The sequence below is a fragment of the Streptomyces sp. NPDC002838 genome (assembly GCF_040295365.1).
In the GTDB taxonomy this organism is placed as follows: Bacteria; Actinomycetota; Actinomycetes; order Streptomycetales; family Streptomycetaceae; genus Streptomyces.
The window spans coordinates 1-164658 of sequence record NZ_JBEOVF010000021.1 but is presented as its reverse complement, the minus strand read 5'-3'; the positions used below and the strand labels follow the sequence as shown (position 1 = coordinate 164658).

The window sequence follows — 164658 nt, the reverse complement described above, 5'->3', positions numbered from 1 at the left end:
GGGCGGTGGGTGGTGGGGGGGGCTTTACCCCGGGGTGGAAGGGGGACTGGGCCGTCTTCTTGAGAGCACCCCTGGGGGGCGCGGGGCCGGGGGGGGGCCGCGCCGCCGGCACCGGACTGCAACGGGCGTCAATTGCGTGCGTAGTACCAGGACAGGGCGTCGTCCTCGGCCGCGGCCGGCTGCGGTACGGCGGTGGAGGCGCCCGGCGACGTGAACCGGGACCTCAGTTCGTCGAGCTTGGGCAGCATGGCCAGCACCGTGTCGAAGGGGACCCCGAAGTCCACCAGGCAGGCGATCTCACCGACCCCGATGTCGCTGAGACGCTGCACCACCTTGGCGCACTTGTCAGGTGTGCCCAGCAGCGACCGGCGCTGGTAGAAGTCCTCCGCGGCGATGTCGACGAGGGCTTTCTGCTCGGCGTCGCTCATCGCCGACGAACCGCCGTCCACGGCCGCGTCATTGCGCTTCTGGGTGACGAACGACGACAGATAGCCGCGCACCGGGTCGTGGACGATCCGCTTCACCTCCGCCTCGTCGTCGCCCACGAAGGTGTGCAGTCCGACCGTGACGATGCCGGCCGCCGGGTCGAGCCCGGCCTCCCTCCGCGCCGTGCGGTATGCGGAGATGTTCTCCTCCAGGCGTTCCCAACTGTCCAGCAGCGTCAGGACGTTGAGGCCCGAGCGGCCGGCTTGGAGCCAGGTCTGCGGGTTGGAGGTGTGCACCAGCCACAGGGGAAGTTCCGGCTGCTGCGGACGCGGGTACGTGCGGACGCGCAGGCTCTGTCCGTCCGGTCCGGGGAACTCCACGTGTTCCCCGCGCCACAGCGCGCGGAGCGTCTCGATGTGCCCGAACGTGTACTCGCGCCGCGCGTCGTACAGATCCGGGTGGAAGACGAAGTCGCCCTTGTGCCATCCGGTGGCCAGGCAGATCCCGACGCGGCCGTGGGACAGCTGGTCGACCAGGGCCCACTCCTCGGCCACCCGCACCGGGTGGTGGTGCGGCAGCACGATGCTGCCGGCGCGCAGGTGCAGGTTGCTGGTCGTCACGGCGAGGGCGGCGCTGAGCACGGACGGGTTGGGGAAGCTGCCGCCGAACTCCTGGAAGTGGCGCTCCGGTGTCCAGATGGCGCGGAAGCCCTTGTCGTCGATGTAACGGGCAACGTCCAGGATGAACCGGTATCGGTCCCCGAAGTCGTTGCGGTCGTTGGAGGAGAAGAAGTACACGCTGAAATCGGTCATGAACGTGGTCCGTTCGGGGTGAGGGCGGGCAGAGTGCGGGTCACGACCTCGGCGATGGCGCGCAGGTTGTCCTCGAGGACGATCGTGAAGTGATCGGCGTCGAGGTCGTGGACGGTCACGTCGTCCCCGGCGAACGTGCCGAGTCCGTTCGTGGTGTCGGAGTCGTCCCGGCCGATGGCGGGCATGCCGTACGGGTTCTCGGCGGCCGAGAAGCCCTTGACGGCATGGAAGACCGTCGTCGGCACCGGTCGCGCGAACGACCGGGCCTGGTAATCGAGCAGGAGCTTGCCGTTCAGGTCGAGGAGCGCGAAGCGCGTGCGGATGAGACGGTGCACCTCGTCCGCCGACAGCTGCGCCGGAGAGCCCTCGACGACATGCCGCGTGACGTGGTCGATCGCCTTGTCGGCGGTCATGCCCGTCAGCTCCGCGATGGTCAGGGTCGGCTCGGCCTTCCACAGCTGCGAGGCGGAGTTGCCGATCAGCATCAGCGTCACCGCGTCCTGGTTCTCCTCGGTGATCACCGTGTTGTCGACGCCGTCCCAGGCACCGGTACCCGGCAGCAGAGCGTCGACCAGGTAGAGGTGCGACACCTCCTGGCCCGCCTCCACGAGCTGGCGCGCCATCTCGAAAGCGAGAATCCCGCCGAAGGAGGCGCCGCCCAGCACGTACGGGCCCTCAGGGTGCTCCTGCCGCATCTCCGCCACGTAGCGGGCCGCCATCGCCTCGATGGACTCGAACTGGGTGAACCGCAGGTCCGAGTCGAGCTGCTCCAGGGCGTACAGCGGGTGGTCCATGCCGAGGTAGCGGGAGAGGTAGATGCAGTAGCTGACGTCTCCGAAGAGATGGTGCACCCAGAAGGACGGCGTCTTGCTCCCGCTGCGGTTGATCGGCACGAGGAAGTGACGGTCCTCGGCCGGGACCGTACGGACCTCCCGGTCGGTGATCCGCAGTGGTACGGGCGTCGTGCGCACCGGTCCCAGGTCCTGCGCGGCCAGTTCGGCCACGCCGTCACGGGAGATCGTGCCGACGGCTGCCGTCACCGGCTTGATCAGGGCCGGCGGCGGTACGAGCGCGCGGTCCCACGAGGTCGCGTCGGGCGTGGCCAGCACCGACGTGCGGCCCGCGAGAGCCAGCGGGCGCACCACGGTGTCGCCCGCCGCCCGACGCAACGCACCACGCCAGTCGGCGGCCGAGACCAGGCGCTCCGCCAAGTCCGTGCCGCGCAGCGGTATCCCGGGTAGCGCCGAGAGGGACTCCGCGGCCGAGCGCAGCGCGGACTCGCGGTCCTGCCAGGTGCCGCTCGTGGTGAGCGGTGTGCCCGACCACACCGTGGCGAACTGCTCCGCCACCGCCCGGACGTCGGCGACCGCGTCCTGAGCGAGGGCGGCATCGGGTTCGGGCGCGTCGAGCAGGATCAGCTGGGCCACTTCATGACCCGCCTCGGCGAGGACGCGGGCCGTCTCCACCGCGAGGCGTGCGGCGACCGAGTGGCCGGCCAGCCGGTACGGACCCTCCGGCCGGTCCGCGAGAATCGCGCGGGCGCAAGCCTCGGCCAGTTCCTGCAGCCCGTGGCCGTTGTTGGTGTCACGCGGCGCCGAGGAGGTGAACTCCACACCGCGCACCGGGCCCTCGGCGCCGAACCACGTGCGTACGTGCAGCAGCCAGGTCAGCTCGCCGGTCGCGCCGGGCAGGCCGTACAGCGGCACGCCCTGCCCGTCATCGCCGAAAGGGACGGCGATCGCCTCCGGTCCGCCTGAAGGTTCGGCGGAGGCTTGGCCCGGGGCGTCGGCGGAAGAGGCAGGCTTGTTCTCCCCAGTGCCGTGGGGGGAGACGCCGTACTCGTCGATCAGGTGCTGGACCAGGCTGTTGAGGGTGGTGCACTCGAAGATCGCAGCCATGGGGATGTGGTCGCCGAAGGCCGCCTGGAGACGCTGCATGATCCGCAGAGCGGAGATGGAGTCGACGCCGTACGCCGCGAGATCCCGCTCCGGATCCACCGCCTCGGGGGCCAGACCGATGCCTTCGGCCAGCAGCACCCGGACCTGGGCGGCCAGCTCTCCGCCGGACGTCACGCTCCGGCTCGCCTCCGCGGAGTTGGCGGAGGCGGCCGCAGTGGCGGGAGTGGGCTGGACGGGGACGGGACGCTGAGCGCGATCGCCGCCGTTCAGGAGCGAGGTCGCGTTCCCGGGAGAGGTGACGGTGGCTGTCCCGTTCGCACCGCCGGCGAGCGGCGGGGTTGCGCGGGACACCGCAGGCACGGGGGCGACGGCGGGTGTCGGCACTGGCACCGGGGCGGGTGCGGGAGAAGCGGTCGACGGCGCCTGGGCCGTGACGGGCTGTGCCGACGTCGGCGCGGTCGTGCCCACCGTGTCGGACGCGTCCGCCCTCAGGGTCGGCACCGGCGGCAGCCAGTACCGCTCTCGTGCGAACGGATAGGTGGGCAGCCCCGCGGCCCGGCGGATCGATTCCCCGCCGTGCAGCGTGTTCCAGTCGATGTCCGTGCCACGCACCCACAGCGCCGCCGCCTTGTCCAGGTCGCCGGCCCGTGCGAGTTCCAGTACACGCGCACGGTCGTCCTCGTCGAGCAGTCCGGCAGCCGTGCGATCGGTGGTGACCGGGCTCGTGTGGACCGTCACATCGGTCTTCTCGCCGTCGGCGAACGCCCGCAGCGCACCGGTCAGTTCAGTGGCTGAAGCGGTGACCACCGCCAGGCGGCGCTCCAGGGACGGTCGGCCGCTCTGCAGCGTGCGGGCGAGGGACCGGACGTCGACGGAGCCCTTGCCGCGCACCGCGGCCCGGTCGATGTGGTCGGCGAGCAGGGTCGCGTACTCCTTCAGCTGCTCGTCGGTGCGGGCGCTGAGGACGAGCAACTGGGGGGCGTCGCCGCGCGCTGGAGTGGGCCGGGAGTCGACGAATTCCTCGACGACCACATGGGCGTTGACGCCGCCGAAGCCGAACGAGCTCACGCCGGCCAGGCGTGGTGCCTCGTCCCCTGACGCGGTGCGCGGGCGGTCCCACGGGCGTGCCGTGTCGACCAGGTGGAACGGGCTGTCCGCCAGGTTCAGCAGTGGATTGGGCCGCTGCACATGAAGGGTGGGGGGCAGCATCCGGTGACGGATGGCCAGCACGATCTTGATGAGCCCGGCGACACCGGCCGCCGTCTCCAGGTGTCCCATGTTGGTCTTGACACTGCCCAGTCCGATGAACTGCCGCCGGTCGTCGGGCACTCCGAGCTCACGGAACGCCTGGGTGAGGCCGTTCAACTCCACCGGGTCGCCCAGCGCCGTTCCGGTGCCGTGCGCCTCCACGTACCCGACGAGCGAGGCGTCGGTGCCGGCGCGCCGATGCGCCGCGGTGATGACGGCTGCCTGCGAGTCCGAATTGGGCGCGGTGAGCGACGCGGCCCGACCGCCGTGGTTGACCGCGGTGCCACGCACGAGGGCGTAGACCGTGTCGCCGTCGCGCAGCGCCGCCGACAGGGGCTTGAGCAGGACCGCGCCGACCCCCTCGCCGCGCACATAGCCGTCCGCACGGTGGTCGAACGTCTTGCAGCGGCCGTCAGCGGCCAGCATCCCGGACTTGCCGAAGGCCAGGTAACCCGTGGGCGTGAGCGTGAGGTTGACGCCGCCGGCGATGGCGGCGGAGCACTCGCCGTCCTGAATGGCACGCACCGCGCGGTGCACGGCGACCAGGCTGGAAGAGCAGGCGGTGTCCACTGGCTCGCTCGGCCCGCGCAGGTCCAGCAGGAACGACACGCGGTTGGCCAGCACACTGTGTGCGCTGCCGGTGACCAGCTGACCGTCGATCTCGGTGCCCGACTGCAGCAGCAGCGTCGCGTACTCGGTGGATCCGCAGCCGACGAACACCCCCGTGTCGCTGCCGGCCAGCGAGACCGGGTCATGGCCGGCGTCCTCGACGGTCCGCCACACCGCTTGCAGGAACAGCCGGTGCTGCGGGTCCATCAGCTTCGCCTCGCGGGGCGAGATGCGGAAGAACGCCGGGTCGAACAGATCAGCATCGGTGAGGAAACCGCCCCAACGCGAGGGCACCTTGCCGGGGTCGGTCAGCGGATCGCCGTATATCTCGCGCCAGTCGAAGCGTTCGGCGGGGATCTCCCCGACCAGGTCACGGCCGGCCAGCAGGTTCGTCCAGTACGTCTCCAGGTCGGGTGAGCCGGGGAAGGCGCCCGCCATGCCGACGATCGCGATGGGCTCCCGGCCGTCGGGCGAGGAGTCCGGCACGGAGCGGTCGTCGACGGGCCCGGGCATCGGAGTCAGCTCCGTGACGGCCGGCCGGGTGGTCGGCACGGGAGTGGGCGCCGACGCCGACGCCACTGTCTGCCGGGCGAGCGCGTCGACCAGTGCGGCCACATTGCGGAAGCCGTAGAGGTCCGCCGGGTTGAGAGTGGTGCCCAGCGCCGCGTTGACGCGGTCGGTGAGTTCGATGACGGTGACCGAGTCGAATCCGAAGTCGCTCAGGTGCTCGTCCAGGCCGATGTCCTCGGGCCGTACCCCCAGCACCGCGGCCACCGAGTCCACCACGGTCGCCCGTATGTGCTCGACGGCCTCGGGTGCGGGGTGGCCGATGGTCTCTGACACGTTGTTCTCCTCGAGGTCTGAGGGTTGCCGGGGTTCGGACGGGGAGTCGGGACCGGGCGGGAGGAGCAAGGAGATGGGGGACTCGATTGCCGCGAGCGGCTCGTCCTCAGGGCCGGACGTCGCCGCCGGCCGGGTATCGGCCGCTTCCGGCGTCGGGCCGGCGTCGGCCCGGGAGACCGTCTCCGCGGGCAGCCGGTGGACGGTCCGCGCGAAGGGGTAGCCCGGCAGGGACACGATGCGCCCGTCGGCGAGGCCCAGAGCTTCGTCGGCGCCGGTCAGTCGCGCGCCGTTCGCCCAGGCCGCGCCCGCGATCGTCAGTGCGGTCGCGTCGGCGGAGGCGGCGACGGCGTGCAGGGAGTCCGAGTCGGAGGCGGCGCGGCCCACTTGGGTCCAGGGAGATTCCTCGCCCGCCACGTAGCGGTCCAGCCGAGCCACCAGTTCCGCGACGTCCTGTGCGACGACGGCCAGGCGCCGGCCGAGCGGTTCCCGTCCGGCCGCGAGTGTCCGGGCCACGTCCGGGAGCGGCGGAGCCGTGTTGCCCAGCGCCCTCAGGTGATCGCCCAGCCGTTCGGCATGGGCGCGCAGTTGCTCATCGCGCCGGGCCGACAGCAGCACCAGCCGAGGCCCTGACTTCGGGCTCGCCTTCCGGGCCGACGAGGGCGGACCCGCCACCACCACGTGGGCATTGGCCCCGCCGGCCCCGAACGAGCTGATGGCCGCTGTGCGTTCGGCCGCCGGCACGTTCGACGGCCAGTGTGCCCGCTCGCGGACCAGCCGCAGCTCACCGTCCTCGAACTCGGCGACCGGCCGCTCGCAGTCCAGCGTGGCGGCCAGCTCGCCGTGGCGCAGTTGCAGCAGAACCTTGGCCAACTGGGCCATCCCGGACGCGGCCTCCAGATGCCCGAGCGACGGCTTGACCGAGCCGACGGCCGTGCCGCTTCCGCCGAACACCCTGGCCAGAGCCGCGGCTTCCACCGGATCGGCCAGCGGCGAGCCGGTCGCCTGCGCCTCGACGTAGTGCACCGCCTCGGGCGCCACCCCGGCGCGCCTGAGGGCACGCCGGACGAGTTCTTCCTGGGCCTCGGCGTTCGGTGTGACCATGCTGTCGGTCGAGCCGTTCGCGTTGACCGCGGAGCCGAGCACGAGTCCGTGCACCCGGTCGCCGTCGCGCAGCGCCGCGGACAGCGGCTTGAGGACGACTGCGCCGACGCCCTCTCCGGGCACCATGCCCTGGGCATCCTGGTCGAACGAACGGCTGCGGCCGTCCGGCGACAGCATCCTCATGGCTGACAGCGCCGTGTGGTGCGACGGATCGAGGATCAGGTTGACCCCGCCGGCCACGGCAGCTCCGCAGTCACCGCGCCGTAGGGCCTCGCACGCCAGGTGCAGCGCCGTCAGCGCGGACGAGCACGCCGTGTCCACGGCCAGGCTCGGGCCGGTGAACCCGAAGGTGTGCGAGGTGCGGTTGGCAACGGACCAGTGCGAGGAGTGCGCGTGCGCATCGGAGCCGGCGCCCCGCAGTTCGGCGGCCAGGACCTGGTAGGGGCTGTGCATCAGGCCTGCGAACACCCCGACACCGGTGCTGGACGTGGCACGGGCGGAGCGCTCCAGGTCCGCACGGCGCGTCCCGGAATCCTCCAGGGCGGTCCATACCGCCTCCAGGAACAGGCGCTCCTGCGGGTCGGTCCGCTCCGCGTCCCGCGGCGACATGCGGAACACCAACGGGTCGAAGGCCTCCACGTCGTCGAGGAAGGCGCCCCAACGTCCCGCCGACACGGCGCCCTCCGGATCCCAGCGCTCGGCCGGAACCTCGGTGACCGCACGCCGTCCCTCGCGCAGGTGGTCCCACAGCGCGTCGAGCGTGGCGGCACCCGGGAAGCGGACGGAGATTCCGACGATCGCGACGGGTTCCCCGTCGGGGACCCGGGCTGCGTCTGTGACCACCTTCGATGCGGAGTCCGCAGCCTGTGTCCGGGGCCGCTCCGCAGGCAAACCCAGGGCCTGGGGCCGCGCCGGCGGTGCGACCGTCTCCCGGGATGCCGTCGACGTGGGGGCGGCCGGTACGGCTCGAGGCCGGCGTCGGGTGGGCACCGTCGGCGTGTCCTGGTCGACGAGCCGCGCGAGTGGTTGAGCCGGATCATCGAGCAGGGCTGCCACGATGCCGTCGACCGACGTCGACTCGAACGGGACGGTCCGCGGAATGGGCCCGAGGTCGGCCTCGATCCGGTCGGCGACTTCCATGCTGACGAGTGAGTCGGTGCCGTAGGACGACAGGGGTGCGGCCGGGTCCAGCTCGGCTTGGTCCAGCTTGAGTACGTCGGCGAAGGTCCGCGTCAGGTAGGCGGCCGCCACCTCCGCCAGATCGGGACCGGAGTGCGTCTGAGGCACTGCCCCGGCGAACCCCGCGAACGCGTCACGGGCCGACTCCAGCAGCGCTTCCACCACGCCGTTCAACGAGGTCGACTCGAAGGGCAGGTCACGAGGCGCGGTTGCGAGGTCGGCCTCGATCCGGTCGGCGACTTCCATGCTGACGAGTGAGTCGGTGCCGTAGGACGACAGGGGTGCGGCCGGGTCCAGCTCGGCTTGGTCCAGCTTGAGTACGTCGGCGAAGATCCGCGTCAGGTAGGCGGTGGCGGCCTCGGTCAGATCCAATGCGGCGGGCCGATCCGTCGGGGTTGCCTCCTGCCTGGCAGGGGCCGCCTGGGCCTGAGTCGGCTGCGACTGCGGGGACAGGTCGGGCACCGGCCACGCGTCGCGCTCGGCCAGCAGGACGTGCTGTCCCGCGGCCGCGTCGTGCGGGCCCGCCGTTCCGATCACGCGCACACCGCGCAGCCCGGACTCCAGCAGCACCGAGCGCCAGGTGCCGGGCGTCAACAGCGGTGAGTGCGGCTGACGCAGCTCCCCGTCGTCGTACGCCCACCAGCCCTCCGTCAGACCGAAGATCATCGTCACGGCGTCCAGGACGCGCGTGCCCTCGTTGACCAGCAGCAGTCCGCCCGGCCGCAGCAGACGTGCCGCGGCGCGCACGTTGTGACGCACGTCGGGGGTGGCGTGCAGCACGTTCGCCGCGAGGACGACGTCGTACGACTGCTCTTCGAAGCCCTGCGCGGCCGGGTCCCGTGCGATGTCGAGAACCGAGAAGCGCGCCTGCGGGTAGGGACTGGAGAACCGCTCGCGTGCCTTGCGGACCAGGCCGGGGGACAGGTCCGTGAACGCGTAGTCGAAGCGGTCGCCGAAGGGCCGCAGCGCGTCGAGGACCGGTCGGCTGGTCCCACCGGTACCGGCACCGATCTCCAGCAGCTTCAAGGGGCCGGTGCCCTCCGCCAGGCGCTGCCCCGCGTAGGCCGCGACGGCCGTCGCGCACACGGCGTTGAAGTGCTCCGAGCGCGGGTCGTCGTGGTACAGGGGCGCCACCTTGTGATCGCTGCCGCCGGGGAAGAGCACCGACAGGCCGTTGCGCCGGCCACGCAGGACGTCCGGCAGTACCTCCGTGCACTCGCGCAACAGCTCCGCGAGCGCGGTGGCGTGCGGGTACGCGGAGACCAGCCGGTCGTGCAGGGCCGCCGTGGCCGCGGGGTCGGGCACCTCCGGCTCTCCGCGGGGCACCGTCAGACTCCCGTCGGCGTTGTGCGTGAGGTGTCCGCCCCGGGCAAGTGCGAACAGGGCGGCGTCCAGCAGCCGTTCCTGAGCGGGCAGCACCCCGAGACGGGAGGTGAGCTCGTCCCGTGTCACGGTCGTACCGGGCAGCGGCCATGCGCCGTGACCGAGGAAGGCGTCCCGCAGCAGTACGCGTGCGTAGGGCTCAAGGGTGTCGAAGAAGGCCGCGCCGGTGAGCCGCTCGTCATCGGCGGTCCGCTTCCGCGCCGCCGACTCGGCCACCTGCGGCGCCTCGGACGCCGGCTCCGGCCCGGTCATGGGGCACCGGGAGAGCCCGTCTCCGTCACCGGCGATGCGGACGGGGGCCACCTGGACGGCGGGCACGGCGAGCACACGCCGGAAAGCGTCCAGGCCGGCCGCGTCGCTGATGGGCTCGACGCCGAGCCGGGCGCTCACCTGGGTGCGGTAGCCGTCGGTGGCCACCGAGCCGCTCTCGCCCCACAGCCCCCAGTTGAAGACCCGCACCGGCCGGGCCAGTCGCGCGGCCAGGAAGCGTCCGTACGCGTCCTGGAACGTGGACGCGGCCGAGTAGTTGGCCTGTCCCGCGTTGCCATTGAGAGAGATCGCCGAGGAGAACACGGCGAAGAAGTCCAGCGGCTCGTCCGCCAGCACCCGCTGCAGGACGACCGTGCCGTGCGCCTTCGGGCCGAACGACGAGCGCAGAGTCTCCTCGTCCATCCGGGACAGCGTGCGGTCGTTGAGAACGAACGCGGAGTGGACGACTCCGTCGACGCCGCCCCAGTCGCGGCGCATGCGGGTCACCACGGAGCGCAGGGAGGTCTCATCGGTGACGTCGGCGGCCGCGTAGGTGACCTGCTCCGGCATCGCGGACAGCAAGTCCTGTACCTCCTGCGGCAGTTGCTCTCGTTGTCGACGACCCGTGAGGAGGATCCGGGCACCGTACTCACGCGCCAGGTACTCGCCGACGACCCGGCCCAGACCGCCTGCACCACCGGTGATCAGGTAACGGCCGCCCTCGCGCAGCGGCAACCGTCCGTCCAGGCCCGGCACGTCGACGCGTTCCAGGTCGCGGGTGTACCGCACTCCACCGGCCAGCGCCACGGGATGCGCCGGACGGGTCGCCGGCTCCGCCATCAGCTGTCCGATCAGCCCAGTCCAGTCGTTGAGCCGTGCGCACCGCGCCAGGTCCTCACGGGTGATGTCCACGCAGCTGAGTGCGAGGAATCCGAATTCACGTGACGCCGAGGCGACGAGGCCGGGCAGGCCGCCGCCGAACGGGTTGCGGGACGCGATCGCCTCGTCGGTCTGCTGCACGCCGGACGTCACCACATGGAGGCGCACACCGCCCCGCGTGCGCTCCGCGTCGAGTGCCTGGAGCAGGTGGAACAGGGCCACAGGGCCATGGTCGAGAGCGTGATCCAGTTGCTCCAGGTCGTCGGCCGAGTACAGCCGTTCCTCCACACCGCCCAGGAACCAGACGGTGCCCGGATCGCCGGCTTCGGCCAGGACCCGGCGAAAGTCCTCGGCGGACGGTGCGATGTCCTCCAGGAGCGCGTGCCGCACCTGCTGTCCGGCGACGCGGTGGTACTCGGTGAGGGCGGCGCCCAGGCCGTGGTCGTGGCCGGTGCCCAGGACCAGCGCCGGGCGGTCATCGCCGGCCTCGGCCCGGAGGGGCGACGACGTCGGACGCCACACCGGACGGTACAGCGGCACGGTGTCATCGGCCTCCGGCCGCTCAGGCTGTGCGCCGGGACGCGCGATACGCAGCCCTTCGAAGCGGACCAGCACAGTGCCGTCCTCGGCGGCCAGGTCGACGTCTGCCCGTGCCAGGCCGCGCTCGGCGTCGAGGGCGACCAGTCGTACGTGCGCGTAACGCGCCTGTGCGGCAGACCCGTTGACGATGACCCGGGATACGGCGGCAGGCAGGGCGGCACGGTCGTCGCCCTCGGGCAGCACTCCCTGGACGGCGTGCAGGGCGCTGTCGGTCATCGCGGCCTCGACCGCCCACTCGGGAGCGTCCGCGTCCGGCCGGGCGAGCTCGGCGAGCGCCTCGCCGTCTCCGTGCCGCAGGGTGACGAGCCCCCGGAACAGCGGGCCGTAGCGCAGCCCGGCGTTTTCCGCCCTGCTGTAGACCTCGGCGGCGTCGGCGCTTCCTTCGCAGCGGGTGCGCACCGCTTCGACGTCGACGCGCCCGAGGGACGCCGTGTCGGCCGCGACGAGCGTGCCCGTGGAGTGAGCGGTTCCGCTCGCTGTGTTCCGGACCTCGTACGCCGACCCGTCCTCGCCGAAGGCGACGTCCACGTCGAGCGTGTCGCCCTCGACCTCCAGCGGGACGCGCCAGCGGACGTCCTCGAACAGCACCGGTGTGTCGGAGAGCCGGGCGGCGCGGCGGGCCAGGCCCAGCTGGACGACGCCGGCGACAACGGCCCGGCCCAGCACCATGTGATCGGCGATCACGGCGTCGGTCCGGCGGAGCACGGACGAGCGGGTGGGCTCCGCAGAGGGCTCGTCGACGAGGTCCACCCAGTACCGCTTGCCGCCGAAGGGATAGGCGGGAAGCGGCACGGGAACGGGGCGGGCGCCCTCGGAGAAAGCCTCCTGCCAGGGCACACGGGCGCCGGACACCCATGCCTCGGCGAGCTCGTCCAGCCGGTCGCCGGTCAGCAAGCTCCGGACATCCACGGGAGGTTCGCCCTGGTCCGCGCGGCCGGCACGAACAGTTTGGGAAGTCTTGCCGCCGACGTAGGCACGCAGGCGATCACACAGTTCGGCCACCGAGCCGACGACGACCGCCAGGCGGTGGTCCCACTCGTCGCGACCGGTCAGGAGGGTGAAGGCGATGTCCCGCAGCGAACGCCCGTCGTCCCGGGCGAGGTCGTCGGCCAGCCGCTCGGCGATCTGCCGCAGCTGCTCGGGCGTGCGCGCCGACAGGCCCACCACGTACGGGCGGCCGTCGTCCGCGCTGCCCTGCGGGCCGGTCCACTCCTCCAGCACCACATGACCGTTGGCGCCCCCGGCACCGAAGGAGCTCACCGCCGCACGGCGCGGCAGGCCGTCCGCGGTCGGCCAGGCTTGTGCCGTGCGCTGCGGGAAGAACGGGGTGGCCTCGAGCTTCAGCTTCGGGTTGGCCGGCTCGCTGTGCAGCGTCGGTACCAGCGTGCGGTGAGCGAACTGAAGCACCACCTTGGTGATGCCGCACACCCCGGCCGCGGCCTCCAGGTGGCCGAGGTTGGACTTCACCGAGCCGATCGCGCAGAAGCCGGTGTCGGCGGTGTGCTCGGCGAACGCCCGGGTCAGGCCCTCGACCTCGACCGGGTCGCCCAGCGCCGTACCGGTGCCGTGCGCCTCGACGTAGCCGACGGTGCGCGCGTCCACGCGGGCGGCGCGCAGCGCGTCGGCGACGACGGCACCCTGGGCACGCGGGGTGGGCACGGTGTACCCGTTGCTCCGGCCGCCGTGGTTGACGGCGGTGCCGCGGATGACGGCGTGAACGCGGTCTCCGTCGGCGAGCGCGTCGGAGAGCCGCTTGAGAATCAGCGCGCCCGCACCCTCACCCGGCACGAAGCCGTCGCCGCCCGCGCCGAAGGCGCGGCAGCGGCCGTCGGAGGCGAGCAGCCGCATGTCGGTGAGCGTGGCGTACTTGATCGGGTGGATGTTGACGTTCACCCCGCCCGCGATCGCCATCTTCGTCTCGCCCGACAGCAGACTGCGGCACGCCAGGTGCAGTGCCGTGAGAGATCCCGAGCAGGCGGTGTCCAGCACCATGCTGGGGCCGTGCACGTCCAGGACGTAACTGAGCCGGTTGGCGATCGAGTAGTCCATGGAGTGGGCGAACACCTTGTTGCCGCGCCCCCACTGCTCGGCTCCGACGAGGCCGTACTGCGAGCCGGTCACGCCGACGAAGACACCCACGGCATGGGTGTCGCCGGTGCGGGTGGTCTCGTGCAGCTTGCGGCGCGAGTACCCGGCGTGCTCCAGCGCGGACCAGGCCACCTCCAGGAAGATCCGCTCGTTCGGGTCGAGCTTTGCCGCCTCGCCGGGTGAGATCGCGAAGAACAGCGGGTCGAAGCGGGCCACATCGTCGAGGAAGCCGCCCCATCGGCCGGTGATCGCACCCGGTGTGCCCCGCTCGGCCGTCAGATGGCGGTCGTTGTCCCAGCGGTCCTTGGGCACTTCCCGGATCAGGTCGGTTCCGGAGGCCAGAGACTCCCAGAACTGCTCGAGGTCGCCGCCCCCGGGATAGCGGCCTGCGAGGCCCACGATGGCGACCGCCTGGTCGTGCGGGAGTCGGCCGGCGAGTTCGTCGGTGCCACCGCCCGGAGCGCGGTCGACTCGTGTGGAGGTGGTGACGGGCCGGCGTACGACGGTGTCGGCCGAGCGGTTCGTGTCCGTGCCGAGGACCTCGCGCAGGGCGTCCGCCCGGTGTTCGGCGAGGTAACCGGCGAGTTCGGCGACGGTCCGGTACTCGAAGAAGAGGGTGACGGGCAGCCCACCGACGCGGTCCTCCAAGGCGGCCGTGAGCTTCTTGATGAGGATCGAGTCCACGCCGAAGGTGGAGAACTCCTGGTCGGGGCGGAGCCGACCGGGCGGCAGCTTGGCCGTCTCGGTGACCAGATCCAGCAGGTACGATTCCGCGGCAGTGACCAGGTCAGTGTGATCGGCGCCGGCCACGGCTGTCGTACCGGCTGTGGGCTCGTCGTCCGCCGCCGGCTCGACCGCGGTCACCTTGGCGATCCAGGCGTCGATGCGCGGCGGCCGTCCGTAGACCACCAGCGTCTCGCACTCGCCGGCCGCGATGGCGTTCGACAGTGTCCGCAGCCCCACGTCGGTGGGCATGGGCAGCATGCCCTGCATCTCCTCGAGCACCGAACGGTTCTCGGCGGAGATCTCCATTCCTCCTTCGGCCCACAAGGGCCAGGCGATGGCCACGGACGCTCCGTGGCGCGATCCGACCGTCACCCGCCGGGCCCGGGTGGCGGCGAACGCGCCCAGCGCCCGGTTGGCGGCGGCGTAGTCCGCCTGACCCGCGGCGCCGAAGTAGGCGGACGTCGACGAGAACAGGGCGAAGAAGTCGAGCGGCAGATTGGAGGTGACCCGGTCCAGGTGCGCCGCACCGTCCAACTTCACGGACAGCACGCGCAGGGCCGATGCGGTGTCCTTGTTGAGCAGGTACGCGTCCTCGTTCAGTCCCGCGGAGTGCAGCACGCCGTCCAGGCCGCCGAATTCGCGCTGCGCCACGTTCACCGCCTCCAGGGCGTCGTCGTAGCGGGTGATGTCGCCGCGGACGAAAATGATCCGGGCGCCGGCCGCTTCCAGGCGGCGGAACTCGTCCCTGTGCTCCTCGCCGGGTTCGGAGCGGCCGGTGAGCACCAGCCGCGCGCGGTGATCACGGGCGAGCAGTCCCGCGAGCCGCAGACCGATGCCCTTGGCGCCCCCCGTGATGAGGTATCGGCCGCCGTCGCGGAACCTCGGGGGCACGTCGGCGGGTGGAGCGGAGGGCCGCGGCCGCAGGACGCGCACCTCGCGCCCCCGCGCGCCATGGCGCACCTCGGCCAGCCCCGGCCGGCCCGCGTTCAGCTCGGCCAGGGCCACCTGGAACGGGTCCTCGGCCCACGCGGGGACCTCGTCGACCTGGACCGACACCGCCCGCAGCCTACGGTCCTCGGCGCCGGCCACCTGCGCCAGCGCACCGAGCGCGGCGCCCAGTTCGGGGCGCGCCCGACCTGTCGTCAGGAAGACCAGGGACAGCGGACCCGCCCCGTGGTCGGTGATGAGGGCGCGCAGTGCCGGCAGCACCAGCTCCACGGCCCGGTCGGGCCGTACGGCCCCGGCGGGCAGATCGAAGACGAGGCCGCGCGTGCGGGTGCCCCGTGCGCGCAGATCCTCCAGGTACGACGTCCAGGACGCCGTGTCTCCCTCGATGTCCCGCCCGACCCGGGCGACTCTTACGTTGGTCGGTACCCAGGCACGGGCGTCGTCGGCGCCGTCCACGACCAACAGCGTCTCGTCGGCTGTGACGGCGGGGTGCGGGGCGGCGTGAGCAGCAGCCGGTTCCCACACGGGTGTGAAGGTGACGAGCGCGGTGTCGTCGCGGCCTGGAGTGGAGTCTCCTGCCGCTCGGGCCAGGAGCCGGGCGGCCGTCTTCGCGTCGAGCTGTCCTTTGCGGACGCGCTCCAGCACCAGGCGGCGGACCGTTTCGGTGTTCGGTGTCATCGTTCCATCCCGTCGTTCCGGACCAGGCTCAGGTCCACGTCGTCAACGGTCAGTTCGCCCCTGCTCAGCGCGTCGAGCATGGCGACCAGGTCCTCGGGCGCCTCGTCCGCCGGTGCGGTGCGCGCCTGTTCGCCTTCCGCGGTGCTCGCAGCGACTGCCCAGAAGCGGTCGGGTGCGAACGGGTAGCCAGGCAGCCCCACACGCCGTATGCCGGCCCCGGGAGGCGTCGTCATCGCTGAGCTCCCGGCCTGCCCCTCGACCCACTGGCGGGCCAGCGCCCGTGGGTCGTCGGTCGGGGCGGCATGTGTCGCGGTGCCCCGGGCGCGGCCGGTGAACAGGCTGTCGGTGGGACGTCCCGCCAGATACGCGCGCAGTGCCGTGACGAACCCGGGCAGCTCCTCGGCGACCACGGCCAGCCGCCACTCCATGGCGTCGCGCCCGGTGCGCAGAGTGTGAGCCACCTCGGCCGCGGTGACCGTCCGATCGCCGCCCAGGTGGCCGGCCAGAGCGCGGGCGGCCTCCTTGAGCCGGTCCTCGGAGCGCGCGGAGAGCACGAACAGTTCAGGCCGTCCGGCACTGGACGGGTTGATCGGGCGCGGGGCGTGAGCCGGGTACTCCTCCAGGATCACGTGGGCGTTGGAGCCGCCGAATCCCATGGCGCTCACGGCGGCCCGGCGCAGCAGCGTCCTGCCCTGCCCGTCCACCGGCGTCGGCCAGTCCAGGCGTCGGTCGGCGATGTGGAACGGGCTGCCGTCGAGGTCGAGGAGCGGGTTGGCCTCGCGGAAGTTGATGCTCGGCGGAATCACGCCGTGCCGCAGGGCGAGGACCGCCTTGGCGATGCCGGCAAGACCGGCGGCGGCCTCCAGGTGCCCCATGTTGGACTTGATGGAGCCCACCGCACACCAGGCATCGACCCGTTCGGCCTCGTCGAGGCCCGCCCGCTCCGCGAACGCCCTGCGCAGGCCGCGCAGCTCGATCGGATCACCCACCTCCGTGCCGGTCCCGTGTGCCTCGACGTAGCCGATGGTGCGTGGGTCGGTGTCCGAGTCCCGGAGCACCCGGGCGATGAGCGCGGCCTGAGCGGCCGGGTTGGGCACAGGCAGTGACTGAGCACGGCCACCGTGGTTGACCCCGCTGCCGCGCACCAGCGCGTGCACGGTGTCACCGTCGGCCAGCGCCCGCGACAGGGGCTTGAGGTAGACCGCGATGACGCCCTCACCGCGGCTGAAGCCGTTCGCGGACCGGTCGAAGGCATGGCACTTGCCGTCCGGGGACAGAGCGCCCATCTGGCCGAGCGCGACGAACATGTCCGGGGCCAGCAGCAGGTGCACCCCACCGACGATCGCTGTGGAGCACTCGCCGTCCTTGATGGCTCGCACCGCACGGTGCAGAGCGGTCAGCGAGCTGGAGCAGGCCGTGTCGACGGCCTCGCTCGGCCCGTGCACGCCGAGTTCGAAGGAGATGCGGTTGGCCAGCACCGTCTTGGCGTTGCCATTGACGGCATACGGCTCGCGGTAGCGGCCGACCCGGGCCAGGTGTGCGGTGTAGTCGTGCGAAGTGGCCCCGACGAACACTCCGGTGTCACTGCCGCGCAGCGACGACGGGGCATGCCCGGAGTCCTCGACCGCGTGCCAGGCCGTCTGCAGCATCAGCCGCTGCTGCGGGTCCATCACCTCGGCCTCACGGCCGGAGATCCCGAAGAACTCCGCGTCGAACTCGGTGACACCGTCGACGAAGGCTCCCCACTTGCTGTTGGTCTTGCCCTCTTCGCGGTGCGGGTCGCCGAACAGCGGCCGCCAGTCCCAGCGGTCCGCCGGTATCTCGGTCATATGGTCGGTGCCGGCGAGCAGGTTCTGCCACAGCTCGCCCGTCGTACGGGCTCCGGGCATCCGGACCGCCATGCCGACGATGGCAACCGGATCGTCCTGCGGGGGAGGGCTGATGGGCGCGGGCGCCGCGGAACGCGGTGCCGGGGAAGGCTCCGGCGTCTGCTGAGCGAGAGCGGGAACTGCCGAGCGGGCGATACGGGCGCAGGCCTCCGGGGCGCGGGCCGCGAGCTCCTGGGCGAGCGCGGTGACCGTACCGGCCTCGTAGAGCAGCACCTTCGGCAGCTTGCCGAAGTCGCTCTCCAGCTCGCGCACCAGCTGGATGGTGCCCAGCGAGTCGACGCCCAGCTCGGTGAAGGAGGCGTCGTCGTCCACATCGTCCGCGGAGATGGAGAGGAAGGAGGCGACCGTCTCCCGGAGACGGGCGCGTACGGCCGCTTCCGGGGCGACCGGACCGTTCTTCGGTACCGCCGTGGGGGCGGGGGCACCCGACGGGGCGGGCGGCGCGGCGGTCGCGCCGGCCGGGGCGGTGTCCCCTGATGCCGGAGCCACCCTTGCGTCGGCGCGTGCCACGATCACGCACTGGTCGTCCTCGCCGGCCACGCCGTTGTCTTCGGCCTGTACCCAGCTCGAAGCGAATCCGGCACGTCCGAGCACGTCCTGCCAGCGGGCGGGCGCCAGCAGCGGCGCGCCCGGCAGACGCTCGGTGTCCTTGCACGTCCACCAGCTGGGGATCATCGCGAACAGCAGGAACTGGTAGTCGATGTTCGAGGTGATCTCGTTCAGGAGCAGCAGGCCGCCGTCCGTCAGCAGCCGGCGCAGGTGGGCCGCCGATGTGGTGATGTCCTGCGTCGCGTGCACGACGTTGGACGCGATCAGCACGTCGTATGCCCCTGCCTCAAGGCCCTGGGCCGCCGGGTCGTGTTCCAGGTTGAACGGCGTGAACACCAGCGGCACGCCAAAGTCGCCGAACTTCCGCCTGGCCTGCCGGAAGTACGAGGCGGAGATGTCGGTGAAGGTGTACTCGACCTGGCTGCCGTACCGGGCGAGCTGCTCCAGCATCGGACCGGTGGTACCGCCTGTACCCGCACCCACTTCGAGGACGCGCACGGGTCGGCCGGGGCGCTGGGCGAGACGGTCGCGGACGTAGCCGTCGGCGAGGTGGGCGACCACCGTGTTGTAGTGATCGGCGATGGCGTTGCCGGTGTAGATGCGGCTCAGCAGCTCGTCGATCCCTCCGCCGAAGTACAGCTCCAGCGCGGAGGCGCCGCCCGTGACGACCTCGGGGATGTGCGGGATCACGGCCTGGGCCAGCGCCACGTGGTGGGCGACCTCAGGGTGGTCGGCGGCCAGGTCGGCGAACTCCCGCTCGATCAGGGCACGTTCGGCGGTCGGGTCGGGAAGCGGCCGCGGGGCGGCCGTCACGACGTCCGCGAGGCGGGTCACGAAGCGTCCGTACGGCTCCACGGCCGGCAGACCGCTGAGTACGTCGGCGCCGGACAACTCGTCGGTGACACCCAGGCGTTCGCGTACCGACAGGGCCGCGAGCCGCGATCCGATCACGCCGAGCCTCTCCAGGCCACGACGGACGCCGACGGCGTCGTACGCGGACGAGTCCATGAACGCCTGGGCTGCGGCAAGGGCGCCGGCTGCCGGACCGGTGGCGCCCTGCGGGGCGGTCGCGGCCGGGGCTGGGGCGGTGGGCCGTTCGGCCTCGCGCAGCCAGAAGTGCTCACCGTGGAACGGGCGACCCGGCAGGTTCAGACGGGGTGCGTCGGAGCCGCCGTCGTGCGGCAGCCAGTCGACCGCTTCGCCGGACACCCACCGGCGCGCGGCTGCCACTGCCCCCGTGTCCGACCCGGGTACCGCACGCACGGTGCCCGCATCCACGGAACCGGCGAGCACGGCGTCCAGCTCCAGCAGGAGTTCCTGGGTCGTGGTGGCGACCACCGCGATGCGCGCGGACAGGTCGTCACGGCCGTCCTGCAGGGTGGCGGCCACCGCCGCGAGGCCCGGCTGCGCGGCGAGCGCGGCACGGTGGCGGCGCAGCACCTCGGGCAGGGACTCGGCGGACGAGGCGGAGAACGGCACGACCAGGCTGACGCGGTCGTACCGCGCCGCGTCCGCCCGGCGCGGTGACGCTTCCAGGACGACGTGGGCGTTCGCGCCGCCGAAGCCGAACGAGCTCACCCCGGCCCGTCGGGGAACGCCCGACCACGAGGGCCACTCGGTGGTCGCCGTCGGTATGGTCAACGGGCTGTCGCCCTTGAGACCCAGGTACGGGTTGGCCGTACGGAAGTCGGGCATCGCCGGGATACGGCCGTGCTCCAGGGACAGAACCGCCTTCACGATGCCGACCACACCGGCGGCACCCTCGGCATGGCCCAAGTGGGCCTTCGCCGTGCCGATGACGACCGGCGGAGCGTCGGCGGGACGGCCGGTCAGCGCACCGCGCACACCTTCGATCTCGATCGGGTCACCGAGCTTCGTCCCGGTGCCGTGTGCCTCCAGCAGGCCCATGGTGTGGACCGGGACGTCCGCGTCGCGCCAGGCACGCTCGATGAGCTCCGTCTGCCGCCCCGGGTTCGGCGCGGTGACCGCGCCGGCGTGACCGCCGTGCCCTACCGCGACGCCCTTGATGACGGCACGGATCGGGTCGCCGTCGGCGAGTGCGGCCTTGAGCGGCTTGAGCAGGACCGCGGCAACTGCCTCAGCGGGCACGTAGCCGTCGGCACGCTCGTCGAAGGCGTGGCAGCGGCCGGTCGGCGAGAGCGCACCCGTACCGGACAGGGAGAGGTAGTGGCGAGGGCTGAGCATCAGATTGGCACCCGCCGCGAACGCCATGGAGCACTCGCCGCGGCGCAACGACTCCACCGCGAGCTGCACCGCGTGCAGAGACGACGAGCAGGCCGTGTCGACGGTCAGGCTCGGACCCGACAGGTCGAAGTAGTGCGACGGCCGGTTGGCGGCCATGGTGGTGGCGATGCCCGTCGCGTCGTACGGCCCCGACCTGCGGCCGAGAGCGATCATCTCGCCCTCGTAGTCGCGGAAGCACTCGCCGACGAAGACCCCGGCGTCGCTGCCGCGCAGCCGCGGCAGGACTGCCGCGTCCTCCGCCGTCTCGTACAACACCTCGAGCAGGAGCCGCAGTTGCGGGTCCATCGCCTCGGCCTCCGCACGGGGGATACCGAAGAACTCGGCGTCGAAGCGGCGCACACCGTCGACGAAGCCGCCGGCCGGGCACTCCGTGGTCCCGGCCGCACCGTCCGCGTCCAGGTGACGGGCATGGTCCCAGCGCTCCACCGGAACGTCACGCACGAGATCACGTCCGGCGAGCAGCGCGTCCCACAGCTCCCGGGCGTTCGACGCGCCCGGGAAGCGGCCGGCGAGGCCGATCACGGCGATGTCGCGGTCGGTGACCTCCGGTGCCGGGACCGGCTCGACCGGCGCGTCGACAGCCGGCGGGGTGTGAGCGCTGTCTCCGGCCGTCGGAGCAGCCGTCGACGGCACGCCCTTGAAGGAGGCGTACCAGGCGCGGACGGCCTCACTGTTCTCCCGGGCCAGGTGGGCCGCCAGTTCGGGGATGCGGGTGCAACGGAAGAAGATCGTGGGCACGATCTCGATGCCCAACTGTCCGCCGAGCCTGTTCCCCAGGGCGACCACGTCCACCGAGGACAGACCCAGCTCCATGAAGGTCCACGTGAACAGCTCCTGGGACAGGCTCGCCGTCTGCGGCAGCAGCCCGGTGACCGTCTCCGCGATCATCGCCTCCAGCTCGGCGGCGATCTCCGCGGCAGTGAAGCCGGGGGCCTGAGCGGGAGGCCGGGGCGTCGCAGTGGTGCGCTCACGCTCCGGCCAGATGACCGCGAGCAGGCGCTCGACCTTCGCCCGGTCGCCCTCGAAGACCGCCAGCTGCGGCCCGTCGTGGGCGAGGCCGGCCTCCAGCGCGGCCAGACCGTGCGCCGTCTTCAACGGCACCAGGCCCGTGCTCTGCAGCACCTGGGCCTCCACGGCCGGATTGATGCGCATGCCGCCCTCGTCCCACAGAGGCCAGTTGACCGAGACACTGCGGCCGTGACGCTCGCCGCGGGTCACCAGGTCCTCGCGCCACGCGGTGAAGGAGTCCATGTAGGCGTTGGCGGCGGTGTAGTCGGTGGTGCCGATGGAGCCGAGCACTGCGGACGTGGACGAGAAGAGCACCAGGTAGTCCAGCTTCCGGTCCGCGGTCGCCAGGTCCAGGTTGCGGGCGCCGTCGAACTTGGGCGACAACACCCGTCGTACGGAGTCCGCCCTCTTGTTGATGAGCAGGCCGTCCTCGACGACCCCCGCGGTGTGGATCACTCCGGTGACCGGGCCGAACCGCTCCTCAGCGGTGGACACCAGCCGCTGGACGTCGGCGAGCCGGGTCACGTCGGCCTGGACGTACACCGCCCGCGAGCCCAGCGCGGCGAGTTCCGCCAGGAACTCGCGCTGCCGCTCGCTCTCGGGAGAGCGCCCGAACAGCACGATGTCGGGCTGGGCGGCGCGTGCCATGCGCCGGGCCACGTGCCGGGCGATGCCACCCGTGCCGCCGCTGATCAGGTAGGTGCCGCCCGGGCGGGCCAGAGGCGTGCCGGAGGGCAGCGGGCGCACCGGGGCGAAGCCCCGCACCTCACGCACTCCGGCCGCGGTGTGGCGAACCTCCAGGTCACCGGGAGACGAGGCTTCGGCGAGCAGCACCTCGACCACGGGGGCCGGGTCGTTCGGGGAAGCAGCGAACCGGACGGTGCTCAACGGCAGCTTGGGCTGCTCCAGGCGCAGACCGCGGGCGAGCCCGCCCACCGATGCGTCCGGAGGGCACTCGAGGGGGGAGCGGTAGGCGTGCACGATCGGCAGCGCGACCCGGCGGCCGACGGCCCACGCCTGGCACAGCGCGTACACCGACAGCAGACCGGTCGGCCGTTCCGGTGGTCCGGCCGGGTCGGAGCCGTCCAGGTGCCACAGGTGCAGGATCGCACTCGGTACCCGACCCTCCTGCTCCAGCGTCCGGCGCAGCGCCTTGTGGTCGTCCAGGGAATCGGGGGCGACCGTGAAGTGGTCGGCAGACAGCCGGGAGAAGCCGTCGCCCGGCGTGACCAGCACCGCGCCGGCCCGGGCCCGCAGAGCCGCGTACCGCGTGTCGGAGGTGTCCAGGACCAACAAAGGGCCGTCGTCGAGCGCCACCGTGGGACGCGGCGCCGTGCACGGTGCCCACACCGGCTCGTAGAGCATCACGTGCCGCAGGTCGTCCACCGGGACGGTGCCCGTGCCGGGCACGACAGCCGCTTTCTCAAGCGGCACGTCCGCCTCCGGCGCGGGCGGCGGCGTAGGGTCCAGGCGGACGGCCTCCGGCCTGGGGGCGGGGCCGATCCAGTGTCGTTCCCCGGCGAACGGGTAGGTGGGCAGCGCGATCCGACGTCCGCCGGCCACCGGGGAGAGCCCGCCCATTGTGCCGTGGGCCCAGGCCTCGGCGATGCCCTCCGGCGCCGTCGACGGATGCGCGGGGGACACCGTTCCCGCACCGGGGCGGCGGGCTGTGGCGCGGAAGTACGGCACCTGAGGTGTACGCCCGGCCGCGAAGTCCTCCAGCGCGGCGGTGAGTTCGGCGGTCGACGACACCACGAGCGCGAGCCGGTCGCCGAGGTGACGTCGGCCGACGGCGAGCGTGTGGGCGACGTCGGCGAGCCGCGTCGCGGGCTCGGCACGCAGCGCTCCCGCCAGATCGGCCGCCCGGCGCGTCAGCTGCTCGCCGGTGCGCGCCGACAGCGCGACGACCTGACGGGCCGCGGCCGTCTCGGCACCGGCGGACGGGGTGTGCGTGGGCACGTACTCCTCCAGTACGACGTGAGCGTTGGCACCGCCGAAGCCGAAGGCGCTGACCGCCGCGCGCAGCGGCGCCGGCCGGCCGGTCGTCGGATCGGTGACCGGCGTCCAGGGCTCCTCGGTGCGGGGCATCCGGAACGGCGACGCGGCGAAGTCGATCGAGGGATTGGGACGCTCGGCGTGCGGTGTCGGCACGAGCGTCCGGTGGCGCAGGCACAGCAGGATCTTGGTGAGCGAGGCCAGTCCGGCCGCGGCCTCGGTGTGGCCGATGTTCGCCTTCACCGAGCCGAGCGCGCAGAACCCGCGTGCGTCGGTCTCCTTGCGGAACGTGCGTGTCAGCGCGTCGATCTCCAACTGGTCGCCCAGCGCGGTCGCCGCCCCGTGGGCCTCCAGCAGTGTCACCGTCGCGGCCGGGACGCCGGCCCGGGCGAGGGCCTCCTCGACCACCCGGCTCTGGGCCTCCGGACTGGTGATGGTGTAGCCGGGGGTGCGGCCGGTGTGGTTCACGGCCGAGCCGCGCACGACAGCGAGGATCCGGTCGCCGTCCGCCTCGGCGTCGGCCAACGGGCGCACGATCAACGCGCCCACGCCGTCCGCCGGAACGTAGCCGGACGCGCTCTCGCCGAAGGGGCGGCTCGTCCCGTCCTTGGACAGCAGGCCGTTGGCCGCCGAGCGTACGTACTTGTACGGGTGCAGGGAGAGGCTCACGCCGCCCACCAGGGCGGCACGGCACTCGCCTCGGCGGATCGCCTCGCACGCCTGGTGCAGGGCGGTCAGCGACGACGAGCACGCGGTGTCCACCAGGACACTCGGGCCGCGGAAGTCGAAGGCGTGGCTGACCCGGTTGGGAACGCCCCCGAGCCAGCTCAGGGCCACGTCCGCGCCGCCGCCGTTGACACTCTCCAGCCCGTGCAGGTGGTAGTCCGCCCACATCGACCCGGCGAACACCCCCACCGAGCCGTCCGTCGCCGCCGACAGCGACTCCGGCGTGTGTCCGGCGTCCTCCAGCGCCGACCAGGCGACCTCCAGGAACTGCCGCTCGTGCGGATCCATCAACTTCGCCTGCTGCGGCTGGATATTGAAGAACAACGCGTCGAACCGGTCCACGTCGTGGATGAAGCCGCCGCGCTTGAGGTACGAGCGGCCCGGTGTGCCGGGCTCCGGTGCGTACCAGTCGTCCACGTCCCAGCGCTCGGCAGGCACGTCGTCCAGGCAGTCCCGCCCCGTGCGCAGCACCTTCCAGAACTCGTCGAGGTCACGCGCGCCCGGGTAGCGGCCGGCCACACCGACGATCGCCATCGGGGCGTCGCCCGACAGCGGCGGCTGCGCAGGGGCGGTCTGGGGTGCCGGCGCGGGAAGGGGCGCCTCGTTCGCCGCCGCCGGGGCGGTGGGTGCCTGGAGGCCTTCGCTCTGGAGGTGGGTGACGAGTTGGCTGATGGTGGGGTGTTCGAAGAGGAGGGTGGGGTAGAGCTCGGTGTTCAGTGCGGTTTCGAGTTTTCCGGCGATGTTGAGGAGGTCGACGGAGGTGAGGCCGAGTTCGTCGTAGAAGCCTTGGTCGGGGTGGATGGTGGTGGCCGGTGTTCCGGTCTGTTCCGCGATGAGGCCGGTCACGAGCGTGGTGAGGTCCGAAACCGGAGACGGCCGGGCCGCCGCCGGCACTGTGGTGGTGGGTGCCTGGAGGCCTTCGTCCTGGAGGTGGGTGACGAGTTGGCTGATGGTGGGGTGTTCGAAGAGGAGGGTGGGGTAGAGCTCGGTGTTCAGTGCGGTTTCGAGTTTTCCGGCGATGTTGAGGAGGTCGACGGAGGTGAGGCCGAGTTCGTCGTAGAAGCCTTGGTCGGGGTGGATGGTGGTGGCCGGTGTTCCGGTCTGTTCCGCGATGAGGCCGGTCACGAGCGTCGTCAGGTCGCCGCCGGAGGTGGCAGTGACCTCGGGCTTCGGCAGGACCTCAAAAGTCGGGGGAGTGGGGGGCACGCTGTGCGCGGTCCTCGAAGCAGCCAGGCGCCGACCCTCGTCCGCGTGCTTGCGGATGTCCTCCGTGGTCCGTACCCGCTTGGCCCGGTAACCGCTGAGACGCACCGCGACCTCACCGTCCGGGGTGCACAGGTCGATGTCGGCCACGACGGCCTGCGTGCTGTCGTCCACGTGAAGGTTCGCGAGCCGGGGCGAGTGCACCCATGTGCGCTCCTGGAGCGGGCGGCGGGCCCGGAAGGAGTCGACGTAGATCGGGATGAACGGCTGGACGATGCCGCGCCGCACCGGCTCCGGGAACTGCAGGAACGGAACCAGCACCGAGAAGTCCATGAAGACGGGATGCACGAAGAAGTGTCCGAGCGCTTCCACCGCACTGGGGTCGAGACGCACATCGGCCACGGAGAAGTCGGCCCCGGCCCCGACGCGGCCCTGCACCTTCATGAACGGACCGTGCTGGATGTCCAGTTGACGGGCGAGTGCGTAGAGGTCGTCCGCGTCCAGCGAGCCCGGCCCTGACGCGACTGCCAGCCGTCCGTCCGGCACCGGCTGCGGCTGCCAGGGGCCCACCGCGTGGATCTCGGCCTGGAAGTTGGTCTGCCACTCCTCGTCGGCGACCTCGCCGCCCAGCAGCGGGCGGCTGCGCACCGTGACCGGAACTCCGCCGCGCGGGCCGACCTCCCCGACGGTGACCTCCAACTGGCGGTCGAGTTCCCCGATCGCGATCAGCGGCCGGATGAAGACACAGCGCCGGAGTTCCACCTGCGCGGGGTCGACCCCCAGTTGGCGGACGATCCGCAGCACCAGATCGAGGTGGAAGACACCGGGCAGGACAGGGGTGTCGTGGACGAGGTGGTCGCGTACCGCCGCGTCCTGCGCGGTCACCCGGGTGGCGAAGCGGTGCCCGCCGAGTGCGCGCAGCACGGTGTGCGCGTCGAAGGACCCATGGGTGTCGGACATCGTCAGTTCAGCTCCTCGAGCGGCAGGATCGGGCCGGTGACGGTGGATACGAGAGGTGCGGGAGAGACGGGCAGGAGGGACGGCGTGACCGTGGTCGGCGGTGCGGACCGGGCGTCCCGCTCCACCCAGTGACGGGTGCGGCGGAAGACGGCGGGCGGAAGGCTGGTCCGCTCGGCGGGGCGGTCGGCGAGCTCCGCGGCCGTGGGCTCGCGCAGGACCGCATGGCAGTTGACGCCGCCGAAGCCGAAGGCGCTGATCCCGGCCCGGCGCACACCGTCGATCGGGGCGAAGTCGCGCAACTCGGTGTTCGGATAGAAGGGCGACTGCGCGAAGTTGAACCGGGGGTTGGGCGTCTCGCAGTGCAGCGTCGGCGGGATCCTGCGGTTCCGCAGGGCGAGTACGAGCTTGTGCAGCCCGGCCATGCCCGCGGCCATCAGCGCGTGCCCGATGTTGGACTTCACGCTGCCCACCGCGCAGTGGCCGGCCCGGCCACCCGCGTCGCCGAACGCCCGGGTCAGGGCGCGCAGTTCCATGGGGTCGCCGATCATCGTTCCGGTGCCGTGCGCCTCGATCAGACCGATGGCTGTGGGGTCCACCCCGGCCAATTGCTGGGCCCGGCGGACGACTTCCTCCTGGGCGTCCGGATTCGGGGTCGTCAGGCCCATCGTGCGGCCGTCGTTGTTCATGGCCACCGCTTCCACCACGGCGTACACCCGGTCGCCGTCGGCCAGCGCCGTGTCGAGCGGCTTGATGAGCAGGGCACCCGCGCCCTCGCCCAGGACCAGACCGTTGGCACGCGAGTCGAAGACCCGGCACTCTCCGTCCGGCGACAGTGCCCCGGACGCGCTCAGCTTCAGGTACGGCATCTCGTCGAGCAGCAGATCCGCCGCCGCGACCAGCGCCATGTCGCACTCGCCCAGCCGCAGGGACTGCTCGGCCAGGGCCAGCGCGGCCAGGGAGGAGGAGCAGGCGGTGTCGATCACGAGGTGCGGGCCGCGCAGATCGTAGATCTGGGCGAGTTGCGCGGCGGCGAAGTTCTGGTTGAGGCCCGTGACGGTGTTGCGGTGCGGTGTGCTGATCCGGGGCGCGTACGCACCGGTCTGAGCCGCCGCGAACACGCCCGTACGGGTGCCCGCGAGCTCGGACCGCTCGTAGCCGGCGTCCCGGAAGGCCTGCTCGGCGCTCTCCATGACCAGGCGGATGAGGGGGTCGACGTGCGCCGCGTCCTCGGCGGCGATTCCGAATGCCTCCGGGTCGAAGTCCTCGATCCCGTCGAGGAAGCCGCCCCAGCGTGACACGGAGCGGCCCGGCTGCTTCTCCGGTGCGTACAGCTCGGCGACGTTCCAGCGCGAGGCCGGCACCTCACGGATCGCGCTGCGGCCCTCGGCCAGGAGCTTCCAGAACGCGTCGGTGTCCGGCGCCCCTGGGAAGCGGCCGGCCATACCGATGACGGCGAGCGGGCGTGGCCCGGGCACCGCATGCGCGTCCCGGGAAACCCTGGCCGGGGATGCGTCAGTCTGCTGCCGAACCGGGGTCTGGGAGACGCGACCGACGCCGCGGGCCGCCGCCCACCGCTCGACACCGCGCGGGTGCCGGTCGGTAAGGAAAGCGGCGAGCCGTCCGGCCGTCGGGTTCTCCAGGACCGCCGACGGGTCGAGTGGGGCGTCCGCCAGTTCTTCGAGCCTGCCCACCATCCCGGCGATGAGGATCGAGTCCACGCCGAGGTCGGCGAAGGACGCATCCGTTGTCACCGCGTCCTTCGGCAGCATGAGTTCCTGGGCCATGAGTTCGAGGAGGAACTCCTCGACCGCCGCCCTCACGGCCGGGCTCGGGGCGCCGTCCGAGGTCGTCACCTGATGCTCCTTCTTCTCGTACTGATCGGTGTGGGTGTGGGCGTTCGCGTGCGGGGGCGGGAAGTCACCAGGGCGCACGGCGGCCGCTACAACCCCTTCGGCGCCTCCCGCGATCACCTGCTCCAGCAGGCCGAGACCGGCGTCATGGGTCAGCGCGCCGAAGCCGGACGCCCGATAGGCGTCGGCCTTGACTTCACCCATGCCGAGCCCGGTCCAGCTGCCCCAGGCGACCGAGAGGTAGCGGGTGCCGTCCGGTCCTTCGGCCGCGTTGCGCTCGGCCGCGTACGCCTCAAGGTGGGCGTTGGCCGCGGCGTAGTCGCCGAGACCGATCCCCAGATGGGGCAGTACTGCCGAGACCGAGGAGTAGAGGACGACGAAGTCCGGCCGGTCCTCCCGGACGAGCTCGTCCAGCACCCGGAGCCCGGCGGTCTTCGGCTCCCAGGTCGTGGCCATGGCCTCGGGCGAGCGGCGGACGAACGCGGGATGCCGGCGGTCGACCGAACCGGCGCAGTGCAGAACCCCGGCCACTGGGCCGAGTTCACCGCGGACTCGGTTCAGGAAGGCACCCAGCGCGGCGCGATCGGTCAACGGACCGGTGTACGTGTCGATGCGTACCCCAGCGGCCTCCAACTCATCGAAGGCCCGCGCCAGTTCGGCGATGCGCAGGTCTGCCTCGTCACCGGTGACGTCCGCTTCGGCGGCGATCCGTGGCCACTCGGCGCGGGCGGGCAGCGGGCGCCGTCCGAGCAGCGCCAGCCTGCGGGCGCCCAGTTCGGCCAGCCGACGGGCGGCGGCGAGACCCAGACCCGCGGTGCCGCCGGTCACCAGGTAGGTGCGCGCGGGGTCGAGCCCGGGGCGGTCCGTCACGGCCGGCAGGACACGCAGCGGTCCCGGGACGTAGCGGTCCGTGCCGCGCAGGCATATCTCGGTCGGTGCCTGGGGAACCGCCGCGAGTTCGTCCCGCAGGACGGCGAGCACCGCATCGGGCGCGGTGGTCGCCGGGTCGAGGTCCACGGAGGCGGAACGGACGGCGCCGTATTCCGCGCCCACGGCTCGCACCAGACCGGCCATCGCCGCGCCCGCGGCCCGCGGACCGGAGTGCCGAAGTGTCTGGCGGCCGCGTGTGACCTGGAGGACCGAGAGTTCGTGCCCGGCTGTGGTGGCGCGCCGGACCAGCTCCTGGAGCAGTCCGATGCGGGCCGCTTCCCGTGCCAGGGGTGCTTCGTCGACGACGGTCGCGCCCGTGGAGATGTCCGTCAGGTCCACGACGGCATCCACCTGCCCGTAGCGCTCGTGGAGTTGCTCCGCCAGCGCATGGCCCGCCGCGTGGTCGGCCAGGTCGACGTCGTACTCGTCGGGTCCGAGGTGCGGCAGCAGACTGTGCTCGCGCACCACAACCCAGCCGCTCTTGTCCGCGCCCGCTGCATGGGCGGCGGCCTCGGCGAAGCCGAGTGTGTCCCCGGACGCGACAATCAGCACGCCGAGCGGCCTGCGCGCCGCCTCCGCAGGGGCGGGCAGCGGCGAAGGCACCCAGTCCCGGCAGAGCAGTGCCGGCACGATGCCGTCCTCTGTGGCCGGTGCCGTCACCGCATCCTGGGCCGGGGCGATCCTGCTCGGGATCGGCACCGCCGGCACGCCCGACGGACCGAACTCCGTGCTGTGGTCGAAGGGATAGCCGGGGAACGGGATCCGGCGGCACGGCGCGGAGTGCAGCACCGACCAGTCGACCCGCTCGCCCGCCGTCCAGCGCACGGCGGCGTCCGCCGGGTCCGTCGGAATCGCGACCGAGTCGGAGACGGGCTCCGGGTGAGGACCGCCGACGTGGACCCCCGGGGACCCGGTCTCACCGGTGTCGTCGAGGTACGCGTCGAGCCGTTCGCGCAGCTCGGGCAGCGAGGAGGCCACGATCGCCAATCGCTCGGCCAGGTGCGCGCGGCCTGTCTGTGATGTCCACGCCAAGTCGGCCAGACGTACGTCGTGGGCGGCGGCGAAGTCGCGCAAGCGGTGCGCGTAGGCGCGCAACCGGTCCCGAGTGCGGGCCGACACGACGACCACCTGAGGGCCGTCGAGGTCCGGCGCCGACTCCACCGGCGCGGGCGCCTCCTCCAGGACGACATGCGCGTTCACCCCGCCGAAGCCGAACGAACTGACTCCCGCTCGCCGCGGGGCACCGTCGGCCGTCGTCCACGGCTCTGCCGCACGCAGCACCCGGAACGGCGAACCCTCCAGCTCCAGATAGGGATTGAGCTCCTCGAGCCCGGCCACGGGCGGCAGCGTGTGCTCCCGCAGGGCATGGACCGCGGAGATCAGCCCCGCGACGCCGGCGGCGCTCTCCAGATGCCCCACGGAGGCCTTGAGCGCGCCGAGGACAGTGCCGCCCTCGAGTGTGCCGGCGTCGTCGGCCGCCCGCTCGAAGGCCTGCTTCAGGCCTTGGACCTCGATCGGGTCACCCAGCTTGGTACCGGTGCCGTGCGACTCGATGTAGCCCACGGAGGCGGGCGAGACGCCTGCGTCGCGCAGCGCCGCCACGACGGTGTCGGCCTGGCCGCGCGGCGTAGGGGCGGTCAGCGAGTGGGCTCGGCCGCCGTGGCCGACGGCCGAGCCGCGCACGACCGCGCGCACGGTGTCGCCGTCGGCGAGCGCCTGCGACAGCGGCTTCAGCAGGATCGCGCCCACGCCCTCCGCACGGACGTAGCCGTCGGCGCGGCTGTCGAACGTGTGGCAGCGGCCGCCCTTCGACAGCATCCCACCGCGGCTCAATGACACGTACCAGGTCGGCGTCATCACGACGTTGACTCCGCCGACCAGCGCGGTGTCGCACTCGCCGGCGCGCAGTGCCGCGAGTGCCCGGTGCAGCGCGACCAGCGAGCTGGAGCACGCCGTGTCGATGGTCTCGCTCGGCCCGCGCAGGTCGAGCAGGTACGACACACGGTTGGCGACGATCGCGTGCACGTTGCCGGTGACGGTGTGCCCGGCCACGTCGGTACCGTGCTCGCCCAGCACCTCCAGGTAGTCGTGGAGAGTCGCCCCGGCGAAGACGCCTGTGCGCGTGCCGGCGAACGACTTCGGGTCGTACCCGGCGTCCTCCAGCGCGTGCCAGCAGGCCTCCAGGAACAGCCGCTGCTGCGGGTCCATGAGGGACGCCTCACGCGGCGACAGCGAGAAGTGCGCGGCGTCGAAGGCGGTCACCGAGTCGAGGAAGCCGCCCGCCTTGCAGTCGGTCGTGCCGGGATCACGGCGCGGATCACCGTCGTACGCCCGCCAGTCCCAGCGGTCGGCCGGCACCTCGGTCACCAGGTCCTGCCCGTCGAGCAGGTTGCGCCAGAACGTCTCCGCGTCCGGTGCGCCGGGGAAACGGCCCGCCAGACCGACGACGGCGATGGGGTCGTCGTGCGTCGGCATGATGGGCCGTAGCGGCTCGGCATGTTCGTCAGCAACGGTTGTGCGGACCGATGCCGGAGCGGGTACTGCCGCCGTCGGCGGCTGCGTGACCGAGTCCGACGCGGGGAGCGCCGCGCGCAGGCTCACCCCGTGCCGGTCGACCAGATGCCCTGTGATCGCGTCGGCCGTCGGGAACTCGTAGAAGGTCACCGGGGTCAACGCCACCCCGAAGGTGTCGTTCAGCCGGTTGGCGAGCGTCGTCAGGAGGACGGAGTTGAAGCCGTAGGCACCGAGCTCGGTGCCCGCGTCGAGCCGCTCGGGCGTGGTGCCGGCGACCTCGGCGATGCGGTCGAGGACCAGGCTGCGGACCCGCGCCGGATCCAGCTCGGCCGTCTCGGCGGCGCCGGATCGCGCGGTACGGGCGGCACCGGGCTGGGGGCCGAGTCCCGCGCGGGCGAGGACTGTCCGGGTGCGATCGACTCCGGCGCACGACACGTACAGGCACGGCGCGTCGGACCGTACCGCGTCCTCCAGCACCCGCATGGCCTCACGAGTGCTGATCGGCACGAGGCCGATGGTCGTGACGGCCATGGCGGCCGCTTCGGCGTCCAGCCGCATCCCGCCCTCGGCCCACAGCGGCCAGGCCACGGATACCGTACGGCCGCCGCGCGTGCCCTCCGCGACCCGGCGCTCGCGGTGCGTGGCGAAGGCGTCGAGGAACGCGTTGGCCGCCGCGTAGTCGGTCTGTCCCGCGTTGCCGACCGTGCCGACGACCGACGAGAACAGGACGAAGACACCGAGCCCGTCGTCGGCCGTCAGCTCGTCCAGCAGCATCGTGCCGGTGGTCTTCGGCGCCATCACGCGGGCGATCGCCTCGTCCGCCTTGTCCTGCAGCAGGGCGTCCTCGACCAGTCCCGCCGCGTGCAGCACGCCGTTCAGCGCGCCGAAGCGCGACCTGGCGGTGCGCAGCGCGGTGTCCAGCGCGGACCGGTCGGTGACGTCCGCCCGTACGTACAGCCCGTCTCCGCCCAGGGAACGCAGCCGGGAGCAGAACCGCTCCTGTTCCGGACCCGGGGCTGAACGGCCGATGAGCGTCACCTTCGCGCCGTACCGCTCCGCCAGATGCACCGCGACGAGCCGGCCGATGCCGCCCGAGCCGCCGGTGACCACATAGTGGCCGCCCCGGGAGAAGCCCGGTCCGCCGTCACCGGCCGCGTCGTCGGCGAATCGCAGTACCTCACGGCCGCTGAGGCCGACCCGGACGTCGACGTCCGCGCTCCGCGCCTCACCGACGAGCATGGAGAGTGACGGTGAGCAACCGTCGGCCAGGCCGACGCGGATGTGCCGGTAGCGGCTCGTCTCCCGTGCCAGCGCACGGCCGAAGGCCACGACGGCTTCCTCGACAAGGTCCAGCCGCTCCGCGGAGGTGACCTGTACGTACGTCAACGGAGGCAGCGCGCCGACCGAAACGGCCCGGCCCAGATCGGTGGGCAGCCGCTCGGCCACCGCAGCGGCCGGATCTCCGGAGCGCTCCGCGGAGGAGGACAGCGCGCGCCGGTCGATCAGGACCACCGGCCCCTCGGCGCCGGCCCGCTCCAACAGGGAGCGCAGATCGTCGGCGTTCCCGCGGCGCACCACGGGGCCGGGCGCGTCCACGGGCGTCTCGTCCGGTGCGTACTCCACCGCCCGCAGCAGCAGCCACGGCTGGTCGGCGGCCGTCCCAGCGAGCGGGGGGCCGTCCGGCGCGTCGAGGACCACCACCGTGCCGGGAGCGGCCGCGCCGTCGGCGACGACCGGCTCGGAAGCCTCCCAGCGCGGGGTCCATACGGTGGCCGGGTCGTCCCCGGTCTCCACCGGCTCCGTCCCGATGGCGGGCGCGGCGGCGCCGGTGATGCCCAGGGCGGCCGACGGCAGCCAGTACGGCACACGCTCGAACGGATACGTCGGCAGGGCGGTGCGGCGAGCGGCGGGCAGCAGAACCGTCCAGTCCAGGTCCGCGCCCTGGGCCCACAGCCGTGCCAGGGTGCCCAGCTCTCCCCGGGCGGCCAGCGACGAGAGGAACTCCTGGCCGCCGGCGAGGTCCGAGAAGAGCCCGGCGAGCGGTCCGCCTCGGACCAGCCGCCCCGTGTGCACCGTGGCCGAGGAGTCCTCGGTGCCGTCCGCGATCCGGTCCAGCAGCGCGAGCAGTTCCTCACGGCCGTGTGCGGTGAACGCGACGCGCACGTCCAGCGCCTCGCGGCCCACCCGCAGCGTGTGCGCCACGTCGGCGAGCCGTGCGGTCCGGCCGGGGCCTCGCAGATGGACGGCGAGCTTCCGTGCTGTGGCACGCAGTTGATCGTCCGTACGGGCCGACAGCAGATACAGCTCGGTGCCCACCGCGTCCTCCTCCTCTTCCGTGGACTCGTGCGCCTCGACGACGAGATGCGCGTTGACTCCTCCGGCTCCGAAGGAGCTCACCCCCGCACGCAATGGCGGGACGCTGCCGTCTGCCTCCAGGCCCACCGGCTCCCACGGCGCGGCCGCGGTCTGTAGCCGGAAGGGGCTGCCGTCCAGTTCGACGAACGGGTTCGGGGTGTCGGCGTACGGGGTGGGCGGCAGCGTGCGGTGCTTCAGCTGGAGCAGCACCTTCGTCAGGCCGGCGATACCGGCGGCGGGCTCGAGATGCCCGATGTTCGCCTTGACGCTGCCCAGCGCACAGGAGCCGGCGTGCTCGCGCTCGCCGAACGCCCGGGACAGCGCCCGCACTTCGATGGGATCACCCAGTGAGGTGCCGCTGCCGTGCGCCTCCACATAACCCACGGTGCCCGGGGCGACTCCCGCGCCGCGCAGCGCCGACGACACGAGCGCCGCCTGCGCCTCGGGGCTCGGCACGGTGAAGCCGCTGGTGCGACCACCGGAGTTGACAGCGGTGCCGCGGATCAGACCGTGGATGTGGTCGCCGTCCGCGACCGCCCGCGAGAGCGGCTTGAGCAGGACCGCTCCCACGCCCTCGCCCATGACGAAGCCGTCGGCCCCCTCGGCGAACGGGCGGCAGACGCCGGCCTTCGACAGCATTCCCATCTGCGCGTACTGGATGTGCCGCACCGGATGCAGCACCAGGTTCACGCCGCCGGCGATCGCGGCCGACACCTCGCCACGCCGGATCGCCTCACAGGCCAGGTGCAGCGCCACACCGGAAGCCGAGCAGGCCGTGTCCACGACCATGCTGGGGCCGGTCAGGTCCAGGAAGTACGACACGCGGTTGGCGATCGCGTAGTTGTCGGCGTACGGGTAGGGCGCGTGGCCGGTGGCCGCCCCGTTGGCACTGAAGGTGCGGTAGTCGTCGGCCATGGCACCGACGTAGACACCGGTGTTCCGCTCCAGGGTGTGGCGGTCGTACCCGGCGTCCTGGACCGCCTCGACGGCCGTCTGCAGAAACAGCCGCTGCTGCGGGTCCATCTGCTCGGCGTCGCGCGGCGCGATGCCGAAGTACAGGGAGTCGAAGTCGGTGACTCCGTCGAGGAAGTTGCCGATCCCGCTGTACGTCCGGCCCTGCCCGCCCTCGGGGGTGAACACGGCGCTGTGGTCCCAGCGGTCGGACGGCACCGGACGGGCTGCGCTGCGTCCGCTCCGTATGTGCTCCCACAACTCGTCGAGGCCGTCGGCGCCCGGGTAGTGACCGGCCAGGCCAACGACGGCGATCGGCTCCTCGACGGGTTCGGGCGAGGAGGCGGTGTCCACCGCGATCGCCATGCGGGCGGCGGGGACTTGCGCGGGCTCGACGGGCGGCTCGGCACGCTGTGCTTCCGTGGCCCGGGGCCCGGGTTGCTCGCCGGCCAGCGTCGCCGCGATGTCGCCCAGCGTGCGGTGCTCGAAGAACAGCGTCTTGGACAGCTCTCCGTACCGCTTCTCCAGCCGGATGACGGCGTCCACCACGGCCAGCGAGGTCATTCGGATCGCCTCGAGAGGCGTGTGCGGACCGATGTCGGCACGCGGCAGTCCGAGGACGTCGGCCACGACCGAGCACACGGCCTCGCGGGCCTCGGCGAGGCTACCTGTGGCGGGCGTGGCCGCCACAGGTACCGTCTGTGCCGGGGCAGGGTCGACGAGCCGCGTGGAGGGGCGGGTGGCGCGCAGTACGGTCGTGAGGGGGTCGTCGTCCTGGGCCAGGTCGACGAGCGCCCGGCGCCGCACGGCCTCGCGGGCAGCCGCATCCGACGGCTTCGCCGACCGCCTGTTGGCGGGCTTCGGGGCGGAGTCCTCCTGCGGCTCGGCTTCCTCCGGCTCGAACTTCACGCCGGTGACTGCGGAGACCGGCGCCCGGTACACGGTCCGGTCGTCCTCGCCCGACCCGGCGAAGCCGCCGAGCACGGAATCGAAGAAACGGCGGACCGGTGTGTTGCGCTCACTGGGGACGTACGGGGCGACCAGCTCGGTCACACCCGCCTCGCTCAACTCCCGGGCCACGGCGGCGAGGAAGGCGTGCTCCACCCCTCGCCCGAGTACCCGGCAACTCATCAAGAACGTGTCGAGTACCGCTGACGACCCGCCGGTGTCCTCCCGGGTGATGGCGAGCCCGATCAGGCCGTAGTCACCGAAACGGTCCCGCACGTGCGCGGTGCGGACCCGTACCGCCGGGTCGGCGAGCAGCACCTGCATCTCGGCCTCGGTACGACGGACCGTCGACAGGTTGAACTGGTTGGTGCGGAAGGTCAGTTGAGACATCCGCGGATACTGCTCGGGTGTCGGCGGCGCGACGTCCACCTGCAGATCCAGGCCGGCGATGAAATCGGCGAACGAACTGGCGTTGCGGCGCAGGGCGTCGCGGTCGCCGCGGGCCCGGTAGAAGTTCGTGCGCCTGCGGTCCTCGTCGGTGACGGTGAGCCGGTCCAGCGACCAGACGCGGCCCAGGAAACCGGGCACGGCGTCGCCGTCCTCGGGCAGTTGCAGGGCGAGGATCTCCGGATGCGCCGAGCGCACCGCGGCCACCTCCACCGGGTTGTCGTCGAGGAAGACGAAGCTGTCCAGTCCCAGGTCGAGTTCTGCCGCCAGCGAGGCGATGTTGAGCGCCTTCGGCTCCCAGTTCACGCGGCGTGCGGTGATGTGCTCGGCGCGCAGCGGCATGTCCTCGCGCACCTCCAGCACCTCGGCGACGTCCGCCGCCTCGTTCTTGCTGGCCAGGCAGATCAGAACGCCTTCGCGTTGGCGGGCCACCGCCCACTCCTGCACCGCCCGGTGTGCGGGCTCCAGACGTACTCCGTGCGGCCCGTCCTCCCCGACGACGCCACCCCACAGGGTGTTGTCGCAGTCGAGCACGAGCACCTTGGAGGGGGCAGCCAGGGCGGCGTGTGCGGAACGGGCCACACCGGCTGCCACGGCGACGCAGCCTTCCTGGGTGAAGGGGATGTGCGCCGCCGCGTCACGAGCTTCGTCGTAATGGCTCTCGTCGGACGCGACGATGCCACCGGCCCAGCGTTCCCTCGGGAGCACGTGGACGCCCGGCACATCGCTGAGCGACCGCGCGATCAGTTCCTCGGCGGCGGTCAGTTCGGCGTCCCGGCCCCGACCGCCGGCATGGTCGGGGGAGGGCGGGCACAGCATGACCAGAAGCGGCACCGAGCTGCGCGCCGCGTGCGTACGCACGGCGTCCGCGAACTCCTCGGCGTTGCGGGCGCTTTCGCCCTCCGGCCAGTCCTGGGCCCGGACCAGCACGGTCTTGAGGCCCTGCTCGACGGAGGCGAACACCCCGTCGGGGGAGAGCAGTTCCTGGAACACCTGGGCATAGTCGGCGGGCCGGACCCGCAGTCCCAGCCCCAGCCGGTCGCACCAGTGCTGCAGCGGCTCCAACAGCGGGTCGAGGGTGAACGTGGCGACGAGGCCGAGGTCCAGCGGGCGCTGATCAGCTTCTCCGCCGCCGGCGGCAACGGGTGCCGCGTCACCGGCCGGTTCTGCCGGTGTGGGACCGTCGGTCACCGAGACCAGGGCGCTGCGGTCGCCGTTGGCCGGTGTGCCGTCCTCGGCGAAGGACAGAACATCCACCCTGCCGGGATCGGCGGGTACGGAAAGGGCGCGTACGAACGCCGCGGCGACCGGCTCCACCGCGGCACCACGGTCCCCGCCCAGAGGAGTGGCGGTCATGGCGGTACGCAGCCGGGGCGGACGTGCGATCAGCCAGGAGGCGTCGGGATACTCGACCGCGGCTGCGCGCAGGAGACCCTCGACGGCGAACTTGGCGGTCACGTACGCCGTCCAGCCCGGCTGCGGTTCGGCCGTCCACGCGCTGGAAACCGCCGCGACCCGGCCGCCCCGCCCGGCGACCTCGGCGGCCAGCCCGGCCAGGGGCTCACGGGTGAGCGCGAGGGCGCGGGTCACGTGGTCGGCCGCACGCCCGGAGGTAGCCGGCTCCAGCGGGAGCTCGGCCGGTGTCGGGCAGGCGTTGAGCACCAGCACATCGAGCCCGCCGCGCTCGTCGCGGATCCGCTCCAGGGCACCCGCCACCCATTCGGGGTCGGCGGCGTCCCCGGGCATGGGATGAATACGGCTTCCGGCTGCGCCGATGCGGGCTGCCATGTCTGCCGCGTCCTGGGCGCTGCGGTGGAATCCGGCGTAGACCTCGGCACCCTGCAGCGCGAGGGCCTGGGTGATCGCGGCTCCCAGGCCGCGACTGGCACCCACGACGAGAGCGGTGCGCCCGGCCAGCGGTTCGCCGTCCGGCAGCAGGCCGGTGAGGGCGTCGACGTCACCTGCGGGCACCTCAGCGCGGTGGAACGCTCGCACGGTGGCCTCCGCCCGGACCCCGAGCGCCTCGGCGGTGCCGGACAGCCGCAGCATCCGGAACCGCTCCTGAACATCGGCGACTTCGGCGCTCGCGGTGAACCCTCCGGCGCTACCCGCGTCCTCGAAGAGGAGCTCGAAGTCGGACAGCAGCGCGGATTGGCCAGGCGCCTCCATGCCGACCAGGTAGCTGATCCAAGCCAGGACACCCACCGGAACAGGGCCCAACCCCCGGGCCCGTAGGCCGAGTTCGTCGACCAGTCGCACGACGGCATCCCAGCGGGGTGCGTAGCCGACGCCCACGGACAGCCCTCGGGTGAACTCCGACAGATCCGCCTCGCGCGCCCGCTCGCGCACTTGCGAGTCGCTCGCCTCGGGGTGGGCGCCCGCGTCAGGGCCGGGCCCTTCGCGGAACTCCGCTGTCACCTCGAGCAGGGTGCGCCCGCCGTCGCGCAGCCGGACCTTCGCATGCTCGGGCGAGTCCTCGGTCACCTCGCACGTGTAGTCCTGGTCCGCGTAGACCGGTGCCTGGAACCGCGCGGAGATCCGAACCGGCCTGTGCTCGGGCCGGGGTGCGAGACCGGACAGGGCGAGGAGCGTACCGAGCACCCCGTAGACGACGGGCCCGCCGAAGGCGGTGCGCCGCGCGTAGTCGGCATCGACATGCAGGGGATTGTCATCGGCACTGGCGTGCCGGAACGTCTCGACCACGGCGGCGGTGGCCCGCACTCGGGTCGGCGTCGTCTGGTCTTCCATGATCGCCTCTCGACTCACTCGCTCGTGCGGTTCATGCGGTGGGGGACAGCGTCCGTCCGTGGGCCTTGACCTGGGCGACGAGACCGGTCAGGACCTGGCCGGGGCCGATCTCCCGGAACTCGGCCTCGGGCCGTTCCAGCAGGTACGCCACGCTCTCGGTCCAGCGGACCGGCGACGCGACCTGACGGGTCAGCAGGTCCGCAGGGTCGTCGGTGCCGTAGGGGCGGGCGGTCACGTTCGAGACGACCTCGATGCGCGGCGAGGCGAGCCGGTACTGCGCCAGAAACGTGCCGAACTCCTCGGCGGCCTCCGACATGGAGCGGGAGTGGAAGGCGCCGCCGACGTTGAGCGGTACGACGGCCTTCGCCTCGTCGCCGAAGACGTCCCGCAGTTTCGCGATCTCGCCGCGGGGCCCGGAGACGACCGTCTGCTCCGGGGCGTTGAGGTTGGCGACGTCGACGGTCGGCGCTCGCTCGGCGAGGATCTCGCGGACGCGGCCCGCCTCGACGCCCATGACCGCGGCCATGCCGCCCTCCGGGGCCTTGGCCATGAGCTCGCCGCGCCGGACGACGATTTCGAGGCCGGTGAGGAAGTCGAACGTGCCGGCCGCGAACAGCGCCACGTACTCGCCGAGGCTGTGCCCCGCGACGACGTCCGGCACCTGACCCGTCTCACGGACCGCGTCCAGGTAGGACAGGGCGTTCACCACGTACATCGCGGTCTGGGTGTTGCGGGTGTCGGTCAGCTCCTGGGCCGTGGCGTTGAGGCACAAATCCGTGATGGACCGGCCGAGCACCGAGTCGGCCTGGCGGACCAGATGCGGGAACTTCGGGAACAGCTCCCGGCCGATTCCGGGGCGGTGCGAGCCCTGGCCGGGGAACACATGGATGAGCGTCATGTCCGGGTCTCCCATGGGACGTTGGTCGGCTAGGCCGCTGCGAAGGGCCGGGACGAAGGGTTGAGGTGGGCGGCGCGGGACAGCAGGCCCGCGGCGCCGGTCATGATCAGTCGGGCCAGGTCGTCGGGATGGCGGTCACGCCAGTTCTCCCGATCGGTGCCGCGCAGCCGCTCGTTGAGGGCACCGAGCGCGGGGCCGCAGGGAATCTGGAAGTCGACGCGGCTGTCGGTGTCGCCTTCCAGCGCGACCCGGGTGGCCTTGGCGAAGTACCAGGTGAAGATGAGCGCCATACGGCGCTTGGGGTCGTTCTCGGCCCGCTCGATGACCGCGGGGCGAGTGTGCGCGTAGCGCGCCTTGACTTCTTGCCATACTTCGTCGAAGGGCTGGCCGAGGATGCGGCGCTGCACGTGGTCGGCCGTGTCGGGGTCCAGGTCGTCGAGCGACGCGTGCCGCAGCCACAGCTCGTACAGCTTGTTGGCGCGAGCGGGGAAGAACAGCCCGCGCCGCAGGACCTGGGCCTTCGTGCCCATCTCGAACATGTCGCCCGCCGGCACCAGCGCGGTGTCCTGCACCTGGGCGCGCTGCAGCAGGTCCTTGGCCGCGTCGGATGTTCCTGCTTCGGCCGTGCACTGATTGATGCTGCCGGTCAGGACGAAGTCGGCGCCCATGACGTACGCGGCCGCGGCGGCCTCGGGCGTGCCGATCCCACCGGCGGCGCCGATCCGTACACGTCCGGCCGCCGGGTGCGTTCGTGCCGCCCGGTCCCGGAGGGTCAGCATCGCGGGCAGCAGAGCGATCATCGGTCGCTGGTCGGTGTGCCCTCCCGAGTCGGCTTCGGCACACAGGTCCTCGCACATGGCGACGGAGGCCGCGAGCATCGCCTCCTGGTGTGTGATCCGGCCGGCCGCGGCCAGGTCGCGGACGATCGCGGGCGGTGGCGCGGACAGGAAGGCCTCCGCCACCTCCTGGCGCGAGACCTTGGCCATGATGCGGTTGGGCGTGCGGACGATGCCGTCGGCCGCGCGGTGGGCGCCGGTCAGGCGGTAGCGGACGAGGGCCGGCGTGACCTGTACGAAGGACGCCGCTTCCACCCGCCGTACGCCGTGCGCGAGGAAGATGTCGATGGTGCGTTCCTCACGCTCGGGCCGTGAGGACAGGAGATTGACGCCGTAGGCACGCTGGTCGCCGAGCTCCGTGCGGATGCGCCGCAGCGACGCGGCGAGCTCATCCTCGGTGAGGCCTCCGGCGCCGAAGTAGCCCAGGAGACCGGCCCGGCCCATCCGGATCACCAACTCCACGGAGGCGATGGCCTTGTACATCGACCCCGAGGCGTAGGCGTACGCGACACCGTGGTCCGCACGGAAAGCGGCGCTGCCGAGATCCTCTGGCCGCAGTCCCGAGCCGGGCGATGGGACGGCGGCCCGTGTACCTGACGTACTGTCGGGCGAGTGCACGGAGTCCTCCAGGGCATGGGTGGGTGACGGCGCACTCGCCCGTTACGGGCAGGAGGCCGGGTGAACGGTTGTCGGGTTGCGGTGTTACAGCTGGTCCGGCTCGCGCATGACGAGCCTGAGCTGCTCATCGCGGCGGCGGCCGATGCACACGGCGGCGTGGAATTCGGCCGGCACCTTCACGAAGTCGTAGAGCCAGTGGTCGGGCCGGTCCGCGAGCGAGGGCTTGAGCACGAGCTCGGGCGTGCGGCCGTCGGGGAAGAGGAAGGAGATGTCCTGCAGCGGCAGTGAGATGCCCTGACCACGTGCCTTGGCGTACGCCTCCTTGAACACCCACACGTCCAGGAAGCGGCTCTTCCAGGCACGGGCGGGCAGTTGGCGCAGTTCCTCGATCTCGGGTTCGGACATGACTTGCTGGATCAGGTCGGGCAGAGAGATCCGGGCGTCCCGCTTCTCCACGTCGACTCCGATGGGACGCTCGCGGGTGACCCCGAGCATGCACATGCCGCGTGAGTGCGACAGGTTGAAGTCGAGGTCCACGCCGAGCCGGTGGTGCACGGCGGGCTTGCCGTACTCGTTGAACTCGAATTCCCACGCGGCCGGTTCGATGTCGGCGTACTGGGACAGACAGCGCCGCAGGAGCGACCGCGCCAGCACGAACTGGGCCCGGTCCCGGGAGAAGTAGAACTGATCGGCCCGGTTCCGTTCCTCGGGGGAGAGAACAGCCTCGTGCTCGCGCAGGCTGCGGGAGTCGCCGTCCGGCCCTGCGGAGGACGCGATCCACAGGTGCACGTCGGTTCTGCTCAACGTGACGTGGGGTTCCCTGGTCATGGTCCCTCGGTGCTCTCCGGACTGCGGTGCGGGGTACGACCGTCGCCCTGAAGGTTGGTGGCCGGCGGTGGACGGGCGTCCCCGAGCTGGCGCTCGGGGACGCCGACGGAAGGGGCGGGCCGGATCAGGCGGCCGTCGTCTTGTTGCGGTGCGCCTCGAAGACGTCGAAGACGCCCTCGAGCTTGCGGGAGATGACGCCGTACAGCTCCTCCATGCGCTTCAGGCGCTCGACGCGCTCCTCCGGCTGGTCCTTGAGCACCTCGAGGCCGTGCACGACGGCCGCGTAGAACTCGGGGATCCGGCGGAAAGAGTGCTCGACGGCGTTCGGCCAGGCTCCGTCGTTGAGCGTGATGTAGTAGTCGTCGGTGCCCGGAATCTCCTCTCGGGTGTACACACCCGGCGGGGTGAGCAGGTCGGCGATCCAGTCCACCGGCTCGCGGGGGATGTCCAGCGCCAGGGCGATCTGGTTGGCGCTCTGCTTCGCGGGGGAGCAGATGATCATCCAGCCGATGACATAGCCGCGCTCCCACTCCATCCCGTCGGTGATGTGGTAGTGCTCGGCGATCTTGAAGACGAAGGACTTCTCTGCGTCGGTGAGGGTGGAGCGCTCGGAGATGGCGCCCTCAATCTTTTCGGTCATGCCCCCAAGTATTGGCCCGCAGATTTCCCGGTCAAGATTTCGAAGAATGACGCGATGGGGATTCCGGAAGTGCTTTGTCTTCCGCACTCCTTAGGTGAATCAGCTGCATGAGCAGGCTCGTTGTGGAGGCTTGATGTTCCTCTTTCCTTACCTTTTCATTCCGTTTTACATTTCTGAGTGCTCCTGGTTGCGGGGTTCTGGCCGGAACCTCGGGGACATTTGTCGTGGGGCTGCGTGCCGTATCGGGTGTGTCGGCCGGCACGGTTCGCAAGCCGGAGGCACTTGCCGTAGCGGGTCAGTCGTAGGTGTGCGATCTCGCCGCGCGCAGCCGACGACCGCCCACAGGCTGCTCTGTATGACCACCCACTACAGGCCCCCGGAGGGCGAAGGAACTCCGCAGGCGTACTTTCTCTTCGCCCGCGGAATGAGGCTGGACCGTACCCCGGCGGTCACCGACTTCGCCCACTACAGGGACGGATCGCGGGTGATCGGCTGGTTGCTCGGCGAAAGCGAGGACGAGCTGGACCGCCGCATGCTGCCCGAACGGGTGCCGTCCTCGCTCCGACTCAGGTCACTGGATTCCGGTGGCTCTGGTCACCATGCGTTGATGACCGGCGCGTCGGGTTCGTGCTGCCGCCAGGCCTCGTTGAGGCGCGCGAGCCGGTCCGCGGCGGCGATGCCGCGCAGGGACGCGACCTTGCCGTCGCTGACTTCGAACGCCACGGCGCCCACGACCCGGTCGTCGACCACGGCGAGGACGGCCGGGGAGCCGTTGACCAGCGCGATATGCATCGCGGGAGAACCGCCGGCCAGCCGCCGCTTCGCCGGAGTGGGCTTGAAGCCGGCCCGCACGTAGGAGGCGACCCGCTCGCGCGTCTTGTACCGCAACAGCCGCTTGCCCAGTCCGGCACCGTCCGAGACCGCCGTCACGTCGTCGGTGAGCAGCGCCACCAGCCGTTCGGTGCGCCCCGACGTGGCGGCGGCGAGGAACTCCTCGACGACCCGGCGCGCGGACGCGGGGTCCACCTCGTCGGTGCCGCGGCGCTCGGCGGCGACCCGGAACCGGGCCCGGTGGACATGCTGCTGGCTCGCGGACTCGGTGATGTCGAGGATCCCGGCGATCTCGGCGTGGCTGTACAAGAAGGCCTCACGCAGGACGTAGACGGCCCGCTCGACCGGCGAGAGGCGCTCCAAGAGGGTCAGTACGGCCAAGGACACCGATTCGCGCTGCTCGAAGGTGTCGGCCGGGCCGAGCATCGGGTCGCCCTCGAGGAGCGGCTCGGGCAACCAGGCACCGGCCGCTCGCTCGTGGCGCGCCCGCGCCGAGCGGAGCCGGTCGAGGCAGAGATTGGTGACGACCTTGGTCAGCCACGCTTCCGGCACCTCGACCCGTTCGCGGTCTGCGGCCTGCCAGCGCAGGAACGTGTCCTGCACGGCGTCCTCGGCGTCGGCGGCCGAGCCGAGCAGACGGTACGCGAGCGAGGCCAGCCGGCCCCGGCTGGCCTCGAACCGATCGATGGCTGCGCTGTCCATGCGGAACAGCCTATGCGGCGGCCCTTACACCGGCCCGGTCAGGCGCGGTGGCCAGGCGGCGCTTGCGCTTCGGCATGCCGAAGGTCGGGTGGGCGATGCCCCACCCGGCCCCCTTGAGCACGCCCGACTTGAGCCGCGCGGCGGTTCGGCCGCCCAGGTACCAGGACTTCGACCGGACGTCCCCGTCCACCATCTGGAAGATCGCGTCCCGCCGCCCGAGGCTGATGTGGTTGCCGTGGTACTTCAGCCCGGTGGTCGGGACCTGGCTGCCCGTCAGGCGCGCGATGATCGCGGCGGTCGCCTGCATGTTGGTGAAGCCGGCAGAGGCGCAGGACATGGGCAGCGGCCGGCCGTTCTCGCCGATCGCGTAGGCGCAGTCACCGGCGGCGTAGACGTCCGGGTGCGAGACCGAGCGCATGGTGCGGTCGACGACGATCTGGCCGGTCTCGGCGACCTCCAGGCCGCTGGCGGCCGCGATGGGGTGTACGGCGAACCCGGCCGACCACACGGTCACGTCGGCCGGGATGGACGTACCGTCGGCCGCGATCGCCTGTGTCGGCTCGACGGCTTCGATGCCGGTGTGCTCGTGGACGGTGATGCCGAGCCGGTCGAAGGCCTGGCGCAGGTGACGGCGGGCCTTCGGGGAGAGCCAGGCGCCCAGCTCGCCGCGGGCGGCGAGCGCGACCGAGAGGTCGGGCCGGGACTCGGCGAACTCGGTGGCGGTCTCGATGCCGGTCAGCCCCTCACCGACGACCAGCACGGTGCCGCCCTCGCCCAGGCCGGCCAGGCGCTCGCGCAGACGCAGCGCCGAGGACCGGCCCGTCACATCGAAGGCGTACTCGGCCACGCCGGGGACGCCATGGTGGGCTACGGAGCTGCCGAGCGCGTAGAGAAGCGTGTCGTACGCGAGCTCGCCGTCGCCGTCCTCGCCGGTCACGGCGACGGTCCTGCGCTCGGGGTCGACGCCGGTGACGCGCGCCAGGCGCAGCCGCACCCCGGTGCCCGCGAATACGTCGGCGAGCTTGCGGAACGCCAGGTCCTGGCCGATCGCGAGCTGGTGGAGCCGCATCCGCTCGACGAAGTCGGGCACGGCGTTGACGACGGTGATCTCGGTGTCGGCGGGGGAGAGCCGGCGGGCCAGGTTTCCGGCGGCGAAGGCCCCGGCGTATCCGGCGCCGAGTACGACGATGCGGTGCTTCATGGCGTTGCTCCTGTCTGGTTCGCGTGCCCCTTGAACGAGACGGCGCCCCGATTGCTGACAGGAGCTGGGTGTGACGCGGGTCACCGAACTAAGGCGAGCGGCCGAGCCTCCGACAGGCGCCTGGGCCTGTCTTGGGCAGTCGAAACGGGGCGATGGCCAACTACGGATCGAGATGGCCAAGTATCGGTCGGCGTCACACACGCTGGCGAAGGCGCGGTGCAGGACTTCAAACATCACAAGGGTCACAACCAACGAATTCATCCCACCGGCACGTCAACTCCCTGTGCGGCAAGGTCAGTAGGCGTTGGTCATGCTGAAGCGACTGATGGACCGCCCGGTTCGGTGAGGTCGAATTCCAGGAGTATGAGCCGCTCGGCATGCTCTGCGAGCCCGTCATCTCTGCGGCCATTCACCCGAGTTCGGTGGTCTGTGCCGAAGTTGGCCTGAATGCCGGAAGCCAGCCGTCGCCGGAGCCGCCAGGGGCGCACGCGTCGCCCGTGACGGCCGCACCTTCACGGTCCCCAGCGTTTTCGCGCGGGGTCGCACTGAGGTGAGCCAGGCCGACGGATCTCATCCGTGCCTGATGGCGCGACGGAACGTCGCGGCTGCGGAGTTCCGGTAAGGGGGACAGGTCACGGGGAGACCGGTGCCGTCGTGGGCCGCGCCGGCTGTTCCAAGCCGTGGTTGTTCAGGCGCAGGACCCGCCGGTTGAGCGCCATGAAGGGCTGGATCAGGCCGTCCACGAAGACCAGGAAGCACAGCGTCCCGACGCCGACCGGGCCGCCGAGGAGGAAGCCGAGGCCGAGCAGCACGGCTTCTATGCCGGCCTTGGCGAGCCAGAACGGCCACCTCCAGCGATGCGTCATGGAGATGACGATGAGATCCATGGCGCGTATGCCGATGCCGCTCATGATGATCAGTGCCGAGCCGTAGGCGCACAGAAGGACCGCCGCCGCGAGGGACGCAACGCTTGCGATCCACGACAGGTCGGCCAGGAGCAGCAGGTCGATCAGACTGCCGCACAGGAAGAACGTCACGAAGGGAGCCACGACCGGACGCCGTCGGTTCCACAGGGACCACACCGCGATGCAAACCGCGGCGATGGCTGCCTGGGCGATTCCGATGGTGATCGGGACGTGATCCTTGATGCCCAGCGCGAGAACGTCGAGGGGATCGGTACCGAGCTCGGAGTGGATGAACAGAGTGGCTCCGGCGGCGAAGACGACGCAGCCGGCGAGGTACGTGCCCAGTCGCTTGGCCAGAGCGGTCGGGGGCAGGGCGGTGAACAGGGCGGGCAGGCGAGACATGTGAGGTCCTTTGAGTCAGGGATGACGGCCTGTTGCACTCGCCATGACGTTACGAACCTCAATGCAAGCCAGATATCAGAACATTCGCAGATAAAGCTCAAAAATATGTATGAAGTTCGCAAGGTGAGCGGCGCCACGGAAGAGCTCCGGAGTGCTTGAGCTCCGGATCGGCAGGTTTTCCATGTTCGGTGTATCCTGAACAAATGGAACAGAGTGCACAGGGCAGGGCAGCTGCCACCGAGGAAGAGCTCGCCTTCGTCGAAGAAGCAGCGATCAGCCTTGAGCGGCAAGGGCTGTTCCGCATGGCAGGGAGGGTTCTCGCCTGGTTGCTGATCTGTGATCCGGCCGAGCAGACGGCCGGCGACCTGGTCGAGGTGCTTCAGGCGAGCAAGGGATCCGTGAGTGCCGCCACCCGCTTCCTGGTACCCAGCGGGATGGTCGAGAGGATTTCACGGCCCGGCGAACGCCGGGACTACTACCGCATCAAGGAAGGCGTATGGCCGGCCCTGGCCAAGAGTCAGGCCGAGCACTATCAGTCGTTCGTCGATATCACGCAGCAGGGCCTGCGGATCCTGGAAGGCGCTCCGGAGCGTCGCAAGGAGCGGCTCCAGACGATGCACGACTTCTACGCCTGGCTGGCCAAGGAGATGCCGCTGCTGTGGAAGCGGTGGGAGGAGGAGCAGGGGGAACGAAGCGCGGGTCGGAGCGTGTGACCGGCGAAGCCGTTCCCTCTGAGAGTGTGGTCAGAGGCTTTGTCGTTTTTGTTGGAAACGGTGATGCCCCGTCATGAAGACGGGGCGGTGTTCGGCCTCGTCATCGGCCGCGTTCGTCCGGCAGCGGGATGTGTGCGGGCGAGCTCATACGGCGCCGGTCCCGGACCTCTGCCGTGCGCGGTGCAGTAGTACGAACCTCCGCGCGGCGTCTTCGGCCTCGGCGAGGGACACGAATCCGCGGTCACGGGCCGCAGCCTCCAACTCGGTCGGCCGGCGGACGTGCCAGATGTCAACCAAGTGCTGCCGCACCACGGCATCGGGCAGGTTCCGCGGCGTGCGGCTCGCATCCGTCCGAGCCACCTGTCGGTTGAGTCGGTCCGCAGCGGCCACGGCATCCGCGCTCGACGTCCAGGCGTGGTCCGTGCCCCGCAGCTCGGTGGGGGCGTCGTAGAACGGCGTGGCTCCGGGCGCAGTCCGGAACGAGCGCACCAGCAGCTTCAGCAGACGGCGTTCACTACTGCTGTCGCTCAGCTCTTCCGGCGTCAACCAATATGCCCACGCCGCCCGTGGGAGCCGGTCCTCGGTGATGCCGCATTCGGCTGCCGCCTTCAGCGCGGCGTGGATGAGACCGCGGTCCTCAAAAACCGTGAGGTGACCGGCGATCCGGGTCAGGGCGAAGCGGCGGTAGCGGGTGGGGAAGTCCGGCGCGTACAGCTGCTGGAAACGGAGCACGTCGAGTTCGCAGACCGAGGTGGACCGCTTGTCGCGGACCGCGGGACGGAAGGTGCCGCGCCACCGCTCCAGATACATGGTGCGCGGGACCATCCAGGCCGCAGCCGACGCGGAAGACCCAGCGGGCTTCCTCGGAGCCGCACTGTGTGACAGGGCGAGCAAGGCGTCACGCCGCTTGAGGTCCGAAGCCTCCGGATGGCGGTCAGCGAACCGCCGCAGCGCTACGGCGGATTCGGCCAATGCGGGAGAGAGACGGCGAGCGGCATGCTCGATCGCACCCCACGATCGCTCCGTGTAGTCGAGGGACCGTGCGGCTTCCAGCAAGTCCGCGCCTCGCTTCTCGACCAGCACGCTCTGAGCGACCGCGTTCGAGATCGTCCACCGGACGTTGACGAGTGGAACGGCCATCTGCCGGTGGTCACCTGACGGCAGACGGCCGACTACCACCTCGTCGTCGGCTTCGAGGGTCCCCTGGGCGTACATGCCGAAGACCAGACCCACACCCTCCATGCCGTACGGCCACAGCTCCGCGGCGCGCAGCGCCCCCATGCTGGAAGCCCCGATGACCCGGGTCCCCCCGGCCAGCACGTCGATGATCTCTTTGTGCCTCACGGGCGCGGTCTGGTGGAACACTCCGTCGATGATCACCACGATGTCCTCCGTGGCGGCGTCGAGGGCGAGAAGATCTCCGTGTCGCACTGGGCCGTGCACCACTGCTCCGGGCGCCGCGGCCAGCACCTGCTCGGCCGGCAGTGTGGGGCCGATGAAGACATGGGTGGTCATGAAGGGTCCTCCGGAATGCTCGGGGACGACGACGCGGCGCGGGGACGGGGTATCTCGTGGCGGCTGTCGAACTCCAGTCCTGCGGTGACGACTTTGACCACGCTGAAGTCACTCTCGGTGCTGAGGTCGACGACCACGGGCGGGCGTCCGGTGAGCCTGCGCACCTCCTCCGCGAGCCAACGCGTCTCGTTCGTGTCCTCGACGAAGTCGTGGACGGTCGTGGAGACGTCCTTCCACGGAAGGATCTCTCCTCCGGTGACCGGGCATCCGACCGCGGAGGGTCCGTCGGCAAAGAGGACGGCGGCCAGATCGTCGCGGCTGCCCGCAATCGCTGTAAGCCTGCTTTGTGCCGACTCCGTGACAGCACGGCTCAGCGCCACGGCCGGAGTGCTGTGCACCCCCGATCCCACGGCCAGGGCGGGGAAGTCCACCGACCAGATGTACGTCACGAAGCACGGCAGGCCCCAGCGGTTGGGTACGTCCACGATCTCGATCCATGCCCCCGCCTCGGCGATCCGCGCGAGCACCGCCGCGCAGGCGGGATCGTCCACGCTCGCCGGATCCACATGCCTGCGCTCGGCGACGGGAACCGTGCCCACGGCCGCCGTGCAGTCCCGCTCGATCACCTCGTACAAGGCGTGTGTGACGGCCTCGTCGTAACTGTTGCCGCTGGCCAGTCCGTTGGTCGAGCCGTGCAACATGGGAGGCTGCCATCCGTCGGACATCTGGTAGTCGACCTCAACGTACGCGCGTGGCACCAGTGCCTTCGCCCCGGTCGTGAGGTCGGAGCCGACGATCCAGTCCAGCGGGGTGCGCTCGCTGAGCAGGCTGCCGGGATGCTGCTGCAGATCCTCGACCCCGTATGGAAGATCCAGCTCGCACGCGGGCGTCCGTCTGACCTCGGAGGCTGGGCAGGCGTACTCGGCATGCCACAGCTCCACGGACTCCATGACGGCCGAGACACGGGCCAGCATCAGGGACGAGCCCTTGCCCTGCGAGACGGTGAGGGTCTTGGCCGCCGGGCGCACCGCCATCACGACCGGCACGCCCAGGGTGTCCAGCCCCGTCACGTCGGCGACACGCGTGATGCCGAACCGGCCCCGCTGCCCATCGATGATGGCCCAGGTCTCCTCAGGGCGCCGCACGCGGTGGGTGCCGTCGAAATGAACCTTCTTCACGCGTTCCCTCCTCCCTCTCCAATGCCTGTGCTTCAGCATCGACGGCACCACGGCAAGCAGCGGACAGAGGTACGGAAAGCGAGCGGCAACGGTGGGACAAGAATATGACCCGGAGGGAGGGAATCCGCCATGGACGGCCGCCGGCTCAAGCTCACGTCGCAGGTGCGCATCGCACCGACCACGGAGCCGGGCGCGGACAACGCCCGTTATGGCCTCGATCATTCTGCCGCGGCGCAGGTCCGTGCTCGCGCTGCCGACCTTCTCGCCGACCATCCCTTGTCTCCGGGCGTCGACCTTGGCTGAACGGCGCGGTGCGCTGCGGAACAAGGAAACAGTGATCAGGTTCCTGGGCCGGACGGAGGCACCCGCGAACAATGTGACGTGGTCGGGCCGTTGCTGTGGTGGGTGCGATACGGGGCGGGTCGCCTCCCGCGGTGTCCTGCCCCGTGATCGGGTGGGTACGTCGAGGCCGCTGTCGATGACACGGGCCGTGGGGCATCCGGTGCAGACGAGGGCCCGCCTCCGGCATCGGCCCGGCACTGACACGAACCGGCTCGTGCTCAATGTGGCCCACCGGCGACGACTCGCCCGGTTCTTGAGCAGTGCCGGCCTGGCGGCGCACCCTCCAGGCCATGCAGGTGCTGAGCGCGAACGTGGCGACCGCCGACACGGCAAAGCCGATCCAACGGGTCTCGAACCAGGCCCCGTTGAGTACGGCGAGCCCTACCAGGTAGCACGCCCACAACAGACCGCCCACCGCGGACCAGCGCAGGTAGCGCGCCCGCAGTCCCGGGACAGCGCCGAGCGTCACTCCGAGGACTGTGCGACCGGCGGGGACGAAGCGTCCGGCCAGGGCGGCGCCACCGAGCCGGTCGGCCAGAGCGCTTTGGAACCATCGCGTGGCCGAGGCCACGGCTGCGTGCCGGGCCAGGAGCGCGTCGGCCCGAGAGGAGCCACTCCGCACCAGGGCGATCAGCAGGAGGTCGCCAAGAAATGACGCGGCTGCCACCGCGAGCAGCAGCAGTGCCAGCCAGCCGGTGCCGTGCCCGAGGAACAGCAACGAAGCGGCGATGACCAGGCTACCGCTGGGCAGGAACGGCAGGAACGCGTCACCGATCACCGCGAGAAGGGCGACGGCGGCGACGACCTCGGGCCCAAGGGAGAATCCGACCACTTCGATCTGCATGGATCGAGCGTATCGAACGTTCAGATATTTGTGAACATAGAAAAGAGAGCTCGCTGCTTACGGAACGGTCTCGGGGCGGGTCGGCGAAGCATCGGATTCCTGGTCCGCCGGTGAACTCGTTGCGCTCTACATGCCGCACTCCAGCGGCCGCCGCGGACGGCACATGTGGGTCACTCCCACGGACAAGGAAGAGTTCCTGGACAGCCACCCCGAACCACTGCCGGGCCGGCCGATCTCCCGGCAGTCAGGGGACGCAGACCTTCCCGGACGGGAATCCGAGCGGAACTCACCCGGGCACGCGACGACGAACAGCCCCTCGACGCCTCACTCCGGCAGACACGGCCCGCACCACCTCGCCCACTGCGAAGACATCACCTCCGCTGTCTGCATGGACACCGAAGGACTTCTCCTCGTGCCAGGCGGAGGGTGGGCAGCCCAGCTCAGCGAGGCGGGACGCCAGGACCACCGGGCAGCGCCGGCGGTGGCCGCCCGGGAGGCGGCCACCCGCTACTTGTCACAGGTGCCTGTCAGAGATCGAACTTTCCGTCCCGGGTCTCCGGCAGAGCCAGGACACACACCAGGCTGACCAGGCACAGCCCGCCCGCGTAGACCCCCAGCGCCAGCGGAGATGCCCAGTGGCTGTTCAGCCAGGTGGCGACCAGCGGGGCGAAGCCGCCGCCGAGCGTGTTGGCGAGGATGAACGTCGCGGAGGCACCCGTGTAGCGCAGACGGGCGGGGAACAGCTCCGGCAGGAATGCCGCGATCGGCGCGAACATCAGCGTGAACAGCATCAGGCCGACCGTGAACGCCCCCGCGATGACGAGCCCGTTGCGGGTGTTCAGCGCCCCGAACATGGGCAGTGCCCACACCGAGCATCCGATCGCGCCTGCCAGAATCACCGGCCGTCTGCCGACCCGGTCGGCCAGCCGGGCGGCGGGGATGGTCGTGGCGGCGGCAGCGACGGCCCCCACGCTCGCGGCGGCGAGCATGGTGTTCTGGGAGATGCCGAGGGCCTTCGGCCCGTACGAGAGGCTGTAGACGATCGTCAGGTAGTAGACCGACGAGCCGCCGATCCCGGCGCCGATACCGAGCAGCAGCCGGCCGGGGTGTTCCTTGAGCAGAGTGCCGAGCGGGAATCGGGGAGCGGCACCCGCGGCGCGCCTCCCTTCCGCGAACACCGGCGACTCGGTGACTCTCGTACGCACCCAGAGACCGATGACGATCAGCAGTGCGCTCAGCAGGAAGGGCACGCGCCAGGCCCCGGCCGCGAAGCCGTCCCGCCCGGCGATCGAGAGGGTCGGCAGAATCACGGCGCTGGACAGCAGGAAGCCCAGCAAGGGGCCGACCTGCGGGATCGACGCGAACATCGCCCGGCGGCCCGGAGGCGCGTGCTCGGCGGCCAGCAGCACCGCGCCGCCCCACTCGCCGCCCATGCTGACGCCCTGCAGAAGGCGGAGCGCCACGAGCAGGGCGGGGGCGAGAAGGCCGGCGGTCTCGTACGTCGGCAGCAGCCCGACCCCTACCGTCGCCACGCCCATCAGGAGGAGCGAGATGACCAGCGCCCGCTTGCGGCCCAGCCGGTCGCCGATGGTGCCGAACAGCACCACACCCACGGGGCGGGCCAGGAACGCGGCCGCGAAGGTGAGGAAGGCGGCGAGGGTCTGGACCGTGGCGCTGCCGGACGGGAAGAAGGCCGGGCCCAGGACGAGCGCGGCGGCGGTGCCGTACACCGCGAAGTCGTAGTACTCGACCGTGGTGCCGATGAGGCTCGCGACGGCGACCCGTGACACCGTGCTCGTGTCGCTCGTGTCGCTCGTAACGCTCGGGCGTGTGTCGGGGCGTGTAGGCGGACTGCTGACGGATTCGGACATGGAGCGGCTCGTTTCCGGTTGGACTGTGGCGTCGGATGCCGGTGATCCGCACCACAGCGGGGACGTGGTGCGCAGAAAGGTGACGCCTGGCCGAAAGCCGTGCACGCGGTCGTGCCGTCCTCCGGCACGCCGGAGGCGGCTGCGATATGGGCACTTCGTCGGAGTACTTGCCATGACCGGAGTCCGGCGCTTTCTGACCTGCGCCTAGAGTGGTGGCGTGTCCGAAGGAAACGCCGTGGTGGCGCGCAATGTGCGCCTTCTCCGAGAACAGCGGGGTCTGTCCCTGGCCGAACTGGCCCGGCAGGCGGGGCTGGCGAAGCAGACCCTGTCGAATCTGGAACAGGGGGCGGGCAACCCTACGGTGGACACTCTGTTCTCCATCGCGACCGCGCTCGGCGTGCCCGTCACGCGGCTGGTGGCGGAGCGCGAACAGGTGATGACCGTGCAGCGGGGCGACGAGGTCGTCTGGCAGCGGCACGCGGGCTATGAGTCCCGCTCGCTGGACCACGTCTACGGATCCGGTGTCATCGAGAACTACCTGGTGCGCATCGGCCGGGACCCGGAAGGTGCGGGGAAGCCGTCCGAGCCGCACCCGGTGGGCACCCTGGAGCACCTGTACGTCATCAGCGGCCGGGTGCGCGTGGGCCCCGCGGACGGTCCGGTGGAACTGTCGGCCGGCGACTTCGTCCGCTATCCGGGCGACCGCCCGCATGTGTACGAGTCGCTGGACGGCGAGAGCCTGGTGCACATCGTGGTGAGTGTGCCGCGGGTGCAGCCCGGTACCGGCGCCACGACCGTCGTGCGTACCCATGGCGGCGGTCGGAGCTGAGTGCCGGGGCGGTGTGCCGTCAGTCGGCACGTCTGCTTGGTTCTTACGGACCGAACCCGGGAGCGTGGTGGCCGACGGGCGGGAAACCAGGCGGCCGCTGTGAGAGCGGACCTCGTGCGGGTCAGGCTCCGGAAAGACCGCCGAGCCCGGCCGGTACCGCCTGCCGCGCCTTGGCCGCGGTGACCGCCCGGCCCGCTTCGAAGGCCACACGACGCAGGGCCGGGGCGAAGCGGGCGGGGTCGAAGCGCCGGTCCGCGCCGGCGATGGACAGGGCCGCCACGGGGCGACCGGCGGGCCCCATGATCGGTACGGCGACGCAGGCGAGGCCGAGGAGGGCTTCCTGGCGGTCGTAGGCGATGCCGTCCTGGCGGATGCGGCGCAGGTCGGCCCGGAAGCGCTCGGGGTCGGTGAGGGTGTACTCGGTGCGGGCGGGAAGCCCCGCCTCGATGGCCGCCTCGGCGGCGTCGTGGTCGAACGCCAGGAGGGCCTTGCCGACCCCCGTGCAGTAAGCGGGCAGACGGGCGCCGATCCGGGAGGGCGAGCGGGCCGCCCGGTGGCCGTGGAGCTTGTTGACGTAGACGATGTGCGTGCCGTGGAGCACCGCGAGGTGCACGGTCTCGTGGGTCAGCTCGTACAGATCCGCCAGGTGCGGCAGCAGTCGCTCCTGGAGCAGCGGGGTAGTGGGGCCGTAGGCCCGGCTGCCGATGTCGAAGAGCCGCGCGCCCAGCCGGTAGTCGCTGCCGACCCGCTCGACAAGGTCGTTGCGCTGGAGGATGCCCAGCAGTCGGAAGGTCGTCGACTTGCTCATGCGGGTGCGGCGGGCCAGCTCGCTCACGCCGATCTCCCCGTCCAGTTCGGCGAGGGACTTCAGAAGGGTGAGTGCCTTGTCGACGGCCGTCCGCTGTTCCGGCGCGGTGTCCGGCTCGCAGCCGGGTGCGGGCTCGCTGTGGTGCGAAGGAGGGGAGTGGACTGGCATGGCGGGCTCCGATGACGATCAGGCGACCTCGGCTGAACCATTAAGATGGACGCGCGTCCAATGTATGTGTCCGTTTCCGGCTTGTAAACGGGTTGGGCCCTGCGTGCTCTCCATACCGGCGGGCTCGGTCTCGGCGCTGTTCCACATCCCGGCACGGCGGCTGGGCACGGCGTCGCCGGGCGACGTCTCCTGTGCCCATGCTGCGACACCATGAGCCGTCCGTCGATGTCGGCGCGTACTTCGACCTGGACCGGGGCCTGGTCGACCGGACGATCTTCAGCGACACCGGCCTCTACCGTCAGGAGCTGCGCCGCATCTTCGCGCCGAGCTGGCTGTTCCTCGCGCACGAGAGCCAGTTCGGCAAGCCGGGCGACTTCTTCACCACGTACATGGGCGAGGATCCGGTCATCGTCACGATGGGCCGTGACCGGAAGCTGCGGGCCTTCCTCAATGCCTGCCGCCACCGGGGCATGCGGGTGTGCCGCGCCGACGCGGGCGCCACGAAGGCGTTCACATGCAGCTATCACGGCTGGGCGTACGACACCTCCGGCAAGCTGATCAACGTACCCAACGGCGAGGACTATCCGGCCCACTTCGACCAGGACCAGTGGGGACTGATCGAGGTCGCCCAGCTCGACACGTACAAGGGACTCGTCTTCGCGACCTGGAACCCCGAGGCCCCACCGCTGCGTGAGGCGCTCGGCGGCCTCGCCTGGTATCTGGACGCGATGCTCGACCGGGATCCGGAGGGCACCGAGGTGGTCGGCGGGGTGCACAAGTGGGTGCTGGAGGGCAACTGGAAGCTCGCCGCCGAGCAGTTCGCCTCCGACTGGTACCACGTCAACATCTCGCACGCCTCGGCGCTGATGGTCATGTCGCCCACCGGCAAGGGCCCCAAGGCCGAGATCGTGCAGACGCCGGGACGGCAGTACACCGACCCGCTCGGCCACGGTCACGGCTTCCCCACCCACCCCAAGAGCCGCTTCGACGACCGGGTCGTGCACGACCACTACGACTACGACGCCTTGCGCGAACGCCTCGGCGACGCCCGCGTCGAAGGCCCGATGACCACCGGACACGGCACCGTCTTCCCCAATTTCTCCTACCTGCCGGTCAACGGCAGCATCCGCGTCTGGCACCCCAAGGGCCCGGACAAGATGGAGGTCTGGGCCTGGACGATCGTCGACAGGTCGATGCCGGACGAGGTCAAGAACGCCCAACGGATCTACAACCTGCGGACGTTCGGGCCGACCGGCATCTTCGAGCAGGACGACGGCGAGAACTGGAGCGAGTGCCAGGCCACCGCCCACGGCTTCGTGTCCGGCTCCATGACCCTCAACTACCAGATGGGACTGGGACTTCAGACCGAGGACGGCATCCACCCCGGCACCACCGGCCGCCTCTACAGCGACGGCGCCGCCCGCGGCTTCTACGCCCGCTGGCGCGACCTGATGAACACGCCCGCCTGGCACGAGAAAGTCACCGGGAAATCCACCGAGAAAGTCACTGAGAAGGACACTCCATGAGCACGACCAGCACCGGTATTCACGTCGCCGAGGTGGGCGACATCGAAGAGGGCGAGGCGCTGAAGATCCCCGCCGAGACCACCGGTCACGGCGACGCCATCGCCGTCTTCCACGACGGCGGCGCCTACTACGCCCTCGACGACACCTGCTCCCACGGCCGGGCCTCGCTGGCCGACGGCTGGATCGAGGGCGGCGAGGTGGAGTGCCCGCTGCACAGCGCCCGCTTCTGCCTGAAGTCCGGCGAGCCGCAGTGCATGCCCGCCACCGTCGCCGCGCGCACCCACCGGGTCGAGGTCCGCGACGGCGGCATCTGGCTGCACCCCGGCCAGGAGGCCACCGCATGAACCACCCGCGGCGCATCGCCGTCGTCGGCGCGGGCCTGGCGGCCGTCTCCACCTGCGACGCCCTGCGCGCCCAGGGCTACGACGGGGAGCTCGTGCTGTTGTCCGCCGAGAGCGGGCTGCCGTACGACCGGCCGCCGCTCAGCAAGGACGTCCTGCTGGGCAAGGCACGGCGAGAGGACGTCCTGCTGCGGCCGGAGCAGTGGTACGAGGAGCAGCGCGTCGACCTGCGCGAGGGCGCCCGGGTCCGGGCGATCCGCCCGCACGAGGGTGGACTGGAGCTGATCGACGGAACGGTCGTGGGCGCCGACCGGATCGTGCTGGCCACCGGTGGCACGCCCCGTGCGCTGCCCGTGCCCGGCGGCGACGACCCGGCCGTACACCTGCTGCGCACCTGGGAGGACGCCGAGCGGTTGCGGGAACGCCTGCTGCCCGGCGCCCGGGTGGCCGTGGTCGGCGCCGGACTCATCGGTGCTGAGACCGCGGCCGTCGCGTGCGCCCTGGGATGCCGGGTCACCCTGGTCGACCCGGTTCCGGTACCGCTTGCCGCGGTGGCCGGGGACGACATCGCGGGCGTGCTGCACCGCAGGCACACCGCCGAGGGGATCGAGATGATCACCGCCGGGGTCGAGCGTGTCGAACGTCGCTCCGCCGAGATCCTCATGCACCTCGCGGGGTACGACGGGGTCGTGGCCGCCGACACGGTGGTGGCGGGCATCGGCATCCGGCCGGCGACGGAGTTGGCGGAGGATGCCGGGCTGCGGGTGGACAACGGCATCGTCGTCCAGGTTGGACAGCGCACCTCCCACCCCAACGTCTTCGCCGTCGGTGATGTGGCCCGCCAGGAGGACCATCGCGTACGGCACGAGCACTGGGAGGCCGCCCAGCGGGACGGACAGGCCGCTGCCCTGGGCCTCCTGGGCCGTCCGGTGCCGGATCCGCAGGCGCCGTGGTTCTGGTCCGACCGGCACGGTTGCCGCCTGGAAGCGGTGGGCACCATGGCTGACGCCGAGCGGACCGTGCTGCGGGGCGCGTCTGACAGCGCGGCCTTCATTGTCTTCGGTCTGCGTGGGGACCTGGTGGTGGCCGTGGCTGCCATTGACCGGGCGCGGGACGTGAAGGTTGCCCGGCGTCTCATCGATCGCCGTGTCGTGGTCGACCCCGCGTACCTGGCAGACGAGGGTGTCGACCTGCGTGCGCTGCTCTGATCAGGGGCTGCCACGCGACGCTGTCGCTTTGCTGCGGGGTGTTCGTGGCTGGTCGCGCCCACGCGGCGGAGCCGCATATCGGTACAGCCCGCGCCCGTCAGGGCGTTGCCCGACCCCCTGCTGTGCCATCCACCGGCACACGTGCTCCCCGAACCATCCCCTCCGCGCTGAAATGACACCCGAGCGCGGATCGCAGGAGGCCCCCCGATGAGCATCCACCCCATGGAGTCGACGGCACCCTCGTCCGTCCCGTACGACGACGACATCCGGCTCCACTTCGAGGTGCAGCGGCTCTACGCCACCGAGGCACAGCTGCTCGACCAGCACCGCTACGCCGACTGGCTGGAGCTGTTCGCCGACGACCTGCACTACTGGGCGCCGGTGCGCACCAACCGGCTGCGCCGTCAGCAGGCCCTGGCCGACGGCTCACCCGGCGAGGTGGCGATCTTCGACGAGACCAAGGCGAGTCTGGCCTGGCGGATCCGCCGCTTCGACTCGGGCATGGCCTGGGCCGAGGACCCGCCCTCACGGACCCGGCACCTGATCACCAATGTGACGGTACGACCGGGCGACGAGAGCGGCGAGTACGTCGCCGAGTCGGCGTTCCTCTGCTACCGCAACCGCCTGGAGCGCGAGGTCGACCTGTACGCCGGCGGCCGCACCGACGTCCTGCGCCGCATTGAGGACGGCGGCCTGCTGATCGCCCGCCGCACGATCCTGCTCGACCAGAACGTCCTGCTCGCCAAGAACATCAGCACCTTCCTGTGATGACCGACCGGAGACCCACGTGAGCACTGCACAGACTGAAGAGCCGAAGCTCGTCGAGCACACCGTGCGGACGACGCTCGGGACCGTCGCGGTCAGTGAGGCCGGCGAGGGCCCTGTGCTGGTGATGCTGCACGGCGGCGGCCCCGGCGCGAGCGGGGTGGCCAACTACCACCAGAACCTGGCCGCCCTCACCCCGCACTTCCGGGTCGTGCTGCCCGACCAGCCCGGTTTCGGCGGCAGCTACCGCCCCACGGAGGCGGACCTGGACGCCCGCAGCATCACGGAGATCACGGTCGACGCGCTGCTGCAGACCCTGGACGCCCTCGGCATCGACCGCTTCCACCTGCTGGGCAACAGCCTCGGCGGCGCCGCCGCCATCGCCGCCGCGCTCACCGCTCCCGAACGTGTCGAGAAGCTGGTGCTCATGGCGCCGGGCGGCGGCTGGCTGCCGTTCGGGCCGACCCCGACCGAGGGCCAGAAGGCGATGTTCCGCTATTACAACGGCGAGGGTCCGACGGTGAAGAAGATGCGGGACTTCATCCGCGTCATGACCGCCGAGCCGAAGCGCTGGGAGGACACCGTCCAGGCCCGCTACGAGGCCTCCCTCGAGGAGTCCCACATCGCCTTCTACCACGCGTACAACGCGGCCTTCGCCAAGCGGCACGGCATGGACCCGCTCTGGCAGCGAGTCCACAAGATCAAATCCCCCACCCTTCTCCTGTGGGGCCGCGACGACCGCACCATCACCCTCGACGGCGCCCAGCTGATGCTCAAGCAGATCCGTGACGTCCAACTGCACGTCTTCGGCGGCTGCGGTCACTGGGTGCAGCTGGAGCGGCAGGCCGAGTTCGAGCGGCTGGTCACCGACTTCCTCGGAGCCCGGTGATGGGCGGCTGGCTGGAGGGCGACGTCGCCCTGATCACCGGCGGCGGCGCGGGTATCGGCCGCGCGGTCGCCCTGCGGTACCTGGCCGAGGGGGCGCGTGTCGCCGTACTGGACCGTGACGCGAGGCAGCTGGGCGACCTCCCGGACGGCGTGCTGACCGTCGCCGGTGACGTGCGCTCACCGGACGATCTGCACCGTGCGGTCGAGACCACCATGGAGCGCTTCGGCAAGCTGGACATCCTCGTTCCGAATGCCGGAATCTGGGACTACCACCGCAGCGTCACCCGGCTGACCGGCAAGGAGCTGTCAGAGGCGTTCGACGAGGTCTTCGGCATCAACGTCAAGGGATACGTCCTGGCCGTGGAGGCCGCCTGGCGGGAACTGGTCCGCAGTCGCGGGAACATCGTCATGACCCTCTCCAACGCCTCCTTCCACCCCGACGGCGGCGGCTCCCTCTACACCGCCGGCAAGCACGCCTGCCTCGGCCTGCTCCGCCAGTTCGCCTACGAACTGGCACCGAAGGTCCGCGTCAACGGCGTCGCCGTCGGCGGCATGCGCACCCAGCTGCGTGGCCCCGAGAGTCTGGGCCTGCAGGACCGTACGCTGGCCGCCTCCTTCGCCAAGAACGAGGCCTCGGGTGAGAAGCAGCCGCCGCTCGTCCCCTTGTACGACTCCAGCGTCGAGCCCGAGGATTTCACCGGCCCGTACGTCCTGCTCGCCTCTCGCGCCAACAGCGGCACCGTCACCGGAGCGGTCATCCCCGCCGACGGAGGCATCGCCGTGCGCGGCTTCCGCACCGCCGCCGGCGGCGCCGGCCTGTAACCCTCCGCCTTCCGTACGACAGCCATCGAAGGAGCCGCCGCCATGGCCGCCGTCGACATCAGCCCAGCAGCCGCGCTGCACCGCAGAGCCAAGTACTCCACGCCCACCGCCCTTGTCTACGAGGGCCAGGAGTTCTCCGCCGCCGACCTCAGCCGCACCGCCATCGAGCTGGCCGCCGGACTCGCCGAGCAGGGACTGCGCCGCGGCGACCGGATCGCCTGTCTCGGCTTCAACAGCGTCACCTTCTTCCACGCGCTGTTCGCCGCCGCCCACCTCGGTGCCGTTTTCGTCCCCGTCAACTTCCGCCTCGCCGCGGACGAGGTGCGCCACATCCTCACCGACAGCGGAGCCCACACCGTGGTCGTGGAGGAGGGGCACCGCGAACTGGTGGAGTCGGTCCTCGGCGGCATCCCCACCCGTCGCCACATCCTGGTCGACACCGACCCCGCCTGCCCCGCCGCCGTGCCGAACGCGGCCGTGTGGACGCCGCTGTCGGAGCTGCTCGGCCCCGGCAGGCCCGCCCGGGAGCCGGTACCGTTGCACGACGACGACCTCGGTGCCCTGATGTACACCTCCGGCACCACCGGGCGCCCCAAGGGCGTCATGCTCACCCACGGCAACCTGTGGTGGAACGCGGTCAACGTCGACAGCATGGTGGACACCCGCTCCGACGACGTGAACCTGGCCGCCGCCCCCCTCTTCCACATCGGCGGCCTCAACGCCCTCACCCTGCGCACCCTGCTGCGCGGCGGCACCGTCGTCCTGCGCCGCGGCTTCGACCCCGCCCAGTGCCTGGACGACCTGGTGCGGCACCGGGTGAGCACGTTCTTCGCGGTCCCCGCCATGTACGCCGCCCTCGCCCGCGTGCCCGGCTTCGCCGAGGCCGACCTGAGCGCGCTGCGGTCGGCGGTCGTCGCGGGCGCGCCCGTCCCGCCGCAGCTGATCCACGACTACGCCGAACGCGGCATCCTCCTCCAGCAGGCCTGGGGACTCACCGAGACGGCCCCCTTCGCCACGTACCTGCCCGCCGGGCTGACGCAGGAGAAGGCGGGTTCGGCCGGCGCCCCCATGCCGTACACCGAGATCTGCCTCGCCGATCCCGTCACCGGCGCCAGGATCGTCGAGTCCGACACCCGCGGCGAGATCTGCGTCCGCGGCCCCAACGTCACCCCCGGCTACTGGAACAACCCGGAGGCGACGGGCGCCGCCTTCGACGACGCCGGCTGGTTCCACACCGGCGACATCGCCCATCGCGACAAGGACGGCTTCTACTACATCGTCGACCGACTCAAGGACATGATCATCAGCGGCGGAGAGAACATCTACCCGGCCGAGGTGGAGCGCGTCCTCGCCGCCTGCCCCGGTGTCCTGGAGGCGGCCGTCATCGGCGTACCCGACCCGACATGGGGCGAGACCGTCCAGGCCGTTCTCACCTGTGCACCCGGAACCTCGCTCACGCTGGAAGAGGTACGGGAGTTCGCCGGTCGACACCTCGCCCGCTACAAGCTCCCCACCCGGCTCCGACTCGTCGACCAACTGCCGCGCAACGCGAGCGGCAAGCTCGCCAAGGGCGAACTGCGCCGACTGGTCGAGGCGGATGCCGAGCCGGCCGCCGATACCGTGTGAGCCCGTCATGACCACGTTCCTCGACGTGCAGCCGCCGCCCGAGCCCGTCCTCGGCGACGGCTGGACGCTGCGTCCACTCGCCGACGCCGGTCATGGCGTCCGCGCGTACGCCGCCGTTCCCCGCGGCGGCGGTACGCCGGTCGAACTGCGTCTGTACCGCGTTCAGCAGCATCCCCTGCGGGTCTGCTATCCGTACGGCGCGCACGACATCGCGGTTGGGCTGGTTGTGGTCGAGGACGCCGAGAACATGGCCGGTCGGCTGCTGAGCGAACTCGCCCCCGCGTTGTTCGCCGCCGACCCGCACTGCCGCCGTGTGGTCGCCGCACCGGCCGAGGACGACACCGCCGCCCAGGACGCCTTCGAGGCGGGCGGCTTCCGCCGGGTTGCCGAGTCGGACCTGCCGGGCGGCAACGTCGTCCTGTTCACCGCGGAACCGTCCTGGCTCGCCGACCTCCCCACGGCCTTGGACGACATGCCCCACTGACCCGCTTCCTTCCACGACGGCCTTTCAAGGGGCGCGGAGAACTGCGCGACCAGCCGCGTACAGCCCGCGGCAGACAGAAAGACAACACGTGGCAACCCCTGATCGGGGGGTCTGGGGCGCAGCACCAGAAACAACGGCGCCCGTGCTGCACAGCGGCACACACGCTAGAGCCCAGCTCCAGTTCCCGGTCACCGTAACCCTCGTGCTTGCCGCTATCGCCATCTCCCAGAGCGCCACCGACCCCCTCTCCGGGCTCGCGCTGCGCGACGACGTACCGGAGCCCGCACCGAAGCCCGGCTGGTCCCGGGTCCGTGTCGTGGCCTCCTCGCTCAACATGCACGACCTGTGGACCCTGCGGGGCGTCGGTCACCCTCCCGAGCGGCTCCCGATCGTCCTCGGCTGTGACGCGGCCGGATACGACGAGGACGGCAACGAGGTGATCGTCCACCCGGTGCTCGGCGACCCGGACGCCGGCCGCGGCGACGAGACGCTGGACCCGAACCGGGCGCTGCTGTCCGAGCAGCACGACGGTGCCTTCGCCGAGTACGTCACGGTGCCGACCCGCAACCTGGTTCCCAAGCCCGCGTGGCTGTCGTTCGACGAGGCCGCCTGTCTGCCGGTCGCCTGGACCACGGCCTACCGCATGCTGTTCACCCAGGCCCGGATCACCGCCGGCGACCGGGTCCTGGTGCAGGGCGCCGGCGGCGGTGTCGCCTCCGCCGCGATCAAGCTCGCGGTGGCCGCGGGCGCCGTCGTCTACGCCACCAGCCGCAGCGAGGACAAGCGCGCCGAGGCCCTCGCCTGGGGCGCCCGGGCCGCGCTGCCCACCGGCGAGCGGCTGCCCGAGAAGGTCGATGTCGTCATCGAGACGGTCGGCGAGGCGACCTGGTCGCACTCGCTGAAGTCATTGCGGCCCGGCGGCACGGTCGTGATCGCCGGCGCCACCAGCGGCACCAACCCGCCCGCCGACCTGGGCCGCGTCTTCTACCTCCAGCAGCGCATCCTCGGCTCCACCGGCTGCACCCGCGCCGAGCTGGTGGCGATGCTCCGCATGCTCGACGCGACCGGGGTCCGTCCGGTGATCGACCGGACCCTTCCGCTCACGGACATCCACAAGGGATTCCAGCTCATGATCGACGGCGGGCTGACCGGAAAGCTGGTCATCCACCCGTCGGTTCCCCGCCCCCAGCCCCAGCAGTAAGGAACGCCCATGCCCGCAGCAGCCGTCGGGCTGTCCCACTCGCCCCTCATCGGCAAGAACGACCCGGACCCGGAAGTCCTGGCCCGCGTCGACGACGCCGTCGACACCGCGAGGACCTTCATCCGCGGCTTCGCCCCGGACCTGGTCGTGCTCTACGCACCCGACCACTACAACGGCTTCTTCTACAAGGAGATGCCACCGTTCTGCCTGGCCACCGAGGCACACGCGGTGGGGGACTTCGGGTCGCAGGCCGGACCGCTGTCGGTCGACCCCGCCGCGGCGAAGGCGCTGGCCCAGGGCGCGCTCGACCGCGGCATCGACCTCACCGTCTCCGCCCGGATGACCGTCGACCACGGTTTCGCACAGCCGCTCGAGGTCCTCTTCGGCGGCATCGACCAAGTGCCGGTCGTGCCCGTCTTCGTCAACGGCGTGGCCACGCCGCTGGGTCCGGTGAGCCGGATCAGGGCGCTGGGGACCGCGCTCGGGCAGGCGTCCGGCGACCTCGACCGGCGGGTGCTGTTCCTCGCCTCCGGCGGCCTCTCGCACGATCCGCCCGTACCGGTGCTGGACGGGGCGCCGCCCCGAGTCGCCGACGCGCTCATCGAGGGCCACTCGCCAACCCCCGAACAGCGCGCTCGCGGGGAGCAGCGGGTCGTCCAGGCGGGCCGCGACTACGCCGCCGGGTCGAGCGCGATGACCCCGATCAACCCTGACTGGGACAACCGTCTCCTCGACCACCTCGAACGCGGAGAGTTGGCGGAGTTCGACTCCTGGACCGTGGAGGAGATGGCCAAGGAGGCCGGCGGTTCCGCCCACGAGGTCCGCACCTGGATCGCCGCCTTCGCCTCCCTCGCCGCCACCGGGCCGTACGAGATGACCTCCCGCTTCTACGAGGCCATCCCCGCATGGATCGCCGGGTTCGCCGTGGCCACGGCAGAGGGGCGGTAACCGGCATGACGCACAGGTCGGTTGACACCCAGGCGGTGGCCCGGTCCGCCGCCCTCCTCGCCGCCGCTCTGGACGAGGGCCGGCCCGTCCCGCCCGTACGGGACCTCCTCGGCGAACACGACATCGCCGCCGCCTACGCCGTACAACAGGAGCTCACCCGTCGCAGGCTGGCGGACGGCGCGGTCGTCGTGGGCCGCAAGATCGGCCTGACCTCACCCGCCGTACAACGCCAACTCGGCGTCGATCAGCCCGACTTCGGCGTGCTCTTCGCCGACATGGACGTCTCGGGGCTGCCAGAGGTGCCGTCCGGGCGGCTGCTCCAGCCCAAGGCCGAGGCGGAAATCGCCTTCGTACTCAAGGAGGACCTGGCCGACGGCGACCTGACCCCGGCGCGGGTACGGGCCGCGGTCGATCACGCGGTCGCCGCGCTGGAGATCGTCGACAGCCGCATCGCCGACTGGGACATCTCCCTCACCGACACGGTCGCGGACAACGCCTCCAGCGGACTGTTCGTGCTCGCCGAACACCGGCTCACCCTCGACGAGTTCGAGCCCCGCGAGACCTCCATGCGGCTGTACGCCGACGACGTGCTCGTCTCCGAGGGCGCCGGCGCCGCGTGCCTCGGCGACCCGCTGAACGCGCTGGCCTGGCTGGCCCGCACAGCACGGGAGTTCGGCGAGCCGCTGCGCGCAGGCCAGGTCGTCCTGTCCGGCGCGCTAGGCCCCATGGTCCCCACTCCGCCCGGAACCCGGATCCGCGCCGACATCAGCTCGCTCGGCGAGGTCAGCGCCGTATTCTCCGAAAAGAGCAGCGCATGACGAAGACCAAGGTTGCCATCATCGGGTCGGGCAACATCGGCACCGACCTGATGATCAAGATTCTGCGTCTGTCGGACACTCTGGAGGTCGGTGCCATGGTCGGCATCGACCCGGCGTCCGACGGCCTCGCGCGCGCCGCCCGCCTCGGGGTCCCCACGACCTACGAGGGCGTGGAAGGCCTGATCTCGATGCCGCACTTCGACGACATCGAGATCGTCTTCGACGCCACCTCGGCCAAGGCCCACCTGGCCAACGCCCACAAGCTGGCGCCGTACGGCAAGAAGCTCATCGACCTCACGCCCGCGGCCATCGGCCCGTTCGTCGTGCCGCCGGTCAACCTGGAGGAGCACCTCGATGCGGGAGCCGACAACCTCAACATGGTCACCTGCGGCGGCCAGGCGACCATCCCCATGGTCGCGGCCGTCTCCGCGGTGACCGACGTCCACTACGCGGAGATCGTGGCCTCCATCTCCTCCAAGTCGGCCGGGCCCGGCACCCGCGCCAACATCGACGAGTTCACCGAAACCACCTCCCACGCCATCCAGACGGTCGGCGGCGCCGCGCGCGGCAAGGCGATCATCATCCTCAACCCCGCCGAGCCACCGCTGATCATGCGGGACACCGTGTTCTGCCTCACCGGTGACATCGACGAGGACGCCGTGCGCGCCTCCGTCAAGGAGATGGCCGATCGGGTGGCCCAGTACGTGCCCGGCTACCGCCTCAAGCAGGAGGTGCAGTTCGCCCCCGTCGCCGAGGACGAACCGGTGCACACCCTGGTGCCGGACGGCGCCGGTCCAGTAACCACCCGGATCTCGGTGTTCCTCGAGGTCGAGGGCGCCGCCCACTACCTGCCCGCTTACGCCGGGAACCTCGACATCATGACGTCGGCCGCGCTGCGCGTCGCCGAGTCGGTCGCCCGGCGCGGCGCCCTTCCCGTGGAGGTCCACCGATGAGCCGCAGCCTGTACATCCAGGACGTCACCCTGCGCGACGGCATGCACGCCATCCGGCACCGCATCGACCCCGCCGACGTGGGACGTGTCGCGGCCGGCCTCGACGCGGCGGGCGTCGACGCGATCGAGGTCGCGCACGGCGACGGCCTGGCGGGTGGGTCGTTGAACTACGGCCCCGGCAGCCACACCGACTGGGAATGGATCGAGGCGGCAGCGAGCAACATCACCCGGGCGGTCCTCACCACGTTGCTGTTGCCCGGCATCGGCACGATCGCCGAGCTCGAACGCGCCCACGCCCTGGGCGTCCGCTCGGTCCGCATCGCCACCCACTGCACCGAGGCCGACATCTCCGCCCAGCACATCGCCAAGGCCCGCGATCTCGGCATGGACGTCTCCGGCTTCCTGATGATGAGCCACATGGCCCCGGCCGCCGAACTCGCCGCGCAGGCCAAGCTCATGGAGTCCTACGGCGCCCACTGCGTGTACGTCACCGACTCCGGCGGCCGGCTCACCATGGACGGCATGCGCGAGCGCGTCCGCGCCTACCGCGACGTCCTCGACCCGGCCACCGAGATCGGCGTGCACGCGCACGAGAACCTGTCGCTGTCGGTCGCGAACAGCGTCGTCGCGGTGGAGGAGGGCGTCACCCGGGTCGACGCGTCCCTCGCCGGGCAGGGCGCGGGCGCGGGCAACTGTCCCATCGAGGCCTTCATCGCAGTGGCCAACCTGCAGGACTGGAAACACGGTTGCGATCTGCTCGCCCTCCAGGACGCCGCCGACGATCTGGTACGACCACTGCGCGACCGCCCGGTCCAGGTGGACCGCGAGACCCTCACCCTCGGCTACGCGGGTGTCTACTCCTCCTTCCTCCGCCACGCCGAGATCGCCGCCGAACGCTACGGCGTCGACGCCCGCGCGCTCCTGCTGGAGGTCGGCCGCCGGGGCCTGGTCGGCGGGCAGGAGGACATGATCGTGGACATCGCCCTCGACCTCGCGTCGGGCAAGGCGACCCCGGTGCGCTGAGCCCCGAGGGATCCGGCGATGATGCGGACCGGCCGCTTCGGCGGGGAGAGGCGCCCGAGCGCTTGCTTGCCGTGCCTCAGGCGAGATGGCTGGTGAACCGTTCGAGCATCAGCTGTGGCGGTGGCCGACGGTTCCCTCCAGCTGCATGGGTAGCCCAGGGTGAACCTGCCGACGTCAGGGTGGCGGTAGGCCGTACGTCCGTGTGCGCGCGTTCTGACGTCGTAGCGTTCCCACAGCCGGGTCAGGTCCGGGTCGGCGTCGGCCAGGGCGCGCAGACGGGCGAACAATCGCAGCCCGCCCGGGGTGTGAGCCAGTAGGCGGCTCGGGCGCCTGCTGGGCCGCACGTGCCGCGAGGCCGCGCAGGTGCTCGTGCTCGTCCTCTTGGAGTAGCAGGGCACGGGCCAGCGCGTCGATGACGGACACGCTCGGACGGGTTTCCTTGCCCCGGGGAGCCGCGCGCTGGGGGCGCCGTAGGAGGGCGACGGCCGGATGCTGCTGCTTCAGGTGTTCTGTGGCTGGTCGCGGCGCGCGAGGTTGTTCAGGCGAAGGGCCGCGGTGAGTGCGCGGTCCCAAGCGGGGTTGACACATGTGAGAACACCTTTCGTCGATGTCGGCGTGCACCCGCGTCACCCGGTTCACAGCGACGCGGTCTCCGACGCGGTCGCCCACGTGAACCCGTCCGGGTCGGTGAACGGCCCGGCATCGCTGCCGATCCTGAGCCGGTGCGAGCCGGTGCCGTCGGGAGAGACGCCGGCGACCTTGGCCAGGGCACGGCGCTTGTACAGCGCCAGCTTGACGGGACCCGACCCGGTGGCGAACTCGACGTACTTGCTGCCGAAGCTCTTCGCCACCGCGAGGCCGCGGTCGACGTAGAACCGCTTGCTCTCGGCCATGTCCGCGACTCCCAGCAGGAGCACGATCTCGTCGATCTGTCGGGTGGCCGGGCCGGTGTCCTTCTTCGACGACGATGCGACCTGCCAGACCGTCCCGTCCGGGGCCTGTACGACGCCCCCGTAGCCCCAAAGCGACTTGGTGGCGGGCTTCAGCGTCGCGGCGCCGGCGTCCACGGCGGCGTCGATGAGGGCGTTGACGTCGGCCGGCTGGGAGACCACGAGCGACAGCGTGAACCCGCGGAAGCCGGTTGTCGGTGCCTCCGAGGCCCGCAGGCGTATCTGACTGCCCAGGCCGAAGGCGGTGGTGTAGAAGCGGGTGGCGGCCGTGGGGTCGGCCACCTCAAGGGTGACGGATTCGATGGAAGTCATGACGATGACGCTAGGTGCGGCTCCGAGACTCGCGCTTCTCGATTCCTGACCAGAACGGAGACCCAGCAGAGCAGCAGGCCGATGACGTTGACCCCGGGGCTTCGCACAATGCGGTTCTCAAAAGGGAGGGGCCCGCTCTCCAAGTTATCTTGCTCGGGCGAAGGGCCGTCTCATCAGCCCAACAGGACGTCACAGGCAAGGAATTGAGCAGACCACCGACCAGGGCGCCCGACACCGCCCGCAAGCGCGGCGACATCGTGATGATCACCGACGAGGAATGCGACGTCACCGAGGAATGGATGCGTGGCTGGAACGACGCCAAGCACCTGCTGGGCTTCCGCGTCTTCGGCGTGGCCATCGGCGCCCCGCGCGCCGCCGAAGCCGAATCGGTCCTGGACGCCCGGTGCGACAACCTCCGCTCCATCGAGGACCTCACCGACGTCCACGCCGCCGCCGACCTCTTCCGCGTGATCTGACCCGAGCGGCGGCAGGTGGAATGCGGATGAACGCCGCCGCGCGGACTGGGATCCGCGCGGCGGCGGTTTGGTCGGCCCCTGGGACCGTAGGGGGGCCGACACCTTTGCACACCGAACGGCCCCGCGCAGGACCGTTCCACGGTGCTCAGGGCTGACTGGTGAGGTATCCGCCCATGGAGGTGAAGTACTCGGTCGCACCCAACTCCCGGCCGTCTTCCGTCCGTACGCGCGTGATGGCCAGGCCGTGGTTGCGGCCGGTACGGGCGTCGGCCCCGGCGACGATGACCACGCCCTCGCCCTCCCGGTAGAAGATCCGGCCGGGCGTACCGCCGTAGCGGCCCTGGGACACCACGGCGGCGAGGACCTCAAGTCGCTTGCCCTTGTGGAAGGTGAAGGCGCTCGGGTAGGGGTCGGACTGGGCGCGGATCAGGCGCTCGAGGTCCTCTGCGGGCCAGTTCCAGTCGATACGGCTGTCCTCTATGGACCGCTTGTGGAAGAAGCTCGCCCGGGACCGGTCCTGCTTGGTGAACTCCGTCTGCCCGGCGGCGATGAGGTCGAGCGCGCCGATGGTGACCGGGGCGATGAGGTCGACGGTCTTGTGGAAGAGGTCGGTGGCGGTGTCCGCCGGTCCGACCGGCACCGCCTCCTGCCGGACGATGTCGCCGGCGTCGAGTTCGTCGTTCATCATGTGCGCGGTGACGCCGACTTCGGGCTCGCCGTTGATCAGAGCCCAGATCAGCGGGGAGAAGCCGGCGTACTTCGGCAGCAGCGCGTCGTGCACGTTCAGCGTGCCGTGGCGCGGGAGGCCGTAGATGCGCGGGGGGATCCACGTCCGCCAGTTGTTCGCCACGATGATGTCCGCGTCGGCCTCCTTGAGGCGCTCGAACAGCTCGTCGTCGTCAGGGCGGTTGCGGATCAGTACCGGGACGCCGTGCGCTTCGGCGAGGTCGGCGACGGAGTCGCTCCAGATCTTCTCGTACGCGTGCTCGCTCTTGGGGTGCGTCACGACCAGTACCACGTCGTGTTCGGAGTCCAGGAGGGCTTGCAGGGTGCGGTGCCCCCACGTCTGGTAACCGAACATGACGACCCGCATGGGGTTCCTCCTCAGCGTAGGGACTGCCGCCAGCAAGTAAAGCAAGGCTTACCTTAGCCCGCAACGGGTGCGTAAAGCGCATCAGTTGGGGCGGGTATCGGTACTCGGTCGTCCGTTTTGCCCTGTCGACACCCTCACGGGTTTAGCTTAGGCTCACCTAAGTTCCGTGGTGTGCTGCTCTGTCGGCTTGCCCACCTTTCGTACTTCCCCGCGGCTGCCAGGCGGCTGCCCCGCACGATGGGAGTGACATGTCACAGGTTCTTCCTGGTGACGCACCACCGGTCCACGACCTCATTGGCATCGGCTTCGGACCGTCCAATGTGGCCATGGCGATCGCACTCAGCGAGCACAACGCACGCGTCGGCGAGCAGGAGGCGATCAGCGCCCACTTCTTCGAGCAGCAGCCTCGCTTCGGCTGGCACCGCGGCATGCTGATCGACGACGCGACCATGCAGGTGTCCTTCCTCAAGGACCTGGTGACGCTCCGGAACCCGGCCAGTGAGTTCAGCTTCCTCTGCTACCTGAAGAGCAAGGGACGGCTGATCGACTTCATCAACCACAAGAACCTCTTCCCGCTGCGGGTGGAGTTCCACGACTACTTCGAGTGGGCCGCGGCCAAGGTCGAGGACATGGTCTCCTACGGCCACGAGGTCGTCGGTGTCGCGCCTGTCATCCGCGACGGAGCCGTGGACCACCTGGAGGTGACGGTCCGCGCGGGGGAGGGTCTCGCGGTCCACCGGGCCCGCAACCTCGTCATCGGTACCGGGCTGCGTCCCCTCATGCCGGAGGGCGTCGAGCGCGGCGAGCGCGTCTGGCACAACTCCGAACTACTGGCGAAGGTCGACGAACTGGAGGGCACCTCACCCTCTCGGTTCATCGTCGTGGGCGCCGGGCAGAGTGCCGCCGAGAACGTCGCCTACCTGCACCGCCGCTTCCCCCAGGCCGAGGTCTGCGCGGTCTTCTCCCGCTACGGCTACAGCCCCGCCGACGACAGCAGCTTCGCCAACCGGATCTTCGACCCGGAGGCGGTCGACGAGTACTTCGCCGCGCCCGAGAACGTCAAACGCCGGCTGATGGACTACCACGGCAACACCAACTACTCCGTGGTGGACATCGACCTGATCGACGACCTCTACCGGCAGATGTACCAGGAGAAGGTCCTCGGCACCGAGCGGCTGCGCTTCCTCAACGTGTCCCGGCTCGCCGACGTCAAGGAGACGCCGGAGAAGGTCCGTGCCACCGTGAAGTCCCTCGTCACCGGCGAGGAGACCTTCCTCGACGCGGACGTCGTGGTCTTCGCCACCGGTTACAGTCCTGCCGACCCTCTCGGCCTCCTCGGCGAGGTCGCGGACCGCTGCCTCCGTGACGACGAGGGCCGCGTCCGCGTCGAGCGCGACTACCGCGTCGCGACGGACCCCGGCCTGCACTGCGGCATCTATCTGCAGGGCGGTACGGAGCACACGCACGGCATCACGTCGTCCCTGCTCTCCAACACCGCCATCAGGGTCGGCGAGATCCTGGACTCGCTCCTCGACCGAGGCCGCAAGTCCGCTTCCGACGAGGCCCGGACGGTCGCCGACGGAACCGGCAGCACCGCGCGTTAGCTCCGCACAGCCCCGCGCCCCTTAGGGCGCTGCCGTTCCCGTTGATCAAAGGGATAACGTACGTCGACATGGGCACGATTGCAGTTGAGCGCCCCGCGCCCAGGGGCACAACAGAGGCCCGTCGGCGGCGGGTTGTGGGCTTGGGCACGCTTGTGGTGATCCTTGTGATCGCGGCGGCGGTGTCGTTGGCTGTCGGTGCGCGCGCGTTGAGTCCTGCCGAGGTGTGGCACGGGTTGTTCGCGGCGCCGGACTCCGACCAACGGCTCACCGAGATCAGGCTCATCGTGGAGACCGTGCGGGTGCCCCGGACGGTGCTCGCGATCGTGGCGGGTATCGCCCTGGGAGTCGGTGGGGCGTTGATCCAGGGGTACACGCGCAACCCGATCGCCGACACCGGCTTGCTGGGGGTGAACGCCGGCGCCTCGTTCGCCGTGGTGTCGGTGATCGCCGTGTTCGGGTTCTCCAACCCGTTCCAGTACGTCTGGTTCGCCTTCCTGGGGGCGGCGGTCGCCGGAGTCGTCGTGTTCGGCCTGGCGAGCATCGGCCGGGGGGCCGGCAACCCGTTGACGCTCGCACTGGCCGGGCAAGGGATCACGGTGTTCCTCGCGGCGATGACCACGGCGGTCGCGCTGTCGGACAAGGAGTCGCTGAACGCGCTGCGGTTCTGGAACGCGGGCTCCGTGGCCGGTGTCGGATTCGACGTCATCTGGCCGGTGACCGCGTTCATCGCGGTCGGGCTGGTGCTGGCGCTGTCCATGCTGCCCTCCCTCAACCTGCTCAACCTGGGCGACGACGTGGCGCGGGGGCTGGGCGTGAACATCGCGCTGAGCCGGACCATCGGCATCGCCGCCATCACCCTGCTGGCGGGCGCGGCGACGGCGGCTTGCGGCCCCATCGCCTTTCTCGGGCTCATGGTGGCCCACGTGGCCCGGTACCTGACCGGGCCGGACTATCGCTGGCTGGTGCCGTACGCGGGTCTGCTCGGCGCCGTCGTGCTGCTGGTCTGCGACGTCGTGGGGCGCTTGGTGGTGCGGCCGGGTGAGTTGGACACGGGTGTCGTCGTCGCTCTCCTCGGCGCCCCGTTCTTCGCGGTTCTGGTGTGGCGCGGAAAGTTCAAGAACGCATGAACGTAACTGACGTGAAGCCGAACGGGGCAGACGTGAAGCCATCGGTGGCGCCGGGCGTGCGGGTCGGAAACGTGTCGTTCGTATGGCGGCCCTGGCTCGTGTGCGTCACGCTGCTGCTGGCGGCGGCGACCTTCCTGCTGTTCTGCGTGTCCATCGGCGTCGGGGACTTCCCCATCGGTCTGTCCCGGGTGATCGCCACGATCCTCGGCCGGGGTGAGCAGGTCGACGAGTTCGTGATCATGGACTTGCGGATGCCGCGTGCCCTGGCCGGTCTCATCGTGGGCATCGCGCTGGGGGTGTCCGGGGCGATCACGCAGTCCATCGCGCGCAATCCGCTGGCCAGCCCGGACATTCTGGGGATCACCAGCGGCGCCAGCGCGGTCGCGGTGTTCGGGGTGACGGTGTCGGGCGGGACCGCCGCGGCGATCGTCGGCTCCGTGGGCCTGTCCGCGGCGGCGCTCGCGGGCGGTCTCGGTACGGGGCTGCTGGTGTACTTCCTTGCGTGGCGGCGGGGGATCGACGGCTTCCGGCTCATCCTCATCGGCATCTCGGTGAGTGCCGTGATGGAGGCGATCACGGCCTGGCTGCTGGTCACGGCCGACATCAGGGACGTGGCCCAGGCCCAGGCGTGGTTGGTCGGCTCGCTGGACAACCGCTCGTGGGGCGAGGTCCGGATCGCGCTCTGGGGCACGCTCGTCCTCATGGTCGTCGTGTCGTGTGTCGCGTTCCAGTTCAAGCCGATGCACTTCGGCGACGAGGTCGCCGCGGGCCTGGGCGTCCGGTACGCGATGGTGCGGGCGGTCTTGCTGTTGTGCGCGGTGCTGCTGGCCGGTGTGGCGGTGAGCGCGGCGGGCCCGGTCCCGTTCGTCGCGCTGGTGGCGCCACAGGTGGCGCTGCGTCTGACGAGGTACCCGACGCCGCCGATGGTGGCCTCCGGCATGGTGGGAGCGCTGCTGCTGATCGGCTCGGACCTGGTCGCGCGCACGGCACTGCCGATCAGTCTCCCGGTCGGTGTGGTCACCGCCGCGATCGGCGGCCCCTTCCTCGTCTATCTGCTGGTGCGGGCCAACCTCAGATAGCTGATACAAAGTTAGGCAGACCTGAATGAGGGGGCCTTGTGGTCGCTCAGCACATCACCGAGATCGAGTCAGGGGTCGTTGAGGCCTCGCGGCTGGCAGCCAGGGGCGTCACGGTCGGGTACGGCGGCCGGATCGTCATCGACGACCTCGACGTGGCGATTCCGCCCGGGGTGATGACCACGATCATCGGCCCCAACGGCTGCGGGAAGTCGACCCTGTTGCGGACCCTGTCACGGCTGCTCAAGCCGGCCAAGGGGACGGTCGTGCTGGACGGCGAGGACATCGTCAGGCTCAGGACCAGGGACGTGGCGAAGAAGCTCGGCCTGCTGCCCCAGGCGCCGGTCGCGCCGGAGGGGCTGACGGTGGCCGACCTGGTCGCCAGGGGCCGCCACCCGCACCAGAGTTGGCTGCGGCAGTGGTCGTCGGACGACGCCGCCGTCGTGGAGCGCGCGCTGGCCATGACCGGGGTGTCCGACCTCGCCGACCGTCCGGTCGACTCCCTGTCCGGCGGACAGCGCCAGCGCGTCTGGATCTCGATGACCCTGGCCCAGGGCACCGACCTGCTGTTGCTGGACGAGCCGACCACCTACCTGGACCTGTCGCACGCGATCGACGTGCTCGACCTGGTGGACGACCTGCACGAGTCCGGGTGCACCGTGGTCATGGTGCTGCACGACCTCAATCTGGCCACGCGCTACAGCGACAACCTCATCGTGATGAGGGAGGGGTCGATCCTGGCGCAGGGGCACCCGCGCGACGTGATCAGCGCCGAGTTGCTGCACGAGGCGTTCGGACTGCGCGCCCAGGTGATCGACGACCCGGTGGGTGACCGGCCGCTCATCGTGCCGATCGGTCGCACGCATGTCCAGGTCGAATAGGCCTCGATAAAGAGGAAGTTAGGCTAGGCTAGCCTCACTTTGGCGCGATAAGGTTTGCCTGCCCTTAGACGGGGGCGTAGTGGACAGCGCGAAAGCAAGGGGTTTACGGATGCTCCTCCATCGAACGACGCTCAAGAAGCCCTGGCGGCGGTTGGCGGCGATATTGTCCGCCGCGACGCTCGGCGTCGGACTCCTCGCGGGATGCGGTGATTCCGACTCGGCGGACCAGTCGAGCGACAACACACCGGCTGCCGCCGCCGGCGCGTTCCCGGTCACCGTGGAGCACGCGTTCGGAACCACGAAGGTCACCAAGGCTCCCCAGCGGGTCGTCTCCGTCGGCTACACCGACGACCAGACCGTCCTGGCCTTCGGCATCAAGCCGGTCGGCATGGTCGACCAGTACCCGAACCCGGCGGGCCGGACGCCCGACATCAACACCCAGTGGCCCTGGGTGAAGGACAAGTGGGGCGACACCAAGCCCGAGGTCATCATGAAGAACGGTGACTCCGGCCCCAACTACGAGAAGATCGCCGCCCTGCGCCCGGACCTGATCATCGCGGTCTACTCCGAGATCGACCAGGCCGCCTACGACAAGCTCTCCAAGATCGCTCCGACGGTCGGCCGTACCAAGGCCGAGAAGGAGCCGTTCAGCGCGCCGTGGCAGGACAACGCGCTGCACATCGCCAAGGCGCTCGGCAAGGCCGAGGAGGGCGAGAAGATGGTGGAGGACATCCAGGGCAAGCTCGACGCGGCCAAGAAGGCGCACCCCGAGTTCGCGGACCAGACCGCTGTCGCGCTGTCCTGGTACGAGGACTCGGTGGCGCCGTTCACCTCGACCGACGTGCGCGGACGGCTGGTGTCGGGCATCGGCTTCAAGTACCAGACCGAGATCGACAAGGTCGCGGACGGCAGCTTCTACACCAAGCTCTCACCCGAGCGCATCGACCTCGTCGACGTCGACCGCATCTTCGTCATCAACGACAAGGCGGACACGGAGGCGTTGAAGAAGTTCAAGCTGTTCGCCAACCTGGACGCGGTCAAGAACGGCAAGGTGTCGTACCTGCTGGACAGTGAGGGCCCGGCGGTCGGCGCGGCCATCTCCCAGGGCACCCTGCTGTCCATGCCGTACGCGATCGACGAGCTCGTCAAGTCGGTCGGCTAGGTGTGAGCACGACCGACACGCGCGTCGCCCCGGCGACCCTGCGCACGGCGACCGGACGCGAGGCCACCCGATGGGTCGCGGCGCACTGCCGCGAGGTGCCATGGCTGACGGTCGCCACCGTGCTCACCACGGTGGCCGGGGCGGCGCTCCAGGTGCTCCCGGTGCTCCTGCTCGGCCGCGTGGTCGACGGGGTGGTCGAGGGCGAATCGCGCTCGATCCTGGTCACGATCGGGGTGTTGATGGGTGCCGCCGCGCTGCTCGGCGCGGCGGCCACCGCGGTGTCGACGTACCTGATCGGGCGGCTGGGCGCGGATCTGCTCGCGCGGCTGCGCGAAGGCGCCGTCCGTGCGGTGCTCGGGATGCCGAGCGCACGGATCGAGCAGGTCGGCCGGGGCGACGTGCTGTCCCGGGTCGGTGACGATGTGGCCGTCATTTCCAAGGGCATCCGCACGGCCATTCCCACGGTGTTCTCGGCGGGAGTGCTGGTCGCCATCGCCACGGCCGGCATGTTCGGGCTGGACTGGCGGCTCGGCCTGGCGGGCGCCGGCGCGCTTCCCGCCTACGCGTTGGCCCTGCGCTGGTATCTCCCCCGGTCCGCCCCGCTCTACCGGAAGCAGCGGGTGGCCCAGGCCGACCGCGCGCAGGCGTTGATCAGCGGTCTGAACGGGATCGACACGGTCCGGGCGTACCGTCTGGAGGACGCCTTCCGCGAGAAGGTCACCAGTGAGTCGTGGCGGGTGCGCGATCTCGGCATCGAGGTGTTCCGGTTCTTCGGCCGGTTCGTCGGCAGGGAGAACCGCGCCGAGTTCATCGGGCTGGTCCTCATCCTCGTGGTGGGGTACGCCCTGTTGGAGGCCGATGCCGCCAGCCTCGGCGAGGTGTCGGCGGCCCCGCTGCTGTTCCACCGGCTGTTCACCCCGCTGGGCCTGATCATGTTCACCTTCGACGAGGCGCAGAAGTCGGGCGCGAGCCTGACCCGGCTGGTCGGGGTGCTGGCGGAGGACGCGGAGGACCGGCTGGTGGGCGACGCGGCCGTCGAGTCGGCGGGCGCCGGGCCGTACCCGGTGACGGTGGAGGGGCTGACGTTCAGTTATCCCGGCACCGACGAGCCGGTCCTACGGGACGTCAACCTGACGATTCCGGCCGGTGGTTCGCTTGCCCTGGTGGGGGCGACGGGCGCGGGCAAGACGACCCTGGCCGCGCTCATCGCGGGCATCGGGACCCCGCAGGCCGGGTCGGTGCGCGTCGGGTCGACCGACCTCGCCGGTCTGGACGAGGCCGGGGCGCGTGCCTTGGTGAGCATCCTGACGCAGGAGACGCATGTGTTCTCCGGTCCGCTCGCCGACGATCTGCGGCTGGCCGGGCCGGAGGCGACCGACGCCGAGCTGATGGACGCCTTGCGTACGGTCGGCGCCGACGGGTGGGTCGACGCACTGCCCGAGGGGCTGAACACCATGGTCGGCGAGGGCGGCGAGCGCCTGGACGTCACCAAGGTCGCCCATATCGCCCTGGCCCGGCTGGTGTTGGGCCGGTCGCCGGTGGTGGTGCTCGACGAGTCGACGGCGGAGGCGGGCAGTGAGGGCGCCGCCGAGCTGGAGCGGGCCGTGCTGGCGGCGTGCTCGGGCCGCACCACGTTGTTCGTGGCGCACCGGCTGACCCAGGCGATGGCGGCCGACCGGATCGCCGTGCTGGATGCGGGACGCGTCGTGGAGCAGGGAACTCACGACGAGTTGGTGGCTCTGGGCGGCCGGTATGCGCGACTGTGGCGGGCTTGGCGAGAAGGCAGTTAGGTAACCCTAATTTAGGTTAGGCTAACTTTCATATCTGGAAGGGGTGTTGAGTCTTCGATGAGGGAACCGAGCGCTCGTCTCGTACTGCTTTCTCCCGCGCGCCTGGCCGACGTGCGCCGGCGAACCGGCGACTATTCCGACCGCACCATCGCCGAAGCCTGCGCCATCGGGCTGTCGTACTGGGCGACGGGTCTGAGTCCCGACGGCATCGACCTCACCCCCGGCACTCTGTTCGCCGACGTCCTCGGGTGGGTCGACAACGGCGGGGCCGCGCCCGGCGGTTGGGAGGTCGGCGCGGACGACCTGAGCATCACCGTCCCGGAAGGTGTCGTGCCGGCCGAAGCGCAGCTCGCGCTCGACGACCTGGCCGACTTCCCGGACCGGTCCATCGGCACCATCGGCCCGTCGAGCGTGGCGGCGAGACTCGAGGCCCTGGCCGAGTGGAACGACACCGAGGCCGACCGGGTCCGCCCGACCATCGTGGAGATGTTCCGCGAGCAGGCGCGGACCAGGCCGGACGCCGTAGCCATCGTCGACGAAGACCGGTCGCTGACCTACCGTCAGACGGCTGATCTCTCCAGCCAGTTGGCCCATCATCTGATCGAACGCGGACTCGCCGCCGAACAGGTCGTCGGCATCTCACTGGGCCGCTCCGCCGACATGGTGATCGGGTTGCTCGCCGTGCTCCAGGCGGGATGCGCGTTCGTGCCGCTCGATCCGCGGTGGCCCGCCGCGCGCCGGGCCGTCGTCATCGAGGACGCCCGGGTCGTCGTACAGCTCAACGACTCGGGCGAGCACGACCCGGCCGAACCGGAAGCCGTGGCCGTCGACCTCGGCGACTGGAGGTTCGGTTCCTACCCCACCGAGGGGACCGGGGTCACCGTCCTCGGCGACGCCCTGGCATACGTGATCTTCACGTCCGGTTCGACCGGGCGGCCCAAGGGCGCGATGATCCGGCACGAAGCGATCAGTGAACGCCTGCTGTGGCAGGTCAACGAGATCCTCGGCTTCGGCCACGACGACGCGTCGCTGTTCAAGGCACCGTTGTCCTTCGACATCTCCATCAACGAGATCTTCCTGCCGCTGGTGTCCGGCGCCCGGCTGGTGGTCCTGCGGCCCGGCGGCGAACGCGACCCGCACCACCTGCTGAGCGTGATCGCCGAGCAGCGCGTCACCTTCACCTACCTGGTGTCGTCCATGCTGGACGTACTGCTGGAGATCGCCGGCGACTCCGGGCGGCTGAACAGCCTGCGGCACGTGTGGTGCGGCGGCGAGGTGCTGACCCCGGAGCTGTACGAGCGGTTCCGCACCAAGCTCGACATCCCCATGTACCACGGCTACGGCCCCGCCGAGACGACGATCGGCGTCTCGCACGTCATCTACCGGGGTGCGGCGGAACGCCTGTCGACGTCGATCGGCAAGGCCAACCCCAACACCCAGCTGTACGTCCTGGACGACGCGTTGCGCCCGGTCCCGGTCGGGGTGGGCGGCGAACTGTACGTGGGAGGGTTCCTCCTGGGGCGCGGGTACGTGGGCGCGCCCGGCCTGACGGCGTCCCGCTTCGTGGCGAACCCCTTCGCCGCGGACGGGTCCCGGCTGTACCGGACCGGCGACCTCGCGCGGTTCGCCCCGGACGGCTCGCTGGACTTCCTCGGCCGGGCCGACAACCAGATCAAGATCCGCGGCATGCGGCTGGAGATCGAGGACGTCGAGGTCGGTCTCGCCGAGCACCCCGGGGTACGGCACACCTGCGTCGTCGCCAAGAAGAACGCGGCAGGCGGCACCTACCTGGTGGGATACGTGATCCCGGCCGCCGGGAGCGAGGACCTGCGGGCGGACGCGGTCAAGGCGTGGGCCGTCGAGCACATGGTGGAGTACATGGTGCCCGCCCACATCGTCGTGATGAAGGAGTTCCCGCTCACCGCGAACGGCAAGCTCGACCGGAACGCGTTGCCGGAACCCGCGATCCGGACGGGCTCGCTCATACAGCCCGCCACCGAGAACGAGCGCAAGGTGTGCGCGGCGGTCGCGGCGGTGCTGCGGCTCGAAGAGGTCGGTGTCGACCAGGACTTCTTCCAGCTCGGCGGCGACAGCATTCTGGCGATCTCACTGCTGAGCGCGCTGCGCGACGCCGGTCTCTACGTCACGGCACGGCAGATCTTCACCAACAGCACCGTGGGGGCCCTGGCGGCGGTGGCGAGCCGTGAGGACGTCTCCACGGTGGACCACCGCGACGTCGCGACCGGTTCCGTCGTGGGATCGCCCATCGTGCAGTGGCTCGGCGAGACCACGGACGCCATCGACGGCTTCGTACAGTCGGTCGTACTGAACACCCCGGCGGACCTGACCGCCGACGCTCTCGACGCGATCCTCGCCGCCGTGGTCCGGCGGCACGACATGCTGCGCGCCAGGCTGGTGCGCGGCGACCGCTGGAGCTTCGACATCCCGGAGGCCGACCAGGCCGCTGCGGGCTGGCAGGAGAGCGACCGCCCGCTCGACGAGTGCGTCGCGCTCGCCACCGACGCACTGGACCCGGCGGGCGGCGTGATGCTGCGTGCCGTCTGGCGCCGCGAGGCACGGCAACTGGTCCTGGTCGCCCATCACGTGGTGATCGACGGTGTGTCCTGGCGGGTCCTGATGGAGGACCTGGCCACCGCCTGGCGGCAGTTCGCCTCGGGCGCGCCGATCGAGCCGCCCCCGGTGGGCACGTCGTTCCGGCGCTGGACGCAGTTGCTGGAGCGCGCGGCGTTCGACGCGGACAGTGCCTACTACTGGCGTCCCCTGCCGGGAGTGGACCAACCGGTGGGCAGGCGCCCGCTGTCCGAAACCGACACCGTCGCGCGGGAGCGGGTGCGGACCGTCTCGGTCGGCCCCGACGTCACGGCCGCGCTGCTGGGTGAGATCCCCGCGAAGTTCCACGCGGGCGTCAACGACGTACTGCTGACCGCCCTCGCCGTCACCCTCGCCCGCTGGCGCCGCGACCTCGGGCAGGACCAGACGTTCGCGCACATCGAACTCGAGGGCCACGGCCGCGAAGGACAGTTCGTGGCGGGCTCCGCCGGCTTCGAGCCGGAGCTGTCGCGGACCGTTGGCTGGTTCACCACCCTGTTCCCGGTGACCGTGGACCCCGGCGCGGCGGCCGACTTCACCGCGCCCGAGTACCTGGCCACCGCGCTCAAGGCGGTCAAGGAGGACCTCGCCCGGGTGCCGGACAACGGCGTCTCCTACGGCGCCCTGCGGTACCTGACCCACACCGAGTTCGACGCACCCGCCCCGCAGGTGCTGTTCAACTACCTCGGCCGCTTCGACGCGGGCGCGTCGGAGGACTGGCAACTCACGGGAACCACAGGTCAGTTGGGCGAGAAGCGCGACCCGGGGATGCGCCTGCCGCGCCCCCTGGAGTTCAACGCGATCGCCGAACCCGCCTCGACCGGCGGGTACGAGCTGGTCACGAACATCTCGTGGCCTGACGGGATGTTCACCGACGAGGACATCGCGACTCTCGGCGAGTACTTCCGGGGGGCCTTGGCGGGGCTGGCCGCGCTCGACCGGGGCGGCCACTCTCCCAGTGACTTCGGCCTGGTGCCGCTCACGCAGGCCGATGTCGACGCCCTGGACGGCCCGGCCCTTCGGGACATCCTGCCGTTGACCCCGTTGCAGGAGGGCCTGTACTTCCACTCGGTCTTCGACGACGACTCGGCGGGCAGTTACGTCGAGCAGCAGCTGTTGACGCTGGACGGCGAGGTGGACGCCGACCGGCTCGCGGCGGCGGCCACTCGGCTGCTCACGCTGTACCCGAACCTGGCCGCGCGGTTCGTGGCCCTCGCCGACGGCCGTGTGGTCTCCGTGCTGGAGAGCGGCGTGGAGGCGCCCTTCACCACGCTGGACCGCCCCGGCATCACCGACGACGAGATACGTGACCTGGCCGAGCGGGACCGCCGCGCCGGATTCGACCTGGCCACCGGCCCGCTGATGCGCTGCACACTCATCCGCGCGGGCTCCGGCCGCACCGTCCTGGTGCAGACCGTGCACCACATCATCGCCGACGGCTGGTCGGTACCGCCGATGCTCCGCGCGCTGCTGGCCGAGTACCACGCGCCAGGCACCGTCTACCCGGTCGGCGGCTTCCCCGACTACGTGCGCTGGCTCGCCGGACGCGACGACGACGAGAGCGACCGGGTATGGCGTGACCAGCTCGCCGAGCTGCCCGGCCCCTCGCTGGTCGCCGAGGGACACACCCCGTCCGACCGGTTCGCCGACACCGCCGTGGAACCGGACAACGACATCGACGCGGCCGCCCGGTCGGCCGGCGTGCCGTTGAGCGTGGCCGTGCACAGCGCCTGGGCGGTGACGCTGGGCGGCATCCTGCACGGCACGGACGTGGTGTTCGGCTCCACGGTGTCCGGGCGCGACGCGGAGGTGCCCGGCATCGAGAACATGGTGGGTCTGTTCATCAACACGATCCCCGTGCACGCCCGTTGGACCGGTGCCACCACAGCAGCCGACCTGCTCGCCTCGGTGCGGGAACACCAGAGCGCGGTACTGCCGCACCAGCATGTCTCGCTGGCGAGAATCGGCCGCCAGGCCGGCGCCGGCCCCCTGTTCGACACCCTGGTGGTGTTCGACGTGGCGACCGATGCCGACGGTCTGCGGCGGCCCGGCGACACGCTGGTCATCACCGACATCGTGAACGAGGGCGCCCCGCACTACCCGTTGACACTGGTGGTGGAGCGCTCACTCGACGGCCGCCCGCGCTTCAACCTCATCTACGACGGCGAGCTGCTGCGGGAGACAAGCGCCCGGGCGATCCTGCACACGTTCACCCGGACCCTCACCGACCTGCTCACCCGGCCGGACGCCCTGATCGACGACCTGGCGCCCGAGGGCGACCGACGTCCCGGGCGGATCACCCCGACGACGTTGGGCGGACTGTTCGACGCCGCCGCGCACCGCGACCCGGCCGCCACCGCCGTCACCCAGTGCGGTCTCGACGGCGGAACCCGGTCACTGACCTACGGCGAACTGGCGGACGCCAAGAACGAGTTGGCCTCGGCCCTGCGCGCGGCCGGTGTCGGGCCGGGCAAGCGGGTCGCCGTCGCCGTCCCGCGCTCCGTCGAGCAAGTCGTCGCCCTGGTCGCGATCGTCAGCGCGGGCGGCGCGTACGTGCCGCTGGACCTGGCGTATCCGGACGAACGGCTGGAGTACGTCCTCGCCGACGCCGCTCCGCAGGTCGTGCTCGTGGACCGTGAGCAGCGGGACCGCTTCACGGAGCTGCTGGCCCGGGCGGGCGTGTCGGCCCGCCTGCTCGTGCAGGGGGACGAGCTGCCGTCGGCCACCACCGAGCCGGGGCCCGGGGCCAGTTGGCACGACCCCGCGTACGTGATCTACACGTCCGGATCGACCGGCAGACCCAAGGGCGTCGTCGTCCCGCACTCCAGCGTGGTGACCCTGCTCGCGAACACCCAGCCCGACATGTCCTTCGGCCCGCACGACGTGTGGGTCCAGTTCCACTCCTTCTCCTTCGACTTCGCCGTCTGGGAGTTGTGGGGCGCGCTGGCGCACGGCGGCGAGCTGCTGGTGCCGGAGTACGGGCTGACCCGCTCCCCGGTCGACTTCCACCGGCTGGTCCGCGAGCGCTCAGTGACCGTGCTCAACCAGACCCCGTCGGCGTTCTACCAGTTCATCGAGGCCGACCGTCATGCCGGCGAGCCGCTGCCCGCACTGCGCCGGATCGTCTTCGGAGGCGAGGCGCTGGATCTCGGGCGGCTGCGCGGCTGGGTCGAACGGCACGGCACCGGTTCGCCCGAGCTGGTCAACATGTACGGCATCACCGAGACCACCGTCCACGTCACCCACCGGGTGCTGACCGACGAGGACTTCGCCTCCGGCGACGACGTCAGTCCGATCGGCGGTCCGATTCCCGGCCTGGTCACCTACCTGCTCGACGACCGGCTCCGGCCGGTGCCGCCGGGCCGGGTGGGCGCCATCTACGTCGCCGGCGACCAGGTGTCGCTCGGCTACCTGGGCAGGCCGGGGCTCACCGCGGGCCGGTTCGTGGCGAACCCGTTCGCGGGCGACGGCTCCCGCATGTACCACACGGGCGACCTCGCCCGCCGCACGCTCGACGGCGAGCTGGAGTTCACCGGCCGCGCCGACGACCAGGTCCAACTCAAGGGGTTCCGCGTCGAGTTGGGCGAAGTGGAGTCCGCGGTCAGGGAACTCGACGGCGTGGTCGATGTGGCCGTGACCGTCGCGGACAGCGGCGACCACCTGGTCGCGCACGTCGTGGGCCGGGTACCCGGCGACTTCACCGGCCTGCTGTCCGCGAAGCTGCCCGTGCACATGGTGCCGAGCCGGGTGCTGCCGGTCGACGCCCTGCCGCTGACGGTCAACGGCAAGTTGGACCGCAAGGCCCTGACCGAGCGTGCCGCACAGGACGACACGCCGGTGGCCACGAGTGACTCCGCGCTGGCCGCACTGGTCGACATCTTCGCCGAGACACTGCCCGGCTCCACCGTGGACGGCGACACCGACTTCTTCCGGGCCGGGGGCGACAGCATCGTCGCCATCACCGTGATCAACCGGGCCAGGGCACTCGGCCTGCCGATCGCGCCACGAGACGTGTTCCTGCTCAGGACACCGCGCGCGCTCGCCGAAAACCTGGCGACAAGCACACCGCAGGCCACGGCGGCGCTCGCCTCCGCCCGCCGCGAGGACGGCCCGCTGACGCCGACGCCGATCATCCTGCGCCAGCGGGAACTGGGCGGCTCGCTCGCCCGGTTCGCCCAGGCCAGGACGCTGCCGGCCCCCGAGGGCACCGGGTTCGCCGACGCCGAGCGCGCCGCGAACGCCGTCGTGGCCGCGCACCCGGCCCTCCGGTTGCGGTCGCGCGTCGAGCACGGAGTGTGGGCCCTGCGCACCGAACCCGCCCGCGAGGTCACCGTCGTACGGCCGGACACGACGACCGATGCGACGACGGCGGCGAACGAGGCCGCCGGACGGCTCGATCCCGAGTCCGGGGACGTCATCGCGTTCTCGTGGCTGGAGGCGAGCCGGACCCTGGTGGTCACCGTGCACCACCTCGCCGTCGACTCGGTGTCCTGGCTGGTCCTGCTGGACGACCTGGCTACCGCCCTGCGCGGGGAGACCCTGGCACCGCCGACGACGTCGTACGCCGAGTACGCCGAAGCACTGGCGCTCCAGTCCACCCACGCGATCGACGACCTCGGACACTGGGTCACCACCCTCCAGGCGCCCCCGTTGCTGCCCGAGGTCGATGGGCTGCGCGAGACCACGGTCGTACTCCCGCCCGACATGAGCGACCGCGTGACGCGTACCGCGCCCGCCGCACTCGGCGTCGGTCTCACCGAGTTGCTGTGCGGCGCGCTGCGCACCGCGCTGACCCACATCCAGCCGTCGCCCACCGATCTCGCGATCGAGTTGGAACGGCACGGCCGCGTCCCGGTCCTTGAACACCACGACTACACCCGCACGGTCGGCTGGTTCACCGCCATCGCGCCCGTGCGGCTCACCGCGCACACCGACCCCGTCGCCGCGGCGCGCGAGGTCTCCGAACGTCAGCCGGACGAGTGCGCGCACGTCGCCTACGGCCAGCTCAGGTACCTCAACCCGCAGACGGCTCCGCTGCTGAACGCCCGCCCGCAGGTGCTGTTCAACTACCTCGGCCGGGGCAGCGAGTCCCAGGCGGTGCACCTCACCGGCGGCGATCAGGGCAGCCCGTACGCGGTCGAGGTCAACGCGTGGCTCGACGAGGCCACCGGAAGCCTGCACGCGGCCTTCACCCTCGCCGAGGGCATCCCCGACGAGATCACCGAGCACTGGCGGGGCGCACTGGAACGCATCGCGGACGCCTCCACGACGGCCGAGCGTACGGCACCGGTCACCCCGCTCCAGCGCGGCCTGTTCTTCCAGGCCCAGATGGCGGGTACGGCCGGACACTACGTCGCGCAGAGCTGGTTCACCTTCGACCGGCGTCTGGACACCGACACGCTGGCCGAGGCGATGGCGTACGTGATCGCGCGGCATCCGGTCGTGGGCGCCGGCTTCACCACCGACGACGACGGAAACCCGGTCCAGGTCCTCAAGGCCGGCCGGCGCGTCGACGTCCGCACGGTCGAACTGGCCACAGAGGCGGACGTCGAGGCCCTGCGCGCCCGGGACCGCGACACGGGCTTCGACCCGGGTGAGCCGCCGCTGGTCCGGCTGACCGTGGTACGTCTGCCCGACGACCGCGACGGCCTGCTGCTCAGCTACCACCTGCTGCTGTGGGACGGCTGGTCCCGCGAGATCGTGCTGCGGGACCTGTTCGACGCCTATCAGGCCGTCCTCGCGGGAGAGCCGCTCGACCCGGCCCCGGCCACGCCGAGCTTCGAGGACCACGCCCGGGCACTCGACGCCAAGGACCCCGCCGTATCGGAACGCTTCTGGGCTGAGCACCTGGCCGGCCTCCCCGGCCCGACGCTGCTCGCCGGACCGGGGCCGTCCCTCTCGGACGACCTGCCGCGCGCGCTCGTGCACACGCTGTCCGCCGAACAGTCGGACCTGCTGAGGGAAGCGGCCAGGGTGCACGGCGTCACGCTGAACTCGGTGCTGACCGGCGCGTTCGGCCTCCTCCTCGGCGCACACACGGGCCGCGGTGACGCCGTGTTTGGCGTGACCGTCTCAGGCCGGGAGGGCGAGGGACTGTCCGACATCGTCGGCGTGCTGCTCAACACCGTGCCCATGTGGACGCGGGCACGGCCGGACGACACGGTCCGCGAGTACCTGTCGGCCGTACAGACGGCCAGGGTCGAGGCGATGGAGCACGAGCACCTCGGGCTCGGCGAGATCCAGCGGGCCAGTGGGCACGACACCCTGTTCGACAACCTCTTCGTGCTCCAGAACTTCCTGGACATGGACGCGTTCGCCGAGATGAACGCCAGGCACGGCATCACCTCGGTGAAGGCCGATGACTCCACGCACTACCCGTTCACGTGGGTCGTCACGCCCGGTGACCGGCTCACGGTCAAGCTGGAGTACCGAGACGAGGACACCGAGAACGCCCGGCGCCTCGTCGACGACTACCTGAGCGTGCTGGAAGACCTCGCCCGGTCGACCGGGCCGGTCGGCGCGCTGCGGGGTCTGGGGCCGGAGCCCGTTCCCGGCGAACGCACGGACGTCGGCACGGACACCGTCGTCGACCGGTTCGACCAGGCGGCGGACCGCGACCCGGAGCGTGTCGCGCTCGTCGCCCACGGCGAGACCATGACCTTCGCGGGGCTCCGGGACCGCAGCCGCGCGGTGGCGGGCGTGCTCGCCGGGCGCGGCATCGGCCCCGAGACGACCGTGGGTCTCGCGATCCCGCGCTCCCTCGACTCGATCGTGGCGCTGTTCGCCGTGCTGCGCGTCGGCGCCGCGTACGTGCCGCTGGAGCTGGACCACCCGGACGAGCGGATCGCCGCGATCGTCGACGACGGCCGCCCGGACGTGATCCTCACCGTGAGCGCCGTGTCGCCCCGGCTGACCCCGCTGACCGGCGACCTGATCGAGCTGGACCGCCCGCTGCCCGAGGCCGAGCCGTTCGTGACGTTCGCGCCGGACGACCCGGACCGCCTGCGGCACCCCGCGTACACGATCTACACCTCCGGGTCGACCGGGAAGCCCAAGGGCGTGGTGACCGAGTACGCCGGGCTCACCAACATGCTGATCAACCATCAGCGCCGGATCTTCGAGCCCGTGTTGGCCGATCACGGCCACCGGGTCTTCCGGATCGCGCACACCGTGTCGTTCGCGTTCGACATGTCGTGGGAGGAGCTGCTGTGGCTCGCCGACGGCCACGAGGTGCACATCTGCGACGAGGAACTGCGGCGCGACGCGCCCCGGTTGGTCGAGTACTGCCTCGAGCACGGGATCGACGTCATCAACGTGACCCCGACCTACGCGCAACAGCTCGTCGCCGAGGGGCTGTTGGACAACCCGGCACGGCGGCCGGCGCTGGTGCTGCTGGGCGGCGAGGCCGTCACCCCGACGCTGTGGCAGCGGCTCGCCGACACCGAGGGAACGGTCGGCTACAACCTGTACGGACCCACCGAGTACACCATCAACACCCTCGGCGTCGGCACCTTCGAGTGCCAGGACCCGGTGGTGGGCGTGGCGATCGACAACACCGACGTGTACGTGCTCGACCCATGGCTGCGGCCCCTGCCGGACGGAGTTCCCGGTGAGCTGTACGTGTCGGGCATCGGCATCGCCCGCGGCTATCTCGGACAGCCGGCCCAGACCGCGCACCGCTTCGTCGCGTGCCCGTTCGGCGAACCCGGCGAGCGCATGTACCGCACCGGGGACCTGGTGGTCCGCCGGCCCGACGGGAACCTGATGTACCTGGGCCGCACCGACCAGCAGGTCAAGATCCGGGGGCACCGGGTCGAACTCGGCGAAGTGGAGGCCGTGTTCGCGGCGCACCCGGCGGTGCGGTTCGTCGCCGCGGTCGCCCAGCCCGACCCGCAGGTCGACGGGGCGTACCGACTCGCCGCCTACCTCGTGCTGGACGGCGCCGACCTGGCCGCGGTCGCCGCCGAAGTGGGCGCCGGGCTGCCGGACTTCCTGCGCCCGACGCACTACGCCCAGGTCGACAGCATCCCGCTGACGGTGAACGGGAAGGCTGACACGAAGGCGTTGCCGGAGGCCAAGCCGCTGGGCGCGCTGACCACGGCGGGGGAGCGCGGACCGGAGACCGAGACCGAGTCCGTCGTCTGCGAGTTCTTCGCCGAGGCACTGGACCTGGACGACGACGAGGTGAGCGCGGTGAGCGACTTCGTGTCCCTCGGAGGGCACTCCATGCTGGCGGTGCGGCTGATCGGGCTGCTCCGCCGGGAGTACGGTCCTGTGATCACGATCCGCGATCTGTTCACCCTGCGAACCCCGGAAGCGATTGCCCGCCACCTCGATGACAACTCCTGACACGCAGCGGCCCCGACCGGGGTCCGACATCCTCCGGACCGCACTGCGTCGCAACGTCGGCGCCATGGCCTGGGGCACCGCCCTCATGGGCCTGTACCAGGCGGGGGAGACCGCCTTCCCCATCGCGCTCGGCCTGATCGTCGAACACACGATGCGGGATCGCAGCCTGGGCGCACTCGCCCTGTCGATCGGCGCGCTGGCCGTGATCATCACGACCGTGTCGCTGTCGTGGCGGTTCGGGATGCGCGTCCTGCAGAAGGCCAACACGACCGAGGCGCACCGCTGGCGGGTGCGGGTCGCGGCCTGCGGCCTCCAGCCGGTGGCCAGGGACGTCGACCTCAAGTCCGGCGAGGTGCTGACCATCGCCACCGAGGACGCCGACCAGACCGCCGACATCATCGAGGTGGTGCCGCTGCTGATCAGCTCGCTGGTCGCGGTGCTGGTCGCGGCGGTCGCGCTGGGCCTGGCCGACGTCCGGCTCGGCCTGCTGGTGATCGTGGGAACCGTCGCGATCCTGTCGACGCTGAGCGTGCTGTCGAAGCGGATCGGCGCCAGTACCCAGGAACAGCAGGCCCGGGTGGCGCGGGCGGGCGCGAAGGTCGCCGACCTGATCATCGGCCTGCGCCCGCTGCACGGCTTCGGCGGCAACCACGCGGCGTTCCGGTCCTACCGGAAGGTCAGCACGGAGGCCAAGCACCAGGCGATCACCGTCGCCAAGGTGAACGGCGTGTACGCGGGCACCGCGCTGGCCCTCAACGCGGTCCTCGCCGCCGCCGTGACCCTGACGGCGGGCTGGCTGGCGTTCGACGGCCAGATCAACATCGGGGAGCTCGTCATGGCCGTGGGGCTGGCACAGTTCATCATGGAACCGCTCAAGCTGTTCTCGGAGATGCCGAAGTACGTGATGATCGCACGCGCGTCGGCCGAGCGGATGGCGCTGGTGCTGACCGCGCCGCCGGTGACGGTTCCGGGGGAGAAGCGCCCCACCGCGGGCGGAGACCTCGAGGTCGACTGCGTCCGCCACGGCGTCCTGCGCAAGCTGAAGTTCCAGGTGGCCGCCGGTGAGTTCGTGGCGATCGCCGCCTACCAGCCGCGCGCGGCGGCCGACCTCGCGTCGATCCTCGCCGTGAACGTCCCGCCCGACGCGTACGAGGGAGTGGTACGGGTCAGCGGGCGGGAGCTCGCGGACCTGTCGATCGAGGCGGTCCGCGAGCACATGCTGGTGAACCCCTACGACGGGGAGATCTTCGCGGGCACCCTCCGCACGAACATCGACCCGTCGGGCACCAGCCGGACGGTCCCCGAGGCCGTCGAGGCGTCCATGCTGACCGACGTCGTCGCCCTCCACCGCGAAGGACTCGACTACGGCGTCCGCGACCGCGGCGCGAACCTCTCCGGTGGGCAGCGCCAACGGCTGTCTCTGGCCCGCGCGCTCGCCGCCGACACCGACGTCCTCGTCCTGCACGACCCGACGACAGCCGTCGACGCGGTCACCGAACAGCTCATCGCGCGCAACGTCGCGAAGCTGCGCCGGGGCCGCACCACCATCGTGATCACCAGCAGCCCGGCCCTCCTGGACGCCGCCGACCGTGTCCTCGTCCTGGACGACGGCGTCATCACCGCCGAGGACACCCATCGCAACCTCCTCGCCAACGACGAGGCCTACTGTCTGGCGGTGGCCCGGTGACCTGACCTGCTAACCGAGTGCCCAGGCGACATCCCTGAGCAGGGCGTGCCGCCAGCCCGCTCGGTCGTGGTCCGCGGCCGACCGCGAGACCCGTACGGTCGCACCGGCCTGTTCGGTGAGGGTCTCGGCCAGTTCGCAGTGGGGCAGCATCCGCGTCTCGTGTTCCCCCACGTCGAACGCGACCCGTAGACCGGACAGGTCGGGGCGCTCTCGCAGGCGCGCGGCGATGGCGCCGCCGACCGGGCCGCCCAAGGGGTCCGCCAGGTCCATGGCGTCGGGTGTCCACCAGAACGACCCTGACTGGCAGGCGACTCGGGACACCAGGTCCGGGAACTCCAGTGCCGCGTACAGCGCGCTCAGCCCGCCGAGGCTCTGCCCGGCGACCACCAGCCGGTCCCGGTCGGCGGGTACGCCGGATTCCGCCACCAGCGGCAGCAGTTCGTCCCGGATCGCCTCCCACAGCTCGGGCCTGCACGCGAACTCGGCCGCCCTGTCCTTGGTCGGAAGGAAGACGAGTGTGACCGGGGGCATCTCGCCACCGGCGACGGCCGAGTCGAACGCGGTCGTGGCCGGGTGCAGGTACAGCCAGTCGTCCCCGTCGAGCAGCAGGACCACCGGTCCACCGCCGCCCGCCGGGTGGACTCGCACGGTGCGCCGCCCGCCGAGCCGCTCGCTCGCCCAGCGGATCCGGGTGCCGGGGAGGGGCAGGACGTCGTCGGCACCGACGACGGGCCAGTGCGGCTGGTCGGGCGCGTCCGGGGTCGCGGCGATGGACCGGTCACCGCCCGCACCGACCGGGTTGAACGGGTCGGCGTACTCCGCGTCGCCCGCGAGGAACTGGTACGTCACCCGCAGCCGCGCGGGCATGCGCACCTCGGCGTACCAGCAGTCCGTGTCGCCCCATCGGCGCAGGGGGACCGGCTCCGACCAGCTCTCGAAACCGATGCTCGCCGCTTCGGACCCGCGCCGCAGGAACAGGGTCACCCAACCGTCGCCGTCGGGTATCGACACGGGCGTCCTCGCAGCCGCCCAGAACTCTTCGGTGCCGGGTGCGCCGGGCAGTCCGAACGCGACGAAGGTGTCTTCCCCCGCCAACCTCATGAACGTCTCCTTGTGGAGCGGAAAGTGAGAAGGCTAAGCTCATTTTCAATTAGGCGAGCCTAACCTAATTCATCAGGAGGCACCGCGCATGAGCACCAACCCCTTCGACGACGCCGACGGCCGTTTCCTCGTCCTCGTGAACGACGAGGGCCAGCACTCGCTCTGGCCGTCCTTCGCGGACGTGCCCGGGGGGTGGACGGTCGTCTTCGAGGAGAACAGCCGGGAGGCCTGCCTGGAGTTCGTCGAGGCCAACTGGACCGACCTGCGCCCCCGTTCCCTCGCCGAGTCCATGGACGCCTGACGCCCGATGCTCAGCACGAGACTGACGAACGCCCGCTTCCTCACCATGGACCCCGACCACCCCGTCGCCCATGACCTGGGCATCTGGCGGGGCCGGATCGTCGGTCTGGACGAGGCCGTGACCTCCCTGCCCGCCCGCGAGGTGATCGACCTGCAGGGCGCCACGGTGCTGCCCGGCTTCATCGACGCCCATGTGCACCTGGCCTGGACGGGTTTCAAGGAGAACACCCCGAGCATCGCGGGCCGCACGCGGATCGACGACGTGCTCGCCGTCGTGGAGGAAGCCGTCACCCGGAAGGGCTCGCCCGGCGCCTGGGTGAGCATCGTCGGCTACGACCAGCGGGCCCTGGGCCGCCACCTGACCGCCGCCGAACTGGACAGGGTCAGCCACGGCCACAAGGTGTTCATGATGCACGACTCCGGGCACGGCTGCGTCGTCAACTCCGCCGTGCTCGACCTGCTCCCCGCCGACATCCCGCACGACAACGGCTTCCTCGCCGAGGGCGCCATGGGGGCCGCCCGCGCACTGCGGCTGCCGCACTCCCAGGAGGATCTGGCCGAGGCGATCGGACGGGCCGCCCGCACCTGTCTGGCCGAGGGCGTCACCGCCTGCGCCGAGGCAGGCATCGGCGGCACCCTCTTCGGCCACAGCCCGGTCGAACTGGGCGCCTACCAACTCGCCCGAGACAAGGGCCTGTTGCCGCTGCGCGTGCAGCTCATGGTGTCCGCGGACCGGCTGCGCCCGGTCGCCGCACACGAGACCGACGGCATTCCCCGGGCCCTCGGCCTCGGCCTGCGCACCGGGTTCGGCGACGACTGGCTCTCCGTGGGAGCGCTGAAGATCTACACCGACGGCGGCATGATGGCCCGGACCGCCGCGCTGAGCGGTCCGTACGAGGGGTTGGACCACGCCGGGCAGTTGCAGGACGACCCCGAAGTGCTCGCGGACACCATCGTGGACGGCCACCTCGCCGGATGGCAGCTCGCCGTCCACGCCATCGGTGACCGTGCGGCCGACATCGCGCTGGACGGCCTGGAGCGGGCCCAGCGCATCCGGCCGCGCCCCGAGGCACGGCACCGCATCGAGCACGCCGGGCTGATCCGCCCCGACCAACTGGCCCGATTCGCGCGGCTGGGTGTCAGCGCGGTCGTCCAGCCCAACTTCCTGCGCTACTTCGGCGACGACTACGCGTCGATCATGGGAGAGGAACGGGCCCCGTGGCTGTACCGGGGCAGGGGCTTCCTGGACCACGGCATCACGCTGGTGGGCAGCTCCGACCGCCCTGTCACGGACGGTGCACCGCTGCGGGCCATCCAGTTCATGGTCGAACGCGCCTCCCTGTCGGGCCGGTCGATCGGCCCGGACGAGGGCATCACCGTCGACGAGGCCCTGTCCGCGTACACCGTGGCCGGCGCGTTCGCCTGCCACTGGGAGGACAGTGCGGGCAGCCTCACCCCGGGCAAGCGCGCGGACCTGGCGGTACTGGGCGACGACCCGCGGCGCGTCGACCCCTCGCGGATCGGTGACATCGAGGTCGTGGCGACGTACGTCGACGGCCGTGAGACAGAGAAGGCCGCACCGTGAACAGGTCGGAGGACACCATGCTTGCAGAGGCTGTCGAGAGCTACGCCTACCTCTGGAGGGACGACGAGCACCAGCTCCGGTGGGTCATCTGGAACACCGCCGCCGGCGCCGAGGTCTTCGACCGGGAGACCAACTGCCCCTTGCCCATCGACGACGAAGAGATCCGGCGCGAGGTCCTGAGCCGGATGCGAGCGGCAGGTGTACCCGAGGGCGACGACTATCCGGGCCATCCGTGTGCGTAGCACAGGCTCCCGCCCTCCGATCACGCCCGACTCAGCGTGTGATCGGCGCAGTGAGAACGTCCAGCACAGGTCCGCCGGCGATTCCGAGACCGAGGGAGACCGCCGTAGCGGCGTACGCGACGACACGCGCCGTACGGTCACTGTCGGCAGGCTGCGGGGAGCCGCCCCGGGAGACCGCCGGCACGATCCAGCGCAGGTAGTAGAAGAGGGATGCCACGGTGTTGACGGCCGCCAGAACGGCAAGCCACGCATAGCCGCCGTCGAAGGCGGCGCTGAAGGCTTCGAGTTTGCCGAGGAAGACCGAGGTCGGCGGCGTGCCGACGAGGCCCAGCAGGCAGATGACGAGGCTCGCGGCCAGTAGTGGGTGCTCCCTCGCGAGCCCTCGGTAGTCGTCGATGCTGTGGGCACGGGGGAGGGCGCAGACGACGGCGAAGGCGCCGAGGTTGGTGACGGTGTACGCCGCGAGGTAGTACAGCAGGGCCTGCTGCGCGAGGTCCGCTCGGCCGGCGACCGCGATGGGCATCAGCAGATATCCGACCTGACTGATCGTCGAGTAGGCGAGCAGCCGCTTGACGTCCTGCTGGAAGAAGGCGGCCAGATTCCCGAGCGTCATGGACGCGGCCGCGAGTACGGCCACGAGTGCGGCCCACGGCAGCGTGCTGTCCGCGAAGACGACGTCGCCGAGGCGGAAGAGCGCGGCGAGCGCCCCGATCTTCGGGATGGTGGTGAGGAGCGCCGCCACCGGCGGGCTGCTGCCCTGTACCGCGTCGGGCACCCAGAAGTGCGCGGGGACGCCGCCGGCCTTGAACAGCACGCCCGCCACAAGCCCTGTCGTCCCCGTGGCGATCAGTGCCTCGGGCGCGTCGCGGAACGCCTCCCCGAGCATGGGATACGAGGTGCCGCGCCCGGTCGCGTACAGGACGGTGACGCCGGTCAGCATCAGGACGCCCAACAGGGCGCCGATCACGTAGTACTTGAGGGCCGCCTCGGTTCCCGGTCCGTCCTTGCGGAAACCGGCGAGCGTGTAGGCGGGAATGCTCGCCAGCAGGTACCCGGCGGCGAGCAGGAGCAGGTCCTGGGTGCCGGCCATCATCAGCGCGCCGAGCGCCGCCAGCTGCACCAGGACGTAGAACTCGGTCTCCCGCGAATCCCCTTGCAGGGGACGGAAGGAGACTCCGAGGACGAGGAGCGTGCCGCCGAGGACCACGATCCGGGACGTACTCGTCACAGGGTCGACGGCGAAGGCCTCGCCGAACGCGGTCGTGGCGGGGTCCGCGGCGGCCACCGACGCGGCGACGATCCCGGCCACGCACGCCACCGCCGCCAGCAGACCCACGATCCACTGCCGGGCGCGGGGCAGCCAGGAGCCGAGCAGCAGCCCGAACACGGCCGAGGCGGCAAGGAGCACCTCGGGGAGGAGATCGAGCGGGTTCTCGTTCATCTCGGTCATCGGGCGAGCAACTCCAGGACGGACCAGGAGGCGGGTTCGATGACGTCGAGCAGGAAGCGCGGCGCCACCCCGAGGACGACGGCCAGGACGAGGAGCGGGACGACGGCGAGGCTCTCGTGCACGCGGATGTCGGGGAACGCACGGGGCGTGCCCGGGGCGTCGGGCAGGCGCAACGGCCCCGTGAACACCTGACGCAGCGCACGCAGGAACAGCCCGGCGGTGAGGAGGATGCCGAGCACCGACAGAGCCGTGGCCACGGGCCGTGGTCCAAGGCTTCCGGTGAAGATCTGGAACTCGGCGATGAAGCCCGAGAATCCGGGAAGCCCGAGCGAGGCGAAGGCCGCGACGCCGGTCATGGCGGCGAACGCGGGTGCTACGGCGGCGACTCCGGAGTAGGAGCCCATGTCGTACGTCCTCCCGCGCTCGTACAGCACTCCGGCGAGGAGGAACAGCGCTCCCGTGAGCAGCCCGTGGCTGACCATCTGCGTCACCGCCCCGGTGACGGCGAGGGAGCGGGCCTGTTCGGAGCTGTCCGCCGTCGCGGCGGCCGCGCCGACCGCGAGCACGATGTAGCCCATGTGGTTCACGGAGGTGTAGGCGACCATCCGCTTGAAGTCCGTCTGCGCGAGGGCGACCAGGGCGCCGTGGAGGACCGAGAGGACACCGACGACGACCAGGACGAGGGCGTACCGGCGCCAGACTTCGGGGAGCATCGGCATGGCGATGCGGACGAAACCGTACGTGCCCATCTTCAGCAGCACCCCGGCCAGGATCGCCGAACCGGCGGCGGGCGCCTCGACGTGGGCCGGCGGCAGCCACGTGTGGAACGGCACCGTCGGGGTCTTGACCGCCAGGCCCACCACCACGGCGAGCAGGACCAGGGCGCCGTAGACGGAGCGCCCGGCAAGCGGGTTCTGGGCGGTCAGTTCGACCATGTCGAAGGTGTGGGGCGACGCGGCCAGGTACAGGCCGATGAAGCCGAGCAGCAGGGCGAGCGACCCGATGAAGGTGTAGAGGAAGAACTTCAGCGCGGCGCGGGCCGCCTGCCGGTGACCCCAGCCGGCGATGACGAAGTACATCGCCACGATGGACAGGTCGAAGAAGACGAAGAAGAGGATCAGATCGAGCGCGGCGAACAGGCCGAGGCAGGTGGTCTGCAGGAAGAGGAACAGCGCGGCGAACTCGCGGATACGGCGGCTGTCGCGCAGCGAGTACACCGCGCAGGCGAGGAACAGCAGGCAGGTGAGGGCGAGCAGCGGCAGCGACAGCCCGTCCACGCCGACGTGGTAGCCGACGCCCGCGCCGGGGATCCAGCGGGCGCGCTCCTCGTACTGCATGCCGCCGGCTGAGTCGTAACCGGCCCACAGCACGATGACCAGGGCGAGCTCGACGGCCGACGCCACCACCCAGACGGTTCGGAACACTGCCGGCGCCGCACGACGGGGGAGGGCGAACAGCAGCAGGGCGACAGCCGTGGGTACGAAGACGAGGGCGGTCAGCAAGGGGTCACCTCACGAGGACGAGCACGACGGCGAGGACGGTGAAGGCGGCGACGGCCTGGGCGAGGTACTGGTGCAGCTGGCCGGTCTGCGGACGTCGGGCCGAGCGGCCGAGCGCGCGGGTCCCGGCGGCGAGCGCGGTCACCGAGCCGTCGACGGCACGCTCCACCACGCCGTCCGTCCAGCGGGCGAATCGCACAGCGCCCGTGGCCGAACTGTCGACGGCCCGGTCCAGGACCCGGTCGTCGAACGCTGCGGCGACGCGCGCGAGTCGCATCACGGGGGCGACAAGGAGGCGGTGGGCGGCGCGCTCAAGGTGCAGCCAGTCCAGGAGGGCGGACTTCGCACTTCCTGGGAGGGGCAGCGGGCGGGGTCCCCAGGACCAAGTGATCGCGACGGCCAGCAGAGCAAGAACTCCTGAAAGTACGAACTCCCAGGGGTGCGGGGCGGTTTGACCGGTCGCCGCGAGAACGCGCCCGACGCTGTCACGCAGCGGAGGGAAGACCAACGGTGTCAAAGCGACGCACCCGAGGGCGAGCAGGACGAGCGGCGGCAGCGCACCGACCGGGACGCGGCGGGCATCGGGCCGCGGCACGACCGGGCGCTGCCAGACGTACCACAGGGCCTTGGCACTGTAGACGGCCGACAGAAGGGCGGCAGCCAGCCCGACGGCGTACAGCCAGGGGCTGCGCTCCAGCGCTCCCGCGAGGAGGACGTCCTTGGCGGCCCACAGCGAGAGCGGCGGGAGTCCGGCCAGGGAGAGCGCGGCCACGGTGAAGGCCACACCGGCCGTCCGGCTGTGGCGGGCGGCACTGAACAGCTCGGGAAGCTGCTGCGTGCCCAGTGCGGTCAGCCAGGCGCCCGCGCCGAGGAAGAGCAGGCTCTTCGCCGCCGCGTGGGCGATGAGCTGGAGCGTGCCGCCGGAGACCGCACCGGCACCCGCGGCCAGCACCATGAAGCCGATCTGCGCACAACTCGACGCGGCGAGCAGCTGCTTGAGGTCGGTCTGTGCCGTGGCGACGAGCCCTAGGCAGAGCGCGGTGGCGGCGCCCGTCCACGCGACCAGGTCGTCGCCCCAGCCGGAGGCGCCCAGCAGGGGGCCGGTCCGCAGCAGCAGATACGCCCCGGCGACGACCATCGTCGCCGAGTGCAGCAGCGCCGAGACCGGGCTCGGGCCCTGCATGGCCTTCGACAGCCAGAAGCTGAAGGGAAGCTGCGCGGACTTGCCCAAGGCGGCGGCGATGATGCCGGCGGTGACGAAGGACAGCCACGGGTCGTCGGCGCGCGCCAGGCCCGCGAGCGAGAGTGTCGGGTCATGACCGGCCGCGAGGGCCGCGCCCGCAGCCAGATAGAGGCCGAGATCCGCCGTGCGGGTGGTGAGGAACGCCGTGTCGGCCGCGCTCGTACGCCGCGGATCCCGCCACCAGTAGCCGATCAGCGCCCACGAGGTGGCGCCCATGACCTCCCAGCCCATGAGCAGGACCGGAAGGGTCGCGGCGGTCACCGTGGCCAGCATGCTCCCCGCGAAGAGCAGCATCAGCCCGAAGAAGCGTGCCCGCGCCTCGCTCGCCCCGAACTCGGCGGCGCTGAAGAGGAGGACGGCCAGGGTGACCCCGGCGACCGTGATCGCCAGCACCCCCGACAGGCCGTCCACCGCGAACTCCATCGGCAGTCCGTCGAGGAACGGCGCCGACACGGACGGATGGCGAAAGGCAGCGGTGACGGCCAGTCCCAGGGCCGCGGCCGTCACCGTGAGAGCCACGCCCGGTGCCATACGATCGGCCCGCCGCCCCGCCACCAGGAGCAGTGCTCCGACGCCGAGCGGCAGGGCGACCAGCATCCACAGCAGGGTGCTCACTCCTTCAACTCCGCCGCCATGTCGGTCATGTCGACCTCCCGTGACCGGAACAGGGCGGTGACGACGGCGAATCCGATCGCCATCTCCAGGGCCATCGCCGTGACCGCCAGAACGATCAGAACCTGTCCGTCGGCCGCCGCCGGAGCGATGTAGTGCCAGATGGCCGCAGCGGCCAGGATGACCCCGCCCAGCATCAGTTCCAGGCCCATCATCAGCATCACGATCGACTGCTGGGTGAGCGCCCCGAACAGCCCGACGCAGAACAGCGCGGCGGCCAGTAGCAGAAACGGTTCCAGACTCACCGGCCGACACCGCCTCGTACGGGATCGTCCGCCCGTCGCGCCCGCAGATCGTCGCCGAGCCGGTCGTACCGTCCCCGTCGGGTGGCCAGCACCACCGTGGCGACGATCGTCGCGAACAGCGCCATCCCCAGCGTCATCATGGTGAGCATCTGCGTGCCCATGAGGGACATGCCGAGTTCCATGGTCGGATCGGCGGGTGCCTTCCCTCGCCGAGCGGGCCAGGGCGCTAGCAGGATCCCGGCGGCCAGGAGGAGGAAGACGAGGCCGCAGACGACGGCCGCCCCCTTCTTGTTGTGCGTCATCGTCATCGGCATGAGTCCGGCCGGGTTCATCATGTACATCACCATGAAGACCGCCATGATGGCCATCTCGATGGTCATCATCAGCACGATGACGATGCCCAGGTAGTCGAGGCCCAGCAGCACGACGAGGCCGCCCACGCACAGCAGTGAGGTCAGCAGGGAGAACGTCGCCCGGGCCATGGAGTCGAAGCGGAACACCATCGCGCCGCTGACGACCGCGAGGACGGCCGCCACCGAGAAGACCGCGACATCCATGTGCGTACGACACCTCGCTCTCGTTATCGATTCAGAATCACTACGGCCACGACCAGCGCCTGAACGATGGCCAGCGGGGTCAACACGACCCAGGTCAGCTCCAGATAGCGGTCCATGCGCAGGGTCGGAACCCTGCGGCGGAGCCAGACCAGGAAGGCCAGTACGGCCGCTGTCTTGAGCACGGTCCATGCCCAGCCGGGCAGCAGCGGCCCGTGCCCGCCGCCCAGGAAGAGAGGCACGCTGAAGGCGGCGGCCACGACCAGCAGCAGCCATCGGCCGCCGAGGAAGAGCACGCGGTCCGCGCCGGACAACTCGGCGGCCGCGCCACCGGCCACATCCCGCCCGGCGGGATGGTCGAACGGCCCCCAGAACGCCATCGCCATGGCGCTCAGCAGGTAGATCCCGAAGGCCGCCGGCATCCACACCGCGAACCACAATCCGGCCTGGGCGTCGACGACTTCGCCCACCCGCAGCGACTCCGCCCCGAGCGCGGCCGTGGTGATCGCGAGCATGTGCGGCAGTTCGTACGCCAGCCCCTGGGCCAGGAACCGGTACCCGCCGATCAGCGAGAGCGTCGAGTTCGGCCCCCAGCCCGCCAGCCACACCGCCGCCCACGCCAGCGCCTCCATGGCGTTGAACCAGACGATTCCCTCCGGCAGATCGGAGACCGACCGGAAGCCGAGCGGCAGTACGACGGCGGCGAGGACGGCCGCGACGGGAAGGAGAGCCGCTCCGATCCGGGCCAGCGGCACGTCGGACGTTCGAGTCCGTCGCGGCTGTTGCACGAGCTGTCGCAGCACCTCGCGGCCGGGCTCCGTCGCGCGGACGGCCATCTCGCGCAAGGACCCCGGCTGTCCGTTCCGCGCGCCGGCCGCGAGAACGGCGTCGATACCGGCCGTCACCAGGGTCACCGCCAGCAGGAGAGCCGGCAGGACGAAGACCGCCCACAGCGGGGCGCGTTCAGCCATGGGCCGCTCCCTGCACCTCAGCGGGCGCGAGTTGGTCGAGATCCGGGTCCAGGCTCGCGACGACGATGCGCGCGCAGGCGAACTCGGTGCCCTCCAACAGACCTGGCAGGGCGTTCAGCAGTGGCTGAGAGGGCGGCGCCGGGCCGTCGATCCGGCCGCGAGGCCCGACGGCTTCTGCCGCGTCCACCACGTCGGTGTCGTCACAGGCGGCCGCACTCCGCCCCACCGCGTCGAGCCACACGAGCAGCCGGCTGTGCGCGTCGCCGTCGGCGACGAGAGCAGGTCCGGTGATCCCCAGGTGGTGTGCGTGCTCGGCGGACAGCGGCCCCAGCCCCGTGGTCAGCCACCGCAGGGCCCGCGATCGCTCGGCCCGGCGGATCAAAGGGCGTGCGAGAGCGGAGAGTTCAGCGGCGTCCGTCCCGGCCAGCGCGCCGTCCCGTACGCGGCGGGCGCGGGCAGCCATGTCGGCCCACCCCACCACGGCGAAATACCTTCCCAGGCTGTCCAGGTGCGCCGCGCACAACCGCCGCGCCGCGTCGCCGTGGGTCACGCGCTCACCCGCGACGACCCGGAGCCACGGTTCGTCCCAGAAGGGCGGATGCGGGAGCGCGGGAATCGCGGTCTGGACATCGACCTGCTGGACGACGTCGCCCTGCAGGGCCAGACGCACGACCAGCCCCGCGGGCCAGTCCCCAAGGGCGGGACCCAACGGCACGTGCAGCCGGTCGAGCCTCAGCCCGTCCCTGTCGTCCGCGCGCTCGGCCATGGGTAATCCGTCCACGACACCGCCCATGTCGTGCCCGGCGTGATCGTGGTGCGCACCGCGCATGTCGTGGCCGTCGTGTGTTCCGTGTCCGCCCTCTCCGCCGTGTCCGCCGTGCCCACCGTGGTCTTCATGATCTGCCGAGTCGTCGTGGCCGCCAGGGACGCCGTGGTGTGAGTGACTCTCGCTCCGTTGGCGGTGAGCTCTCCCGTCCCGGACTGCGTCAAGCCCACGATCGAGGGCCGTGGCGACCTGTTCGACGCTCGTCACCAGCACCCGGGCCTTGGGGGCCGGCATGGCGCGCCACAGATTGACGGCCCAGTCCTGGTCCTCCGTGTCGCCGGTGCCCAGGACCACGAGGAGATCGGCCTCAGCGGGAGCACTCACCCAGGGCCATCCCCGACGAACGAGCTCCGCTTCGACGGCCAGCCGTTCCCGAGTGGCTCCGGGAGCCACCGCGAGAAGAACTCTCGGTCGGGACACGGCTGTTCGTACGAGTCGGCGTGTCAGCTCCACCGGAACGCACCCTCCCGCCAGGCGTAGCCGACTCCCGCCAGCAGGATGCCGAGGAAGAGGAACATCTCGACGACCGCGCTCGTGCCGACGGCCGAGACGACCTTCGTCCACGGGTACATGAACAGCATCTCCATGTCGAAGGCGAGAAAGACCATGGTGACCGGGTACCAGCGGACGTGGAACCGGGAGAGCGGGTGCTCCTGTGGTTCCAGCCCGCCGCTGAACGGTCCGGTGTGCAGCGGCTCGCGGACCGCTCTGACGGCGAGGGAGAGGCCGTGGAGAAGTACGGCGGCCCCGGTGACCAGCACCAGAAGGACCAGAATCGGTTGCCAGTCGGATGTCTGCACGGGGCCCCTTTCCGCCGATCGCCCTAGACGGTTACCACGCCGGGGATCGTGTCAGTCAGGTTCGGCGTCATGAAGCTGGGCGGCGGGTGGCGGTGCGGGTCAGGCGCGACCGGTCAGCTCGTAGCCGGCGTCGTCGACGACCTCGGCAATCGCCGAGTCGTTCGGCTCGGCGGCACTGACGACGGTGACCAGGCCGGTGTCGAGGTCCACGTCGACCTTGGTTACGCCGTCCAGCTCACCGATGGCCTTGCTGAGCGTGGCCTTACAGTGGCCGCAGGTCATACCGGAGACGGCGTACGTGGTGCTGACGCCCTCCGTGGCAGTCGCCTGACCTGTGGCGGTGCTGGTCGAGCAGGTGCCGTCGGTGGAGCAGCAAGACGAAGACATCGGGTTCCTCCTGTGAGGGAGATCGCTTTATTGGGCGATACGGGGTAGGGGTATGTCTGTTCGCGAGTCCTGTATACCGGGTAGGGGTATCTGATGCAAGCCCCGACTGAGTCGTATCGCCGACCGCTACGTACTAAGCAGATGGCGGCGCCTCCGACAGCGGCTTCTCACGGCACGTACGGCGTCTGGTGGGCGGCGGTGTTCGGACTGCTCTGTCTCGGCGGTGTCGCCCTGTCCGTTCGGCATGTGACCCGGCAAGGCCTGCGGCTCGCGCCGGCCGGCTCATCCGGACACGGCCATGGGCATGGGGCCATGGCCGGGATGGAGGGTATGAGCGCTCACGGTGGGGCCCATGCCGCTGCCGTATCGGGATCCGCGGAGGCCTGGCGTGCGACCTTCTGGGTCCCGGCCGCGTACTTCCTGGTTCATTTGGCTCTGGTGGTACGTGCGGGGAGGCGGGGCGGCGCGGGCAGTGCACCGGGGACCGTAGTGGAGGCGCGCACGGCACGAGGAATGGGCGGCTCGATGGCGACGATGCCGCTGATGATGACCGCGTGACCGAGTGTGGCCCCCGTAGCCAGGTCAGTACCCCCGGGGGGTAGTATGGCCGCTCGACGGCAAGCAAGGACAGCACAGGTGGGTGCGCATGACGAGTCGGTCAGGTGGCGGCGGCATAGCCGCCCGCCGCGCGTACGGGGTGATACTCACCTTGTGCGTCGCACTGGCCGTCCTCGTCCACCACGAGATATCCACGGCCGAAGCCCCGTCGATGCGAGGGCCCGCCCACGCCCACCACGTGACTGCGGCGCAGGCCCAGCCGGCCCTCTCTGAAACCTCCGTGCACGGCGCCGACGCAGGTGCCTGCGCCATGCCGAGCATGCAGCACTGCACCACGGCGAGCGTCGACTCCGTGCGGCTCGCCGCTCCCGGCCAGAGCGCGTTCGTCCCGCTCACGCACCTGCGGCAGTCCGCGGTCGGCTCCGCACCCGCGGCTGCGGTCGGCCGTGCCCCGCCCGATCTGTCCGTCCTCTCTCAACTGCGCATATAGGCCGCGCCGGACGGCGCGCGAAGTGCCGTCCGGCGCGGCCACATCGGCAGTTTCGCAACAGAGGACACAACACAGTGAACAGCATCAACCGCCGCTCCCTTCTGCTCGCCGGACTGGGTGTGACCGGCTCCGGCGTGCTCACCTCCTGCAGTAGCGTCTCCGGTTCCGCTGACGCCCCCCTCGTCAACCCTTCCGGCTCCGCGGTCGCCGCCACCGAGAAGAAGCGGACGAACACCGGACGGCAGCGGAGGCTCACGCTCACCGCGGCACCGGCGGTGATCGACCTGGGCGGTGGCGTCATGCCCAGGACCTGGGCCTTCGACGGACGCGCCCCTGGCAGGGAGGTCCGCCTTTCGGTCGGCGACACCCTGGTCGCCGAGTTGTCCAACCAGCTTCCGAACAAGACGACCACGTCGATCCACTGGCACGGCATCGCGCTGCGCAACGACATGGACGGAGTACCGCCCGCCACACAGACAGCCGTCCGTGCCGGCTCCACGTTCACCTACGAATTCGTCGCCGACGCCCCCGGCACGTACTTCTTCCACCCGCACGTCGGAGTCCAGCTCGACCGCGGCCTGTACGCCCCGCTGATCGTCGAGGACCCCAAGGAGAGCCTCGACTACGACGACGAATGGGTCGTCGTGCTGGACGACTGGGTCGACGGCGTCACCGGCACCCCCGACGAGGTCCTCGCCGAACTCAAGCACGGCATGGGCGACATGGGTGACATGGACGGGATGGACATGGGGAATTCCCCCACGCCTTCCACTTCCTCGGGCGGCATGTCGATGAAGTTCATGCTCATGGGCGCCGAGAGCGACCTGCTCGGCGGCGACGCCGGCGACGTGAAGTACCCCCACCATCTGATCAACGGCCGGGTGGCGACCGACCCGGACGTCTACACCGGTAAGCCCGGCAGGAAGGTGCGGTTGCGGATCATCAACGCGGGTGGAGACACCGCCTACCGGGTGGCCCTCGGCGATCACAAGCTGACCATCACGCACACCGACGGCTTCCCGGTCCGGCACCAAGAGGTGGACGCTCTGTTGATTGGCATGGGCGAGCGTTACGACGTCCTCGTCACACTCGACGACGGGGTCTTCCCCCTCGTCGCCCTGGCCGAGGGCAAGAACGCGAACGGACTCGCCCTGCTGCGCACAGGCTCGGGGAGCAAGCCGTCCGCGACTGTCCGCCCGAAGGAACTCGACGGCCTGATCATGAGCGCGTCTCAGCTGCGCGCCGCCGACGATGTACGGCTCCCCTCCGCCCGGACCGACGTCACGCACCGGATCAAGCTGACCGGCGGCATGGCCAAGTACAACTGGGCCATCAACGGCAAGCCGTTCGACATGAACCACCCCGAGGCGAACCCGCTCCTCGTCGAGGAGGGCCGGCGCGTCCGGCTCGACTTCGTCAACGACACCGAGATGTGGCACCCGATGCACCTGCACGGCCACACGTACCAACTCGGTGGTTCCGGCCCGCGCAAGGACACCGCCATCGTGCCGGCCAAGGAGACGCTGTCGGTCTTCTTCGACGCGGACAACCCGGGGCAGTGGATGCTGCACTGCCACAACGCGTATCACGGCGAGGCCGGGATGATGGCGAACGTGGCCTATCGGGCCTGATCCTTCGCTCGGGTCCTGTACGGGGCCCGCCAACTGTCAGCCGGCGGGCCCCGTACAGCCGCGGCGGTGATCCGCGTCCGCATCAGGTCAAGGCGCACCCTGCACCGGTAGCTCCAGGCAGAGTTCGTAGCCGCCGTCGGCCGAGGGGCCGGAGGTGACGGTGCCGCCGAGGAGTTCAGCCCGCTGGCGCAGACCGACGAGGCCGTGGTGGGCGCCGGGCAGAGGGAGAGCCGGCCGGGTCGGGGCCGTGTTGGCGATGGTGGCGCGGACGGTGCCGTCCTCGTGGTGGACGCGGATGACGGCGGTGGCGCCGGGGGCGTGTTTGCGCACGTTGGTCAGTGCTTCCTGGACGGTGCGGTACACGGCGCGCTGGACGGCCGGCGGGAGGTCGTCGGCCGGCTCCGTGCACAGCTCGGCCTCGATGCCGCTGGTGTCGACCAGCCGCTGGAGGTCGGCCAGGGACGGCTGGGGAGTCAGCTCTGTGGGGCGGCTTCCGGAGGTGCGGACCAGTACCGGCAGTTGCGCGGGATCGGTGTCCTTGAGCAGGAAGCCGGCGGCCCCCGAGCGCAGTGCGGCCGCCACGTACTGGTCCATGTCGAACGTCGTGAGCATGGCCACCACGGGCGGGACGGCCAGTCGACGCAGTGCGGCCAGGACGGTGAGCCCGTCCACGTCCGGCATCCGGATGTCCAGCAGTACGACGTCAGGACGTAACTCCCGCGCGCTGTGGACCGCCTGGCCGCCGGAGACAGCCGCCACGACCTCGATTCCGTCCGCGATGTCGAGAATGTACTGGAAGCCCGTACGGATCAGGGCCTCGTCGTCGACCACCAGTACACGAATCACCTGCGCTCCCCTCGCCATGGGGCCGCCATCGGATTTCTACGACGGCGGAGTCCGCCCGACGGTTCCGTAGTGCGGGCTCTCGCCATGCGACGGGGTCGGCTCCGGCCGGTCGGCCGGGGCAGCTCCGGCCACCTGCCGGATGGGCCGACGCCTGCGTCCTCCAGACCCTGAAGCACATGACACAAGACGCGCCATCGGCCTCATCGCCCATGTCCCCGGCGCCCGCCCTGACGAAGGGCCGCCCTCTCACCATCTCCCGTCCGCCGTCGACGGGACGGCTCATCGGCATCGACCTGGCCCGCGGACTCGCCGTCCTCGGCATGTACGCCGCCCATGTCGGCCCGGAACCTTCGATGGGCGGGCCGCTGGGCTTCGTTCTGGAACTGGCCCGGGGTCGCTCCTCCGCGCTCTTCGCGCTGCTCGCCGGTTTCTCGCTGGTGCTCATCACCGGCAGGCCGCAACCGCGGACCGGTCGCGCGGGGCGTCGGGCGGTGGGCCGGATCCTCATCCGTTCCGTGCTCCTGATCGCTCTGGGCTTCGCCCTGACCGCCCTGGACACGGACATCGACGTGATCCTCGCCTTCTACGGGCTCACCTTCCTCGCCGTCCTGCCGATGTACCGGCTGCGGGCCGCAACGCTCGCGGTCATCGCCGTGGCGGGCGCGCTGATCACGCCCCAGGTGCTCTACGCAGTCCGCCGGTCGATCGACGGCGGAGACTGGGCCGACGCCGTCATCGGCTGGGACCCGCTGGCCCGGATCAGCGACACCGACGGTCTCGTCGAGCTGATGATCACCGGGGAGTACCCGGTGCTCACCTGGATGCCGTTCATGATCGCGGGCATGGCGGTGGCCCGGCTCGACCTCAAGCGGAGCAGGACCCGCGCCCGACTTGCCCTGACCGGAGCCGGGCTCGCCGTGCTCGGCTACGGCGCCTCATGGCTGGCCCTTCGTCTCGTCCCGAACGCGCGCGTCACCATCGCCGCCGCCACGGACGGAGATTCGGCCGGCTCGGCCTGGTGGTCCGACACGGTCGGCCACCTCACCGACCACACGCCCGCCGTCTGGCTGGCGGTGGGCGCGCCACACAGCCAGACGACCTTCTCCATCATCGGCAACACCGGCGTCGCGCTCGTCGTCGTGGCCGCGTGCGTCGCCGCCACGCGCCGGCGGCCACGCTTCACGCGCGCGGTCACCCCCGTCAGCGCCGTCGGCATGGTCCCGCTGACCGCCTACGTACTGCACATCCTCGCCATCCGCGTCTTCGGCACGCAGGAGGAGATCGTCCCGGCGCTCGTCGCACTGTTCGGTTTCATCGCGACCGCCATGGTGCTGGCGACCCTCTGGACACGACACTTCCGCCGTGGCCCTCTCGAGTACCTGCTCCACGCCGCTACCCGAACCGCCCGGCACATCGAATGAGGTCTCAGTGAGCGCGGTGCCGGGCCCGATGGCTGTCGTGTCGGTGCTCACTCGCGCTCGGGTTCCCGTCGGCCGACGCGACGTGCGCACCGCGCAGCCCGGACAGCGTGACCGTGACGAGCCGGTCGGCCGCCTCTTCCGAGGGCAGGGCGGCCGCGGCTGTGAGGGCGTGGAGACAGTACGTCGCAAGCTCGTCGGGCGTGACATCGCCGCGGAAGTCACCGCTCTGCACGCCTTCGGCCAGCAAGTCCCGGACCATGCCGTGGAGTTGCCGCTGCGCTCGCACCACCCGCTCGTCGCGGTGAAGGAACGCCGCCAGCTCGGTGCCGTGGTGCCCGCGCGACGCGCGTGAGATGTGGGCGAACGCCTTCAGGACCGCCTCGAGTTGCTCGCCGGCTCCGTCGGCCTCGTCCCTGACCTCGGCCAGGAGTCTCAGATGCTCGGTGATCTGGCGGTCGTGCCAGACGAGCAGGATCGCCTCGACGTCCGGGAAGTACTTGTACAACGTGGCCCGCCCGATGCCGGCCTGCTCGGCGATCTGCGACATCGTCACCGACCGTACGCCGTGCTCGGCGACCAGCTCGGCGGCGGTGTCCAGGATCGCGTCCCGCACAGCGCGGCGGTGCGCCTCGATCGTCTCGTTCCACAGCTTCGGCACCAGGTAAGTGTACGCGGTGACGGTACCGGAACAGCATGGTTGACATCGTAGACACAGTGTCTCGTAAAATGCCGACACAGTGACCCGCATGGCATCCGAGCACGACAAAGGACACGCACATGGCTGACTCGCCCTCTCACCCCACCCCGTCCGGCGGCGAGCCCGATGCACTGGCCCATCCCGGGGCGCCGCGCTGGGCGAAGACGCTCGGGATCGCGGCCGGAGCCGCGCTGCTCGTGGCGCTCGTGCTCATGCACACGCTCGGCGGCGGCATGGGCGGCCACTGATCGCCATGACCATGTCCCCCCGCCTCCGCAGGCTCACGCTCACCGCGCACGTCACCGCCTCGGTCGGCTGGCTCGGTGCGGTCGCCGTCTTCCTCGTCCTCGCCATCGTGGGTCTGGTCAGCGAGGACGCCCAGGCGGTACGCGGCGCCTACCTCGCGATGGAGCTGACGGGCTGGTACGTCCTGGTCCCGCTGAGCATCGCTTCACTGTTCACGGGGCTCGCCCAGTCCCTGGGGAGCGTGTGGGGCCTGTTCCGTCACTACTGGGTTCTGTTCAAGCTGCTGATCAACGTCGTCGCCACCGTCCTGCTGCTCGTGCATATGCAGGTGGTCGGCCGTGTCGCCGACGCCGCGGCCGAGGCGGACCTGTCCGGCGCCGATCACTTCGGCATGAGGGTCCAACTGCTCGCCGATGCCGCGGCAGCCCTGGTCGTGCTGGTGGTCGCGGTGGTGCTGTCGGTGTTCAAGCCGCGAGGTCTGACTCGCCATGGGTGGCGCAGGCAGCAGGAGTCGCGAGGGCGCGGGCCCGCGGTGCGGGGTGATCAGCCGACGGGGCTGACGGCCCACTGAGGCCGTCGACGGTGTCCAGGGCCACGGATTCAGGCGGCGAGCGGCGCGAGCTCGACGAACGTCCTCCCACCGTCGCGGGACTCGTACACGCCGTTCTGCGTGGCGGCCAGGATGTGGTCGGCGGTTACGGCGGTGAGCGCCTGAGGCTGTCCGCCGGGCACGGTCGCGAGCGGTTTCCATGTCTGGCCGCCGTCCTCGCTACGGCTCATCCGTCCCGACACGTCGATGGCGAACAGGGACTCCTCCGCGGGCCAGGAGACAAACGCCCGCACCGGGTCGGCGGCTTCGCCGAAGGTGCGCCCGCCGTCGGTGCTGGCTACGACTCCCTCGGCCGTGGTGGCCAGCAGTTTGTCCCCTGCCGGGCTCACTGCCAGGTCGAGCGCCTCCAGCGAGGCCCGGTCCTCCCAGGTCTGGAGGTCGCTGCTGATCCGGATCCGTCCGCCCGCGTATCCGTAGACCGTTCCCCTGGCCGAGTCCAGGGAGTGGAAGTCGGCGTCCCCCTCCAGCGACCGGGCCGACCACGTCCGGCCCGCGTCCTTGCTCTCGATCAGGCCGAGATTGCCCGGACGCCCGCTTCCCTCCGCGCCGTGCCCGCTGGCGATGAAAGTGCCCTCGCCGGTCACGGTGAAGCCCATGAAGTCGTCCTTGCGGTCTCCGACGAGATTCGGCTGCTTTCCCGCTGCCACCGTGTACAGGCCGTCGTGGGTCGCGACGTACACGCGGCCGTCGGCCGAGCCGACGCCCAGGCCATGTACGTGAGACAGCGCCTGGCCCTCAGGTGCTCCGCCCGTGTCGGTCGACCCGTCGCCGCAGGCGGCGAGGAGCAGGACGGCGAGCGTGATGCTCGCGGTGGTGCGGAGCGTGCGGGCAGCCGGGCGTGCGGTCACGGAGATTCCTCGGGCGGTACGGGAGGGGGAGTCAGGGCCGGGACGCGGCGAAGAAGGGCATGGAGTCCAGCGGGACGATCTCGATGTTCTTGCCGGTGCGCGGCGCGTGGATGGCCTTGCCGTTGCCGACGTACATGCCGTTGTGCTGGTTGTCGTTGTACCAGTAGATGATGTCGCCGGGCTGCAGGTCCGACCTGGCCACCTTGCGGCCGGCGTCGTACTGCTGCTTGACGGTACGTGGCAGCGAGACACCCGCGGCGCGCCAGGAGGCGCCCGTGAGCCCCGAGCAGTCGAAGGAGTTGGGGCCGGTCGACCCCCACTCGTAGGGCTTGCCGAGCTGCGCGTACGCGAAGTCGAGCGCGGCCTTGGCGCGGCCGCTGGCCGGACCGTTGTAGGTGGCGGGGGAGTCGCTGGCGCCCGCCGCGGCGTCGTCGCGTTCCTGGGCGGCCTCCATTCTGGCGCGCTGCTGGGCGGTGAGGCTGTTCAGGAGCTTTCGGGCCCTGGCGAGCTTGCCCTGGACCTCGTCCTTCTTCTCTTCGGCCTCGGCGCGGGTCTCCTCCAAGGCCTTCAGGCGCTTCTGGGCGGCCTCGCGCTCCTGGGTGAGTTCGCGCTGCTTGGCCTGCATCGCCCGCAGGGCCTCGGCCTGCCGGTTGCTCGTACGGTCGAGCATCTCGGCCTGGTCCAGGTAGTGGTCCGGGTCGCCGGACAGGAAAAGCTCCACGCTCGGGTCGATGCCGCCACCGCGGTACTGCGCGGCCGCCAACGGGCCTATCCTCTCCCGCAGCTCGTTGACCTCCTGCTGCTTGCGGGCCAGCCGGTCCCGCGCGCTGTCCGCCTCGCCCCGCAGCTTCTTCTGCTTCTCCCGGACGGCGTTGTACTCCTCGGTGGGGGCCTCGGCCTCCTCGTAGAGCTTCTCGATCTGCTTGCGCACCTCGTCCACCGTGGGCTTGGGGGCCGCCTGGCTCTGCGTCGGCAGGAGGCTGACGGCGCCGGCGGCCATGCCGAGCGTGGCGATCCGGGCGCGGCTGGGCGGCTTCGGCCGGCGGTGCGTTCCCATGCGCGGGCGACTCCTCTGTGGGTCTGCGGACGAAGCGGCTGAGACGGGACTCCGCCGGCGGGCACCGGCGACTCGTGGTGTCGACCGGAAGCAGGCGCTTTAGAACTTAGTAGGTTAGTAGTTCGCATCGCAAGCGTGCTCGAGTCGCAGGGGCCCCACCAGAAACGGGTCGGCTGATACGGGACGGCGGTCAGCCGAGGACAGGCGGGCAGGCGAGGAGCAGTGGCAGCAGCGGAACGGCCACGGCCGAGGCGGCCACGAACCCCCAGAAGACAGGGTGAGGCGCCTGGCGAGGGCCGAGAACCCGCTTCAGACGGATCACGACCGTGTGCCCACCGCCGGCGAACGCGCCCTTCGGCGTGCGCGCCGCCGCCATCTCGTACATCGCGGTAGCCAGTGCCTGGTCGGAGTGGCTGCGCAGCGCGCGGTCGTCCGCGATCATCTCCAGCAGCAGCGCTGTCTGCTCCCGGGCGTGGCGGGCCAGGGGGAGCCGACGGAAGACCGAGTGGAACGCCTCCACCGCGGCCAGGGCCAGATGGTGGCGGCCCGCGATGTGGGCGTGCTCGTGCTCCAGTACGGCGGCGAGCTGCTCGGATGTCAGCTCGCGCACGGCCGCGTCGCTGACCACGACCCTGGGGTGGCGGCCGGGCAGGCAGTAGGCGGCGGGAACGTCGTACGGCAGGACGGTGGCGCTCAGCCGGGCGGAGTGGCGGCCCACCAGATCCACCGCCTCCCGGTGCCGTGCCCGCGCGCGACGGGCTCGTACGACGTGGAAGAGGAAACTCGAGGCCAGAGCGCCCCCGACCGTGACCGGCAGGGCGACGGCGAGCCGAGCCGCGGCCTCGGGGACGGAGCCGCTCGCGTCGATGTCCAGTCCGCACGAGTGCAGCAGACCCAGCAGCCCTGTGTGCAGGTGCCTGGTCGGCATCGCGAGGTTGTACACGGTGAGCGCCGCCCCGATCGAGAAGGAGACCGCCAAGGCGTGCCAGACGCCGGCGGCCAGGGCAGGTGCCCGGTGCGGCCAGCGGGCGCGCAGGATCAGGTACGGGGCGATGACGCCCACCACCGCCGTGTAGCCGGCCAGGACGAGGGCCGCGTTCACGCCTTCGCCTGTCGTCCCACGGTTCGCAGGGCCTTGCGCAGGGCGGCCACCTCTTCCTCGGACATGTTCTCGACGAAGTGGACCAGCGCGGCCGGACGGTCCTTGCTCTCTCCCAAGCCGTCCTCCATGAGTGCGGCGGCGTAAGCCTCCCGGCTGCGCACCGGCGCGTAGAGCCAGGCGCGGCCTTGCTTGCTCCGCAGCAACCAGCCCTTGGTGTAGAGAATGTTGGTGACGGTCATCACCGTGGTGTAGGCGACGGAGCGGGTTTCGTTGAGGTCGTCGACGACCTCGCGCACCGTCGCCGGACGGTTCCACGTCCAGAGGCGGTCCATGATCTCCGCCTCCAGATCCCCCAGCCGTCGCATGGTCCTGACTCCCTTTCACCACCGGATGCGCAAGCGAATACGCAGGGCCATAGTAGATGGATGGCCCGTCAGGACTCGTTGGCCTCCCTGGACTCCTTGGCTGCGATACCCTCGGTGGGTATCGCACCTCCTGTCCACTCCGGTGTCACCCGGGATGCAAGGCACCCATGATCCATGCTTACGATGAGGCCGTGACCCGCCTCGGACAGCCCACAGGACCGCAACGCACGTTGCGGTCCTGTGGGTTGCTCGTGTGTGCCCTGCTGCTGGGCCTGCTCGGCATGCACGGCATCGGGCCGGTTCCCGAGACGCATGACGATGCCGGGCACGGCCGGACGGTGGCGACCGCGCACACCGATGCCGTGATGTCGATGCCGGGCGGGTGCGAGCACGGCGAGGGCGGTTGTTCGGGTCACGTGGCTCATGCGGATCCGACGTGCGCCTCCGCGTCCGTTTCCGGGACCCCCGCGGTGGTGCCGGTGCTGCTGCCCGACGTGGTGGCCTGCGCCGAGCCGGCACAGGTGCGGACGCCTCCGAGCGGCAGTGGTCCTGACGGCGGTCGCGCTCCGCCCTCACTCTCCGAACTCCAGCTCCTGCGGATATAGAGCGGCCCGCACGCCGTCGCAGGCCCACGCGGTTGCGGCGCCGTGCCTCGGCACGCCTTTCACCGGATCCGAACGCAGGAGCTCAACCATGACTGCACATCGCAGGCTCATCCGTCGTGCCGCCCTCGCCGCCACCGCCGGCGCGGCCGCCCTCGTACTGGCCGCATGCGGCGGCGACAGCGAAGGCCACGACATGGGGTCGATGAACTCCGACTCCGCAGGCCCGTCCGCGTCCGCCTCGGCGGAGGCCGGCGACCACAACGGCGCCGACATCTCCTTCGCCAAGGAGATGATCCAGCACCACCGCCAGGCCGTCACCATGGCTGACCTGGCCGACGGCCGCGCCTCCTCGCAGGAGGTCAAGGACCTCGCCGCGAAGATCAAGGGAGCGCAGGACCCCGAGATCAAGACGATGTCCGGCTGGCTCACCTCGTGGGGCGAGGAAGTCCCCGAGGACATGTCCGACATGGGCCACGGGGGGCACGACATGTCGTCCTCCATGCCCGGCATGATGAGCGGCGAGGACATGGACAAGCTGGACAAGGCTTCCGGCGCCGACTTCGACAAGATGTTCCTCGAGATGATGGTCGACCATCACGAAGGCGCCGTGGAGATGGCCAAGACCGAGAAGGCCGACGGCAAGTACGGTCCCGCCGCCAAGCTCGCGGACGACGTCATCACGGCACAGACCGCTGAGATCGAGCAGATGAACAAGATGCTCGGCAAGAGCTGACGCACCGCCGGAACGGTGTGGCCGGCGCGACGTTGTCGGCCGCACCGTTGTCCGGGCCGCAGGACCGGCCATCATGGCGCCGGCGGCCGATTCGGGAGACGCGGAGGCTGTCCGGGCCTCCGTCACGAGCACCGTGAAGGCCTTGGGCCGTCTGGACATCCTGGTGAACAACGCCGCGGGCGGCCCCATGGGGTCGATCGAGGAACTCGCCGTCGACGACTTCGACCAGTCCGTCGCGGTGAACGTGCGCTCGACGTGGGTGGCCGCTCAGGAAGCCCTGCGGCGCTCGCCGGGCTGATGACCGGGGCTGGTCCCGGTGGGCCTGTACGCGTTTTTGGAGGAGCTCAACATCGACGGCGGCCACACCGTCTGAGGCCGGCAACAGACAAGGCCCGGGGCGCCGCCCTGGCCTTCGTCGTACGCCAGCTCACCACGAGACAAGCTCGATGAAGTATCAACTATGTTTACACTTCCCTCATGGAAGAGACGGTGCGGTGGTTGACGCCGGAAGAGCAGCATGCGTGGCGGACCTTTGTGCGGTTGCACGAGAAGCTGGGGGGCCGGTTGTCGCGCCTCTTGCAGACGGAGTCGAACATGTCGGCTGCGGACTTCGCGGTCTTGGTCAATCTGACGGACGTGCCGGAAGGGCGGCAGCGGTTTCTCGATCTTGCCCGGGCGTTGGAGTGGGAGAAGAGCCGGATGTCCCACCACGTCGCCCGCATGGCGAAGCGCGGGCTGGTGGTGCGGGACGAGTGTGCCGAGGACGGGCGCGGCGCGTTCGTGGTGATCACGGAGGCGGGGCGTGCGGCGATCGAGGCCGCTGCCCCGCTTCATGTGGAGGCGGTGCGCGCCCTGTTCCTCGACCACGTCACGCCGGGGGAACTGCGAACGCTGGCCCAGATCTCCGAACGGGTGGTGGGCAAGTTGGATGAGGACGCGTCCTGATCCCATGGAACCGTGGCGCGGTGGCGCATGGTTGGGTTGTCCGGCGCGCAGTTCGAGCGAGGCTGTACCGAAGCTGCCGCGGGAGCGACCGGTATCGGCCCGGCAGGGCTCACATGGCCGGTCCGGGCGTCACAGTGGTAGCTCCTGTGCCGGACTGGCTCCCGGTCGGTTCGCTTCCTGGAGCGCCTCCTGGTCGCCGGAGGCGGTCGTCCCGTGCGGAGGGGCATTTCGCGGTGCGGGCACGGGATGCCCGCTCATGACCGACACCCGGTTGAACGCGTTGATGGTGATGGCCACCCAGATCGCGGCGGAGATCTGGTCCTCGGTGAGGACCTGTCGGGCCGTCTCGTAGGCGGCCGTCTGCGTGTCGGGGCGCGTCATGTCGGTCGTCGCCTCGGCCGGCGCGAGTGCCGCGCGCTCCGGGAGGGAGAACATCTCGGTGTCCCTCCAGGCAGCCAGTACTCCCAGTCTCAAGGGTGACTCGCCCGCGCGCAGGGCCGCCTGGTACCGGGCGGGGTCACCGACTGCCCCGGAGTCAGCGCGCAGCCGCCGCCCGGACCCGCACGAGGCCGAGGTGGCGGTACCGGCCGTCCAGGCCGACCGTCACCGTTCCCGCGCCTGCTCGGTCTTCAGTGGACCGGGGTCCACGAGGCCGGTGCGTACGAGGCGGGGGCGTGCTCGGCAAGCCAGCCCGTCAGGACCTGCCAGGCCGTGGTGACCCGCTCCGCCTCATCACTGCGTCGAACGGGCATTCGCTCACGCTAACCTCGATGCTGGGCCGGAGCGGGTGAGGTGGCAGGCGGGCCTGCCTGCGCGTCCGGCTCATGGCGAGCAAGGTGGTGGAAGAGCCTGCCCGGCCACCAGAACCAGCGGCCCAGGTCGAGGGCGAGGGCCGGGACCAGGACCGTACGGACGAGGAAGGTGTCCAGCAGGACGCCGATGCCGACGAGGACGCCCATCTGGGCCATGGTCACCAGCGGCAGTCCGGCGAAGACGGCGAAGGTCGCGGCGAGGACGACGCCCGCGGAGGTGATGACGCCTCCGGTGCTGGTCAGGCCCTCCAGGACACCGCGCGTGAGACCGAGGGGTCCGGCTTCCTCCTTCACGCGGTGCATGAGGAAGATGTTGTAGTCGATGCCGAGGGCGACCAGGAAGACGAAGCCCATGAGGGGGATCGACCAGTCGACGCCCGCGAAGCCCAGGACGTGTTCGAAGACCAGGTTGGAGGCGCCCAGCGCCCCGAAGTACGACAGCACGACGGTCGCCAGGAGCAGCAGCGGGGCGACAAGGGCTCGTAGCAGCCCGATCAGAACCGCCAGGACGACCAGGAGCACGATCGGGATGACTGTCGTCAGGTCGCGGTCGGCTGCGCGCTGGGTGTCGAGGCTCTCGGCGGTGGTGCCGCCGACGAGGGCGTCCATCGGGTGCACGGCTTCGCGGAGGCCGTCGATCGTGTCCTTGGCCGCCCGGCTGTCGGGAGTGTCCTTCAACACCACGGAGAGCGTGGTGAGTTCACCGTCCGGGGTACGGTCGCCGCCGTCCTCGACGCGGGCGACTCCGTCCACGGCGGAGGCGGCCGCGCGGACCGTGGCGGCCTTGTCGGTGCTGGTGATGACCTTCGCGGGGTCGGACGCCCCGGACGGATAGTGCGCCGAGATCCTCTCCTGGGCGACGACCGACTCGGGCTTGTCCTGGAACATCTCGGCCTGCGTCAGCCCCATGGAGATACCGGCCGCGCTGAGGGCGAGGGCGCCGGTGACGGCGACGGACATCATCCACGACCAGCGGGGGCGCAGGGCGACGGCGGCTCCGATGCGGGACCAGACGGTGCGCGGCTTGCGCGCGGGTGTGCCGTACCTCGGTACCAGGGGCCAGAACACCCAGCGGCCCGTGATGACGAGCAGCGCCGGCAGCGCGGTGATCATCGCGAGGAAGGCGCAGACGACGCCGACCGCGCCGACCAGACCCAGCGACCGGGAGGAGTTGATGTCGGCGAAGGCCAGGCAGGCCAGGCCGACGGCGATGGTGGCGGCTGAGGCGAGGATCGCCGGGCCGGAGCGGCGCAGTGCGATCCGCATGGCCTCGTGCCGGTCGGGGTGGCGGTGAAGTTCCTCGCGGTAGCGGGCGATGAGCAGCAGGGCGTAGTCGGTGCCGACGCCGAAGACGAGCACCATGAGTACGCCCGCGCTCTGCGGGTCCACCGGCAGCCCGGCGTGCTTGGCCAGCAGGTAGGTGCAGACCTGGGTGAGTACGGCGGCGAAGCCGACGCAGAGCAGGGGCAGCAGCCACAGGATCGGGCTGCGGTAGGTGATCAGCAGCAGGACGGCCACGACCAGGCCGGTGGCGAGCAGCAGGGTCGAGTCGAGGCTGTCGAAGACCGCCACCGAGTCGGTGAGGGATGCGGCGGGACCGCCGACCTCGATGTCCACGCCGGGCGGGGCGTTGGCGCCTGCGATCTCGCGCAGTTCGTCGACCTTGTCGGTGATCTCGTCCTCGCTGTCCAGCGGAACGACGGTCATCAGGGCCTTGCCGTCCTCGGACGGGATGGGCCGTGAGACCTCCTCGCCTGCGGGGGCGAAGCGCTCGAAGGCGGTCCGGTCGGCGGCCGCCTTCGCGTCCGCGCCGTCGCCGGTGTAGACGACGACGGCGGGCATGACCGTGTCCGTACGGAACTTCTCCAGCTCCGTGTTGACCCGCGCGGACTCGGCGCCGCGCGGCAGGAAGGCGTTGGCACTGGAGTCCTCGACGTCGCCGAGCTTGCCGGCCAGCGGGCCGAGCGCGACGGCCACGATCAGCCAGGCCGCCAGGACGAGCCACTTGCCGCGTCGCCCGCCGGGCGCGCGGGCGACACGCTGCAGCAGCGCACGCATGAGTAATCTCCTTACGTAGGGAACGCGCCGCCGGTCGGTGACCGGCACAAGGGCGCACGGGACCCGCACCACGGCGCAGAGGGTGTGACGACCTGCCGTGGCGTAGGGGACGGGTGTGTCCGGGGTGTGTTCTTCCTTGGTACGGCCGGGAGTTGCCGCTCCCGGCCGTACGCGTACGGCCGGCTATTCGATCTCGCGCATCATCTTCTCCATCGACCCGACCGCGAGCCGGGTCTGCGTCAGCTCGTCGAGGGTCTGCCGCTGCTCCTCGACCGTGCGGCGCTGCAACTCCACGGTGTCCTCCAGGAGTTGTGCGTACTTCGCGGCGAGCTCCTTGTACTGCTCCTCACGCGCGGCCAGCATGCGGGCCCGCCAGGTGGCGGCGGCCTGCCAGACGATCACGATCAGCAGGGCGAAGAACCCGGCCGCGCCCACGGCGCCGACCAGAATCCCCCACTCGTCCTCTCCGGCGGCGAGCGTCACCAGTTGCTCATTCACTTCGCATCCTCTTTCGCGATCCGGTCGGTCCGGTCGGCGGTCTCGGTGATCGTCGCGGCCGCCCGCGCGATGACGTGGGGCGTCAACTCGTAGAAGAACGGAGCTACTTCGAAGTACTTCATCGTCTTGCCGTCCTCCGCGGTCTCGAGCGTGCCGACGACGAGTCCGGCCGCCTCCAGGCGCTGCAGGTGCATGTGCAGCAGCGGGCGGCCCATGCCGATCTCGCGAGCCAGCGCGCTGACGTAGTTGCGGCTCTCCATGAGTGCCGCGACGATCCGCATACGGTGCGGATTGCCCAGCGCGGAGAGCACCTTCAGCAACTCGTCGCCCGTCGGTGCCGGTGGCGGGACCTCGGGCATGAGGGCCCCTTTCCGTCGTACCTGTCAGAAAAGGCTGACAGGGCGTCGAGCACCTGTCAAAGATTTCTGACACATCTCAGGGAGGGACCAGGGATGGATGGGGGACGCCTCAGGGTCGGGTCGGGGGCGGCCCCGTACGCGCATCGTCGGCGACAAGTACGGTGGCGACTGGGTGCCGGAGAACGCTGCTGTGAACCGCGAGTCGGGCTCGTCGGCCACGCCTGGCACGCATCCTCCAGATATCGACTGGGCCGGTGACTCCACCCACAACCGGAGATCATTCCCACGACTCGGAGATCATGTACCGGACAGCCCCTAGGATGGCTTGCCGCAGCGCTTGTATGCGTGCAGAGTTGCGTTCACTGCAGGGAGAATGCCCATGAGCACCAAAGGGGCAGCAGGTACACCGTCCGACAGCGGGGTCTTGGACGGCCGGTCGGCCGGCCCCATGGTGGCGCGCTTGGTGCTGGGCGCCCGGCTGCGCAGACTGCGGGAGGAACAGCACATCTCCCGTGAGGCCGCCGGGCACGTCATCCGCGCCTCCCGGTCCAAGATCAGCCGACTGGAGGCCGGCCGCCACGGCTTCAAGCTGCGCGACGTGGCCGATCTGCTCACCCTCTACGGAGTCACGGACGAGGCCGAGCGCGCCACCTTGATGACGTTGGCCGACCAGGCCAACACCCCCGCCTGGTGGCAGTACTACACCGACGTGGTGCCCGCCTGGATGCAGGCCTACCTCGGGGCCGAACAGGCAGCGAGTCTCATCCGCTGCTTCGAGGTCCAACGTGTTCCCGGCTTGCTGCAGACCCCCGACTACGCGCGTGCCTCCATCCGGCTTGCCCACCCGGGCGCCTCCACCGAGGAGATCGACCGGCGCGTCATGTTGCGGATGACACGCCAGCGGATCCTGCACCGCCGCCCGGCGGCACAGCTCTGGGCCGTGATCGACGAGGCGGCGCTTCGTCGCCCGGTGGGCGGCATCAGCACGATGCGCGCCCAGCTCAGGCATCTCATCGAGATATGCCAACTCCCGCAGGTCACTGTCCAGATCATGCCGTTCCTCGCCGGCGGCCACGCCGCGGAAGGCGGTCCGGTCACCATCCTGCGCCTGCCCGGCGGTCAGTTGCCCGACATGGTCTACCTCGAACAGCTCGCCACTGCCCTCTATCCCGACAAGCCGGCCGAGATCGAGTGCTACTGGGACGTCATGAACCGCCTGGTGGTCGAAGCCGAATCACCGGACGAGACTCCGACGATCCTCCACCGCGTCCTCCAGGAAACCTGATCCGGGACGTGGGCCGGCAGCCGGCGGGTTTCAGCGCTTGAGGGCGACACCGCCGTACTGGTGCACCTCCGCGGGCAGGCCCCAGGCATCGGTGTCAGGACGCCAGCGCGAGCACGACGCCACGCCCGGTTCGAGCAGTTCCAGACCGTCGAAGAAGCCCGCGATCTGCTCAGGGCTGCGGAGGATGTACGGGATCGAGCCACCCTCGTTGTACTGCTCGATGGCCTTGACGTAGGACTCACTGGTGTTGGTGCTGTCGTACTGCACGAGGTAGCTGCCGGAGGGCAGGGCATCCACCAGCTGCCGCACGATCGAGCGCGCCTCGTCGTAGTCCTCGATGTGGCCCAGGATGCCCATCAGCATGAGAGCGACGGGCTGGTCGAAGTCCAGCGTCTTCCCGGCTTCCCGCACGATGGTGCTCGGCTCGCGCAGGTCGGCGTCGACATAGTTGGTGACGCCCTCCGGGGTGCTGGTGAGCAGCGCGCGGGCGTGGGCCAGCACCAACGGGTCGTTGTCGACGTAGACGATCCGGCATTCGGGGACCACCCGCTGGGCGATCTCGTGGGTGTTGTCCACGTTGGGCAGCCCGGTGCCTATGTCCAGGAACTGCCGGATGCCCTCCTCGGCGGCCAGATGACGAACGGCGCGGGCGAGGAAGTACCGGGCGGCTCGGGCTCCGGTCTCGATACCGGGGAAGATCTCGCGGAACGCGTCACCGGCGACACGGTCGACTTCGTAGTTGTCCTTCCCTCCCAACCAGTAGTTCCAGATCCGGGCCGACTGCGGCACGGAGGTGTCGATCTTGGACAGGGCCTCCTGCTCGGAGTTCTCTGCCTCATCAGTCATGGACGCTCCTGTGTGTGCGTAGGGAGAACCACAAAACGTCGAACACCAGTCGTGGACGCCCACGTTATTCCCACCGGCTCGACTCATGTGAATCACCGGCCCCAACCTGCCCTTGTTTGGCCGCCCGTTGGCTTGTTTGCCTCCTCCCGGTGCGATGTGCGGCGGCGCTCGGATTCCTTGTCCCAGGTGACCGGGAGCCGGTGCACGCCGTAGATGTTCATGGTGGTGCGCAGGGGCACGTCTTCCGGTGCCACGGCCAGACGCAGGGTGGGGAAGCGGGTCAGCGCCGGAAAGGCGACCGTCATCTCGACGCGGGCCAGCTGCTGGCCCAGGCACTGGTGGATGCCGTGCCCGAAACCCAGATGTCCCAAGGCACCGCGGCGCAGATCGAGGGTGTCGGGGTCGGGGAACTTCTCCGGGTCACGGTTGGCGGCGTCGAACGAGAGCGTGACCGACTCGCCCGCCCTGATCACCTGGCCGTCCAGCTCGACGTCCTCCAGGGCCGATTTCACGCTGGTGTGGGCGATGGTCAGATAGCGCATGAGCTCTTCGACGGCCTGCTCGGCGAGTTCGGGTTCGGCCCGTAGAGCGGCGGCCTGCTCGGGGTTGCTCAGCAGGGCGAAGGTGCCGTGGGCGAGCATGTTGGCGGTGGTGTCGAGGCCTGCGGCGAGCAAGAAGCCGCCCAGGCCGGTCAGTTCGTCGTCGTTGAGGTCGCTGTCCCGGGCCAGGTCGCCGAGCAGGCCGTCGCTGGGTTCGGCACGCTTGGCCGCGACCAGCCGGCCCATGTACTCCTCCAGCCCGACCATGGCGGCGTACCGCTCCTCGGGCGTCGCGTCCATGGTCATCAGCGTGACGGTGTGACGATGGAAGGTCTCGCGGTCGGCGTAGGGCACACCGAGGAGTTCGCAGATCATCAGCGCCGGGATGGGCTGGGCGAACGCCTGCACCAGGTCGACGCCGGGGCCCTGGGCTTCCATGGCGTCGAGGTGCTCGGCGGTGATCTGCTCGACGCGTTCGGTGAGCCGGCGCATCCGCCGGACGGTGAACTTGCCCATGAGCAGCCGCCGGTAGCGGGTGTGCTCGGGCGTGTCCATCCCGGTCATGTCGCCGACGGGGGCCGGCGGCAGCCCGTCCTCGGGCCCGCCCGGGAGCGGGTAGTGCATGAGTTCGTACCGCGAGCTGAAGCGGGGATCGGCGAGTATCGCCCGGACCACGGAGTGGCCGGTGGCCAGCCAGCCCACGTGCCCGTCGGGGTAGCGCATCCGGTCAGCGGCCGGCCCGCGCGTAACTCGGCCAGTCCGGCCGCCGGGTCGAAGGGGCAGCCCGCGGCACGCCGGGTGGGCAGGGTGACTGGTTCGTGCGGGGCGTTGCCGGGGGAGTCTGTCGACGGTTCGTACGGCAAGGTGTCCTCCCGTGGAGAGTGACGTGCGGTGGGCTGTGACGTGCCGGATGGGGCGAAGTGGCTTGTGAAGGTGGGCACTTACCGCTTGGCGGTACGGCCGAACGCGGACCGCGCCCAGAGGTGGCCGACCAGGGTGAGGCCGAGGCACCAGGCGAGCGCGACGTACCCGCTGCTGCCGATGCCGGTGCCCATGAGCAGGCCGCGCAGCGTCTCGATGATCGGCGTGAACGGCTGGTACTCGGCGAACCAGCGCAGCCCGGTCGGCATCGAGTCCGTCGGCACGACGGCACTGCCGAGGAACGGCAGGAGCGTCAGCGGCATGGGCGTGTTGCTCGCCGACTCCGGGGTCTTCGAAACCAGCCCGATCCCGGCCGCCAGCCAGGTCAGCGCCAGGGTGAGCAGGGTGAGGAGGCCGATCGCCGCGACCCACTCGACGGGTGTGGCGTCGGGACGGAAGCCGATGGCCAGGGCGACGCCGGTGACCAGCACGATGGCGACCATCGTCTGGACGAGGCTGCCGACGACATGGCCGGTCAGGAACGCGGCGCGGGAGATCGACATCGTACGGAACCGGTTGACGATGCCCTCGGTCATGTCGACGCACACGCCGACCGCGGTGGCGATCGCCCCCGAGGTCGCGGCCATGAGGATGATGCCGGGCGCGACGTAGTCGATGTACTCGCCACCCCCGTCCTGCGCGGGGCCGATTCCGGCGCCCAGGGCGCCGCCGAAGGCGTAGTTGAACAGCAGGAGCATCATCATCGGCATGGCGACGACCGATAAGGTCATGGAGGGATAGCGCAGCGCGTGCTTGAGGTTGCGCCGCAGCATGGTCATCGAGTCGCTGACGGCATAGGCGAGGGTGCTCATCGGGCGGTGTCCTTCGGCGAGTCGGGGCGGCCGGTGAGGGTCAGGAAGACGTCGTCCAGGTCGGGCGTGTGCACGGTGAGTGACTCCGCCCGCACCGCCGCGTCGTCCAGTACGTCGAGTACGGCCCGCAGAGTCGGGACGCTGCCGTCGCTGGGGATGCGCAGGCTGAGTGCCTCCGGGTCGCGCGCCGAGACGCCGAAGTGCCGTGCGGCGGAGTCGAGTTGGGCCTCGTCGGCGAACTGCAGCCGGATGTGGCCGCCGGGAATGAGCCTCTTGAGCTCGTCCGCGGTGCCCTCGGCGACCAGCCGTCCGTGGTCGAGCACGGCGATGCGGTCGGCGAGCTGGTCGGCCTCCTCCAGGTACTGCGTGGTCAGGAAGACGGTCACGCCGTCGTCGTCGACCAGACCCCGGATGATCTGCCACATCGTGCGGCGGCTGCGCGGGTCGAGGCCGGTGGTCGGCTCGTCGAGGAAGATGACGCGCGGATCGCCGACCAGGGTCATCGCCAGGTCGAGCTTGCGGCGCATACCGCCGGAGAAGGCGACGACGGGCTTGCGCGCGGACTCGGCCAGCTCCAAGCGTTCCAGCAGCGCGGTGGCCCGCCGCCTGCCCTCGCGCCGGGGCAGGTGCCCGAGGTCGGCCATGAGGAGCAGGTTCTCCTCGGCGGTGAGGAGGTTGTCCACCGCCGCGAACTGGCCGGTGACGCCGATCGCGGACCGTACGCCGTCGGGGTCGCGGACCAGATCGTGGCCCGCGATCTGCGCCTGGCCGTCGTCGGCGGGGACGAGCGTGGACAGGATCTCCACGGTGGTGGTCTTGCCGGCGCCGTTGGGGCCGAGCAGCGCGAAGACCGTTCCCTCCGGGATGCGCAGGTCGACGCCGTCCAGGACGACCTTGTCGCCGTACGTCTTGCGCAGGCCGATGGCGGAGATCGCCGGAGCGGTGGCGGTGAGTGTTGCGGTCGGTGAGTTCATGGCGGTGGCGCCTCTCTGGATACGGAGGGTCAGGAGCGGCGGATGACGATGTCGCCGACGCCTGTGCGGGCGCGGACCTCGACGGTCTCCTCGGAGCCGCCCGGGCCTTCGGCGGGTCCGAGGGAGTTGCGGACGCCGCCGATACGGGAGTTGACGTCGAGCCAGGCCGCGGTGGACTCGCGGATGCCGATCTCCACGTTGCCGGCGGCGGTGTCGAGCTGGATCTGGCCCCTGACCACTTCGCCGAGGCGGATGGCGCCGTTGGCGGACTTGGCGTCGACCGAGGCGTGCGCGACACCGACGGAGATGCGCCCATAGGCGGAGTTGACCTTCAGGTCGCCGGTGGTCTCGCCGATCGTGGTCTCGCCGTTGCCGTTCTTGACGGTAGCCGTGCCCGTGATCTCGCCGATGTCGATCCGGCCCGCCCCGTGGATCTCGGCGTTCCCGTTCGTGCGGTCGACGCGGATGTCGCCGTGGTCGGTGCGCAGGTTCACGGTCTCCGCCTCCTCCAGCCGGATGTCGCCGAGCGAGGTCTTGAGACGGCAGTCCCCGAGCGGTCCCGCACAGATGAAGTCCGCCATGGGGGAGGTGCCTTGGATCTGCGAGCCGGCGGGCAGCTCGACGGACACGTCGATCGAACCGCTCTTGCCGAACAGAGAGCGCTTCTTCGGGCCCTTGATCGTCAAGGTGCCCCCCGAGTACATGACCTTCGTCTGCTGCGCAGCCCGCACGTCGGTTTCGTCGGAACCGTCGCTCGGCAGCACCTCGACGACCGTGTCCCTGCGCTTGCTCGCGGTGATCCGGACGTCGCCGATGTCGAATTCGAGGGTCGCGGAGATGGGCTCAGGGGTTTCGTAAGAAGGCATGGCTGTCCCGTCCTCTTGGCTCTGATGGGTGTCACCGCTGGTGGGGGCGGTGAGGGGCGTGGGTGCGGTGTGGGAGTGCGACGACTAGCGGACCCAGCCCGTGTAGCTCTGTCCGCGCCGGGGGGCACGCGTCGCGGGGCGGGCCGATTCGCCCGGCTCCAGGGCGGTGGCTACGGCCCGCACCAGCCAGGCGTTGACGGACAGGCCCTCTCGGCTCGCCGCATCCTCGACGCGGCCCTTGAGGTGGGCGGGCAGCCGGAAGTTGATCCGTGCGGTACCACCTTCATCGCCCTCCGCCCCCGGTGGCATCACTGGCGCCATGGATGGTGCCACCGGCGCGGCGGCTGCGGCCGGCCCGCTCTCCGGATCCTCCTGGGCGGGCGGCGGCGGCGTCACCACGAACTCGGGGTCGATCCCCCGCAGCCGTACATCCACCGATCCCGGCGCCAGCTCGCGCGTGATCTCTTCCGAGGCAGCGGACAGGGCGTTGAGAATGGTCAGTCGGGCAGTCGATTCCAGGGGCGCGGTCAGCCGCTCGGCCAGGGCGCGGGCTTCCTCACCGCCGGCATTCGCGGCGACAGCGAGCTGGTGGCGGAGGTCGTCGACATAGGGCGTGAGGTCCATAACGCCATGATGGCACCACTGTGGCGCCATGGCAAGCCGCTATGGCGCCAGGTGTGCCACGATGGCGCCGCGTGGTGTCACGCTCGCGGCGCCTTGACGTTGTCCCTGCCGGCGCAGCTCCACAGACAGGTGCGCGGACAGCGCGCGGAGGAAGTCGGGCGCGTCGAAGATCTCGCCGGCCGAGGCGACACCGACCGTCCTGGTCCGTCCCGTGAGGATGCGGTGCACCGCTTCCACCGCGAGCGGCGCGCTGACGGCGTAGATGTCCTGGCCCCTGGCCACAGCGCGCCGTTCCGTGCCGCCGGAGCGCACGACAACGTCGACGAGGAAGGTCTGTTCGGACCGCCCATGCTCGTCGACCGCGGCCGGTGCCGGCGTGTCCGGGGCCGACAGGCCCCTGGCCGCCTCGATCGTCAAGTAGGTGCGCAGCTCCGGGATGGACAGGTGGCTGGGGATGGTGACGACGTCGGCCATCGTGAACTTCGCCGTCCTCCAGTGGCTGGAAACTCCCCGCATCGGGCCCACTGTTGCCCAACACGCCGCACTCCGCCCCGTGATCAGCTGTGGTGCCCCATCGCATCATGGGCCACTCTCGTCGCGCCGGTGCCTCCGGAGTGAACGGTCATCGGCTTTCACCCGTACCCCTGGTCGTACGCTTGTCCGCCGATGCGGACAGAACCACGCGGAGACGCGGATACGGAGAGGCACGTGCTGGAGCAGCGATCGCGAGGACGCATCGGCCGCATCCCTCCCACGGTGCGCCTGGCACGCGGCGCCGCACTGGCCGGCTGCCTGGCCCTGCTGCCCCTGGCCACGGCGTGCGGCGGCGGCGGGGACGACGACGCCGTGAAGAGCGGGCCGACGAAAACGTCCGTGACGGCCGCCCCCGCGGCCGGGGTCGTGGCCCCGGCGAAGGTCGAGGTGATCGCCGGTCTGACCGGCTGCAAGGTCAAGATCCGAGTCGAGGCGGAGCAACTGCGCGAGGGCGTGTGCCACACCGAGAAGGGCGACTACCTCATCACCACCTTCCCGCGGGACAAGTACCAGCAGACCTGGCTCGAGTCCGCCAGCGTGTACGGCGGCAAGTACCTCGTCGGCGCACGCTGGGTCGTCGCCGCGAAGCCGAAGATGCTCGAACAGTTCCGCGCCAAGCTCGGCGGAACCATCCAGCAAATGCGGGGCATGGGCCCGACGCCGGGCCCGAGCGCGTCGTAGCGGCGCTGGCGGCGGGAAAACCCCGGGACGGTCCGAGAAGGCCGCTGTTAACGTGGTTCGCATGGAGGTCATCACCCGAACCAACGCCGCAGCCGCGCGAGCGACCAGCTCGCCGGCTGCCGACGCCTGACCTCACCCCCTCTTCCCCGGCGGCCGGAAACGGACCGCCGGCGCATTGTTGGACCCCTGCCGCAGCCTGTTCCCGCGGTTCTTTCCGGTCGCCCGTGACCCGAAGGAACACCGCCATGAAAACGGACCAGACCGTGCGCACGTTCACCGACTTCTTCCGCGAGCGCGGGCACCGGCTCATCACCGGAAGCACGCTCCTGCCGCCCCCCTCGGACCCGGTGCTGTTCACCACCTCCGGCATGCACCCGCTCACGCCCTACCTGCTGGGACGTCCCCATCCCCGGGGACGGCGCCTGGTCAACGTCCAGCGCTGCCTGCGCACCACCGACCTCGACGAGATCGGCGACCCCACTCACCTGACGGTGTTCGAGATGCTCGGCTCGTGGTCGCTGGGCGACTACGGCCATTCGCAGAGCCTGCGTTGGGGATACGAGCTGCTGCGCGACGGATTCGGCATCCCGCAGGGGCGGATGCACGCCACGGTCTTCGGCGGGGACGACCAGGTCGGCCCCGACACCGGACCGGCGACAGCGGTACCCCGCCCGAGGGCAGCCCCACCACCGACCCGCGGTGGGTCGAGGTGTGGAACCACGTGCTCATGCGCTACCACCGCCACGAGGACGGCAGCCTCGAACTCCTCCAACAGACCGGCATCGACACCGGCATGGGACTGGAGCGGCTCGTGACCGTCCTGCAGGACCGCACCTCGGTCTACCAGACCGACCTGTTCGAACCGTGGATGAGACTGCTCCCGCCGCTGTGGGACCTGGACGAGCCGTCGATGCGCCTCGTCTGCGACCACCTGCGCTCGAGCATCGTCGTCCTCGGCGACGGAGTACGGCCCTCCAACACCGGACGCGGCTACGTACTGCGCCGGTTGACCCGCCGCCTCCTCACCACCCTGTGGCGCGACGACCCGTCCCGCGCCCTGTCCGATCTGCCTGTGGAGCTCCTCGAGCACACGCTGGACCACTTCCGCCAGACCGGCGGATCCGGCCCCGTCCGCGAGGTGCTCCTCGATGAGGAGCGGCGGTTCGGCACACTCCTGGAACGAGGCCGTCGCGTGCTCTGCCGGCCGGAGTTCCAAGGACCGCTGGACGAAGAGGACTACACCTACCTCCACGACACCCACGGCCTGCCCCGGGACCTCGTCGCGGGTCTCCTCCGTACACGGGGTGTCGCTCAGCGGTAGGTGACGGCCGAGGTGCTGTAGCGGCAGTTCGTGCCGTCCGGGCCGCTGCCCAGAACGGTCGGTTCCTCGCCGCCGCTGTTGCCCCGGAAGCGCTCGCACACGGTGATGCCGCCGGCCTCGCCCGTGATCGTCACGCCCGAGATGACGGCGGTGTCCCCGTAGTTGGCGTTGATCCCGGCCAGGACCTTTCCCGGGCTGCTCGCCCGCACGTCGCTGATCACGACGTGGCGCGTGTACTGGGTGTCGCAGTTGCCGCACGAGCGGTAGAGCTTGCCGAAGTCGGAGACCTGGAAGTGCCTGATGGTCAGCGTGCCGGCTCCGTTGTGCTGGAAGACCTTGTCGTCGGCCTTCCGCGCACCGCCGCCGTCGACCAGGTACGTGGCCGAGGCGGACGTGCCCTTGAAGGTGGCCGCGTCCTCGCCGACGTCCTCCCACCACACGTTCCGCAGCGTGCAACTGCCCAGGCAGTGCACGCCGTCGGCGGCCGGGGCACCGAGGACGACGTTCTCCAGTACGGCACCGTCGGCGAGTTCGAACAGCGGCCCCTGGTCCTCGCCCTGGCCGTCGGTGCCGAGGCCGCCGGAGCCGTGGAAGCGTTTCAGGCCGCCGTCGTAGCTGCCGGTGACCTCGATGGTCGAGGTCACCGCCCGGTCGGCGGTGGCGGTGGGCCAGGCGCCGAACGTGGCGGCGCGGGAGGCCGGGGCGGAGGTCCGTGACGCGGCGGGGGTCCGCTTCTTCGCGGGCTTCGTCGTCGATGCGGAGACCGACGGCGAGGCGGACGTCAACACCGACGCGGATGCGGTGGGCGACGGGTGAGAGGCGTACGCCCTCGGTGACGCGGATGCCCCCGCGGCAGGGCCGGATTCCGTGCCCGTGCCCGACACCAGGACTCCGGCGAGGACCACGCCCCCGGACACCGCGGCGGCCGCCATGGTGATCAGGACACGTCGACGGCGGTCGGCCGTTCTGCCTCGCCGGTGGCGCGGGGCTGCTCTTCTCTTGCTCACGTCGTCCTCTTCGCGGGAAGCCCGGGTTTCCCCTTGGTCGCCACCGGACGCACAAAGGTTGCCCTGCGCGCGGAACAAGTTGCGCCCTGCTCCGGTGGACCCGACCGTCTTCGCTCAGGAGACGTGCCGACGACCACGGGATAACAGTTTTCGGCCGGGAGGGGGCACCGCCAGAGGACGGACCGTGCCGGGTGTGCGGCTCCACCCCGTGCGTCGGTTGTCAGTGGGCCGTGCTACCCAGGTGGCGACAGGGGAGGTAGCCCGATGCTGATCGAAACCAACGCGCCGCTGGCCCGCGCCGCCGTCGAAGCGATCCATTCCGGCAACGTGCCGGCGCTCAAAGACCTGCTGATCGCCCATCCGCGCCTGGCCACCGCACGGCTGGGCAACACGAAAATCACCCGCACCCTGCTGCACGTCGTCACCGACTGGCCCGGCCACTACCCGGGCGGCCCGCAGACGGTGACCGCCCTCGTCGCCGCGGGAGCGGACGTGAACGCACGCTTCACCGGCCCGCACACCGAAACCCCCCTGCACTGGGCGGCCAGCAGTGACGACGTGCCGGTCCTGGACACACTCCTCGACCTCGGCGCGGACATCGAGGCCGACGGCGCGGTCATCAGCGGCGGCACACCGATCGCCGACGCCGTGGCCTTCGGCCAGTGGAACGCGGCCCGCCGCCTGCTCGAGCGTGGCGCGCACACCACCCTGTGGCAGGCCGCCGCCCTCGGCCGAGCCGACCGCGTCGCCGCCTGCTTCCAGCCCGACACCCCGCCGCCGGGCCCGGCAGAGATCACCAGTGCCCTCTGGTGCGCCTGTCACGGCGGACAGCGGGAGATGGCCGCCTACCTGCTGGAACGCGGTGGCGACATCAACTGGATCGGCTACGACGAGCTCACCCCACTGGATGCCGCCCACCGCTCCGGCCACCCCGCCGTGGTCGCCTGGCTGCGTGACCGGGGCGGGCGGTCCGCCAAGGACCTCGCCTGAGCCGCCACCCGAGTCCCAAACGCCGCGCTACTCCTGCGCGTGCCGGATGGCGTCCAGCACGATGTGGGCGATGTGGTCGTCGGTGAGGTCGTACTGGATCTCGCGGGCCTGGCGGCGGGTCGTCACGATGCGGGAGTTGCGCAGGACCCGAAGGTGCTGGGAGACCAGCGGCTGGCTCACTCCAAGGGCGGCGACCAGTTCGTGGACGTACTTTCCGCCCCGGGACAGCTCGCGCACGATGCCGAGGCGGACGGGCGACGCCAGTGCCTTCAGCAGGTCACTCGCGGACTGCAGGTCGCGCAGTGGTTCGTCCGCCGAGGCCGTCGGGGAAGGGGGATTCGTCGCCACATGCGCATATTAGCATGTGGCAACGATTTTCAGTGGTCGTCCCAGTGGCCCTCGTGGGGGGCGTGGCGGTGGCCGTCGTGCAGGTAGTCCACGTGGCCCTCGTGCGGCACGGCGACGTGACCGCAGCCTTCGCCGTGCTGGTGGTCGTGTCCCTCGTGGGCGGTGTGGCCGGCGTTCACGCACTCGTCGACATGGCCGTCGTGGACCCGGTGGATGTGGCCGTCGTGGGCGTAGTCGGTGTGGTCGCCGTGCGGGAAGGCGACGTGGCCACAGTCCTGGCCGTGGGTGTGCGTGTGGTCGTCGTGTACGCGGTGTTCGGTGGCGGTCGTCATGCCGTGCTCCTGCTGTTGCTCTCGGGTTGCCTGCGGCTGGTGCTCCGCAGGCCGTGCATGCCGACATTAACATATGGCAATCCGCGCATGTGTCTCGCGGGTCCTGGACGTCGCCCTGGGAACCGGTGCGTACGCTGGACGACGTGAACTCTCCTGTCGCCGCGCCGGCTTGGGCCGGACCACCGCTGCTGATCACCGCGCACCACGAGGGCCGCGTCCGCGCGTACGGCCTTCGCCCACGGGCGGCGCTGTGAAGAACCGGTCGGTGATCCGCGCGGCGAACCGTCCGTGCACCCTGGTCGTGTGCCGCGGCTGCTGCTGCGGCAACCCCCGCAAGTACCCCGGTACCGACCACGCCTGGCAGATGGAGCGACTGCGCGCCGAAGCCGCCGCGTCCGGCGGCCGTTTCGAGGTACGTACGGCGGACTGCCTGGGCCCCTGCGACCAGGCCAACGTCATCGTCGTCCAGCCGTCCACCGCCGGACGCCGGGCCGGAGGGCGGGCGACCTGGATCGGCTTCGCCCTGGACGACGACTGCACGGACGACGTCCTGCGCTGGGCGGCCGACGGCGGACCGGGCGTCGCGGAGCCTTCGGCCACGTTGGCGCTGCAGTTCATCCGCCCGCCGCGCGAGACAGGGGTTCGTGCACGCCGCTGAGGAGTTCCGGCCAAGGGAGAGCCGACGGAGCTCGATCACGTCGTACCGGCCCGAGCGGTTCACCCGGTCGGCGCAAGGACTCACGTCCTGGTCGCGTGGTGCTCGACGGCTCCGCGACAGCGAGCAGCTCGTGCAGGAGATGCGAGGCGGTGATCACCCCGAGGAGACGCGTGCCCTGTCGCTTCCGCCCGCCCGCCTCGGCCCTCGCTTTCTCCGCCCCCGACACCAAGGGACTGTGCACCCGTGCCATGAGCGCGGCCACCTCCAGCGCGGTGTCGTCGGGCTCGGCGATCGACGGCGGCCCGGCCTTGCCGGACAGGCAGTCCCCGACGCGGCGGCCGGCCAGCGCCTGACAGAGCCGGTCGGCGTGCCTCTCGTCGACCACGGCGGCGCCCCGCTCGTCCAGCACTCCCGGTCCTCGGCGACGTACACCCGCGGAGCGAGAGCCAGGGCGTGTAGACGCGAAACATACGCGAAGCGCCCATCAGGAGGACACTGGAAGCGTCTGTCGGTACTCACTAGGGGGTGTCGGCCGATGGCTGCGTCACGGTGTCGGAAGGTGCGGCTGTGGCGGTGGCGGCGGAACCCGCTCCGGCGGCGCTGCGACCTCCTCGAGGCGTGGATTGTGCTCGCCGCCTGGGTGTTCGCCCTGGCCGGCGGCCTGTTCGCGGGCTTCGCGACGGCCGCCGAGGTCGAGTCGGCGGCCGAGCGGCAGCGGGCGCAGAGCCGCGAGGTGGCGGCCGTGCTCGTCAAGGACGCGGAGAAAGGGGTGTCCTCGCGGGCGCCGGCCGACTACCGGGTATGGGCCACGGTGCGCTGGACCGCGCCGGACGGCCGGACGTACACGGACGAAGCCAGGGTGCTGCCCAAGACTCCGGCCGGACGCACGGTGACCGTCTGGACGGACGGCAAGGGCAATATCACGGCTGAGCCCCTCACCGAGGGGGAGACCCGGCTGCACGCGGTCTCGGGCGGCGTGCTGGCGGCGATGGGCGTGGGCGGCGTGGTGCTCTGCGCTGCCTGGGTGCTGCGTCTGCGGCTGGACCAGCGGCGTCTGGCGCAGTGGGCCGCGGAATGGGAACGGATCGACACGCACCGGGGGTGGAAGACGGGCTGAAGCGGCCGGTGCCGGGTCTGCCTACCCTGAAGGTGTGGCTCGTTCCAACGACGAGGTCGCCGCGCTGTTCCAGGAGTACGCGGACCTGGTCTCGATCACCGGAGGAGACGCGTTCAGGGCGCGCGTCTACGAGAAGGCTGCCCGGGCGATCGGCGGCCACCACTTCGACGTGTCCACCCTCGACGCCAAGGGCCTGCAGGAGATTCCCAATGTCGGCAAGTCGATCGCCGAGAAGATCGTCGAGTACTTCCGCAGCGGTAGCGTGTCCGCGGTCGAGGAACTGCGGGCCAGGATCCCCGCCGGTGTCCGGCGGCTGACGGCCATCCCCACGCTCGGCCCGAAGAAGGCCTGCGTGCTCTACGAGGAGCTGGGCATCTCCTCGGTCGAGGAACTGGCCGACGCCATCCACGAGGAGCGGCTGCGCGACCTGAAGGGCTTCGGGCCGAAGACCGAGGAGAACATCCTTCACGGCATCGAACTCCTCCAGTCCTCCGGGGACCGCGTCCTGCTCGACGCCGCCATGGACCTCGCCGCCGACATCGTCGCCGAGCTGTCCCGGGTGACCGGCTGCCGGCGGTGCGCCTACGCCGGGTCGCTCCGCCGTTTCCGCGAGACGATCGGCGACATCGACGTACTCGCCGCGGCCGGGAGGTCGGCGCCGCTGATGCGGGCCTTCACCGAGCTGCCGTACGTCTCGGAGGTCATCGCGCACGGCGAGAAGAAGACGTCGATCCGCACCACCAAGGGCCTCTCCGTCGACCTGCGCGTCGTCCCCCCGGACTCCTGGGGAGCGGCGCTCCAGTACTTCACGGGGAGCAGGGCGCACAACATCCGCACCCGCGAGCTGGCGGTGCACCAGGGGCTGAAGCTCTCCGAGTACGGGCTGTTCGACGGCGAGAGCGGGGAGAAGATCGTCTCCGAGACGGAGGAGGACGTCTACGCCCGGCTCGGCCTGCCGTGGATCCCGCCGACCCTGCGCGAGGACCGCGGCGAGATCGAGGCCGGCCTCCACGGCGAGCTGCCGGACCTCGTGACGGAGTCGGACATCCGCGGCGACCTGCACACGCACACCGACCTCACCGACGGCCTCGCACCGCTGGAGGAGATGGTCAGGGCCGCCGCGGAGCGCGGATACGCCTACTACGCGATCACCGATCACGGGCCGGACATGTACATGCAGCGCATGACCGACGAGCGGATGCTGGCCCAGCGCGAACACGTGCGCGAGCTCGACGGCACGTACGGCAAACGCGGCGGCATGCGGCTGCTGCACGGCGCGGAGCTGAACATCGGCCCCGACGGCGACGTGGACTGGCCCGAGGAATTCCTGGCCGGCTTCGACCTGTGCGTGGCCTCGGTGCACTCACACTTCAACCAGGGGCGCGAGGCGCTGACCCGCCGGATCGTGCGGGCCTGCGAGAACCCGTACGTCAACATCATCGGTCACCCCACCACCCGCATCCTCGGCAAACGGCCGGGCATCGACGCCGATCTCGACGCGGTCTTCGCCGCCTGCGCGCGCACCGGCACGGCCCTGGAGATCAACGCCCATCCGGACCGGCTCGACCTGCGCGACGAGGACATCCTGCGAGCCCGGCGGCACGGGGTGAAGTTCGCCGTCGACAGCGACGCCCACTCCGTCCTCCACCTGGCCAACATGCGCTACGGCATCGGCACGGCGCAGCGGGGCTGGCTCACCAAGGACGACGTGATCAACACCTGGCCCCGGACGCGACTACTCCGATTCCTCGGCAAGGGGCGGGCGCGGCGGCACTCCGCGGCGTGAGCCCGCCGGAGCATCGCGCGACCGGTTTACCGCCACCGGTGCGGGCTACGCGGGCGGCATGCGGCGCGCCGCCCGATCCAGCACGTGGAGGTTGCCATGACCAGGCTGATACGTGAAGTGATGTCGCCCGGAACGGCGGCGGTGCAGCCCATGACCACGGTGGCGCGCGCCGCCCGCCTGATGCGGGAGCGGGACATCGGCGACGTCCTGGTGACCTACGACTGCGATCTGTTCGGCGTGCTCACCGACCGCGACATCGTGGTCCGGGCCGTCGCCGAGGGCCACGACCCCGCCGTCACGCCGGTCGGCACGGTGTGCACGCGCCCGCCCGTGGTGACGCTGACGCCGGACGACACCACCGATCACGCGGTCGAGCTGATGCGGCGGTACGCCGTGCGCCGACTGCCGGTCGTCGAACACGGCGGCTGCCCGGTCGGCATCGTCAGCCTCGGCGACCTCGCGACCACCGAGGACCCGCACTCCGCCCTGGCGGACATCAGCAAGGCCGTGCCGAACCACTGAGTCGGACGGCGTCGGCGGTCAGCGCTGGTACAGCCCCACGAGCGTGCCGCTGGCGAGCTGCTGTTTCTCGACGGCCCCGTGCACCTCGTCGGCGCTGGGAGCGTCGGGCAGGACGCACGGTTCCGCGAGGGCGTAGAGGCGGAAGAAGTAGCGATGCGCCTCGTCCCCCGGCGGGGGATGCGGTCCGCCCCAGCCGCGTTCGCCGTAGCCGTTGACGAGTTCGGTACCGCCGGTCGGGCACTGGCCCGGCTCGACGCCGTCGCTGTGCGGATCGATGCCGACCACGATCCAGTGCACGAAGGTGCCCGACGGTGCGTCGGGGTCTTCGCAGAGCAGGACCAGTTCGGCCGCGTCGTCGGGGGCGCCGCTCCACGTCAGGGGTGGGGAGACGTTCTCGCCCTCGTACGCGTACTCGCGTGCGATGAAAGCGTGATCGTTGAACGCGCTGCTTTTGAGGTCCATGTCAGCCATGCGATCCGGAGTACCCCCGTCGGGGTCGGGTACGCGGCCGTAGAGACCTGCACCAATCCGGGGCAATCCATAGCAATCCACATCGCTGACGTATCGCGGAAGAAGATGAGGAAGATGATCTCCCAGCCGGTGACGGTGCCCGCCGACGGCACGGAGCTGGCGGGCGACCTCGCTGTGCCGACATCCGCGCGAGGAGTGGTGCTGTTCGCGCACGGCAGCGGCAGCTCCCGGCACAGCCCCCGTAACCGTGCGGTCGCCGCCGAACTGCGCACAGCCGGCCTCGGCACCCTGCTGATCGACCTGCTCACGGCAGGGGAGGAGCGGCGTGACGCGTCGACGGGCGAGCACCGCTTCGACATCCCCCTCCTGGCCCGCCGCCTGGTGGCCGCGATCGACTGGCTCGAAGGCCAGGCCGTCACCAGGGATCTGCCCGTCGCCCTGTTCGGGGCCAGCACCGGCGCGGGCGCGGCGCTGACCGCCGCCGCGGAGCGGCCCGACCGGGTGCTGACCGTGGTGTCGCGGGGCGGACGGCCCGATCTGGCCGGGGACGCCCTGGCCGCCGTACGGGCACCGGTGCTGCTGATCGTCGGCGGCCGGGACCACGAGGTGCTGCGGCTCAATCAGGAGGCCGCCCGCAGGCTGCACACCCCGCACACCCTGCACGTCGTGCCCGGCGCCACGCACCTGTTCGAGGAACCCGGTGCGCTGGAACAGGTCGCCGACACCGCACGGCAGTGGTGCGACGACCGTCTGAAGGCCGCGGCCGAGTTATCGACCGGCGCTGGAGGGGCACGCGGGGCCCGGACCCCGAGGGCTCACTCCCGCATGTGAAAGGAGTGGCAGCCGTGATGCAGTTCCGTGACCGAACACAGGCCGGCCGGCTGCTGGCCGAACAACTGCGGAGCCGACAGGAGAAGGGCGCCCTGCCGGACCCCGTCGTCCTCGCCCTTCCCCGGGGCGGCGTGGCCGTGGCCCAGGAGGTGGCCCGGGCGCTGGACGCCCCGCTCGACGTTCACGTCGTACGGAAGATCGGCGCCCCGTTCCAGCCGGAGCTCGCCGTGGGCGCGATCGCCGTTGACGGCGAGCCGATGTTCGACGAATACACCCTCGACCGGCTGGGTCTCAGCGAGGCCGCTCTCGCCGGCACGGTCGAGCGGGAACGCGCCGAGCTCCGCCGCCGCGAGCAGCGCTACCGGCAGGGCCGCCCCGCCCCCGACCTGCGGGGACGTACCGTGATCATCGTCGATGACGGGCTGGCGACCGGTTCCACGGCCCTTGCCGCGGTGCACTCCGTACGGCGCCGCGAGCCCGGGCGGATCGTCCTGGCCGTGCCGGTGTGTTCGCCGGAGGCGGCCGACCTGCTGAGCGGCGAGGCCGACGAGGTGGTCTGCCTGTACCAGCCGGCCGCCTTCATGGCCGTCGGCCTCTGGTACGAGGACTTCGATCAGCTGTCGGACGAGGACGTGCTCGCCGCGCTGCACACGGCCGCCGAGGGGTGAGCCCTTCGCGCATCGCGGCCTCGGCACCGCACGCCCAATAAAATGACAGGGACACGGCAACCTTGGCGGCCTCGGCGGCGACCAGTGGGTGGAATCCCGTCCCCCACCAAGGGAGTTCACCATGCGCACCTTATTCGCGCGCCTGGCCGCCGTCCTCGCCGCGCTGGCCGTGCTGGTCGCCGGACCCGGCCTGGCGGCGTCCCCGGCGCAGGCCGCCGATGAGTGGAATCCGCCCGCCAATCTGGCCCAGCCACTGAACGAGGTCTGGAACCACGTCGAGTCGACCTACCCGGATCTCTACGGCTTCCGGAACTACGGCTGGGACCAGATCATGGCCAACAAGGGCAGCGTCAACTACTGCGTCCGCTGGGAGTCCGACGCGCCGGTCAGCCTCGCCCTGCGCGACCGGATCCACGCGGCGCTGAAGAAGCAGTTCGGGAAGTGGACGGCGGCCATGGTGGAGGGCGGCAAGGGGCACAACGCCTGGCCGTACACCACCGTGCCGGTCAACATCGTCGGCTGGGCGGTGAAGAACCGCTCCACCCTGCAATGGACCGACAACTCCGTCGACATCTACGCCGGAAACCTCGACGGCGGCGGCGCCCCGCAGTGTTCCCCGGACTGCGGCCGCTTCTTCCACCAGGACGGCAACTATTCGAAGTGCCCGGGCGGTGCGGCCCGCCACTACGACCAGTCGCTGTGGCTGACGAAGGGATTCCAGGGCGGCGCCGGCGGCGACTGGGGCCAGCGGGTCGGCCAGGAGTACTTCACCGGCGCGCTGAACCAGGAGAACATCCACATCTACCTGCACGAAGTCGGCCACACCTTCGGCCTCGACGACTTCTACGACTGGACTCCGACCGGCCAGTGCTGCTTCCTGATGAAGGCGGGCAGCGCTGCTCAGATCACGGAGTTCGACAAGTGGATGTTCCGTGACTTCTGGCGCCATCTGAAGAGCCGCTACGGTCTCTGACGCTCCGTCAAGTCGCCCCGCCGGCGAGGCGATCCGGCCGGTGAGTACCGGGCCTCGCGGCGGGGACGTGCCGGTGGTCAGCCTCGGCGAGGGCGTGGAGCTCACCCACGGACTGGGCGCCGTCGTCGGCGCCGACGGGGTCGCCGCCGCCCGGACGGCCACCGAGCATCTGCTCTCGCTGGGCCACCGAACCGTCTGGCACATCCCCGGCCCGCACGACTGGTGGGCCGCCCGCGACCGGGCCCGCGGCTGGCGCGAGGCGCTCGCCGCCGCCGGCGCCCCCGAGCCGCCGCTGCCGGTCGAGGGCGACTGGAGTCCGGCCTCCGGATACGCGGCCGGCCGGCAACTGGCCCAACTCTCCGACGTCACCGCCGTGTTCGCCGCCAACGACGACATGGCGCTCGGCGCACTGCGGGCGTTCGCCGAGGCGGGCCTGTCCGTCCCCGGCGACATCAGCGTCGTCGGCTACGACGACATCCCCGCCGCCGCCTATCTCTCACCACCCCTGACCACCGTCCGACAGAACTTCACGGCTGTCGCCGAACGAGCCGTGGACGTGCTGATCGCCATGATCGAGGGCCGCCCCGGCCCGGCCGAACAGGCCGACCCCGCAGCCGAGTTGACCGTACGGTCCTCCACCGGGCCGGTACGCGACCCGGTCCCACCCCCGCGCTGACCCCACTGGGCTGAACCCCACCCGCCCCTCCTACCGCTGAACCGTCGGCGGCACGGCCCGCGGCACCCGCCGCAGGCCCGGTCCGCCCTGCCGCGTGCGCCGCCCGGGACGGCCGCCGCACGCGTACCCCGTAGCCGCACCGCGTGAGGAGTCACGTGTGTACACCTCAGCACCAGCCGTATTCCCACCGCATCCGCCCCGGCGGGCCCTGCTGCGCGGCGCCCTCGGCCTCGGCGCGACCGCCGCACTGGCCGCCTGCGGAGGCGAAAGCACCACCACCCGCACCTCGGGGGACGTGACGCTCTCCCTGTGGACCCATGACCCCGGATACGAGGCCTTCTTCCGCAAGGGCATCCCGGAGGCCGACCGGCTCACCGACTTCCGCTACCACCTGAGGATCACCCGCGCCGGCCCGCCCGACCTGGTCACCAAGCTGCTCGCCCAGGCGGTTGCCGGACGCGGCACACCTGACATGGTCGGCTTCGAGATCGGCAGCTTCCCGCGCATGCTGCGCGGCGACATCGCCCCGCGCCTGCTGCACGACCTCACCCCGGACATCGCCGCCGTACCCGGTCTCGAGGACGACCTGCTGCCCGCCCGCATCGCCCCCTACAGCAAGGACGGCAAGGTCTACGCCCTCGACTCGGACACCCCGATGGTCGTCCACTACTACCGCGACGACCTGTTCACCCGGTGGAACCTCCCGAAGGACACCGAGACCTGGGAGGAGTTCGCCGACCTCGGCGCCCGCGTGTACAAGGACCACGGCGCCTCGCTGTGCGTCGTCTCCACCCTGGGCAGCGACCCCGGACAGATCGTGCAGTCCTTCCAGATGCTGCTCTACCAGCGCGGCGGCGCCTTCTTCGACGCCGACGAGAACCTGGTGCTCGAGTCGCCGGAGGCCGAGGAGGTGCTGCGCTTCCTGTGCGAGGGGCTGCGCACCGGCTTCGTCATCGACATCTCCGACTACTACGGGGCCGCGATGCAGGCCGCCCTCAAGGGCAACAAGGTCATCGGCCTGCCCATGGCCATCTGGTACAAGAACTACGGCCTGGTCGCCAACGTGCCGGAGCAGAAGGGGAAGTGGCGGGTACGAGCCCTGCCCCGGTTCGCGAAGGGCGGCGGGGTGACGGCCGCGCTGGGCGGCACCGGCTTCGGCGTCATCAAGGACAAGGCGAACACCCAGGCGGCCATCGACTTCCTGTTCAACACCTGGCTCACCCACGAGGGTCAGGTACGCCGCTTCACCGAGACCGGCTATCTGCCCACCCGCCGCTCCGTGTACGAGGATCCCGGGCTCAACGCCACGAAGGACGACTTCTGCGGCGGGCAGCGGCTCTTCCGCCTCTACCGCTCGCTGCTGGCGGACGTGCCGCCCTTCTACCAGAGCCCCGACCAGTCGATCCTCTTGGACGTCCTCGCCGGCAACCTCCTGCGCGCCTACCGCGGCGATATCACCCCGCGCCAGGCGCTGAAGCAGACCGCAGCCGACTACCGCGACCAGGCCGGCCGCTAGGAGGACCCCATGACCACCGCCATCGCGGGCCCGGCCCGCACAGCCGACGAGGGCACGGGCCCGGCCGGCACCGCACACCGCCCGCGCAAGCCCTGGGCGCCGTACCTCTTCATCTCGCCCTTCTATCTCCTCTACGTCCTGTTCATGCTGGTCCCGGTCCCGGTCGCGGTCTCGCTGTGGCTGAGCCTGACCGAATGGGTCGGCCTCGGTACCCCGCACTGGGTGGGCCTGCGCAACTACCGCCTTCTGCTCACCGACATCAGCTTCCACCGGGCCCTCGGCAACACCGCCGTCTTCGTGCTCGTCGCGGTCTGCGTCGTCGTCCCGCTGGCCCTGCTGATCGCCCAGGCCCTCAACACCCGTGGCCTGCGCGCCCGCGATCTGTGGCGCACCGCCTACTTCGTGCCGATCGTCGTCTCCCCGATCCTCGTCGCGCTCATCTTCGGCCTGCTGTTCGACCGGCAGTTCGGCCTCATCAACTCGGTGCTGCGCGCCCTGTTCGGCACCGGCGGCGTCGACTGGCTCGGCGACCCGAGTCTGGCCAAGGTGAGCATCGCGCTGGTCATGCTGTGGCGCTGGACCGGCTACCTCACCGTCTTCTTCCTCGCCGGACTCCAGAACGTGCCGAGGGAGTTGTACGAGGCCGCCGCGATCGACGGCGCCGGACGCCTGCGCGTCTTCACCACCGTCACCCTTCCGGCGCTGAAGCCGGTGACGGCGTTCGTCGTCGTCACCTCCTTCATCGGCGCGGCCCAGATCTTCGAGGAGCCGTACCTGCTGACCGGCGGCGGACCGGCGGAGTCCACCCTCTCGGTGACGATGTTCATCTACCGGGCCGCCTTCCAGCGCCAGCAGTTCGGGTACGCCGCCGCGGCCGCCGTCGTCCTGTTCGTCCTCGTCTTCGGCCTCAGCCAGCTCTTCAACCGTCTCCTCGGCATCGGGAGGGCCGCCTCATGATGCGCACACGTGTGCCTCTCTACGGCGTACTGGTCCTGCTGTTCCTCGCCTTCCTCGCCCCGCTGCTGTGGGCGCTGAGCGGCTCGTTCAAGCCGCGCGGCGACATCTTCGCCTACCCGCCGCAGCCGATCCCCGACCCGTTCACCCTCGACAACTACCAGCGCCTGTTCTCCGGGCAGCCGTTCTGGCGCTGGTTCCTGATGAGCACGGTGGTCGCCGTCGTCGCCACCACCGTGTCCGTCTTCGTCTGCGCGCTGGCCGGCTACGGCTTCGCCAAGTTCCGCTTCGCCGGCAAGCGGCTGCTGTTCGGCGTGATGTTCAGCTCGCTGTCCATCCCGTTCGCGGTGATCCTCGTGCCGCTGTTCGTGATCCTGGTCAAGACCGGCCTGGGCAGCCCGTGGTTCGCGCTGATCGTGCCCTGGGTGGCGCCCGCGTTCGGGATCTTCATGATGCACCAGCACCCGCACTTCGGCCGCTGGCCCGCCGCCACCACGCACCGGCACGGCACCGGCCGGATCACCTACGTCGGCACCGTCCCCGATCCCGCCTTCGCCCGCGCCCTGCTGGAGTGGGCCGCCCCGGCCGACACCTGGCGTCCCGCCCACCCGAGCGTCACCTCGACCACGGCCACCGCACGGGAGGGCCGCCGCGTCCGCTTCCTGCACAACTGGTCGTGGGAGCCGGTGACGGTGCCCGTTCCGGCTGCCGTACGGGACGTGCTGTCGGATGCCACGTATGCCGACGAGGTCCCCCTGGGGGCCTGGGACGTCAAGGTCCTCGCGGAGGAACGGTCTTAGGGCCTGTCCGGCGGATCATGCCGCAGACGCGGGGTCTGGCACGCCCATCTGCGGCGTTGTGGTCGGTTGCCGACTCCCCCCGCTCGAACAACCTCGCGCGGGGGCACCCCCATCGCGTCGCCGCCCTCCTCCGCCTTGCGGCTGGACGCACCAGACCCCGCTCACCGGCGCTGATGAGGCGCCGCCGATTTCTTGCGACCTGATCCGCCGGACAGGCCCTAGCCGACGAGCGTCTGGGTGCCGAGGACGGCGAGCAGCTCCAGTCGCTCGGCGTCCTCGGTGCCGGGCTCGGCCGTGTAGACCAGGACGTGCAGGTCGCTGCCCGCCACGCGGAGCAGGTCGCAGTCCAGCGTCAGTGTGCCCACGTGCGGGTGCTCGATCGTCTTGCGCGACGACTCGAGCCGGCCGACGACGCCCGCGTCCCACAGTTCAGCGAACCGCTCGCTGGTGGTGCGCAACTCGGCGATCAGGCGCCGCAGTTCCTTGTCGGCGGGATAGCGGGCGGCGGTCGCGCGCAGTTCGGCGACCATGCCGACCTCGAAGGCCCGCTGTTCTTCCGGTGTGTGCCGCACCCGGGTGGGCGCGCCGTGGAAGTTGCGCCACACGCCGTTGCGTTCGAAGCCGCGCCGGCCGGACGGATCGCCCATCAGTGCCGCGTACATCGGGTTGGCCAGGAGCAGGGTCGTGGCCGCGTCGGTGACACCGACGGGGGTGTCCACCAGCCGGTCCAGCAGCCGTTGGACGCTGGGCGTGATGTATCCGGGCACGGTTTCCGGACCCGGCGGGACCAGCCCGGCCAGCCGGAACAGATGGACCCGCTCGTCCCCCGACAGCCGCAGGGCCCGGCCCAGGGCCTCGACGACCTGCCCGGACGGGTTCGTCGCCCGGCCCTGTTCGAGGCGGGTGACGTAGTCGGCGGAGATCCCGGCCAGCAGGGCCAGTTCCTCGCGCCGCAGTCCGGCCGCACGCCGGTGGCCGCCGGTGGGCAGTCCGGCCGTCTCGGGGGCCACCCGGTCGCGCCAGCGCCGCAGCGCCCGTCCGAGTTCCGTCGCCGTCATGCCCCCAGTGAACACCGTCCACCGGGCATGTGCCTGGTACCCGCAGTCCCAGGAAGAAGGGTCTCCTGGCTGATCGCGTCGCAGTGCCGGAGGCTCGGGGCATGACGACAACACTGATCACCGGAGCGAACAAGGGGCTGGGCTTCGAGACCGCCCGCCGACTGGTCGCAGCAGGTCACACCGTCTACGTCGGAAGCCGGAACGCCGAGCGCGGTCGCCGGGCCGCCGAACGACTCGGCGCCCGGTTCATCCACCTCGACGTCACCGACGACGCCTCCGTCGAGGCCGCGGCGAAGAGCGTCGAGGCCGACGGGGGTCTCGACGTCCTGGTCAACAACGCCGGAATCGAGGCGAGGGGAGAGGGCAACACCGTGATCGGCGCCGCCGATGTGACCGCCGACCTGATGCGGACGGTCTTCGACACGAACGTCTTCGGCGTGGTCCGCGTCACCCACGCGTTCCTGCCGCTGCCGCTGCTGCGGCGTTCGGCGGCGCCGGTCGTGGTCAACGTCAGCAGCGGCCTGGCCTCGCTGACCGCGGTCTCCGACCCGAGCGCACCGGCGTACGCCTACCCGGGCGTCGCCTACCCGGCCTCCAAGGCCACGGTCAACCTGATCACCGTGCAGTACGCGAAGGCGTTCCCGGCCATGCGCATCAACGCCGTGGAGCCCGGCTTCACCGCCACGGACCTGAACGGCAACACGGGCACGCTGACCGTCGAGGAGGGCGCCGAGATCATCGTGCGCATGGCCCAGTTGGGCGCCGACGGCCCGACCGGGGGCTACTTCGACGCGGACGGCCCACTGCCCTGGTAGGGCTGCCCCTAGGTGTGCGACCTGGCCGGTCAGCGTCCGCACGGCCAACTGCCGACCGAGCGGCCCGCGTTGTCAGTCCGGCCCCCTACTATCCCCGACCATGACCGATGACCTGCTCAACCACTCCCGGCCCGGACCTCTCACCCGCCTCCGCACCGAGCAGTCGGACCTGATGGAAGGGCTGCCGGACGATCCGGTCGGCATCTGCGCCGCCGTAGGGCGGCTGTTCGTCCAGCCGTACGACGCCACCCGACTCGGCGTACCGGAGAGCCGGATCGCGGAGAAGAACATCCGCCCGGTGAGCGAGCTGGTCGCGGCACTGACCGCTCTCGACCCCGCCCCGCTGCGCCGGGCCAGGACGCCCGAGAAGAGGGTGGTGGGCACCTGCCGCCATTTCGCCACCCTCGCCTGCGCGTTGCTGCGGGCCCGGCAGATTCCCTCCCGGGCCCGCTGCGGCTTCGGCACCTACTTCATGGAGGGGCGCGGCTTCGACCACTGGATCACCGAGTACTGGAACGCCGAGGAGCACCGTTGGGTGCGCGTCGACACCGAGCATCTGGACAAGGACTACGTCGCGCACCCCGACGACCTCGCGCCGGGCGAGTTCCTGACCGGGGGCGAGGCGTGGCTGCGGTACCGGCGCGGACTGATCGACCCGCACACGTTCGGGACCGCCGGCACCGATCACGCCTGGGGGCCCGCCGAGATCAGCGGCAACGCCGTTCGCGATCTGGCCGCGCTGTGCAAACGGGAGATGCTGAACTGGGACGAGTGGGGCCGTATGACCGAGGCCTACGAGGGCAGGACGGGGCCCGAGTACGACGAACTCGTCGACACCGTGGCCGATTCCTGCGCCAAGGAAGACCCGGCGGCCCTGGCCCGCCTGTACGCCCACGAAGACTTGACGGTCCCTCAGGACATGGTCGGCTGACCGGCCCCCGCGCGCGAAGCGGTCAGATCACCGCGGCGGCGCGCAGCGCCTCGATGTCGTCGTCGCTGCGGCCGAGTTCCGCGAGGATCGCCGCGGTGTGTTCGCCGACCGCCGGTACGGGGTCCATCCGGGCGGACAGTCCCGCCAGATCGGCCGGCGGAAGCAGCGCCTGCACCATGGCGCCGCCGGGCACGCCCACAGCGCGCCAGCGGTCGCGGGCGGCAAGAACCGGATGGTCGAGGAACGCCGTGATGTCGTTCACGCCCGCGCACGCGATGCCGATGCCCTCCAGGTCCTTGAGGACCTCCTCGGCATCGGAGCGGGCGACGCGTTCGGCGACGACGGCGTTGAGCTCCTCGCGGTGCGCGACGCGGTCGGAACCGGTGGCGAAGCGCGGGTCGTCGGCCAGTTCCGGCCGGCCGAGGAAGCGGGTGCACAGGGCGACCCACTCGCGCTCGTTCTGGATGGAGAACAGCACGTCCTTGCCGTCGGCGGCCGGGTAGGCGCCGTACGGCGCGATGGTCGCGTGCTGGGTGCCCAGGCGGGCGGGCTGGGTGCCGCCGTACCGCGTGTAGTAGGCGGGCTGGCCCATCCACTCCGCCAGCGCCTCGAACAGGGACACCTCCACCGGGTGCGCCGTTCCGGTGGTGGCCCGCGTGTACAGCGCCGTGAGGACACCGCTGTAGGCGTACATCCCCGCGGCGATGTCGGCGACGGAGATCCCGACCCGGGCGGGCTCCTCGGCGGTTCCGGTCAGCGACACCAAGCCGGTCTGGCACTGCACCAGCAGGTCGTACGACTTGCGGTCGGCCCACGGGCCGGAGGTGCCGTACCCGGAGATCGTGCACGGAATCAGCCGCGCGTACCGCTCGGTGAGGACGTCGACGCCGAGGCCCAGCCGGTCCGCCGCTCCCGGCGCGAGGTTCTGGACGAACACGTCGGCGCCGCCCAGGAGTTGGTGCAGGATCTCGCGGCCCCGCGGGTTCTTGAGGTCCAGCGTGAGGGACTCCTTGGACCGGTTGAGCCAGACGAAATAGCTGGAGTGGCCGTGGACGGTCGTGTCGTAACGGCGTGCGAAGTCTCCCTCGCCCGGCCGCTCCACCTTGATCACCCGGGCGCCGAGGTCGGCGAGCTGTCGGGTGGCGTAGGGAGCGGCCACGGCCTGCTCCAGGCTGACCACCGTGATCCCGGACAGGGGCAGCTGGAGCTGCGGAGCGCTCATGCGGCCCATTTGTACGGCCGGATCCGAGAGCCTGTCAACGCCGGCCCCGGCCCTCTCACCTGTGCTTTCCGCTGCCCAGGGCTTCGAGGGCCGCCTCGGCGAAGCCGTAATCCTGCTCGGGCGCGCCACCGCCGACGCCGACGGCACCGATGGGGCCTGCTCCTCCGTCCCGAGGCGACTGCCCTCCAGGAGGGCATCCCTGAAATTTCCGGCGCCTGCTCTTATTGCGCGTATGCAAGCATCTTGGGTGCCTTAGGCCCCTGGAAACCTCGTGGCCGAGGCGCGAGTGCCCCGGTATCGTCCGGTGCCCGATCGGCCGCACCGGCGGCCGGACCAGGACGGAGAGCGATTCCCATGACCGGCCGGCGAGCCACCACGACCCTCTGGCGCCCCACCGGGCCGAAGGAGCTGGACCTGGTCCGCGAGCTGAACTGGCGCGCCTGGCCGCCGCGGCTGCCCGACCAGCCGATCTTCTACCCGGTCCTCAACGAGGACTACGCGGTCCGGATCGCCCGGGACTGGAACGTCAAGCACGACGGCGCCGGCTTCGTCACCCGCTTCGAGGCCGACGCGGAGTTCCTGAGCCGGTACCCCGTCCAGCAGGCGGGCGGGCGGACGATCCTCGAACTGTGGGTGCCGGCCGAGGACCTCGACGAGTTCAACGCCCACATCGTCGGCGAGATCCAGGTCGTGCACGAGTTCCGCTGACGGTTTCGGCCATCCAACAGCCGACCGCTACGGCAGCGCCAAGTGCCGCATGGTCAGGGCCAGTTGCAGTCTGAGTCGGCCCTGGGGCGTGCGCACCGGCCAGCCGAGCAGGTGCTCGGCGTGGGTCAGGCGGTCCTGGAGCGTGGAGTGGTGCACGTTGATCTCGGCGGCAGCCGCGCGCAGGCTCGCCGTGGACGCCACGGCGTGCAGGGTGGACAGCAGCCAGGGCGCGGCCGCGGCGGCCGCTTCGAGGTCGCGGACGTCGGGCGGCGGTTCGGCGCCGGGTGCAACGAGGTCGGCCAGCAGGGCGACGCCGCCGAGCTCCTCGGCGTGCACCACGCGTTGGCCGGGGTCCTGTGCGGTGCCCTCCGCGGTGAACCGCAGGGCGGTACGGGCGGCCTCCCAGGAACCCGGCAGGTCGAGCACCGGCACGGCGGGTCCGACGCCCAGGCGACCGGCGGGCGGCCCGGCGTCGGTGCGCGCGGGGACGATCCGGGGCCGGCCGTCGCGCGGGGCCAGGGCACGCGCCGGGGCGGTGATGTCCAGGCCCAGCCTGCGGGCCGCGTGCAGCCGGGCCGGTTCCGGTGCGGTGGCGTCCAGGACCGTCTCGACCAGTGCGGGATCGTCGACGGGTGCCCGCCCCCGCGTGCGGTCGAGGACGAGCCGCACGGCGCCGACGGCCCGCTCCAGGATCACCGCGTCGACCACGCTCGGCGCCGCCTCGGCCCGCTCCAGCCACAGGGCGGGCGCCCCGCCCGGTGCCAGGGGCGCGGACGGCCAGGCGGGGTCCGGCGGGAGGTCGGTGTCCCGGCGCGTGCCGTCGGCCTCCACACGGACGTGCACCCGCCGCTCGGCGTCGACCAGCCGGGCGGGCACCCCGGCCAGCACCGCGGCCCCGCGCACCAGCGCCTCCAGACCGGCCCGGGACTCGGCCAGTCGGTCGAAGTAGGCGATGACCCGGACGGCGGCACCGGCGTCCGGATCCAGCGCGGTCAGGCGCCCGGCCAGCTCTTTCATAGGCCCCATGGTGCGCCATGCGGTCACCGTCCGGGGAGCCCTGGCGCGCGGTGGCCCGCTGAGGTGCGGGAACGTTCCGGCGGACATCTCGGTCCCGGCGACCGAAGCACGGCTTTCCGGAGGGTCGTCAGTCGCCCACGTGCAGCTCGGTGGCCCTCGCCCGCACTGCTACCCGACCTGGTCCCGAAAGGCCGGCGGGACCCAAGTCGAGTCAGGTCGGCGAGGACGTTCGGACAGGTGTCCCGTCCCGGGGCCGAGGCAGGGCTCTCCGGGGAGGGTCGTCAGTCGCCCCAGCAATCTGCGCAACTGCTTCAGCGTGCTTCTCGGGCCGCCTGTGACAGTGGCGGCGTGCGGGCCGAAGCCGTGGAGGCCGCCGGGCCACCTGCGCAGCTCGGTGGCGCCGCGCTCACTGCCGCCCGGACCTCGTCCCGGAAGGTCCCCGCGGGACCCACGTCGAGCAGGGCCCGGCGGGAACGTTCCGGCAGGGCGTCCCGCCCCGGACCCGAGCGGGGCTCCCCGGATGGGGGTCAGTCGCCCAGCAGCCTGCGCAGCCACTCCAGCTGAGCCGCCCGGGCCGCCTGCGACAGAGCGGCCTGCGGGGCGAAGCCGTCGAAGCCGTGGAAGCCGCCCGGCCAAACGTGCAGCTCGGCCACTCCGCCCGCCTGCCAGATCCGTGAGGCGTAGGCGACGACCTCGTCCCGGAAGGTCTCCGCGGAACCCACGTCGAGGAAGGCCGGGGGCAGCCCGGACAGGTCCTCGGCCCGGGCCGGTGCCGCGTACGCGGGCACGTCCGGGCCGCCGCGCCGCTCGCCGAGCAGCGCCGTCCAGCCGGTCTCGTTCGCCGTGCGGTCCCAGACGCCGAGGCCCGCCATCTGGTGCGAGGAGGGGGTGTCGTTGCGGTCGTCCAGCATCGGGCACATCAGCAGCTGGCCGATCGGCCGCGGACCCTTGCGGTCCCGGGCGAGCAGGGCCAGCGCCGCCGACAGGCCCCCGCCCGCGCTGGCGCCCGCGATGACGATCCGCTCCGGGTCACCGCCGATCTCCGTCGCGTGCTCCGCCGTCCACACGAGGCCGGCGTAACAGTCCTCGACCGGGGCGGGATACGGATGCTCCGGCGCCAGCCGGTACTCCACCGACACCACGACCGCTCCCAGCTCCTTCGCCCAGCCCAGGGGCCCGTCCACGCCGACGCGGTTGCTGCCGAGGATCATGCCGCCGCCGTGCACGTGGTAGACGACGGGCAGCGGTCCGGCGGCCTGCGGGGCGGCGGGACGGCAGATCAGCAGGGATATCTCGGGAGCGTCCTCGGGCCCCGGCACCGTGCGGTCCTCGACCTCGAAGAATCCGCCCATGGTCAGGTCCAGATCGGCCAGCATCTGGATCGCCGGGCCCTGGCGTACGACGTCGATCTCGTCCAGAGCGAGACCGGGCGACAGTACGTCCTTGATGAGATCCAGGGCGGCGGCGAGCTCCGGGTCGAACGGGGGCGGGACATGACTCATGGGTTTCTCCTCACGCGGGGTGCGGCGGCTCGTGGCGTCATGATTCGCGTATCGGCCGCCGTCCGGGGCGCCGCCGTACGGCGGAACCTGCCCGCCGTACGGCGGGTGGCACCCGGCGGCTTCCGGCCACGCCCGCGCGTGACCTGCTGTTCTTTACCAGGACATGGCCTGTTCTTCACCTGCTGTCAGTGGAAGGCATCGAAGGTCCCGACGACGCTGTCGATGCCCCCCATGCACCAGGAGTACCAGTGAACGTCTCTGTCACCGTATGGCTGCTGACCGTCGCGGCCCTCTGCGCGCTCGTCGCCGCGGACTTCTTCATCGGCAGAAAACCCCATGACGTGTCGATCAGAGAGGCGGGGACCTGGACGGTCGTCTGGGTCGTGCTGGCCTGTGTGTTCGGGGTCGGACTGTACTTCTTCGGCGGAGCGGGGCCCACCGGCGAGTTCTTCGCCGGGTACATCACCGAGAAGTCGCTCAGCGTCGACAACCTCTTCGTATTCGTCCTGATCATGGGGAAGTTCGCGGTGCCGTCCCAGTACCAGCAGCGGGTGCTGATGGTCGGCGTCATCATGGCCCTGGTGCTGCGCGCGGGCTTCATCGCCGCCGGTGCGGCGATCATCTCCGCCTTCTCGTGGGTGTTCTACCTCTTCGGCGCCTTCCTGATCTGGACCGCCTGGAAGCTGGTCCAGGACGCCCGCAAGGAGGGCCACGACGAGGAGTACGAGGAGAACAAGCTGCTGAAGATGGCGGAACAGCGCTTCGGCGTGGCCGACCGCTACCACGGCACCAAGCTGTTCATCACCGAGAACGGCAAGCGGATCATGACCCCGATGCTGGTCGTGATGCTCGCGATCGGCTCCACCGACGTCCTGTTCGCCCTGGACTCCATCCCCGCCATCTACGGGCTGACCCAGGACCCGTACATCGTGTTCACCGCCAACGCCTTCGCCCTGATGGGCCTCAGGCAGCTGTACTTCCTGATCGGCGGACTGCTCAAGAAGCTCGTCCACCTCAGCTACGGCCTGTCGATCATCCTCGGCTTCATCGGCGTCAAACTGGTCCTGCACGCGCTGCACGAGTCCGGGGTCCACGTCCCGGAGATCAGCATCCCCTTCTCGCTCGGCTTCATCGTGCTCGTCCTGGCGGTCACCACGCTCACCAGCCTGCGGGCGGCGAAGAAGCAGGAGGAGACCGCCAAGACGGAACACATCTCCTAGGGGCTGCTCAGTCCGTCGCGGGGGCGGCCCCGGCGCGCATCAGGACGCAGTCGAACTCCACGACCCGGCCCGTGGCCGCCTCACGCGTCACCGGATACATGCCGGTGATCCCGAAGCCGCTCTTCTCGTACGTGGCGATCGCGTCGTTCATCTCCGGGCTGCCCTCGTACAGCCGCAGTACGGCGACCTCCGACTGCATCCCGACGAAGTCCGCGATCCGTTCCCCGGCGCCCGCGAACACCTCCAGGTCGTAGCCCTGTGTGTCCATCTTGAGGAACGGGCGCGGGTCGTCGATGCCGTCGAGCGCCTTCTCCATCACGCCGTCCAGGCGCCGGATCTGGATCTCCTCGGTACGCGTCGTCGCGAACCGCTGGTAGCGGTCACGGCCGTACTCGCTGGGCGGCAGCAGCGAGTTCATGGTCTTCCAGCCCACGTGGATGGAGCTGACGGTGTCCTCGCTGCCGAGGCCCAGCTGGTAGACCCGCCACTCCGGGTCCTTCTCGGCGGCCTTCGCCAGCCGGGCGAAGGTCTCCGCGGTGGGCTCGAAGGAGACGATCCGGCCCTTGTAGCCGAGGCGGCGCAGGCGTTTGGCGTACTGCCCGGTGTTGGCGCCCACGTCGAAGACGCAGTTCACGCCGTAGAAGTCGAGCATGGCGGCCACGTGCTGGTGGCAGAGGTACTCGGCGGCCGCCAGTTGCAGCTTGCGCTCGTCCGTCCCGGCCGCGCCGTCGACGAGGAGCCGCGCCCCGGTGTCGCCGAGGGGGACGTCACGCAACCGTCCGCCGGACGCTCCCTTCTTGTCCCGCGCCACGATCCAGGCGTCCTGGGCGGCGGAGGTCACCTTGTATCGGCCGTCCCGGCTCAGCAGATCGGTGCCCGGTCCCAGAGGGGTCCGGACCCGTCCGCCGCGCCGCGAGACCACCGCGGTTCCGGGGCCGAGGTCGGTCACCTGCACGCCCACACGGGGCATCAGCTTGAGCAGTCGTCGGTAAAGGGTCTCCATTGACCCACCCTTACAGAGTTGACGAGAAGTGGTCGCAGGTTTGAACGATTTTCGTCGGTCCGATGACTCCCGGGCTTTTCAAGTGGCACGTGAGAGTCACTGTGGCGAGTGTGGCCAGCGGTGCGCACACCCCCGGCCAACCGAAGCCGTCGTAGGAGTGCACCGGCCGTGGCGCGAGTCCGTGCTCGCCGGACTCGACCCGGCCGACGCACCCGCGGAGGTCGTACGGCGCGACCCCTGGTAACGGCGTGACCTACCGCCACCCCGGCCTGCTCGCCAAGATCGCCACCTCGCTCGGCGGCCGGGCCGCTCTCGCGGGAGGGCGACCTTCGCAACACCCGCCGTTCAGCAGCCGGCCGGGCACGGCTGGGTGGCGGCGGCGGGCCGGCTGCGGGAGACGATCCGCATGCCGCGCTCGTCGACGACCCGGACCTGCAACGAGCCGCAGCCGCAGCGCGTCCACACCGTGTGGCCCGCCGCCGTGCTGTGCCGGGACACCACCTGGAAGGGCTCGGCGCCGTCGGGCCATCCGCAGTGCGGGCAGACGGCACCGGTCGTGCTGGTCATCGGGAACTCCTTCGTACGGAATGGCTGGTGGCCGTCGCGACACAGCCAGGGTGCGTCGGAGTCTCCGTACACGTCCAGGTTGACTTTGTGGACCACACCTTGAAGCGTGGACTTCATGATTGATCTGCGCCGGCTCCACGTCCTGCGGGCGGTCGCGCACTACGGCACGGTCACCGCCGCCGCCCGCGCCCTGCACTTCACCCCGTCCGCCGCCTCCCAGCAGATCCGGCAGCTGGCCCGCGACCTGGGCGTCGACCTCCTGGAACCACAGGGGCGCGGGGTCCGGCTCACCCCGGCCGCCGAGAGCCTGCTCACGCACGCCGACGCCATCCAGGCCCGCTGGGAACAGGCCGAACTCGACCTGCGCGCCGACTGCGGCGAGCCCGCCGGGCCGCTGCGCATGAGCGGCTTTCCGCTGGCCGTCTCCGTGCTGCTGGCGCCCATGGCGGCCCGGCTGCGCGCCCGTCACCCGCGACTGGACCTGCGCATCCAGGAGGCAGAGGTACCCGAGAGCTTCGACCTGCTCTTCGAGGGGGAGATCGATCTGGCGGTCGTCGAGGCGACGGTGTACAACCCCTCCCTGAGCGACGCCCGCTTCGACCAACAGCCGCTCCTGGACGACCCGTTCGACCTCGTCGTCCCCGAGGGACACTCGCTGGCCGGGCGTGCGGACGTCGATCTCGCGGAGGCCGCGCACGAGGACTGGATCGCCCCGGTGCCGGACAGCCCCTGCCGTCCGCATGTGCTGTCGGCGTGCGGTGAGGCCGGGTTCACACCGAACGTGGTCCACCACGCGATGGACTGGAACGTCGCCGCACATCTGGTCGCCCACCGGCTCGGCGTCGCGCTGATCCCGCGGCTCGCCCAGCTGACCCCGCACCTGCCGATCGCGCGGGTGCGCTGCACGGGCAACCCGCACCGCAAGCTGCTCACCTGTACCCGCCGCGGCGGCCGGGCACGCCCGGCGATCGTGGCCGCGCTGGAGGAGCTGCGGGAGCTGGCACCCACGGCGGTGGCCTGACGCGAGACGGAGAGGGGGCCGGAGCTCCTGGCCTGCCCGCGCTCGCACGGGCCTGGCGGCAGACCAGGAACTCCGGCCCCCTCCGGGGACCTCAGGGCACCGCTCAGGCGGCAGCCGCCTCACCGACGTTGCTGTGCAGGTGGGTGACCACCTCGGTCAGCTGCGCGACGACCTCGGCGTCGTCGGCCGGGTGGGTCTCGGCGAAGCGGGTGAGGGAACCGGGGATGGAGAGCTTGACGTCCTCCAGCACCTTGCCGCCGGCGATGCCCACGCTCTTGCGGGCCTCGTCCTGCGCCCACACGCCGCCGTACTGGCCGAAGGCGGTGCCGACCACCGCGACCGGCTTGCCGCCGAAGGCACCGGCGCCGAAGGGGCGGGACAGCCAGTCGATGGCGTTCTTCAGGACGGCCGGGATGGTGCCGTTGTACTCGGGCGAGAAGAGCAGGAAGGCGTCGGCGCCGTTGGCGGCCTCGCGCAGCTTTGCGGCGGCGGCCGGGACCTTGCCCTCGACGTCGATGTCCTCGTTGTAGAAGGGCACGTCGGCCAGGCCCTCGAAGAGCACCACGTCAGCGCCCTCGGGGGCGTGCTTGACGGCTGCCTCGGCGAGCTGGCGGTTGGTCGAACCGGCGCGAAGGCTGCCGACGAGCGCGAGGATGCGAACAGACATGAGAACTCCCAGGGACTGAAACACTGCCGTTACGAACCGGACCGAGGTCCGGTTCATGTCTAGCATCCTAACCGGACCGCGGTCCAGTTTCTTCCCGATGCTTTACGCTGTTTTCATGTCCACCGCCTCGCCCCCCTCTCCGAAATCTCAGGAGCCGGTCCTGCAGCCGGAGTTGCTGCAGGTCGGGTCCGTCGAGGAAGAGCCCTGCCTGCGCGCCGACGCCGCGCGCAACCGGGCCCGCCTCCTTGAGGCCGCCGCACGGCTGGTGGAGGAACACGGCGCGAACGGGGTGACCATGGAAGCGGTGGCGACCGCCGCGAACGTGGGCAAGGGGACGGTCTTCCGCCGCTTCGGCGACCGCACCGGTCTGCTGACGGCGCTGCTGGACCACTCCGAGAAGAAGTTCCAGGCCGCCTTCCTCAGTGGACCCCCGCCGCTCGGACCCGGGGCGCCCCCCGTCGAGCGGCTCCGGGCGTTCGGCTGCGCCCTCCTGCGCCGCTCGGCCGACGAGCTGGAGCTGCAACTGGCGGCCGAGCCGAGCCCGGACCGCCGCTTCTCCGTACCGCCCCGCCAGGTGCAGCGCAGCCACGTGACCCTGCTGCTGCGCCAGGCGGTGCCGGAGGCGGACTGCGAGATCCTCGCCCATGCGCTCATGGGGTACCTCGGTGCCGTCCTGGTCCATCACCTGACCCGGCAGTGCGGGATGCCGATGGAGCGCCTGGAAGCCGGTTGGTGCGACCTGGTCGACCGGGTGACGGCCGCGTCCGAACAGCCCCGGCCGACCCAACTGCCGTAAACCGTCACGAAGTTCCCCCGCTCGAAACCTCGGGCACAGGTTCTGCAAAGATGCGGTACGTCATGGTGCAGATACCGAAAACGCCCACGCCCGCGTCGCCCGTACCGCGCTCCGTGCCCACGAGCGCTGATGTGGCCCGCCTGGCCGGCGTCTCGCGCGCGACCGTCTCCTACGTCCTCAACAACACCAGCGCCGTCCGGATCAGCGAGCCCACGCGCCGCCGCGTCCACGAGGCCGCCAAGGAACTCGGGTACGTGCCGCACGCCGCGGCCCGCAGCCTGCGCGCCGGACACAGCCGCATGGTCCTGATGCCCGCGCCGACCTTCCCCGTCGGCCCGCTCTACAGCCAGTTCATCAGCGAACTCCAGTGGGCGCTCGGCCGCCTCGACTACACGGTCGTGCAGTACGGCACGGTCGGGCTGTACGGCGACGAGGCCGCCCGCGCCTGGGCCGAACTGCGCCCGGTCGCCGTTCTGGTGCCGGGCTCCGGCCTCGGCCCCAAGGGCGTGACCGTGCTCAAGCGCTCCGGCGCCCGGGCCGTGGTCACCCTCGGCCCCGACTCCGTCGAAGGCGCCCACGCCCTGCTCATGGACCACGAGGCCGTCGGTCACTGCGCCGGCGTCCACCTTTACGCCTGCGGCCGGCGCCGTATCGGCGTCGTCGTGCCCGAGGAACCCGGCCTGGAGTCCTTCTCCGTGCCCCGCCTCAAGGGCGTACGAAGTGCCCTCCACGGCACGGACGCCACCGTCACCGTTCTGCCCCTCGCCTACGAGGAGGCCGCCGCCGCGCGGCTCGCCGCCCGCTGGGGTGACCTCGGCCTCGACGCCGTGTTCGCGTACAACGACGAGTACGCCATGCTGCTGATGAGCGCCCTCCAGGACGAGGGCGTCCGCATCCCGCAGGACACGGCCGTGATCGGCGCAGACGACCTGATGCTCGGCCGGCTGCTGCGGCCCCGGCTCAGCACGGTCCACATCGAACTGCCCTACGGCCGCGACCTCGCCGAACTGGTCGACCACGCGGTGCGCAACCCCACCGCCGCACCCGAGACCCACAAGGTGCTCGGCGCGTCCGTGGTCCACCGCGACTCCAGCTGACGACCGACTGATCCCCCTCCCGGACGACTGCGTGATGTCTCTGCGCGGTTACGGCACCTTCACCTGGCTAGTATGTTGCATGTTCAACTAGACGGGCACACGTGTCAGTGCCATGAACCCCGCCGGTGACGAACGGAGAGCCGTCATGCCCTTGCTCGACCCCCAGACCTGGCAGCCCCGCCCCTTGTCGAGCCCCGCACACGCCGTCACCGAGCCCGCCACCGGCGACACGCTCGGCACCGTCACCCTCGCCGCCGCCGAGGACGTCGACAAGGCCGCGCGGGTCGCCCGCACCGCCCAGACCGAGTGGGCGCGCGTCCCCCACTTCGTACGTGCCGGGGTACTGCGCAAGGCGGGCGACCTGTTCGCCGCGCACGCCGACGAACTGCGCGAATGGCTCGTCCGCGAGTCCGGGTCCATCCCCGGAAAGGCCGACTTCGAACTGCACGTCGCCGCCCAGGAGTGCTACGAGGCCGCCGCCCTCGCCTCCCGCCCGGCCGGACAGGTGCTGCCCACCGAGGCGCCCCGCCTGTCCTACACGCGGCGCGTCCCGGTCGGCGTGGTGGGCGTGATCTCCCCCTTCAACGCCCCGCTGATCCTCTCCATCCGTTCCGTCGCCCCGGCCCTCGCGCTCGGCAACGCGGTCGTCCTGAAGCCGGACCCGCGCACGGCGGTCTGCGGCGGGCTGTCGCTCGCCGCGGTCTTCGCCGAGGCGGGCCTGCCGGAGGGCCTGCTGCACGTCCTGCCGGGCGGCCCGGAGGCCGGCCAGGCCCTGGTCGCCGATCCGCGCGTGCCGGTCATCTCCTTCACCGGGTCGACCGCGGCCGGCCGGGCCGTGGGCGAGGCCGCCGGCCGCCACCTCAAGCGCGCACACCTGGAACTGGGCGGCAACTCCGCCCTGATCGTGCTGGAGGACGCCGACCTCGACGCGGTGATCTCCACGGCCGCCTGGGGTTCCTTCTTCCACCAGGGCCAGATCTGCATGACCACCGGCCGCCATCTCGTCCACCGCTCCGTGTACGAGGAGTACGTCGAGCGGCTCGCGGCGAAGGCCGACTCGCTCGCCGTCGGCGACCCGTACCGCGAGCAGGTCCACCTCGGCCCGGTCATCGACTCCGGCCAACTCGCCAAGGTGCACGGCCTGGTGGAGGCCAGCACGTCCGGCGGCGCCAAGCTGGCCGCGGGCGGCACGCACGACCGGCTCTTCTACCGGCCGACGGTCCTCGCGGGCGTGGACGACCACACGCCCGCCTACACCGAGGAGGTGTTCGGCCCGGTCGCGCCCGTGCGGTCCTTCGACACCGCCGAGGAGGCGGCCGCCCTGGCCGCGGACGGCCCGTACGGCCTCTCGCTCGGCATCGTCACCCGGGACACCACCCGCGGCCTCGACCTGGCCGAGCGGATCCCGACCGGCATCGTCCACATCAACGACCAGACCGTGAACGACGAGGCCGTCGCCCCCTTCGGCGGGATCGCCGCGTCCGGCACCGGCGCCCGCTTCGGCGGCGAGGCCAACCTGGAGGCCTTCACCGAGGTGCGCTGGACGACGGTGCGCGGCGACGTGGCGCCGTACCCCTTCTGAGATACGTCTGCCGCGGCTGCTTACTGGGGGTTCTGCTCGGCCTGGGCCTGCTGCTCGGCGACCGCCTTGCGGACCTCGTCCATGTCCAGCTTCCGGGCCTGCCCGATGACGTCCGTCAGGGCGGCCTCGGGCAGGGCGCCGGGCTGCGCGAACACGGCCACCTGGTCGCGGACGATCATCAGCGTGGGAATCGACTGGATGCCGAAGGCGGCGGCCAGCTCCGGCTGCGCCTCGGTGTCCACCTTGCCGAACACCAGGTCCGGGTTCTCCTCGGCCGCCTTCTCGTACACGGGCGCGAACTGACGGCACGGACCGCACCAGGACGCCCAGAAGTCGATCAGGACGAACTCGTTGTCCGTGACCGTCTGGTCGAAGTTCTCCTTGGTGAGCTCCACGGTGCTGCTCATGACGTGATCCCTCTTCCTGATGTCGGGGCGAAGCCGCTGGCACAACAAGGCCGCCCTGGTCCGTATTCCGCGCACGTACCCGTGTGGCCACCGCGCACACCACCCACCAGACTGACCCCATGACGGAATCGGAATCCATCGCGTACGACGTCGTGGTGCTCGGGGCCGGGCCCGTGGGGGAGAACGTCGCCGACCGCACCCGTGCGGCCGGCCTCTCCACCGCGATCGTGGAGAGCGAGCTGGTCGGCGGCGAGTGCTCGTACTGGGCGTGCATGCCCAGCAAGGCCCTGCTGCGCCCGGTCATCGCCCACGCCGACGCCCGCCGCCTGCCCGGTCTGAGCCAGGCGGTTCAGGGCCCCCTCGACGCCGCCGCGGTCCTCGCACGACGGAACGAGTACACCTCCCACTGGAAGGACGACGGCCAGGTCCAATGGCTCGACGGCATCGGCGCCGACCTCTACCGCGGCCACGGCCGGCTCGCCGGACCGCGCACCGTGGCGGTGACCGGGCCGGACGGCGAACGGCACGTCCTGACCGCGCGGCACGCCGTGGCCGTCTGCACCGGCACCCGCGCCGCCCTGCCCGACCTGCCGGGCCTGGCCGACGTGCGGCCGTGGACCAGCCGCGAGGCGACCGCCGCGCAGGAGGTGCCCGGCCGTCTGGTCGTGGTCGGCGGGGGAGTGGTCGCCACCGAGATGGCCACCGCCTGGCAGGCCCTCGGCTCGCAGGTCACGCTCCTCGTCCGGGGCAAGGGCCTGCTCAACCGCATGGAGCCGTTCGCCGGCGAACTGGTCGCCGAGGCGCTCACCGAAGCGGGCGCCGACGTCCGCACCGGCACCTCGGTCGAGTCGGTGACCCGCGAGAACGGCACGGTGGTGGTCGTCACCGGCACCGGCGACCGTATCGAGGCCGACGAGATCCTCTTCGCCACCGGCCGCGCCCCGCGCACCGACGACATCGGCCTGGACACGGTCGGCCTGGAGCCCGGCTCCTGGCTGGAGGTCGACGACAGCCTGCGCGTCACCGGCAGCCAGTGGCTGTACGCGGTCGGCGACGCCAACCGCCGCGCCCTCCTCACCCACCAGGGCAAGTACCAGGCCCGCATCGCGGGTGCCGCCATCGCCGCCCGGGCCTCCGGAGTGCCCATCCTGGAGTCCGACCCCTGGGGCGCCCACGCCGCCACCGCCGACCACGACGCCGTTCCGCAGGTCGTCTTCACCGACCCGGAGGCCGCCTCCGTAGGAATCTCGCTGGCCGAGGCGGAACAGGCCGGACACCGCGTCCGCGCCGTCGACTACGACCTCGCCTCGGTCGCCGGGGCGAGCCTGTACGGCGACGGCTACCGGGGCCGCGCCCGCATGGTCGTCGACCTGGAACGCGAGATCCTGCTCGGCGTCACCTTCGTCGGCCCCGGCGTCGGCGAACTGATCCACTCCGCGACCGTCGCCGTCGCCGGCCAGGTGCCGGTCAGCAGGCTGTGGCACGCGGTGCCGTCGTACCCGACGATCAGCGAGGTCTGGCTGCGGTTGCTGGAGGCCTACCGGGACAACTAGGGCAGCTCGAAGCCGAGGGACGCGGCCGCCTCCTCAGGTGTCGGCTGCGTCCACCGCCCGGCCATCGCCTGGTTCGCGGACAGCGAGCGCAGTTCCGCGCGGTCCAGGTACAGCGTGCCGTCGAGGTGGTCCGTCTCGTGCTGAACGATCCGCGCGGGCCAGCCGGTGAACACCTCGTCCACCGCACGGCCCCGTTCGTCCTCGCCGGTCAGCCGCACCGCGGCGTGCCGGGCCACCACGGCCTGCCAGCCCGGCACGCTCAGGCAGCCCTCGAAGAACGCGGCACGGGCGGTGCCGACAGGTTCGTAGGACGGATTGACCAGCACTCGGAACGGCTGCGGCACCCGCCCGCGCGCCAGCCGTACCTCCTCGGGCACGGGCGCCGGATCCTCGATGACGGCGATCCGCAGCGGCACCCCGACCTGCGGCGCGGCGAGGCCCACGCCGGGCGCCGCGTGCATGGTCAGGCGCAGGGCGTCGATGAAGCGGGCCAGCAGCGTGGGATCGAGCTGCCCCTCGAATCGCTCGGTGCCGCGCCGCAGCACCGGATCGCCGGCCACCACGACGGTCAACGGGCCGTCCGTGGCCAGGAGTTCCTCGACCAGCTCGGCAAGGGGCGTGCGCTCATGGGGAGATGCCATCGCGCCAGGATGCCACGGCGCCGCTGGCACCCCACCCCTCTCGTGTGACGCACAGCACTCAACTCGCCGGGAACTCGGCGCCGTTCGCATCCGACATCTGAAGCGCCACAGCCGAGATACATCCCCAGCCCCGGGAGAAGCCCGCCGATGTCCACCGCTCCCTCGACCACCACGGACGAGGCCACGCAACCCGCAGCCGACCCGGCGCCGTCCCCCAGCCGATGGGCCCCACTGCGCCCGCTGGTCCTGCGCCTGCACTTCTACGCCGGCCTGCTCGTCGCGCCGTTCCTGCTCGTCGCCGCCGTCACCGGCTTCCTGTACGCCGGCGCGTTCCAGGCCGAGAAGTTCGTGTACGCCGACGAGATGACCGTCTCCGCCGTCGGCGACAGCAAGCTGCCGATCTCCGAGCAGGTCGCCGCCGCCCGCGAGGCGCATCCCGACGGAACGGTCTCGGCCGTACGTCCCTCACCGGAGGACGATGCGACCACCAGGGTGCTCCTTGCGGGAGTCAAGGGCGTCGACCCGGACCACACGCTCGCCGTGTTCGTCGACCCGTACACCGCCGAGGTGCGCGGATCCCTCGAACAGTACGGCTCGACCGGCGCGCTCCCGCTGCGCACCTGGATCGACGAGTTCCACCGCGACCTGCACCTCGGCGACACCGGCCGCCTCTACAGCGAGTTCGCCGCGAGCTGGCTGTGGGTGACAGCGGCCGGCGGACTGGTGCTGTGGTTCTCCCGCCGTCGCGCCCTGCGCAAGGTGCGCGGCTCCAGTGGCCGCCGCCGCACCCTCGGCCTGCACGGCACCGTCGGCGTCTGGGCCGCGGTCGGCTTCTTCTTCCTCTCGGCGACCGGCCTGACCTGGTCGACCTACGCCGGGGCCAACATCGACGAGCTGCGCACCTCGCTCGGCCACTCCACCCCGTCGGTCACGGCGACGGCGGGCGGCGAGCACGCGGGCCACGGCGCGTCTGCCTCGGCCGGGGACGCCGAGCACGGCGTCGGCCTGGACCAGGTCCTGGCGGCCGCCCGCGCCGAAGGCCTGGGCGATCCCGTAGAGATCGTCCCGCCGGCCGACTCCTCCTCGGCGTACGTCGTGAAGCAGGTGCAGCGCAGCTGGCCCGAGAAGCAGGACTCGGTCGCGATCGACCCGGCCGGCGGCGAGGTCACCGACGTCCTGCGGTTCGACGACTACCCGCTGCTCGCCAAGCTGACCCGCTGGGGCATCGACCTGCACACCGGCGTGCTGTTCGGCCTGGTCAACCAGATCGCCCTGATGCTGCTCGCCCTCTGCCTGATCCTGCTGATCGTGTGGGGCTACCGCATGTGGTGGCAGCGCGGCCGCGGTTCCGCCTTCGGCCGGCCGATCCCGCGCGGTGCCTGGCAGCAGGTGCCCCCGCAGATCCTCCTGCCGTGTGTGGCGGTCATCGCCGTGCTCGGTTATTTCGTGCCGCTGCTCGGCATCCCGCTGGCCGCCTTCATCGCCGTCGACGTCGTCCTCGGCGAGATCGCCCACCGCCGCGGCCTGCGCACACCTGCGGGCGGCGTCGGCGTGAAGTAGGGCTCCGGGGCGGCGGTGGGACATGACTCGGGCCCGGCTCCCGCAGGGGAGCCGGGCCCGAGCGACGCGTGACGCGTCAGAGCTGCTCGAAGTCGCCCGAGAGCGCCGAGGCGAGGCGCATGTGCGGTTCCGCATCCTCGTGTCGGCCCTGCCGCTGCAAGGTGCGGCCGAGCATCAGCCGGGCGTAGTGCTCCACCGGGTCGCGCTCGACGATGACCCGCAACTGGGCCTCCGCGCGCCGCAGTTGGGCCGAGTGGTAGTAGGCACGCGCCAGCAGCAGCCGCGGTCCGGTCTGCTCCGGCACCTCCTCGACCAGCCCGCTCAGGGTGCGCGCCGCGGCGGCGTAGTCCTTCGCGTCGAAGAACATCCGCGCGCGCTCCCAGCGCTCCGCCGGCGTTCCGTGGTCGTAGTACGTCGTGTCCACTGCTGACCTCCTTCGCGGGCCTCAACCCCGAAGGATCGTCAAACATTCCACTCCTTGCGTTCCGCTACTTGGTGAGGGCGGCCAGCTCCGTGTTCGCCCGCCCGGTGACCAGAGTCAGTACGCGCCCGGTCGTCGCCAGGTCCTCGACCGGGATGCCGGTGTAGATCCGGGCGGAGATCTCGCCGGTCTCGGCGCTCGCCAGGTCGTACAGCTCCCGCCCGGCTCCGGTGACCCGAAGCCGCGTCGCTTCGGTCGCCACGAGCCCCTTGGCGAGCAGCTCTTCGACGACGCCGTGCACGTCCGCGCCGTCCACCTTGAGCGCGTCGACGACCTGCCCGACGAGGTCCTCGCGCTCGACGGGGGCGTCGGCGACCGCCACGAGCCGCAGGGTCACCATCTCCTGGAACGCCATGCCGTAGCGGGCCAGGACGGACTCCAGGACCGCGCGTCCGGCGTAGTGGGCCAGGGCGATGACTCGGCCGTCGACGGTGAGTGCGGTGGTGATCATGACTACTCCTCTGCTTCTCGGTGTCCACGGATACAGTACATGGAAACCATATACATGACTACTAATGAGGGAGGGCTCGTTGACCTGACGCGGAAGCCCGCACGGGGCTAGGTTGAGCGACATGAGCAATCTTGATCGCGAGGCGGTTCCCGCCCTGTGCGGCGGCCGTGGCTTCGTGGTGGCCGAACCCGTGCGGGAACTCCTCAGCCCGCGCCACGTCAAGCTCGGCGAGTCGAGCGAGGTCCGCCGGCTGCTGCCCAACCTGGGCCGCCGTATGGTCGGCGCCTGGTGCTTCGTCGATCACTACGGCCCCGACGACATCGCCGACGAGCCCGGCATGCAGGTGCCGCCGCATCCGCACATGGGGCTGCAGACGGTGAGCTGGCTGCACGAGGGCGAGGTGCTGCACCGCGACTCGACCGGCAGCCTGCAGACGATCCGCCCGCGCGAACTGGGCCTGATGACCTCCGGCCGGGCGATCAGCCACTCCGAGGAGAGCCCGAAGTCCCACGCCCGCTTCCTGCACGGCGCCCAGCTGTGGGTCGCCCTCCCGGACGGCCACCGCCACACCGACCCGCGCTTCGAGCACCACGCCGAGCTGCCGCTTGTCACGGCACCGGGCGTGACGGCCACGCTGCTCCTCGGCGACCTCGACGGAGCGACCTCGCCCGGCACGACGTACACCCCGATCGTCGGCGCGGACCTCGCCCTCACTCGTGGCACGGACGTACGCCTCCCGCTGGAACCCGACTTCGAGTACGCCGTGCTGTCCATGTCCGGCGAGGCCCGGGTGGACGGTGTGCCGGTGCTGCCCGGCTCGATGCTCTACCTCGGCTGCGGCCGCACCGAACTTCCGCTGCGCGCCGAGTCGGACGCGGGCCTGATGCTCCTGGGCGGTGAGCCGTTCGAGGAGGAGCTGATCATGTTCTGGAACTGGATCGGACGGTCCCAGGAAGAGATCGTGCAGGCGCGTCAGGACTGGATGGAAGGCTCGCGGTTCGGGGAGGTGAAGGGGTACGACGGGGGTCCGCTGCCTGCCCCTGAGCTGCCGGCGGTGCCGCTGAAGCCGCGCGGAAGGGTTCGTTGATCTGCGGGAATGTCTGAGTTCTGGTGGCTGGTGAGCGAGGGAGATCGCGGTGCCGCCGGTCAGTGCGACCTGAATCTTCTCGGACCGCGCCGACGGCCGCGACGTCGATGTGCTCCGCTACACCGGCCCCATGGCCGAACTCGACTACACCTCGTCCGAGGCCGCGTACCTGAGCATCAGCGCCGGCCACCCCGGACGGACCGAGTCCCATTCTCCTCAGCTCATCACCTCAGTGGCGCGGACCCCGGCAGTCCTGGTCGCCGTTGTCGAGCTCCCTACGGCGGGCCCGGTTCTGTCCTGGCCACGTAGATGGTGTTGGTCGAGGCGCCGCCTTGCAGGGGATTGTCGAAGTCGACGATATGGGCCGCTGATCGCGGGAAGACCTCTGTGAGTGCGGAGGTGAACTGCTCGTCGGGCGGGTCGTTCGACCACAGGGCGAAGACCCCGTTGGGGTGGAGGCGTTCGGTGAGAGCGCGGAGCCCGGCAGGCTGGTAGAGCGCCGCGTGGCGCGGGTGGAGCAGATGGCGCGGTGAGTGGTCGACATCCAACAGGATGGCGTGGAAGCGGCGGCCCGGCTCCTTCGGGTCCAGACCGCACGCATCGGCAGCCATCGCGAAGAAGTCGCCTTGAACCAGGCGGCAGCGGACGTCCGAAGTCAGCCGGGCGCCGAGGGGGACCAGGCCCCGCTGATGCCAGTCGATGACTTCGGCGAGCGTTTCGATTACGGTCAGCGAGCGCACCCGGGGGTCGTCCAGCGCGGCCTCGGCGGTGTACCCGAGTCCGAGTCCGCCGACGGCGATGTCCAGTTCGGCGTCCGGCAGTTCGGCCAGTCCGATTTTCGCAAGCGCGATCTCGCCGGTTGTGAAGATGCTGGACATCAAGAACTCGTCGCCGAGCTTCACCTCGTACACATCGGTGCCCGATGCCGGGTCGCGTCGGCGCCGCAGGCTGATGTCGCCCATCGCTGTCGTGCGCCAGTCGATCTCCTCGAAACGCGCGCTCATCCGTTTACCTTTCTGACGCACCGTCGGTGCCGGAAGCCGGTGCCTGGAACCCGCTCTGCGCAGGTGCAGACGCAGGCGCGAAACCGTCCCGGCTGCCGGCCAGGGCAGGGGAGGGGAAGGGGCCCGGTCAGGCGTCGATGATGACGGGGATGATGAGGGGCTTGCGGCGGTGAGTCCGGAACGCCCAGTTCGCCACGGCGCGGGCGATGAGCTGTTCGAGTTGGTGCGCGTCGCCGACGCCTTCCTGGGCCGCGGTCGCCAGAGTCTTCTCGATGACAGGGATGACCGGTTCGAAGGTGGTGTCGTCGTGGACGAATCCGCGGGCCAGGAAGTCGGGAGTCTCGGCGAGGGCGCCGGTGTCGGCGTCGACGATCGCCACCACGGTGACCACGCCTTCTTCCGCGAGGGTGAGGCGGTCCTTGAGGGACGCCTCGGTGGCGCCTCCGACTTCCATGCCGTCCACGTAGACGTTGCCCGCGGGCACCTTGCCGGTGATCGACGCACGCCCGTCGACGAGGTCGACGACGACGCCGTCCTCGGCGATGACCACCCGCTCGGGATCGACCCCGGTGCGGATGGCGAGGTCGCCGTTGGCCCGCAGGTGGCG

Annotated in this window: 122 protein-coding genes and 8 pseudogenes; 65 read left to right on the top strand and 65 right to left on the bottom strand. The window is 71.0% G+C overall.

Annotation, left to right across the window (positions count from 1 at the left end; genetic code table 11):
• Positions 1-128 precede the first annotated feature (128 nt).
• The 11 genes from ABT063_RS26040 to ABT063_RS25990 all read right to left on the bottom strand — a co-directional run bounded on the left by ABT063_RS26040 (position 129) and on the right by ABT063_RS25990 (position 46866).
• Positions 129-1238 carry a MupA/Atu3671 family FMN-dependent luciferase-like monooxygenase gene (locus ABT063_RS26040; protein WP_351060876.1) on the bottom strand — a complete coding sequence of 370 codons (1110 nt, stop codon included), beginning with the start codon at positions 1236-1238 and terminating at the stop codon, positions 129-131.
• A complete protein-coding gene (locus ABT063_RS26035; protein WP_351060873.1) occupies positions 1235-15667 on the bottom strand; it encodes an SDR family NAD(P)-dependent oxidoreductase in 14433 nt (4810 codons plus the stop codon). The genes ABT063_RS26040 and ABT063_RS26035 overlap by 4 nt, the downstream gene beginning before the upstream one ends.
• Positions 15664-26262, bottom strand: coding sequence for an SDR family NAD(P)-dependent oxidoreductase (locus tag ABT063_RS26030; protein ID WP_351060870.1), 10599 nt, complete (start codon positions 26260-26262; stop codon positions 15664-15666). Before ABT063_RS26030 ends, ABT063_RS26035 begins: the two co-directional genes overlap by 4 nt.
• Before the next feature lie 2 nt (positions 26263-26264).
• Positions 26265-39005, bottom strand: a complete 12741-nt coding sequence (locus ABT063_RS26025) for an SDR family NAD(P)-dependent oxidoreductase (protein WP_351060868.1) — start codon at positions 39003-39005, stop codon at positions 26265-26267.
• A gap of 31 nt (positions 39006-39036) precedes the next feature.
• Positions 39037-39918: an ACP S-malonyltransferase gene (gene fabD / locus ABT063_RS26020; protein ID WP_351060865.1), complete on the bottom strand. Its 882-nt coding sequence runs from the start codon at positions 39916-39918 to the stop codon at positions 39037-39039.
• 14 nt (positions 39919-39932) lie between these two features.
• Complete coding sequence (locus ABT063_RS26015; RefSeq protein ID WP_351060862.1) at positions 39933-41357, bottom strand: PfaD family polyunsaturated fatty acid/polyketide biosynthesis protein; 1425 nt, start codon at positions 41355-41357, stop codon at positions 39933-39935.
• 84 nt (positions 41358-41441) lie between these two features.
• A complete protein-coding gene (locus ABT063_RS26010) occupies positions 41442-42185 on the bottom strand; it encodes a 4'-phosphopantetheinyl transferase family protein (RefSeq protein ID WP_351060859.1) in 744 nt (247 codons plus the stop codon).
• 124 nt (positions 42186-42309) lie between these two features.
• Entirely contained in the window at positions 42310-42825 is a 516-nt protein-coding gene (locus ABT063_RS26005; protein WP_351060856.1) for a hypothetical protein, read from the bottom strand.
• Between the two features lie 594 nt (positions 42826-43419).
• Positions 43420-44358, bottom strand: coding sequence for a sigma-70 family RNA polymerase sigma factor (locus ABT063_RS26000; protein ID WP_351060853.1), 939 nt, complete (start codon positions 44356-44358; stop codon positions 43420-43422).
• Positions 44359-44368: 10 nt separating this feature from the next.
• Complete coding sequence (locus ABT063_RS25995) at positions 44369-45559, bottom strand: NAD(P)/FAD-dependent oxidoreductase (protein WP_351060850.1); 1191 nt, start codon at positions 45557-45559, stop codon at positions 44369-44371.
• 632 nt (positions 45560-46191) lie between these two features.
• Positions 46192-46866: a DUF6198 family protein gene (locus ABT063_RS25990; protein WP_351060848.1), complete on the bottom strand. Its 675-nt coding sequence runs from the start codon at positions 46864-46866 to the stop codon at positions 46192-46194.
• A gap of 203 nt (positions 46867-47069) precedes the next feature.
• Between ABT063_RS25990 and ABT063_RS25985 the strand changes: the two genes are divergently transcribed.
• Positions 47070-47579, top strand: coding sequence for a GbsR/MarR family transcriptional regulator (locus ABT063_RS25985; RefSeq protein WP_351060845.1), 510 nt, complete (start codon positions 47070-47072; stop codon positions 47577-47579).
• A 144-nt stretch (positions 47580-47723) separates the two neighbouring features.
• Here ABT063_RS25985 and ABT063_RS25980 read toward each other — a convergent pair whose 3' ends face one another.
• The 4 genes from ABT063_RS25980 to ABT063_RS25965 form a co-directional block, all read right to left on the bottom strand.
• A complete protein-coding gene (locus ABT063_RS25980; protein WP_351060843.1) occupies positions 47724-49094 on the bottom strand; it encodes a TfuA-like protein in 1371 nt (456 codons plus the stop codon).
• Positions 49091-50272: a YcaO-like family protein gene (locus ABT063_RS25975; protein ID WP_351060840.1), complete on the bottom strand. Its 1182-nt coding sequence runs from the start codon at positions 50270-50272 to the stop codon at positions 49091-49093. Before ABT063_RS25975 ends, ABT063_RS25980 begins: the two co-directional genes overlap by 4 nt.
• Positions 50273-50423: 151 nt before the next feature.
• Complete coding sequence (locus ABT063_RS25970) at positions 50424-51458, bottom strand: DedA family protein (protein WP_351060838.1); 1035 nt, start codon at positions 51456-51458, stop codon at positions 50424-50426.
• 527 nt (positions 51459-51985) lie between these two features.
• Complete coding sequence (locus tag ABT063_RS25965; protein ID WP_502990889.1) at positions 51986-53329, bottom strand: MFS transporter; 1344 nt, start codon at positions 53327-53329, stop codon at positions 51986-51988.
• Between the two features lie 217 nt (positions 53330-53546).
• Between ABT063_RS25965 and ABT063_RS25960 the strand changes: the two genes are divergently transcribed.
• Positions 53547-54158, top strand: coding sequence for a helix-turn-helix domain-containing protein (locus tag ABT063_RS25960; protein ID WP_351060832.1), 612 nt, complete (start codon positions 53547-53549; stop codon positions 54156-54158).
• Between the two features lie 121 nt (positions 54159-54279).
• On the opposite strand, the gene ABT063_RS25955 is transcribed toward ABT063_RS25960, so the two are convergent.
• Positions 54280-55134, bottom strand: coding sequence for an IclR family transcriptional regulator (locus ABT063_RS25955; RefSeq protein ID WP_351060829.1), 855 nt, complete (start codon positions 55132-55134; stop codon positions 54280-54282).
• Positions 55135-55331: 197 nt separating this feature from the next.
• On the opposite strand from ABT063_RS25955, the gene ABT063_RS25950 reads away from it, so the two are divergent.
• The 13 genes from ABT063_RS25950 (at position 55332) to dmpG (ending at position 67736) form a co-directional block, all read left to right on the top strand.
• Positions 55332-56660 carry an aromatic ring-hydroxylating dioxygenase subunit alpha gene (locus ABT063_RS25950; RefSeq protein WP_351060826.1) on the top strand — a complete coding sequence of 443 codons (1329 nt, stop codon included), beginning with the start codon at positions 55332-55334 and terminating at the stop codon, positions 56658-56660.
• Complete coding sequence (locus ABT063_RS25945; RefSeq protein WP_351060823.1) at positions 56657-57004, top strand: bifunctional 3-phenylpropionate/cinnamic acid dioxygenase ferredoxin subunit; 348 nt, start codon at positions 56657-56659, stop codon at positions 57002-57004. The genes ABT063_RS25950 and ABT063_RS25945 overlap by 4 nt, the downstream gene beginning before the upstream one ends.
• Positions 57001-58209: an NAD(P)/FAD-dependent oxidoreductase gene (locus ABT063_RS25940; RefSeq protein WP_351060821.1), complete on the top strand. Its 1209-nt coding sequence runs from the start codon at positions 57001-57003 to the stop codon at positions 58207-58209. The genes ABT063_RS25945 and ABT063_RS25940 overlap by 4 nt, the downstream gene beginning before the upstream one ends.
• A gap of 207 nt (positions 58210-58416) precedes the next feature.
• The gene (locus ABT063_RS25935) at positions 58417-58977 is read left to right on the top strand and encodes a 3-phenylpropionate/cinnamic acid dioxygenase subunit beta (RefSeq protein WP_351060818.1); all 561 of its coding nucleotides are present in this window, start codon (positions 58417-58419) and stop codon (positions 58975-58977) included.
• A 19-nt stretch (positions 58978-58996) separates the two neighbouring features.
• The gene (locus ABT063_RS25930; protein ID WP_351060815.1) at positions 58997-59863 is read left to right on the top strand and encodes an alpha/beta fold hydrolase; all 867 of its coding nucleotides are present in this window, start codon (positions 58997-58999) and stop codon (positions 59861-59863) included.
• Positions 59863-60684, top strand: coding sequence for an SDR family NAD(P)-dependent oxidoreductase (locus ABT063_RS25925; RefSeq protein ID WP_351060812.1), 822 nt, complete (start codon positions 59863-59865; stop codon positions 60682-60684). Before ABT063_RS25930 ends, ABT063_RS25925 begins: the two co-directional genes overlap by 1 nt.
• Positions 60685-60726: 42 nt before the next feature.
• Entirely contained in the window at positions 60727-62310 is a 1584-nt protein-coding gene (locus tag ABT063_RS25920; protein WP_351060809.1) for an acyl-CoA synthetase, read from the top strand.
• Positions 62311-62317: 7 nt separating this feature from the next.
• A complete protein-coding gene (locus ABT063_RS25915; protein ID WP_351060806.1) occupies positions 62318-62794 on the top strand; it encodes a GNAT family N-acetyltransferase in 477 nt (158 codons plus the stop codon).
• A 202-nt stretch (positions 62795-62996) separates the two neighbouring features.
• Positions 62997-63995, top strand: coding sequence for a zinc-binding dehydrogenase (locus tag ABT063_RS25910; RefSeq protein WP_351060803.1), 999 nt, complete (start codon positions 62997-62999; stop codon positions 63993-63995).
• Between the two features lie 9 nt (positions 63996-64004).
• Positions 64005-64943, top strand: a complete 939-nt coding sequence (locus tag ABT063_RS25905; RefSeq protein WP_351060800.1) for a 3-carboxyethylcatechol 2,3-dioxygenase — start codon at positions 64005-64007, stop codon at positions 64941-64943.
• Between the two features lie 5 nt (positions 64944-64948).
• On the top strand, positions 64949-65761 hold the full coding sequence (locus ABT063_RS25900; RefSeq protein ID WP_351060797.1) for a 2-keto-4-pentenoate hydratase: 813 nt from the start codon (positions 64949-64951) through the stop codon (positions 65759-65761).
• Positions 65758-66714, top strand: coding sequence for an acetaldehyde dehydrogenase (acetylating) (locus tag ABT063_RS25895; protein ID WP_351060794.1), 957 nt, complete (start codon positions 65758-65760; stop codon positions 66712-66714). Before ABT063_RS25900 ends, ABT063_RS25895 begins: the two co-directional genes overlap by 4 nt.
• On the top strand, positions 66711-67736 hold the full coding sequence (gene dmpG, locus ABT063_RS25890) for a 4-hydroxy-2-oxovalerate aldolase (RefSeq protein WP_351060791.1): 1026 nt from the start codon (positions 66711-66713) through the stop codon (positions 67734-67736). Before ABT063_RS25895 ends, dmpG begins: the two co-directional genes overlap by 4 nt.
• 206 nt (positions 67737-67942) lie before the next feature.
• Here the strand turns inward: dmpG and ABT063_RS25885 are convergent.
• Positions 67943-68080 (bottom strand): annotated as a pseudogene (locus ABT063_RS25885) (hypothetical protein); the annotation flags it as partial.
• A 291-nt stretch (positions 68081-68371) separates the two neighbouring features.
• Positions 68372-68998, bottom strand: coding sequence for a glyoxalase (locus tag ABT063_RS25880; protein ID WP_351060789.1), 627 nt, complete (start codon positions 68996-68998; stop codon positions 68372-68374).
• A 230-nt stretch (positions 68999-69228) separates the two neighbouring features.
• Between ABT063_RS25880 and ABT063_RS25875 the strand changes: the two are divergent.
• Positions 69229-69474 (top strand): annotated as a pseudogene (locus tag ABT063_RS25875) (hypothetical protein); the annotation flags it as partial.
• A gap of 145 nt (positions 69475-69619) precedes the next feature.
• Here the strand turns inward: ABT063_RS25875 and ABT063_RS25870 are convergent.
• Entirely contained in the window at positions 69620-70567 is a 948-nt protein-coding gene (locus ABT063_RS25870) for a methionyl-tRNA formyltransferase (RefSeq protein ID WP_351060786.1), read from the bottom strand.
• 248 nt (positions 70568-70815) lie between these two features.
• Between ABT063_RS25870 and ABT063_RS25865 the strand changes: the two genes are divergently transcribed.
• From ABT063_RS25865 to ABT063_RS25830, 8 genes are all read left to right on the top strand, one after another.
• Positions 70816-72171, top strand: coding sequence for a lysine N(6)-hydroxylase/L-ornithine N(5)-oxygenase family protein (locus ABT063_RS25865; protein WP_351060783.1), 1356 nt, complete (start codon positions 70816-70818; stop codon positions 72169-72171).
• A gap of 68 nt (positions 72172-72239) precedes the next feature.
• Entirely contained in the window at positions 72240-73298 is a 1059-nt protein-coding gene (locus ABT063_RS25860; protein WP_351060780.1) for a FecCD family ABC transporter permease, read from the top strand.
• A complete protein-coding gene (locus ABT063_RS25855) occupies positions 73295-74377 on the top strand; it encodes a FecCD family ABC transporter permease (protein ID WP_351060777.1) in 1083 nt (360 codons plus the stop codon). Before ABT063_RS25860 ends, ABT063_RS25855 begins: the two co-directional genes overlap by 4 nt.
• A gap of 38 nt (positions 74378-74415) precedes the next feature.
• Positions 74416-75255 carry an ABC transporter ATP-binding protein gene (locus ABT063_RS25850; RefSeq protein ID WP_351060774.1) on the top strand — a complete coding sequence of 280 codons (840 nt, stop codon included), beginning with the start codon at positions 74416-74418 and terminating at the stop codon, positions 75253-75255.
• A 109-nt stretch (positions 75256-75364) separates the two neighbouring features.
• Complete coding sequence (locus tag ABT063_RS25845) at positions 75365-76417, top strand: iron-siderophore ABC transporter substrate-binding protein (protein ID WP_351060771.1); 1053 nt, start codon at positions 75365-75367, stop codon at positions 76415-76417.
• 2 nt (positions 76418-76419) lie between these two features.
• Positions 76420-78207, top strand: coding sequence for an ABC transporter ATP-binding protein (locus ABT063_RS25840; RefSeq protein WP_351060768.1), 1788 nt, complete (start codon positions 76420-76422; stop codon positions 78205-78207).
• Between the two features lie 57 nt (positions 78208-78264).
• Positions 78265-89166, top strand: a complete 10902-nt coding sequence (locus tag ABT063_RS25835) for a non-ribosomal peptide synthetase (RefSeq protein ID WP_351060765.1) — start codon at positions 78265-78267, stop codon at positions 89164-89166.
• Positions 89153-90853 carry an ABC transporter ATP-binding protein gene (locus tag ABT063_RS25830; protein ID WP_351060762.1) on the top strand — a complete coding sequence of 567 codons (1701 nt, stop codon included), beginning with the start codon at positions 89153-89155 and terminating at the stop codon, positions 90851-90853. The genes ABT063_RS25835 and ABT063_RS25830 overlap by 14 nt, the downstream gene beginning before the upstream one ends.
• Before the next feature lie 9 nt (positions 90854-90862).
• Here the strand turns inward: ABT063_RS25830 and ABT063_RS25825 are convergent, their stop codons facing one another.
• Positions 90863-91954, bottom strand: coding sequence for an alpha/beta hydrolase-fold protein (locus ABT063_RS25825; RefSeq protein ID WP_351060759.1), 1092 nt, complete (start codon positions 91952-91954; stop codon positions 90863-90865).
• Between the two features lie 88 nt (positions 91955-92042).
• Between ABT063_RS25825 and ABT063_RS25820 the strand changes: the two genes are divergently transcribed.
• From ABT063_RS25820 to ABT063_RS25810, 3 genes are read left to right on the top strand one after another with little or no spacing between them, the layout of a single operon-like run.
• The gene (locus ABT063_RS25820; RefSeq protein ID WP_351060756.1) at positions 92043-92255 is read left to right on the top strand and encodes an MbtH family protein; all 213 of its coding nucleotides are present in this window, start codon (positions 92043-92045) and stop codon (positions 92253-92255) included.
• A 6-nt stretch (positions 92256-92261) separates the two neighbouring features.
• The gene (locus ABT063_RS25815; RefSeq protein WP_351060753.1) at positions 92262-93839 is read left to right on the top strand and encodes an amidohydrolase; all 1578 of its coding nucleotides are present in this window, start codon (positions 92262-92264) and stop codon (positions 93837-93839) included.
• A gap of 17 nt (positions 93840-93856) precedes the next feature.
• Positions 93857-94081, top strand: a complete 225-nt coding sequence (locus ABT063_RS25810) for a hypothetical protein (RefSeq protein ID WP_351060751.1) — start codon at positions 93857-93859, stop codon at positions 94079-94081.
• 31 nt (positions 94082-94112) lie between these two features.
• On the opposite strand, the gene ABT063_RS25805 is transcribed toward ABT063_RS25810, so the two are convergent.
• Genes ABT063_RS25805 through ABT063_RS25775 form a run of 7 tightly spaced genes read right to left on the bottom strand, consistent with a single transcriptional unit; the run spans position 94113 to position 101481 of the window.
• Positions 94113-95531 (bottom strand): NADH-quinone oxidoreductase subunit N, encoded by a 1419-nt coding sequence (locus tag ABT063_RS25805; protein WP_351060748.1) that lies wholly within the window; start codon positions 95529-95531, stop codon positions 94113-94115.
• Positions 95528-97033, bottom strand: a complete 1506-nt coding sequence (locus ABT063_RS25800; protein WP_351060745.1) for a complex I subunit 4 family protein — start codon at positions 97031-97033, stop codon at positions 95528-95530. Before ABT063_RS25800 ends, ABT063_RS25805 begins: the two co-directional genes overlap by 4 nt.
• A 4-nt stretch (positions 97034-97037) precedes the next feature.
• Positions 97038-98888, bottom strand: coding sequence for an NADH-quinone oxidoreductase subunit 5 family protein (locus ABT063_RS25795; protein WP_351060742.1), 1851 nt, complete (start codon positions 98886-98888; stop codon positions 97038-97040).
• Complete coding sequence (nuoK, locus tag ABT063_RS25790; RefSeq protein WP_351060739.1) at positions 98885-99190, bottom strand: NADH-quinone oxidoreductase subunit NuoK; 306 nt, start codon at positions 99188-99190, stop codon at positions 98885-98887. Before nuoK ends, ABT063_RS25795 begins: the two co-directional genes overlap by 4 nt.
• Positions 99187-99747, bottom strand: a complete 561-nt coding sequence (locus ABT063_RS25785) for an NADH-quinone oxidoreductase subunit J (RefSeq protein WP_351060736.1) — start codon at positions 99745-99747, stop codon at positions 99187-99189. Before ABT063_RS25785 ends, nuoK begins: the two co-directional genes overlap by 4 nt.
• A 23-nt stretch (positions 99748-99770) precedes the next feature.
• Positions 99771-100715, bottom strand: a complete 945-nt coding sequence (locus ABT063_RS25780) for an NADH-quinone oxidoreductase subunit H (protein WP_351060734.1) — start codon at positions 100713-100715, stop codon at positions 99771-99773.
• On the bottom strand, positions 100708-101481 hold the full coding sequence (locus ABT063_RS25775; protein WP_351060731.1) for a hypothetical protein: 774 nt from the start codon (positions 101479-101481) through the stop codon (positions 100708-100710). Before ABT063_RS25775 ends, ABT063_RS25780 begins: the two co-directional genes overlap by 8 nt.
• 30 nt (positions 101482-101511) lie before the next feature.
• Between ABT063_RS25775 and ABT063_RS25770 the strand changes: the two genes are divergently transcribed.
• Positions 101512-101655, top strand: a complete 144-nt coding sequence (locus tag ABT063_RS25770; RefSeq protein WP_351060728.1) for a hypothetical protein — start codon at positions 101512-101514, stop codon at positions 101653-101655.
• A 329-nt stretch (positions 101656-101984) separates the two neighbouring features.
• Here the strand turns inward: ABT063_RS25770 and ABT063_RS25765 are convergent, their stop codons facing one another.
• Both ABT063_RS25765 and ABT063_RS25760 read right to left on the bottom strand, forming a co-directional pair.
• On the bottom strand, positions 101985-102341 hold the full coding sequence (locus ABT063_RS25765) for an NADH-quinone oxidoreductase subunit A (RefSeq protein ID WP_351060725.1): 357 nt from the start codon (positions 102339-102341) through the stop codon (positions 101985-101987).
• Between the two features lie 99 nt (positions 102342-102440).
• Positions 102441-102728 (bottom strand): heavy-metal-associated domain-containing protein, encoded by a 288-nt coding sequence (locus ABT063_RS25760; protein WP_351060723.1) that lies wholly within the window; start codon positions 102726-102728, stop codon positions 102441-102443.
• Between the two features lie 646 nt (positions 102729-103374).
• Between ABT063_RS25760 and ABT063_RS25755 the strand changes: the two genes are divergently transcribed.
• Complete coding sequence (locus ABT063_RS25755) at positions 103375-103776, top strand: DUF6153 family protein (RefSeq protein ID WP_351060721.1); 402 nt, start codon at positions 103375-103377, stop codon at positions 103774-103776.
• 74 nt (positions 103777-103850) lie between these two features.
• A complete protein-coding gene (locus ABT063_RS25750) occupies positions 103851-105407 on the top strand; it encodes a multicopper oxidase family protein (protein WP_351060719.1) in 1557 nt (518 codons plus the stop codon).
• Between the two features lie 87 nt (positions 105408-105494).
• Here the strand turns inward: ABT063_RS25750 and ABT063_RS25745 are convergent, their stop codons facing one another.
• A complete protein-coding gene (locus tag ABT063_RS25745; protein WP_351060717.1) occupies positions 105495-106253 on the bottom strand; it encodes a response regulator in 759 nt (252 codons plus the stop codon).
• Between the two features lie 176 nt (positions 106254-106429).
• Here ABT063_RS25745 and ABT063_RS25740 point away from each other — a divergent pair, with 176 nt between their 5' ends.
• Positions 106430-107674, top strand: a complete 1245-nt coding sequence (locus ABT063_RS25740; RefSeq protein WP_351060715.1) for a DUF418 domain-containing protein — start codon at positions 106430-106432, stop codon at positions 107672-107674.
• A gap of 4 nt (positions 107675-107678) precedes the next feature.
• Here the strand turns inward: ABT063_RS25740 and ABT063_RS25735 are convergent, their stop codons facing one another.
• Positions 107679-108332 (bottom strand): TetR/AcrR family transcriptional regulator, encoded by a 654-nt coding sequence (locus ABT063_RS25735; protein ID WP_351060713.1) that lies wholly within the window; start codon positions 108330-108332, stop codon positions 107679-107681.
• 119 nt (positions 108333-108451) lie between these two features.
• Between ABT063_RS25735 and ABT063_RS25730 the strand changes: the two genes are divergently transcribed.
• Together ABT063_RS25730 and ABT063_RS25725 are read left to right on the top strand one after the other, a co-directional pair.
• The gene (locus tag ABT063_RS25730) at positions 108452-108619 is read left to right on the top strand and encodes a hypothetical protein (RefSeq protein WP_351060711.1); all 168 of its coding nucleotides are present in this window, start codon (positions 108452-108454) and stop codon (positions 108617-108619) included.
• 5 nt (positions 108620-108624) lie between these two features.
• Positions 108625-109188: a hypothetical protein gene (locus ABT063_RS25725; protein WP_351060708.1), complete on the top strand. Its 564-nt coding sequence runs from the start codon at positions 108625-108627 to the stop codon at positions 109186-109188.
• 29 nt (positions 109189-109217) lie between these two features.
• Here ABT063_RS25725 and ABT063_RS25720 read toward each other — a convergent pair whose 3' ends face one another.
• From ABT063_RS25720 to ABT063_RS25705, 4 genes are all read right to left on the bottom strand, one after another.
• A complete protein-coding gene (locus ABT063_RS25720) occupies positions 109218-110075 on the bottom strand; it encodes a F510_1955 family glycosylhydrolase (protein WP_351060706.1) in 858 nt (285 codons plus the stop codon).
• Positions 110076-110106: 31 nt separating this feature from the next.
• A complete protein-coding gene (locus ABT063_RS25715) occupies positions 110107-111132 on the bottom strand; it encodes a C40 family peptidase (RefSeq protein ID WP_351060703.1) in 1026 nt (341 codons plus the stop codon).
• Positions 111133-111322: 190 nt separating this feature from the next.
• Positions 111323-112234, bottom strand: coding sequence for a M56 family metallopeptidase (locus ABT063_RS25710; protein WP_351060700.1), 912 nt, complete (start codon positions 112232-112234; stop codon positions 111323-111325).
• Positions 112231-112599, bottom strand: coding sequence for a BlaI/MecI/CopY family transcriptional regulator (locus ABT063_RS25705; RefSeq protein ID WP_351060698.1), 369 nt, complete (start codon positions 112597-112599; stop codon positions 112231-112233). Before ABT063_RS25705 ends, ABT063_RS25710 begins: the two co-directional genes overlap by 4 nt.
• A gap of 191 nt (positions 112600-112790) precedes the next feature.
• On the opposite strand from ABT063_RS25705, the gene ABT063_RS25700 reads away from it, so the two are divergent.
• The 4 genes and pseudogenes from ABT063_RS25700 (at position 112791) to ABT063_RS25685 (ending at position 114882) form a co-directional block, all read left to right on the top strand.
• A complete protein-coding gene (locus ABT063_RS25700; RefSeq protein WP_351060695.1) occupies positions 112791-113204 on the top strand; it encodes a DUF6153 family protein in 414 nt (137 codons plus the stop codon).
• 88 nt (positions 113205-113292) lie between these two features.
• A complete protein-coding gene (locus tag ABT063_RS25695; RefSeq protein WP_351060692.1) occupies positions 113293-113937 on the top strand; it encodes a DUF305 domain-containing protein in 645 nt (214 codons plus the stop codon).
• Positions 113938-114001: 64 nt separating this feature from the next.
• Positions 114002-114235, top strand: a pseudogene (locus ABT063_RS25690) (SDR family NAD(P)-dependent oxidoreductase); the annotation flags it as partial.
• A gap of 179 nt (positions 114236-114414) precedes the next feature.
• Positions 114415-114882 carry a MarR family winged helix-turn-helix transcriptional regulator gene (locus ABT063_RS25685; protein ID WP_351060689.1) on the top strand — a complete coding sequence of 156 codons (468 nt, stop codon included), beginning with the start codon at positions 114415-114417 and terminating at the stop codon, positions 114880-114882.
• Positions 114883-115113: 231 nt separating this feature from the next.
• Here the strand turns inward: ABT063_RS25685 and ABT063_RS25680 are convergent.
• The 5 genes and pseudogenes from ABT063_RS25680 to ABT063_RS25660 all read right to left on the bottom strand — a co-directional run.
• A pseudogene (locus ABT063_RS25680) lies at positions 115114-115386 on the bottom strand (carboxymuconolactone decarboxylase family protein); the annotation flags it as partial.
• Positions 115387-115511: 125 nt separating this feature from the next.
• Positions 115512-115634, bottom strand: a complete 123-nt coding sequence (locus ABT063_RS25675) for a hypothetical protein (RefSeq protein ID WP_351060686.1) — start codon at positions 115632-115634, stop codon at positions 115512-115514.
• Between the two features lie 9 nt (positions 115635-115643).
• On the bottom strand, positions 115644-117752 hold the full coding sequence (locus ABT063_RS25670; RefSeq protein ID WP_351060683.1) for an MMPL family transporter: 2109 nt from the start codon (positions 117750-117752) through the stop codon (positions 115644-115646).
• A gap of 183 nt (positions 117753-117935) precedes the next feature.
• The gene (locus ABT063_RS25665; RefSeq protein WP_351060680.1) at positions 117936-118250 is read right to left on the bottom strand and encodes a hypothetical protein; all 315 of its coding nucleotides are present in this window, start codon (positions 118248-118250) and stop codon (positions 117936-117938) included.
• The gene (locus ABT063_RS25660; protein ID WP_351060678.1) at positions 118247-118609 is read right to left on the bottom strand and encodes an ArsR/SmtB family transcription factor; all 363 of its coding nucleotides are present in this window, start codon (positions 118607-118609) and stop codon (positions 118247-118249) included. Before ABT063_RS25660 ends, ABT063_RS25665 begins: the two co-directional genes overlap by 4 nt.
• Before the next feature lie 379 nt (positions 118610-118988).
• Here ABT063_RS25660 and ABT063_RS25655 point away from each other — a divergent pair, with 379 nt between their 5' ends.
• Positions 118989-119894, top strand: a complete 906-nt coding sequence (locus tag ABT063_RS25655; RefSeq protein ID WP_502990885.1) for a Sco1979 family transcriptional regulator — start codon at positions 118989-118991, stop codon at positions 119892-119894.
• A gap of 30 nt (positions 119895-119924) precedes the next feature.
• On the opposite strand, the gene ABT063_RS25650 is transcribed toward ABT063_RS25655, so the two are convergent.
• The 7 genes and pseudogenes from ABT063_RS25650 to ABT063_RS25620 form a co-directional block, all read right to left on the bottom strand.
• Positions 119925-120740 carry an SAM-dependent methyltransferase gene (locus ABT063_RS25650; RefSeq protein ID WP_351060675.1) on the bottom strand — a complete coding sequence of 272 codons (816 nt, stop codon included), beginning with the start codon at positions 120738-120740 and terminating at the stop codon, positions 119925-119927.
• A gap of 176 nt (positions 120741-120916) precedes the next feature.
• Positions 120917-122142 (bottom strand): annotated as a pseudogene (locus tag ABT063_RS25645) (cytochrome P450); the annotation flags it as partial.
• Positions 122143-122220: 78 nt separating this feature from the next.
• Positions 122221-123012: an ABC transporter permease gene (locus tag ABT063_RS25640; RefSeq protein WP_351060672.1), complete on the bottom strand. Its 792-nt coding sequence runs from the start codon at positions 123010-123012 to the stop codon at positions 122221-122223.
• Positions 123009-123986 carry an ATP-binding cassette domain-containing protein gene (locus ABT063_RS25635; RefSeq protein ID WP_351060669.1) on the bottom strand — a complete coding sequence of 326 codons (978 nt, stop codon included), beginning with the start codon at positions 123984-123986 and terminating at the stop codon, positions 123009-123011. The genes ABT063_RS25640 and ABT063_RS25635 overlap by 4 nt, the downstream gene beginning before the upstream one ends.
• Positions 123987-124015: 29 nt before the next feature.
• On the bottom strand, positions 124016-124852 hold the full coding sequence (locus tag ABT063_RS25630; protein WP_351060666.1) for a DUF4097 family beta strand repeat-containing protein: 837 nt from the start codon (positions 124850-124852) through the stop codon (positions 124016-124018).
• Between the two features lie 84 nt (positions 124853-124936).
• On the bottom strand, positions 124937-125476 hold the full coding sequence (locus ABT063_RS25625; protein WP_351060663.1) for a hypothetical protein: 540 nt from the start codon (positions 125474-125476) through the stop codon (positions 124937-124939).
• Between the two features lie 39 nt (positions 125477-125515).
• Positions 125516-125959, bottom strand: a pseudogene (locus ABT063_RS25620) (saccharopine dehydrogenase); the annotation flags it as partial.
• Between the two features lie 225 nt (positions 125960-126184).
• Between ABT063_RS25620 and ABT063_RS25615 the strand changes: the two are divergent.
• Positions 126185-126691: a hypothetical protein gene (locus tag ABT063_RS25615; RefSeq protein WP_351060660.1), complete on the top strand. Its 507-nt coding sequence runs from the start codon at positions 126185-126187 to the stop codon at positions 126689-126691.
• Between the two features lie 245 nt (positions 126692-126936).
• Positions 126937-128012 (top strand): annotated as a pseudogene (locus tag ABT063_RS25610) (alanine--tRNA ligase-related protein).
• On the opposite strand, the gene ABT063_RS25605 reads toward ABT063_RS25610, so the two are convergent.
• Positions 128003-128656, bottom strand: coding sequence for a pectate lyase (locus tag ABT063_RS25605; protein WP_502990883.1), 654 nt, complete (start codon positions 128654-128656; stop codon positions 128003-128005). The pseudogene ABT063_RS25610 and the gene ABT063_RS25605 overlap by 10 nt on opposite strands.
• Between ABT063_RS25605 and ABT063_RS52285 the strand changes: the two genes are divergently transcribed.
• The gene (locus ABT063_RS52285; RefSeq protein ID WP_502990882.1) at positions 128643-128828 is read left to right on the top strand and encodes a hypothetical protein; all 186 of its coding nucleotides are present in this window, start codon (positions 128643-128645) and stop codon (positions 128826-128828) included. The genes ABT063_RS25605 and ABT063_RS52285 overlap by 14 nt on opposite strands.
• 455 nt (positions 128829-129283) lie before the next feature.
• Complete coding sequence (locus tag ABT063_RS25600) at positions 129284-130009, top strand: ankyrin repeat domain-containing protein (RefSeq protein WP_351060657.1); 726 nt, start codon at positions 129284-129286, stop codon at positions 130007-130009.
• Positions 130010-130036: 27 nt separating this feature from the next.
• On the opposite strand, the gene ABT063_RS25595 is transcribed toward ABT063_RS25600, so the two are convergent.
• Both ABT063_RS25595 and ABT063_RS25590 read right to left on the bottom strand, forming a co-directional pair.
• Positions 130037-130357 carry an ArsR/SmtB family transcription factor gene (locus ABT063_RS25595; RefSeq protein WP_351060653.1) on the bottom strand — a complete coding sequence of 107 codons (321 nt, stop codon included), beginning with the start codon at positions 130355-130357 and terminating at the stop codon, positions 130037-130039.
• Between the two features lie 29 nt (positions 130358-130386).
• The gene (locus ABT063_RS25590) at positions 130387-130689 is read right to left on the bottom strand and encodes a hypothetical protein (protein WP_351060650.1); all 303 of its coding nucleotides are present in this window, start codon (positions 130687-130689) and stop codon (positions 130387-130389) included.
• Between the two features lie 265 nt (positions 130690-130954).
• On the opposite strand from ABT063_RS25590, the gene ABT063_RS25585 reads away from it, so the two are divergent.
• A complete protein-coding gene (locus ABT063_RS25585; RefSeq protein WP_351060647.1) occupies positions 130955-131347 on the top strand; it encodes a (2Fe-2S) ferredoxin domain-containing protein in 393 nt (130 codons plus the stop codon).
• Here ABT063_RS25585 and ABT063_RS25580 read toward each other — a convergent pair.
• The gene (locus ABT063_RS25580) at positions 131304-131756 is read right to left on the bottom strand and encodes a CBS domain-containing protein (RefSeq protein ID WP_351060644.1); all 453 of its coding nucleotides are present in this window, start codon (positions 131754-131756) and stop codon (positions 131304-131306) included. The genes ABT063_RS25585 and ABT063_RS25580 overlap by 44 nt on opposite strands.
• A gap of 126 nt (positions 131757-131882) precedes the next feature.
• Here ABT063_RS25580 and ABT063_RS25575 point away from each other — a divergent pair, with 126 nt between their 5' ends.
• From ABT063_RS25575 to ABT063_RS25565, 3 genes are all read left to right on the top strand, one after another.
• Positions 131883-132464, top strand: a complete 582-nt coding sequence (locus ABT063_RS25575) for an Rv1733c family protein (protein WP_351060641.1) — start codon at positions 131883-131885, stop codon at positions 132462-132464.
• Positions 132465-132498: 34 nt separating this feature from the next.
• Positions 132499-134250 (top strand): DNA polymerase/3'-5' exonuclease PolX, encoded by a 1752-nt coding sequence (gene polX, locus ABT063_RS25570; protein WP_351060638.1) that lies wholly within the window; start codon positions 132499-132501, stop codon positions 134248-134250.
• A gap of 96 nt (positions 134251-134346) precedes the next feature.
• Entirely contained in the window at positions 134347-134772 is a 426-nt protein-coding gene (locus tag ABT063_RS25565; RefSeq protein ID WP_351060636.1) for a CBS domain-containing protein, read from the top strand.
• Positions 134773-134790: 18 nt separating this feature from the next.
• Here ABT063_RS25565 and ABT063_RS25560 read toward each other — a convergent pair whose 3' ends face one another.
• Positions 134791-135243, bottom strand: coding sequence for a YbhB/YbcL family Raf kinase inhibitor-like protein (locus ABT063_RS25560; protein WP_351060633.1), 453 nt, complete (start codon positions 135241-135243; stop codon positions 134791-134793).
• A 114-nt stretch (positions 135244-135357) separates the two neighbouring features.
• Between ABT063_RS25560 and ABT063_RS25555 the strand changes: the two genes are divergently transcribed.
• The 7 genes from ABT063_RS25555 to ABT063_RS25525 all read left to right on the top strand — a co-directional run bounded on the left by ABT063_RS25555 (position 135358) and on the right by ABT063_RS25525 (position 141661).
• Positions 135358-136074 (top strand): dienelactone hydrolase family protein, encoded by a 717-nt coding sequence (locus tag ABT063_RS25555; RefSeq protein ID WP_351060882.1) that lies wholly within the window; start codon positions 135358-135360, stop codon positions 136072-136074.
• A 17-nt stretch (positions 136075-136091) separates the two neighbouring features.
• Positions 136092-136742 carry a phosphoribosyltransferase gene (locus ABT063_RS25550; RefSeq protein WP_351060630.1) on the top strand — a complete coding sequence of 217 codons (651 nt, stop codon included), beginning with the start codon at positions 136092-136094 and terminating at the stop codon, positions 136740-136742.
• 121 nt (positions 136743-136863) lie between these two features.
• Complete coding sequence (locus tag ABT063_RS25545; RefSeq protein ID WP_351060627.1) at positions 136864-137715, top strand: hypothetical protein; 852 nt, start codon at positions 136864-136866, stop codon at positions 137713-137715.
• Positions 137716-137755: 40 nt separating this feature from the next.
• Positions 137756-138391, top strand: a complete 636-nt coding sequence (locus ABT063_RS25540) for a substrate-binding domain-containing protein (RefSeq protein WP_502990881.1) — start codon at positions 137756-137758, stop codon at positions 138389-138391.
• A gap of 157 nt (positions 138392-138548) precedes the next feature.
• Positions 138549-139907, top strand: a complete 1359-nt coding sequence (locus ABT063_RS25535; protein ID WP_351060624.1) for an ABC transporter substrate-binding protein — start codon at positions 138549-138551, stop codon at positions 139905-139907.
• A 9-nt stretch (positions 139908-139916) separates the two neighbouring features.
• Entirely contained in the window at positions 139917-140864 is a 948-nt protein-coding gene (locus ABT063_RS25530) for a carbohydrate ABC transporter permease (RefSeq protein ID WP_351060621.1), read from the top strand.
• On the top strand, positions 140861-141661 hold the full coding sequence (locus tag ABT063_RS25525; RefSeq protein WP_351060618.1) for a Beta-galactosidase C-terminal domain: 801 nt from the start codon (positions 140861-140863) through the stop codon (positions 141659-141661). The genes ABT063_RS25530 and ABT063_RS25525 overlap by 4 nt, the downstream gene beginning before the upstream one ends.
• 218 nt (positions 141662-141879) lie before the next feature.
• On the opposite strand, the gene ABT063_RS25520 is transcribed toward ABT063_RS25525, so the two are convergent.
• Complete coding sequence (locus ABT063_RS25520; protein WP_351060615.1) at positions 141880-142719, bottom strand: helix-turn-helix transcriptional regulator; 840 nt, start codon at positions 142717-142719, stop codon at positions 141880-141882.
• Between the two features lie 101 nt (positions 142720-142820).
• Here ABT063_RS25520 and ABT063_RS25515 point away from each other — a divergent pair, with 101 nt between their 5' ends.
• A complete protein-coding gene (locus ABT063_RS25515) occupies positions 142821-143534 on the top strand; it encodes an SDR family NAD(P)-dependent oxidoreductase (RefSeq protein ID WP_351060613.1) in 714 nt (237 codons plus the stop codon).
• 100 nt (positions 143535-143634) lie between these two features.
• Positions 143635-144465, top strand: a complete 831-nt coding sequence (locus tag ABT063_RS25510; protein WP_351060610.1) for a transglutaminase-like domain-containing protein — start codon at positions 143635-143637, stop codon at positions 144463-144465.
• 22 nt (positions 144466-144487) lie between these two features.
• Here the strand turns inward: ABT063_RS25510 and ABT063_RS25505 are convergent, their stop codons facing one another.
• The gene (locus ABT063_RS25505; protein ID WP_351060607.1) at positions 144488-145687 is read right to left on the bottom strand and encodes a CaiB/BaiF CoA transferase family protein; all 1200 of its coding nucleotides are present in this window, start codon (positions 145685-145687) and stop codon (positions 144488-144490) included.
• A 354-nt stretch (positions 145688-146041) separates the two neighbouring features.
• Here ABT063_RS25505 and ABT063_RS25500 point away from each other — a divergent pair, with 354 nt between their 5' ends.
• Positions 146042-146395 (top strand): hypothetical protein, encoded by a 354-nt coding sequence (locus ABT063_RS25500; protein WP_351060604.1) that lies wholly within the window; start codon positions 146042-146044, stop codon positions 146393-146395.
• A gap of 27 nt (positions 146396-146422) precedes the next feature.
• Here the strand turns inward: ABT063_RS25500 and ABT063_RS25495 are convergent, their stop codons facing one another.
• Entirely contained in the window at positions 146423-147412 is a 990-nt protein-coding gene (locus ABT063_RS25495; protein ID WP_351060601.1) for a helix-turn-helix domain-containing protein, read from the bottom strand.
• Between the two features lie 527 nt (positions 147413-147939).
• The gene (locus ABT063_RS25490; RefSeq protein ID WP_351060598.1) at positions 147940-148914 is read right to left on the bottom strand and encodes an alpha/beta hydrolase; all 975 of its coding nucleotides are present in this window, start codon (positions 148912-148914) and stop codon (positions 147940-147942) included.
• Between the two features lie 39 nt (positions 148915-148953).
• Between ABT063_RS25490 and ABT063_RS25485 the strand changes: the two genes are divergently transcribed.
• Together ABT063_RS25485 and ABT063_RS25480 are read left to right on the top strand one after the other, a co-directional pair.
• Positions 148954-149166 (top strand): hypothetical protein, encoded by a 213-nt coding sequence (locus ABT063_RS25485; RefSeq protein WP_351060595.1) that lies wholly within the window; start codon positions 148954-148956, stop codon positions 149164-149166.
• The gene (locus ABT063_RS25480; RefSeq protein WP_351060592.1) at positions 149163-150134 is read left to right on the top strand and encodes a TerC family protein; all 972 of its coding nucleotides are present in this window, start codon (positions 149163-149165) and stop codon (positions 150132-150134) included. The genes ABT063_RS25485 and ABT063_RS25480 overlap by 4 nt, the downstream gene beginning before the upstream one ends.
• 7 nt (positions 150135-150141) lie before the next feature.
• Here the strand turns inward: ABT063_RS25480 and ABT063_RS25475 are convergent, their stop codons facing one another.
• Both ABT063_RS25475 and ABT063_RS25470 read right to left on the bottom strand, forming a co-directional pair.
• A complete protein-coding gene (locus ABT063_RS25475; protein ID WP_351060589.1) occupies positions 150142-151137 on the bottom strand; it encodes an FkbM family methyltransferase in 996 nt (331 codons plus the stop codon).
• A 345-nt stretch (positions 151138-151482) separates the two neighbouring features.
• Positions 151483-151704, bottom strand: coding sequence for a hypothetical protein (locus tag ABT063_RS25470; protein ID WP_351060586.1), 222 nt, complete (start codon positions 151702-151704; stop codon positions 151483-151485).
• 115 nt (positions 151705-151819) lie between these two features.
• Here ABT063_RS25470 and ABT063_RS25465 point away from each other — a divergent pair, with 115 nt between their 5' ends.
• Positions 151820-152725 (top strand): LysR family transcriptional regulator, encoded by a 906-nt coding sequence (locus ABT063_RS25465; RefSeq protein ID WP_351060879.1) that lies wholly within the window; start codon positions 151820-151822, stop codon positions 152723-152725.
• Between the two features lie 103 nt (positions 152726-152828).
• Here the strand turns inward: ABT063_RS25465 and ABT063_RS25460 are convergent, their stop codons facing one another.
• The gene (locus ABT063_RS25460; RefSeq protein ID WP_351060583.1) at positions 152829-153392 is read right to left on the bottom strand and encodes an NAD(P)H-dependent oxidoreductase; all 564 of its coding nucleotides are present in this window, start codon (positions 153390-153392) and stop codon (positions 152829-152831) included.
• Between the two features lie 115 nt (positions 153393-153507).
• Here ABT063_RS25460 and ABT063_RS25455 point away from each other — a divergent pair, with 115 nt between their 5' ends.
• The 3 genes from ABT063_RS25455 to ABT063_RS25445 all read left to right on the top strand — a co-directional run bounded on the left by ABT063_RS25455 (position 153508) and on the right by ABT063_RS25445 (position 156867).
• Positions 153508-154188, top strand: a complete 681-nt coding sequence (locus ABT063_RS25455; RefSeq protein WP_351060580.1) for a TetR/AcrR family transcriptional regulator — start codon at positions 153508-153510, stop codon at positions 154186-154188.
• Between the two features lie 50 nt (positions 154189-154238).
• Positions 154239-155285, top strand: a complete 1047-nt coding sequence (locus ABT063_RS25450; RefSeq protein ID WP_351060577.1) for a LacI family DNA-binding transcriptional regulator — start codon at positions 154239-154241, stop codon at positions 155283-155285.
• A 145-nt stretch (positions 155286-155430) separates the two neighbouring features.
• A complete protein-coding gene (locus ABT063_RS25445) occupies positions 155431-156867 on the top strand; it encodes a benzaldehyde dehydrogenase (protein WP_351060574.1) in 1437 nt (478 codons plus the stop codon).
• Positions 156868-156887: 20 nt separating this feature from the next.
• On the opposite strand, the gene trxA is transcribed toward ABT063_RS25445, so the two are convergent.
• The gene (trxA, locus tag ABT063_RS25440; protein WP_351060571.1) at positions 156888-157274 is read right to left on the bottom strand and encodes a thioredoxin; all 387 of its coding nucleotides are present in this window, start codon (positions 157272-157274) and stop codon (positions 156888-156890) included.
• Positions 157275-157393: 119 nt separating this feature from the next.
• Between trxA and ABT063_RS25435 the strand changes: the two genes are divergently transcribed.
• A complete protein-coding gene (locus ABT063_RS25435) occupies positions 157394-158827 on the top strand; it encodes a dihydrolipoyl dehydrogenase family protein (RefSeq protein ID WP_351060568.1) in 1434 nt (477 codons plus the stop codon).
• Here the strand turns inward: ABT063_RS25435 and ABT063_RS25430 are convergent.
• Positions 158824-159468 (bottom strand): peptide deformylase, encoded by a 645-nt coding sequence (locus ABT063_RS25430; RefSeq protein WP_351060565.1) that lies wholly within the window; start codon positions 159466-159468, stop codon positions 158824-158826. The two genes, ABT063_RS25435 and ABT063_RS25430, sit on opposite strands and share 4 nt — an antisense overlap.
• A gap of 147 nt (positions 159469-159615) precedes the next feature.
• Between ABT063_RS25430 and ABT063_RS25425 the strand changes: the two genes are divergently transcribed.
• On the top strand, positions 159616-161028 hold the full coding sequence (locus ABT063_RS25425) for a PepSY-associated TM helix domain-containing protein (protein ID WP_351060562.1): 1413 nt from the start codon (positions 159616-159618) through the stop codon (positions 161026-161028).
• 76 nt (positions 161029-161104) lie between these two features.
• Here the strand turns inward: ABT063_RS25425 and ABT063_RS25420 are convergent, their stop codons facing one another.
• Both ABT063_RS25420 and ABT063_RS25415 read right to left on the bottom strand, forming a co-directional pair.
• The gene (locus tag ABT063_RS25420) at positions 161105-161452 is read right to left on the bottom strand and encodes a tetratricopeptide repeat protein (RefSeq protein ID WP_351060559.1); all 348 of its coding nucleotides are present in this window, start codon (positions 161450-161452) and stop codon (positions 161105-161107) included.
• Between the two features lie 64 nt (positions 161453-161516).
• Positions 161517-161960 (bottom strand): winged helix DNA-binding protein, encoded by a 444-nt coding sequence (locus ABT063_RS25415; protein WP_351060557.1) that lies wholly within the window; start codon positions 161958-161960, stop codon positions 161517-161519.
• Positions 161961-162081: 121 nt separating this feature from the next.
• On the opposite strand from ABT063_RS25415, the gene ABT063_RS25410 reads away from it, so the two are divergent.
• Entirely contained in the window at positions 162082-163047 is a 966-nt protein-coding gene (locus ABT063_RS25410) for a pirin family protein (RefSeq protein WP_351060554.1), read from the top strand.
• A 275-nt stretch (positions 163048-163322) separates the two neighbouring features.
• Here ABT063_RS25410 and ABT063_RS25405 read toward each other — a convergent pair whose 3' ends face one another.
• Both ABT063_RS25405 and ABT063_RS25400 read right to left on the bottom strand, forming a co-directional pair.
• Positions 163323-164051 (bottom strand): polyamine aminopropyltransferase, encoded by a 729-nt coding sequence (locus ABT063_RS25405; protein ID WP_351060551.1) that lies wholly within the window; start codon positions 164049-164051, stop codon positions 163323-163325.
• Positions 164052-164178: 127 nt separating this feature from the next.
• Positions 164179-164658 (bottom strand): annotated as a pseudogene (locus tag ABT063_RS25400) (RNase J family beta-CASP ribonuclease); the annotation flags it as partial.

Coding starts and splice junctions, on each gene's coding strand:
- ABT063_RS26040 (WP_351060876.1), bottom strand. CDS start 1,238: ATGACCGATTTCAGCGTGTACTTCTTCTCCTCCAACGACCGCAACGAC.
- ABT063_RS26035 (WP_351060873.1), bottom strand. CDS start 15,667: ATGACACCGAACACCGAAACGGTCCGCCGCCTGGTGCTGGAGCGCGTC.
- ABT063_RS26030 (WP_351060870.1), bottom strand. CDS start 26,262: ATGTCCGACACCCATGGGTCCTTCGACGCGCACACCGTGCTGCGCGCA.
- ABT063_RS26025 (WP_351060868.1), bottom strand. CDS start 39,005: ATGGAAGACCAGACGACGCCGACCCGAGTGCGGGCCACCGCCGCCGTG.
- fabD (WP_351060865.1), bottom strand. CDS start 39,918: ATGGGAGACCCGGACATGACGCTCATCCATGTGTTCCCCGGCCAGGGC.
- ABT063_RS26010 (WP_351060859.1), bottom strand. CDS start 42,185: ATGACCAGGGAACCCCACGTCACGTTGAGCAGAACCGACGTGCACCTG.
- ABT063_RS26005 (WP_351060856.1), bottom strand. CDS start 42,825: ATGACCGAAAAGATTGAGGGCGCCATCTCCGAGCGCTCCACCCTCACC.
- ABT063_RS26000 (WP_351060853.1), bottom strand. CDS start 44,358: ATGGACAGCGCAGCCATCGATCGGTTCGAGGCCAGCCGGGGCCGGCTG.
- ABT063_RS25995 (WP_351060850.1), bottom strand. CDS start 45,559: ATGAAGCACCGCATCGTCGTACTCGGCGCCGGATACGCCGGGGCCTTC.
- ABT063_RS25990 (WP_351060848.1), bottom strand. CDS start 46,866: ATGTCTCGCCTGCCCGCCCTGTTCACCGCCCTGCCCCCGACCGCTCTG.
- ABT063_RS25985 (WP_351060845.1), top strand. CDS start 47,070: ATGGAACAGAGTGCACAGGGCAGGGCAGCTGCCACCGAGGAAGAGCTC.
- ABT063_RS25980 (WP_351060843.1), bottom strand. CDS start 49,094: ATGACCACCCATGTCTTCATCGGCCCCACACTGCCGGCCGAGCAGGTG.
- ABT063_RS25970 (WP_351060838.1), bottom strand. CDS start 51,458: ATGCAGATCGAAGTGGTCGGATTCTCCCTTGGGCCCGAGGTCGTCGCC.
- ABT063_RS25965 (WP_502990889.1), bottom strand. CDS start 53,329: ATGTCCGAATCCGTCAGCAGTCCGCCTACACGCCCCGACACACGCCCG.
- ABT063_RS25955 (WP_351060829.1), bottom strand. CDS start 55,134: ATGCCAGTCCACTCCCCTCCTTCGCACCACAGCGAGCCCGCACCCGGC.
- ABT063_RS25950 (WP_351060826.1), top strand. CDS start 55,332: ATGCTGCGACACCATGAGCCGTCCGTCGATGTCGGCGCGTACTTCGAC.
- ABT063_RS25945 (WP_351060823.1), top strand. CDS start 56,657: ATGAGCACGACCAGCACCGGTATTCACGTCGCCGAGGTGGGCGACATC.
- ABT063_RS25940 (WP_351060821.1), top strand. CDS start 57,001: ATGAACCACCCGCGGCGCATCGCCGTCGTCGGCGCGGGCCTGGCGGCC.
- ABT063_RS25935 (WP_351060818.1), top strand. CDS start 58,417: ATGAGCATCCACCCCATGGAGTCGACGGCACCCTCGTCCGTCCCGTAC.
- ABT063_RS25925 (WP_351060812.1), top strand. CDS start 59,863: ATGGGCGGCTGGCTGGAGGGCGACGTCGCCCTGATCACCGGCGGCGGC.
- ABT063_RS25920 (WP_351060809.1), top strand. CDS start 60,727: ATGGCCGCCGTCGACATCAGCCCAGCAGCCGCGCTGCACCGCAGAGCC.
- ABT063_RS25915 (WP_351060806.1), top strand. CDS start 62,318: ATGACCACGTTCCTCGACGTGCAGCCGCCGCCCGAGCCCGTCCTCGGC.
- ABT063_RS25905 (WP_351060800.1), top strand. CDS start 64,005: ATGCCCGCAGCAGCCGTCGGGCTGTCCCACTCGCCCCTCATCGGCAAG.
- ABT063_RS25900 (WP_351060797.1), top strand. CDS start 64,949: ATGACGCACAGGTCGGTTGACACCCAGGCGGTGGCCCGGTCCGCCGCC.
- ABT063_RS25895 (WP_351060794.1), top strand. CDS start 65,758: ATGACGAAGACCAAGGTTGCCATCATCGGGTCGGGCAACATCGGCACC.
- dmpG (WP_351060791.1), top strand. CDS start 66,711: ATGAGCCGCAGCCTGTACATCCAGGACGTCACCCTGCGCGACGGCATG.
- ABT063_RS25880 (WP_351060789.1), bottom strand. CDS start 68,998: ATGACTTCCATCGAATCCGTCACCCTTGAGGTGGCCGACCCCACGGCC.
- ABT063_RS25870 (WP_351060786.1), bottom strand. CDS start 70,567: ATGCGGGTCGTCATGTTCGGTTACCAGACGTGGGGGCACCGCACCCTG.
- ABT063_RS25865 (WP_351060783.1), top strand. CDS start 70,816: ATGTCACAGGTTCTTCCTGGTGACGCACCACCGGTCCACGACCTCATT.
- ABT063_RS25860 (WP_351060780.1), top strand. CDS start 72,240: ATGGGCACGATTGCAGTTGAGCGCCCCGCGCCCAGGGGCACAACAGAG.
- ABT063_RS25855 (WP_351060777.1), top strand. CDS start 73,295: ATGAACGTAACTGACGTGAAGCCGAACGGGGCAGACGTGAAGCCATCG.
- ABT063_RS25845 (WP_351060771.1), top strand. CDS start 75,365: ATGCTCCTCCATCGAACGACGCTCAAGAAGCCCTGGCGGCGGTTGGCG.
- ABT063_RS25835 (WP_351060765.1), top strand. CDS start 78,265: ATGAGGGAACCGAGCGCTCGTCTCGTACTGCTTTCTCCCGCGCGCCTG.
- ABT063_RS25830 (WP_351060762.1), top strand. CDS start 89,153: ATGACAACTCCTGACACGCAGCGGCCCCGACCGGGGTCCGACATCCTC.
- ABT063_RS25825 (WP_351060759.1), bottom strand. CDS start 91,954: ATGAGGTTGGCGGGGGAAGACACCTTCGTCGCGTTCGGACTGCCCGGC.
- ABT063_RS25820 (WP_351060756.1), top strand. CDS start 92,043: ATGAGCACCAACCCCTTCGACGACGCCGACGGCCGTTTCCTCGTCCTC.
- ABT063_RS25815 (WP_351060753.1), top strand. CDS start 92,262: ATGCTCAGCACGAGACTGACGAACGCCCGCTTCCTCACCATGGACCCC.
- ABT063_RS25810 (WP_351060751.1), top strand. CDS start 93,857: ATGCTTGCAGAGGCTGTCGAGAGCTACGCCTACCTCTGGAGGGACGAC.
- ABT063_RS25805 (WP_351060748.1), bottom strand. CDS start 95,531: ATGACCGAGATGAACGAGAACCCGCTCGATCTCCTCCCCGAGGTGCTC.
- ABT063_RS25785 (WP_351060736.1), bottom strand. CDS start 99,747: ATGGATGTCGCGGTCTTCTCGGTGGCGGCCGTCCTCGCGGTCGTCAGC.
- ABT063_RS25780 (WP_351060734.1), bottom strand. CDS start 100,715: ATGGCTGAACGCGCCCCGCTGTGGGCGGTCTTCGTCCTGCCGGCTCTC.
- ABT063_RS25775 (WP_351060731.1), bottom strand. CDS start 101,481: ATGGCCGAGCGCGCGGACGACAGGGACGGGCTGAGGCTCGACCGGCTG.
- ABT063_RS25760 (WP_351060723.1), bottom strand. CDS start 102,728: ATGTCTTCGTCTTGCTGCTCCACCGACGGCACCTGCTCGACCAGCACC.
- ABT063_RS25755 (WP_351060721.1), top strand. CDS start 103,375: ATGACGAGTCGGTCAGGTGGCGGCGGCATAGCCGCCCGCCGCGCGTAC.
- ABT063_RS25740 (WP_351060715.1), top strand. CDS start 106,430: ATGACACAAGACGCGCCATCGGCCTCATCGCCCATGTCCCCGGCGCCC.
- ABT063_RS25730 (WP_351060711.1), top strand. CDS start 108,452: ATGGCTGACTCGCCCTCTCACCCCACCCCGTCCGGCGGCGAGCCCGAT.
- ABT063_RS25725 (WP_351060708.1), top strand. CDS start 108,625: ATGACCATGTCCCCCCGCCTCCGCAGGCTCACGCTCACCGCGCACGTC.
- ABT063_RS25715 (WP_351060703.1), bottom strand. CDS start 111,132: ATGGGAACGCACCGCCGGCCGAAGCCGCCCAGCCGCGCCCGGATCGCC.
- ABT063_RS25705 (WP_351060698.1), bottom strand. CDS start 112,599: ATGCGACGGCTGGGGGATCTGGAGGCGGAGATCATGGACCGCCTCTGG.
- ABT063_RS25695 (WP_351060692.1), top strand. CDS start 113,293: ATGACTGCACATCGCAGGCTCATCCGTCGTGCCGCCCTCGCCGCCACC.
- ABT063_RS25685 (WP_351060689.1), top strand. CDS start 114,415: ATGGAAGAGACGGTGCGGTGGTTGACGCCGGAAGAGCAGCATGCGTGG.
- ABT063_RS25675 (WP_351060686.1), bottom strand. CDS start 115,634: ATGCCCGTTCGACGCAGTGATGAGGCGGAGCGGGTCACCACGGCCTGG.
- ABT063_RS25670 (WP_351060683.1), bottom strand. CDS start 117,752: ATGCGTGCGCTGCTGCAGCGTGTCGCCCGCGCGCCCGGCGGGCGACGC.
- ABT063_RS25660 (WP_351060678.1), bottom strand. CDS start 118,609: ATGCCCGAGGTCCCGCCACCGGCACCGACGGGCGACGAGTTGCTGAAG.
- ABT063_RS25655 (WP_502990885.1), top strand. CDS start 118,989: ATGAGCACCAAAGGGGCAGCAGGTACACCGTCCGACAGCGGGGTCTTG.
- ABT063_RS25650 (WP_351060675.1), bottom strand. CDS start 120,740: ATGACTGATGAGGCAGAGAACTCCGAGCAGGAGGCCCTGTCCAAGATC.
- ABT063_RS25640 (WP_351060672.1), bottom strand. CDS start 123,012: ATGAGCACCCTCGCCTATGCCGTCAGCGACTCGATGACCATGCTGCGG.
- ABT063_RS25635 (WP_351060669.1), bottom strand. CDS start 123,986: ATGAACTCACCGACCGCAACACTCACCGCCACCGCTCCGGCGATCTCC.
- ABT063_RS25630 (WP_351060666.1), bottom strand. CDS start 124,852: ATGCCTTCTTACGAAACCCCTGAGCCCATCTCCGCGACCCTCGAATTC.
- ABT063_RS25625 (WP_351060663.1), bottom strand. CDS start 125,476: ATGGACCTCACGCCCTATGTCGACGACCTCCGCCACCAGCTCGCTGTC.
- ABT063_RS52285 (WP_502990882.1), top strand. CDS start 128,643: ATGGTCGAGGTCACCGCCCGGTCGGCGGTGGCGGTGGGCCAGGCGCCG.
- ABT063_RS25600 (WP_351060657.1), top strand. CDS start 129,284: ATGCTGATCGAAACCAACGCGCCGCTGGCCCGCGCCGCCGTCGAAGCG.
- ABT063_RS25590 (WP_351060650.1), bottom strand. CDS start 130,689: ATGACGACCGCCACCGAACACCGCGTACACGACGACCACACGCACACC.
- ABT063_RS25575 (WP_351060641.1), top strand. CDS start 131,883: ATGGCTGCGTCACGGTGTCGGAAGGTGCGGCTGTGGCGGTGGCGGCGG.
- ABT063_RS25565 (WP_351060636.1), top strand. CDS start 134,347: ATGACCAGGCTGATACGTGAAGTGATGTCGCCCGGAACGGCGGCGGTG.
- ABT063_RS25560 (WP_351060633.1), bottom strand. CDS start 135,243: ATGGCTGACATGGACCTCAAAAGCAGCGCGTTCAACGATCACGCTTTC.
- ABT063_RS25555 (WP_351060882.1), top strand. CDS start 135,358: ATGATCTCCCAGCCGGTGACGGTGCCCGCCGACGGCACGGAGCTGGCG.
- ABT063_RS25550 (WP_351060630.1), top strand. CDS start 136,092: ATGCAGTTCCGTGACCGAACACAGGCCGGCCGGCTGCTGGCCGAACAA.
- ABT063_RS25545 (WP_351060627.1), top strand. CDS start 136,864: ATGCGCACCTTATTCGCGCGCCTGGCCGCCGTCCTCGCCGCGCTGGCC.
- ABT063_RS25530 (WP_351060621.1), top strand. CDS start 139,917: ATGACCACCGCCATCGCGGGCCCGGCCCGCACAGCCGACGAGGGCACG.
- ABT063_RS25525 (WP_351060618.1), top strand. CDS start 140,861: ATGATGCGCACACGTGTGCCTCTCTACGGCGTACTGGTCCTGCTGTTC.
- ABT063_RS25520 (WP_351060615.1), bottom strand. CDS start 142,719: ATGACGGCGACGGAACTCGGACGGGCGCTGCGGCGCTGGCGCGACCGG.
- ABT063_RS25515 (WP_351060613.1), top strand. CDS start 142,821: ATGACGACAACACTGATCACCGGAGCGAACAAGGGGCTGGGCTTCGAG.
- ABT063_RS25510 (WP_351060610.1), top strand. CDS start 143,635: ATGACCGATGACCTGCTCAACCACTCCCGGCCCGGACCTCTCACCCGC.
- ABT063_RS25505 (WP_351060607.1), bottom strand. CDS start 145,687: ATGAGCGCTCCGCAGCTCCAGCTGCCCCTGTCCGGGATCACGGTGGTC.
- ABT063_RS25500 (WP_351060604.1), top strand. CDS start 146,042: ATGACCGGCCGGCGAGCCACCACGACCCTCTGGCGCCCCACCGGGCCG.
- ABT063_RS25495 (WP_351060601.1), bottom strand. CDS start 147,412: ATGAAAGAGCTGGCCGGGCGCCTGACCGCGCTGGATCCGGACGCCGGT.
- ABT063_RS25490 (WP_351060598.1), bottom strand. CDS start 148,914: ATGAGTCATGTCCCGCCCCCGTTCGACCCGGAGCTCGCCGCCGCCCTG.
- ABT063_RS25485 (WP_351060595.1), top strand. CDS start 148,954: ATGATTCGCGTATCGGCCGCCGTCCGGGGCGCCGCCGTACGGCGGAAC.
- ABT063_RS25475 (WP_351060589.1), bottom strand. CDS start 151,137: ATGGAGACCCTTTACCGACGACTGCTCAAGCTGATGCCCCGTGTGGGC.
- ABT063_RS25470 (WP_351060586.1), bottom strand. CDS start 151,704: ATGACCAGCACGACCGGTGCCGTCTGCCCGCACTGCGGATGGCCCGAC.
- ABT063_RS25465 (WP_351060879.1), top strand. CDS start 151,820: ATGATTGATCTGCGCCGGCTCCACGTCCTGCGGGCGGTCGCGCACTAC.
- ABT063_RS25460 (WP_351060583.1), bottom strand. CDS start 153,392: ATGTCTGTTCGCATCCTCGCGCTCGTCGGCAGCCTTCGCGCCGGTTCG.
- ABT063_RS25455 (WP_351060580.1), top strand. CDS start 153,508: ATGTCCACCGCCTCGCCCCCCTCTCCGAAATCTCAGGAGCCGGTCCTG.
- ABT063_RS25450 (WP_351060577.1), top strand. CDS start 154,239: ATGCGGTACGTCATGGTGCAGATACCGAAAACGCCCACGCCCGCGTCG.
- ABT063_RS25445 (WP_351060574.1), top strand. CDS start 155,431: ATGCCCTTGCTCGACCCCCAGACCTGGCAGCCCCGCCCCTTGTCGAGC.
- trxA (WP_351060571.1), bottom strand. CDS start 157,274: ATGAGCAGCACCGTGGAGCTCACCAAGGAGAACTTCGACCAGACGGTC.
- ABT063_RS25435 (WP_351060568.1), top strand. CDS start 157,394: ATGACGGAATCGGAATCCATCGCGTACGACGTCGTGGTGCTCGGGGCC.
- ABT063_RS25430 (WP_351060565.1), bottom strand. CDS start 159,468: ATGGCATCTCCCCATGAGCGCACGCCCCTTGCCGAGCTGGTCGAGGAA.
- ABT063_RS25425 (WP_351060562.1), top strand. CDS start 159,616: ATGTCCACCGCTCCCTCGACCACCACGGACGAGGCCACGCAACCCGCA.
- ABT063_RS25415 (WP_351060557.1), bottom strand. CDS start 161,960: ATGATCACCACCGCACTCACCGTCGACGGCCGAGTCATCGCCCTGGCC.
- ABT063_RS25410 (WP_351060554.1), top strand. CDS start 162,082: ATGAGCAATCTTGATCGCGAGGCGGTTCCCGCCCTGTGCGGCGGCCGT.
- ABT063_RS25405 (WP_351060551.1), bottom strand. CDS start 164,051: ATGAGCGCGCGTTTCGAGGAGATCGACTGGCGCACGACAGCGATGGGC.